The sequence below is a fragment of the Candidatus Cardinium hertigii genome, from assembly GCF_003176915.1.
GTDB lineage: Bacteria > Bacteroidota > Bacteroidia > Cytophagales > Amoebophilaceae > Cardinium > Cardinium hertigii_A.
In genome coordinates, this window is record NZ_CP029619.1 from 461,374 (window position 1) to 692,059 (window position 230,686).

The 230,686-nt window shown below is 38.9% G+C and carries 196 protein-coding genes, 7 tRNA genes, 2 rRNA genes, 1 other RNA gene and 7 pseudogenes (2 of these 213 running past the window's edge); 83 read left to right on the forward strand and 130 right to left on the reverse strand.

Going from position 1 to position 230,686, the window contains the following annotated elements; all coding sequences use genetic code 11:
• On the reverse strand, positions 1–217 hold the 5' end (the start) of the coding sequence (gene lpxD / locus DK880_RS01740) for a UDP-3-O-(3-hydroxymyristoyl)glucosamine N-acyltransferase (RefSeq protein WP_239302535.1). Its footprint begins 785 nt before the window's first position; 217 of the gene's 1,002 nt are visible here — the first part of the coding sequence; it begins with the start codon at positions 215–217; its stop codon lies beyond the left edge, outside the window.
• Positions 218–514: 297 nt separating this feature from the next.
• Between lpxD and DK880_RS01745 the strand changes: the two genes are divergently transcribed.
• The 3 genes from DK880_RS01745 (at position 515) to DK880_RS05140 (ending at position 8,131) form a co-directional block, all read left to right on the forward strand.
• The gene (locus tag DK880_RS01745; RefSeq protein WP_109997116.1) at positions 515–4,009 is read left to right on the forward strand and encodes a sodium:solute symporter family protein; all 3,495 of its coding nucleotides are present in this window, start codon (positions 515–517) and stop codon (positions 4,007–4,009) included.
• A 213-nt stretch (positions 4,010–4,222) separates the two neighbouring features.
• The gene (locus DK880_RS01750; RefSeq protein WP_109997117.1) at positions 4,223–7,705 is read left to right on the forward strand and encodes a sodium:solute symporter family protein; all 3,483 of its coding nucleotides are present in this window, start codon (positions 4,223–4,225) and stop codon (positions 7,703–7,705) included.
• Positions 7,706–7,918: 213 nt separating this feature from the next.
• Positions 7,919–8,131 (forward strand): hypothetical protein, encoded by a 213-nt coding sequence (locus DK880_RS05140; protein ID WP_162534105.1) that lies wholly within the window; start codon positions 7,919–7,921, stop codon positions 8,129–8,131.
• Here the strand turns inward: DK880_RS05140 and DK880_RS01755 are convergent.
• On the reverse strand, positions 8,090–8,482 hold the full coding sequence (locus DK880_RS01755) for a hypothetical protein (protein ID WP_109997118.1): 393 nt from the start codon (positions 8,480–8,482) through the stop codon (positions 8,090–8,092). The two genes, DK880_RS05140 and DK880_RS01755, sit on opposite strands and share 42 nt — an antisense overlap.
• A 146-nt stretch (positions 8,483–8,628) precedes the next feature.
• Here DK880_RS01755 and DK880_RS01760 point away from each other — a divergent pair, with 146 nt between their 5' ends.
• The 3 genes from DK880_RS01760 to DK880_RS01770 all read left to right on the forward strand — a co-directional run bounded on the left by DK880_RS01760 (position 8,629) and on the right by DK880_RS01770 (position 11,445).
• Positions 8,629–10,395, forward strand: coding sequence for an ABC transporter ATP-binding protein (locus tag DK880_RS01760; RefSeq protein WP_109997119.1), 1,767 nt, complete (start codon positions 8,629–8,631; stop codon positions 10,393–10,395).
• Between the two features lie 34 nt (positions 10,396–10,429).
• Positions 10,430–11,065, forward strand: a complete 636-nt coding sequence (locus DK880_RS01765) for a CPBP family intramembrane glutamic endopeptidase (protein ID WP_109997120.1) — start codon at positions 10,430–10,432, stop codon at positions 11,063–11,065.
• Between the two features lie 182 nt (positions 11,066–11,247).
• Positions 11,248–11,445, forward strand: a complete 198-nt coding sequence (locus DK880_RS01770; RefSeq protein WP_109997121.1) for a hypothetical protein — start codon at positions 11,248–11,250, stop codon at positions 11,443–11,445.
• 126 nt (positions 11,446–11,571) lie between these two features.
• Here DK880_RS01770 and DK880_RS01775 read toward each other — a convergent pair whose 3' ends face one another.
• The 3 genes and pseudogenes from DK880_RS01775 to DK880_RS05680 form a co-directional block, all read right to left on the reverse strand.
• Positions 11,572–11,898 (reverse strand): transposase, encoded by a 327-nt coding sequence (locus DK880_RS01775; RefSeq protein ID WP_204082285.1) that lies wholly within the window; start codon positions 11,896–11,898, stop codon positions 11,572–11,574.
• Between the two features lie 226 nt (positions 11,899–12,124).
• A pseudogene (locus DK880_RS01780) lies at positions 12,125–12,782 on the reverse strand (IS5 family transposase); the annotation flags it as partial.
• Between the two features lie 409 nt (positions 12,783–13,191).
• Positions 13,192–13,830, reverse strand: coding sequence for a CPBP family intramembrane glutamic endopeptidase (locus DK880_RS05680; RefSeq protein ID WP_109997122.1), 639 nt, complete (start codon positions 13,828–13,830; stop codon positions 13,192–13,194).
• A gap of 395 nt (positions 13,831–14,225) precedes the next feature.
• Between DK880_RS05680 and DK880_RS05530 the strand changes: the two genes are divergently transcribed.
• Both DK880_RS05530 and DK880_RS05535 read left to right on the forward strand, forming a co-directional pair.
• Complete coding sequence (locus DK880_RS05530; RefSeq protein ID WP_239302536.1) at positions 14,226–14,543, forward strand: IS110 family transposase; 318 nt, start codon at positions 14,226–14,228, stop codon at positions 14,541–14,543.
• A 14-nt stretch (positions 14,544–14,557) separates the two neighbouring features.
• Positions 14,558–15,139, forward strand: a complete 582-nt coding sequence (locus DK880_RS05535; protein ID WP_239302537.1) for a transposase — start codon at positions 14,558–14,560, stop codon at positions 15,137–15,139.
• Between the two features lie 55 nt (positions 15,140–15,194).
• On the opposite strand, the pseudogene DK880_RS05540 reads toward DK880_RS05535, so the two are convergent.
• From DK880_RS05540 to DK880_RS05145, 3 genes and pseudogenes are all read right to left on the reverse strand, one after another.
• Positions 15,195–16,327 (reverse strand): annotated as a pseudogene (locus DK880_RS05540) (IS256 family transposase).
• Between the two features lie 107 nt (positions 16,328–16,434).
• Positions 16,435–17,325 (reverse strand): Rpn family recombination-promoting nuclease/putative transposase, encoded by an 891-nt coding sequence (locus DK880_RS01800; RefSeq protein WP_109997123.1) that lies wholly within the window; start codon positions 17,323–17,325, stop codon positions 16,435–16,437.
• A gap of 643 nt (positions 17,326–17,968) precedes the next feature.
• Positions 17,969–18,118, reverse strand: a complete 150-nt coding sequence (locus DK880_RS05145; RefSeq protein WP_162534107.1) for a hypothetical protein — start codon at positions 18,116–18,118, stop codon at positions 17,969–17,971.
• Between the two features lie 366 nt (positions 18,119–18,484).
• On the opposite strand from DK880_RS05145, the gene DK880_RS01805 reads away from it, so the two are divergent.
• From DK880_RS01805 to DK880_RS01815, 3 genes are all read left to right on the forward strand, one after another.
• Positions 18,485–18,730, forward strand: a complete 246-nt coding sequence (locus DK880_RS01805; protein ID WP_109997124.1) for a hypothetical protein — start codon at positions 18,485–18,487, stop codon at positions 18,728–18,730.
• A 129-nt stretch (positions 18,731–18,859) separates the two neighbouring features.
• Complete coding sequence (locus DK880_RS01810; RefSeq protein WP_109997125.1) at positions 18,860–19,201, forward strand: hypothetical protein; 342 nt, start codon at positions 18,860–18,862, stop codon at positions 19,199–19,201.
• Positions 19,202–19,402: 201 nt separating this feature from the next.
• Positions 19,403–19,888: a hypothetical protein gene (locus DK880_RS01815; RefSeq protein ID WP_109997126.1), complete on the forward strand. Its 486-nt coding sequence runs from the start codon at positions 19,403–19,405 to the stop codon at positions 19,886–19,888.
• A gap of 196 nt (positions 19,889–20,084) precedes the next feature.
• Here the strand turns inward: DK880_RS01815 and DK880_RS01820 are convergent, their stop codons facing one another.
• The 8 genes from DK880_RS01820 to DK880_RS01855 form a co-directional block, all read right to left on the reverse strand.
• Complete coding sequence (locus tag DK880_RS01820; RefSeq protein ID WP_109997127.1) at positions 20,085–20,951, reverse strand: DMT family transporter; 867 nt, start codon at positions 20,949–20,951, stop codon at positions 20,085–20,087.
• Positions 20,952–20,966: 15 nt separating this feature from the next.
• Entirely contained in the window at positions 20,967–21,902 is a 936-nt protein-coding gene (gene trxB / locus DK880_RS01825; RefSeq protein WP_109997128.1) for a thioredoxin-disulfide reductase, read from the reverse strand.
• A 15-nt stretch (positions 21,903–21,917) separates the two neighbouring features.
• A complete protein-coding gene (locus tag DK880_RS01830) occupies positions 21,918–22,781 on the reverse strand; it encodes a sigma-70 family RNA polymerase sigma factor (protein WP_109997129.1) in 864 nt (287 codons plus the stop codon).
• Positions 22,782–22,817: 36 nt separating this feature from the next.
• Positions 22,818–24,986: a polyribonucleotide nucleotidyltransferase gene (gene pnp, locus DK880_RS01835; RefSeq protein WP_109997130.1), complete on the reverse strand. Its 2,169-nt coding sequence runs from the start codon at positions 24,984–24,986 to the stop codon at positions 22,818–22,820.
• Between the two features lie 186 nt (positions 24,987–25,172).
• Complete coding sequence (rpsO, locus tag DK880_RS01840) at positions 25,173–25,457, reverse strand: 30S ribosomal protein S15 (protein WP_109997131.1); 285 nt, start codon at positions 25,455–25,457, stop codon at positions 25,173–25,175.
• 258 nt (positions 25,458–25,715) lie between these two features.
• Positions 25,716–27,038: a signal recognition particle protein gene (gene ffh, locus DK880_RS01845; protein ID WP_109997132.1), complete on the reverse strand. Its 1,323-nt coding sequence runs from the start codon at positions 27,036–27,038 to the stop codon at positions 25,716–25,718.
• A 207-nt stretch (positions 27,039–27,245) separates the two neighbouring features.
• The gene (locus DK880_RS01850) at positions 27,246–28,484 is read right to left on the reverse strand and encodes a M16 family metallopeptidase (RefSeq protein ID WP_109997133.1); all 1,239 of its coding nucleotides are present in this window, start codon (positions 28,482–28,484) and stop codon (positions 27,246–27,248) included.
• Positions 28,485–28,729: 245 nt separating this feature from the next.
• Positions 28,730–29,722 carry a hypothetical protein gene (locus tag DK880_RS01855; RefSeq protein ID WP_109997134.1) on the reverse strand — a complete coding sequence of 331 codons (993 nt, stop codon included), beginning with the start codon at positions 29,720–29,722 and terminating at the stop codon, positions 28,730–28,732.
• A 332-nt stretch (positions 29,723–30,054) separates the two neighbouring features.
• Here DK880_RS01855 and DK880_RS01860 point away from each other — a divergent pair, with 332 nt between their 5' ends.
• Both DK880_RS01860 and glyA read left to right on the forward strand, forming a co-directional pair.
• Positions 30,055–31,224 (forward strand): ankyrin repeat domain-containing protein, encoded by a 1,170-nt coding sequence (locus tag DK880_RS01860; RefSeq protein ID WP_109997135.1) that lies wholly within the window; start codon positions 30,055–30,057, stop codon positions 31,222–31,224.
• Positions 31,225–31,258: 34 nt separating this feature from the next.
• Positions 31,259–32,551, forward strand: a complete 1,293-nt coding sequence (gene glyA / locus DK880_RS01865) for a serine hydroxymethyltransferase (RefSeq protein WP_420886315.1) — start codon at positions 31,259–31,261, stop codon at positions 32,549–32,551.
• 44 nt (positions 32,552–32,595) lie between these two features.
• Here the strand turns inward: glyA and DK880_RS01870 are convergent, their stop codons facing one another.
• Positions 32,596–32,913, reverse strand: coding sequence for a leucine-rich repeat domain-containing protein (locus DK880_RS01870; RefSeq protein ID WP_109997137.1), 318 nt, complete (start codon positions 32,911–32,913; stop codon positions 32,596–32,598).
• An 871-nt stretch (positions 32,914–33,784) separates the two neighbouring features.
• On the opposite strand from DK880_RS01870, the gene DK880_RS01875 reads away from it, so the two are divergent.
• The 3 genes from DK880_RS01875 (at position 33,785) to DK880_RS01885 (ending at position 37,102) form a co-directional block, all read left to right on the forward strand.
• The gene (locus DK880_RS01875; RefSeq protein WP_109997138.1) at positions 33,785–34,669 is read left to right on the forward strand and encodes an Rpn family recombination-promoting nuclease/putative transposase; all 885 of its coding nucleotides are present in this window, start codon (positions 33,785–33,787) and stop codon (positions 34,667–34,669) included.
• Between the two features lie 253 nt (positions 34,670–34,922).
• Positions 34,923–35,903, forward strand: a complete 981-nt coding sequence (locus tag DK880_RS01880; RefSeq protein ID WP_109997139.1) for an Rpn family recombination-promoting nuclease/putative transposase — start codon at positions 34,923–34,925, stop codon at positions 35,901–35,903.
• A 254-nt stretch (positions 35,904–36,157) separates the two neighbouring features.
• A complete protein-coding gene (locus DK880_RS01885) occupies positions 36,158–37,102 on the forward strand; it encodes an Rpn family recombination-promoting nuclease/putative transposase (protein WP_109997140.1) in 945 nt (314 codons plus the stop codon).
• 120 nt (positions 37,103–37,222) lie between these two features.
• On the opposite strand, the gene DK880_RS01890 is transcribed toward DK880_RS01885, so the two are convergent.
• Positions 37,223–37,588: a sodium:solute symporter family transporter gene (locus tag DK880_RS01890; protein WP_109997141.1), complete on the reverse strand. Its 366-nt coding sequence runs from the start codon at positions 37,586–37,588 to the stop codon at positions 37,223–37,225.
• 129 nt (positions 37,589–37,717) lie between these two features.
• Between DK880_RS01890 and DK880_RS01895 the strand changes: the two genes are divergently transcribed.
• From DK880_RS01895 to DK880_RS01905, 3 genes are all read left to right on the forward strand, one after another.
• Positions 37,718–38,662, forward strand: a complete 945-nt coding sequence (locus DK880_RS01895) for an Rpn family recombination-promoting nuclease/putative transposase (protein ID WP_109997698.1) — start codon at positions 37,718–37,720, stop codon at positions 38,660–38,662.
• A 253-nt stretch (positions 38,663–38,915) separates the two neighbouring features.
• Positions 38,916–39,920 (forward strand): Rpn family recombination-promoting nuclease/putative transposase, encoded by a 1,005-nt coding sequence (locus DK880_RS01900; RefSeq protein ID WP_109997142.1) that lies wholly within the window; start codon positions 38,916–38,918, stop codon positions 39,918–39,920.
• A gap of 253 nt (positions 39,921–40,173) precedes the next feature.
• A complete protein-coding gene (locus DK880_RS01905; protein ID WP_109997143.1) occupies positions 40,174–41,142 on the forward strand; it encodes an Rpn family recombination-promoting nuclease/putative transposase in 969 nt (322 codons plus the stop codon).
• Positions 41,143–41,252: 110 nt separating this feature from the next.
• Here the strand turns inward: DK880_RS01905 and DK880_RS01910 are convergent, their stop codons facing one another.
• On the reverse strand, positions 41,253–42,770 hold the full coding sequence (locus tag DK880_RS01910) for a sodium:solute symporter family protein (RefSeq protein WP_204082289.1): 1,518 nt from the start codon (positions 42,768–42,770) through the stop codon (positions 41,253–41,255).
• A gap of 477 nt (positions 42,771–43,247) precedes the next feature.
• On the opposite strand from DK880_RS01910, the gene DK880_RS01915 reads away from it, so the two are divergent.
• From DK880_RS01915 to DK880_RS01930, 4 genes are all read left to right on the forward strand, one after another.
• Complete coding sequence (locus tag DK880_RS01915) at positions 43,248–44,030, forward strand: diaminopimelate epimerase (RefSeq protein ID WP_109997145.1); 783 nt, start codon at positions 43,248–43,250, stop codon at positions 44,028–44,030.
• A gap of 8 nt (positions 44,031–44,038) precedes the next feature.
• Complete coding sequence (locus DK880_RS01920) at positions 44,039–44,347, forward strand: DUF167 domain-containing protein (protein WP_109997146.1); 309 nt, start codon at positions 44,039–44,041, stop codon at positions 44,345–44,347.
• A 286-nt stretch (positions 44,348–44,633) separates the two neighbouring features.
• Positions 44,634–45,770: an alpha/beta hydrolase gene (locus tag DK880_RS01925; protein WP_162534110.1), complete on the forward strand. Its 1,137-nt coding sequence runs from the start codon at positions 44,634–44,636 to the stop codon at positions 45,768–45,770.
• 54 nt (positions 45,771–45,824) lie between these two features.
• Positions 45,825–48,626, forward strand: a complete 2,802-nt coding sequence (locus DK880_RS01930) for a PD-(D/E)XK nuclease family protein (protein ID WP_162534111.1) — start codon at positions 45,825–45,827, stop codon at positions 48,624–48,626.
• A gap of 107 nt (positions 48,627–48,733) precedes the next feature.
• On the opposite strand, the gene DK880_RS05155 is transcribed toward DK880_RS01930, so the two are convergent.
• Positions 48,734–48,979, reverse strand: a complete 246-nt coding sequence (locus tag DK880_RS05155) for a hypothetical protein (RefSeq protein ID WP_162534112.1) — start codon at positions 48,977–48,979, stop codon at positions 48,734–48,736.
• 24 nt (positions 48,980–49,003) lie between these two features.
• Here DK880_RS05155 and hslU point away from each other — a divergent pair, with 24 nt between their 5' ends.
• The gene (hslU, locus tag DK880_RS01935; protein WP_109997149.1) at positions 49,004–50,383 is read left to right on the forward strand and encodes an ATP-dependent protease ATPase subunit HslU; all 1,380 of its coding nucleotides are present in this window, start codon (positions 49,004–49,006) and stop codon (positions 50,381–50,383) included.
• Between the two features lie 12 nt (positions 50,384–50,395).
• Here the strand turns inward: hslU and DK880_RS01940 are convergent, their stop codons facing one another.
• The 7 genes from DK880_RS01940 to DK880_RS05160 all read right to left on the reverse strand — a co-directional run bounded on the left by DK880_RS01940 (position 50,396) and on the right by DK880_RS05160 (position 62,870).
• Positions 50,396–52,162, reverse strand: a complete 1,767-nt coding sequence (locus tag DK880_RS01940; RefSeq protein WP_109997150.1) for an ABC transporter ATP-binding protein — start codon at positions 52,160–52,162, stop codon at positions 50,396–50,398.
• Positions 52,163–52,344: 182 nt separating this feature from the next.
• Positions 52,345–52,695 (reverse strand): thioredoxin family protein, encoded by a 351-nt coding sequence (locus DK880_RS01945; protein WP_109997151.1) that lies wholly within the window; start codon positions 52,693–52,695, stop codon positions 52,345–52,347.
• 358 nt (positions 52,696–53,053) lie between these two features.
• Positions 53,054–55,672 (reverse strand): alanine--tRNA ligase, encoded by a 2,619-nt coding sequence (alaS, locus tag DK880_RS01950; protein WP_109997152.1) that lies wholly within the window; start codon positions 55,670–55,672, stop codon positions 53,054–53,056.
• Between the two features lie 148 nt (positions 55,673–55,820).
• The gene (locus DK880_RS01955; protein WP_162534113.1) at positions 55,821–57,836 is read right to left on the reverse strand and encodes a hypothetical protein; all 2,016 of its coding nucleotides are present in this window, start codon (positions 57,834–57,836) and stop codon (positions 55,821–55,823) included.
• A gap of 487 nt (positions 57,837–58,323) precedes the next feature.
• Positions 58,324–61,128, reverse strand: coding sequence for an excinuclease ABC subunit UvrA (uvrA, locus tag DK880_RS01960; protein WP_239302538.1), 2,805 nt, complete (start codon positions 61,126–61,128; stop codon positions 58,324–58,326).
• Positions 61,129–61,474: 346 nt separating this feature from the next.
• Positions 61,475–61,927, reverse strand: coding sequence for a Holliday junction resolvase RuvX (gene ruvX, locus DK880_RS01965; protein WP_109997155.1), 453 nt, complete (start codon positions 61,925–61,927; stop codon positions 61,475–61,477).
• 67 nt (positions 61,928–61,994) lie between these two features.
• On the reverse strand, positions 61,995–62,870 hold the full coding sequence (locus tag DK880_RS05160; protein WP_162534114.1) for a hypothetical protein: 876 nt from the start codon (positions 62,868–62,870) through the stop codon (positions 61,995–61,997).
• 260 nt (positions 62,871–63,130) lie between these two features.
• Between DK880_RS05160 and polA the strand changes: the two genes are divergently transcribed.
• From polA to DK880_RS01995, 3 genes are all read left to right on the forward strand, one after another.
• Positions 63,131–65,815, forward strand: a complete 2,685-nt coding sequence (gene polA / locus DK880_RS01985) for a DNA polymerase I (RefSeq protein WP_109997159.1) — start codon at positions 63,131–63,133, stop codon at positions 65,813–65,815.
• 214 nt (positions 65,816–66,029) lie between these two features.
• The gene (locus tag DK880_RS01990; protein WP_109997160.1) at positions 66,030–66,872 is read left to right on the forward strand and encodes a phosphatidate cytidylyltransferase; all 843 of its coding nucleotides are present in this window, start codon (positions 66,030–66,032) and stop codon (positions 66,870–66,872) included.
• A 33-nt stretch (positions 66,873–66,905) separates the two neighbouring features.
• Entirely contained in the window at positions 66,906–67,562 is a 657-nt protein-coding gene (locus DK880_RS01995; protein WP_109997161.1) for a phosphatidylserine decarboxylase family protein, read from the forward strand.
• A gap of 372 nt (positions 67,563–67,934) precedes the next feature.
• Here the strand turns inward: DK880_RS01995 and DK880_RS02000 are convergent, their stop codons facing one another.
• The 9 genes from DK880_RS02000 to infA all read right to left on the reverse strand — a co-directional run bounded on the left by DK880_RS02000 (position 67,935) and on the right by infA (position 74,565).
• On the reverse strand, positions 67,935–70,103 hold the full coding sequence (locus DK880_RS02000; protein ID WP_162534115.1) for an ABC transporter substrate-binding protein: 2,169 nt from the start codon (positions 70,101–70,103) through the stop codon (positions 67,935–67,937).
• Between the two features lie 231 nt (positions 70,104–70,334).
• Positions 70,335–70,652 (reverse strand): FtsB family cell division protein, encoded by a 318-nt coding sequence (locus DK880_RS02005; RefSeq protein ID WP_109997163.1) that lies wholly within the window; start codon positions 70,650–70,652, stop codon positions 70,335–70,337.
• Positions 70,653–71,149: 497 nt separating this feature from the next.
• On the reverse strand, positions 71,150–71,644 hold the full coding sequence (gene rplQ / locus DK880_RS02010) for a 50S ribosomal protein L17 (protein WP_109997164.1): 495 nt from the start codon (positions 71,642–71,644) through the stop codon (positions 71,150–71,152).
• 41 nt (positions 71,645–71,685) lie between these two features.
• Positions 71,686–72,669 carry a DNA-directed RNA polymerase subunit alpha gene (locus DK880_RS02015; protein ID WP_109997165.1) on the reverse strand — a complete coding sequence of 328 codons (984 nt, stop codon included), beginning with the start codon at positions 72,667–72,669 and terminating at the stop codon, positions 71,686–71,688.
• A 56-nt stretch (positions 72,670–72,725) separates the two neighbouring features.
• Positions 72,726–73,334, reverse strand: coding sequence for a 30S ribosomal protein S4 (rpsD, locus tag DK880_RS02020; RefSeq protein WP_109997166.1), 609 nt, complete (start codon positions 73,332–73,334; stop codon positions 72,726–72,728).
• Between the two features lie 58 nt (positions 73,335–73,392).
• Positions 73,393–73,785, reverse strand: a complete 393-nt coding sequence (gene rpsK, locus DK880_RS02025; protein ID WP_109997167.1) for a 30S ribosomal protein S11 — start codon at positions 73,783–73,785, stop codon at positions 73,393–73,395.
• Between the two features lie 36 nt (positions 73,786–73,821).
• On the reverse strand, positions 73,822–74,199 hold the full coding sequence (gene rpsM, locus DK880_RS02030; RefSeq protein WP_109997168.1) for a 30S ribosomal protein S13: 378 nt from the start codon (positions 74,197–74,199) through the stop codon (positions 73,822–73,824).
• A 3-nt stretch (positions 74,200–74,202) separates the two neighbouring features.
• Positions 74,203–74,319: a 50S ribosomal protein L36 gene (gene rpmJ / locus DK880_RS02035; protein WP_109997169.1), complete on the reverse strand. Its 117-nt coding sequence runs from the start codon at positions 74,317–74,319 to the stop codon at positions 74,203–74,205.
• Positions 74,320–74,337: 18 nt separating this feature from the next.
• Positions 74,338–74,565 (reverse strand): translation initiation factor IF-1, encoded by a 228-nt coding sequence (gene infA, locus DK880_RS02040; protein ID WP_109997170.1) that lies wholly within the window; start codon positions 74,563–74,565, stop codon positions 74,338–74,340.
• 110 nt (positions 74,566–74,675) lie between these two features.
• Between infA and DK880_RS05165 the strand changes: the two genes are divergently transcribed.
• Positions 74,676–75,065 carry a hypothetical protein gene (locus tag DK880_RS05165; RefSeq protein ID WP_162534116.1) on the forward strand — a complete coding sequence of 130 codons (390 nt, stop codon included), beginning with the start codon at positions 74,676–74,678 and terminating at the stop codon, positions 75,063–75,065.
• 27 nt (positions 75,066–75,092) lie between these two features.
• Here DK880_RS05165 and secY read toward each other — a convergent pair whose 3' ends face one another.
• The 26 genes from secY to DK880_RS05170 all read right to left on the reverse strand — a co-directional run bounded on the left by secY (position 75,093) and on the right by DK880_RS05170 (position 90,607).
• Positions 75,093–76,391 (reverse strand): preprotein translocase subunit SecY, encoded by a 1,299-nt coding sequence (gene secY / locus DK880_RS02050; protein ID WP_109997171.1) that lies wholly within the window; start codon positions 76,389–76,391, stop codon positions 75,093–75,095.
• Positions 76,384–76,842: a 50S ribosomal protein L15 gene (gene rplO, locus DK880_RS02055; protein WP_109997172.1), complete on the reverse strand. Its 459-nt coding sequence runs from the start codon at positions 76,840–76,842 to the stop codon at positions 76,384–76,386. The genes secY and rplO overlap by 8 nt, the downstream gene beginning before the upstream one ends.
• Positions 76,843–76,853: 11 nt before the next feature.
• Positions 76,854–77,036 (reverse strand): 50S ribosomal protein L30, encoded by a 183-nt coding sequence (rpmD, locus tag DK880_RS02060; protein ID WP_109997173.1) that lies wholly within the window; start codon positions 77,034–77,036, stop codon positions 76,854–76,856.
• 11 nt (positions 77,037–77,047) lie between these two features.
• The gene (gene rpsE, locus DK880_RS02065; RefSeq protein WP_109997174.1) at positions 77,048–77,563 is read right to left on the reverse strand and encodes a 30S ribosomal protein S5; all 516 of its coding nucleotides are present in this window, start codon (positions 77,561–77,563) and stop codon (positions 77,048–77,050) included.
• Positions 77,564–77,568: 5 nt separating this feature from the next.
• The gene (rplR, locus tag DK880_RS02070; RefSeq protein WP_109997700.1) at positions 77,569–77,916 is read right to left on the reverse strand and encodes a 50S ribosomal protein L18; all 348 of its coding nucleotides are present in this window, start codon (positions 77,914–77,916) and stop codon (positions 77,569–77,571) included.
• A gap of 160 nt (positions 77,917–78,076) precedes the next feature.
• Entirely contained in the window at positions 78,077–78,637 is a 561-nt protein-coding gene (gene rplF, locus DK880_RS02075; RefSeq protein ID WP_109997175.1) for a 50S ribosomal protein L6, read from the reverse strand.
• Positions 78,638–78,649: 12 nt separating this feature from the next.
• Positions 78,650–79,054 (reverse strand): 30S ribosomal protein S8, encoded by a 405-nt coding sequence (rpsH, locus tag DK880_RS02080; protein ID WP_109997176.1) that lies wholly within the window; start codon positions 79,052–79,054, stop codon positions 78,650–78,652.
• A gap of 71 nt (positions 79,055–79,125) precedes the next feature.
• Positions 79,126–79,395 carry a 30S ribosomal protein S14 gene (rpsN, locus tag DK880_RS02085; protein ID WP_109997177.1) on the reverse strand — a complete coding sequence of 90 codons (270 nt, stop codon included), beginning with the start codon at positions 79,393–79,395 and terminating at the stop codon, positions 79,126–79,128.
• Positions 79,396–79,406: 11 nt separating this feature from the next.
• A complete protein-coding gene (gene rplE, locus DK880_RS02090) occupies positions 79,407–79,961 on the reverse strand; it encodes a 50S ribosomal protein L5 (protein ID WP_109997178.1) in 555 nt (184 codons plus the stop codon).
• Positions 79,948–80,301, reverse strand: a complete 354-nt coding sequence (gene rplX, locus DK880_RS02095) for a 50S ribosomal protein L24 (RefSeq protein WP_109997179.1) — start codon at positions 80,299–80,301, stop codon at positions 79,948–79,950. Before rplX ends, rplE begins: the two co-directional genes overlap by 14 nt.
• 5 nt (positions 80,302–80,306) lie before the next feature.
• Positions 80,307–80,675, reverse strand: a complete 369-nt coding sequence (gene rplN / locus DK880_RS02100) for a 50S ribosomal protein L14 (RefSeq protein ID WP_109997180.1) — start codon at positions 80,673–80,675, stop codon at positions 80,307–80,309.
• A gap of 5 nt (positions 80,676–80,680) precedes the next feature.
• On the reverse strand, positions 80,681–80,935 hold the full coding sequence (rpsQ, locus tag DK880_RS02105) for a 30S ribosomal protein S17 (RefSeq protein ID WP_109997181.1): 255 nt from the start codon (positions 80,933–80,935) through the stop codon (positions 80,681–80,683).
• Complete coding sequence (rpmC, locus tag DK880_RS02110; RefSeq protein WP_109997701.1) at positions 80,922–81,155, reverse strand: 50S ribosomal protein L29; 234 nt, start codon at positions 81,153–81,155, stop codon at positions 80,922–80,924. The genes rpsQ and rpmC overlap by 14 nt, the downstream gene beginning before the upstream one ends.
• 89 nt (positions 81,156–81,244) lie before the next feature.
• Complete coding sequence (rplP, locus tag DK880_RS02115) at positions 81,245–81,673, reverse strand: 50S ribosomal protein L16 (RefSeq protein ID WP_109997182.1); 429 nt, start codon at positions 81,671–81,673, stop codon at positions 81,245–81,247.
• A 129-nt stretch (positions 81,674–81,802) separates the two neighbouring features.
• Positions 81,803–82,501: a 30S ribosomal protein S3 gene (gene rpsC / locus DK880_RS02120; RefSeq protein ID WP_109997183.1), complete on the reverse strand. Its 699-nt coding sequence runs from the start codon at positions 82,499–82,501 to the stop codon at positions 81,803–81,805.
• Between the two features lie 72 nt (positions 82,502–82,573).
• Positions 82,574–82,936, reverse strand: a complete 363-nt coding sequence (gene rplV / locus DK880_RS02125) for a 50S ribosomal protein L22 (RefSeq protein ID WP_109997184.1) — start codon at positions 82,934–82,936, stop codon at positions 82,574–82,576.
• Between the two features lie 8 nt (positions 82,937–82,944).
• Positions 82,945–83,211 (reverse strand): 30S ribosomal protein S19, encoded by a 267-nt coding sequence (gene rpsS / locus DK880_RS02130; RefSeq protein WP_109997185.1) that lies wholly within the window; start codon positions 83,209–83,211, stop codon positions 82,945–82,947.
• Positions 83,211–84,041 carry a 50S ribosomal protein L2 gene (gene rplB / locus DK880_RS02135; protein WP_109997186.1) on the reverse strand — a complete coding sequence of 277 codons (831 nt, stop codon included), beginning with the start codon at positions 84,039–84,041 and terminating at the stop codon, positions 83,211–83,213. The genes rpsS and rplB overlap by 1 nt, the downstream gene beginning before the upstream one ends.
• 158 nt (positions 84,042–84,199) lie before the next feature.
• Positions 84,200–84,490: a 50S ribosomal protein L23 gene (gene rplW / locus DK880_RS02140; RefSeq protein ID WP_109997187.1), complete on the reverse strand. Its 291-nt coding sequence runs from the start codon at positions 84,488–84,490 to the stop codon at positions 84,200–84,202.
• A 5-nt stretch (positions 84,491–84,495) separates the two neighbouring features.
• Positions 84,496–85,122 (reverse strand): 50S ribosomal protein L4, encoded by a 627-nt coding sequence (gene rplD, locus DK880_RS02145; RefSeq protein WP_109997188.1) that lies wholly within the window; start codon positions 85,120–85,122, stop codon positions 84,496–84,498.
• Position 85,123: 1 nt separating this feature from the next.
• Positions 85,124–85,756, reverse strand: a complete 633-nt coding sequence (gene rplC, locus DK880_RS02150) for a 50S ribosomal protein L3 (RefSeq protein ID WP_109997189.1) — start codon at positions 85,754–85,756, stop codon at positions 85,124–85,126.
• Between the two features lie 218 nt (positions 85,757–85,974).
• Positions 85,975–86,541 (reverse strand): ribosome maturation factor RimM, encoded by a 567-nt coding sequence (locus DK880_RS02155; protein ID WP_109997190.1) that lies wholly within the window; start codon positions 86,539–86,541, stop codon positions 85,975–85,977.
• 134 nt (positions 86,542–86,675) lie between these two features.
• Positions 86,676–87,102, reverse strand: a transfer-messenger RNA (tmRNA) gene (ssrA, locus tag DK880_RS02160).
• Positions 87,103–87,184: 82 nt separating this feature from the next.
• Positions 87,185–88,633 carry a Fe-S cluster assembly protein SufB gene (sufB, locus tag DK880_RS02165; RefSeq protein ID WP_109997191.1) on the reverse strand — a complete coding sequence of 483 codons (1,449 nt, stop codon included), beginning with the start codon at positions 88,631–88,633 and terminating at the stop codon, positions 87,185–87,187.
• Positions 88,634–89,527: 894 nt separating this feature from the next.
• A complete protein-coding gene (locus tag DK880_RS02175) occupies positions 89,528–90,136 on the reverse strand; it encodes a hypothetical protein (RefSeq protein WP_109997193.1) in 609 nt (202 codons plus the stop codon).
• 90 nt (positions 90,137–90,226) lie between these two features.
• Positions 90,227–90,607, reverse strand: coding sequence for a hypothetical protein (locus DK880_RS05170; protein ID WP_162534117.1), 381 nt, complete (start codon positions 90,605–90,607; stop codon positions 90,227–90,229).
• 169 nt (positions 90,608–90,776) lie between these two features.
• On the opposite strand from DK880_RS05170, the gene DK880_RS05175 reads away from it, so the two are divergent.
• From DK880_RS05175 to DK880_RS02195, 4 genes are all read left to right on the forward strand, one after another.
• Positions 90,777–91,094, forward strand: a complete 318-nt coding sequence (locus DK880_RS05175) for a hypothetical protein (protein ID WP_162534118.1) — start codon at positions 90,777–90,779, stop codon at positions 91,092–91,094.
• A complete protein-coding gene (locus DK880_RS02185; protein WP_109997195.1) occupies positions 91,091–92,434 on the forward strand; it encodes an MFS transporter in 1,344 nt (447 codons plus the stop codon). The genes DK880_RS05175 and DK880_RS02185 overlap by 4 nt, the downstream gene beginning before the upstream one ends.
• An 11-nt stretch (positions 92,435–92,445) precedes the next feature.
• Positions 92,446–93,570: a radical SAM/SPASM domain-containing protein gene (locus DK880_RS02190; protein ID WP_109997196.1), complete on the forward strand. Its 1,125-nt coding sequence runs from the start codon at positions 92,446–92,448 to the stop codon at positions 93,568–93,570.
• A gap of 102 nt (positions 93,571–93,672) precedes the next feature.
• Positions 93,673–94,509 (forward strand): SPL family radical SAM protein, encoded by an 837-nt coding sequence (locus DK880_RS02195; RefSeq protein ID WP_109997197.1) that lies wholly within the window; start codon positions 93,673–93,675, stop codon positions 94,507–94,509.
• A 474-nt stretch (positions 94,510–94,983) separates the two neighbouring features.
• On the opposite strand, the gene DK880_RS02205 is transcribed toward DK880_RS02195, so the two are convergent.
• Positions 94,984–95,271, reverse strand: a complete 288-nt coding sequence (locus tag DK880_RS02205) for a hypothetical protein (protein ID WP_109997198.1) — start codon at positions 95,269–95,271, stop codon at positions 94,984–94,986.
• 19 nt (positions 95,272–95,290) lie between these two features.
• On the opposite strand from DK880_RS02205, the gene DK880_RS05180 reads away from it, so the two are divergent.
• Positions 95,291–95,446 (forward strand): hypothetical protein, encoded by a 156-nt coding sequence (locus tag DK880_RS05180; RefSeq protein WP_162534120.1) that lies wholly within the window; start codon positions 95,291–95,293, stop codon positions 95,444–95,446.
• A 248-nt stretch (positions 95,447–95,694) separates the two neighbouring features.
• On the opposite strand, the gene DK880_RS02210 is transcribed toward DK880_RS05180, so the two are convergent.
• From DK880_RS02210 to smpB, 8 genes and pseudogenes are all read right to left on the reverse strand, one after another.
• Entirely contained in the window at positions 95,695–99,213 is a 3,519-nt protein-coding gene (locus DK880_RS02210; protein ID WP_162534121.1) for a sodium:solute symporter family transporter, read from the reverse strand.
• A 78-nt stretch (positions 99,214–99,291) separates the two neighbouring features.
• Positions 99,292–99,492, reverse strand: a pseudogene (locus tag DK880_RS05685) (GNAT family N-acetyltransferase); the annotation flags it as partial.
• Positions 99,493–100,084: 592 nt separating this feature from the next.
• Positions 100,085–103,618: a sodium:solute symporter family transporter gene (locus DK880_RS02220; protein WP_109997200.1), complete on the reverse strand. Its 3,534-nt coding sequence runs from the start codon at positions 103,616–103,618 to the stop codon at positions 100,085–100,087.
• Between the two features lie 444 nt (positions 103,619–104,062).
• Positions 104,063–105,151: a sodium:solute symporter family protein gene (locus tag DK880_RS02225; RefSeq protein ID WP_109997201.1), complete on the reverse strand. Its 1,089-nt coding sequence runs from the start codon at positions 105,149–105,151 to the stop codon at positions 104,063–104,065.
• Positions 105,152–105,226: 75 nt separating this feature from the next.
• A complete protein-coding gene (locus DK880_RS02230; RefSeq protein ID WP_109997202.1) occupies positions 105,227–105,565 on the reverse strand; it encodes a MerR family transcriptional regulator in 339 nt (112 codons plus the stop codon).
• Positions 105,556–106,518, reverse strand: coding sequence for a M23 family metallopeptidase (locus DK880_RS02235; protein ID WP_109997203.1), 963 nt, complete (start codon positions 106,516–106,518; stop codon positions 105,556–105,558). The genes DK880_RS02230 and DK880_RS02235 overlap by 10 nt, the downstream gene beginning before the upstream one ends.
• Positions 106,519–107,107: 589 nt before the next feature.
• Entirely contained in the window at positions 107,108–109,021 is a 1,914-nt protein-coding gene (gene dnaK / locus DK880_RS02240) for a molecular chaperone DnaK (RefSeq protein WP_109997204.1), read from the reverse strand.
• Positions 109,022–109,297: 276 nt separating this feature from the next.
• Entirely contained in the window at positions 109,298–109,762 is a 465-nt protein-coding gene (smpB, locus tag DK880_RS02245; protein ID WP_109997205.1) for an SsrA-binding protein SmpB, read from the reverse strand.
• Positions 109,763–109,919: 157 nt separating this feature from the next.
• Here smpB and DK880_RS02250 point away from each other — a divergent pair, with 157 nt between their 5' ends.
• From DK880_RS02250 to DK880_RS02260, 3 genes are all read left to right on the forward strand, one after another.
• Entirely contained in the window at positions 109,920–111,575 is a 1,656-nt protein-coding gene (locus tag DK880_RS02250; protein WP_109997206.1) for an AMP-binding protein, read from the forward strand.
• A 59-nt stretch (positions 111,576–111,634) separates the two neighbouring features.
• Positions 111,635–112,852, forward strand: a complete 1,218-nt coding sequence (gene mraY, locus DK880_RS02255) for a phospho-N-acetylmuramoyl-pentapeptide-transferase (RefSeq protein ID WP_109997207.1) — start codon at positions 111,635–111,637, stop codon at positions 112,850–112,852.
• 404 nt (positions 112,853–113,256) lie between these two features.
• A complete protein-coding gene (locus tag DK880_RS02260; RefSeq protein ID WP_162534122.1) occupies positions 113,257–113,481 on the forward strand; it encodes a hypothetical protein in 225 nt (74 codons plus the stop codon).
• A gap of 75 nt (positions 113,482–113,556) precedes the next feature.
• Here the strand turns inward: DK880_RS02260 and DK880_RS02265 are convergent.
• The 3 genes and pseudogenes from DK880_RS02265 to DK880_RS02275 form a co-directional block, all read right to left on the reverse strand.
• Positions 113,557–114,031: pseudogene (locus DK880_RS02265) on the reverse strand (integrase core domain-containing protein); the annotation flags it as partial.
• Positions 114,032–114,174: 143 nt separating this feature from the next.
• A complete protein-coding gene (locus tag DK880_RS02270) occupies positions 114,175–116,085 on the reverse strand; it encodes an HD domain-containing protein (protein WP_162534123.1) in 1,911 nt (636 codons plus the stop codon).
• 92 nt (positions 116,086–116,177) lie between these two features.
• Positions 116,178–116,249 (reverse strand) — tRNA-Arg (locus tag DK880_RS02275).
• 307 nt (positions 116,250–116,556) lie between these two features.
• On the opposite strand from DK880_RS02275, the gene ruvC reads away from it, so the two are divergent.
• The 4 genes from ruvC (at position 116,557) to DK880_RS02295 (ending at position 120,656) form a co-directional block, all read left to right on the forward strand.
• Positions 116,557–117,111, forward strand: a complete 555-nt coding sequence (gene ruvC / locus DK880_RS02280) for a crossover junction endodeoxyribonuclease RuvC (RefSeq protein WP_109997210.1) — start codon at positions 116,557–116,559, stop codon at positions 117,109–117,111.
• A 191-nt stretch (positions 117,112–117,302) separates the two neighbouring features.
• Entirely contained in the window at positions 117,303–118,607 is a 1,305-nt protein-coding gene (ftsA, locus tag DK880_RS02285; protein ID WP_109997211.1) for a cell division protein FtsA, read from the forward strand.
• A gap of 69 nt (positions 118,608–118,676) precedes the next feature.
• On the forward strand, positions 118,677–120,122 hold the full coding sequence (gene ftsZ / locus DK880_RS02290) for a cell division protein FtsZ (RefSeq protein ID WP_109997212.1): 1,446 nt from the start codon (positions 118,677–118,679) through the stop codon (positions 120,120–120,122).
• Positions 120,123–120,179: 57 nt separating this feature from the next.
• Positions 120,180–120,656 carry an HIT family protein gene (locus DK880_RS02295; protein WP_109997213.1) on the forward strand — a complete coding sequence of 159 codons (477 nt, stop codon included), beginning with the start codon at positions 120,180–120,182 and terminating at the stop codon, positions 120,654–120,656.
• Between the two features lie 62 nt (positions 120,657–120,718).
• Here the strand turns inward: DK880_RS02295 and DK880_RS02300 are convergent, their stop codons facing one another.
• Positions 120,719–122,128: a UDP-N-acetylmuramate--L-alanine ligase gene (locus DK880_RS02300; protein WP_109997214.1), complete on the reverse strand. Its 1,410-nt coding sequence runs from the start codon at positions 122,126–122,128 to the stop codon at positions 120,719–120,721.
• A 515-nt stretch (positions 122,129–122,643) separates the two neighbouring features.
• On the opposite strand from DK880_RS02300, the gene rnhB reads away from it, so the two are divergent.
• The gene (gene rnhB, locus DK880_RS02310) at positions 122,644–123,267 is read left to right on the forward strand and encodes a ribonuclease HII (RefSeq protein ID WP_109997216.1); all 624 of its coding nucleotides are present in this window, start codon (positions 122,644–122,646) and stop codon (positions 123,265–123,267) included.
• Between the two features lie 27 nt (positions 123,268–123,294).
• Here the strand turns inward: rnhB and DK880_RS02315 are convergent, their stop codons facing one another.
• The gene (locus DK880_RS02315) at positions 123,295–124,845 is read right to left on the reverse strand and encodes an LptF/LptG family permease (protein ID WP_109997217.1); all 1,551 of its coding nucleotides are present in this window, start codon (positions 124,843–124,845) and stop codon (positions 123,295–123,297) included.
• A 104-nt stretch (positions 124,846–124,949) separates the two neighbouring features.
• Between DK880_RS02315 and DK880_RS02320 the strand changes: the two genes are divergently transcribed.
• The 3 genes from DK880_RS02320 to DK880_RS02335 all read left to right on the forward strand — a co-directional run bounded on the left by DK880_RS02320 (position 124,950) and on the right by DK880_RS02335 (position 126,516).
• Positions 124,950–125,024 (forward strand) — tRNA-Met (locus DK880_RS02320).
• A gap of 61 nt (positions 125,025–125,085) precedes the next feature.
• The gene (trmD, locus tag DK880_RS02325; RefSeq protein WP_109997218.1) at positions 125,086–125,778 is read left to right on the forward strand and encodes a tRNA (guanosine(37)-N1)-methyltransferase TrmD; all 693 of its coding nucleotides are present in this window, start codon (positions 125,086–125,088) and stop codon (positions 125,776–125,778) included.
• A gap of 288 nt (positions 125,779–126,066) precedes the next feature.
• Complete coding sequence (locus DK880_RS02335) at positions 126,067–126,516, forward strand: helix-turn-helix domain-containing protein (protein WP_109997220.1); 450 nt, start codon at positions 126,067–126,069, stop codon at positions 126,514–126,516.
• A gap of 26 nt (positions 126,517–126,542) precedes the next feature.
• On the opposite strand, the gene murB is transcribed toward DK880_RS02335, so the two are convergent.
• Positions 126,543–127,580 (reverse strand): UDP-N-acetylmuramate dehydrogenase, encoded by a 1,038-nt coding sequence (gene murB / locus DK880_RS02340; RefSeq protein ID WP_162534124.1) that lies wholly within the window; start codon positions 127,578–127,580, stop codon positions 126,543–126,545.
• Positions 127,581–127,727: 147 nt separating this feature from the next.
• Between murB and rpmB the strand changes: the two genes are divergently transcribed.
• The 4 genes from rpmB (at position 127,728) to ftsY (ending at position 129,490) form a co-directional block, all read left to right on the forward strand.
• Positions 127,728–127,985: a 50S ribosomal protein L28 gene (rpmB, locus tag DK880_RS02345; protein ID WP_109997222.1), complete on the forward strand. Its 258-nt coding sequence runs from the start codon at positions 127,728–127,730 to the stop codon at positions 127,983–127,985.
• 26 nt (positions 127,986–128,011) lie between these two features.
• Complete coding sequence (gene rpmG / locus DK880_RS02350; protein ID WP_109997223.1) at positions 128,012–128,197, forward strand: 50S ribosomal protein L33; 186 nt, start codon at positions 128,012–128,014, stop codon at positions 128,195–128,197.
• 12 nt (positions 128,198–128,209) lie between these two features.
• Positions 128,210–128,371, forward strand: coding sequence for a DUF4295 family protein (locus DK880_RS02355; RefSeq protein ID WP_109997224.1), 162 nt, complete (start codon positions 128,210–128,212; stop codon positions 128,369–128,371).
• Positions 128,372–128,515: 144 nt separating this feature from the next.
• Positions 128,516–129,490, forward strand: coding sequence for a signal recognition particle-docking protein FtsY (gene ftsY / locus DK880_RS02360; protein ID WP_109997225.1), 975 nt, complete (start codon positions 128,516–128,518; stop codon positions 129,488–129,490).
• A gap of 476 nt (positions 129,491–129,966) precedes the next feature.
• On the opposite strand, the gene nth is transcribed toward ftsY, so the two are convergent.
• The gene (nth, locus tag DK880_RS02365; RefSeq protein WP_109997226.1) at positions 129,967–130,602 is read right to left on the reverse strand and encodes an endonuclease III; all 636 of its coding nucleotides are present in this window, start codon (positions 130,600–130,602) and stop codon (positions 129,967–129,969) included.
• Positions 130,603–130,743: 141 nt separating this feature from the next.
• Between nth and DK880_RS02370 the strand changes: the two genes are divergently transcribed.
• A complete protein-coding gene (locus DK880_RS02370) occupies positions 130,744–131,403 on the forward strand; it encodes an alpha/beta hydrolase (protein ID WP_109997227.1) in 660 nt (219 codons plus the stop codon).
• Positions 131,404–131,469: 66 nt separating this feature from the next.
• Here the strand turns inward: DK880_RS02370 and DK880_RS02375 are convergent, their stop codons facing one another.
• From DK880_RS02375 to DK880_RS05590, 4 genes are all read right to left on the reverse strand, one after another.
• Positions 131,470–134,082 carry a BamA/OMP85 family outer membrane protein gene (locus DK880_RS02375; RefSeq protein ID WP_162534125.1) on the reverse strand — a complete coding sequence of 871 codons (2,613 nt, stop codon included), beginning with the start codon at positions 134,080–134,082 and terminating at the stop codon, positions 131,470–131,472.
• Between the two features lie 322 nt (positions 134,083–134,404).
• A complete protein-coding gene (gene queA / locus DK880_RS02380) occupies positions 134,405–135,451 on the reverse strand; it encodes a tRNA preQ1(34) S-adenosylmethionine ribosyltransferase-isomerase QueA (protein ID WP_109997229.1) in 1,047 nt (348 codons plus the stop codon).
• Positions 135,452–135,498: 47 nt separating this feature from the next.
• Positions 135,499–136,143 carry an outer membrane beta-barrel protein gene (locus tag DK880_RS02385; protein WP_109997230.1) on the reverse strand — a complete coding sequence of 215 codons (645 nt, stop codon included), beginning with the start codon at positions 136,141–136,143 and terminating at the stop codon, positions 135,499–135,501.
• On the reverse strand, positions 136,140–136,265 hold the full coding sequence (locus DK880_RS05590; RefSeq protein ID WP_262494588.1) for a hypothetical protein: 126 nt from the start codon (positions 136,263–136,265) through the stop codon (positions 136,140–136,142). Before DK880_RS05590 ends, DK880_RS02385 begins: the two co-directional genes overlap by 4 nt.
• A gap of 237 nt (positions 136,266–136,502) precedes the next feature.
• Here DK880_RS05590 and DK880_RS02390 point away from each other — a divergent pair, with 237 nt between their 5' ends.
• On the forward strand, positions 136,503–136,871 hold the full coding sequence (locus DK880_RS02390; RefSeq protein WP_162534126.1) for a YraN family protein: 369 nt from the start codon (positions 136,503–136,505) through the stop codon (positions 136,869–136,871).
• 221 nt (positions 136,872–137,092) lie between these two features.
• Here DK880_RS02390 and DK880_RS02395 read toward each other — a convergent pair whose 3' ends face one another.
• From DK880_RS02395 to lepA, 4 genes are all read right to left on the reverse strand, one after another.
• Complete coding sequence (locus DK880_RS02395; RefSeq protein ID WP_109997232.1) at positions 137,093–137,656, reverse strand: lipase family protein; 564 nt, start codon at positions 137,654–137,656, stop codon at positions 137,093–137,095.
• A 218-nt stretch (positions 137,657–137,874) separates the two neighbouring features.
• The gene (locus DK880_RS02400; RefSeq protein ID WP_109997233.1) at positions 137,875–138,540 is read right to left on the reverse strand and encodes an F-box protein; all 666 of its coding nucleotides are present in this window, start codon (positions 138,538–138,540) and stop codon (positions 137,875–137,877) included.
• Positions 138,541–139,261: 721 nt separating this feature from the next.
• On the reverse strand, positions 139,262–139,834 hold the full coding sequence (locus tag DK880_RS02405) for a biotin transporter BioY (RefSeq protein WP_109997234.1): 573 nt from the start codon (positions 139,832–139,834) through the stop codon (positions 139,262–139,264).
• Between the two features lie 297 nt (positions 139,835–140,131).
• Positions 140,132–141,928: a translation elongation factor 4 gene (gene lepA / locus DK880_RS02410; RefSeq protein WP_109997235.1), complete on the reverse strand. Its 1,797-nt coding sequence runs from the start codon at positions 141,926–141,928 to the stop codon at positions 140,132–140,134.
• A gap of 163 nt (positions 141,929–142,091) precedes the next feature.
• On the opposite strand from lepA, the gene rplS reads away from it, so the two are divergent.
• Positions 142,092–142,448, forward strand: a complete 357-nt coding sequence (rplS, locus tag DK880_RS02415; RefSeq protein ID WP_109997236.1) for a 50S ribosomal protein L19 — start codon at positions 142,092–142,094, stop codon at positions 142,446–142,448.
• Between the two features lie 121 nt (positions 142,449–142,569).
• Positions 142,570–142,642 (forward strand) — tRNA-Thr (locus DK880_RS02420).
• On the opposite strand, the gene DK880_RS02425 is transcribed toward DK880_RS02420, so the two are convergent.
• Positions 142,608–143,501: a zinc dependent phospholipase C family protein gene (locus DK880_RS02425; protein ID WP_204082238.1), complete on the reverse strand. Its 894-nt coding sequence runs from the start codon at positions 143,499–143,501 to the stop codon at positions 142,608–142,610. The genes DK880_RS02420 and DK880_RS02425 overlap by 35 nt on opposite strands.
• A 405-nt stretch (positions 143,502–143,906) precedes the next feature.
• On the opposite strand from DK880_RS02425, the gene rpsT reads away from it, so the two are divergent.
• Together rpsT and radC are read left to right on the forward strand one after the other, a co-directional pair.
• Complete coding sequence (gene rpsT, locus DK880_RS02435) at positions 143,907–144,173, forward strand: 30S ribosomal protein S20 (protein ID WP_109997239.1); 267 nt, start codon at positions 143,907–143,909, stop codon at positions 144,171–144,173.
• A 46-nt stretch (positions 144,174–144,219) separates the two neighbouring features.
• Positions 144,220–144,975: a RadC family protein gene (gene radC, locus DK880_RS02440; protein ID WP_109997703.1), complete on the forward strand. Its 756-nt coding sequence runs from the start codon at positions 144,220–144,222 to the stop codon at positions 144,973–144,975.
• Positions 144,976–145,094: 119 nt separating this feature from the next.
• Here radC and rnhA read toward each other — a convergent pair whose 3' ends face one another.
• From rnhA to DK880_RS02460, 4 genes are all read right to left on the reverse strand, one after another.
• Positions 145,095–145,544, reverse strand: coding sequence for a ribonuclease HI (gene rnhA, locus DK880_RS02445; RefSeq protein WP_109997240.1), 450 nt, complete (start codon positions 145,542–145,544; stop codon positions 145,095–145,097).
• Between the two features lie 34 nt (positions 145,545–145,578).
• A complete protein-coding gene (locus DK880_RS02450; RefSeq protein WP_109997241.1) occupies positions 145,579–147,324 on the reverse strand; it encodes an Ig-like domain-containing domain in 1,746 nt (581 codons plus the stop codon).
• Positions 147,325–147,400: 76 nt separating this feature from the next.
• Positions 147,401–147,474 (reverse strand) — tRNA-Ala (locus DK880_RS02455).
• A gap of 56 nt (positions 147,475–147,530) precedes the next feature.
• Positions 147,531–149,015 (reverse strand): glycine--tRNA ligase, encoded by a 1,485-nt coding sequence (locus DK880_RS02460; protein ID WP_109997242.1) that lies wholly within the window; start codon positions 149,013–149,015, stop codon positions 147,531–147,533.
• Positions 149,016–149,635: 620 nt separating this feature from the next.
• On the opposite strand from DK880_RS02460, the gene DK880_RS02465 reads away from it, so the two are divergent.
• Positions 149,636–149,947 carry an ankyrin repeat domain-containing protein gene (locus DK880_RS02465; RefSeq protein ID WP_109997243.1) on the forward strand — a complete coding sequence of 104 codons (312 nt, stop codon included), beginning with the start codon at positions 149,636–149,638 and terminating at the stop codon, positions 149,945–149,947.
• On the opposite strand, the gene DK880_RS02470 is transcribed toward DK880_RS02465, so the two are convergent.
• Entirely contained in the window at positions 149,931–151,487 is a 1,557-nt protein-coding gene (locus DK880_RS02470) for a phosphoenolpyruvate carboxykinase (ATP) (RefSeq protein WP_109997244.1), read from the reverse strand. The genes DK880_RS02465 and DK880_RS02470 overlap by 17 nt on opposite strands.
• 321 nt (positions 151,488–151,808) lie before the next feature.
• Between DK880_RS02470 and lnt the strand changes: the two genes are divergently transcribed.
• On the forward strand, positions 151,809–153,494 hold the full coding sequence (lnt, locus tag DK880_RS02475) for an apolipoprotein N-acyltransferase (RefSeq protein WP_109997245.1): 1,686 nt from the start codon (positions 151,809–151,811) through the stop codon (positions 153,492–153,494).
• Positions 153,495–153,807: 313 nt separating this feature from the next.
• Here lnt and DK880_RS02480 read toward each other — a convergent pair whose 3' ends face one another.
• Positions 153,808–154,827 (reverse strand): N-acetylmuramoyl-L-alanine amidase, encoded by a 1,020-nt coding sequence (locus DK880_RS02480; RefSeq protein WP_162534129.1) that lies wholly within the window; start codon positions 154,825–154,827, stop codon positions 153,808–153,810.
• A gap of 596 nt (positions 154,828–155,423) precedes the next feature.
• On the opposite strand from DK880_RS02480, the gene gatC reads away from it, so the two are divergent.
• The 4 genes from gatC (at position 155,424) to DK880_RS02500 (ending at position 160,431) form a co-directional block, all read left to right on the forward strand.
• The gene (gene gatC, locus DK880_RS02485; protein WP_109997247.1) at positions 155,424–155,816 is read left to right on the forward strand and encodes an Asp-tRNA(Asn)/Glu-tRNA(Gln) amidotransferase subunit GatC; all 393 of its coding nucleotides are present in this window, start codon (positions 155,424–155,426) and stop codon (positions 155,814–155,816) included.
• A gap of 38 nt (positions 155,817–155,854) precedes the next feature.
• Positions 155,855–156,904 carry a lysylphosphatidylglycerol synthase transmembrane domain-containing protein gene (locus DK880_RS02490; protein ID WP_204082239.1) on the forward strand — a complete coding sequence of 350 codons (1,050 nt, stop codon included), beginning with the start codon at positions 155,855–155,857 and terminating at the stop codon, positions 156,902–156,904.
• Positions 156,905–156,931: 27 nt separating this feature from the next.
• Positions 156,932–159,415: a bifunctional UDP-N-acetylmuramoyl-tripeptide:D-alanyl-D-alanine ligase/alanine racemase gene (locus tag DK880_RS02495; RefSeq protein WP_162534130.1), complete on the forward strand. Its 2,484-nt coding sequence runs from the start codon at positions 156,932–156,934 to the stop codon at positions 159,413–159,415.
• 389 nt (positions 159,416–159,804) lie between these two features.
• The gene (locus tag DK880_RS02500; RefSeq protein WP_204082240.1) at positions 159,805–160,431 is read left to right on the forward strand and encodes a hypothetical protein; all 627 of its coding nucleotides are present in this window, start codon (positions 159,805–159,807) and stop codon (positions 160,429–160,431) included.
• A gap of 565 nt (positions 160,432–160,996) precedes the next feature.
• Here DK880_RS02500 and DK880_RS02505 read toward each other — a convergent pair.
• From DK880_RS02505 to DK880_RS02515, 4 genes and pseudogenes are all read right to left on the reverse strand, one after another.
• Positions 160,997–163,990: a tetratricopeptide repeat protein gene (locus DK880_RS02505; protein ID WP_109997251.1), complete on the reverse strand. Its 2,994-nt coding sequence runs from the start codon at positions 163,988–163,990 to the stop codon at positions 160,997–160,999.
• Positions 163,991–164,091: 101 nt separating this feature from the next.
• Positions 164,092–165,120 (reverse strand): DNA polymerase III subunit delta, encoded by a 1,029-nt coding sequence (gene holA / locus DK880_RS02510; protein ID WP_109997252.1) that lies wholly within the window; start codon positions 165,118–165,120, stop codon positions 164,092–164,094.
• Between the two features lie 436 nt (positions 165,121–165,556).
• A pseudogene (locus tag DK880_RS05545) lies at positions 165,557–165,818 on the reverse strand (transposase); the annotation flags it as partial.
• Between the two features lie 60 nt (positions 165,819–165,878).
• Positions 165,879–166,241, reverse strand: coding sequence for a hypothetical protein (locus DK880_RS02515; RefSeq protein WP_109997253.1), 363 nt, complete (start codon positions 166,239–166,241; stop codon positions 165,879–165,881).
• Between the two features lie 134 nt (positions 166,242–166,375).
• Here DK880_RS02515 and DK880_RS05190 point away from each other — a divergent pair, with 134 nt between their 5' ends.
• Positions 166,376–166,561 carry a hypothetical protein gene (locus tag DK880_RS05190; protein ID WP_162534132.1) on the forward strand — a complete coding sequence of 62 codons (186 nt, stop codon included), beginning with the start codon at positions 166,376–166,378 and terminating at the stop codon, positions 166,559–166,561.
• A 618-nt stretch (positions 166,562–167,179) separates the two neighbouring features.
• Here DK880_RS05190 and DK880_RS05550 read toward each other — a convergent pair.
• The 13 genes and pseudogenes from DK880_RS05550 to rseP all read right to left on the reverse strand — a co-directional run bounded on the left by DK880_RS05550 (position 167,180) and on the right by rseP (position 185,073).
• Positions 167,180–167,893, reverse strand: a pseudogene (locus DK880_RS05550) (Rpn family recombination-promoting nuclease/putative transposase).
• Between the two features lie 150 nt (positions 167,894–168,043).
• A complete protein-coding gene (locus DK880_RS02530) occupies positions 168,044–171,607 on the reverse strand; it encodes a sodium:solute symporter family transporter (protein WP_109997255.1) in 3,564 nt (1,187 codons plus the stop codon).
• A 548-nt stretch (positions 171,608–172,155) separates the two neighbouring features.
• Positions 172,156–172,228 (reverse strand) — tRNA-Lys (locus DK880_RS02535).
• Between the two features lie 187 nt (positions 172,229–172,415).
• Positions 172,416–173,489, reverse strand: coding sequence for a peptide chain release factor 1 (gene prfA / locus DK880_RS02540; RefSeq protein ID WP_109997256.1), 1,074 nt, complete (start codon positions 173,487–173,489; stop codon positions 172,416–172,418).
• A gap of 335 nt (positions 173,490–173,824) precedes the next feature.
• On the reverse strand, positions 173,825–174,169 hold the full coding sequence (gene rplT, locus DK880_RS02545; protein ID WP_109997257.1) for a 50S ribosomal protein L20: 345 nt from the start codon (positions 174,167–174,169) through the stop codon (positions 173,825–173,827).
• Between the two features lie 123 nt (positions 174,170–174,292).
• On the reverse strand, positions 174,293–174,493 hold the full coding sequence (rpmI, locus tag DK880_RS02550; protein WP_109997258.1) for a 50S ribosomal protein L35: 201 nt from the start codon (positions 174,491–174,493) through the stop codon (positions 174,293–174,295).
• Positions 174,494–174,712: 219 nt separating this feature from the next.
• Positions 174,713–175,222, reverse strand: a complete 510-nt coding sequence (gene infC / locus DK880_RS02555; protein ID WP_109997259.1) for a translation initiation factor IF-3 — start codon at positions 175,220–175,222, stop codon at positions 174,713–174,715.
• A gap of 52 nt (positions 175,223–175,274) precedes the next feature.
• On the reverse strand, positions 175,275–176,462 hold the full coding sequence (locus tag DK880_RS02560; RefSeq protein ID WP_162534133.1) for a prolipoprotein diacylglyceryl transferase: 1,188 nt from the start codon (positions 176,460–176,462) through the stop codon (positions 175,275–175,277).
• An 18-nt stretch (positions 176,463–176,480) separates the two neighbouring features.
• On the reverse strand, positions 176,481–177,992 hold the full coding sequence (locus tag DK880_RS02565) for a leucyl aminopeptidase (RefSeq protein ID WP_109997261.1): 1,512 nt from the start codon (positions 177,990–177,992) through the stop codon (positions 176,481–176,483).
• 184 nt (positions 177,993–178,176) lie between these two features.
• Positions 178,177–179,556, reverse strand: a complete 1,380-nt coding sequence (gene aspS / locus DK880_RS02570) for an aspartate--tRNA(Asn) ligase (RefSeq protein ID WP_109997262.1) — start codon at positions 179,554–179,556, stop codon at positions 178,177–178,179.
• A gap of 251 nt (positions 179,557–179,807) precedes the next feature.
• Positions 179,808–181,118, reverse strand: coding sequence for a tRNA (N(6)-L-threonylcarbamoyladenosine(37)-C(2))-methylthiotransferase MtaB (gene mtaB / locus DK880_RS02575; protein ID WP_109997263.1), 1,311 nt, complete (start codon positions 181,116–181,118; stop codon positions 179,808–179,810).
• A 24-nt stretch (positions 181,119–181,142) separates the two neighbouring features.
• Positions 181,143–183,635: an endopeptidase La gene (gene lon, locus DK880_RS02580; protein WP_109997264.1), complete on the reverse strand. Its 2,493-nt coding sequence runs from the start codon at positions 183,633–183,635 to the stop codon at positions 181,143–181,145.
• A 115-nt stretch (positions 183,636–183,750) separates the two neighbouring features.
• A complete protein-coding gene (rseP, locus tag DK880_RS02585) occupies positions 183,751–185,073 on the reverse strand; it encodes an RIP metalloprotease RseP (RefSeq protein WP_109997265.1) in 1,323 nt (440 codons plus the stop codon).
• A 260-nt stretch (positions 185,074–185,333) separates the two neighbouring features.
• Between rseP and DK880_RS02590 the strand changes: the two genes are divergently transcribed.
• From DK880_RS02590 to DK880_RS02610, 5 genes are all read left to right on the forward strand, one after another.
• On the forward strand, positions 185,334–185,783 hold the full coding sequence (locus DK880_RS02590) for a YcxB family protein (RefSeq protein ID WP_239302499.1): 450 nt from the start codon (positions 185,334–185,336) through the stop codon (positions 185,781–185,783).
• 127 nt (positions 185,784–185,910) lie between these two features.
• On the forward strand, positions 185,911–187,779 hold the full coding sequence (locus tag DK880_RS02595) for a SurA N-terminal domain-containing protein (RefSeq protein WP_109997266.1): 1,869 nt from the start codon (positions 185,911–185,913) through the stop codon (positions 187,777–187,779).
• Positions 187,780–187,850: 71 nt separating this feature from the next.
• Positions 187,851–188,843, forward strand: coding sequence for a DHH family phosphoesterase (locus DK880_RS02600; protein WP_239302500.1), 993 nt, complete (start codon positions 187,851–187,853; stop codon positions 188,841–188,843).
• A gap of 18 nt (positions 188,844–188,861) precedes the next feature.
• Complete coding sequence (locus DK880_RS02605; protein ID WP_109997268.1) at positions 188,862–189,839, forward strand: FKBP-type peptidyl-prolyl cis-trans isomerase; 978 nt, start codon at positions 188,862–188,864, stop codon at positions 189,837–189,839.
• A gap of 12 nt (positions 189,840–189,851) precedes the next feature.
• Positions 189,852–190,436 carry an ankyrin repeat domain-containing protein gene (locus tag DK880_RS02610; protein WP_109997269.1) on the forward strand — a complete coding sequence of 195 codons (585 nt, stop codon included), beginning with the start codon at positions 189,852–189,854 and terminating at the stop codon, positions 190,434–190,436.
• On the opposite strand, the gene pheS is transcribed toward DK880_RS02610, so the two are convergent.
• Positions 190,431–191,465, reverse strand: coding sequence for a phenylalanine--tRNA ligase subunit alpha (pheS, locus tag DK880_RS02615; protein WP_109997705.1), 1,035 nt, complete (start codon positions 191,463–191,465; stop codon positions 190,431–190,433). The two genes, DK880_RS02610 and pheS, sit on opposite strands and share 6 nt — an antisense overlap.
• A gap of 10 nt (positions 191,466–191,475) precedes the next feature.
• Positions 191,476–193,134, reverse strand: coding sequence for a hypothetical protein (locus DK880_RS02620; protein ID WP_109997270.1), 1,659 nt, complete (start codon positions 193,132–193,134; stop codon positions 191,476–191,478).
• Positions 193,135–193,506: 372 nt separating this feature from the next.
• Between DK880_RS02620 and lepB the strand changes: the two genes are divergently transcribed.
• From lepB to DK880_RS02655, 8 genes are all read left to right on the forward strand, one after another.
• The gene (lepB, locus tag DK880_RS02625; protein WP_109997271.1) at positions 193,507–194,700 is read left to right on the forward strand and encodes a signal peptidase I; all 1,194 of its coding nucleotides are present in this window, start codon (positions 193,507–193,509) and stop codon (positions 194,698–194,700) included.
• 11 nt (positions 194,701–194,711) lie between these two features.
• The gene (proS, locus tag DK880_RS02630; protein ID WP_109997272.1) at positions 194,712–196,184 is read left to right on the forward strand and encodes a proline--tRNA ligase; all 1,473 of its coding nucleotides are present in this window, start codon (positions 194,712–194,714) and stop codon (positions 196,182–196,184) included.
• A 279-nt stretch (positions 196,185–196,463) separates the two neighbouring features.
• Entirely contained in the window at positions 196,464–196,679 is a 216-nt protein-coding gene (locus tag DK880_RS05195; protein ID WP_162534134.1) for a hypothetical protein, read from the forward strand.
• A gap of 51 nt (positions 196,680–196,730) precedes the next feature.
• Positions 196,731–196,916 (forward strand): hypothetical protein, encoded by a 186-nt coding sequence (locus DK880_RS02635; RefSeq protein ID WP_109997273.1) that lies wholly within the window; start codon positions 196,731–196,733, stop codon positions 196,914–196,916.
• Between the two features lie 610 nt (positions 196,917–197,526).
• Entirely contained in the window at positions 197,527–198,342 is an 816-nt protein-coding gene (locus DK880_RS02640; RefSeq protein ID WP_204082242.1) for a hypothetical protein, read from the forward strand.
• Between the two features lie 94 nt (positions 198,343–198,436).
• The gene (locus tag DK880_RS02645) at positions 198,437–199,387 is read left to right on the forward strand and encodes a hypothetical protein (RefSeq protein ID WP_204082243.1); all 951 of its coding nucleotides are present in this window, start codon (positions 198,437–198,439) and stop codon (positions 199,385–199,387) included.
• A gap of 159 nt (positions 199,388–199,546) precedes the next feature.
• Entirely contained in the window at positions 199,547–200,311 is a 765-nt protein-coding gene (locus DK880_RS02650; RefSeq protein ID WP_109997276.1) for a hypothetical protein, read from the forward strand.
• A gap of 40 nt (positions 200,312–200,351) precedes the next feature.
• Positions 200,352–200,972 (forward strand): peroxiredoxin-like family protein, encoded by a 621-nt coding sequence (locus tag DK880_RS02655; RefSeq protein ID WP_162534135.1) that lies wholly within the window; start codon positions 200,352–200,354, stop codon positions 200,970–200,972.
• Positions 200,973–201,201: 229 nt separating this feature from the next.
• On the opposite strand, the gene DK880_RS02660 is transcribed toward DK880_RS02655, so the two are convergent.
• Positions 201,202–202,485, reverse strand: coding sequence for an MFS transporter (locus DK880_RS02660; protein ID WP_109997278.1), 1,284 nt, complete (start codon positions 202,483–202,485; stop codon positions 201,202–201,204).
• A 36-nt stretch (positions 202,486–202,521) separates the two neighbouring features.
• Positions 202,522–202,594: transfer RNA gene (locus DK880_RS02665), tRNA-Met, on the reverse strand.
• Positions 202,595–203,017: 423 nt separating this feature from the next.
• On the opposite strand from DK880_RS02665, the gene era reads away from it, so the two are divergent.
• Positions 203,018–203,923, forward strand: coding sequence for a GTPase Era (gene era / locus DK880_RS02670; protein WP_109997279.1), 906 nt, complete (start codon positions 203,018–203,020; stop codon positions 203,921–203,923).
• A 19-nt stretch (positions 203,924–203,942) separates the two neighbouring features.
• On the opposite strand, the gene DK880_RS02675 is transcribed toward era, so the two are convergent.
• Both DK880_RS02675 and DK880_RS02680 read right to left on the reverse strand, forming a co-directional pair.
• The gene (locus DK880_RS02675; protein ID WP_109997280.1) at positions 203,943–204,215 is read right to left on the reverse strand and encodes a SemiSWEET family transporter; all 273 of its coding nucleotides are present in this window, start codon (positions 204,213–204,215) and stop codon (positions 203,943–203,945) included.
• 73 nt (positions 204,216–204,288) lie between these two features.
• On the reverse strand, positions 204,289–205,011 hold the full coding sequence (locus tag DK880_RS02680) for a hypothetical protein (protein ID WP_109997281.1): 723 nt from the start codon (positions 205,009–205,011) through the stop codon (positions 204,289–204,291).
• Between the two features lie 263 nt (positions 205,012–205,274).
• Here DK880_RS02680 and DK880_RS02685 point away from each other — a divergent pair.
• From DK880_RS02685 to typA, 3 genes are all read left to right on the forward strand, one after another.
• Positions 205,275–205,348 (forward strand) — tRNA-Ile (locus tag DK880_RS02685).
• A 32-nt stretch (positions 205,349–205,380) separates the two neighbouring features.
• Positions 205,381–206,256, forward strand: coding sequence for a glutamate racemase (gene murI / locus DK880_RS02690; RefSeq protein ID WP_162534136.1), 876 nt, complete (start codon positions 205,381–205,383; stop codon positions 206,254–206,256).
• Between the two features lie 270 nt (positions 206,257–206,526).
• The gene (gene typA / locus DK880_RS02695) at positions 206,527–208,344 is read left to right on the forward strand and encodes a translational GTPase TypA (protein WP_109997283.1); all 1,818 of its coding nucleotides are present in this window, start codon (positions 206,527–206,529) and stop codon (positions 208,342–208,344) included.
• Positions 208,345–208,621: 277 nt separating this feature from the next.
• Here the strand turns inward: typA and DK880_RS05200 are convergent, their stop codons facing one another.
• The 5 genes from DK880_RS05200 to DK880_RS02720 form a co-directional block, all read right to left on the reverse strand.
• Entirely contained in the window at positions 208,622–208,846 is a 225-nt protein-coding gene (locus DK880_RS05200) for a hypothetical protein (protein WP_162534137.1), read from the reverse strand.
• A gap of 222 nt (positions 208,847–209,068) precedes the next feature.
• A complete protein-coding gene (locus DK880_RS02705; protein ID WP_109997285.1) occupies positions 209,069–211,264 on the reverse strand; it encodes a MutS-related protein in 2,196 nt (731 codons plus the stop codon).
• 304 nt (positions 211,265–211,568) lie between these two features.
• Entirely contained in the window at positions 211,569–213,371 is a 1,803-nt protein-coding gene (locus DK880_RS02710) for an ABC transporter ATP-binding protein (RefSeq protein WP_204082244.1), read from the reverse strand.
• Between the two features lie 70 nt (positions 213,372–213,441).
• The gene (gene hemW, locus DK880_RS02715) at positions 213,442–214,641 is read right to left on the reverse strand and encodes a radical SAM family heme chaperone HemW (protein ID WP_320409222.1); all 1,200 of its coding nucleotides are present in this window, start codon (positions 214,639–214,641) and stop codon (positions 213,442–213,444) included.
• A gap of 189 nt (positions 214,642–214,830) precedes the next feature.
• A complete protein-coding gene (locus tag DK880_RS02720) occupies positions 214,831–215,886 on the reverse strand; it encodes an Mrp/NBP35 family ATP-binding protein (RefSeq protein ID WP_109997287.1) in 1,056 nt (351 codons plus the stop codon).
• 324 nt (positions 215,887–216,210) lie between these two features.
• Here DK880_RS02720 and DK880_RS02725 point away from each other — a divergent pair, with 324 nt between their 5' ends.
• Genes DK880_RS02725 through DK880_RS02735 form a run of 3 tightly spaced genes read left to right on the forward strand, consistent with a single transcriptional unit; the run spans position 216,211 to position 218,785 of the window.
• Positions 216,211–217,410, forward strand: coding sequence for an anaerobic C4-dicarboxylate transporter family protein (locus DK880_RS02725; protein WP_109997288.1), 1,200 nt, complete (start codon positions 216,211–216,213; stop codon positions 217,408–217,410).
• Between the two features lie 60 nt (positions 217,411–217,470).
• Positions 217,471–217,761 carry a YbaB/EbfC family nucleoid-associated protein gene (locus DK880_RS02730; protein ID WP_109997289.1) on the forward strand — a complete coding sequence of 97 codons (291 nt, stop codon included), beginning with the start codon at positions 217,471–217,473 and terminating at the stop codon, positions 217,759–217,761.
• A 4-nt stretch (positions 217,762–217,765) separates the two neighbouring features.
• Positions 217,766–218,785 (forward strand): glycosyltransferase family 2 protein, encoded by a 1,020-nt coding sequence (locus DK880_RS02735; RefSeq protein ID WP_109997290.1) that lies wholly within the window; start codon positions 217,766–217,768, stop codon positions 218,783–218,785.
• Between the two features lie 189 nt (positions 218,786–218,974).
• Here the strand turns inward: DK880_RS02735 and DK880_RS02740 are convergent, their stop codons facing one another.
• From DK880_RS02740 to DK880_RS05595, 6 genes and pseudogenes are all read right to left on the reverse strand, one after another.
• The gene (locus DK880_RS02740; RefSeq protein ID WP_109997291.1) at positions 218,975–219,751 is read right to left on the reverse strand and encodes a porin family protein; all 777 of its coding nucleotides are present in this window, start codon (positions 219,749–219,751) and stop codon (positions 218,975–218,977) included.
• 292 nt (positions 219,752–220,043) lie between these two features.
• Positions 220,044–220,607: pseudogene (locus DK880_RS02745) on the reverse strand (transposase); the annotation flags it as partial.
• 334 nt (positions 220,608–220,941) lie between these two features.
• On the reverse strand, positions 220,942–222,348 hold the full coding sequence (locus DK880_RS02750; RefSeq protein ID WP_109997292.1) for an SH3 domain-containing protein: 1,407 nt from the start codon (positions 222,346–222,348) through the stop codon (positions 220,942–220,944).
• Positions 222,349–222,644: 296 nt separating this feature from the next.
• Positions 222,645–222,756, reverse strand: a 5S ribosomal RNA gene (rrf, locus tag DK880_RS02755).
• A 59-nt stretch (positions 222,757–222,815) separates the two neighbouring features.
• Positions 222,816–225,719, reverse strand: a 23S ribosomal RNA gene (locus tag DK880_RS02760).
• A 309-nt stretch (positions 225,720–226,028) separates the two neighbouring features.
• A complete protein-coding gene (locus DK880_RS05595; protein ID WP_262494589.1) occupies positions 226,029–226,151 on the reverse strand; it encodes a hypothetical protein in 123 nt (40 codons plus the stop codon).
• 62 nt (positions 226,152–226,213) lie between these two features.
• Between DK880_RS05595 and dnaG the strand changes: the two genes are divergently transcribed.
• Positions 226,214–228,154, forward strand: a complete 1,941-nt coding sequence (gene dnaG, locus DK880_RS02765; protein ID WP_109997293.1) for a DNA primase — start codon at positions 226,214–226,216, stop codon at positions 228,152–228,154.
• A gap of 104 nt (positions 228,155–228,258) precedes the next feature.
• On the opposite strand, the gene DK880_RS02770 is transcribed toward dnaG, so the two are convergent.
• On the reverse strand, positions 228,259–228,480 hold the full coding sequence (locus DK880_RS02770) for a hypothetical protein (RefSeq protein ID WP_109997294.1): 222 nt from the start codon (positions 228,478–228,480) through the stop codon (positions 228,259–228,261).
• Between the two features lie 336 nt (positions 228,481–228,816).
• On the opposite strand from DK880_RS02770, the gene DK880_RS02775 reads away from it, so the two are divergent.
• A complete protein-coding gene (locus tag DK880_RS02775) occupies positions 228,817–229,620 on the forward strand; it encodes a hypothetical protein (protein ID WP_109997295.1) in 804 nt (267 codons plus the stop codon).
• On the opposite strand, the gene DK880_RS02780 is transcribed toward DK880_RS02775, so the two are convergent.
• Together DK880_RS02780 and rnc are read right to left on the reverse strand one after the other, a co-directional pair.
• Positions 229,615–230,241, reverse strand: a complete 627-nt coding sequence (locus DK880_RS02780) for a ComEA family DNA-binding protein (protein ID WP_109997296.1) — start codon at positions 230,239–230,241, stop codon at positions 229,615–229,617. The two genes, DK880_RS02775 and DK880_RS02780, sit on opposite strands and share 6 nt — an antisense overlap.
• Before the next feature lie 351 nt (positions 230,242–230,592).
• Positions 230,593–230,686: the final stretch of a ribonuclease III gene (gene rnc / locus DK880_RS02785; protein ID WP_239302502.1), read on the reverse strand. It continues 608 nt past the right edge of the window; 94 of the gene's 702 nt are visible here — the last part of the coding sequence; its start codon lies beyond the right edge, outside the window; its stop codon occupies positions 230,593–230,595.

Below are 230,686 nucleotides of genomic sequence, written 5' to 3' on the forward strand. Positions count from 1 at the left end.
GGGTAATAGGCAAGCTGCATTGCCACTCCTTGGGAACCAAAACAGCAGAAGCTTTGGTTTGGTAGAGGGCAGCTGCATAGCTAGGTGTAGAAAAAAAACTCAGTCCCCCTTTGCTTCCCTCCTCTAGGGTACAAAGATGGGTTACGATCGTACGATCATCGCCAGATAAACTAGCATGAAAGCGCGCTGCCAATTCAGCTATTGTCCATTGCATCATACGTATAATGCTCCCTTTACTACAACAATGAATGTGGTATTACCAAATGACAATATAATGAATAATAACGTTAAAGTGGGCGTGACTAACCGCCCTCTGCCCTCCGCTAGCTTACATGAAATGCCCTATACAAGACCAATTAATGTAATGCGTTTGAATCTATTATGCAAATAGAATGGGAAGAGCATCGCAAGTGACTTTCCCTGTTTTCTTGCCTAAATTACTGTTTTATTGTAAGTTTAAATGAGAAGAAAATTTACTGTACAAAACTATACCGTCATACAACCATTGTGACAGATGATTCAACCAGACCTTGTAATTATAGGAATGTTTTTGCTCTTAACGCTTGCCATTGGGTTCTATTATGGCAGGGGAATACTGACTTTCCAAGACTATGCCGTAGGGAATAGAAAAATAACTAGTACGGCTATTACCCTTTCGCTATTAGCTACTATTTATGGAGGGAGAGCCATATATGATACATTAAACTTCTACTACGACATAGGCGTATCCGCTTATATAAGAGATCTATTCCTCCCTGTTATTTATTTTATTTTCTCCCGGTTTGTAATAGTAAGAATGCATGAATTTATAGGTCATCTCTCCATAGCTGAGTCCATGGGTAGCCTCTACGGTTCAGCCGTACGCGTGATTACAGGTATACTGGGTATTATGGTGGCTATTGTTGCTCTAATTGTCCAAATACGGATAAGCTTAGAAATTACCTCTTTACTATTTCCTGAAATAAAAGAAATTTCAACTTATGTAATTATACTATCAACCTTGTTATGGATAGGTTATACTACGGTTGGGGGCGCTAGAAGTGTAGCCATCACAGATGTTTACCAGTTTTTACTCTTTGGCTTATGTTTTCCGCTTCTAATCTTTGTATTTCTCTACTATGCCAAGGGTCCTTTGATAAAAGGACAAAAAATTATAAGTATAATACACTTTCAAATAAGCAAAACGCATGCACAAGAAATGGCAAAAGTACTATGGTATAGTTGTATTATATCTACTGGACTCTTTTTTAACCCTGCCTGTTTCCACCGCTTCTATATGAGCGCTTCTTTAACACAAGCACGCAAGGTGCTTAACAGAAGTGCAATCATTCGTATTTTCATTCCCATCCTATTCCTAATGGTCCTAATAGCTTTAGCAGCAGCTGGCCATACGATACAACACAATCAAAATATAATAAAATATATTATTGATTGTAAGTATTTTCCTGGTTTACGTGCTGTATTAGTAACAGCTATTTATGCTTTAATTATGTCTACTGCTGATTCTTATTTACATATTGCTTCTGTTTTATCTGCTAATGATATATGGCCTGTAATAGCTGGCTTGCGTAAGGGCTCTATGCAACCTTCTCTTAAGATTGCACGTATGGCTTCTGTGTTGATAGGGATCGTTAGTCTTTGGGCTGCATTATATACAGCTACTAGTAATCTTACTACATTAATAAATAAAGTACACAACCTATATGGCCCCATAGTTGGTATTCCGTTCTTCATGACTTGTCTTGGCTTTAGGCCTCGTACAGCCGCAGTATTATGTAGTATGGGCATACTAACTATGGTTATAACAATAGTACACCATATCTACTATAAAGGTCAAGATATACCGGCACACCATATGTGTATTGCCATGATCACCAGCTTCCTTATTTTATTATCTATCCACTATATACTTCCTAAGTTACCTCACACCGGTTGGGTAGGTATGCAAGACCGTAGCGCCTGGGATTTACAGAACCAAATCACCAAACGTTGGTGGTTGGCTCGCGTGCAACAGTTTAAAATGCTTTTTACAAGGTCTTATCGCGCAACTATCTTTCCTATCCAAGAACGTACCTTTGTAGCGGTAGGCAGCTATACCATTCTTCATGCCATTATCGCATTGTGCTTTATTCAAAGGCAGTATTTTCTTCCCTATGTATACCTCTATATGGCTGTGATGGCCTTGGGAACGATCCTAGCGCTCTACCCAGCCCTGCATGCCTATCAAAAAGGCGGAACACCGTTTCTGCATGCTCTATGGCCTATGGTATTGTTCGTACTGCTTTTTATAGCGCCCCTTCAATTTGCCAAATTAGGACACTATAGCCCGATGGTTTGTGCGCTTCTTATAGCTAGCATAAGCCTATCTATTGTATTAGTATCCGTGGAAGGAAGTAGCATACTATTACTTTGTGCTTTGCTAATCCATAGATTATTGCCTCCTTATGTAAATTTTGTTGATTTATTTTGGGGAAGTCTTAAGCATGCTTCTGTAATAGAACTTATGTTAACAACAGCTCTTGTATCAATCACACTAGTAGGATTTCTCCTGTATAAATACCTACGAGAGAAAGCAACCGCTAAACTTAACATTATCGAACTTACTAGAACCTATGAACAAAGGATTTCCTTAGAAGCCATCTATAGCCAAGCGCATTGGGCTAGATTGGATGCTACTGCTGGGGGTAACCTCTTACGAGAAATGGGCGATAATCTGCAAAAAACTTTGTCTCCTATTGCTAGAAATGATCCGCATAAAATAGAAAGTGAAGTAGCGCTTTTTAACAAGAAACTACAAAAATTCAGCGATTGTCTACTATGGAGAGCCCAAGAAGAACGTAGCCTAAAACTTAATAAAAAAGCTATTCAACCCATCCCGCTTGAATTAACTATTTTAAAAGTAAATCAGCAAATATTGGATTTAGGGGAACCGTTAGCGCTCTTATTGCGGAAACAAACAGACGTAGCTGAAATAGCAGTAGATCCCGCCTTATTGGAATGTTTGCTGCTGCTCAACTTATGGGCAATCAGCAAGAGCCAACATGCTACCGATCATATCGTAACCTTAACCCTTGCCGCTACTACCTTACAATACGGCCTAGCAACAGAAACTGCGGCTGATCTCCCTTCCTTAACCTTACCTGCACTGGCTTTCTATTTTAGTACGGATACAAGTCTACCAAATCTGAAACCTAGCTATAGTATCGTAGGAATGAACGCAAATACTACCCTACCTGCTAGTGAAGTGCAATTTTATCAGCTAGAAAGCAAACAAATTGTAGAAGCCCATGGAGGATACGTAGAAATAATAGAAATCCCAACAAAGGTAAGCTGCCTTTACGTATTCCCGCTGGATGGCCGTAAGGTTATGCGCTTTAAAACGTATGATCCTGCTGATCTGGTAGCTAATACCCTAGCTGAAACAGCAGAAGGCTTGGCGCAAGAGCAGGAATTGATAGGGTTACTCACTGCACAGACTACGCTTAGCGCAGAACGTATACAGCAAACCATTGCCTTTATTAAAAAGGCCCATGGTTTAGTACAACGTAAATCAGGGTCCCCCTACTATACCCATCCTATGGCAGTGGCTAAACTGCTGCTAGAGGCTACCCAGGATCCCGACACCATCCTAGCGGGTTTGTTGCATGATATCGTAGAGGATACGCCTGTTACGCTATCTCAGCTGGAGCTGATGTATGGCAGTGAAGTAGCTGCTGTGGTCGATCAGGTTACCCACTACAATACCAATGGGTATCCTTGGAAATTAGATAAAGTAGCAAATAAAAATATACTTCATCAATGTAGGGATATACGTGTGGTACAAGTAAAGCTAGCAGATCGATTGCATAACATGCGTACGTTATCTGTCCGTAAGCCAGCCGACCAACAACGTATAGCTAAAGAATCCGTAGCTTTCTATATACCATGGGGGAAAAGCCATAAGGCTCCTCAGCAATGGTTAGCAGAAATGCAGCAAATATGTGAAGGGATTATTGCTAAGCAGCTTTAAAATAAATACAGCGCTTCTTTATACAAGGTTCTTTTCCCGCACCAAAATCTACCTGTAAAGGCTAATAGCTACTACGCATTACTCTAGGCATAGGTTTTTACACAATAATAATAGTTGCTATTAGGTATAGTAATTATTTTTCTGTAAATAAAAGCAAGTAATCATTATAAACTTAGTAAGATAAATTTATTACAACGCAATAATAAAAGAGAGATGGTAAGGCATATTGATTTTATAATTATAGGGTTATCCTTAATAGGGACACTGGTTATTGGGATTTACTACGGGAGAGGTATCAAGACTTTCCAGGATTATGCCGTAGGAAAAAGAAAAATGGCTACCAGTGTAATTGCTATTTCCCTTATAGCTACTATGTATGGTGCTAGAATCCTGCATGCCGGCCTAGATGTTTGCTATCGACAAGGGTTTGAAGCACTTATGAGAATATCCGTTATAATAGCCGTTAAACTCTATTTTTTTTCCAGGTTTATCACGCCAAGAATGAAGGAATTCATGGGGCATCTTTCTATAGCAGAATCTATGGGAAGCTTGTATGGGTCAGCCGCTCGCATTATTACCGCCCTACTTGGTATCGTCTTATCTATCGCTCTTTTAACAGTTCAGATCAAAGTTGTCCTTGAAATTATAACTGTTCTATTCCCTGAAGTAGTACCCTTTCAAACCCATTCAACCATACTTTTAACCCTATTGGTTATGGCGTATGCTACATTTGGAGGGGCGAGAGCGGTAGCCATAACCGATGTCTACCAATTTCTTCTTTTTGGGCTTTGCTTCCCTCTGCTCATTTTCGTGCTGCTATTTTCTACTGAAGATTTAGCAACGGGCTGGCAAAAACTTACCGCTCTACCGCAATTTAACCCAAATAAAATGTACGCAGCACATACCCTAACAACTTTATTATCTGATTTTATATTTAGGCATTTACTTATGCTTATACCTGCCTACATACAACGGTTTTATATGGCTTCTTCTGTAGGGCAAGTCGCAAAAGTGCTTAACAAAATGGCCATAGCGCCCTGTGTGATAGCTTCACTTATTTTTAGTGTTGCAGTAGCTTTGCATATACGTGGAGATAGTATTCCATCCAATCAGAATGTCTTTCATTATATACTTTCCCTTACCTATTTCCCTGGTATGAAAGGCCTATTGATAACGGCTATGCTGGCATTGTTGATGTCTACCGCTGACTCCGTTTTGCATGTTGCCTCCGTTTTATTTACAAATGATCTATGGCCTTTTGTAACCGGTTTTTCCAAGTCTCACAATGGCTCGCTCCGTATGGTACGCATAGCTTCTATAGGTATAGGAGTCATTAGCCTTTTGATGGTATTCTATACAACCAGTATTCTACAATTAATGTACAAAATGTTCTACCTTTATGATCCAGCTGTTGCGGTTCCTTTTATGTTAGCTTGTTGGGGATTTAGGCCTAGATCCCTTGCTGTGCTCCTAGTCATGGGTTTGAACATAATCGTAGCAACGTATTTTATTTTTTATCAAAAGCAAGCTGTATCCGCTAACCACGTTATCCTTTCAATGATTGTAAGCGCAGGTAGCTTGTTTGCCTTACATTATCTGCTTCCTAAACGCCCTCATACGGGTTGGGTAGGTATCCCAGATAGCAGTGCCTGGGATTTACAAAATCAAATCACCAAACGCTGGTGGCTGGCACGGATGCAACGGCTTAAAATGCTTTTTACAAGGTCCTATCGTGTAAATATTTTCCCTACCCAAGAACGTACCTTCGTAGCGGTAGGCTGCTATACCATCATTCATGCCATTATCGCATTGTGCTTTATCCAAAGGCAGTATTTCCTTCCCTATGTATACCTCTATATGGCTGTGATGGCCTTGGGAACGATCCTAGCGCTCTACCCAGCCCTGCATGCTTATCGAAAGGGAGGAACACCGCTGCTGCATAATCTATGGCCTATGCTATTGTTTCTTCTGCTTTTTATTGCGCCCCTTCAATTTGCTAAACTAGGACACTATAGCCCTATGGTTTGTGCGCTTCTTATAGCTAGCATAAGCCTATCTATTGTATTACTATCCGTGGAATGCAGTAGTATACTATTACTTTGTGCTTTACTAATCCATAGATTCTTGCTTCCTATACGTTTTATGGACTTATTTTGGGAAAGCTTTAGGCATGCTTCTGTCATAGAACTTGTATTAGCGACAGCAGTTGTAGCAAGCACGCTAGTAGGATTTGTCTTGTATAAATACCTACGAGACAAAGCAACCGCTAAACTTAACATTATCGAACTTACTAGAACCTATGAACAAAGGATTTCCTTAGAAGCCATCTATAGCCAAGCGCATTGGGCTAGATTGGATGCCACTGCTGGGGGTACCCTTTTACGAGAAATGGGCCATACCCTACAAGAAACTTTGTTTCCTATTGCAAGGAATGATCCGCATAAAGTAGAAAATGAAATAACGCGCTTTAACAAGAAACTACAAAAATTCAGCGATTGTCTGGCATGGAGAGCCCAAGAAGAACGGAGCCTAAAACTTAATAAAAAAGCTATTCAACCCATCCCGCTTGAATTAACTATTTTAAAAGTAAATCAGCAAATATTGGATTTAGGGGAACCGTTAGCGCTCTTATTGCGGAAACAAACAGACGTAGCTGAAATAGCAGTAGATCCCGCCTTATTGGAGTGCTTGTTCCTCCTCAACCTATGGGCAATCAGCAAGAGCCAACATGCTACCGATCATATCGTAACCTTAACCCTTGCCGCTACTACCTTACAATACGGTTTGGCAACAGAAACTGCGGCTGATCTCCCTTCCTTAACTTTACCTGCACTGGCTTTCTGTTTTAGTACGGATACAAGTCTACCAAATCTGAAACCTAGCTATAGTATCGTAGGAATGAACGCAAATACTACCCTACCTGCTAGTGAAGTGCAATTTTATCAGCTAGAAAGCAAACAAATTGTAGAAGCCCATGGAGGATACGTAGAAATAATAGAAATCCCAACAAAGGTAAGCTGCCTTTACGTATTCCCGCTGGATGGCCGTAAGGTTATGCGCTTTAAAACGTATGATCCTGCTGATCTGGTAGCTAATACCCTAGCTGAAACAGCAGAAAGCTTGGCGCAAGAGCAGGAATTGATAGGGTTACTCACGGAACAGACTACGCTTAGCGCAGAACGTATACAGCAAACCATTGCCTTTATTAAAAAGGCCCATGGTTTAGTACAACGTAAATCAGGGTCCCCCTACTATACCCATCCTATGGCAGTGGCTAAACTGCTGTTGGAGGCTACCCGGGATCCCGACACCATCCTAGCGGGTTTGTTGCATGATATCGTAGAGGATACGCCTGTTACGCTATCTCAGCTGGAGCTGATGTATGGCAGTGAAGTAGCTGCTGTGGTCGATCAGGTTACCCACTACAATACCAATGGGTATCCTTGGAAATTAGATAAAGTAGCAAATAAAAATATACTTCATCAATGTAGGGATATACGTGTGGTACAAGTAAAGCTGGCAGATCGATTGCATAATATGCGTACGTTATCTGCTAGAAAACCAATAGACCAGCAACGTATAGCTAAAGAAACCTTAGCTTTCTATATACCATGGGGGAAAAGCCATAAGGCTCCTCAGCAATGGTTAGCAGAAATGCAGCAAATATGTGAAGGGATTATTGCTAAGCAGCTTTAAAATAAATACAGCGCTTCTTTATACAAGGTTCTTTTCCCGCACCAAAATCTACCTGTAAAGGCTAATAGCTACTACGCATTACTCTAGGCATAGGTTTTTACACAATAATAATAGTTGCTATTAGGTATAGTAATTATTTTTCTGTAAATAAAAGCAAGTAATCATTATAAACTTAGTAAGATAAATTTATTACAACGCAATAATAAAAGAGAGATGGTAAGGCATATTGATTTTATAATTATAGGGTTATCCTTAATAGGCACGCTGGTTATTGGAATTTACTACGGTAGGGGTATCAAGACTTTCCAGGAGTATGCCGTAGGGAATAGAAAAATGGCTACCAGTGTAATTGCTATTTCATTGGTAGCTACCATATATGGCGGTTCACATCTGGGGGTTGGCCTCTGGAAGCGCTGCTTTATCTAATTGATTAGTAGCCAAAATAAACCGTCCTTTACTTAACTTAGCTTGATCAATGGTAGCTATATCTTCTACCAAGGTTACATCTATTAGTTGGTATGCTATTTTTAATGGTTGAGCTCCTTTTGTAGGGCGACCTTTTTGATCATAGACAGGAACTGATGTATAAGCATAGTGTACCTTATGATATTTCAGCTTTTTACTGATTTGTGCTAGCTGTTTATCTATATCTTGGGGACAACCAAATAGATGGTTACCTAGATGCCATAACAGCTTACCAGTAGCTGTAGCTTCTTCTGCTATGTTTTTTGCTAAAGTCGCTATTTCTTTATCATAGGCTTGTTGGGAGTAAATCAATATAACCCAACGCTGGGAAACGCCTTTTACTCATCTTGATAAACATGATAATAGTTCAAAAAACTTATTAGCTTTTGAGTAATCTGATATAGAATAGCAATTTATACCAAATATTATTACGTTGTGCACGCTTATTATCTTTGATCATGTCTATGAAACATCTATCGATCATTTCTTTTTTTTGGCCACATATTCGACCCTATAAATGGTACTATTTTGTAATGTTAATAGCTCCTTTTACAGCTAGTTTTTACCCTTTTGCTTATACATATGCACTAAAACTTTTTATAGATACGATGACCATACCTCCTACGTTGACCTATCAAAGTATGATGTTTCCAATAGGTATTTTCTTAACTGCTCAATTAACGTTAGAATTGGTTTGGCGTATCAATAACTTTTGTGAATATAAAGCAGCGCCTTATGTAAGAAAATCTATTCTAATTTATGCTTATGACTATATACAATATCATGCTTACAGCTTTTTTCAGGATAATCTTACGGGAACGATCCATAGTAAAATTCAAGGTATTGTAGACGGTTATGATAGATTGTGGGATCAGCTACATCGTGGGCTAGGTTTACGTATACTCAAAAGTACCATTAACGTAGGTACACTTATACTCATTAATTATGAGATTGGTTTGTTTTTTTTGATATGGAGTATACTCTTTATCTATAGCATTTATACATGCTCTTTAACATTAAAGCGACTTTCTTGTGAATCCACAGAAAGTAGACATACCGTTATGGGCATAATAGCTGATAATATTAGTAATATTATGAACATTCTATCTTTTGTTACCAAAGCTAAAGAAGTTCAAGCTTTAGATCAGAACATTGTTAATGATTTTATTCCGAAAGAGATGCGGGTCTATCAATATAGTTTTAAAATTAAGATTATAGCCGGTTGTTTACACCTATTTTTATTTACAGCCATATTATGGTACATGATTTACTTAAAAATTATAAATACCATTACAGTAGGAGATTTTGCTCAGTTGTTTGGCATTCTTTTGATTACTTCTGAGGAAATATGGCATATTACCGTTTCGCTACAAGACTTTTCACATGTTATAGGAAATTTAAAAAGTGGATTATCTATACTTTGGCCATGTGAAAAAAGAGTCGATGTAATCAATCCAAAAACGTTGAAAATCAAGCATCCTAGTCTTGAATTTAAAAACGTATATTTTAATTATAAAGATCAAAAATCTGTTTTTAAAAACCTTAGCCTCCGCATTAAACCTGGTGAAAAAATAGGCTTAGTAGGGCATTCAGGAGCTGGGAAGTCCTCTTTAGTCAATCTAATTTTACGTTATTTTGACTATGAACGTGGTATCATACTGATTGATAGTCAAAATATTCAGCACGTTACAGAAGATTCATTGAGAAGTCAGATCGCTGTTATTCCGCAGGATATATCACTATTTCATCGTACCCTTATGGAAAATATTCGTTATGGTAATCTAGATGCTACAGATGAAGAAGTAGTAGAAGCTAGTAAGAAAGCACATATGCACAATTTCATCAGTGCGTTACCGGAACAGTATAATACCTATGTCGGAGAAAGAGGCGTTAAACTTTCTGGTGGACAACGTCAAAGAGTGGCTATTGCACGTGCCATCTTAAAGGATGCACCTATACTGATATTAGATGAAGCGACCTCTGCGCTGGACAGTCAAACTGAGAATTTAATTCAAGATAGCTTACATTGGTTGTTAGACCAGCAAAAAAAAACTGTTATTGCTATTGCGCACCGTTTATCAACACTTAAGCATATGGATCGAATTATTGTACTAGATCATGGGAAAATTGTCGAACAAGGCACACACGAGCAATTAATGGAGAAACCAGATAATTTGTATCGAGAACTATGGGAACTTCAGGAAAATAAGCATCGTCTACGGTAATTATGTAAGCATCCTATTTATACAGTTTAAATTCGTGGAAAGAATAAAAAAAGAAAGATACACCCTATTAGCCTTCGCATTATTCCCTTGTATGGTATGGGGAGTGATGACACTGGGATGTATCATGATTTATGACCTTAACTATCCTGAATTTGTAAGTAATCACATTTATCACATCACCTACTTATTACGTGCACTAGTATATCTATCTCTATGCAGCAATTTATATAAAAGATGGTCCCCTGGTTTCTATGATGCACATAAAAAAATTTATCTTAGATACAGTCTATTAGCTATTATTGCTATTGTATGTGGTTTTTTTGTGAAGACTAGATTCTGGAATTATATACTAGATGGCTGTTTTGTAAGCCCATTTATCGAAGAAGTTATAGCTCGGTTTATATTATATAAAGCAAGAAAGCATAATTGGAAACTATATGCTGTAGTAACGGTTATTTCTTCTTTAGCTTTTAGCCTTATGCATATTGCCTATAATGCTTCTTTACATTTTAATGCAAACATACGAACCGAATTAGGTGCACATTTTGTATTTGGGTGCATACTTTGTAGTATATTTTGGTTTTTTCCTAGATTGAGCTTGCTTATCAGCATACATTCTATTTCGAATTTATGGGGCATACTGGCTACTAAATTAGGATATCCATGGTAATACTTTAAAAATAGTATACGCACTGAATTAAAAAATAGTAGCACATTAAAATAAAACTTCGAAAGCCGTAGAAATAAGCTAAAAAGTTGGACATTTTTGGAAAAAGAGTAAAAATTTATTATTATATTACCTATACTAAGTATACTTGACAAGTATAGAATAATTAACATAGCACGATCAATATGGAAAACCAAATTAAAAATAAACGGAAAAAGTTGGTGATTAGCTTTGCTGGATGTACGAAAAGAGATAAAGTAGACAAAAATAATTCTGAAAAAAGCGACAGTAACAACAGAAGCTTTAATCCAAGACAGATAAATAATTGTGGTGTTTATCAAGCTGAGCATATTTCATCACAACTTTTTTATAAATTTGAATAAATGATAGGCATGTTGAGACCGTTGCAATCAAGCTAAAACTTTATATTTAATTATTAATTATATGACTAGAAAATGGGCCAGCCCTAGGCTCTGTCCACTAAAGTGTGTAAATTACTTTTAAGTTTGTTAAATTCTATCTTCAAATTTAATTAAAAAATGAGCCATAGCCTCACTCCAATTTTTAATAGGCATAGTCCACTTCTTGGTGATATAATTAATGGTTAAATATAACGTTTTAAAAACAGCTATATCATTAGGAAAGACTCTTTTATTTTTGGTAACTCTACGAAATTGACTGTTTACAGATTCAATAGCATTCGTTGTGTAAATAACGCTACGTATTACGTTAGGGTATTGTAAAAATACTATCAGATTATTCCAATTAGCATACCAAGACTTGGCTATTTGTGGGTATTGTTTATTCCATTTGCTAGTAAAAGATTCTAATGCCATCAATGCTTCTTCTTAAGTAACTGAGGTATAAATTGGCTTTAAATCAGTAGATAATTCCTTTTTATCTTTATAAAGCACATACTGAGACCGTGGTGATAAAACGATAGAATAATTTTTTCTATGTTTCTATGATTATCTTGGTTTCATTTTTGATGTTATAGGGCTAAATATTTTATTATCTATTGATTTTTTGAAGTTTTTAATTCATTTTGGATAGACCATTCCCCTAAGTAGCTCTTAAAATAATGTTAGGAGACCTATATAAGTTGTAGGCTATGGCTTCCATAAGCAGTTGCGTATGGGTTTTAGCAAGCCCTATATAACGGGTTCCTAAACTACGGAACCAACTGCTCATATTTCCAAATACACGTTCTACTTTATAACGGGTCTTTGCTACCAATTTATTAAACCGTTTAGCGGTAGGGGATAAGGGATTATTTCTAGTAGCTTTTTTCTGAGTAGCTGATTTTAAGTTTTTTTTTCTTTAATAAAGTTTCATTAGCTAACCCACTATAGGCCTTATCTGCATATACCCTACTACCTGATTGAAGGGATACTTTATCTAACAAAACCTGTAAATGATTGCTATCATGACTAGATGCTTTTGTGGTACTGACCGCTAGAACTAACCCTTCTTTACTTTCTACAAGGAGATGGTGCTTATAGCCATAATAAAGCGTATGACCTTTTTTTGTCCAACTTGCTTCTAGATCTACTCCTTTTTGATAACTTTCGGATATGGTCATAGTGTTATTTTCATGCAGGTCATAGCTTTTTTTACCTTTCGGTCGTCTAGAGGTAGAGGTAATAGGAGCACCTATAGCCGCTGAGCCGTGTTGCACTAATACCCCATGATGAGATAGCTGATCATTAATGAGTTTTAGCTTGATTGCAACGTTCTCAACATGCCTATCACTTATTTAAATTTATAAAAAAGTTGTGATGAAATATGCTCAGCTTGATAAACACCACAATTATTTATCTGTCTTGGATTAAAGCTTCTGTTGTTACTGTCGCTTTTTTTCAGAATTATTTTTGTCTATTTTATCTCTTTTCGTACATCCAGCAAAGCTAATCACCAACTTTTTCCGTTTATTTTTAATTTGGTTTTCCATATTGATCGTGCTATGTTAATTATTCTATATTTGTCAAGTATACTTAGTATAAGTAATATAATAATAAATTTTCTTACTTTTTTACCAAAAATGTCCAACTTTTTAGCTTGTTTCTACGGCTTTCGAAGTTTTATTTTGATGTGCTATTATTTTTTAATTCAGTGCGTATAATATTTTATTACCATGGATATCCTAATTCATTAGCCAGTATACCCCATAAATTCGAAATAGCATGTATGCTGATAAGCAAGCTCAATCTAGGAAAAAACCAAAATATACTACAAAGTACGCATCCAAATAAAAAATGCTCACTTAATTTTGGTAGTAAGATTGGTTTTATAAGTACAAAAGGATCGTAGCCAATATGCATAAGACTAAAGGCTAAAGAAGAAAGAAGCGCTACTAAAACATATAGTTTGCAACTATACTTTTTTGCTTCATATAACATAAATCGGGAGATAATTTCTTCTATAAATGGACTTATAAAGCACCCATCTAGTATATAATTGCAAAATTTAGTTTTAAAAAAAAAGCCGAACAAAATAAAAATAATGGCTAATATGGTATACCTAAGATAAATTTTTTCATAGGCACGATACAAACTAGGTAACCACTTTTTGTATATATATCTGAGTAATGGTAAGTACACAAGAGTAGATAACAAATATAAAGTTCGATATGCAGTGTAACATAGTAACTTTGGGTAATGAATATGATGCCTAAAAATTAGGGAACCTAGGTGGAGTAATCCCCATCCTATACAAGGAAATAGTGCAAGGGCAAAGAGCATGTATTGTTCTTTCCTGTCTTTTTGCATGAAAATAAGATAAAGTTTACAATAATTAACACTAGAATCTAGTACTAGATTGGGGTCTGTCCACTAAAGTGTGTAAATTATTTTTAAGTTTGTTAAATTCTATTTTCAAATTTAATTAAAAAATGAGCCATAGCCTCACTCCAATTTTGGATAGGGCTGGTCCATTTTCTAGTCATATAATTAATAGTTAAATATAAGGTCGTATGTTTATAGAAAAAAAAGACCTGGAAAAAGGCCGCTATAAAGTTGGTATTGGATACCGTTTAAAACGTTCAGCCCCCAGGTCTTTCATCTTAAAAACTGAATAGTTCGATAGGTTTTAAAGCCTGTATATGCGACGCTAGTTTAAAAGATGAATGTAATATAATAGATATATTTATTATACACTATAATCTATGCAATATATAGGAATCGACATAGGAAAAAGAAACTTTATAGCAGCTTTTCCACAAGACCAAGGTTACCGTACCATCACCTATAAGAATGAACCCAAAGGCATTGAAACCTTTTTAGCTCAACTTGATAAATCAGCGGATCACTGTGTGTTAGAAGCCACTGGAAACTATGGTGCCTTATTACTGCAGATGCTTACAGGACATGGAATAGTTGTGTCGATGGTCAACCCCAAGCAAACTAAACAGTTTGCTCGCATGATGCTAGTGGTAAACAAAACCGATAAGGTAGATGCTCAACTTATTGCCCTAATCAGTTAAAAAAACAACTTACTATGTCCTATAATCTATTAGAGTCTTTTAGTGTATTACCTCAAGTAAATAATTTAGCAGTAGAAACGCTCAAGAAAACTATAGCCTGTCTGGAAGAACAGATAAGGTTTCTGGAGCAACACATGCTTTCTATTACGAAAGAAACCTATAATGCGCTCTATAAACGCATTAGTTCTATTAAAGGCATTGGAGATAGCATCGCTCTGGAACTTATCGTTGCGACTGGAGGGGGCCAACATTTTCAAAGCGCCAAACAATTCTCTAAGTTCATTGGCTTAGCTCCCACTTATGCACACTCTGGTTCTTCTATAAGGAAGAAGGGGCCTATCAATCGGCATGGGAACGCCAGGTTGCGTTCTTTATTCTATATGGCTTCTTGGTCGGCTATACGCTTTAATAAAGCGTGTAAATCATTTTATCAAAACTTAAAAGCCAGAGGGAAACCTGGAAAGGTAGCGCTTATTGCTGTGGCTAATAAACTGATTAGACAACTCTTTGCTATTCTTAGGGACGATACTTACTATATTGATGGCTATCTTTCTAAGCCGAATGTAACTGTTTATCAGTTGGAAAGATACTTTTAGGAGCATCTTATAGCGCTCTTGTTTGTGTTTAATAAAACAGATAAGTATAAAATTTTTACGATTGGATTTGTTTTTTAACATAGTTCGTTTTAAACACAGCTAGATCGTTAGGAAAGACCCTTTTATTTTTGGTAACTCTACGAAATTGGCTATTTACAGATTCCACAGCATTGGTTGTGTAAATGACCCTACGTATGGCGTTAGGGTAGTGTAAAAATAGCATCAGATTATTTCAATTAGCATACCAAGATTTGGCTATTTGTGGATAGTGTTGATTCCACTTAGTAGCAAAAGTTTCTAAGGCCATTAGTGCTTCTTCTTCAGTAACTGCAGTATAAATTGGCTTTAAATCAGCAGCTAATAACTTCTTATGTTTATAAGAAACATATTGCAAGCTGTTTCTAATTTGGTGCACAATACAGAGCTGGTGGTCTGTTTTAGGATATACAGCAGCGATTGCCTCAGACATACCTGATAAATTAGCTGTACAGGCAATTAGCATAGCGTGCATCCCTCGATTCTTGAGTTCTGTCAAGTTCCCTAGCCAAAATTTAGCTCCTTCATTTTCACTCATCCAAAGTCCTAAAACATCTTTCATGCCCAATTTATCTATACCTAACGCAACATAGACTGCCTTATGGATGATGCGCTTATCTTGTCTAACTTTAACTACAAAACAATAGCATAAACTGATTCTAAGGGACGATTTTGCCATATTTTAACATCTTCAATAACAGAATCTGTGCTATTACTTATCAAATTTTCACTAATCTCTGCAACATATAACGCTTGTATTTGGATCTGAATAGCTGATAGACTCATGCCTTTAGCGTATAAAGATAAGATCTTATCATCTAAACCTGCTATTCTTGTTTGACGTTTGGGTAATAAAACAGGTTCAAAAGCGGACGCTCTATCTCTGGGAACCTCAACTGATATAACCCCATTATCAGTAATAACTTCCTTGCTAGATAGGCCATTACGGGTATTTTCTGAATCACTACGTGCATACTTATTATAACCCAAATGCGTATCCATTTCTGATTGTAAGGCTTTTTCTATAAGAAGCTTGCTTAATTGTTTAAGTAAACCGCCTTGATCAAAAAGGGTGGATAGGTCTACGCCTGAGTCTATCAGTATATCTATTGCCTTGCTTATGCAATCCTTTGGTTGGTCTTTTTTTTTCATCTTTTTAAGTTTAATGGGTAAGCTATACAAAAATACATAGACAGACAACCTAAAATATATTTACACACTTAAAAAGACAGACCCGAAACAATGCTAGCCATTCCTAATTAGAAACTTTTTTCCTTTATAAGATCCTGGATATGAGAAGAAGGCAAGCCAGTAAGTAGAACGATATCTTCCATAGGGTAACCTTTGAGAAGCATAGCCTTAGCTATTGCTACCTTACCTATGCGCATGCCTTTCTCTTCTCCTATTTGCATGCCTTCCCTTCTAGCTTTTTCTAGCGTATTAGCCTCTATTCTGAGCCATTTTAAGTGGTCTTCATAGGCCATTCTTTCCTCATCCGTAAAGTTCATCGTATCTAAAACATGTAATGCCTTTTTTAGGCTGTTGTTCGCTAACGGTTGAGGTAAATTGTCTTTATTAAGTAATTCATGGCGGGTCAAAAAAGCTGTCCAAATGTCTAAAGAATTTTTTACCTTTTTTAATAAGCTATCTAAATCTTCCTTGGGACCTTTACTAAACTTAATCAGCTCTATAGTATGCAATTCTAAATCGGTAAAGCAGGGTAGACCACGCTCTTTTTCTGTGATATGGAATACATTATGATACTTATTACTGTCTGTTATAGAAATAAAATTTAGAATATGAATCCCTATGGCTTTGTTTAAAGTCGAATAATCCTCTGAGACTTTTAATTGATCTGTATACAACTTGGCCCAATAGTATAAGGCTCGCTTATCATAATCTGCTTCATCTGTGATTTGAATCTCTATATTAAACCGTTTCCCTGTTTCTCCTACTGCTTTTATATCTAGTATGGATAGCTTAGCACTTCTAAAATCTTTTGGATTATAAGGGTTTAATAGCGTAACATCTACCACTTGATCTTCTGGAGAAACAGTAGCATTTATTAAGGAAATCAGTAAATCCTTATTTTCTTCTACGCCAAATATTTTTTTGAAGGCCAAGTCAACCTTTGGGGTAATTTTTTCCATACCTTATCCTATTTTTTTAGTCCCAATACAAGCGCAATGCACACTGCAAGATACATAGTTTTTGAAAAACTGAGCCAGAAACACTTCGTTATGATACATCCTTGTCAGATAAAACCTCACTTGATTCTATAATAACCTAAAAATTAGCTTTATAAAGCGAGGCCGTTGCAATAGACTTTAAAAAATTTTCCTACAAAAGCCCTTTAATTTTTAGGAAAACGTTTAGGAAGCCTAATGGTAACGGTGATTGGGGGAGCTGTGATCGGAGCTTTGACTGTGAAGGAAATATCAAATGCAAGAAAAGCAAAAAAGATAAAAGCAGTAGGAGATTTAAACCATGACATAGTATGTGTATAAACCGATCAAGGAGCATACTCTAAGACTTATTCCCCTGTTATATTATCTGTAAACAGATAATATAACAGGGAAGCTTCCTGCATTCTTATCCCTACGGGAGCTTCTGCTCTGCTTTAATACGTTAAATTAGGGGAAGACTTAATACCTTGCCTGCCTTCTAAAATTCATCTTAGCATTCATTTTTACCTATTTATCGAATTTTACATTTGTCGATAAAATAGTAAAGCAGTATGCGTTCTATGTATTCGAGTATTTGGTATATCAAGATATCTCCTTTTTACCTTGTTTAAAAAGTACTAGGAAGCCAAGGGTCTTTGTAAAAAAAACCTAAAAATTCCTTACTATAATAGGCTTGATGTAAATTCCATGGTGTTTTTCTTGTTTTTCCATGTAAAATAACGGAAACTTGATAAGCAGGATCAGAATCATAATACATAACATAATGATTATGATTTGATTTACGGATTATCGAGCATCGGAAAATGAATCAATATAAATAGTGCAGTTATGTTTGGTATATATACTTCTTATAGGTTCGTAATCATTTTTTTATATGGTATGGTAGGATGTATGTTCAGTAGTTGTAACCAGCTGCATAGCAATATGTATCGATCTCAATCTACAAACATGCCTATAGGCCCTAATACGCAACTAGGAAAATTTATGAATCCTGGAGCTAAGGAAATACCATGCCTTACTATATTATTCTTTACATAATTACCTACTTCCCAATACAATACTCAAAAATATAGATATACCTGAAGAATATCAAGAAGAAGTAAAAGATTATCTTGTTAAGAAAATGTTATCCCTGTTAAACCGTTTCATTGAAGCCATGAGTGATGCGTTTAACATGCGTATACAAAATACGGCCCGTCAGACGAAGACAAGCCTTTCTGAATTGAAAGAAGACCAGATTAAAGACATTGCCTTACTCAAAGAGATTTGCTCATTCAAGGGACTTCCGGAAAAGTTTGAAACTGATTTGGAAAGAAAACTATCCCAAGAGCAATCCAATCCTATCACTGTGAGCGAATTATGGCAGTAGACTTTTACAAAGATACTAACGTATATAAAAAATCACCTTCGGAATCAAATTGATCAATTTGATCCTGAAAAATATGGGTATGAAAAGAATAAAGATTAAGATACTGAAAAGGAAATAATAAAAAAGCTAATGGATACATTTTTGAAAGACATATGGGAGAAAACTAAGCCTTTAGAGTTCCATACCATTGCATCTGATTCTGAGATAGTATCAGAGATATTTCAAAATGAAGCAATCATTAGAAATCTATTCATTAATTCATTTACAGGATCTGTAGACAAAGATAAACAATTGCATTTTACTAGAGAGCTAACGTTACATATCTCTATGGAAGAATTTCAATTTTTAGTTGACAAAGTTCGTACTAATAATCAAAATAAATCATCCTATGTAGCAGAAATCTATGTAGCTTTAAAAGACAAGGTAGTAAAGGTAATCTTAAAGATTTTTTTCATAAGATGGATAAAATAAATCAAGAAAATAAATCTATACGTGATAATATACGTAATCAAAAAGGTGGGGGTGAAGCAAATCGGTTGTATCAAGCTTATGTAGAAAGTAAAAAAAATAAACCACAATCTTTCAAAGAATATCCCCTGAGAGAGCAGAACCTATAGAGGATATCCTAAAAGGATTAGGAATAAATCAGACTGAAAAAAAACAAAAACAAACTTGCCTAAGGCGAAGAAAGCTAAGCGGCACAGACTAAGGAATAAAAAACCAATAGCAAAACTCGGCTATAATACAAATAATACGGAAAGTGAGATAATAGCAGAAAAAAGAACAGATCGTTTTCAACATGAAGCATCTAATAGTACACTTGTTCCAGATTCATTCGAATATCATTTTAGAGTAAAAAAATGGGAGGAAGAGCCAAATTGGCTATTAACCTATTTTCAGAATGCAAAAGGGGCAGATGGTCGCTATAGGAAAGCCAATAATACAATTGAAAACGTAACAAGAGAAAAGTTTCGGCATGACGCACGTCCTGTTGGACAGATTATACAACAACCGGATAGAGCGAAGTACTTTTTTACCCTTGGGAACCCTAACACACGCTCAGCTTTAGCTGTTTTATCTGATAATAATGGTAATATAAAGAAGCAAGTTTTACTCAGAGCATATGCAACGTACAATGGTATGCAATGGAGGATGTAGACGAGGTACTCAGAATTAAATGGGCATTCTATCAGCTGAAACTACTCAAATCAACTACTGACTGTAGTGGAATGGCTCATAACTGGTGGAGATAAAATGGATCTTACCCGTTCACTAACGAAACTTAATGCAAAAGATATATCAAACAGCTGCTATAGAAACTATAGCACATTAAAAAAAGCGCAAGCGCACGCTACTATAAACGATTTTGGTAATAAGCCACAAACGAAGTAGCCGCAATAATACAGGCAGCACCTATATAAGTAGTCCCCAACGGCCATTCGTTAAAAAACAGTATACCAAATAAAACAGAATATAATAACTCTGTATACTTAATAGGCGCTAAAGCAGTTACAGCTGCCAAAGCAAAGGCCCTTAGTAGAAAATAAAGAATCAAATTACTACCAATACCTAATAGGCCTAAACTAAGCAGTTGAACAAGGGTAGGCTTTTGCCAACTCAGATAGGCGAATGGAAAAATACAAAAAGCAGCAACCGCATTAGAAAAAAAAAGTAAGGCAAGCATAGGCTCCCGAGAAATATATCTTTTATTGATAACATCCAATAAAGCAAATACTACCGTTGCAGCTATACAGGCTAAAGCAGCCATATAGTGGTTAACCATAGTTGGCTGAAATACAATTACAATGGCTACAAAAGATAGTAAAGTAGCAAGCCATATAGGCCAAGAGATGTTTTCTCTTAAAAAAATATTAGCCAATATCAGTACAAAAACAGGATTTGTAAATCCTATTACGATAGCTGTACTCATTGGCACATAGGCTAGACCATAGCAATACAAGCCCATCGCAACGGCTAAAAAAAATCCGCGCACCAAATGCAGCGTAAATCGTGTTGTTGTCAACGCATACTTATAGCAGCCAATAGGTAACAAAACCAAACTACCAAAGCAAAAACGAAAGAAGCAAATCTGACAAGCGGGTAATCTTGTAGCTAAATATTTGGTAATTACATCGTTTAGGCAACTTGTAAGAATACTGAGTTGCATCCATAGCACCGCTCTTACATAGCTATTTCTAAATAAATGGCTGTTTTTACACATAAAGAAAGATAAAAGCTACCATTCATTTGCTTGCAGGAAGCGCTCCGCATCTAATGCAGCCATACAGCCTGTCCCAGCAGCCGTCACAGCTTGTCGATAGTAGCGATCTTGTACATCACCCGCAGCAAATACACCGGCTACATTGGTATGGGTTGTCCCTAATTGCACCTGAATATAGCCTTCACTATCTACCGATAAATAGGGCAAAAAAAGCTTAGAATTAGGCACATGCCCTATGGCAATAAAACAACCTGTGGCGGCTAGGATAGAAACTGTTTGAGAAAGAGTGTGGATTACCTGTACTGCTTCTACGGTTTCTTCCCCGATTATTTCTTGTACTTCTGTATGGAAGCAGAGCTGGATATTGCTTTTTTGCAAAAGACGCTCCTGCATAATGCGCGAGGCACGCATTGTATCCTTACGTACCAAAAGGTAAACTTTCTTACAAAGCTTAGATAAATAGAGCGCCTCTTCTGCAGCTGAATCCCCCCCTCCTACTACTACAACTGTTTCATTTTTAAAGAAAAATCCATCACAAACGGCACAAGCCGAAACCCCTTTTCCATATAACTTTTTTTCAGAAGGCAGCCCCAACCATTTGGCAGAAGCACCCGTAGCAATAACCACAGATCGCGCACGCAACGTTTCCCCTCTATCAGTGGTTAACAACCGGGGATAAATAGAAAAATCTACTGTCGCAATACTCCCTTCCTGAATGATCGTACCAAACCGCTCTGCTTGTGCTTGCAAATCTTCCATCATATTAGGACCTTGCACACCTGCCCTATAACCAGGATAGTTTTCTACCTCTCCTGTAAGGGTTAGTTGTCCACCTGGCTGTGGTCCTTGGTATAAAACAGGACATAAACCTGCACGTGCCGCATAAATAGCTGCTGTATACCCAGCTGGCCCCGACCCGATAACAACCAGCTGTACAGATTGCTTATCCATAAAGTAAAGTAATGCTTACCCTAAATAACATTTTAATGCTTCACTGCCTATAGATGCTTTGAGCTTTTTAACGGCCTTTTCCTTTACTTGCCGTACACGTTCGCGCGTTAAACCAAAACGAGCCCCTATCTCTTCTAATGTCAATATTTCTGTACTATTTAAACCAAAATAGTAACTAAGTACATCCCGCTCCCTAGCACTCAGCACAACCAATGCACGCTGGATTTCTTTACATAAAGAATCATTCATTAGCTCACTATCTGGCTTTTTCTCTACATCACTTTCTAAAACATCTAGTAAGCTGTTTTCCTCACCTTGCACAAAGGGAGCATCTACCGAAATAGGACGCCCCGCCATCTTTAAAGCATCCCTTACCTCTTCCGCATCAATTTCTAAAAACTCAGCTAGCTCCTCTACCGTTGGCTCTCGCTCATACTTTTGCTCTAGATGGGCAAAAGTTCTAGATATTTTGCTGAGGGAACCAATTCTATTTAACGGCAACCGTACAATCCTAGCCTGCTCCGCTAAGGCTTGTAATATGGACTGCCTAATCCACCATACCGCATAAGAAATAAACTTAAAGCCTCTTTTCTCATCAAACCGTTGCGCAGATTTAATTAAACCTAAATTTCCTTCGTTAATTAAATCACTCAGGGAAAGCCCTTGGTTTTGATATTGCTTCGCTACAGAAACTACGAAACGAAGGTTAGCATTCGTTAAGCGCTCAAAAGCAGCTCTATCGCCCATTTTAATTCTTTTAGAAAGTGCTACCTCTTCATCTGCACTTAGCAACGGAACCTTTCCAATTTCTTGAAGATATTTATCCAAAGACTGGTTTTCACGATTCGTAATTTGCTTACTTATTTTCAGTTGTCTCATAATGATTAATGCTTTAGAGGGTTTGGTTACTGTAGTCTAATCAATCAGAGGATCCTGATCTATCCCTCCCTGCCCTTCTGGTACCAACAATACCTTACGTGATAATCTATATTTACCTGATTTAGAATCTATACCAACTAACTTTACTTGTAAGGTTTCGCCCACTTCTAATACCTTCTCTAAATCTTCGATGCGTTCCCAACGCACTTCTGAAACATGTAACAAACCATCCTTACCAGGCATAAATTCCACAAATGCACCATAGTTTAATACAGCCTTCACCTTCCCTGTATAAACTTCCCCAACAACTGGTTTGGCTACAATAGTTTGTATTCTGCTCATTGCTTTTTCTAATAATACCTGGTTAGATGCAAATATAGTAACAATACCTTTTTTATCTTTCTCTACAATGGTAATACTGGTATCACTCTCTTTTTGAATTTCTTGAATTACTTTTCCTCCAGGCCCAATAATTATTCCAATCAGTTCTCTGTCTACCTCTATAGTAGTAACACTAGGGGCATGTGGCTTACGTGCTGACCGGGCAACCGCTATCGTTTCAGTCATTTTCTGAAAAATATGGAGCCTACCTGCCTTAGCCTGTAACAAAGCTTGCTCCAGCATTTGATAGGATATCCCAGCTAGCTTCATATCCATTTGACAGGCTGTAATACCTTCTTGCGTACCTGTCACCTTAAAATCCATATCTCCTACATAATCCTCATCCCCCAAGATATCAGATAGTATAGCGAACTGATTGGTCATAGGATCTGTAATAAGTCCCATAGCAATACCTGCTACATGTGACTTAATAGGAATCCCCGCATCCATCAAAGCCAAAGAACCTGCACAAACCGTTGCCATAGAAGAAGAGCCATTGGACTCTAATATATCAGACACTATACGTATAGTATACAAATTTTCTGTATCAGGTGGTAGTACCGCCTTCAATGCCCGCATAGCTAAATTACCATGCCCTATCTCCCGACGAGAAGGACCTCTATTGGGCCTAATTTCTTTAGTAGAAAAAGCAGGAAAATTATAATGCAATAGAAAACGACTGTATCCATCCTCCATGGCTCTATCAATAATCTGCTCATCAAGCTTACTGCCCAAGGTAACCGTAGTCAAGGATTGCGTTTCTCCTCTTGTAAAAAGAGCAGAACCATGTGCAGCAGGTAGATAATCTACTTCTGATTCAATCGACCGAATTTGATCATGCCGACGGCCATCTACACGAAGCCCTTCCTCTAATACAAGCGCCCGAATAACTTGTTTTTCTATTTCAAAGGCCCATGCTTGCTGCTGAGCAGCTGCTATGTCTTCACCTTGTTGGTCCTTAGCCAACTGTTCCTTATATGCTTCCAGCACAGCTGTAAAAGCTTCCCTACGCAAAATCTTAGAGGGTATGCCTTTCCGTGCAACGGCATACATGGCATGGTAAACCGCCTCTCGTAAAGTAGCCGGATAATCTATAGCGGCAAGCCAATCAATAGGTGTAAAGGGCTGCTTGGTCACACCAACTGCTTCCATAAGCTCCCTTTGTACTTGACACTGCCATTTAATAGCTGTGTGGGCATAACGTATGGCTTCCACTACTTCTGCTTCTGCTACCTCTAACATTTCCCCTTCTACCATAAGGATGCTATCATCCGTAGCCGCTACGATAAGGTTGATATCCGCTTGCTCTACTAAACTAGCCACTGGATTAATGACAAACTTACCTTTTACGCGCACGACCCGTACTTCAGAAATAGGTCCGTTAAATGGAATAGGTGAAACCGCTAACGCAGCAGAGGCAGCTAATGCAGCAAATGCATCTGGTAACACAGCATCATCAGCAGATATCAATGCTATATTAACCTGAACAGCATGCGCAAATCCCTTAGGGAAAAGCGGACGTAAAGCACGGTCTACTAGCCTTGCAATAATAATTTCATGATCCCCTAATCTACCCTCTCGCTTAAAAAAACCACCGGGTATCTTACCAGAAGCAGCAAATTTCTCCTGATAATCAATAGAAAGAGGAAATCCTCCTTGTTCCGAATTCGGGTGCTCCTTAGCTACTACTGTTGCTAAAAGCATGGTATCGGCTACACGTACGACTACAGCACCATCTGCTTGCGTAGCAAGCTTACCAGTCTCTATGGTAATCAGAGGGTGGTCTGGTAGGGTTATGGTCTTTGAAATAACTTTTCTAAACATAGGATAGATGTATGTATTAGTTCATAGCCGACAATACATTCAATGTGACTATGAAACGATTGGTATAAAACTTTATGCAAAGGTATTAAAATATTCTAACACCTCTTGCACAAGTCTATACAGAAAGCATGCAAATAACGCAGGGAAACCTTATTGCGTTTAAGCATGCACAACACATGGTGTGGCTTATTTCCTTAAGCCAAGACTGGTAATAACATTTCTATAACGCTGCAAATCTTCTTTTTTAAGATAAGCCAGTAACCGTCTACGCTTACCTACTAACTTTAAAAGGCCTAATTTTGCAGCATAATCTTTCCCCTTAAGGCGCAAATGCTCTGTTAAATGCTTAATTCTATAAGTAAATAGGGCAATTTGTGATTCAGGGGAACCACTATCTTTCTCACAATGGGCATGCCCAAAAGTCTTAAAAAGCGCTTGTTTTTGTTGACGTGGTTGATTTGTTAACTTCATAAATGTGCCTATAAGTATAAGGAGTTAATGCACAAATCTAATCATAAAATAACTTATACGCAAATAGACGCAGCAACGAGCCTGCTCACTATTGCTTATAGTTCCATAGGTTTTATGCATGAATAGGATATCTTTTGTGCAAGGAACAGACAGACATTATACGCTCTGTTACCTAAACAATGGGTATGCAAATTACACAGCAAGCAGCTCCAGTAGCCAGGCAAAACAGCTTGCAAGAGGTAACGCTTAAAAATATTTTTACTTTTTAGAAGCGCCAAATAAAGTAAATTTGGGGCCTTCTTTACCTATTTTTTTCATTGTCTTACAGAGCATATTAAAATTTTTAAGCAATTGGTTAACTGCTTGTATAGAAGTTCCACTTCCTCGTGCAATACGTTCCTTACGCTGTTGATCTATACTATCTGGTTGCTGTCTTTCTTTAGGGGTCATGGATTGAATAATGACCTCTACATTTCCAAATAGACCCTCATCCAATGGAAAGTCCTGAAGCGTTTTACCCATAACAGGTAACATAGCAAGCATTTCTTTTATATTACCCATTTTTTTTATCTGTTGCACTTGATGCACTAAGTCCTCTAAATTAAATTGATTGCTCCTTATTTTTTGACTTAACTTACGCTGCTGCTCCTCGGTATATATCTGTTCTGCACGTTCCACCAGAGAAATTACATCTCCCATGCCTAAAATTCGACTGGCCATACGATCTGGATGGAACAGATCTAAATCTTGCATCTTCTCCCCTGTACTAATGAATTTAATCGGCTTCTGTACAACATTGCGAATCGAAAGTGCTGCACCACCACGGCTATCTCCATCTAATTTTGTGAGTACCACGCCATCAAAATGAAGTCTTTCATGAAAAGTTTGCGCAGTGGCAACTGCATCTTGACCTGTCATGGCATCTACTACGAAAAGGGTTTCGGAAGGGTTCAACGTTTTTTTTAATAGTTGCAACTCCTGCATCATTTTCTCATCTATAGCCAAACGCCCAGCTGTATCTATAATGACAAGCTCTACTGCTTGCTGCTTGGCCTCCTTCAGCGCATTCTGTGCAATAATTACCGGATCCTTAGCCATTGGATCACTGTATACGCTAATGGACAACTGCTCCCCTAGCTGCTTTAATTGCTCAGCCGCTGCAGGTCTATACACATCACAGGCTACCAAACAACAGGTTTTGTTTTTCTTTTTGTAATAGTAAGCTAACTTACCGGCTAAAGTGGTTTTACCAGCACCTTGTAAACCTGCTACCAATATAATAGCGGGATTCCCCGTAAGATTTACCTCGGCATGCTTACCTCCCATTAAATCGGTTAAAGCATCTTGTACCAACTTGGTAAAGAGCTGTCCTGGTGATACAGCAGTAAGAATATCAGTACCAATGGCCTTTTGCTTGATCGCATCTGTTACCTGCTTGGCTACTTTATAATGCACATCTGCCTGTACAAGACTCCTCCTAATCTCTTTGACGGTAGCAGCAATATTGATGTCCGTAATACGGTTCTGCCCCTTTAAAGATTTAATAGCTTTTTCTAAATTTTTACTAAGATGCTCAAACATAGTGAAGTATAAATATAATCTGATGAATTTGTATTATATGCTGATGACCTGAACTAAACCATTTGATACTGTATGGTATAGCTGCTATAAATGGCATCCCCTCTTTCCTTGTATCCTAGGAGAAAGACCACATAAGCCAGCCTTTCTTGCTTGCATACCTTATGAAATTTGTTACAAAGTATGTAAGGTATTGCTCCTGCCCCTTACTTATGTAGTGGAAATCGTTTGGTAATAAAGCGTAGAGCAATTACACTCCTGTAATACCTCTTGCCCTACCGCTTGCACTTCTTCTAATGTAACGGCTCTAACGTAATCAATACTTCTGTTTACCAAATGGGTGTCGCCTAATAGCGTAGCCATGGCTAAATCTTGCGCACGATTGACTATACTTACTTGCGCATAAACCATCTGTGCTTGTATCTGGTTCTTAGCCTTTTCCAATTCAGTAGCAGTAATCGCTTCTAGCTTTTGCAACGTAGCTATTAAAGCGCTTTCAGCCGTCTCCAATGAAACAGAAGGAGCTGGGCTACCACTGATAACCAACAAACCAGGATCCAGGGTATCCGTAATATAGCACTCTATCCTAGTATAAAGCGCCTGATCGTCTACCAAGTCAACCTGTAATAGAGCAGCCTTTCCTTCACTCAATAGGGTCCTTACTATTTCTGCTGCATAATAGCCTTTTTTCCCCTTACCTGACATATGGTAAGCTTTATAAAGCATGGGAAAGGGAACGGCCCCTTCTATTACTTTGCGTCTAGCTTCCCACTGCCTTGGTTCTTGCGGCAAAACCCTATGGTAAGCATGGCGTGCTGGAATAGGTTCAAACCATTTTTTACATAACTGTGCTATCTCCTGCTGCTTCACTTTTCCTGCTATAACTAGCACCGCATTGCTAGGACAGTAAAATTTATAAAAAAAATCTTTAACCGCCTCTATGGTAACCCGCTCTATATGGCTTACGGTTTTACCAATAACAGGCCATTGATAGGGATGAACCTTATAAGCCATACCCATTAAATGATGCCATGCATCTCCATAGGGCTGATTAAGATAGTGCTCCTTGAATTCCTCCACCACCACTTTTTTTTGAATTTCGAGCGACTTTTCATCAAATGCTAAACCAAGCATGCGATCAGACTCAAGCCAACAAGCAGTCTCTACATTAACAGCTGGTAACAAAGAATAATAATTGGTTATATCTGTAGTGGTATAGGCATTGCTCTCTCCCCCTACTTGTTGCAGCGGCTTATCATAAGAGGGAATGTTATAAGAACCACTAAACATAAAATGTTCAAACAAATGGGCAAACCCTGTTTGCGTGGCAGACTCATCCCTCGCACCTACCTGATACAGCACATTCACCACAGCAATATGGCTGTTTGGCTCTTCATGTACTACCACTTGCAAACCATTGGCTAATGTAAATTTCTCAAAGGAAATCATTGGGATTATTAAAATAATTCAGAAAATTATAGAAGCATGTGAAAAACCATCAGCCTTCCTTTTTTAAACTTTTTCCAATTCTGGATATATTTTTTAAAGTAACTGAACTTTTACCTGTGTAAATATAAAAATTTTAAATGGATGGCACAGAAATAAAACAAAAGCGAACCTTACAAAATCAGGAGCAAAAAAGAAACTTACCATCTAATAGAACATCTATTGCTATTACTAGCATTAATACGCAATCAAGATAAAGCATCCCGTAGTTTAGTGAGTAAATGCAAATTTGGACAGATACGATAAATGGTAAACTGATCTAATGTGGTTAATGATCCAGGATCGTTACACATTTTTACACAGAGTTTTGTATCACATTTGTAAAGATAGCTTAACGTACCTAATAGGTCTATACGCTCACTCAAGTTAAATACGCCGTCATTATTAAATGCATAAAGGAAATTCTCAATACTTTCAGCTTCCGCTCGATAAAAAAGGGCCTTTAGCTGCTTTTGATCTGCGTTACAAAATTGCATAATCAATCTCATAAATTCTTCCCGCTCTACACCTTTAAGGGGGAGCTTCTCACCCCAATCATCTTTCTTGGTGGACTCTGTTGGTATAGTTGCTTCCTTTTTCTCTGACTCCTGGTCAATAATTTGCTTAAGATTACCTTCAGTTACAGTTAACTTTTTCTGTCTAACTGCAGAGAGCATCTTCTTTAGTTCCCCTATGTCAAGAATTTTTAACCTTGATCGCACTCGCGCATCTTTTATCTGATCTTGTAGTACATTTGGTAAACTTGCTTTAATTTGCTCATCTATTTTTTCCTGGTCAGAACAACTTTCCACTTTATTTTTTAATTCAGCTGCCTCTGATGGGGACAATACTTTTCGCCATGCTTCATAAAGTTTTTGATAAACAAGATGGATTTCTATAAATGCAATGCCTTCCTCTACTTTTTCAATTTTATTTATGCTTTTTTCTAACTTCTCTTTTCTACTATCGTCTAACAAAACAGATAAGGCCATGTAATCATCCATAGCCGCTTCGGCTGAAGCACCTTTATTTTCTTTGCTTGCAGCAAGTAACCTTCCCATCATATCATTGCGCTTAGCTAAAAACGCACTCTTTACACCACAACTTGTACAAAAAATAACAACTACAATGGAAACAGCAACTAACAAAACGCAATAATTCCCTTTAGATTGGTTACTCCGTCTAACCTCTTTGTTTTTCATTTAACGAACTCTATTTATTTTATTTTATTTTATTGCGCTGCGCTATCTCTAAACTGATTCAGTATACGTAAATAGCTACCTATCTTGCGCTAATGGCTTCACTTGATAAAAATGATTATAGACTGATAATCATTATTTTTATTTTAAATACATTGAAAAACTTACGCTTAGCTGCTGTTACTACCTGTTGAATAGTACAAAAAAAATTGCAGCTCAACAAGCATTATATAAACGCTTCCCTATGCCACCTCTGTACAGCTATGTTTAGGTTATTAAAACTTTTATTTATAAATTAATGGGTATAATACGTTATTCTATTCTTTTTATACTTGATGTATCCAGTAACTATTTATCGATTGGTTGGTATTGCATTCAAATGGCTATTTTGTATAGGGATCCTATTAAGCCAAACGTTTCATTACAGTCAGGCAGCCTTAGAAAAGATGCACGCTCCCCCTACTTCTCCTCCGCCTCAACAGCTTATATTGGCTATTGAATCAAACGATGTACAAAAGGCAGCTGCCTTGATAGGTGACCGTCAAAATATTAATGACACAGATTTTTTTGGGTATAGTCCTTTGCATTACGCTGTTAAACGCGGTAAGGTTCCCATTGTTTCTCTACTCATTAAAGCAAAAGCGCTATTAAACCAAGTGAGTATACAGCATGGCAATACACCGCTGCTATTAGCTATTGAAACAGGGCATAAAAAAATTACTTCCCTTTTGCTAACTGCTGGTGCAGATACAACAATAAAGAATCATTTGGGATATAACGCCTTACATCTGGCTATTCAACACAAAAGAGAAGACCTTGTACAGCTCCTGCTAGAAGCAGCTGCTCCCTATAATAGCTGTACCCCAGAAGGCTATACTCCTTTGCTCTTGGCCATCCAAGCGGGCAGTATCCCTATGATACAGCAATTAGTAAAACGCAATAATATTACTGATTTTCAAGATAAAAATGGATATAATGCTTTGCATTGGGCTATCAAAAAGCAGGCCAAAGCTATTTTTACCATACTGGTGCAATCGGGCAAATTCAATGTGCAGGCAGTAAGTCAAAAGGGGGAAACCCCTCTGCATCTTATAGCAGCCAACCGGAATATACATCCATCGTTTTTAAAGCAGCTGTTATCTGTTTCCGTCTTACAAGTAAATGCAACGGATGCAGCAGGGAGTACGCCTTTGCATTATGCAGCAGCTGCCAATCATTTTAAAGCTGTGCAAGGTTTAGTAAAACATGCCAACATACAGGTAAACCAGCAGAACCATGCAGGCCAAACAGCATTACATTATGCCGTAGCCAACAACCATGTAGCTATGGTTAAGCAGCTATTAACGCGTGTTGGTAGTGCGGTTTCATTAGCGAATAAAAAAGGGATAACACCCATAGAATGGGCTATGCGTCATAAGTATACTAAAATTTACAGGCTATTATTGGCACATATCAGTTTTATAGAAAGCGAAGAAATGGTAGATACAGACAGTTACGCGCAGTAACACAGCTGTTAAGGTTCCCTCAATAAATGATATGATGCAACCAGATCCCACTGTTCCTTTATTGATAGAGAAAGAAAAAAAACGTCAAGAATCGACGTTAACGCTGATTGCGTCTGAAAATTTTGTTTCTGCACAGGTAGCTGCTGCTACGGGTAGCCTACTGACCAACAAATATGCAGAAGGGCTACCGGGGAAACGTTACTATGGCGGATGCCACATCATAGATGAGATAGAATCATTGGCTATTGAACGTGCTAAAAGCTTATTTAAAGTGGCATGGGCAAATGTGCAGCCGCATTCTGGTTCTCAAGCTAATGCTGCATTAATGATGGCTGTTTTAAAACCTGGCGATAAGATTTTAGGCTTTAATTTGGCACATGGAGGCCATTTAACCCATGGCTCCCCTGTGAATTTTTCCGGTAGATTATACCAGGCTTCTTTCTATGGTGTAAATCCAGATACAGGTTATATTGATTGGGAATCAGTAGCTAAAAAAGCAAAAAAAGAAAGACCTGCTATTATTATTTGTGGTGCGTCTGCCTATAGTCGCGATTGGGATTATATACAATTGCGTGCTATTGCAGATGAAGTAGCTGCTTTCTTATGGGCAGATATTTCCCATCCTGCGGGACTTATCAGTCAAGGATTGTTAAATGATCCTTTTCCTTATTGCCATTTTGTAACTACTACGACCCATAAAACCCTTCGGGGACCTAGGGGGGGACTGCTATTAATGGGACAAGATTTCGATAATCCCTTCGGTAAAACCAATAGAAATGGACTATTACATAAGATGTCTGCCTTACTGGATGCTGCTGTTTTTCCTGGTACACAGGGTGGACCATTAGAGCATAGTATAGCAGCTAAAGCCGTTGCCTTTTATGAGGCCATGACGCATAGCTTTAAGTGTTATGCTAGGCAGGTACAAAAAAATGCCCACGTTATGGCACAAGCCTTCCTAGATGAAGGGTATAGTATTCTATCAGGTGGAACGGATAACCATTTGTTGTTGCTCGATCTCTACAAACAAAATATTACAGGTAAACAAGCTGAAACGGTTTTAGAACAAGCGGATATTATTACCAATAGAAATTTGGTTCCCTTTGATAAAAATACCCCTCAAGTTACATCCGGTATTCGCTTGGGAACAGCTGCTGTTACTACCAGAGGCTTGAAAGAAAAAGATATGCTGTTGATAGTGGAATGGATAGACTATCTGCTTAAAAATAAAGACAAAGATTCCCAGATTAAGAAAGTAAAGCAAATGGTTAATGCCTATATGTGCCGCTTCCCGTTGACTACTGTGGATGGCTCCGTTACTGAGTAAGGGGAGCCTAGCTACCTTGATGCTTTTCTTATGTCTTATGCTATTTAAAATTTAATTGTTGCGGCTAATGTTTTTGCCCCCTCAGATCCAATTGCATTGTATGCTAGGTCAATAGTTGTAATAGAAAAGTTCCTTTCTGCTGGATGAGTGAGAAAACCTGCATGCTTACTTTTAAGTAACTGGGGTTTCTTAAAGCACTTTTTATAATAACGAATCAACTTTTCTTCTGTATATTCTTCCGTGGATTTAGCAGTAATCCGTAACTTCTTACTTATAGTTTTAGTTCTATTTGTATACTTTGTATACTGAATTACTTCACAAAGTAATTCAGGCCATATTCTGCCTATCCATTTGACAAGCAACCACTCTACCGGTTAATAGCAATAACCTTACTACTATTGTATTAACATTGCTTTGCATAACGGTAGATTTACATCTGAACAATTTATTTTGACTACGTCAGATCCTCTACTGCTTGTATGGCATAATCTCGTTACCTTTCTTTCAAATCGTCATTATCTTAAGTAAAATTGCTAGTCTTTCAGGTTTAACTGTAATTAATTAAATATTTTTAATTATCCAACAAAAAATATAGGAATCAGTTGTATAACCTATCCTTTTCTGTCACAAGATTTTATATCCATTTGTAGCAAATAGATTGTTCATAGCAGCACGACTGCTTTCCTAATACAAATGAACAAAATGATGGCGAACAAGTTGCTTCTCTAAATCTGGTATACCTTAAAAAATAAATCAAATCATTGATTTAATTATTCAGGGAAAGACTGATGTGAACCAGTAAAATAAACGTGACGAACCTCCATAGCATTATCAACGATGCATCTTTTGGAACATTATTTTGAATACGTTCTAGGCAAACGTATTCTTCTTTCATTAACTTTTCTAAAAGATTTACAAAAGGATGTAATAAATTAATAGCAAGCAGTAACTCTAAAAGAGAAGTGCAAAACTCCCTTTATATCTGGCGGAAAAAAAGGGCCATAAAGGCTGTATTACCACTTTAATTGAGAGGAACACCAATGTAAACTTAAGATATATAGATAAAAAGACTGCTATAATAAAAAAATAAACATAAAAGTGCTGCTACGATTCTAAAAAACAAGCGGAGCAGCTAAGACACTCCCCCTTACATTCTATAGAAAACTATTATCTTACAACATGTATTACGCTTATACAAGCTGTTGCTTTACGACTAAAGATATAGAATAAAGTATGGAAAAAATTACGCCAAAAATAGATTTGGCCTTTAAAAAAATATTTGGGGTAGAAGAAAATAAGGATCTATTGATTGCATTAATAAATGCTACTGTTTCTCCGGAGGATCAAGTGGTAGATCTTACCCTATTAAATCCCTATAACCCAAAAAATTTTAGAAGTGATAAACTATCCATACTAGATGTGAAAGCCATAGGAGAAACAGGGAAAAGGTTTAATATAGAAATTCAAATTACAGATGAAGCAGATTATGATAAACGCGCTTTATATTATTGGGCTAAGCTGTATACTGATCAATTAAAATCTTCTGAGACTTACTCCTCTTTAAACAAAGCAATAGGAATTCATATTCTTAATTTTATTTCTATAACAGATAGCAATAAGTATCATAATGTATTCCATATCAGAGAACAAGAGAGTGGACTGCCCTACTTTACTGACCTGGAATTGCATACCATAGAGCTGATTAAGTTCAGTAACGATCCAAAGGAAGACCTAGAAACATTATTAAAAAAAATAAAGAATTCGTTAGACATTTGGATAGCTTTTCTTACCCGACATGACTTACTCAACAAAGATAATTTGCCCCAACCGTTAAATAGCAACAGCTTAAAAAAGGCGTTGCATGTTTTAGATACGATAAACTTCACTGCTGAGGAAAGAATGGCTTACGAAGATCGCTTGAAATGGTTAAGGATAGAAGCGAATACGCTAGAGAAAGCTAGAAACGAAGGTAAAGCAGAAGGTAAAGCAGAGGGAGAAATGGCAAAAGCCCTTTCTATAGCTAAGGCTATGCTTCAGCATGGTTACCCTATAGAAGCTATTACCTCACTAACTGGATTATCTACAGAACAGATTAAGCAGATTACGCAATATTCCTAATGAAATACCAGCAATACTATAGACAGCATTGATGCATTGTAGCAAGCAGTCAGTAAGTATTGTAAATATCCTCTTCCCTATCAAGCGAATCTTGCCAACCCAATAGAACGCATATTGTCCATTAAACGTACTAGCCATTGTAATGGCTAAACCATTTAGACACTCCCCTTACATTCTATAGAAAACTATTATCTTACAACATGTATTACGCTTATACAAGCTGTCGCTTTACAACTAAAAAATAGAATAAAGTATGGAAAAAATTACGCCAAAAATAGATTTGGCCTTTAAAAAAATCTTTGGGGTAGAAGAAAATAAGGATCTATTGATTGCATTAATAAATGCTACTGTTTCTCCGGAGGATCAAGTGGTAGATCTTACCCTATTAAATCCCTATAACCCAAAAAATTTTAGAAGTGATAAACTATCCATACTAGATGTGAAAGCCATAGGAGAAACAGGGAAAAGGTTTAATATAGAAATTCAAATTACAGATGAAGCAGATTATGATAAACGCGCTTTATATTATTGGGCTAAGCTGTATACTGATCAATTAAAATCTTCTGAGACTTACTCCTCTTTAAACAAAGCAATAGGAATTCATATTCTTAATTTTATTTCTATAACAGATAGCAATAAGTATCATAATGTATTCCATATCAGAGAACAAGAGAGTGGACTGCCCTACTTTACCGATCTGGAATTGCATACCATAGAGCTGATTAAGTTCAGTAACGATCCAAAGGAAAACCTAGAAACATTATTAAAAAAAATAAAGAATTCGTTAGACATTTGGATAGCTTTTCTTACCCGACATGACTTACTCAACAAAGATAATTTGCCCCAACCGTTAAATAGCAACAGCTTAAAAAAGGCGTTGCATGTTTTAGATACGATAAACTTCACTGCTGAGGAAAGAATGGCTTATGAAGATCGCTTGAAATGGTTAAGGATAGAAGCGAATACGCTAGAGAAAGCTAGAAACGAAGGTAAAGCAGAGGGTAAAGCAGAAGGTAAAGCAGAGGGTAAAGCAGAAGGTAAAGCAGAAGGCATACAAGAGGGTATACAAGAAGGCATACAAATAGGTCAAAAGAAAGGCAAGCTAGAGGGAGAAAGGGAAAAAGCCTTTTCTATAGCTAAGGCTATGCTTCAGCATGGTTACCCTATAGAAGCTATTACCTCACTAACTGGATTATCTACAGAACAGATTAAGCAGATTACGCAATATTCCTAATGAAATACCAGCAATACTATAGACAGCATTGATGCATTGTAGCAAGCAGTCAGTAAGTATTGTAAATATCCTCTTCCCTATCAAGCGAATCTTGCCAACCCAATAGAACGCATATCGTCCATCAAACGTGCCAGCTATTGTAATGGCTGTACCATTTAGACACTCCGCTTACATTCTATAGAAAACTATTATCTTGCAGTGTGTATTACGCTTATACAAGCTGTCGCTTTACGACTAAAAAAATAGAACAAAGCATGGAAAAAATTACGCCAAAAATAGATTTGGCCTTTAAAAAAATCTTTGGGGTAGAAGAAAATAAGGATCTATTGATTGCGTTAATAAATGCTACTGTTTCTCCGGAGGACCAAGTGGTAGATCTTACCCTATTAAATCCCTATAACCCAAAAAATTTTAGAAGTGATAAACTATCTATACTAGATGTGAAAGCCATAGGAGAAACAGGGAAAAGGTTTAATATAGAAATTCAAATTACAGATGAAGCAGATTATGATAAACGCGCTTTATATTATTGGGCTAAGCTGTATACTGATCAATTAAAATCTTCTGAGACTTACTCCTCTTTAAACAAAGCAATAGGAATTCATATTCTTAATTTTATTTCTATAACAGATAGCAATAAGTATCATAATGTATTCCATATCAGAGAACAAGAGAGTGGACTGCCCTACTTTACCGATCTGGAATTGCATACCATAGAGCTGATTAAGTTCAGTAACGATCCAAAGGAAGACCTAGAAACATTATTAAAAAAAATAAAGAATTCGTTAGACATTTGGATAGCTTTTCTTACCCGACATGACTTGCTCAACAAAGATAACTTACCCCAACCGTTAAATAGCAACAGCTTAAAAAAGGCGTTGCATGTTTTAGATACGATAAACTTCACTGCTGAGGAAAGAATGGCTTATGAAGATCGCTTGAAATGGTTGAGGATAGAAGCGAATACGCTAGAGAAAGCTAGAAACGAAGGTAAAGCAGAGGGTAAAGCAGAAGGTATACAAGAGGGTATACAAGAAGGCATACAAATAGGTCAGAAGAAAGGCAAGCTAGAGGGAGAAAGGGAAAAAGCCTTTTCTATAGCTAAGGGCATGCTTCAGCATGGTTACCCTATAGAAGCTATTAGCTCACTCACTGGATTATCTGCAGAACAGATTAAACAGATTACGCAATATTCCTAATGAAATACCAGCAATAATACAGACAGCATTGATACATTATAGCAAGCAGTCAGTAAGTATTTTGAATGTACTCTTCCCCACCAAAGACAAATTTTGAAATTTGAGGAGCGTTACGTTTTATCAGGAGATACCCACCGCTGTTCCTGCTGGTTGCGGCAATAAGTAGTGGGTCACTAGCATGACTAAATCACTGGCTAACATGCAAAAAAAGGAACCATCCATACCAGTTATTGGTTTACTCCATCGGTTCCAAGCTAAAATAGCTAATATGCCAGTAATCACACCTATTAATGCTGTACAAGAGTTGCAGCGAAATCCAAAAAGCGCTAAGACGAAAGGTGCCGTTACAATAGGAACATATAAAGCTATAGCTAGCATTAATAATGCTAACAAATCCTTGCAACAAAAAGCCAATAACATAGCGCATAAGCCTACCACTATAGAAGTGAGCCTTGCTAACCAAATAGGACTTGTATTTTCAATCAAACGTGCCAGCCATTGTAATGGCTAAACCATTTAGACACTCCGCTTACATTCTATAGAAAACTATTATCTTACAACATGTATTACGCTTATACAAGCTGTTGCTTTACGACTAAAAAAATAGAACAAAGCATGGAAAAAATTACGCCAAAAATAGATTTGGCCTTTAAAAAAATCTTTGGGGTAGAAGAAAATAAGGATTTATTGATTGCATTAATAAATGCTACTGTTTCTCCGGAGGACCAAGTGGTAGATCTTATCCTATTAAATCCCTATAACCCAAAAAATTTTAGAAGTGATAAACTATCTATACTAGATGTGAAAGCCATAGGAGAAACAGGGAAAAGGTTTAATATAGAAATTCAAATTACAGATGAGGCAGATTATGATAAACGCGCTTTATATTATTGGGCTAAGCTGTATACTGATCAATTAAAATCTTCTGAGACTTACTCCTCTTTAAACAAAGCAATAGGAATTCATATTCTTAATTTTATTTCTATAACAGATAGCAATAAGTATCATAATGTATTCCATATCAGAGAACAAGAGAGTGGACTGCCCTATTTTACCGATCTGGAATTGCATACCATAGAGCTGATTAAGTTCAGTAACGATCCAAAGGAAAACCTAGAAACATTATTAAAAAAAATAAAGAATTCGTTAGACATTTGGATAGCTTTTCTTACCCGACATGACTTGCTCAACAAAGATAACTTACCCCAACCGTTAAATAGCAACAGCTTAAAAAAGGCGTTGTATGTTTTAGATACGATAAACTTCACTGCTGAGGAAAGAATGGCTTATGAAGATCGCTTGAAATGGTTGAGGATAGAAGCGAATACGCTAGAGAAAGCTAGAAACGAAGGTAAAGCAGAGGGTAAAGCAGAAGGTAAAGCAGAAGGTAAAGCAGAGGGTAAAGCAGAGGGTAAAGCAGAAGGTAAAGCAGAGGGAGAAATGGCAAAAGCCTTTTCTATAGCTAAGGCTATGCTTCAGCATGGTTACCCTATAGAAGCTATTAGCTCACTAACTGGATTATCTACAGAACAAATTAAGCAGATTACGCAATATTCCTAATGAAATACCAGCAATACTATAGACAGCATTGATGCATTGTAGCAAGCAGTCAGTAAGTATTGTAAATATCCTCTTCCCTATCAAGCGAATCTTGCCAACCCAATAGAACGCATATCGTCCATCAAACGTGCCAGCCATTGCAATGGCTAAACCATTTAGACACTCCCCTTACATTCTATAGAAAACTATTATCTTACAACATGTATTACGCTTATACAAGCTGTCGCTTTACAACTAAAAAATAGAATATAATATGGAAAAAATTACGCCAAAAATAGATTTGGCCTTTAAAAAAATCTTTGGGGTAGAAGAAAATAAGGATCTATTGATTGCGTTAATAAATGCTACTGTTTCTCCGGAGGATCAAGTGGTAGATCTTACCCTATTAAATCCCTATAACCCAAAAAATTTTAGAAGTGATAAACTATCCATACTAGATGTGAAAGCCATAGGAGAAACAGGGAAAAGGTTTAATATAGAAATTCAAATTACAGATGAAGCAGATTATGATAAACGCGCCTTATATTATTGGGCTAAGCTGTATACTGATCAATTAAAATCTTCTGAGACTTACTCCTCTTTAAACAAAGCAATAGGAATTCATATTCTTAATTTTATTTCTATAACAGATAGCAATAAGTATCATAATGTATTCCATATCAGAGAACAAGAGAGTGGACTGCCCTATTTTACCGATCTGGAATTGCATACCATAGAGCTGATTAAGTTCAGTAACGATCCAAAGGAAGACCTGGAAACATTATTAAAAAAAATAAAGAATTCGTTAGACATTTGGATAGCTTTTCTTACCCGACATGACTTACTCAACAAAGATAATTTGCCCCAACCGTTAAATAGCAACAGCTTAAAAAAGGCGTTGCATGTTTTAGATACGATAAACTTCACTGCTGAGGAAAGAATGGCTTATGAAGATCGCTTGAAATGGTTAAGGATAGAAGCGAATACGCTAGAGAAAGCTAGAAACGAAGGTAAAGCAGAGGGTAAAGCAGAGGGTAAAGCAGAAGGTAAAGCAGAAGGTAAAGCAGAAGGTAAAGCAGAAGGTAAAGCAGAAGGCATACAAGAGGGTATACAAGAAGGCATACAAATAGGTCAAAAGAAAGGCAAGCTAGAGGGAGAAATGGCAAAAGCCTTTTCTATAGCTAAGGCTATGCTTCAGCATGGTTACCCTATAGAAGCTATTAGCTCACTAACTGGATTATCTACAGAACAAATTAAGCAGATTACGCAATATTCCTAATGAAATACCAGCAATACTATAGACAGCATTGATGCATTGTAGCAAGCAGTCAGTAAGTATTGTAAATATCCTCTTCCCTATCAAGCGAATCTTGCCAACCCAATAGAACGCATATCGTCCATCAAACGTGCCAGCCATTGTAATGGCTAAACCATTTAGACACTCCCCTTACATTCTATAGAAAACTATTATCTTACAACATGTATTACGCTTATACAAGCTGTCGCTTTACAACTAAAAAATAGAATATAATATGGAAAAAATTACGCCAAAAATAGATTTGGCCTTTAAAAAAATCTTTGGGGTAGAAGAAAATAAGGATCTATTGATTGCGTTAATAAATGCTACTGTTTCTCCGGAGGATCAAGTGGTAGATCTTACCCTATTAAATCCCTATAACCCAAAAAATTTTAGAAGTGATAAACTATCCATACTAGATGTGAAAGCCATAGGAGAAACAGGGAAAAGGTTTAATATAGAAATTCAAATTACAGATGAAGCAGATTATGATAAACGCGCTTTATATTATTGGGCTAAGCTGTATACTGATCAATTAAAATCTTCTGAGACTTACTCCTCTTTAAACAAAGCAATAGGAATTCATATTCTTAATTTTATTTCTATAACAGATAGCAATAAGTATCATAATGTATTCCATATCAGAGAACAAGAGAGTGGACTGCCCTACTTTACCGATCTGGAATTGCATACCATAGAGCTGATTAAGTTCAGTAACGATCCAAAGGAAGACCTAGAAACATTATTAAAAAAAATAAAGAATTCGTTAGACATTTGGATAGCTTTTCTTACCCGACATGACTTGCTCAACAAAGATAACTTACCCCAACCGTTAAATAGCAACAGCTTAAAAAAGGCGTTGCATGTTTTAGATACGATAAACTTCACTGCTGAGGAAAGAATGGCTTATGAAGATCGCTTGAAATGGTTGAGGATAGAAGCGAATACGCTAGAGAAAGCTAGAAACGAAGGTAAAGCAGAGGGTAAAGCAGAGGGTAAAGCAGAAGGTAAAGCAGAAGGCATACAAGAGGGTATACAAGAAGGCATACAAATAGGTCAAAAGAAAGGCAAGCTAGAGGGAGAAAGGGAAAAAGCCTTTTCTATAGCTAAGGCTATGCTTCAGCATGGTTACCCTATAGAAGTTATTAGCTCACTAACTGGATTATCTACAGAACAGATTAAGCAGATTACGCAATATTCCTAATGAAATACCAGCAATAATACAGACAGCATTGATGCATTATAGCAAGCAGTCAGTAAGTATTTTGCATGTACTCTTCCCCACCAAAGACAAATTTTGAAATTTGAGGAGCGTTACGTTTGATCAGGAGATACCCACCCTGTTCCTGCTGGTTGCGGCAATAAGTAGTGGGCCGCTAGCATGGCTAAACCATTGGCTAACATGCAAAAAAAGGAACCATCCATACCAGTTATTGGTTTAATCCATCGGTTCCAAGCTAAAATAGCTACTATACCAGTAATCATACCTATTAATGCTGTTTGGGAACTTCCACGAAAACCAAAAAGCGCTAAGACGAAAGGTGCCGTTACAATAGGAACATATAAGGCTATAGCTAACATTAATAATGCTAACAAATCCTTGCAACAAAAAGCCAATAACATAGCGCATAAGCCTACCACTATAGAAGTGAGCCTTGCTAACCAAATAGGACTTGTATTTTCAATCAAACGTGCCAGCCATTGTAATGGCTGTACCATAAACCGTAAAGAAGAAGACTGAAACAGAGGGATATTGCATTGCTTTATACTTTCTACTATATCATGGCTAACCATTACAGAACAGGTATTTAACTTGGAATCAGCAGTCGACATGGTCATGGCTAGTAAACTGATACAAATACACCCTTTGAAAACAGAGGGGATATGGTTCATGATGTAAGGCCATACCTCTGCTGTAGATAATGTCGGCATGCTTACAAAAACAAATAAACTGGCTACAATAATACAACCGATCATTAGAAAACTAAAAAGACCGGAATAAAGAAAAACTTTATTAGCCTGCCTCGGACTAGAAGCCATATATATCCGTTGCATCGTAGTAGGATCTATAGCAGCCATAATACCTAAAACCATCGATAGCATAATGAAAAGATTACGATCAAAATGAAATACATAGCTAAATTGAAATTTAGGCTGATTATGAATAAAAATGGCAATATCATTAATGGATTTTCCTGTTTGCCTAAACATAAACCAGGTAAATAGAGGAATAACAGCAGAAAAAGTTACAAATTGCAATACGTCTGTAAAAGTAACCGCACGAATACCACCGAAAGTAGAATAAAAAATAAGAATTAGCGCAGCAGCTACTGTAGTACAGCCAATATATATTGGCTGCTCTGTTTCTATGCACTTACTGATAGCCAATGACATTACATTAATCTGACTAGCAATAATCGCTATAGAAGAAGCAATACCAGCTAAAGCAGTAATAAACCGTGGGTATTTTCCATATACGCTACCCATGCTTTCTGGCATAGAAAAGTGCTGTATAAAGCCCCCCATGCGTAAAGACAAAGGAATAAGTATCCATACATCCGCAAAGCTTAAACAGGAAAAAATCATCCAGTAAAGGCCACGGTCATAAACCTGCTCAACATCCCGTACTAACTGCCCCCCTCCCCAGCTAGTAGCTAATGTAGTAGCCACTAAAGTTAAAGTAGAAAATTGCTTGTCCCCTACTGCATATGCTCGTAGCGTGGTTGTTTTATCGCTGTAGTAAAGGCCTACCAGTAGGGTTACAATTAAAAAAATCATAACCATACAAAGTGGTAGCTGATCAAATAATAGCATTAAAAACAGATTATTCACATTGAACCACTGTTACCGTAACTAACGGTAGCTCAACCACAACTAAACCTATACGCATAGGCTTTCCATGCCCGCCGGGGTAGTGGCTAAGTTATATATATATAACCGGTTATACAACAGTTGAACCGCTATGGCAATAGGGCTTCCCATACACAACCTATACAAGCAACTGTTTCCCATTTATTGCATTAAGCAATGTAAGGAATAGATAAGTGTAAGAGGGAAAGAGGGAAAGGGGGAAGAGGGAAGCGAGATAGAAAATGGGGTTTACAACCTATAAATTTATGTTGATCAACATAAATTTAGTAACTTGTGAACGTTATACCTGTATGCCTTTAGCCACTGCAATGTATCTACATACATGTAGCAAGCAGTACTACAGCTGCTTTCTCTAGTTCAGGATAAACAGATGCAGCATTCTGCAATGTAACATACAAAGAAAAAAATTATTTACTCAAAAATATAGCGTATTAATCCATGCAGCTTCCTTTTGCTAAATACCAAGCTATCGGTAATGACTTTATTCTAATTAATAATTTTGATAATCTCTTTAGGTATACGCCTACCCTGGTTCAGCAGCTGTGCCACCGGCAATTTGGTATTGGTGCAGATGGTATTGTTACCATTGAAAAAAAGGAAGGGTACGATTTTTCTATACTGCATTACAATGCAGATGGCAGTCGGGGCGGAGGGTTCTGCGGCAATGGGACCAGATGTGCCTTGCATTATGCCATACATTTGGGGCTCGTGCAGCAAGAAGCTTTTTTTGTAGCTTTTGATGGAATCCATACCGGGTATTTACGTAATGACCTGATCCATTTAAAGTTAAAAGATATCGATCATGCTATTCAACCATTGTATACAGGTTATTTCATTAATAATGGTACCAATCACTATGTAGAGATCGTAAGCAATGTAGCGCAAGTAAATATGATGACAATGGGTTTGGCTAAACGTAAAATGGTACCCTTTGAAAAGGAAGGCGTGAATCTTAGTTTCGTCCAATTAATGCATGATAGTATCTTCGTGCGTACTTGCGAATGTGGTCTAGAATATGAACCTTTATCTTGTGGTACCGGTGCAGTGGCTAGCGCATTGATAGCAAGCAGTTACTATGGCCTGAAAAGCCCTGTGAAAGTGGTAACAAAGGGAGGTGATTGCTCGGTAACTTTTACATCACTGCCAGACGGAAAATTTAAGGATATTTATCTTAATGGACCTGTTTATCAGGTATTTCAGGGAATAATTCGATTAGATTAACTCGTTTTATGAATAAAGCGCATCATTTGTCTGTTTATGCGAAACCGAATAGCCGCTATAATAAAATAGAACAGTGGATATCAGTAAAAAATAAATATTGGTTACAAGTTCGCGTTACAGCTAAGGCCCAATCAGGAGCGGCTAACCATGCCATTATATGCTTATTGGCTCAGACATTGGGCATTGCTAAAAGTCATATTTGCCTTCTACACGGCGCTACAGCACGGTACAAAATTTTTAAAATAACAGGATGGTCTGATTCCGTAGCAGAGAAACTACCCCCACCCGCTCCCCAACTTATCCTTACCCTGTCTTAAATATAGGCAACAGCTCTGCTGTATGCTTTATGTATAAGGATAACCCACTATTGATCTATACCTATAAATGTTTTATACTATATGTTGTGGGCTATGGTAGTATTCGACTAAAAGGACTCTTTTTATATTATATCTAAGAGCCAATTTTATACTAGGGGATACTGCTTTCTTACTGTACATTAACTATATGCGCACCATGATACCTAACGTAAGTATAAGAAAATCATTTGGGATAAGCTTTATTTTCTTTCAGACAATCTTTGCTTGTAGCCCTCTCAATTATTCTATGGATCCATCCCAAGCACAACCTATTGGAGAGAGAACCATAGCTGCTACCCTAGCCAATCCTACACTCCTACGCAAAAGCACACAAGCAACTTTTGGCATGGTACTGCTCCATGGCTTAAGCATGGATAGAAAAGAGATGCAAATGCTAGCCAATGAACTCTCAGAAAAGTATAAAGATAACCTATTGATCATAAACTCATCCGTTAGAGAGCAGGGTATATCTGAAGACTATAGCATAGATCAACAAGTAGAAATGGTCTACCAAGAAATACAAACTACCCTAAGGACATACCATAAAGACAGCCAATCCTTTCCTTTATTTATTTTAGGACAGAGCCAAGGTGGTATAATCGCTACGCTTATAGCAAAACGGTATAAGCATACTTTACATCTACTTGGATTTATTACCCATAACGCACCATTACAAGGTGCCGCTATACTGACACGTGGGCCGCTTGCCATACAGCACTTCAAAAACAAGGCAAAGAATGGTTTAAATATTATTGGAACTAAAGTAAATTGGAGTCTTTTTGCCCTAGCAGCACTAGCGAAAACAGCCGATTGCATCTATCCGCTGCTCCAGGGTATGGGTTATAAGAAATTCGCTGGTATAAAGGATACATTGCCTAACAGACCTTGTACATCAGCCGTATACCACTATCTGCGCAATAGCCAGCCCTCAGATAGAGTCCCTGGTTTATTGATTGCAGGTTACCAAAATGATTATGGGAGGCTTTTTCGCCACACCATAACAGCTTACAAAGAAGCGCATCAAGCCCTGAACATAAATGAAAAAGTGGACCAAGCTATACAAGCATTGAACGAGGCTACTGCTCTCCTAGTAACGGGAGAAACAGATGGACTACATGATCACTTAATTCCACTCCAATCACAACTTTGCAGAGGGGATAGCCTAGAGGATCTTACCCACATTGGCAATACCCCTTATGCCATAGGGATGCCTGGTAACCCAGCTATTCAATGTTTTGTTATAAGGGATATAACCCATTGTAACGATATATTCCCTATCTCTAGAAGAGAAATAGAAGCCGAAGAATATATGATGCATCCCCACCGCATGCTCCCACTCCTATTCCAATTCATAGAAGAAAAATTAGCCGCATGCCAACCATAGTTCATTCATAGACGAATTTTCTTACCTTAGCTTGATTGTCTAAACTTGGTAGTTGTGCAGACCATTACCTATACTCCTTTCCTAAGGCAAGTAGTAGCCTATTTAAATAGCCAAACAGCTGTTATGGTAGAACAATGTTTCATTGTTTTTCCTACAGCATTGTCTATTGATTATTTTCAATCTTTATGGTATGATAGGAATCCCTCCTCCCTGCCTACCTGCCTAACCCTGGATCAGCTAATCCAAAATCATAGTGGCCTGTCAGAAGCGCCTACCATAACTTTATTGCATGAATTGTATTTATCAGCCAGCCAATTATTTCCTAAACCATGCTCTTTTGAACAATTCTATCCCTTTGGAAAAATCCTCTTGCAAGATTTTAATGATTTGGATCAGTACCGCATCCCTGCTACGGATTGCTTGTTACAATTAAACCAACAAAAACAATCTGCCTTGCTTTTAAACCTTGGAGCGCCACAACATGCCTTCGAATCTAAATCAAAATGGGAAACCTTGTTTCAACAGCAAGAACCGCTTCTCCCCTGGGAACAATTACCGCTGCTTTATCAAATCTTTACAGAAAAACTGTTTCAAAAGGGAAAGGGATATAAGGGACTGTGCTACAAAATAGCATCCGATAAACCTGTAAGGGAGCCTTTTGCAAGCGAACTAATTTTTGCTGGATTTAATCTCTTAACGCCAGCTGAGGAAGCTTTTATTGCACAAATACAGGCTAAAATACCTTTGCGTTTTTATTGGGATAGCGATCCTCATTATATGGATAACCCGCTTAATGTAGCAGGAAACTACTTGCGTCAACACCAACAGAAGCCTTACTTTCAAAATCATTTTCCTAAGGTGTCTTCTAGCTATTTCCATGATAAAAATAAAGCAATCCTGGTTACAGAAGTGGATGCTACCCTAATACAGATTCAATCCATTGTAGAGCGTTTACAAGCGGTGACTGCTGAGGGAAAAGCGGTATTTCCCCTACCTCAAACAGCTATCGTGCTCAGTGGAAATCAATTACTGGTTCCTTTATTGGACAGACTAGCTGCATTAGCTATACCGCTGCATGGTAGGTTAGCCTATCCGCTTAATGCCACGCTAATCTATACCGCAGTGGTAAGCTTAACGGAATATTGGATGGAAAGTAGCAATACAGCTGCTCCGATCAGCCATAACCTAAAAAGGGGTTTGCGCTTACTACAGCCTTTTGTGGAAGATCATATGCAAACGAAAATGAAAAGCCTGGTAAAAGCATTACCCGAATATATTACCCACGCTGCCTTGTGTAGGGAATATGTAGGGCCACTCAAACAATGGTTGTCTGCAGCTAATAAGGGACTGCTGGATTTCCTGAAAACCATACTAAGGCTTATAGCAACTCATTTTGTTCCCAAACAGGATTTATTCCTGGATATAAATAAAACTGCTTTACAGCATATATTGGATGAAATAGCTGCTTTTTATAGCTTAGCTGAGGCAAATAACTTGGCCGCTGTTTTTCTAAATTTCTTAAAAGAAAGTAGCCTATCTTTCCATCAATACAATCCTTTAACAGGTCTCTATATTATAGAGGTTACGGAATCCCACAATTTGGATTTTGAGCAGCTCTTTTTTATAGATATGGCAGAAGGATCTTTCCCTACCGCAAGCCAGAGCCATTCTTTGCTCCCTTATAACCTACGTCAGCATGTTGGGCTACCTTTAAGAGAGCGGGTCATGGAAAGTATAACGGCTTATGGTTTTTACAGGTTACTACAACGTTCCCAACATAATTATTGTAGCTATACGAAACAAGACCATGGCAAGCAGCCAGCTGAAATAAGTCGCTTGCTGCTGCAATTATCTTTTGACAGTAAATTAAACATTACACAACGATTACGTTCCAGTTGCTATGCGCCGCTACCCATTGCGCCCATCTCTATGGAAAAAGATGCTGCTATAATGCAACTGCTTGCTCAATTTGTGGTAAAAGGCCATACAAGTAGCGCCAGCCTAACAGCTTCCGCTTTAATAGCTTACCTGAGCTGTCCGCTGCAATTTTACTTTAGGTACTTACTCCAAATAAAACCAATGCCTCAAGAAAAAGAAGCTGCCGTAACAGTAGGGCAGCTTCTACATAAGGTGATGGCACAGCTGTATCGACCTTTTGTAGATAAGCAGCTAACTAAAGAAACACTACATCATATAGCATCAAAAATAAAACAAGAAACAGCGCTGGCTTGCTCCTCCTTAACTGGACAAACAGCTGCTGAATTAACGGTATATACTGCCTTGCTAGAAAAGATGCTGGAACGTCTCTTGACACTGGATGAAACAATGACGCCTTTTACACTGCTTGGTGTGGAAATAAAGAAAAAGCAAAACATCTTTTTACATAAGGAACAGAAGATAGCCTTAAGTGGTGTGGTAGACCGAATAGATCATACAACTCATGGCATACGTATTGTAGACTATAAAACTGGTATAGCTAACGATAGGATTCCTTCTATAGCTGCACTGTTTAATCGTGCAACAGTTAAAAATAACTCTGCTATTTTTCAGTTATTCCTATATGCTTGGCTTGTGCTAACTGAAGGAAGTGAAACGGAACAACAGATTGTTATACCTTATTTGATTTCTATTCGGTCGCTGTTTTTAGATGGCTATGTGCCAGCTGTTTCTATACAATCGAATGAGACGAAAGCTTACGAACGGATCGAGGATGTGCGCCCTTTTATACAGGTATTTGAAAAAGACCTAAGGTCATTACTTGTGGAGCTATTCAATCCAACTGTTCCTTTTACGCAAACAGAAGATAGGGAACTATGCTCCTATTGCTCCTACGCGGCTATCTGTAGGCGAAATTAAAATTTATATTGGTTAAAGAAAAGATAGTTTTCTATAGGTATGCATTATATCCACTTGAAATAGAATTTTAAATTACTTATTTTAGTAAATAAAACCAATAAATGCAACTATGTTATGTTTACGCTCTGCCCAGGGGGACAATAAAGGGGGAACAAAGGGGGGACAATAAAGGGGGGGCGATAAAGGGGGGGCGATAAAGGAGGGGCGATAAAGGGGGGGCGATAAAGGGGGGACGATAAAGGGGGGGCGATAAAGGAGGGGCGATAAAGGAGGGGCGATAAAGAGGGGGCGATAAAGGGGGGAGAGAAGCAAGGAGAGGGAGGTAAGGGGATAAAAGGAGGAAGTTTTTTCATGCGTAGGATAAAAATAAAACAGTTATGGTTATACCAACGGGCAAGCAAACGCTTACACCCAAAGAAATTGTACAAGAACTGGATAAATACATTATAGGGCAATCGGAAGCAAAATGCAACGTTGCTGTTGCCTTACGCAACAGATGGCGCAGAATGCAAGTCACGCAACAGTTAAAGGAAGACATTATGCCCCATAACATTTTAATGATTGGGCCAACTGGGGTAGGAAAAACTGAAATAGCCAGGCGTTTAGCTAAAATTGCGCATGTTCCTTTTATAAAAGTAGAGGCTTCAAAATTTACAGAGGTAGGCTATGTGGGCCGTGACGTAGAAAGCATGGTAAGGGATTTAGTAGAGCGTGCCATAGCTATGGTAAAAGCAGAAAAAACGGAAGCACTACAAGTTACCATTCAACAGCAAATAGAAGAGCTTCTTTTAGATATCGTTTGTCCTTCTACCAAAGCAAAGGAAGGGACAGATACCAAATCAGATCGCCCGCAAAATATAGATGTTGTCCGGGCACATTTCCGTGAGCAATTAAGCAGTGGGTTACTGGAGCAGCAGCAAATAGAAATTCAAGTCAGCAACAATCCTACCTACCAGGGCAACCTAACGGGTATAGGGATGGGGCCTTCGACAGATGAAGGCATAATCATGAACTTTCAAGATATGCTCAGTAGCTTTTTATCTAAACAAACCAAAAAAAGAAAAGTTACCATTGCAGAGGCAAGAAACCTATTGCTAGCGGAAGAGCTTGCTAAGCAGATTGATATGCATATAGTTAAAGAGGAGGCAATAGAAAGAGCCAGCAATACGGGTATTATTTTTATAGATGAAATAGACAAAATTGCCCATACTACCCAAACGCATGGATCAGGTGTAAGCAGAGAAGGTGTACAACGTGATTTGCTTCCTATTGTAGAGGGGAGTGCCATACACACCAAATATGGGATTGTCCATACGGATCATATTCTTTTTATTGGTGCAGGTGCTTTTCATATGGCTAAGCCATCTGATCTTATTCCAGAATTACAAGGAAGATTCCCTATTCGTGTGACATTGGAGAATCTTTCTCAAACGCATTTTTATCAAATTCTAGATGAACCTAAGAGTGCTTTACCCATGCAATACCAAGCATTATTAGCGGTGGAAGGTATAACGCTACATTTTGATTTAGAAGCAAAAAAAGAAATTGCAGCTATGGCTTACCGCTTAAATGAAGCAATAGAAAACATCGGTGCAAGACGTTTGCAAACCGTTATGAGTCACCTATTGAATCCCATACTTTTTGATGTTCCAGATTGTATTGTACCTCCTATGGAACTCACCATTACGAAAGAAATGGTCCAAAAATCCTTGGCTAGTTTACTACAACACAAAGATCTCAATCAATACATTTTATAGCGGCCTATTTTCTCAGATAATGGTCGGTTGGAGCTGGCACATAGCGGCATAGTAGGCATTTGTCCTAAGTAATAAATCATGCGATCCTTCAGCTATGATTTTACCATGCTCTAGCACTACAATGCGATCCATAGCGGACAGGGCAGATATCCTATGGGCAATTACAAGGGTAGTCCTTCCAGTCATAGCAATACGTAAGCTTTCTTGAATAGCATTTTCAGTAAGGGCATCCAAAGCTGATGTCGATTCATCTAGTATAAGAATGGGGGCATTTTTTAAAACGGCCCGCACAATGGCTATGCGCTGCCGTTGGCCACCGGATAGCTTCGCACCCCGCTCCCCTACTAATGTCTGATAGTTGGCGGGCAGCTGCATAATAAAATCATGACATCCTACGCTTTGGGCCGCTGCTATAACTTCTGCCTCGGTTGCCCCTTGATGCCCATAACGGATATTCTCTAGCACAGTGGTATGAAATAAAATGGTATCCTGCGGCACAAGCGAAATAGCAGCACGCAATGACGATTGGGTAACCGTAGCAATATCCTGACCATTAATGGTAATGTTCCCTCCCTGTAAATCATAAAACCTAAGTAATAAATAGGCAAAGGTAGATTTACCACTCCCAGATAAACCTACTAAGCCTACTTTTTCCCCAGCTGCTATGTAAAGATCTTGTTGCTCAAATAAAGGAGCAGTACTCGAATAGGAAAAGGAAATCTGATTAAATGCAATCGCAGGAGCAGAAGGGCATTGCAACGTAGTAGCAGCAGGAAGATCTACAATAGCATGCTTCTGCTGTAGTAATTGCAACGCCTGACTGCAATAGCCTATCTCTTCAAAAAAAGCTGGAAAATCCGCTAATAAATCCCAAACTAAATTACAAAGATTGGTTCCTGTGGTAGCAATATAAACAATAGTAGGGATGTCTAATTTACCCAACTGCCAATAGTAAACCATCTGTCCTATAAGCCCTATGCCCATAAAGGCAATGGATAGTACCCCAATAATACAATGTAAATACATAATCATCCGTAAAACATGCTCATGTGCTTTTTGTTCGGCTTCTTGTGGTACGCTTAAATGGGCTGCATCTTTCTGATTAAATGCAAATAACTTCATGCTAAGTACATTGGTAAACCCATCCATTATGCTACCAGAAAGAAGGCTTACTTTTTCCGCATGTACCATGGCGTAACGTGTAAATTTTTTAGCAAACAAATAGTAGATAAGGGTATAGAGTAGCAACCAAACCATTAGCATGATACCGAAAACAGGCTGTACAAGGGTAAACGAAAGGACGCCTAGTAGCATGGTACAGAAAGTAGGTAAAAAGGAATCAATAATTCGCATCACTAGTTGGCTAACACCATCTGTGAGATTATCTATCCGTCTTACTAAATCACCAGAAAAATTCTCTGTAAACAACTGATAGGAATGGTTTTGTACATAGCTTACTATCCACATACGTACGCGAGCCTCGAATGTAGGAATGGTTCTGACCTTTAAATAATCAGAAAAGCGGGATAAAATATCTATGAAAAAAATTACAGCTAATAGCACGAACAGTGGCCAACCCAACTGTAGCCAGGCAGCTGTACGGTTATTGTCTAGGGTGTAGAGGCGATCAATGAATAGCTTATTAAAAGCAAAAGGCAACATTAAGTTGTCCAAAACATAATAAGCAGTATAGGAAACAGCCATGGCAGTAAAACGCCATCTATATTGCCCAACAAAATATAAGAGGAATTTTTGTAAATTTTTAGTAATGGGCTGCATAGATAAAAAAACGCCCTAATGTAACGTTGATTTTATTCCTTGTTGATCCAGTAAAAAGTATTCAAAAATGGCAAAGAATGGTTAAAAATACATACATACTTTTCTTTTCTCATCCTATTACTTAAGGAAGCCAAACGCATAAAACAGGTAGCGTTTTAGAAGTAGCATTTTATTTTACCAAGCTACCCTTCAATAATATCTACTTGCTTAATCAAATAGTTATTCAGGATTTTTTGGATGGTTTCGAGGGGTAAACTACCCACCATCCGCTCAACCTCAATTCCTTTACGGATAATCAACATAGTAGGAATGGTCCTAATAGCATATTTCGTTACCATTTCAGCGTCATCCTCTATATTAAGCTTCCCTATAAGGATCCTGCCTGCATAAAAAAAAGCCAACTCCTCTATAATAGGGCCTAATCTTAGACATGGACCACACCAAGGAGCCCAAAAATCAACAAAAACCAGCTCATGCTGGTTGATAGCCTCCCTCAACTTATAACCTGAAAATTCTACAACGGCATTTTCCATACAATAATTATCTTCTTTCGTTTATTCTAGCCTTAATAAGCGCTGGAGATACCTCTTTTTCTTCTCCTCCCCCTCCTCCTTCTCCTCCCCTCCTCCTTCTCCTCTCCTCCTCCTTCTCCTCCCCTCTCCCTTCTCCTCCCCTCTCCCTTCTCCTCCCCTCTCCTTTCTACCCCTCCTTATCTTCCCTCTCTTTTTTCTTTCTACCCCTCTATGGTTTTTGCTCCTTTGTCTTCGTTGGTTTTATTTGCTTCCCTCCCTCCTTGGTAAAAATAAAGAATCCTAACACCAGATACAACTTCTAGGAGGAGTTTATGTTGTATATCCTTCAGGAGGAAGAAAAATCACTTTTATTATTTACTTAGGTGGCCAAGGAAGCGTCCAGGAACAGCTGTCTTGCCATTTGCAAAGCTACGGGTATAGCAGCAGGATTGCTACCTCCAGCCGTTGCGACAAAAGGCTGTCCTCCTCCCTTCCCCTCTATAAGCGGAGCTATCGACTGCATAAGCAAATGCGCATTACAGGTAGCAGCCAATGCCTCTGAACGCAAGATAAGCAACTGAGCCTTATGGGACAGCTCAGTAGCTAATACAATAAAAATTTTCTTATACCGCGCCTTAAATTGAAAAGCAACTTGCCGCAATGCATCCAAATGAGGCAGTATTACTGTTTGAATGAGGAGGTAAGCATCGCCTACCTGCTCTACCTCTACAGAGAGCTGCTGCGTTACCTGTTGAATGATATGGGTTTCGTAAGCCTGGCACTGTTTTTCCAGCTGTTTTTTTTCATGCAGTAAGCGCTCTACTACCTTGACTATATCTTTAGGTTGCCTCAGTAAGGTAGATAAAGTTACTAGCTTAGTCAGCTCTTGGTTTACAAATTCCGCTGCGTTACGTGCTGTAAGCGCTTCTATTCTACGTATACCACTTCCTATAGCGGTTTCACGTATAATTTTAAAGAAACCAATTTCCCCTGTAGTTTTGACATGCGTACCCCCACAAAGCTCCATAGAAAACTTTTCATCAAAGGTAATAACCCTTACTTCAGCCGCATATTTTTCCCCAAATAATGCCTGTGCGCCCCTAGCCTTAGCCGTTTCCAAAGGCAGGTCCCGCTGCTCCAGACAAGGGATATTGGCTCTAATTTTAGCATTTACCATTGCTTCAATCGCTTCTATTTGTGCAGCGGTTAATTTAGCCACATGGGTAAAATCAAAACGCAAAGCGGAAGCAGTTACCAAAGAACCTTTTTGGGATAGCTGTTTCCCCAGTAGGGCCCTAAGGGCAGCCTGTAAAAGATGGGTAGCTGTATGGTTTGCAGCGGTTTCCTTACGTGACGGCTCATCCACACAAGCCGCTAGGGTTCCCTCTATTGGATCTGGTAAGCGATCAACTGTATGGATCAGTAAGCCATGTTCTTTCTGTACATCTAGCACTGCAATCGATTCCGTCCCACAGTGTATAGAGCCCTTATCTGCTACTTGTCCCCCTCCTGCTGGATAAAAAGGCGTAACTGCCAATACCAATTGATAGCGTTTCCCTCTTTTATCGGTAAGGCTACGCCACTGCACAATAGAAGTAGTAGCTGTTAATTGATCATACCCTACAAAACGCGTAGTTACCCCTGGTTGCAGCTGATGCCAATCCCCATAGGTCACAGCCGCATCTTGCTGAGAACGGGCCTGTTGTGCTTGCAGAGCCACTTCAAAACCGGCCTCATCTAGGATGAGGTTTTTTTCTTTGGCAATTAATTTTGTAAGATCTAAGGGAAAGCCATAGCTATCATAGAGCTCAAAGGCTACTTTTCCCGCTAGCGTACCTTGCGGATTTAGGTAATGCAGCCGCTGAAGCCCAGCTGCTAAGGTCTTTAGGAAAGCTTTTTCTTCGGTCTGTATGATTTCTTCGATAGTTGTTTGCTGTACCCTAAGGTTAGGGTAAGCGTCCCCCATCTGGGCTACCAAAGGCGCTACCAATTGATAAATAAAAGGTTCTTCTATAGCCAAGTAGCTATAACCATAACGGATAGCCCTACGTAAGATACGGCGCACTACATATCCTACTTTGGTAGCGGCAGGCAGCGCGCCATCGGCTATAGCAAAAGCTACCGCACGCAGATGGTCTGCAATCACCCGCATAGCCGCAGCAGTAGCGGTACTATCCGCATAGGCTTTCCCTGAAATCTTTTCTATTGCTTGTATAAGCGGTGTAAAAATATCCGTATCATAGGTAGCCATTTTTCCTTGTAGCACCATAGCCAATCGTTCCAATCCCATTCCTGTATCGATATGTTTATGGGGAAGCTCGACCAGCTTACCACTGTTTTTTCTGTTGTACTGCATAAAGACCAAATTCCACACTTCCAATACCTGGGGATTTTCTTGGTTTACCAGCTGGGCAGCTGCTATGGATTGGCGTGTTGCCTCTGGGCGTATATCTATATGGATCTCTGAGCAAGGACCACAAGGACCTTGGGTTCCCATTTCCCAGAAGTTATCTTTTTTAGCAAAGGGTAAAATATGTGTTGGGGGCAAATAGTTGCGCCAAATAGCCGCTGTTTCCTTATCTTCTGGTAGGTTATCTTCTGGATCCCCTGCAAATGTAGTTACGTAGAGCCGTTCTTTAGGGAGTTGGTATACTTCTGTGAGCAATTCCCAGGCCCACTGGATAGCTGCTTCTTTAAAGTAATCCCCAAAGGACCAATTACCCAGCATTTCAAACAACGTATGGTGGTAGCCATCCACGCCTACTACTTCCAAGTCATTATGTTTTCCAGATACCCGCAAGCAGGGCTGTGCGCTTACTACCCGTGCTGTTTGTATAGGCTGGTATCCTAAGATAATATCTTTAAAGGGGTTCATCCCTGCATTGACAAAAAGCAAAGAAGGATCCTCCTTATTTACAATAGGAGCTGCTATTTGGTGCTGGTGTCCCTTTTGTTGAAAAAACTGTATAAACTGGGCACGTATAGCGGAGGATTGCATGCGGTGTAATTTTATTTTTTAGGATTAAGGCAAGGACCAGCATACCGATCAACCCAAAGGTAGATACAAAAAAAGTGGAACCCAGCAAAACTGGGATCCACTTTTATACAAAGTACAAAAGAAAGTACTATACGAAACCTACCTAAAATTAAGCAGCTGGAGTTGCTGGAGTTTCTGGTTGCTCGGTTTTTTTCTTAGCCTTTAAGTATTCGTGCCTAAAGCTGTCCAACTTGTCAATTACCGGATTCTGATCCAAACCTAAATCCGCATTTTGAATTCCGATCTCTGTTGCATAGTCTACAGTCTGGTTATCGTCTTGATATTTATAAAAAACGTTCGCCAATTTGTCTGGCAAAACCAGGAAAGCTTTCAGTAAATGATAAGTTTCTTCAACCCACTTATTAATAGGTTCAATGTCAAAACCTGTTGATTTTTTTATCTCTTCATAAGTACAACTACGCTCCGTCCCTTTGTTTTCTTTTAGAATCTTATCGAATCTACATACCATCCCCTGAAACTTAACACCTAAAGATGTAAGCTTTGGTTTACCACCAACAGTTATGCAAAGCAGATTCTCTTGCATTTTCTTACTTTCCAACATCTGCAAGAGTTCGTCTTTAAGTGTACCCACTGTAAAGCCTCCTTGTTGCTTTAATTGACCCAATAAGATTGTATCACTCACAATCTGATTAGCAAGCCTACAGCTAATCAACTGTAAGGAATTACCGGAAGTTTGAGCATCAGATGTTTTGGTTATTATTTCATCTAGCACTGTATCCACTCCATCCGCATCCACTCTATCTGGTATAGTTATACCTGTTGCACCTGTTGCACCAGCCCATTCTACCATCTTCTTTAACAGTTCAGTAGTAAAATTGGTGGCATTGCATAATGGAGCCTGAGAGGCATATTTACTGATCAGTTCTTCTAGTTGGGAACTTGCTTCACTTATATCAACAGACCACCATCCCTTAAGCGAATTGTTTCTTATTAAATCCGTTATATGAGTAACAAATAGATCAGGATTTTGTGCGTCACTAGCAAACTTTTTATAAGCATCAGGATTTGATTTTAACTTACCATCTTTTTTTCCGGAGGTGTCGCTTATCACACCAAAGATACCATTTTCAACCTTGGCATCTTTTTTAGACTCAAGGGTCCCCTTACAAAGCAAAAACAAAAGCTCTTTAAAAGTCAGCACTCGTGATCCTGATCGAAGGTCTACGCCTCCTGTAATTTTAGGTATATGAAAATGATACGGCTTTTTTGTCTTATCGTTCCCCGCCTTAATGTCTCTTTGTACGTTTATCTCATCCAGGAGGGTATCTCCATTATTAGCATGGATCATTACATTACCTACCTGCTCTTCCATTAGTTCGCTAGCACCACCTTCACCTTCACTAGACGAAGAGATGAGGAATGGAAGCAACTGTTCTGTATGTTCATCCAGTAATATATCTTTTTTTTCTCCATTTTTAGCAACTGCTATTCTACTTGCAAGACCAAATTTATCTTTTATATAATTATTATAAAAGGTATCTAAATCTTCTTCTTTTGTTTTCCATTTAAAATTGATATCGTACTGACCTTTATGTATACTATCTTGCGTACTACGTAACTCTTGTATAAGAGAATAAAACGTATTATAAATGCACACAATTTGTTCTATAGCCTTCCCATAGTGTGGGAAGTATTTTTTTTGTTGAGTATGTGCTGAAACATTAGTTTTATTTTTAACATCAAGCCAACCTATTAGACTTGCTAAAGCAGTTTCCACGTTTTGTGTAATACCGCCATTAAGAGAGAAACGCTCTTTCAAGGATCGAACTCGTTCCTCTAAAAGTTTCGTCATCGTTTCCAGTGTTGTGCTTCTACTTATTGTATAAGTCTCAGGCAACATAGGATCAAGTTGTTTTTCCTTATTAAGAAAACAGGCATAACTCAGCTGCTTGCTACCAAAAATAAAAGCCCACGCATCCCACCTAGCCTTGCTTAGCTCCGGAGAAAATTTCTTATCACTAACCTCATTTCCAACCTCAGCATCTCCCCCTGTCCCTGAAACAGCACCATTTTTCTTACCATTACAAGACCCCCCCAATACCATCCCAGCTAATAGCAAACTGGATAAAGAAGGGATATTATTTACAATCTTTTTATAAACCATAATGCACACCTAAATTTTTAAAATTCTTATTAATCGCTTAACTAAACTTATAAGTTTTATAAGTTACTTGACTCAATCTCGTATTATATTGCTCTAGGTTATAGTTCAACCTAGACTCATAATTTAATAAATAATTTATTTAATTACAAAAGCTAGAAAGCGCTATAGATAGGTATACGCTCTCAACGCCTACCCCTCTCCCAATAGCTGCCCTTTCCTCATTACCGCTGCTTCCTATTTATTCTAAATACCAACAATCATACCTTTACTAACGATCATTGCCTTTCTATCCAACAAATACACTCCTTCGCTTACTCAGCGGAAGCCATACCCCACCTTCTATCCACCCCACCAAATACTACATACCCTTAACTAAGGCTTACAACCTATGCAATAACCTTTTCCCCTTATCAGAAAAATTTTTATATCTCATCCACTCCTTTTAGCAATTACGGAAATAATTTGCTAACATCAAAAATTCCTTGATTTAATCTACGCAATGGATACGCCCATGTCTTGCATGGTAGGCCGTAACATTATCGGCTTCTTGTAGCAACGCCTCCGGCCTACCGGTAAATACAACCTGACCGCCTTCTGCTCCTCCACCAGGCCCTAAGTCAATAACCCAATCGGCATTGCTAATAATATCTAGATGATGCTCCATTACAATTACAGTATGACCCCGCTGTACCAATGCATGTAAGGCCATAACCAATAGATGGACATCCCGTAAATGAAGCCCCGTAGTAGGTTCATCTAATATAAATAAGATGGATTGATCCTTTGTTTCCTTGGCTAAGTAATAGGCTAACTTAAGCCGCTGCCGCTCGCCTGCACTTAAGGAACGAAAGGATTGCCCTAAGGCAATATACGCTAACCCTATGGCCTGTAGGGCTTTGAATGACTGCATAAGACATGCATGATCCGCAAAAAAAACCAATGCTTCCGCTACGGTCATGTGCAATAGCTGGGTAATATTCTTACCACAATAGGTTACATCTAGTATCTCAGGCTTAAAACGATTGCCCTGACAGACCTCACAGGGCAATTCAATGGCTGCCATAAATTGCATTTCTATTTTTTGTATACCTTCCCCGCGGCAACTGCTGCATTGACCCTTGGCTGAATAAAAGGAAAAATGCCCGCGCTGGTAGTTGCGCTTGCGGGCTAAGGCGGTCTGCGCAAAACAGGTGCGTATATAATCATATAATCCTAAATAGGTAAGTGGATTGGAACGTGCCCACTTCCCTAACGCATGATGCTGCATATGCTCTACTGCCTGAATACAATGAAAATCACCTACTAATGTATCTTTTGACCCAGCGGACCTGCTTGCGCCTGCTAAATGCGCTACCAATGCGGGATACAATACGCCTGAAACTAAGGAGGATTTGCCTGATCCACTTACACCTGTAACTACCGTTAACAGCTGTAAGGGAAAGGCTACGGTAACGTCCTTTAAATTATGTAGGCGGGCTTGCTTGATCCATAGACTATGGCACCAATCCCGCCGCTGCTTGGGTAGCGGAATTTGCTCGCTTCCCTTTAAATAACGGGCTGTATGGGTTGCTTCGGATTGTAATAGCTCTGATAAATTGCCTTCAAAAACAAGATTCCCCCCGCCTATGCCTGCTTCAGGTCCTATCTCTATAATCCTATCGGCTACCTGCATCACCTGCGCTTCATGCTCTATGACGATGACTGTATTGCCTTGCTCCTTTAAATGTACCAACTGCTGTGTCAACCGATGGATATCGCGTGGATGTAACCCAGCAGTGGGCTCATCCAAAATATAGAGTACCCCGCAAAGGGGACTCCCTAATGCAGTAGCCAATCTAACCCGCTGATACTCGCCATTCGATAGCGTATCGATGGGCCTGTTTAACGTTACATACCCTAACCCTACGCTTACTAGGTAATGGAGCCTATTCTTAATTTCTGTTACAATTCTTTGGGCAACGCTGGCTTGCCATACGGTAAGAGGTAGCGCAGTGCAAAAAGCCAATACTTGTTGCAGGGGCAAGGTCAGAAGTTCCCCTAGGGCATACGGACCTATGCGTACATACTTAGTATCTACACGCATGCAGCTGCCCTGACAGAGCGGACACACTTTCTTAGAGCGGTAACGGGATAAAAGTACGCGATAGTGTATTTTATCAGTTTGCTTGGCACAAAACTCAAAAAAAGGCTCTATACCGATGAAATCTCCTTTCCCCTTCCAGATGATTTCTTTTTGATCGGCTGTTAAAGCGCTATAAGGCGTATGCAGGAGGAGGTCAAAGGTCTTCTGCTGCACCGAAAGGGGGGCTAACCATTTGCGCATGATGGGTCCTTGCCAAGGTGCTACCGCGCCTTCTGCTAGGGAAAGCGCCGAATTGGGAATAACTTTTTCTTCTGCTAGGTCTATTACATACCCCAACCCTGCACACTGCTTGCAAGCACCATAAGGGGTATTGCTATTAAAAAAAGGAACACTAGGGAGCTCAAATAGCATACCATCCCGCTCAAAGCGATCTGAAAAGAGGCGCTGCCCTCCCCCGATAACGCTTACTGCTATCCGACCATCCCCTTCTGTAAAAGCTACTTGAACGGAATCTGCTGCCCTACGCTGGCTATGGGGATCTTGTTTGCGCACTACTAGGCGATCTACTAGGCCATAAAGCGGCTGGTCAAGCCGTAAGGAAATCGTACCTAAAAGAATTTCTTCTATAAAAAATAATTGATCGGCTTGCATAACCCGCGTAAATCCCTTCCCCTGCGCTGCGCTTAATTGCGCTAATAAAGCTTCCTGATTGCTGCATGCTATAGGATACAGTAGCAATAGCTTGGTTCCCTCCTCCTGTTGATAGAGGTAATCTACCACATCTGTGACGCTGTCTTTTTGCACTACTTGACCGCTAAGGGGAGAATAGGTAATCCCTATACGGGCATAGAGCAAATAGAAATAATCCGCTAGCTCCGTAACGGTAGCTACCGTAGAACGTGGGTTTTTGTGTACGACACCTTGCTGAATGGCAATAGCAGGGCGTACGCCTTCTATGGAATCAACCGCAGGTTTTGCCATTTTCCCTAAAAATTGGCGCGCATGGGTGCTTAAACTCTCTATATACCTGCGCTGCGCTTCTACAAATAACGTATCTACTATTAAGGAAGATTTCCCAGAGCCTGATAACCCTGCTACCACTACTAGCTGGTTGTGTGGTATGGCTACGCTTATGTTTTTTAAATTGTGCGTGCGCGCACCACGAATAATAAGATATTCTCTAGGATTTAAATGGTCCAATGCAACCAATCTATTAGCTATTTTGCTTTATATTTATGATAATCAGCTTTTCTTGTTTTATACGCAATAGATCCTAATATGCGCTAAGCAAAAGGGTACGCCCATACCTTGCCTACAACCTATACGCAAACAAGAGCTGCCTTTTTTATTTGCCGGTATACCTATTAAGTTAGTAAAATATACGTATAAGCTACCAAAAGCAATGGGATGCCTTGTAAGCAAAGCTTATTCCATAAAGTGACGCTCTGTACTTATGGGAAACGGCACAGCGGTAAGCTACTATTTATTTATTAGAACAATGGATTTATCTTTAGATGGGAAATCCGCTGATACCTATTGGTAGGGGAACATTACGCTATGCTTTAACAAACGTATCCAGCTGTTGCTGCCCGATACCATACAAGAAAGACTGCAATATGATGGCTGCACTCATGGTATCTATATTGCCTTTATTTTGTCTATCTTTCTTACGGTAGCCGGCTTGATAAAGTGCTTTTGCAGCTAACTTAGAAGTAAAACGCTCCTCTTGGTAATAATACTGTTGCTGGGGAAAGCGCTGCTGCAATTGGACAGCCACACCTGCTACTGCGCTACCCATGACAGAAGGTTTGCCATCTGATCTCCTGGGCATGCCTATAACAAAGGTAGCAACTGCTTCTTTTTGTAAATAGTCTTCTAGAAAGGGAATCAAAGCAGCAGCGGGCAATGCTAACAAGGGAGCCGCAATAAGCTGCAGCGGATCTGTTGCGGCAAGACCTACCCGCTTAAGCCCATAATCTATGGCTATAATCCTACCTTCCGCTGCCATACTACTGTTTTAGCTACCGCTCTTCCTACCTTTATACCCAGCTACCTTTGCGCTATTAACGTTTCCTCTATAGCGTTCCCCTCTTGCTATCGAGCCAGCTATCTATATCCTTCCATACGCCTTCCGCTGCTGCTGCACTCCTTGCTTTTACAGGTACTGGATTGCCCATGGCTGCTTCTACTATTGCGTCTGCTGCCATTTTTTGACCATCTACGTCCGTTTCTAATTCTTTCACTACTTCCCTTAGCACTTTTTCCTTTATTCCTCCTCCTGCTGCTTCTACTATTTTTCTTAATGCTGCTCCTACCATTTCTTCTTTTATTACTTTACGTACGCTCTTTTCTGCGTCTTCTGCTTTTTCTTTTACTTCCTTTGCTATTGCTTCTTTCCTTTTTGCTATTTTTGGATCGGCTTCTATTATTGCTTTTATTGTTTGCTCAAATGCTTCGAATACGATACCTCCTGACCATGTGCCACATATTACAGAAGCTTGTTCACATACATGATTCCCTTCTATGTTTCTTTTAGCAGCTGCTTCTATTTTCGTTACTACTTTACTTGTTACTTCGTTTGGGTTTGCTTTTCTTATTCTTTTTACCACTGCTATTGTTGCTCTTATTACACTTTGCCTTGTTATTACCATTGCTATTTTTTCTGCCTCCCTTGCGGTTACTTCCGCTGCTCTTTTTGCTAGTTCCGCTTTTATTTTTGCTGTTGCTGGATCTGCTTCTACCGCTGCTGTCTTACTTGCTGCTACTTCCGCTGCTCTCTTTGCTAACGCCGCTTTTATTTTTACTATTAATGGATCTGCTTCTACCGCTGCTGCTACGCGTTTCGCTATGTCACTCTTTACTGCTATTGCTCTGCTTTCTTCGGCTTTCCCAAATTCCTCCCCACAACCACCTGCAAACACTACTGTAAAAAGAAACCATACATATACCATACCTTTTTTTAAATTTACCTGTTGCCTATTTTGATACATTTTAGTTAATTATTATAGTGTTATGGTTTATGCCTTATTTAAAAGTCTTGTAAGCTTCTCATAGAAGAAAAATCCCTTTTCTCTACATGCGCTTCCCACTTAGCGCCTTTACGTAAGGGTTTTGCCCTTTTTAACAAAAAAAACGCATACATTTAAAATATACCGCAAGGTTCCGCTATTGGGTTAGCTTTAATGCCAATTTATATATTTATTTGCAAATAATGAATCTATTTTCCACACCAAAACTTTTTTTACTAGATGGGTTATCGCTTATTTATAGGGCCTATTTTGCCCTTGCTAAGGCTGCTATGGTAACAGCAGCAGGCATCCCAACAGGCGCCATAGTTGGTTTTGTTAATACATTGCTAGAGATGATTCAAAAGGAAAAACCAACCCATATAATAGTAACTTTTGATTCCAAAGAAAAAACTTTTCGACACCGCTGGTTTCCTGCTTACAAAGCCCATCGCCAGGCTCAACCAGAAGCTATATCCATAGCCATTCCTTACATTCAACAGCTCTTAACTGCATGGGGTATCCTATGGATGGAATACAATGGTTATGAGGCGGATGATCTAATGGGTAGCCTAGCGAAACAAGCAGCTGCCTTGGATTGTTCTACCTATTTGATGTCTATGGATAAAGACCTAGCCCAGCTCGTAGGGAAAAATGTCTCCCTGTACAAACCTACACAACATGGTCAAAAAGCGGTAATATTAGGGGAGAAAGAAGTTTTAGCCCAATGGGGTATCAGCAAGCCTACCCAAGTATGTGACATCTTAGCACTGGAAGGGGATCCTACAGATGCTATCCCGGGAATCCCTTCTATTGGAAGAATAACGGCTCAAAAACTCATAGCAAGATTCGAAACGTTAGAAAATTTATTAGAAAATACAAACCAACTCACAGATAAATTAAAAACCACCCTGGAACAATATGCCGATCAAGGTAAACTATCCAAGCAATTGGCTACCATTTGTACAGATATACCAGTTACTTTAGATCTCAACAGCTGTACGTACCAACTACCCAGCCAAACTGCATTAGAGCCACTTTTAACGCAACTGGAATTGAAACAATTCAGCAAAAGGTTATTGGGGACTGCTTGGCAAGCGGGAGGCAATGCTTCTTTAGAAGCGGGAAATAATGCGCCTCCTCACCACTACCAAACGATCGAAACCCTATCCGACTGTCAAACCCTAGTACAAACGCTGCAGCAAGCCAACGTATGGGCATTTGACATAGCTACCCACGCATCCTCAGATCCCTATACAGCTCCCCTATTAGGCATTGCCTTTTCCTATAAACCGGGTGAAGCTTACTATGTGCCGCTCCCTACGGATGCAAACGATCGAAAACCTTTTATACAACTGCTTCAACCACTACTAGGCCAAACGCAACTGCTTAAAATAAGCCATGACATTAAATATAAACTGATCGTTTTGCATCAGCATGGGCTTGCTTTGGCAACTCCTTTCTTTGATACTCTTATTGCCCATGCTTTGCTGGCAGCAGATGGGAAAAAGCAGCTAGCTGACCTACTAACAAGATATTTACATTATACGCCTAATCAGCCTTCCAAAGCATCTTCTCCTGCGGTGTCTGCTGCTACTAGTGGCACAAACGCCGCCTACCTCTTACAGCTGCATGAAAAGCTTGCCCTTGCCCTAGCAGCAGAAGCTGACCTATTCTATCAGGTGGAAATGCCGTTGATACCCATATTGGCAGCTATGGAGCTAGCAGGCGTTGCCATTGATGTCCCCTTCTTACATAGCTTAAGCACACAATTGCAAGATAAGTTGAAAAAGTTACAAGCAGAGATCTATGCCTTAGCAGGCTGCTCTTTTAATATTGATTCTCCTAAGCAGCTGGGTAACGTATTATTTGAGCAATTAGCCCTTCCTACCAATCCACTTAAAACCAAGAAAGGCCACTACGCCACAGGAGAAAAAATATTAGAAAAACTTACCGCACCCATTGCATCAGCTATTCGGTCCTACCGCTCCCTACAAAAACTCCGCTCTACCTACGTAGAAGTATTGCCTACTCTCTTGCATCCCCTAGATCAACGGCTGCATACCTCCTACCAACAAGCTACTGTTGTTACAGGGAGACTAAGCGCTACTAACCCTAACCTGCAAAATATACCTATTAAAACTAAACAGGGAAGGGAATTAAGGAGGGCTTTTATACCTCATAATAAAGGAGATTTATTATTTTCTGCTGACTACTCCCAAATAGAATTGCGCATTATGGCTGCTTGTTCCCAAGATGCAACGATGCTACAAGCTTTTCAACAGGATCAAGACATCCATCAAATTACAGCTAGTAAGCTCTTTAAAGTAGCTACCACAGCAGTGGATAACAGCATGCGCAGAAAAGCTAAAACGGCTAACTTTGGCATCCTCTATGGTATTTCTGCTTTTGGTCTGGCCCAACGCATGGATGCTATATCCCCTAAAGAAGCTGCCCAATGGATGGAAACTTACTTTGCTGAGTTTCCAGGTATTAAATCCTATATAGACCAAACGATTGCCTCCGCAGAAGAAAAAGGCTACGTAACTACCTTATTGGGAAGGAAACGTTTTTTTCCGGATATTCACTCCCGCAATGCTATTTTGCGCAACACTGCCAAGCGCAGTGTCATCAATACAGTGATTCAGGGTAGTGCTGCAGAAATGATTAAATTGGCTATGATTAACATCTACCATTGGCTACAAAGCCATGCTCTCCGCACACAAATGATTATGCAGGTACATGATGAGTTGGTTTTTAATGTGCCCCTAGAGGAAGTGCCTTCCTTACAGCAGCAGATACCTTCCCTTATGGCGGAGGCATTGCCATTGGCCCATGTGCCTATTAAGGTAAATTGCCACCTGGGTCCTAATTGGTTGGAGACAAGCTAGCCTGCCCTCATGCACTAAACACCCTCCTCCCTTCTCGCTATGGCTCCTACACCTAATAAAGCCACAACGCTTGAAAAAGGAAAAAGCATATTTTTTCTTTCCTATAGTTTTTTATATCATTGCAAGAGAGGGGGGGGAATGGGGCCACTATGCCTAGGCTAGGCTCGCCTACACTCCAAAGACATATTTATTGAATAACTATCCTATATATTATATGTTAAGCACGCACAGCAATTTCATCCAACGCTTTATTTCTGCTATCTTCCTCACCCCATTGATTCTTTTTGCGCTTGTATGGTCTCCTTGGAGCTATTTTTTTCTTTTCTTTTATGTAGTGCTGCTGACTATGCTAGAATTTTATAAATTAATTAAACAGGCATATGTTACACCTATGCGTTTATACGGTATTTTATTTGGCTTGCTATGCTATACGGCAACTTTTGCTTACTATGTGCAGGACCATTTATCTCCATTGTTGGGTTATGCAGCGCTACTGCTGCTGGTATGTCTGCCTATTATTGCCCTCTATAGGCGCAGGTTTTCTAATCCTTTTTTAGATATGGCTGTGACACTTCTGGCTGTTTTATACATAGCGTTTCCCTGTAGTATGTTGCATCAGCTGGCTTTTTTCAAGGGAACTTATTCCTATGAGCTTATAGTAGGCCTACTGCTTATTGTCTGGAGCCAGGATATAGGAGCCTATTTTGTGGGATCTACTATAGGCAAAAGAAAACTTTTTGAGCGTATCTCTCCCAATAAAACTTGGGAGGGTAGCATAGGAGGGGGAATATGCGCACTTATCGCAGGTTATAGCATCCCATACGTGTTGCATTTGTCTATTATAGCGCCCTGGCAATGGATGGCTATTGCCGTTCTGACTATCTTCACAGGAACCTACGGTGATTTGGTAGCTTCCCTGCTAAAAAGAAGCGTGGCCGTTAAGCATAGTGGTAGTACTATCCCAGGCCATGGCGGATTCCTAGATCGCATAGATAGCTTATTGCTAACAGTACCTACTGTGGTCGCGTTTTTACACATCAGTGCCCTGTGGGCTTAATAGAGTTCTGAATTGAACCATTGTTTTTAACATATGAAAATTCATAAAGAAGGAAAAAGTATCTTACTATGGACACCTGTTGTATTATGCCTCATTTACTATATTATTCACAAAAAAGTAGCGCTTAGCTACTACCAATCCATCGGCTGTGCTATGCTAAGCGCTACCCTATACCTTTGGTTGATCTATTTTTTTAGGGATCCTTACCGTATTATTCATCAACAGGATCAATATATATTAGGTCCTGCTGATGGTAAGGTCCTGCGTATTGAACGGGTATATGAGGGGGAATACTTAAAGGAAGAACGCATTAGGATAAGCATTTTTATGTCTCCCTTTAATGTGCATGTCAATCGATTTCCAATGTCCGGCAAAATTGTATACTTCAAATACCATCCGGGTAAATATTTAGTGGCCTTCCACCCTAAGGCAAGTACCCATAACGAAAGAACAACTATTGTAGTGGAAAATGAAAATGGACAGCAAATCCTCTTTAAACAAATCGCTGGCTTTATAGCCCGCCGCATTAAATTTTATTTTAAAGAGGGAGAAATGGTACAACAAGGCGAAAAATGTGGCTTTATTAAATTCGGATCTAGAGCAGAGGTTTACTTGCCTATAGATGCTACGATTCAAGTAAACACCGGCGATAAAATAAAGGGGGGTATTACCGTACTGGCTAAAATATAAAAGAACCGAACCCAATGCCTCTATAACAGCACTGCTGCCAAACACTGCTGTTGCATGAAGCTACTAGATTTGCAATCCCCTTTATTTAACAGACACAAATAATCTTCCAATTGGTTTTTTTTAAATAGGTCCCCTCCTCTAAAGTTTAATAAATCGGTCTTCCTATTTTAAGTGCATTGCTTCTCCTTAGAAGTGAAGCTTCTTTTTTATTTATTTATAATACTATAATAATTATAATGCATCAACAGCTCTAGCAAGCAATAGCTTATTTTTTCTTGTTACTTTATGGAATTACTAGAGAATCCTATGTAATTAATGAGGCAATAAAGGGAAGTGTATTGGCCAATTACTCATCTAATTGGCCAATTGGAGTCAATTATCCATTTCTTTTTCTACTTGCTGAGCTGCTTTTTCTATTTCATCAAGGCGAATCAATTCGCTATACCCATTGACATGTGTTTTGCTTCCATCTTCATATAAGATGAAAATTTGTGGTACTGTTTTAACATTATATGTGGATTTTAGTGTATCAAATAGCGCTGGATTTTCGGTTACGTTCACTTCTTCATATTGTATACCTTTGTAGTTTAATACATTTTGATCTAAGAACTTTTTTGCATTTATACAATAGGGGCATGAAGGCATAGTGTACATTATTACTTTTACTACAACTTTCTTTACTGCTTGCTTGGTTGTTTGTTTGGCTGATTCTTTCATAGATTTCATATGTTTTTTTAATTTTTCCTTCGTCTGATCCATCCCCGACCTTGCTGTTTTCCCTGCTGATTTTAGCTTATGAACAGCTTTTTTCATTAACGCATTCTCCTCTGTTGGAATGGGTTCTTTCTTTTTTTTAGCTGCTAACTTTTCTACCCTATCAACAGATATATATTGCGCTTCCCCCCAATTAAAATGGGGTATAACGCCTTTTACCCAATTGTGATACAATACCAAATGATGTGGTCGTGGCAACCATATAGCTGGTGCCAACTCTGCTACCATTTCATTTAATCGCCTACATAAGGCCACGCGCTCTGCTGTATTTTCCATACGTACTACATGGGCATATAGTATGGGATAAATAGGATCTGAAAATAAAAAGGTAGCGGACGCTGGATCCCCTAACAAAGACAAAAAGGCAATGGGATCTGAATAAGCCACAGGCACTTTTATAGCATGTACCATCGTTGCCTTTGCGTTAATTTTACGCTTTAATACAGAATCGGATTGTTCGATTATCTGCACACGAATCCCTAAATCTTTCATACAATGGGCAAAAAATTCTGCCTGCCCTCTTATGACTCGACTATCCTCAAGCGGTATATCTAGTGAAATAGTAGGCAGCCCCACTCCATTAGGATAACCGGACTCCTCTAAATAGACTTTCGCCTTTTTTAGATTATAGCTACCATAGGGATTGGTATAAGCAGAGGTATGGGAATCTTTATCATCCTTTCCATGCTCATCCAAACCAACTGGAATAATCGATTCTGGTAGATCCGCTAAGCCGTGGTAAAACGCTTTACGAAACTCCTCTCTATTAAAAGCCATAGCAATAGCTTGCCTTAACTTTGGGTTACCCTTAAATGGAAAAGCCTCACAGTTAAAAACATAATAATTACCCATTACGCTTGGCAGCTTACACAAATGTACCCCTGCACCTTCTACCACAGGCTTTAATTGACCTGCCTCTGTTACTTGCTTACATACATGGGGGAGATCTGTAATGGGCAATAGATCAACGGCTCTTTTTTTAAAGCTATCCCACGCCAATGCCTTTGGTAGGATGTGTATGACTACCCTATCTACCAAGGGAAGCTTCCGGGAAGTGCTTGACAAATACCTTAACCGAAAATTAGGATTCTTCTCAAGAATTAACTTTTTCCCACTAAACCAACTCTTTAATATAAAAGGACCTGTTCCCACTGGATGCTGACTAATGTTACGACCATAATGGTTCACAGCTTCCTTAGCTACTATATAAAAAGAAGGCATCGCCCAATAACTTAAAAATAAAGGAGAGGGCTCCCTTAATTTAATTTGAATCGTATACCTATCTATTAGCTTTAACCCTTCTATATCCTGCTCATAATCCGATGCTACCCCTCGCTGATAGGTTTCGCGCCATTGATCCAATCCTTTGATTTTACCTTTAATATAGGAAAACCCACTTGCATTCGTCTGAACATGCGCTATACGCTTTAAGGTATAAGCGATATCCTCTGCCGTCAACTCTCTTCCTTTTTTATTAAGAAAACAAGGATCATCCTGAAACCGTATACCGGGCTGAATCCTAAAAGTATACTCCAACTTATCACTAGAAATAAGCGGCATCTCAGCTGCTATATTAGCTACCAATTTGCTATAGGGATGCTCGGCATCATAGGCTAACAGCCCTTCATATATCTGTGCCAAAGCCTGAGAGGCCTCTCTTTGCACTGCTGTAGCTGGATCTAAACTTCGAATATCACTCACTAAAGCAATATCCAGCACTTTAATGGGCGCTTTTGCCGCATGGCCTACTGCAACCTTATGTGCCATGGCTATTACAATGATCCATTGCAATCCCACCCTGAATAATTGTTTCCTATTGCTCATAAATAAAAATGTTATATAACAAACCCAAAATAGTATCTTAACACTTATCTCTTACTAAAGAGCCAAATTTTTTAGCTATGTAACCTATAAACTCTTCCTTCCCCTATTTTAGGGGGTATCCAGCTAATATGCAACAACTAACTAGGAAATATTCCTATTTTATATAAAAAATCTTTAATCCCGAATAATAACATACAGATCTTCTTGCTTTTTCTTCATATAATATTTTTCACGTGCTAGTTGCTCTAAGCGTTCCTCCTCTTGAAGCAAGGCTTTGGTTTCTTCTTTTATTTTTTGAATATGCGTAGTATAATAGATGTGCTCTCTCTCTAACTTTTTACATTGCTTGTATACGTTATATTGTGCACAAATATTTTGATCATCCAGAAAATACATCCATATAATAAAAAAAAAGGTTACTACACAATAGAAATCTACCAATACTTTTCTTATTTTCCCTATAATGCGTAGGATATGATCTCTGCCTTGCATAAATAAACGCTCAACCTATAACTTTCTTATGGTTCTTTTCCCCGCCTCTTTTTCTTTTATATATTATACAATATAGCCTTAAAAACTATAACAGTTAACTGAAGGAGAAAGCATAGGTGCAAAATTTTGTGGGAAGCGCCTTACAACTTCCGTACAGGGGTAGTCGACTCTGATTTTTCCGCGGATACTAACTAGCTGTAGTCTTGTAGCACAAGTTGGGAGCGCTCTTTCTTACGTAAGGGAATCCCAATTGGCTCATTTTGGATTGAAGGAATAAAATGATGAAATGGGAAGCCGGTTTTTGTAGGACAAAGGATAACTTCAAAGAAATGAATTATACGCAACACTGCTTAAGTATAGGCTACCTGGAACCCACTTCCTTAGAGCATTGCTCATGTTATCAGAGTTTTTTCGTTTGAGGTTTTAATGGCTTTTTGTATGCTCTTGCCTAAACTGGCAGCTTACTGTCCTTTACAAACAGCAAGCTGCTTACAGAGCTATACCCCCTCCTCTACTTTCTCGGTATTTATTTCCTGTGTATCCGTATCTACAGCAACAGGAAGGTTGCTTTTCTTTTTGCTTCGCCTGGTAGTTTTCGTACGTTTTTCTTCTTTTTTAGCTTTAACATACAGCGTATTATAATCAACCAATTCTACCATAGCCATAGCAGCACAATCTCCTGCACGAGGTCCTAACTTAATAATACGCGTATAGCCACCCGGCCGCTGCGCAATCTTTTCAACAATATGATTGAACAATTCCTTTACGGGTTCCTTATCCTGAAAACTAGAAAAAACCATCCTCCTACTATGGGTGGTATCCTGCTTAGCCCTAGATAGAATAGGCTCAATAAACTGACGCAATACCTTTGCTTTTGCTACAGTTGTTACCATACGCTTATGCATAATAAGCGACTTAGCTAAATTTCTAAGCAAAGCCTTTCTATGACCTACCGGCCGACCCAACTGATTTAGTTTATTTCTATGCCTCATGATTGATAATACATAAGCTAATTATATACGCAAAATTACTATTACTTTTCTAACTGATACTTAGAAATATCCATACCAATTTTTAAATTTCTTTCCGCTAAAAGCGCATCGATTTCATCCCGTGATTTACGACCAAAATTTCTAAACTTCATGGCATCAAAATCTTTTACTGTTACTAAATCGGATAAGGTCTCTATGCCTGCTGATTTAAGGCAATTTAACACACGAGAGGAACAATCTAATTCGTTAATATGCGTTTGGAGGGTTTTTTTTATCGCTATCTCTTCTGGGTTTAACAAGGAGGCTTCTGCATGATCTACCAGCTGTACAGCCATCTTCTCTCCAGATAGCAGCTGAAGATGCTGGATCATAAGTTGAGCAGCCTGCCGAATGCTTTCCTCCGGAGTAATAGAGCCATCTGTCTCTACTTCCATAGTTAACTGCTCATAATCTGTCCGCTGCCCAACCCGTACATTCTCTACCTGATAGGCAACCTTCACAATAGGAGAAAAAATAGCATCAATGGGGATCCTATCTATAACGTCTCCCTCTGGTTTATTCTCTTCTGCTGAAAGATACCCTCTGTTTCTAGCAATATGTAACTCTATATCAAAACTTTCAGATTCATCCAGGGTACAAATCAATAGCTCTTTATTGAGGACATCAAAAAAAGGCGTTGCTTTGGCAATATCACCCGCCCGAAACTCCGTTTTATGTACCCTTACTAAAATGACATCCTCTCCTTCTTCGGCAATTTTCTTTAATCGGACCTGCTTCAGGTTTAAAATAATCTCCACTAAGTCCTCTCGCACCCCATCCAGTGTAGAAAATTCATGGCGTACCCCTGGAATCTTAATCGCAACAATAGCATATCCTTTTAAGGAAGATAGCAGTATACGTCTAAGGGCATTACCAATAGTGGTGCCATACCCTTTCTCGAGGGGAAGAAAGCGAAACACACCCTGAAAAGGCGTTACTTTGTCTACAAAAACCTTTTCGGGCATTTGCAATGCTAATGATGACATATGGTACTTTATATTTGTACAATTGAATGAATAGAAATCAAATACGCAACCTATCGCTATTTGGAATAAAGTTCTACAATACTTCGCTCATTAATTTTTTCTGGAATATCAGAACGCTGTGGGAATGTAACAAATTTTCCTACCATTGACGGGGCATCCCACTCCAACCAATTGTATTTAGTAGAGGGATGATTCGTTACATTGGTAGTGATCACTTCCATTTCCTTCGACTTCTGTGCTACCCCTACCAAATCTCCCGGCTTTAAGGTATAAGAAGGAATGTTAACTACCTTGCCATTCACTGTAATATGGCGATGGGTTGTCAGCTGTCTTGCTTCTCTACGTGTGGAAGCAATCCCTAACCTATAAACCGTATTATCCAAGCGTGCCTCTAAACGCTGTAGCATTACTTCACCTGTAATACCTTTACTTTTAGCCGCTTTTACAAATAAATTGTAAAATGGGCGCTCCAACAAACCATACGTATATTTGGCCTTCTGCTTCTCAATTAACTGAAGCGCAAAGGGAGAACGCCTCTTACGCCCCTTCCCATGCTGCCCAGGTGCATAATTCTTCTTTTGTAATACCTTATTAATAGACAGGCCAAAGATAGGATCATTATATCTTCTTGCGATCCTAGCTCTTGGACCATGATACCTCGCCATATGCTAATTCCCTCTATTATATTGCTATCATTATATTCATAACACTACGCGCTTCCCACTAAGGCCGCCTGCGCTTAGGAGGCCTACAGCCATTGTGCGGCAAAGGCGTAACATCTTTAATAGAAATAACTTCTAAGCTATTATCTTGCAATGCACGAATAGCTGATTCTCGTCCAATGCCTGGCCCCTTAACAAAAACATCCACACGCCGCAACCCACACGCATATGCTTCCTTCGCGCAGCTGGCAGATGCTATTTGCGCAGCATAAGGCGTATTTTTTTTAGATCCCTTAAAACCCATCTTACCAGAAGAAGACCAAGCAATTACTTGACCCAATTCATTCGTAATCGAAATGATGAGATTGTTAAAGGTCGCTTGAATGTGTGCTTGCCCCTCCCTGCTAACCTTTACTACTCGTTTCTTAATCTTATTTTTCGCCGTATGCTTCATATGTAACTTGCCGTAGAATTGCTCTATGCCTTAAACTTACTTAGTGGCTTTCTTTTTGTTTGCAATAGTCTTTGGTTTCCCTTTACGTGTCCGCGCATTGGTTCTCGTGCGTTGACCCCGAACAGGTAACCCCAACCGATGCCTAATGCCTCTATAACAATTAATTTCTATTAGACGCTTAATATTTAAACGAATTTCAGATTTTAAATCACCCTCTATTTTATATATACCACGAATGGCCTCTCGGATAGCTTTTAAGTCATCATCTGTCCAAGTAGAAGCACACCGGTTCTTATCAATTTGAACAGCCGCAAGAATCTTATCTGCCCTGCTCCTGCCAATGCCATATATATAGGTGAGTGCAATCGCACCTCTTTTGTTACCTGGAATATCTACACTTAATACCCTAACCATACGCTACCCTTGCCTTTGTTTAAACTTAGGGTTCTTTTTATTGATGATAAACAATACCCCCCTTCTGCGTACCACCTTGCAATCTGAACTTCTTTTTCTAACAGATGCTTTCACCTTCATAATTCTTATATAGTTTCCTTACTGTGTTGCCTTATACCTGTGTACGATCCTAGCCTGAGTTAAATCATAGGGTGTTAACTCCATCCTAACAGAATCACCAGGCAATATCCTGATGTAATTCTTCCGCATTTTTCCGGAAATATGCGCTCGGACAACATGGCCATTCTTTAACACAACCCTGAATACCGCATTCGGCAAAGCTTCCTGTACTATTCCATCTTGCTCAATCGGAGGTATCTTGGCCATATTATCTTTTACCTTACCTAATCGTATCTTACCAAAACCACTCAACTGGCTTTGGGCTCCACTTACCTGCTTCCCCTAGCCTTAACAATAAACCCACAAACACACCCCTTTTGCCTTCTTCTTTAACCCCTAATCCTCCTTATCTCCCCCTTTTTGCTTGTTTCTCCTTATCTCCCTCTCTTGCTTATCTCCCTCTCTTGCTTGCTCCCTCTCTTGCTTGCTCCCTCTCTTGCTTATCTCCCTCTCTTGCTTGCTCCCTCTCTTGCTTGCTCCCTCTCTTGCTTGCTCCCTCTCTTGCTTGCTCCCTCTCTTGCTTGCTCCCTCTCTTGCTTGCTCCCTCTCTTGCTTGCTCCCTCTCTTGCTTGCTCCCTCTCTTGCTTGCTCCCTCTCTTGCTTGCTCCCTCTCTTGCTTATCTCCCTCTCTTGCTTGCTCCCTCTTGTTTGCTTTTAGGTTTATCCGGCAGCTACTAAATATACTAAAAATATATTTAAATGCATAAAACTAAAAATCCATTTACGCTTAGGAATCATCTAATCCTAGCTCCTTTATTGATGATCAACTCATATCGACGCATCAACAAATAGCTTTCCATTTGTTGGATAATCTCTAACATGGAACCAACCATGATTAGTAGGGCAGATCCTCCATAAAATTGCGAAAAATTCGGACTTAAGCCAGCCATACGGGCAAAAAGCGGAAGCACCGCAATCACAGCTAAAAAGATAGCACTATAAAAAGTTATGCGCTCCAGCACATTATCCAAAAAACAAGCCGTAGCATTCCCAGAGGCAATACCTGGAATAAAACTACCATTCCGCTTCATATCCTCTGCTATCTGCACAGGATTAACTGTAAAAGCCGTATAAAAGAAAGTAAAAAGAATAATCAACAAGCCAAATAAAACATTATACAGCCAGCTTGTAGCATCCTGTAGCTTATTGCTTATATCCATAAGCCATGCAAATTTACCCCCTAGCCATTTGATGCGCAACAAAAGCGTAACAAGGAAAACCAACATATTGGCAAATATAATAGGCATCACGCCTACGCTATTTAATTTAAAGGGCAAATATTGACGCTGCCCGCCATATACGGTACTACTGCTTAGTTGTTTAGCATACTGAATGGGAACCTTACGCGTAGCCTGCGTAAAAGCAACTACTACAACCAGTATAAAAAACAACAGCAACAGCTCTAACATAAATACAAACATGCCTTTGCTACCTCGAAACCGCGCTTCTTCATACAAAGCAGCCGGGAAAGAAGATACAATACCTACCATAATGAGCATGGTAACACCATTTCCAATCCCTCTATCTGTAAGCTGCTCTCCTATCCACATACAAAACAGCGTTCCCGCCGTTAAAATAATGATAGCCATAACCATAAAAAGTGTCTGATTAATGGCTACAACCCCCTCCCTAGAAGTAAACAGTATGTATTGGAAAGACTGAAAAATAGCAATAAAAATAGTAAGCTTCCGGGTAATCTGTGCGATTCTACGCCGTCCTACCTCCCCTTCTCGTTGTATTTTTTGAACCTTAGGCCAAGCAATAGCCAACAGATGCATTACAATAGAAGCAGAAATATAGGGGGCCACACCAAGCGCAAATACAGAGGCTTTACTAAAGGAAGAACCTAAGAAACTATCTAACAATCCTAGCATACCTTTGACATTGCTAGAAAGGCGTTCCATATTTATCCCAGGTAACACAACAACTGTGCCTGCACGAAAAAATAACAAAAAGAAAAACGTATTCCTTACTCGGACCCTTAGCTCCTTTATCTGGTATATGTCCTTAATGGTTTGAAACAACTTATTCATATATAGGTAATATAACAACTTCTCCACCAATATGACGAATGGCTTGCAAAGCAGAAACGGAACAACGGTGCGCTGTAACTGAAAGCTTAACCGTTAAGGAACCATCTCCCAAAATCTTATATTTCTCCTGCCTACCGATTATCCTATGCTTACGTAAAAAGATAGAATCTATGCAAGAAACGTTATACTTTTCGACTAATGCCTGCAACGTAGAAAGATTTAAAGGTGTAAATAGCTTTCTGTTAGGGCATTGAAACCCATACTTGGGCAAACGTCTTTGTAAGGGCTGCTGCCCTCCCTCAAAACCGAATTTTCTTTTATAACCAGTTCTCGACTGAGCTCCCTTACAACCACGCGTAGCCGTTCCCCCTTTGCCCGAACCTTGCCCTCTGCCTATCCGTTTCTTGCACTTGAAGGACCCTAATGCAGGCTGTAGCGTATGTAATTCCATAAACAAGTAATTTAATTTATAAACTCTACCACAACCAAATGGTTAATTTTTTTTACCATACCTAATAGCTGAGGCGTGGCATTGTGCTCTACACACCTAGCCATTCGACCTAATCCAAGCGCTTTCATTGTATCCTTTTGGGATTTAGGACGCTTGATGAGGCTACGCACCTGCGTAATTTTAATTTTCTGCATAACATCCAGCTTTACCCATTAAATAATTGCTCTAACGTGATACCCCGCTGCTTTGCTATGGTTAAAGGATCCCGCAATTGTACTAAAGCATCAAAAGTTGCCTTAACTACGTTATGTGCATTAGAAGAACCTTGCGACTTGGATAGCACATTTTTAATGCCTACACTCTCCAGCACAATGCGCACACCACCCCCTGCAATAACACCTGTACCGGAAGCAGCCGGTTTAATCAAAACCCTTCCCCCACCATACTTCCCTATTGCATCATGTGGAATTGTTCCACGTAAAATAGGAATCTTAATCAGATTGCGCTTGGCTTCTTCCACTCCTTTGGCAATGGCATCCGTTAATTCCTTTGCTTTGCCCAGCCCATACCCCACTACCCCATTGCCGTTACCTACTACTACCACCGCAGAAGAGCTGAAACGACGCCCCCCCTCTACTACTTTGGTAACACGATGGGTGGCTACCACACGCTCCTCAAGGTTATAGTCACTAGCCTTGAGCTTGTTCCCACTTACTATCATTATGACTAAAATTTAAGACCTTTCTCCCGAGCACCTTCCGCAATTGCTCGTACCTTCCCATGGTAAATATAACCAGAACGATCCAATACAACCGTTGCAATACCTTTGGCTATGGCCTGCTCTGCAATAAACCGCCCTAATGCCAACGCAGCAGCAACATTATTCTGCTTCAGCTTTAATTGCTGAAGAGAGGAAGCCAACAACGTATGTCCTTGCACATCATCAATAAGCTGTACATATATATTTGTATTGCTCTTAAATATCGAGAGCCGAGGTCGTTCCAACGTACCAGCTAAATGCTTCCTAATGCGCTGCCGTACGCGCCACCTTCGTGCTACCTTACTATTTACTATTTTCTTCATATACAGATAAACTAAAATAACTTCTGCGCAACACCATGGCTACATTATATAAGCTGTAAAGCGCTACCTGACAAGCTCCCTTACCCTCTACTGAATAACCTAAAACAGAGCTAACAGCTATACCAACCTAAAACCGTACAAGGCATCCCTATTATTTTTTAGTAGACTTACCAGCTTTGCGCCGCACGCGCTCCCCTAAAAATCGAATACCTTTCCCTTTATAAGGCTCTACTTTACGTAGGGAACGAATTTTAGCAGAAACTTGACCAAGTAACTGCTTATCAATAGATTCTAAATGAATCAAAGGATTCTTTCCTTTAGCTACTTCCGTAGTAGCTGCTATTTCTTCTGGCAATTCAAAAACAATATCATGGGAATACCCCAAACTTAATTCTAATAAATTACCCTGTAAATTAGCCCTATATCCAACCCCAACCAATTCTAAGGTATGCTTAAATCCCATACTTACCCCTATAACCATATTGTGGAGCAACGCCCTATATAGGCCATGTAAAGCATTACAATGTTTCGTTCCACCTTCTCCTACAGGGAATACCCGAACCATGCCCGCTTCTACTTGCACACCAATAGTAGGATCTATCCACTGCTGCAATACGCCCTTTTTACCGCTAACCTGCACCATCCCTCCCTCCTTGGGTACTACCTCAACGTCCTGAGGTAAAGGAATGGGTTTTTTACCTATCCTCGCCATTTTTACTCAAGTTTAGTACACATAACAAAGCACTTCCCCCCCTACATGCATCTTACGCGCTTCTTTATCCGATAGGATGCCTTTGGAAGTAGACAATATGGCAATTCCTAATCCATTGATTACACTAGGCATAGTAGCTATGGTAGCATATTTACGCAACCCAGGCTTGCTAATGCGCTTTAATTTTACAATGGCAGCTGCCTTTGTTTGCCTATCGTATTTTAATAGCACTTTTATAACGGAAGAAACCTTGCCCGGATTCGTATAAACTTTATGCTTGTATATATAACCTTTTTCTTGCAATATCTCCGTTAACCGAACTTTTATTTTAGAAGCCGGGATCTCCACTACCTTATGCCCAGCAGCAATTGCATTCCTGATCCTCGTAAGATAATCAGCTATTGGATCTGTAGTCATTATAAATATATGAAATGCATTAACAAATAGAAATGAACCAACAATACGTATGAACCAAAGATTCCGCGCTATTACCAGCTAACTTTTTGTACCCCTGGCAGCTTTCCCTCTAGGGCCCACTGCCTAAATACCAATCGAGAAATGCCAAACCTTCTTATATAGCCACGGGCCCTCCCGGTTACACGACACCTATTCCGTAACCTAACAGGAGAAGCATTTTTAGGTAATTTATCCAGTGCAAGGTAATCTCCTTGTTCCCTGAATAGGATTCTCTTTACAGCATATTTATCCACTAATTTCCTTCTTTTCCTATCTCTTGCCTTAACTGATTCCTTTGCCATAACCTACTTACTTAACCTTTTTCCATATTAAAGGGCATCCCTAAAGCTTTCAAAAGCTGTAAGGCGATTGCCTTATCTTGAGCAGTCGTAACGAAAGTTACATTCATACCGACCACTTTGGCAACCTTATCAATACTAACTTCCGGGAATATAATTTGCTCTTGAATGCCTATGGTATAATTACCATTGCTATCAAACCCAGCAGTAGGTAACCCCCAAAAGTTCCTAATACGTGGTAATGCAATGGCGATCAAGCGATCAAGAAATTCATACATTAACTGACTGCGTAGGGTAACTTTTACGCCAATAGGCATCCCTATCCGCAACTTAAAATTAGATACCGCTCTTTTAGCATACGTAGCAACCGCACGCTGACCAGTAATAGCAGTTAGCTCTTCTATTCCTAACTGAATTAACTTCTTATTGGCTACACCCTCCCCCAATCCCTGATTGATGCATATTTTTTGCAACCTGGGCACTTGCATAACAGAGGTATAACCAAGCTCCGCCTTAAGCTGAGGAACTACTTCCTTAAAATATTTTTCTTGTAACCTAGGCTTGCCCATTTTCTATAAAATTTCCCGTTTTTTTAGCATACCGCTGCAACTTCCCTGCTCCATTGTACTTCCTCCCTATACGGGTAGGTAACCCACTTCCTGGATCCACTAGCATCAAATTACTAATGTGTAATGAAGCCTCTTTTCGTACAATGGAACCTTTAGGGTTCTTAGCAGATGGCTTAAGATGTCGCGCTACTAGGTTTATACCCTCCACAAAAGCACGCTGTACGCTAGGTAATACGCGTAAGATAATACCTTGTTCGTTTCTATGCTTTCCCGCTATAATCTTTACCCGATCGCCTGTACGAATGGGGAGTTTTTTTCTTTTTTGTATTGTTTTACGCATGATATTTATAGCACCTCATCAGCCAAAGAGGCTATCTTCATAAATTTTCTATCCCGCACTTCACGTGCAACAGGCCCAAAAACACCAGTCCCTTTTGGCTCATTGTTATTGTCAATCAAAACAATCGCATTATCTTCAAAGCGAATATAAGATCCATCCTTACGCCTCTTTTCTTTTCGCGCGCGAACTACCACCGCCTTAGAAAGCGTTCCCTTTTTAAGGGTACTAGAGGGATTGGCTGATTTTACCGTTACCACAATCTTATCTCCTACACGGGCATAACGCTTACGCGTACCCCCTAAAACACGAATACAAAGCGCCGTCTTGGCACCACTATTGTCCGCTACTTTTACTATTGATTCCTGCTGTATCATCTTCCTTACTTAGCTCTCTCCATGATTTCAACCAATCTCCAACGCTTGCGCTTGCTTACAGGACGCGTTTCCATAATTTTTACTAAATCGCCCACATGGCATGCATTAGCTGCATCATGCGCCATAAACTTAGTGGTAGTTTTAACAAACTTACCATAAACGGGATGAATCATCCTAGCATTCATAACAACTGTTATCGTCTTATCAGACTTATTACTTGTTACCCTTCCTATTTTTTCTTTTCTTTTATTTCTTAACATGACATTGCTTTTCTACCGCTTCATAGGAATCCCTAAGGGCAATAGCCCGCTGCGCCGTCTTTAACCGCGCAATAAGCTTCCTAGCCTGCCTAATTTTCATAGGTTGCTCAATAGGTGAAACGGCATGCGCAAACTTTAACTTTAGAAAATAATCTACCGTTTCCTGCAACTTAGCCTTGCCTGCTTCATAAGAAAGCGCTTGAATATCTTTATATTGCATTACAATAAAAACAAAAATAAACCACTCAACTTTATACATTCCATAGCCAACTGCTGCCTATGCGATCTTCCTTAACTTACCACCGTTAGCTATACAAGCGCAGAATCATAATCCTTACGCTTAATGAAATAAACCTTAATCGGTAGCTTATGCATCGCTAAACGCATGGCGTGCGCTGCTACTTCGTCCGAAACTCCATCTAATTCAAAAAGAATCTTACCAGGCTTCACAACCGCAACAAAACTATCTGGTGCTCCCTTTCCTTTACCCATCCGAACCTCAGCTGGCTTCTTGGTTAAGGGCTTATCTGGGAAAATACGTGTCCAAACCTGCCCTTGACGTTTCATTGTTCTGGTCATAACCACACGCACTGCCTCAATTTGCCGAGCAGTAATGTAGGAAGGTTCCAATGCTTTTATCCCAAAGGTACCAAATTCTAAGGTATTACCCCGCATGGATAATCCTTTTATTTTCCCCTTCTGTGTTTTTCTATAGCGTACCCGCTTTGGCTGTAACATGTCAATTATTATCTATACAAAAGTTAACATCGCTTCTACTTAGGCTTACCTCTTTGAAAAATCCGCCAAGACACTACCTATATTGCGCTTAGCCTCCTGTTAAAATTTACTATGCCTAACCGCCTAAAATCAGGCCTTAGCAGGCAACACTTTCCCTGGCTTAATGCGATCCACGCTACTTATGAGCGGTCCCGCGACGGGTAGCGTAACTTCTCCCCGCGCAATCCATACCTTAATGCCTATTCTACCATAAATAGTATGCGCTTCTACTATAGCATAATCTATATCATTGCGCAAGGTATGCAGCGGTACGGCTCCCTCCCTAAACTGCTCTGACCTAGCCATCTCAGCACCATCTAACCTACCAGCTATTTTAATCTTTACGCCTTCTGCACCAGAACGCATAACAGCTGCAATGGTTTGCTTAACCACACGCTTAAAGGGCAAACGCCCCCTCACTTGCTGCGCAATCTGAGTGGCTACTAACTTTGCCTCTAGATCTAGCCGCTTTATCTCTACTATATTGACTTCGACTTCCTTGTTGGTCAACTGCTTAAGCGCCTCTTTTAGCTTATCTACTTCTGTACCTGACTTCCCAATAACTGAACCAGGTCGCGCCGTATGAATCGTAATGGTAATTTTTTTTCCCGCACGCTCTATCAATACCTTTGCAACACTGGCCCTGGCAAGCCGAACATCCAAATACATACGAATCTTATGGTCTTCCATTAAATTATCCGCATAATCCTTTTTCGACGAAAACCAACTGGCATCTGGTTTCCGAATAAACCCAAGCCTAAACCCAATAGGATGAACTTTTTGACCCATAATTATCTATTTGTATGTATGATGCTATGCAACATTATCGTTTACCTTTCGGATTGTTTATAAATGGCCAGCCTATCCAATGGCAAACTGCTCTACCTGACTGCCTACAACCACAACAACATGACTGGAACGCCTTCTAATTCTATGCGCAACACCCCTTGGAGCGGGCATGATTCTTTTAAGCATACCTGCCCTATCTACTGTTATTTTCTTTACAACCATAGGAGCCTCTTCTACAGCAGTATGGCTATGCTTCGCATACCAGTTGGCCATAGCAGAAAGCAACAGTTTTCTCAACTGTACGGCAGCCTGCTGGGGAGAGTTTTGCAAAGCAGCTAAAGCAATCGATACGCGCTTACCCCTAACAAGATCAGCCAATAGAGCTACCTTACGCGCAGATATAGGAAGATACTTTAACTTTGCTACTGCCTCCATAATTCAATTTATCTTTTTTTAAATGTATGTCCTTTAAACATTCTAGTTAAAGCAAATTCGCCTAACTTATGCCCTACCATTGCCTCTGTAACGAAAACAGGAATAAATTTACGGCCATTATGCACGGCAAAAGTATGCCCCACAAAATCAGGTGTAATAGTAGAACGCCTAGACCAGGTTTTTACTACTGTTTTCTTATTGGATTCATTCAGCCTATCTATCTTATGCTGTAAATGATGGGCAACATAAGCGCCCTTTTTTATAGATCTGCCCATTACCGTTTCTTTTTACCAACGATCAGTTTAGTAGAATATTTATGCCGGTCTCTCGTTTTTTTACCCTTTGCATAGAGCCCCTTAGAAGATCTAGGATGACCACCAGAAGCTTTTCCTTCTCCTCCGCCCATCGGATGATCCACAGGATTCATAGCTACTGCCCTAACACGAGGTCTTCTACCAAGCCAACGGCTGCGACCTGCCTTTGCCATCGTAACATGCACATGCGCACTGTTGGAAACAGACCCAATGGTAGCCATACAGCGATCTAATACCAAACGCCGCTCCCCAGAAGGCAGTTTAATGGTAACATACTTTCCACTCTTAGAAAGCAATTGCGCACTGGCACCAGCACTTCTAACCAGCGCAGCACCACGCCCTGGACTTAATTCAATGTTGTGAATCATGGTACCTAAAGGCATATCTTTCATCGCCATGGCATTCCCAACCTGTATGGGAACTCCTGAACCAGCCATCACCCGGGCACCTACCTGTAACCCCTCTGGAGCCAATATGTAAGCCTTTGCCCCATCTACATAATGCAGCAATGCAATATAAGCCGTACGCATGGGATCGTACTCAATAGAGTGCACTACGGCAGGTATTTCAAACTTTTGACGTTTGAAATCAATTAAACGGGCACGCCGCTTATGTCCCCCTCCTCTATGGGGAACTGTTATCCGACCCCGGTTATTACGGCCACCACTGCGCTTAGCCTTCCCTAAAAGAGACTTCTCAGGCTTATTAGTCGTAATAACTGTAGCAAAACTAGGGGCTACCCTAAATCGCTGACCTGGCGTAGTCGGATTTAATTTTTTTAACAATGGCATAACAAATGCTCAATCCATTAAACAGTTGCACTATATAACACTTAACACATGAAAGGGCGTTTTTCCCTCCTGAAAAATTAGCAACTTTTCTTTCCTATAGCTGCTATCGAGTAGCCCGAACAGCCCTCGACGCAACACACGCAGTTGACCTGCTAAAGTTATACAATATTACTATAAAAATCTATACTTCCACCTTCTTTTAACGTTACAAACGCCTTTTTATAGGCAGGGCGCTTCCCCTTTGCAACAAAAGCAGCTGTACGTTTTATTCTTTTTTTACCTGCATAACGCATGGTATGTATACTATCCACTTTAACGCTATAAAAACGTTCAATTTCCTTCCGTATTTGCTCTTTATTGGAGCGGCTATCTACTATCAAACCATATACGCCCCGCTTATTCAGTAAAGATGCTTTTTCTGTTACCAATGGCCTTTTTAAAATGCTCATTTCTATTAGGTTAATTTCCTTACCATAGGCTCAATAGCACTCTCAACAATTAACAACTTGGCTGCCTGTAATAAATCATATGTATTTACATGATCTACGCAGCATACTTTTGCCTTTTTAATATTCCTACTGGATAGTACAATATTTTTATCCACACTAGGCAGCAATAGCAGTGTCCGTTCATCCAAACAGGAGAGATTCTGTAGGAAATCTAGGTAGGCTTTTGTTTTAGCCTGCTCAAAAGAAAAAGATTCCAATACAGCAATCGTACGAGCTCTTGCTTTATAGGTAAGGGCGGATTTCCTAGCCAGCTTCTTCACTTTAGCATTTAATTTAAATCCATAATTCCTTGGCTTAGGACCAAAAATACGCCCCCCTCCTCTGAATAAAGGGGATTTGATATCACCAGCCCTAGCGGTACCGCTTCCTTTTTGGCGTTTGATCTTTCTTCTGGAACCACTAACCGCACCGCGTTCCTTGGATTGATGCGTCCCTTGACGCTTACCAGCTAGGATAGACTTAACATCTAAATGAACCACATGTTCATTAGGCTCAATGTCAAAAATCTCCGGGGGCAATACAGCCATACGACCCGTCTCTTCTCCTGTATATTTTAATACCGATAGCTCCATGTTATTTTTCCAAGATTACATAGCTATTGTGCGCACCAGGCACTGCCCCACAAAGCACAATTAAATCTTTTTCTGGTAATATTTTCATAACCTTGAGGTTTTTTACTTTTACTCTATTACCCCCTGTTCTTCCTCCCATACGCATACCCTTAAATACACGAGAGGGATCAGAATTGGCACCAATAGAACCAGGCGCCCTCTCTCGATTGTGCTGACCATGCGAACGACCACCCACTCCACTAAATCCATGCCGCTTCACAACGCCTTGAAAACCCTTTCCTTTGGACCTTCCCACCACATCAACAAACTCACCTTCTTCAAAAATATCCGCTAGACGAACCAGCTGACCCAATGCCAGCTGCTGTGGCCATGCCTCATCAGCATAGCTGAATTCAACCTGCTTTCGCTTCGGTGTAGTAGAAGCTTTGGAAAAATGACCTAAAAGAGGCTTCGTCGTATTCTTTTCCTTCTTATCGTCATACGCTAGTTGAACAGCCTGGTAGCCATCTACAGAAAGCGTTTTAAGCTGTGTAACTACGCAAGGCCCCCCTTGGATGACGGTACAGGCCTGCTTATGCCCTTTTCCATCATACAGACTGGTCATCCCAATCTTTTTCCCTATAATTCCAATCATGGTTCAATAAAGAAAAAAAATTAATGCTATCAATACCACTAACCCCAAAGCTCCCGCTTCTAAACTAAAAAGAAAATTTGAGGTAGTGTGCCTATTCAACCTTCTTTAAGAAGAACAATGCATTCACAATATAGGGAATTTATTTATCATAGAAAAACACCTAGCCAATAGTTACTGTCCCGCTGTAGCCAATATTGCCTACAACATCTACCCGCTCCCTATAGCATAACTGTTAGATAATCTTCTGGCAAAGCTACTGTAATGGTTTGCTGTTTATCGTTCACATCCACTAAAAAAGGTGCCTCATAAGGGATCAACAGCTCTTTACCTTTATAGGTTAGGGAAACAACATATTTATTCCGCATACAATGTATGCTCTCTACCTTACCAAGTTGACCCAATAGCTGATCCTCTACTACATAACCTACTATAGCTGCCAGCTCAGCGGACGACTCCTCTGTAGGCTGCAGAGGAAGGGGAAGGAAAAGAGGGAGATTGCGCAGCCAATAGGCTTCTGTTTTAGAGGAAATTCCTTTGAGCGTTAATACGCTTTGCTTTTCCGTAAGGGGTATGCTGCGCTGAATAACATAAGGTACTTTTACATGATTCCTTTCTACAAAGAGCGCAGGTAATTGCAACAACACTTTATCTGCTAACGGGTATAACCAAGTCGCTAGGATCTCTCCATTTATACCAGTTGGCTTTCTTAAAAAACCTGTATGAAAATATTTTTCCTCCTGAATAGCAGTATAAAATAGTTCAATAGCAATAGAACGACGTGCCACTTTGTTGTTTTTTTCTTCTAAGAAACGGCCAAACTTAACAAGCGAACCTCTTATTTTTCAGCCGTAGTAGCGGGATTTCTTTTCAATTGTAATTTTTTATACTACGCGTTTTACGCCCACCATTGGGCAATAGTAAGTGGAGTTGGAGGGAATCGAACCCTCGTCCGAATAAGCAAACCTCAACGCTTTCTACATGCTTAGTTGCTGTTTATTTTCGACGCAACCAAGGTCAGCAACGTACCTCATGTTACGCTTATGCGTTAGTATACTTAAACAGCTATCACGCCACTAGCTGCCGCAGTCCTATGTACCGATGCCCTGATGCTAACTCCATAGTACGAAAGCCAGCAGGACAAACACCCCTTAATCTATCGATTAAGCAGCCATACGCAATCCTTCCTCCTCTTCTTCATCTAGAAGGGCGAAGCTCTTGCGACGGCGAGCGTTGAGAACAGCTAAGTTGCCGTTTATTTGTTGCGTAAGTTTTTTTGTGCGGTAATTCTTACAACACCGCGCATGCTTACATTGGATTTTAACCTCTCGTCAATACCAAACAACCCCAATCTCATCTACTCTCTAAGTAATATATAGCACCACTTAAAACTATACTCGAAGGTAATACTTCTTACTGGATTAACCAAACCTAGCCCACGCTCCCCTCCAACGTTAAGGCAAGTAATTTTTGTGCTTCTACTGCAAATTCCATGGGCAATTGCTTCAAAACTTCTCGGCAGTAACCATTCACAATAAGCGCAATAGCCTGCTCCTGCTCAATACCACGCTGGTTGCAATAAAAAAGCTGATCCGCACTAATTTTAGAAGTAGTAGCTTCATGCGCAACCTGCCCCGTTGGGTTTTTTACTTCTATATAAGGGAAAGTATGGGCCCCGCAGTGGTTTCCTATTAATAGTGAATCACATTGAGAAAAATTAGTACTATGGGCCGCTGCAACTGTAAGCTTAACAAGACCCCTATAGCTATTGCTAGAGCACCCCGCCGCAATGCCCTTGGATACAATACGACTTTTTGTATGTTTCCCAATATGAATCATTTTTGTTCCGGTATCCGCTTGCTGTTTATTTTTGGTAACGGCAACGGAATAAAACTCTCCTATTGAATGATCCCCCATTAAAATACAGCTGGGATATTTCCAGGTAATGGCTGAGCCGGTTTCCACTTGGGTCCAAGAAATTTTAGCATGTGCCCCGGCACAAAGTCCTCGCTTCGTAACAAAATTATACACGCCTCCTACACCTTCTTTATTGCCAGGATACCAATTTTGAACGGTAGCGTACCTTACATGGGCACCTTTCGCTGCATAAATTTCTACTACAGCAGCATGTAATTGGTTTTCATCTCGCATAGGGGCCGTACACCCCTCTAAATAGCTAACATAACTGTCCTCTTCTGCGATAATGAGCGTACGTTCAAATTGCCCTGTATTAACTGCATTGATACGGAAATAGGTGGAAAGCTCCATGGGACAATGCACTCCCTTGGGAATGAAACAAAAAGAACCATCACTAAACACAGCGGTATTAAGCGCAGCAAAATAATTGTCCGTCATAGGCACTACCTTACCCAAATAACGCTGTACCAATTCAGGATGCTCTTGCACTGCTTCACTAAAGGAACAAAAAATAATACCTAACCTGTTTAACGTCTCCTTAAAAGTAGTCGCAACGGAAACGCTATCTAATACAATATCCATCGCTACGCCTGCCAGCCTTCTCTGCTCCTCTAGGGAGATGCCCAATCGCTGAAAGGTAGCTAAAAGTAGAGGATCTGCTTCCTCTAAACTGTTTAATTTTACTTTCTGTTTGGGTTCCGCATAATAAATAATAGCCTGATAATCTATTGGGGGATAGTTAACTTTTGCCCAAGTAGGTGCTTTTAATTGCATAAAGTAATGAAAAGCCTGTAACCGCCGATCCAACAACCAAGCTGGCTCCTGCTTCCGCTCAGCAATCAACCGAATGGTATCCGCTGTTAAGCCTCTCGGGATCGTATCTACAGGGATATTACTCTCAAAACCGTACTGATACTCTGACGAACTGATGCTTTCTAATATATCTTTCGTTTGCTGTACCATACTCTACTTAACAAAATCACGCATAAAAAAGGAACCCAACAGCAAAAGTTACAATAAATATATTATAAAAAGTTATGAGGGAAATACCCAACAACGAAAAGGAACCCAAACTGCCAATAATTCCTACCCCATTGTTGGTCCTGTTTTAAAATAAATTGGACTTATAGACATGCTTAAACTGTATTATATCTATAGCTTAAATAATTTTTTAGCTCAGCTTTTAGGGCTCACTCTACTATATTTTGGTTAAAATCTTTAATGGACTACCTTGAGCAAACAAATATAATCGATAAACCTGCTCTGTATCCTAACTATACATCCATCGCTGCTTACAGTTTAGGTTTTATCTTTCTTGTTTGATTGCATAAGTGTAATATGTTTTTGGGAATATATATAACAACAAAAAAATTTTTACACAATCTTTTCAAGTGACCCAAAGTAGCATCTACTCTATTAGTCATGATAGGTTCCCTAAGGTTTTCACTAGCTCCAACAACCCTAGTTTCGTTTGATGATTTTTAATGTAAGTTCATAACAATTGTTATTTATATTCTTATAATTTAAAACAATTGTCTGATTAAATTTCAACTTCTATATTCTACATTTGAAGTCTGAGGAAGGAGCTGATGAAGTGGGAGACTGATAGCGTTTATTGAACACTTCCTATGGAAAATAATAACTATTTGTACCATAGTATTTCTATTTATTTTACTATAGTTAGATACATAAAGTATATAAAAATTTTAGCTACTACTTCTGATGATTTTAATACTAATTCATTCATAAGCAGTGATAAAATTTAGTGCTTTACGGTGTTCTCCTCTTATGAATAACTTACAGTTATTCACTTTTAGTATAATTATAATTCATAACGTACCCTATTAGGGTTTCTAGCTACAAAATAGGTTCTATTTCTTCTTGAAATACTTTCCATGGATCTCTACTTTTTATTTCCACATTCACTAACTGGATTCCTATCTCTTGCATAATAGGATGTTCTTTAATACGCAAGAAACGATTCGAATCGCTTAAATATTTTTCTTGCGCATCCTTATATTCAAATTTTTTGCCAGCACGTTTTTCCGCTGCTATGTAATCCTCCGTAAGTATAATAGAAAGCAAGGGATAGGTATGATTTATATGTTTAGAAAATAGAAAAAAGAACTTCCTAGCCTCTTCCAGCTCCCAATCAGCTAGCTGATTGGGATAGCCAAAGGTTTCTAAAAAGGAACCTTTAGAGACTACTATATCGTGGTTATGCCAATCAATCTGATCAAATATTTCTTTACTACAAGTAAGGTAAAGCAAAGCTTCTGTAAAAGCAGATAGCGTGATAGCATGATTCACAACTATGTTATTAGCTAGCTTTCCATAGTTAGATCCTTTCGGATCCGCTATGCGAGTTACTTTTTTTTCTTTTTTTTTAAAATATTCTGCTATAAAATCTGTTATTTTTTGTCTGGGGGTACCCGAAATCCCATTAATAGCATATAAAAAAGCCATGCCGATTATATTGTATTTTATTTGAACTAAACTAGCTTATTAAAATATGTAATTTATTATTATAAGCATAACTAGCTTAGGGCTCCTCTATCAAATAGGAAGCCTCGTGCCAAATCCTTTTAACCTAAACAAATTATCTATTTGCTCTATTGGTATAGCCTCCATATCTTTCTGTATATTAAATATAGGGTTGTCTGCTAAAGAAGGGTTATTTTGGTTCATATGCTTAAGCAATGCTACAATGACCATGTGTTTACAAGCATTGCGTTCCCAATATAGGCTACAAACTACAGATTTTAAAAAAAGAATATTTAGAATTACAGGGTTTGTATGTGCTCCGTTCTTAAGTTTACCTAGCACGATTTGCGCAGCTATTGCTTTGTATGCATTAGCAGTTATTACACCATGGAATGGTAAAGAAAACATAGTAGAACGATATAAGTGGAATGCGGCTTGTACCATTATATTCATTCATCATCTTCATTACTTTTGTTACGTTTATTTTCTCGTATATAGGATAGTATATTGCTTAGCAAATAAGGAGCTATTCTTATATGGGGGGTACCTTTTTGCAGCGGGATGGATTTTTTACGTATTGATACCCAAGGTAAATATTGCTTCATCACCGTATCATAATTTTATGGTAGGCCATTTCATACTATCCTTCATTTTATTTCTTTGCGGATTGTATAGTGATAGAGCTGAAATAATTATTTTTTGCTGGGTTTTAGCTAGTCCTTTTGCCGGAACGATATTTGATATTGATACGATGTTTGGTAAAAAATATGGTAGAAAAACGGTCAGATATGCGGAAGCTATGGGACATGTATGGGGTAGCATAGTGGGAATGGTTCTATTTTCTTTGCTAAAAGATATAAAATATATTATGTACGCTTCTGCATTAATCGCACATGCACTGCAAATCAAAAAATATATAATAAAAAAACGGAATATATGATTTCCTTTGTTCATGCACATGGCAATTTTATAATTGCCAATCTTATATTTTTACTACTGTCCCTATCCCAGAATAGTATATCCTTATTGTTGCCTTCCATTCAAGAAGAAATGCTTCTTAGTGCAAATGATCAACAATGGATTATTAATATCCCATTCGTTATAACTACAATTTTTATGACCCTATTGGGTAAAATAACAGACATTTGTAATAGAATGCCTATTGTTAGGTTATCTTTACTATCCTTCTTATTAGGTAATAGCATAGCTGCGCTATCGACAACATTCTTCCCATTTTTTATAGGAAGAATGTTACAAGGTTTTGGTGCAGCTGTTCTGTTGCCCCAATCTTATGTACTTATCAAACAAGGAAAAAGAAAGGCTAATGATATATTATTTAGCTATTTTATGGGTATTACTACCCTATTCTTAATAGTTGGACCAGGCGTGGCTGGAACAATATGTGCGCTATTAGGGTGGCGATGGGTGTTTTGGATAGGCGGAATATTTAGCCTTTTTATTTTACTGATTGCTATTTATACGCCTGACTGTAAAACTTCTGAAAAAAAAATAGCTGAAAAAATAGATTACCTAGGAGCCCTATTAATGGCTGTATTATCTTTAAGCAGCATTTTTTGTATTAGCACCCTATCGCATTCCATCTTTTTGTTATGGGGATTGGTTGCTGTTATTTCGTTGCTTTTTTTAAAAAAGCATTTGGGTACCTGCTCATGGCCTATTATGGATGTTACGTTGTTTAAACGGGCGTCACTCTTTGTATATACAATGGTGCTCTGTTCTATGCAGATTACAATGGCTTCCACCTATATCGTATCTTTTGCCTTACAACATATTTTTAACCTTAATCCAGCAGCAAGTGGCATCTTACTTACCATAACCATTGCGCCTAGCATACTTGTTTCGTTTTTAAGTAGCTATATTCAAAAGCGATTTAGAACAACCCAGATAATAAGAACTTCCTTAGTTATGCTTATCCTAGGGAATTTACTAATAGGTTGTGCTGGTTATTATCATACGATCCATTTGTTAACCGTAAGCAGATTTATAATTAGTTTTTTTATTTCTATCCTTCTTTCAGTGGGAATGACAGTCATTCTAAATAAAGTTCCCATTGCACAACAAGGAACCGTTTCTTCTTTAGTTTATCAATTCAGAGAGTTTAGTAATATGTTTTGCGTAGCTGTTATGCATGCGATTGCTTTTTGTTCTCAGCAAAGCATACAAATAATGACAGGCACAAGATTTGCACTTTCTATGCTTATTCCTACCTTAGCTGCTTTTGTTGCCTTGCTATTTTTTCATAAAAATAAAGGCCATTAAACCAAACCATAATGAAACAGAAAATAGATATCATTTGGAATACTACCTTATTATGTATGTGGGATTGTCCAATATGTTGCGTGGATGCCGTACATGTTAGGAGCAAGGGAGATAACATCTATATTGCTTCTAAGGGACTTACTAAAATAGATGTTATTCCTAAAAGAAAAGAGCTATCGATATTTGATCAAGCACTTACGTTTAGACAAACACAAGGATTAGAACTAAATCTGAAAGAAAAGCTTACCATTTTAGCGCATCTTTCTGCGTTCGATAGCAAGATTGATTTTTCTGGTGGTGATCCAATGGCTCTATCCGAAAATCTTGAAGTAATAAAGGAGGCGAGTAAAATGTTTGGACGTAATAATATAACTATGACCGCTACAGGTGCAGGCCTAGCACGTGTTGATCCCTCTAAAATAATAGATTTCATAGGAGAATTAAATATTACTTATGACCGAGCATCCTCTATTATAAATCAGGAGCGGCCCAAACAATATGCTACTAGTAACCTAGTGTGGGGTAGAAAATATAAAGAACTTGGTATGAAAATTAGGGCTGAGATCCCATTAACCAGTGATAACCTTAACGATGAAGCAGCACTTAAAAAATTATATGTGCATTTACATGAAGCTAACATAGATACGCTTTTAGTTATGCGTTTTTTTTCAGTTGGTAGAGGGCACAATTTAACTGAAACAACGCCTACACCGAAACAATATAGGCAAGCCATTAACATCTTTAAATTACTAGAGAAAGAATATGGCTATCCAAAAATAAAGCTACAATGCGCATTAAAGTTTTTTGACGATGACTATAAAGATACATTAAAGATAAATCCATGTGATGCAGTACGAACATCTTTTGGCTTAATGCCAGACGAAACGCTTTTGGCATCTCCTTGGGCAATAAATAATAGGGGGAAACCATTGGATGATGTTTGGATTCTTGGAAATCTTTTAAAAGAACCGCTAGAAAGTATTTTAGCGCAAGAAAAGGCTAAAGTTTTTTTACGCCGTCAAAATGAAAACTTTGGACAGTGTAAGATACATGCCTTCTTAGCTTCCAGAAAAGAAAAGAAAATAGATAGAATATTTGATACACAGGATCCATTATATGTGCATGCAGGAGGCTAACGCTAGATTGCTTCGCTATACAAAATTTCACCCAATAGGTAATAGTTGGAGCAAAATAAAAACACTTCCTATGATTGTATCCTGTTTTTCTCCATATGACATATGCACAAACAAGAAATAGAAGTAAGAAATATGCTCATTGCTTCTAAGCTTCCAGATACGGACTACGTTATTAATCCATATATAGGATGCACCTATGGATGTAGCTATTGTTATGCTAGTTTTATGGGAAGATTTGTTAAGCAGCCTATAGCAAACTGGGGGAAATATATTTATGTTAAAAAAAATGCAGTTGCATTACTAAAGGATACTATTGTAAAACTAGATAATACTAAAAAGCAACGATCCATATTATTATCCTCTGTAACAGATCCTTATCAACCTATAGAGCAGCGTTATCAATTGACTAGAGGATTGTTAGAAGTATTGGCTAAAGCCAAATACCCTGGAAGGATAAGTGTGCTTACAAAGTCTCCATTGGTATTACGCGATACGGATCTGCTTGCTCAACTTGATAATAAAGAAATAGGCCTAACGATTACATCAAGCGATGATACGCTAACGGATCAATTAGAATTGAATGCACCAAAGGTATCCATAAGGCTACAAACACTAGCACAATTAAAAAAAGAAGGATTTATAACCTATGCATTTATAGGACCTATTTTGCCACATTTCTATTTATACCCTAAGAAAATAGAAAATATTTTTTCAAAACTAGCTGATACAGGTATAAACAGCCTTTTTGTTGAACATATGAATATAAGCCCCTACATATACAAAAAAATTATTCAAAATCATAAGTTAAGTGAAGAAGAAAAACAGGCTTATAAAAATAATAAAACAAAAATATTTCATACTGAAATACAAAGAATAATAGATACTCTTATGATAAAGTATAATTTCCGTTTAAGGACCTCCCAAATTATACAACATTAACGCTAGTCGTACGTTTGTAGATAGGGTATTGCAATAGACTTTTAAGTTTTTGCCTAAAAGTGAGCACATTCCCTTTAAGTCTTTATACAAAAAGCCCAATCGCGTATTATTTCTGAGGGAGCATAGCTCTTTTTTATTTGCAGTTGTAACAAGCAACTACAACAAGTTTATCCGGATCAAAACAGAAATAAACTAAATAACATAATAAATCCAATAAACCAACGGCTGGGTCTTTTGAAAAAATTGAGTAAAAAGTTTTTTGTTGTTATCTATATTAGCAAAAACCCATTACACTTATGCAACCAAAAAAGAAAGATCCAACTATCTTAAAATAGCCAGAGGATTATTTATACCATCAATAGCATTGAATCTGCTAATAGTCCGTTCCGAAAGGCTACAAAAAATAAAAGGGTCTTTCCTAATGATAAGCTGTTTTAAAATCTTATATTTAACCATGCCCATTCCCGCACAGAACTAGTCCATTGTTTCTTCTTTTGCTATCGCCGCTCTTTCCCTCCTATATTCTTCCCAAAACGCTGCCTTCCTTCTTTCTTCTTCTGCTGTTCTTCTTGCTGCTTCTTCTTTTGCTTTTTTGGGGAAAATAAAATTTATACAAGAATCTATCTCATTTTTAATCCATTTTTTCATTCTTTGAGCTCCTTCTTTCAATTCTTCAGCTTCTTTTGGAGTCATACCTAATAAAGCAGCTATCCTTTTTATGTGTCCTTCTAAATATTTTTCTCCTTCTTTTTTAGTAGGCATTTGAATTGCTGGAAACGATATGGTTCCTTCTGAGGGAGGAAGAGTTATAAAAATGATTGGGATTGGTGGTTCAGGAGGAATATATACTCTTGGTTCTGTGCTTTCTTCTGGTCCTGGTATCAGCGTAAGGTCAGTAACAGAAAGCCCATTACCATTACAAATGGTAAACTATTGAATAGTTTCATTATGAATAATAAAAAAGTAAATTAGCTTTTTTACAACTATCGCTACTAAATATACACTATTACTGTTATAAAAACAAATATTTATGTATCAACATTGTTGCAGGAAGGACCTTGATACAGTAGCTGTTGCATGAGGTAGTGCATAGCTGCTATTATGCAATAGGGTAAGAGGGGTATGATCAAAGTTATATTACACGCAATATATAAATACCCTTAAAGAGCCATTAAGGCTAATTCATCAAATCGGTTTTGTAGGTTTATCCCCAGCCAATGCTTCCTCCGCTGCGTGCTTCAACAGGATAGCCATACCGGGTTCTCCATAGCGCTGGGCCAGCTCCACGTCAATGGTTAAGCTTTCTTTGGCCATGGCTTGTACAATGGAAGGATCTTTGTAGCCGGAAGCATGCTTTAAGTCATATAACCGCTCTGCCAGCTTCACATAGAGTACAGAAATATGTTCTTTTTGCAAGGATTCCTTAAAGCGGTTGGCAATAGCCAGCAGCGATTCCTCTAAACGCTTCCGGCTATCGATAGCGATTGTATTTTCTACAAAGCAGTAAACGATTAGGTGATAATTGGCTTTGATATAGGAAAGCGGCAGGCGGGTATAGCGGACCAAGTCATACAGCAGCGTCGCATAAACCAGTTTAGCATGGCCATCTGTCCAGGCGGCTACCCACTCGGCAATCCCTACGGCCCGTACATAAAAAAGCTGCCCCGATGCATGCCGTTTAAATCCATAGCAACGCCGCAGTAAGAGCAGTATCTCTGCAATAAGGAAAGGATCTATACTTTCAAAGGAAGGAATCCAATCATGAAAAGCGGACAATGTTGCTAACGATGCGGTCTTTTCATGGGGCGTAATAGAGGCTTCCTCCTGCGTACCCGCTTCCCTTGGCAAGGAAAGCGCTAGCATTTCCTCTCTTACTTGGGACACATCCAGCGGGAGTAGGCAGACCAGCTGTTCTGCATGCGGCAACAACAGAAACCCATAGTGCGCATACACAATCGATGCTAAATTTTCTTTGTGTAGGTTTACCTTTTGCGGAGATACAAAAGGATCCACTGGTTGGGTAGTGGAAGCGTCTTCTACGTCATATACTGCTTGTAGGGTAGGCATGCTTTTTTCTCCAACAAATATTAGCGCCAACGCAGGAAAAGAGATACAAGCAGGGGATCCATCCGCTTCAAGCGGTTCTCTCTTTTTGTAGCGCAATTGGGTAAGTTGCAGCTGTAGCGTAATAGGGGAACGAAAGGAAGCGCTGGATTGCCTTACATGGTTAAGAGCCAGGAAGAGAAGCCGTACCAACTGCTCCCTATCGCCTAGCATGGTATCGGGTATATGTACGACTTCCTCTACCCATAAACCAGGTAAGTAGCCTTTTTCTTTTTGGTAGGCCACCTCTCCTGCATCGATAAGCGCTTCTAACAGGATAATGCTTGGTTGTAAAAGGAGCTGGTCTTGGCGTTTAGCTCGCTGCTTTAAATAGTAGGCCCATTCTGCAAATTTATCTAGGATGCTTTGAAAGTCTTCTTTGAGAAAGGGGGTAGTACTGTCTACAAAGGCAATAGATTGCGTAACATTTTGGATGGCTTTTTCTAAAATAGTTCCCTCCTGGGCTAAGGTATTTTGGGGAGAAGCAGTAGGGAGTTCTTCACTATAGGCTAATTTTTTTAGTTCATAGGCTTCTTGTGTAGCTTGTTTCTGCAGGAAATAGGCTACCCGTTCCTGCTGAATTCTATTTTGTTTTTTAAAATACACAACTGACATTACTAGAAATGAGCCCACTCCTACCAAAGGCAATACTATCATAGGATCAGGCCATACTACCGTTGCTTTACAACAGCAAATAGCTATTAGCATACCCCCTGTCGTAATAGCTAGCGCTCTTAGGCTCCAATAGAACGGAAGTGTCCACAATAGAACCGTTCCATGGGTAAAAAATAAAATAAAGGGAACTAAAAGTGTTTCGCAAAGACAACAGCTAAGGAGGAGATGGAAAGGGAATCCAACTAATACACTTATAAACCAATATTTGCCTATTGCTTCATCTGGGATTTTGTTAGCAAAGAAGGCTACATAGCCTATATGAGCAACCCCTAACATAAAAAAGGGAATACATGCCCATACTGTCTTTTGCGCGTTGTAATAACAGCTGCTAACTAAGCTAGATACAATTAAGTAAATCCCTACTAATACCAATGTAATTGCATTGGGTTTCAGCTTGGCTAAATTTTCTTTTGTGAAAAAAATAGTTCGTTCTTTTTTATTACGTCTTGCGATTCTTTTCTTTTCCTGTTGCCTCTGTAGGTAAATTTTATCAGGAGGTAGCCAACCGGTTCCTGCTGGCTGTGGCAGTAGGTAGTGGGCAACTAGCATGGCTAAGCCGTTGGCTAGCATGCAAAAAAAAGAGCCATCGATATCCGTTGTGGATTCAATCCACTGTTTCCAAGCTAGAATAGCACCTATACCAGTAGCCATTCCGATTAACGCTGTACGGGAACTGCCGCGAAACCCATACACCGCCAAGAGAAAAGGAGCGGTTACAACCGGCACAAAGAAATTAATCAGTAAACGCAATAATTCCAATAAATTATTATACTTAAAGGCCAAGAACATAGCGGATAGACCTACTACAATAGTGGCGCATCTAGCCAAGAGTAGGGGAGATAGAACAGCTATCCTTTTTACATGCTGTAAACTTCCGTATACATCGTGACTGACTATAACGGAACAAGCATTCAAATCAGAATCTGCCGTAGACATAGCCATAGCCAATAAGCTAATGGCAAGGAATCCTTTAAAGAAGGGTGGAATATGTTGCATGATATAGGTCCAGATTTCCGTACTGGGCAAAGTAGGGGCAGCTATAAAAGCAGCTATGCCAATTAAAATAATACAAACTGTTATAATTAAACTAAAAATGCTGACATAACGACAAACCCGTTGTGCCTGCAGCACATCTGAAGCCATGTAAATACGTTGTATATTAGAATGTTCCATATATACTACTGAAAGCGATAGAGCCATGGAAAGGGTAGAAATTGATCTGGTATTACAATGGAATAAACTACTTAGTTGAAATTGCGGTTGACTCTGTAAAAAAGGAATGATATCGGAAAAAGGTTTGTTTATTTTTTGGATCATAAAGATCGCTAAAAAAGGAATGACAAGTGTAAAAGTTATAAATTGTAGTACATCCGTAAAGGTAACAGAACGAATCCCTCCAAAACAAGAATAGAAGATTAAAACAGCGGTAGCGAGTAGTGTCATATATTGTATAGTTTGCGGAGCACATGATGGTATGCACATTGCAATTGCTCTAGAGATTACGGTAATTTCAAGGGCTATCCCAGCAATAGAATTACAAATACAAGATAAAACCGTAACTATTCTAGGATAGGTACCATACACACTGCCTATAGTTTCAGGCATGGAGAGATGCTGCATAAAGGGTCCCATGCGCAATACCAAACGGCTAAGCAATAAGAAGGGTACGCTGGTGGATAGAGCTATAAATATCCAGTTAATACCCCGATTGTGAATTTCTACTACATCTAGTGGCATATTATCCCCTCCAAATTTAGTAGCCAGCATGGTAGCTACTAAAGTAGCTGTGGCAAATTTTTTATTACCTACTGCGTATTCCCGTAGCGTAGTTGTTTTTTTATGAAAGTAAATTCCTACTGTTAGCGTCAATAGCAAGAAGGCTATTACTATGAGGATAGGGGCATTATGGTATAATGAGGCCATCATAATTTTTTCATTAAATAGATACAACTGGATTGGTTGGTATAGCCATGCCTTTCAAAATCGACCATATAGCCAAGTTTTTCATAAAATTTTTGTGCGCCTAACAAGCGCATGGGTAGCAACCGTTAGCATACTACATTGTTCTTTACGCCCCAGTAGTTCTACTTGTTCCATTAATTGTCGACCTAACCCTTGACCCCGATAGACAGGGTCGACCCATAGTTGGTCAATGTACAGCAAGCCAAATATCCGAAGCCCATTTAACCCAGCTATAATTGACTCATGTTTAGCCTTCTTTACAAAAAAGCAAAAGGAGTAATGGCTTGAAACGGATGGGCCTCCTGATTAAGCCGATCGGTTAAAAAGTCAACATCTGCATGGCTTGGACAAGAGGTGTAGGTTATTTCCATATTTTGTTCTCCTTGTTTTATATTTAAGAAGTCAACGGGATTGTAATAAACAGCTTACTTCCTAGCGCATATGTCCATAAGATAATCACTTCCCTACTGAAATACAATCCTACTATTAGGGTCAGTAGCAAAAAAACCATTACCATTTATAAATGGCAGATTATTAAACCGTAGTTATAAGTATACATAATTTATTGGCATAAAACCAATAAATTTACATTTATGTATAAAAAATGTTATAAAAACTGAATGAAGATAAAAAGTTTTATATAGAAATGTTAGACAGCTTATGTTTTGGTTAGGAAGGAAAAAGCCAATATTTAATATGTTTTAATTTAAATAATAAGTGGTTTATTTTGTTTATGTGTCTTTTTATATAATTTCTTTACAGTACATTCTTTTTATGCTAGGTATTCCATTTTTCTATGAACAAGTAGCAATTCCTGAAGTATATCAATAATCCCTCAAATCGGTTCTGTAGGCTTAGCACCAGCCAATGCTTCCTCCGCTGCTTGTTTCAAGAGGATAGCCATACCTGGTTCTCCATAGCGCTGGGCCAGCTCCACATCGATGGTTAAACTTTCTTTGGCCATGGCTTGTACAATGGTAGGATCTTTGTAACCGGAAGCATGTTTTAAATCGTATAGCCGCTCTGCCAGCTTCACATAGAGTACAGAAAAATACTCTTTTTGCAAGGATTCCTTCAAGCGGTTGGTAATAGCCAGCAGCGATTCCTCTAAACGCTTCCGGCTATCGATAGCAATTGTATTTTCTACAAAACAGTAAACGATTAGATGATAATTGGCTTTGATATAGGAAAGCGGCAGGCGGGTATAGCGGACCAAATCATACAGCAGCGTCGCATAAACCAGTTTAGCATGGCCATCTGTCCAAGCAGCTACCCACTCGGCAATCCCTACGGCCCGTACATAAAAAAGCTGCCCCGATGCATGCCGTTTAAATCCATAGCAGCGCCTTAATAAGAGCAGTATCTCTGCAATAAGGAAAGGATCTATACTTTCAAAGGAAGGAATCCAATCATGAAACGACGACAATCTTGCTAACGATGCGGTCTTTTCATGGGGCGTAATAGAGGCTTCCTCCTGCGTACCCGCTTCCCTCGGTAAGGAAAGTGCTAGCATCTCCTCTCTTACTTGGGACACATCCAGCGGGAGTAGGCAGATCAGCTGTTCTGCATGCGGCAACAACAGAAGCCCATAGTGCGCATGCACAATCGATGCTAAATTTTCTTTATGTAAGTTTACCTTTTGCGGAGATACAAAAGGATCCACTGGTTGGGTAGTGGCAGGGCTTTCCACGTCATATACTGCTTGTAGGGTAGGCAGGGGGATCTGTTTATTTTCTGTATGCAATACCAACGCCAACGCAGGAAAAGTGATACAAGCAGGATCTCCATCCGCTTCAAGCGGTTCTCTTTTTTTGTAGCGCAGCTGGGTAAGCTGCAGCTGTAGCGTAATAGGGAAACGAAAGGAAACGCTGGATTGCCTTACATAACTAAAAGCCAGGAACAGGAGTTGTACCAACTGCTCCCTATCGCCTAGCATGGTAGTAGGTATATTTACGGATTCCTCTATCCATAAACCAGGTAAGTAGCCTTTTTCTTTTTGGTAGGCTACCTCTCCTGCATCGATAAGCGCTTCTAACAGGATAATGCTTGGTTGTAAAAGGAGCTGGTCTTGGCGTTTGGCCCGCTGCTTTAAATAGTAAGCCCATTCTGCAAATTTATCGATGATGCTTTGGAAGTCTTCCTTGAGGAAGGGGATAGTACTGTTTACAAAGGCAATAGATTGCGTAACATTTTGGATGGCTTTTTCTAAAATAGTTCCCTCCTGGGCTAAGGTATTTTGGGGAGAAGCAGTAGGGAGTTCTTCACTATAGGCTAATTTTTTTAGTTCATAGGCTTCTTGTGTAGCTTGTTTTTGCAGGAAATAGGCTACCCGTTCTTGTTGAATCCTATTTTGCTGTTTAACATACACAATCCATATTAAGAGACATAAACCCGCTACCAGCAAGGAAAATAGTATAATAGGAGAAGGCCATAGTATGGTTGATTTGCAGAAACAAATAACCATCATGGTACCCATCGTAACAAGTACGCCTCTTAGGCTCCAGTAGAGTGGTAATGCCCATAGTAAAACCGTTCCATGGGTAAAAAATAAAACTAAAGGGACTAAAAGTTCGTCCGTTAAACAACAATTCAGCAAAAGGTGCATGGGAAGGGAAGTTAACAAACTAAAAAACCAATATTTGCCTATTGCCCCATCTGGAATAGTCTGGTAGCCATAGACGGAACATCCCATGTAGAGCAAACCCATACAAGGCAATAGCAATAAGCTATAGCTGTATAGACTTTGGCTATAATCATAGCAATAGCCAAAGGTAGCAACTCCTATAACAAGTAAATAAATACCTGATAACAACAACCCTGTTCTAGACGGTTTAAATTTTGCTAGCTGCGCTTTTAAAAAGAAGTTTTGCCTTTCTTGCTTATTGCGCCTTTTTATTCTTGCCCTTTCTTGCTGTCTTTGTTGGTAGATCTTATCAGGAGGCACCCAGCCGGTTCCTGCTGGTTGCGGTAGTAGGTAGTGGGCAGCTAGCATCGCTAAGCCGTTGGCCAGCATAGAAGGAAAGGCACCATCTATATTTATTCTGGGCTCAACCCACTGTTTCCAGACTAAGATAGCTAATACCCCAGTCAACATGCCTATTAAAGCCGTACGGGAACTTCCACGAAAGCCATAGATAGCCAAAAAAAAAGGGGCAGTTACAATAGGAACAGAAAAATCAAAAATAAACTTTAATAATTCCAATAAATCTCTTTCCCGAAAGACCAATAACATAGCACAGATACCCACTATTAAAACAGTTAATCTAGCTAATACAAGTTTATGCTTATCTGTTATTACCCTCTTAACTTGTACACCACCTACTATATCATGACTTATCATCACGGCACATGCATTTAAGCTAGAATCAGCCGTAGACATGGCCATAGCCAGTAAACTAATGGCAATAAACCCTTTTAAAATAACAGGAGTGTTTTCAAATACATAGGGCCAAATTTGATCCTTGGCTAACGTGGGTGCCTTGACAAAAAGGAAAAGTGCTATTAAAGTCATGAATCCATCTATTACCATAGAAAAAATACCAGAATATAGAAACAATTTCCTAGCCTGTATAGGGCTAGAAGCCATATAGATCCGTTGTACCGTAGTGGGCTGAATAAAAGAAGCTAAATTGGTTAAAAACAAGGCAACTATCCCCAATAGTTTATCCATATGCAAACAGTTACCCAACTGAAATTTGGGTTCCTTGTGCAAAATGGAGGTTACTTCCACCATTGATTGGTTGGTTGCCCTAAATATAAACCAGGCTACCAAGGGAATGACAGCAGTAAAAGTTATAAACTGTAATACATCCGTAAAAGTAACCGAGCGGATGCCCCCAAACATGGAATAGAGGATAAGTATAAGCGTAGCTATTACCGTTATGCTAGTTTGTATCATCATGTTATTGCTACTACTTAAATTCATACATATTTCAATAGCCATGGAAATAGCAATAATTTGTATAGCCACTATGATAGTTTCTTGAATGATAGAAACCAAAGCAGTAACGAATCTAGGCAGTCTACCATAGATACTACCTATACTCTCTGCTAAAGAGAAATGCTGCATAAAAGGCCCCATGCGGAGCATCAAAGGAGTTAATATCCAAAAACCGACAGAAGCAGAGAAACCCCATAGTATCCAGAAAAGCCCTTGTGCATAGGTTTGTTCCACGCTACGCAATAACCCTCCTCCACCAAAGGAAGTGGCCAACATAGTTGCCACCAGTGTCGCCGTAGCAAAGTCTTTATTGCCTATGGCATATTCCCGAAAAGCAGTTACTTTTCTACTGTAATACAATCCTACTACTAGGGTCAATAGCAAAAAAGCCATTACCATTACAAGGGGTAAATTATTGAATAATGTCATTGGTGAATAACAAAAAATTAGCTTTGTATAACTATAGCCTATGATACAACAACTATAGCTTAATCACAATTAAGTATACGATATATAATGCTATAAAACCAAATAATTTACATTTATGTATCAACATTGTTGTAAAAAGAACCTTCTACAATAGCCGTTGCATCAGGTAACGCAGATTATATTTATACTATATAGTATTATACAATGATAATGTAAAAAAGCATGACCGAAATTATAATATAAGGTATATGCAACAAATAACCATTATGATGCCCATCGTAACAAGTACGCCTCTTAGGCTCCAGTAGAGTGGTAATGCCCATAGTAAAACCGTTCCATGGGTAAAAAATAAAACTAAAGGGACTAAAAGTGCTTTGCAGAGGCAGCAGCTAAGGAGGCGATGGAGCGGGAGAGCAATTAACAAACTAAAAAACCAACAGCTGCCTATACCCAATCTGGAATAGTCTGGTAGCCATAGACGGAACATCCCATGTAGAGCAAACCCATACAAGGCAATAGCAATAAGCTATAGCTGTATAGACTTTGGCTATAATCATAGCAATAGCCAAAGGTAGCAACTCCTATAACAAGTAAATAAATACCTGATAACAACAACCCTGTTCTAGACGGCTTAAATTTTGCTAGCTGCGCTTTTAAAAAGAAGTTTTGCCTTTCTTGTTTACTACGCCTTTTTATTCTTGCCTTTTCCTGCTGTCTTTGCTGGTAAATCTTATCAGGAGGTATCCATCCTGTTCCTGCTGGTTGCGGCAATAGATAATGGGCGGCTAACATAGCTAAACCATTGGCCAGCATAGAAGGAAAGGCACCATCTATATTTATTCTGGGCTCAACCCACTGTTTCCAGACTAAGATAGCTAATACCCCAGTCAACATGCCTATTAAAGCCGTACGGGAACTTCCACGAAAGCCATAGATAGCCAAAAAAAAAGGGGCAGTTACAATAGGAACAGAAAAATCAAAAATAAACTTTAATAATTCCAATAAATCTCTTTCCCGAAAGACCAATAACATAGCACAGATACCTACTACTAAAACAGTTACTCTAGCTAATACAAGTTTATGCTTATCTGTTATTACCCTCTTAACTTGTACACCACCTACTATATCATGACTTACCATGACGGCGCATACATTTAATAAAGAATCAGCCGTAGACATGGCCATAGCCAGTAAACTAATGGCAATAAACCCTTTTAAAATAACAGGAGTGTTTTCAAATACATAGGGCCAAATTTGATCCTTGGCTAACGTGGGTGCCTTGACAAAAAGGAAGAGTCCTATTAAAACTATAAATCCCTCTATTACCAGAGAAAAAATACCAGAATACAAAAACAATTTCCTGGCCTGTATAGGCGAAGAAGCCATATAGATCCATTGTACAATAGTAGGTTGTATACGAAAAGCTACAGTGGCTAAAAATAATGCAATTATTGACAATAGTTTATTTATACCCAAACAATTACCCAACTGAAATTTGGGTTCCTTGTGCAAAATGGAGGTTACTTCCACCATTGATTGGTTGGTTGCCCTAAATATAAACCAGGCTACCGAGGGAAATCCCACATCGTGTGAGAGGAAGCAGCTGGGTTATCTTTTCCCTATTTGCTCCTTTAGCTTAAGCAAAAAAGCACGTAGCTTATGCAAACGTTGCACCACTTCTGCCGGTGGAATAGAAGCAAGGGTATGCCGTTTCTGCATAACTTTACGGGCACCTGCTAAACTATACCCTTTTTCTTTCACTAAATGATAAATATAGCTAAACTGGGTAAGGTCTTCTGCTGTATACCTTCTAGCACCTTTACTGTTTTTATTTGGTTGAAATATAGGCTTGAATTCCTTTTCCCAATAGCGTATCAAAGAAGGCGCTACTGCAAAATGTTGGGAAACCTCCCGTATGGTAAAATATTTTTTTTCACTTAGTAGCAAAGTGTTTGGGTTTGTTGCGCAGCTTTTCTGCGAATTTCCTCATATTCAACATCTGTTAATCCCTCTACAAGATAGAGTAAGGGATCTACCCGATTCCCATTATGGTAAACCTCATAATGCAAATGCGGAGCGGTCGAATGACCTGAATTACCTACTAGACCAATTTGTTGCCCCCTTACCACACGTTGTTTTCCCTCTACATCTATGGTATGCATATGCGCATAGAGCGTCTGAAATCCATTATCATGCTCAATTAAGAGATGATTACCGAATCCTTTTTTTTCACTCTTAATCCACTTTACTCGCCCATCAGCAGCTGCATAGATGGGTGCACGGATGGGTGCCGCAAAATCAACGCCCTCATGCATCTTAGGTATCTTAAATATAGGATGAAAACGCATCCCAAAAGTACCTGAAATTCTTTTTAAATGTTTTTTAGATACAGGCGGAAAAGTAGGCATAGATTTAAACTTACGCTCCGATTGTTGGGCAAACTTTAATAGAGAATCACAAGATTTCTTTTGAATGGTCAATTTACTGGTTAGCTGATCTAGCTTAGATAGTGTCTGGCTAATTAAAGCATTATTGCACAAATGGGCATACTTGTTAACACCCCCTATACCAGCATTGCGTTCCACAACAGAAAGCGGCTCCTTCCCTAAAAGCAGCCTGAACGTATCATCCCGCTCCTGTAACGCAACCAAAAGCGTATTACACTTTTCTATATGCTGCTGTACCGTATTATAGTAAGCTTGGAGCTGTTTATTATCCTCTAAAAGCTCTATTTCCTTCGGAGAGCTAAAACAACTCCTATAGTAACGTACCATGAAGCAAGCCAATACAAACGCACAAGAAAAAAGCAAACCAGTACGTACTACAAATAGCCACGGAGATGCTTTAACGCGTTCGTAACTGCAAGTAACAGGGCTATAATAGTACCTGGCTTTACGCATAGGAGTAGTGTAAGCTAGAAATAAAAAGACAAAGTATTATATATAGCAATTTAATCATTCTAACTCAATTAAACAATCCCCTATTGGGGTCTTTAACCTGTAGAGAAAGCGATCCTATAAGGTAGAATTATTTCCCCTACCCTTCTGTTTGTTATACTGCTTGCCTCTTCATTGTATTGCTTTACAGCGCCTAATGAAGAATTTCATGCGCTTTTAATTGCTATATACTTACAAGGGTACAACCCTGCTTTTTTATAGATTAACGAGCTAAATTTTTTCTGCTCCATTGCACTAAACCATTAGCGTAACAACAAGCTGCGCAAGAAAATGGATCTTATCCTTCTACGCATGCTTTAAAAGTACCTTTACTGGATTAAAAACAAACATTATACTGCATAGACCTACAAAACTACTAAAAAGGCCAGCCTGTAAGCTAACCATCCAAACCGCTTAGCTTACAGCCTTCCTTCTCTTTTTATTACAACTAAAAGGCATTTCATTAAAAATAAAGAGCACCTACAGTAGTATACATTATTTTCAATACCAACCGCTACTGTATACTGCCTTTAACCCTACCGTTTCAGTAGCCTTATTTTATTTCTTCAAATTCAGCCTCAGTTGCTTCTTTCTCTTCTTTACCAGCTGCATCAGGTTTTTGCGAACCAGCTGCTTCCTGTGCAGCATGCACTTTTTGATAGGATCTGGTCATCACATCAACCCAAATCTTGTTTAAAGCTTCTAAAGCCTTATCAAGTGCTGGAAGATCCTTGGCTTCCTTGGCTGTTTGTAAGGCGGCTATCCCTGCCGTTACATTTTGTTTATCTGTCTCTTCTACCTTATCATCTAATTCTTTAAGCTGTTTTTCAACATCAAAGATTAAAGAATCTGCTTGATTTATTTTATCCACGGTTTCTCTTTCTGTCTTATCTGTCGCAGCATTGAGCTCCGCTTCCGACTTCATGCGTTTAATTTCTGCTTCTGTTAAACCAGAGGAGGCTTCAATACGAATTTTTTGTTCCCTACCCGTACCTCTATCTTTGGCAGAAACATGCAAAATACCATTGGCATCTACATCAAAGGTAACTTCTATTTGCGGAACACCTTTTGGCGCAGGGGGTATCTCAGATAAATGAAATTGACCTATCGTACGGTTATGCTTGGCCATAGATCTATTGCCCTGAAGTACATGCACCATAACAGAAGATTGATTGTCTGTAGCGGTAGAGAAAACTTCCGATCGCTTAATCGGAATAGTGGTATTGGCCTCAATTAATTTGGTAAATACACCTCCCAACGTTTCAATACCTAATGAAAGCGGAATAACATCCAATAATAAAATATCTTTGACCTCTCCCGTTAACACGCCACCCTGAATAGCTGCTCCTATCGCAACCACTTCATCGGGGTTAACGCCTTTTGATGGTTTCTTCCCAAAGAAACGCTCCACCTCTTCTTGAATCTTAGGAATACGGGTGGAACCACCTACTAGGATAACCTCGTGAATCTTCTGTTGTGGATTGGCGATGTCTCCAAAAGCATCTCTTAATGCTTGCTTACAAGGATCCAACGTACGTTGAACCAAGTCATCCACTAACTGCTCGAATTGCGCCCTGGAAAGCCGCTGTACCAAATGCTTAGGCACACCATCAATGGCTGTAATGTAAGGCAGATTAATTTCTGTAGTGGTAGCACTCGAAAGCTCTATTTTAGCTTTTTCTGCTGCTTCCCTTAGCCGCTGTAAAGCAGTTGGGTCCTTCCGTAAATTAACCCCTTCTTCTTTTTGAAAATTGTCCGCTAACCAATTTGTTATTTTCTGATCGAAATCATCCCCTCCTAAATGAATATCTCCATTGGTTGATTTAACTTCAAAAACACCTTCCCCTAATTCCAAAATAGAAACATCAAAGGTACCTCCTCCTAAGTCAAATACTGCAATGGTCATATCTTTATTTTGCCTATCTAACCCATAGGCCAAAGCAGCTGCAGTAGGCTCGTTAATAATACGCTTAACTGTCAACCCCGCTATTTCACCTGCTTCCTTAGTAGCTTGCCGCTCCGCATCGTTAAAATAGGCTGGTACGGTAATAACTGCTTCGGTAACCGTTGTGCCTAAATAATCCTCTGCAGAGCTTTTCATTTTTTGTAAAATGACAGCTGAAATTTCTTGAGGCGTATACAATTTATCCCCTATGCGTACCCGAACCGTATGATTGCTTCCCTCTTCTACCTTATAGGCTACTTCTTTGATTTCATTCTGTACACTTCCATAATCCTTACCCATAAAGCGCTTAATGGAGGCAATGGTATTGTTGGGGTTGATAATGGCTTGACGCTTAGCAGGATCTCCTGTTTTACGTTCCCCCTTTCCCTCATTTAGAAAAGCTACTATAGAAGGGGTTGTTCTCTTTCCTTCATTGTTGGCAATAACTACCGGTTCATTTCCTTCCATAACGGCCACACAAGAATTAGTGGTGCCTAAATCTATTCCAATTATTTTTCCCATTGCTCATTCCGTTTTGTATTATAAATATCTAGCATTTCCTGATCCTTGAAGGAGGATCCTCCTTCTTTTATATTTTTTTTGCAAAATATCAGCTCTACTTTCAAGCTAATACAAAGTCCATGCCAACATAAACATGGGCTGTAAAATTATGTCATATTGACATAACCGCCAACGCTCCTTTATCCACAACAGACTGCTGCTTTAAATTCCATGGGGACAGTAGCATGCAGAGCATCCCTTAAAGAAAGGTTGGGGGAAGGGACACCTCTCTACTTCTTAACCATTGCTATGCATTCCTGCTCGCTCTAAATCCCGTTCCTTAATGGTTTGACGCTTATCATATATCTTTTTACCACGTGCCAAAGCAATTTCTAGCTTAGCAAAACCACGCGCATTGATAAACAATTGCAGTGGAATAATGGTTACCCCCTTTACCTGACTTTTTAATAGCTTTTCTATTTCCTTTTTTTGTAGCAATAATGTACGGTCCCGTGCCTCTTCATGATTGTATATATTGCCCTGTCTATAGGGCGCAATATACATCCCTTTAACCCGAAAGGCACCTTGGTGAAAATAACAATAGGACTCCTGCAAAGATACTTTTCCCATTCGAATGGATTTTATTTCCGTACCCTGTAAAATAAGACCTGCCGTATAGCGATCTAAAAAAGTATACTCAAAAGCAGCCCGTCTATTCTTAATACAGACCCGTGCAGAAAATAGTATTTTCTTACCTGACATAGGGAAAAATATTAGGACCTATCCATGCCTCATAGAATCCGAAGCAAAAAATTACACCATTACAACCCAACAACTTAACGACTTTTAGCATCCTATTCTTTAAATATTATTATATTAGGGGGGTGCTTACTCATTAATCTTTATGGCCTAACCTATTATGATCAATACACCAGGGATAAAACAGAATCCTTTTTCTGTTCCATGCAACATTGATGTAACTAAGTACCGTTCCTTTATCCATCTTATGGAAGATATGGTTGCTCGGTACGGTAATTTACCCATGTGTGAAAATATGGGCAAGATACTGACTTTTCGCACAGTAGACAAATTGTCTAAGATCTTTGCAGCCTACCTTCAGCAGTATACCTCGTTAAAAGTAGGATCAACGGTCGCCATTCAGCTACCTAATTTATTGCAATATCCTATCGTACTGTTGGGTATGCTACGGGCAGGGTTGGTTGTAGTAAACATAAATCCGCAGTATACATCCCATGAAATGCTTCATCAGCTTAAAGATGCAAAGGCACAAGCCATTATTGTACTAGAAAATTTTGCCCATAAGCTCGCGGAAATCTTACCAGATACCGCTATTCAAACCGTAATTATTACCACGGTAGGCGATATGCTCGGCGCTTTTAAAGGGAAAATACTTAATTTCATTATCAAATACATTAAGAAACTAGTACCTGCTTACCATCTACCAGGTGCTGTTTCTTTTAAGCAGGCATTGGCAAAAGGGGAAAAGGTTGTTTTTCTTCCAGTTGATTTACAAGCTTCCGACACGGCACTTTTGCAATATACAGGTGGTACAACAGGGGTAGCAAAAGGTGCTGTTTTATCCCATGGGAATCTTACAACCAATATTCAACAAGTAGCGGCTACGCTAGGCTTTGTATTAAAAGAAAAAAAAGAACGGGTTATCATTCCCTTACCGCTTTACCATATTTTTGGGTTAAGCAGCCTATTTACTATGGCGCAACTAGGTGCAAGATGCTTGCTTATAACCAATCCCAGAGACATCCACAGGCTCATAAAGGAATGGTTGGCATACCAACCTACCTGCCTAATAGGTGTTAATACGCTGTTTACTAAATTACTAGCAGATAAAAAATTCGGTGCACTTTGTTTTCATACCTTTAAATATACCTTCTCAGGCGGCATGCAAACCTATGAGACAGTAAAAAAGCAATGGGAAGACTTAACAACCAGCAAACTTATAGAGGGTTATGGGCTAACGGAATGTGCACCAGGTGTAGCCAGTAACATACACAATAGTACCCACTATATTCCTCTTCCGAATACCCATGTCCGGATAGCAACTGCAAAGGGAGAAGCTGTTCCCTACGGAACAGCAGGGGAACTATTGGTTAAAGGACCGCAGGTTACCCGTTCTTATTGGCATAAACCATCAGAAACAGAAGAAACCTTTGTGGATGGTTGGCTGAGAACAGGCGATATCGCCATCATGGATGAAAAAGGATTTATTCTGGTAGATCGAAAAAAAGACATGGTTAACATTTCTGGTTTCAATGTATACCCAAATGAAATAGAACAAGTTCTAATGGGACACCCCAAAGTACTTGAAGTGGGTGCCATTGGCGTAGCAGATATTAGCCTAAAGGAGGCTATTAAGGTGTTTATTGTAAAAAAAGATGCTACCCTTACAGCTGAAGAAATCATAGCTTACTGCAAGGAAAGGATGACACGCTATAAAATACCTAAATACATAGAATTCTGTAAGACTTTGCCTAAATCCAACATAGGCAAGGTCTTAAGGAAATTATTGAAACAGTATCAAGAGGAGAAAGTATAAACGCTTATTGCTAGGAAATTTGCACCATTACACCCAGGTTGCATAACTAGGCCCATCCTATGTTATATTATCTATTTGATTATCTACACGACGCATTCCATTGGCCAGGAACAGGCCTCTTTAAATATATTTCCTTTCGTGCTGCCATGGCTTTATTGGGCTCTTTCACTACCACTTTTTTACTAGGACAACGGTTTATAGATTACTTACGCAAAAAACAAATCATCGAAAACAATCGAGCGCTGGGCTTCTCCACAACAGCTAAAGCCAATACGCCTACCATGGGTGGCTTTTTGATTATACTGGCTACTGTATTGCCCACCTTACTTTTTTCAAAATGGCATAACGTTTATATTATCTTATTGTTAACCACTACTATATGTATGGGACTCGTTGGCTACCTAGATGACTATATAAAGGTAATCCAACAAAAAAAAAAAGGACTTAATGGCTGGATAAAAATAGCAGGCCAAATAGTATTGGGTTGTATAGTAGGTAGTACACTCTACTTTCATAAAGATGTAGTCATACGTGAAACAGTTGAGATAGTAGCTAGTGTAGCTGCTGATCAAACCATACCCTCTCCCTATAGAGATAAGAAATCTACCCAAACAACCATCCCATTTTTTAAAGAGCGCACACTGGATTATGCCCAACTCAGTCACTACTTATTGGGGAAAGAAGGATATACCTGGATTGTGTATGTTCTTATCGTTATTTTTATTATAGCTGCCGTTTCCAATGGTGCTAATTTAACAGATGGCTTGGATGGATTAGCTACTACTACTGCTATCGTCATCAGTACCACATTGGCCATTATGGCTTATTTATCCGGACACATCATATTTGCTAAATATTTGTGTATAATGTATATTCCCCATTTAGGGGAACTAACTATATTTTGTTCTGCATTTGTGGGTGCCTGCATGGGCTTCCTTTGGTACAATAGTTACCCCGCTCAAATTTTTATGGGAGATACAGGTAGCCTAACCATTGGTGCGGTCATCGCTGTAGTAGCTATTTGTATCCGAAAGGAATTACTACTCCCCCTACTATGTGGCCTATTTGTAATAGAAAACTTATCCGTTATATTACAAACAGGCTACTTCAAATATACAAGAAAGCGCTATGGATATGGCAAAAGAATTTTTAAAATGGCGCCGATTCACCATCACTACCAAAAACTAGGCTGGCATGAAGCTAAAATTGTAACCCGCTTTTTGATCATTAACCTTTTACTAGCAATCGTTACATTAGTAACACTAAAAATTAGGTAAATATACTTTCATTCTACAGCAGGAGATCGTTGCAATAAACTTATTCATTTAGGTCATTATTTTAGTATCTTTTATGATACTTCTTATTATGTAAAATACAAAACCAACTGAAGGGGAAATTTCTTTCCCCTTGATTGCTTATTTCCCTTTCAAGCAAGAGAGGTACGCTCATTTAATAAATAGAAATGTTTACAACGGGCATCGGTATAGGATACCATGCACTATAAAGCACTGTAACTATTTAATGTAGTAAGGGTATGCTCTTAGCTTCAAATTAAAGATAAAATATGTAGCGTACAAAAGTAAATGACAATAGGAAGGAGGATTTTTATTCCGATAGTTTTTCATTTGATAATAAATAGATTTCGATATCAATTACTATCACCATTCAATGAATGAAGCATATGCAAAACTTAAGTTTAAAAAGCATCTTGTCTTTATTGTTTCTTTCTACAGCAATGCTGGCATGTAATTCTAGTAAAGCATCATGTAATCATAGTAAAACATTCAGTATCGTCGGAGCAGCAGAATTAACAGGAGCAACAAGAACAGCAGAAGGAGCAGAATTAGAAATATTATATAACTCGAGGCCGTTACAAAATACACTTTTATTTTTAATTAAACGTTAACTTAAATTAATCATTTATCTTGATTCATTTATATAAATCAAGATTTAATCATACGGGCGCTAGAAATTTAGCCTTCTAACTGTCAGTTAAGTTTAGCCTGCCAGGTGTCTTTTTAAGGTACAAGATTTGATTATTTTTCAAAGACCAATGCTTTTTACTATCCTCCCAAGTTTGGATAGCTGTTTTACCCTAACCCTATTTCCCAGAATGGGGTTGTTCATGGGTATAGTAATGCAGCCAACTATCTAAGTCTTGTTGTAAGTCATCTAGATTTGTATAGCTCTTCTTACGCATAGCTGTAGCAAAGCATTCCTGTTTCATAGTTTCATTAAAGCAGCTCACAAAGTCCATTGATTTGCGGTGAATAGGCCTTAGTTATAGTATGTTCTATACTTTCTATGCTTAAAAATAATTCAAAAGCATGGTATTCTATTTTACCTTTATATTCAGTACCTCGATCTGTTAAAATACGTAAGATAGGTATACTTTGATCTTGATACCAAGGTAATACGCTATTGTTTAGCCTACCGGAAGCTGTTCTTGCTTTTTTTCCTTAGACCATAAAAACCATACCATGTCTTTCCTATTCGTCTCCGTTCAGCAACATCAATAGGACACATCCCGTGAGCAGAATAATGCCTTAGGCTACACCAAAGCACCACACACCCTGTCGATTATGAAATGGTAGCATTGCTATTTTTTACGCCCATTTTCCAACGCTTTTTTCGCTACATATGTTAATAAATTCTTAATTTCAGGGCTCTGTAATCTTTCCGCTAGTTCCACATAGGTAGACAAAGTTTCTTGAACCATATGTTTAACTGTTTCTAGACTGGTATAACCTATAGCGTGATTTAAATCATAAACCCGTTCAGCTAGTTTAATATAAATTATAGAAAGTATTAATTCTCTTAATCCGAAACTGCGGCAATCATTTATAACTGACGGAAGGTCTCTTAGTTGTATCTGTTTGTCTATACGCAATAACATTTCTATCAAATAAAAAACAGATGGATCATAATTTGCCTTAAGGTAAGAAAGCGGTAAACTACTGTAGCGTGCCAAATCATAAAGCAGCGCAGCATAAACAGGTGCATAAGAATAGAACACCCAACTAGCTACCGTTTCAGCAATACCTACCGCCCTAACATACAATAATTTCCCAGATGCATGCCGTTGAAACCCATAGCAACGTCTTAACAAAAGTAATATTCCTCCCACCTCAGCTGCGTTTAAACGGATTATTCGAGAAGCGTACCAATAAAAGGATTCTAAGATCCGCACAGAGGCCTTTTCTTCCTTTACCGTAACGCTCTCCTTAAATTTTAAAGGTAACTGGGCAATCATCTTATCCTCAATACTATTTGCAGAATTACAAGGCAACACCACTAACAGGGTACAGCAATTGGGTACTTCTACATACCCATAATGCGTATAGGCAGCGTCTCTTATGATCTCCATACTCCGATTCCAATACATTGGTACAATGCCATTGTCACTGTAAAAATAATCCCCTAAGCCATCCTGGTAGCACGTCTGCAGCTCAGGAAGTGCTGCAGGATGTACCGTAATATTATTAATGGCTATTGCTACAGCAGGAAAACGTATGTTTGATAAGGAACCATCCTCCATAAAGTTATTGAAATTGTATTGTAACTGTGTGCTACTTAGTTTTATATGTACACATTGTCTCTTACAGAAGTCCAAGTCTATCATACGCAAAACAGCCGTAACCAATAGACGTACTATTGTTTTAACCTTACAGAAGATTTTATCCGGGACATGCGCATCCTGCTTTATTACCAATAACCTAGGCACGCGCCTTAATTTTTCTTTCTTTAAAGCAGTTTCTACGCTAACCATCAGTTCATCTATCGTTATTTCAGCGGGCTCCTCAAACGTATAAACATCAGATTGAGCTATTCTTTTTAAAAATTCTTCCTCAAATTCAAGATATTCTCTATCATAATCGCTTAATCCACCTTTATGCGCTATAAGCGTAGCCTTGTTTGACTGCTCAGCGTCAACTAAATGGTCACAAGGGTCCTTCCTATCTTTAACCTTGCATTGTTTTTTTAAATGAAAATTTTTCCTGGCAGATACGGCTGATTCACATTGCAGAATAACTATAAAAGCAAATATTCCAAGCCCAAGCTGGGCATATAATACGCCTTGACACAATGGCCATAGCTGTACGAGTTTACTTGTAGTGGTGATATAACAAACGAACATGAGAAATACATAGCCCCTACGTAGGGCAAGAGGCAATAACAATAAAATGATAAGAGAAGGTATCAACAATAAAAAAAGAACATGCTTAGCATCAACTGTATTACTCCAATACCAAAAGGTACCCATGAAACTAAATAGTACACTTAGACAGTAGAATGAGACCATTAGCCTATTTGGAATTTTATCTTCCGAAAGAAAAACATAGCATAGTAATAGGAAGGAAGCCCCTGCCAGTTGCAACACAGCTAAATAGATCAAATAGCCCTGTACACCAATTATACTAAAAACCAACAATGTGGAAAGAAGGGTATACAGTGCCATCCAAGCTACCTTGGATTCATTTCCAATACGTACAATTAATTTTTTTATCATATCTGCAAAGGGTTTATCCTTTAGGAAAAAGGTATACCATAGTACCAACTTCCAGTGGTCTCCAGCAGGAATACCACTGTACTAACTTCCAGTGGTCTCGGCAGGAATCGAACCTGCATCAAAAGTTTAGGAAACTTCTATTCTATCCGTTGAACTACGAAACCATTTAATAATTGCTCATTATAAGCAATTTTTAATATAAACCCTCCCTTATTTCGTGGAAAACCCCGCTCAAAGTTTGTGTTTTTGTAAATTACCTCATTCTGCTCTGTTGCTTTTTCATGCTTTGGTATTAATAACTAGCTATAAATTAACCAAATGTAAAAATATAATATATTAGATTAATTCTGGATAAGTTAACAAATAATAATACTTTATACTAACTTCGCAACAAATACCTTATCTATTGTTCACAAATCTGTTATGTTCTTCATCCATGTTTTCACCAATTTTAAAATAAATTAGTTATTTATGCAAACCAGAATAATCCTAGGCGTAGATCCTGGAAGCGTAAGAACGGGCTTTGGACTTATCCAAGTATTACCAACTGTTCCCCCTAAGCTTATAACATATGGTGCTTGGCAACTCAAGCAATATGCTACCTTTACCCTACGGATGCAGCATATTTATAGGCATATGGTAGCATTATTGCAGGAATATACGCCAGATGAAATGGCTATTGAATCCGTCTTTCAAGGCAAGAATGTGCAATCTATGCTTAAATTAGGCCGGGCACAAGGTGTAGCTATTGCAGCAGCCATTGCCTATACCATTCCCCTTATAGAATACGCACCCTGTAAAGTTAAACAAGCCATTACAGGACAGGGCAATGCTTCTAAAGCACAAGTAGCAGCTATGGTAGGCCGGCTGCTGGAGGTATCGTTGCAGCCTATTTTTTTGGATGCCTCAGATGCTTTAGCAATAGCATTGTGCCATGGTCAGCAGCGTCCTACCCCCACTGCTCCTCCTAAGCAATGGGCACAATTTGTCGCCAAACACCCCCATCGTGTGGTATCCAGACTATAAAGGTTTTGCTTATACCCCAAAAACAGTATAGCTGTCAGATTTTGCCTTTGTTCTTTTAAAGTTTGCGTAACTTTATTTTAACTTATAGGTATCTAGGCGGTTGTTTCTTTCTTGTTTTTCTTAACAGGTGACTCAATACAAATAAAAAGAAAATCGCTTAGGGAAAAAGGGAAAAACTAGTACTAAAGGGGATGTCAAAGATTATAGCTAGTTTAGACATAGGTAGCAGTAAAATTTGTGTGGTTATCGGTAGGCAAAGCCAATACGATGGTAACAAATTAGAAGTATTGGGTAAGGGAGAAGCCACCTCAGATGGTGTTTCCCGTGGTGTGATTGTCAATATAGATAAAACAGCCCTATCTATCAAACAAGCGTTACAAGCTGCAGAGGAAGATTCTGGTATCAATGTCAATGTAGTGCACGTAAATATTTCAGGAAGACATGTCACGAGTACAGCGCACTATGGAAGCATCACCAGGGATTCTATAGAGCAAGAAATTACTGTAACAGATATCCATACACTTACCCATGACATACATCGTATGGTCATGCCTTTGGGAATGGAAATCATCCATACCATCCCACAAGAGTATACCATAGATTATGAAATAGCAACCCAAGACCCCGTAGGGATGACTGGTGTAAAACTAGAAGCTAACTTTCATGTCATAACGGCTAAAACGCACGTTATTCAAAGCATTCATAAATGCATTAAAAAAGCAGGTATAGCGGCGGAGTTTACCATGGCGTCTGCTTTGGCCACTAGCCTAGCCGTATTGAGCGATGAAGAAAAGGAAGCTGGTGTTTGTCTGATAGACATCGGCGCAAGCATCATAAATATAGTGCTATTTTTTGACTCTATTGTTCGATATACCGCTACCATTCCATTAGGGGGTAATCATATTACGGCAGACGTGCAGCAAAGCTTTATGATTTTAGAGCGGCAAGCAGAATTATTAAAAACAAAATTTGGTAATATTACAGCGGAAGCTTTCGATACACAAGCTATTGTTACTATTCCAGGGTTGCGTAATCGATCCCCTAAGGAGGTCCTCACAACTAACCTGGCTAAAGTTATACAGGCCCGTATGGAAGAAATAGCAACATTCATCCAGGAAGAAATTTTGCGTTCTGGATTTTATGAAAAACTTATCGCTGGTATGGTTATAACAGGGGGTGGTTCTAATTTAAAGGGAGCGCAGGGTTTATTTAAAGCAATAACAGGCTTGGATGTCCGCCTTGGCGTAGCGGATGAATATTTAGAGGAAGGCAGTGGAAAAAAATTAAAAGATCCGATGTATGCAACAGCCATTGGGTTGGCTTTGGCTGGGTTTAAAACTTTGGATTATAGAGAAGCCTACTATAAAACCAAGGAATCTACCTATTGGGATCATTCTAGACAAAATAAAAAGCAAACCAAAAAAGGAAGCTTTTCTTTTAAACAGATAATTAACAAAACCAAAGCATTTCTAGCAGATGATTATGAAGAGACATAAGGAATGAGGAGGATCCTTTGGGTTATCTATCATTCGTAATGATACGAGAGACAAGCTACTATAAAAATTATGAAGGATCTTAGCTACACATTTGATTTACCTTTTCACCATAAGTCTATTATTCGGGTAATAGGGGTAGGAGGTGGTGGCAGCAACGCTGTGAATAATATGTACAAACGAGGCATTAAGGATGTTTCCTTTATAGTTTGCAATACGGATGTACAGGCTTTACGCAACAGCCCTATACAGCATAAACTTCAAATTGGTGCTGCGCTTACAAGTGGATTAGGCGCTGGCGCTAATCCAGAAGTAGGCCGCAACGCTGCTTTAGAAAGCAAAGAAAATATTCGAGAATTGTTAAGTGAAGATACCAAAATGCTGTTTATTACAGCTGGCATGGGAGGGGGAACGGGTACAGGTGCTGCACCTGTTATTGCTGGTATTGCACAAAAACAAGGTATTCTTACCGTAGGCATTGTGACGCTTCCTTTTTCCTTTGAAGGGAAAAAAAAATATTTACAAGCACAGGAGGGGATCAGTGAAATGCGGAAATATTGTGACACGGTACTGATTATTTTAAATGATAAGATCCAAACTACGCTGGGTGGACTCTCTATCACACAAGCTTTTTTAGAAGCAGATAAAGTATTAACAACAGCTGCTAAAAGTATTGCAGAAATTATTACTGTGCCAGGTTATGTAAATGTAGATTTTGAAGATGTTAAAACAGTCATGAAAAATGCAGGAGCAGCTGTTATGGGTTCCGGAGAGGCAGAAGGAGAAGATAGGGCATTACAAGCTGCTGAAGCAGCCCTTGCATCTCCTTTATTAGATTATACGGATATTCGTGGAGCAAAGAAAATACTTTTGTCCATTGTGTCTGGCCAAGCAGCAGAGCTACAAATGGATGAATTAACTGTTATTACCAATTATATACAGGCACAGACGGGTGATGATGCAGAAGTAATTTTTGGCCATGGTGCTGATCCGGAAATGGCAGAAAAACTCAAAGTTACCGTTATTGCCACTGGCTTCAAGCGGTCTCAAACTACAGCGCCTGCTGTGGGTGCTACAGGAACGCAACAGACCCTTCCCCCTGATCCTATCCTACAGGAGACGCTGACACAACCAGAAGGGATATACTCCTCTCCTACGCAAACAATAGGGATACAAGAAGAAGCAACACCAAGGGCACCTAAAAAAAAAGAGAAAGAAGGTAGAATAACGGAAGAGAGTGCCGTACAATTGCCCCTGCCCTTTACTTATCCCCCAGCAAACGCTTACCCACCAAACTGGAACCATGCACTTACAAGGAAACCGCTTAACAAACAACGTACTACCGCACAAAATTGGGAGGATCATTATGTTAAGGAACAATTAGAGATACCTGCCTACCTGAGAAAGCATATAAAACTTGACCTGCTAAATCTCGATAGTAGCGTTGCAAAGGAAGAGATGCGTTATTGGTTAAATGATCCCTTGGATAAACCTGTAGCGAAGGAGGAAGAGGAATAGGATAAATTATTGCTAACATTGGTATAATAGATCTAGAGGCTAAAAATTAAAAATAAAATGAAACAAGTAACGCATGCATCCACAACAGATTGTATTTTTTGTAAGATGGTAGCAGGCTTAGCAACCTGCCACACTGTATGGGAATCTTACCAGCATTTAGCATTTCTTTCTATTTTCCCTAATACAGAGGGGTTCACAGTAGTAATCCCAAAGCACCACCTGAGCAGCTATATTTTCGATCACACGTCAGACGAAATCAATGGATTGATGGAGGCAGCTAGAAAGGTATCTCAACTACTGATCCATAAGTTTCCAACTGTTGCCAGAACAGCAGTTGTTTTTGAAGGCTACGGTGTAAACCATTTGCACGCTAAGCTCATCCCATTACATGGAACAAAAAGAGAGCATTGGGTTAAAACTTCAGCCTCTATCCAAACTAAATTTGATCAATATCCTGGTTACATTTCTTCACATGATGCAGAACGAGAGTCAGATGAAAAATTAGCAGCACTAGCTTCTCTTTTGAGAAGCTAGTGCTGCTTTACCACTATGCCTCTTAGCGGCCAACCCTTACCAAGGCAAAATAGCTGCCCGGCCTACTGCAGCAACTGTTGCGCTAGTACCGCTGCAATAGCTGGTACCATTGTGCCTATATCACCGGCACCAATGGTTACTACTACATGGTAAGCGTGTTGGCGCATATAGCTGGGCAAAATAGTTAACAACTTGCCATCTTCCACCAATATTTTTGTTTTACAACTTAAACAATCATAAATCAATTGCGATGAAATAGCTGGTACGGCTACTTCTCTTGCAGGATAAATGGGCAATAACAGCACTTGGTCCGCTATACTTAACGTAGTACCAAAAGCTTCATAAAAATCTGCTGTACGTGAAAAAAGATGGGGCTGAAAAATAGCCGTGATACACCCATTCGGGTAAATATGCCTAACTGTGCTAAGTAAGGCAGCTATCTCTGCTGGATGATGGGCATAATCGTCAATTAATACAAATTTTTCATTCCTAGCAATGTAGTCAAATCTTCTTTGCATACCAGGAAAAGAGGCTATGGAAGCACGTACATGCGCTTCTGTAAGACCTAAGGTTAAACCCATAGTAATAGCGGCTAAAGCATTTTCAATATTGTATGAACCTGGCAAGGGCAAAATAATTTCCTTGATGGTTACACCATCCCCTATGTAATCAAAAACACTTTGACGTGCTGCTATACGTATGTTATCTGCTTGAATTACTGCATTATTCAATCCATAGGTCAGGAGTGGACTATACCCATGGGTAGTTAATTGTAACTGATTAGCAGCCTTAGCATGGACCAATACCGTTTGTTTGCTTTGTTTGATAAATTGTTTAAAGTTCTCTTGCAGAGTAGCTACTGTCGCATAGGTGTCTAAATGATCTGGATCTATTGACGTAACAATACTATGGCTAGGCGTAAGTTGAAGAAAAGACTTATTAAACTCATCTGCTTCTGTTATTACTACTTGAACCTGATTCAAGGTATGATTATAAATTATATTACTGTTGTAACGATGCATAATGCCACCCACAAAAGCCAACATAGCTAGCGTACTTTCATAAAGCATATGGGCAAGTATAGCTGAAGCAGTTGTTTTACCATGGGTACCAGCTATGGCTACAGTAGGCAAATGGTTCACAATGCTTCCCAATGCTTCCGCTCTAGATAGCATTGTATAGCCGCTTCCGCGCAAATAATTTAGTATAGGACTATCTGACGGAATAGCAGGCGTATAAATAATAAGTGTTTTAGTAGGATGCTGGCGAATAACAGAAGGAATAGCCGTTACACTATCTGTAAAATGAATAAACATTCCTGCATTTTGTAGCTGGGTAACAAGAGGGGAAGCCGCTTTATCATATCCTACAATGGTATATCCTTGAGCAGCTAACAATCTTGCTAAAGCACTCATGCCAATGCCGCCAATACCTAGGAAATAAATAAAACAATAAGCTGGAAAGGATAACATAAACAAATAAATAAAACTATATATCAATAAAAAACAACGTACTATTAATTATAATGGAACCTACCCAAATATAGCTATTTTATTAGCTATACCTATAGCCCGTTGGCAGGTTATTGCGCTATGATTGTAAGCATACTTCATCCGTAAACGTGTACGTCCTACGGAAAAGAATAAGCCCTTACCCCTCTTTTTATGCATCTCTTTATATCTTTTATATATCTTTCAAGCGTAAGCACTGCTGACCCTACCCGGCACACAGGAAAGCGCATACCCCATAGGGTATCCATTTTTTTGTGCACCACAATAAGAAAGCGAGCGCTTGATAAAGTTAGATAGGTTATATACATGAATTAACTGCATAATAAGAACTTGATAGGATGGATATATTAATGTTAACCTATACCTTATCCACATTAGGGATATTTAAAACTAAGCCTTACCGGGGTAAGGAGGCTAAAGCCATTTTCTGCCTATAAGTATAGGCTATACCACCCTAAAAACGTTAATTTTGCCCGATGCATAGACCGCTTATCCTAGCAGGCATTGATGAAGCAGGCCGCGGTCCGCTAGCAGGACCGGTTATAGCAGCTGTGGTTATCTTAAATCCCCAAAAGCCAATTGAAAATTTGGCTGATTCTAAGCAACTTAATGCCAAGCAAAGAGCATTCCTAGCTTGTCAAATTAAGGAGCAGGCAATGGATTGGGCCATAGGAAGGGCAACGGTCTCTGAAATTGATCAGTGTAATATTCTACAAGCTACCCTACTGGCCATGCAGCGGGCTTTAAGTGACCTATGTATTGCACCAGATAGCGTACTGGTTGATGGGCTACATTGTCCAGCATCCCCCTATCCTATACAAGCCATTGTACGGGGCGATCAGCATGTCGCTGCCATTAGCGCCGCTTCTATTTTAGCTAAGACGCATCGTGATACAGAAATGCTAACATGGGATAGCTGTTATCCTGGTTATGGATTTGCCCAGCACAAGGGTTATGGCACCGCTAAGCATCTGCAAGCCATTCGGGAGCTGGGCATAACGCCTATTCACCGTCGGTCCTTTTCATTTCAAGGCAACCCTTTTCTACCTGGTCAACGGAAAATTTCCCCAAACACTGAACCTACGCTCAAAACCAAGTAACCTCGGAAAAACGCAATCCTATACGTTTTAGCTATTTTTTTTCTTGTTACAGCAATAGCCCAATCTGATATACCTCCTAATGCTTTGTATAGAAGCAACAAATTTATCAACGGATAGCAAACCCATACCGTGTTGGGCTTGCAATAAGAAAAATAGACAGAAAGGAGCCAATATAAAATTGGCCAACCACGCCCCCACAAAAGGAATACATTTACCGTCCATAACCAGATCTCTCCCACATATGGTAAAAATATATTGTACCAACATAAAGAAACAACTAATTAATACAGATATGCCAAATCCTCCCCGTCTAATAATACAGCCCAAAGGGGCCGCCAACAAAAACATAATAATACAACGTATAACCATAGCCAGCCGGTGATTCTTTTCATATAAACACTCCCTCCAGCCTTTTCTCAAGTCATCCAGCAGCTGCTTTTCATGCTCCAGTTTAGTTTTAATTCGCTCTACAGCATATAAAGCATTTTCTATTACTCCTCTTGCAATAGGGTCATCCGCTTGCGCAGCTTCTGCCTTATCAAGGGCATCTTTACGCTCTATAAGTTGATTCCTAAATACCATAAACGCATCCCTGGCAGTCTTAATTTCTTCGGAATGAGAAGGAAATGTTAACGGATCCGGTTGAGTAGTAAACTGATAATGCGTACATTGTTCCTGTATTAGCAGACGCGCTTTCTGCTCCATTTTTTCTATCTGCTGACTCCATTCCTGCGTCAATTGTTTCAGCTGCGCATGCATCCTTGTCCTTGGGTCCCATTCATACTTTTCTTTAGTATTACCCATTTTCAATGCTTCTAAACTGATCCTTATTTTTTGATACGCAAAATTATTGGTATAAAACGGATGGAGTGGCTTATTGTTCAAGGTAGGCTCTTTTCTAGATGGCAACGGTTCCACATAATTATGCCCATTCGTTAATTCCATCACCAAATAGCCCTCATCTGATGTAGTATATAGCCTTCCTGCTTCTGCAGTAGTTAAGACAACCCTCCCCTGCTTCTTGCTATAATCATACATTACAATACCTTGCATTTGTTCTTTACCTTTTTCTTTTTTATCTACGTAAATACTGTACCCTGGGATATCGTTACATATAACACCTGGTTGGATCAATAAGGCAGTTTTTTTGTTAATAATGTCTTCAACTAATGCAAAAATTTTAGGTTTGATAGTAGGGTGAATATAATCTTGAAAATAAAAAAGTACGCCACTTACCATAAGAATAAAAATAAAAGGTAAACGCAACGTACGCTGCAGGGAAAGCCCTGCTGCACGCATGGCAGTTAACTCATAACTTTCAGCAAAATGACCAAAAACAATAAGCGAACTTACCAACACCGCAACCGGAAATGCATCGGGCATAACATTTAAACCTATATACCATAACAACTTTGCATATATGGAAACCCCTAGCCCCTTACCGGCAATATCTTGGAATAGTAGGAAAAAAGTATGTATGATCAATATAAAAAATACCAGCTTAAGCAATAAGATAAACGTAATAACAAAATTACGTAACAGTAGCTTATCTATTTTTTTTATAGAAAAAAAGCGCATTTTTAGTAAATTTGTAATTAACTTAACTATTGATAAATATAAGGACAATTTCACTACTACCTACAACAGCTGATTAAGTTGTATATATGTACATACCTTTACAAGGCGAGGTAGCTCAGATGGTTTAGAGCGTCGGATTCATAACCCGAAGGTCGGGGGTTCAATTCCCCCTCTCGCTACAAAAAAGCAATAACCCAATGGGTTGTTCGTATACAGCGTGTATAATGTATGGTATATGGCATGAGAATTGACATTATAACTTGTTCGCCAGAACTATTGGAAAGCCCACTGCGCCATTTTACCTTTCAACGTGCCCTTACACAAAAACTACTTACACTTCACATACATAATCTACGTGATTATACAGCTTATAAGCATGGTAAAATTGATGATAAGCCATATGGAGGAGCCGCTGGCATGGTATTAATGATAGAGCCTATTGCACATTGCATGCGCAGCCTGCAAAAGGAACGTACCTATGATGAAATCATCTATATGGCTCCAGATGGAGAACTGCTTACTCAGGAAACCATCCATAGCTATTCTCTCAAACAAAATATTATCCTACTTTGTGGCCATTATAAGGGTATAGATGAGCGGGTTCGAACACATTTTATTACACGGGAAATCAGCGTAGGAGATTATGTACTTTCTGGAGGCGAGTTACCTGCACTTCTATTAGTAGATGCCATAGTCCGCGTCATACCAGCTGTACTATCCGATGCCTCTTCTGCCCTAACCGACTCCTTCCAAAATGGTCTCATCGCCCCCCCTGTCTATACACGGCCCTATAATTACGAAGGGATCAAGGTTCCAGAAGTTTTACTTTCTGGGAACCATCAAGCTATTCAAAAATGGTCGCAACAAGAGGCAATAAATAGAACGCAACAGCGCAGACCTGCCCTAATAGACCCTATAATGCAACAAGATTAATCACCCATAAACCCAACCTCCCCCGCTTTTCCTCCCTATTTGGGGCACAACTTCTATAAATTGTACAGAATTGTTTCTTGTTTTTTTGCAAAAAGCAATTTTTTTGCATAAAATTGTGCCTCTAATCCAGTCTAAAAGGATTAGTTTGCCATTAAATAATGGATAATTATCAAAAGTACACATTCATACATAATACAACATATATGAACTACAATTGATTCTTATACAAACAAATTTGATGTAAAACGGAACTTCTTTGTATGATGTTCAGTATGTTATATTGTATTTATGAAGCAGCACAAAGGAAAAATAGTAGAAAAAGCCATTAAGAAAAGTGGTTACCAGATGAAGGCATTAGCTGAAAAGTTAAAAATTGCCCGTAATACATTGTATGGCAAACTCAAAGAAATAGAATTAGAGGATGCTTTGATTATGCGGATTGGTGGGATTATTCATTATGATTTTACAATAGATTTTCCCCATTTATGCGATAACCGGGATACCCGTGTAGAGGAGGAAGCTCCATCCTATACAAGCATGGATTATAAGCATCCCAGTTTTATACAATTACAGGAATTAAATAGAAAATACTTACAATTACTGGAGGGCTATAACAAGCTTTTAAAGATTCTCATTATGCTGGCGAATAACAATGAACTAACAGGCATTAAGAAAGAAATTGAAGCATTTTTAACAAAAGAGGAAAAAGAGGATCCACTCAAGGAAGATCTACTATAAGCGGTTGTAAGCGCAAGTTTCTTCTCTTAGAGCATTGTTTTTTCGCCTACTATTTGTACTTCTGGTAAAAGCCTAACGTGGAATAATTTTTCTACTTTCTGTTTAATCTGAGTAGCTAATTTTACTATTTCTTTACCCGTAGCTCCTCCATAGTTGACCAAGATAAGCGCATGTAAAGGATAAACACCTACTTGTCTCTTACGGATACCTTTAAAACCTGCTAACGTTATCAGGGAAGCAGCGGAAATTTTTATACATCCCTCTTGCTGTGTATCATAAGCCACCAGTTCAGGATATTTTCTTTTCAATGATTGATAATGCGCTATGGGAAGCACAGGATTTTTGAAAAAGCTGCCTGCATTGCCTAAGACAGCAGGATCTGGTAGTTTTTGCTTACGAATAGCGATTATGGTATCACTAATAGCTTGAAAGGATAGCTGCTGTATACCTCTTTGCGCTAAGCTATCCTGGATAGCCCCATAAGTTATCCGGAATTTCGCCTCTTTATGCAAAGCTAATACAGCAGCTGTAATGACATATGCATGGCGTGCTATTGTATTAAAAATACTTGTTCTGTAGCCAAACGCACACGCTGATGATTGAAAAATTCTCTTTTTACCAGTTGCTAATTCAATTGCTTCAACCCTATCTATGACCTCTTTAAGCTCTACGCCATAGGCACCTATATTTTGTACTATCGCCCCTCCCACTGTTCCTGGAATGAAAGATAAGTTTTCTATTCCTCCATAATTCCTTGTAACACAGTATAGAACTAATTCATGCCAGGACACACCTGCAGCCGCCTTTACTAGTATGGTATGGGAGGTCTCTTTGATTACTTCAATGCCTGTTAACCGAACGTGTAATACATAACCTGGATAATCCCCAACAAATAAAGTATTGCTTCCTCCTCCTAAGATATGTAAGCCTGTTTTAGCTATCTTTATGGTAGTGCAAAAAGTTTCTATCTCTTGCACCGTATAGCATGGCACATAATGCATGGCAACAGAAGGAATCTGAAAAGTATTGAGCAATTTTAAAGAATAATGGTTAAATAACTGCATAGGCATCTATTAAAAAGTTTTTTTTCTTTTTGAAGAAAGATAATGCAGTAAATGGTCTATACCATCAAAAATAGTTTTATTATATTTTGAATATCGTTATACAGCTATTATATTTGTTGGGTGTATTTTATAAAAATATAATTAAAAATGGCAAGGATTTGTGATATAACGGGTAAAAGGGCTATTATAGGTAATAATGTGTCTCATGCAAATAACAAAACAAAACGCTGGTTTTATCCAAATTTACAGAAAAAAAATTTCTATCTCCCGGAAGAAAAAGTTTGGATCCCCATGAAGGTATGCACTTCTGTTTTACGTACCATAAACAAAAAGGGGATTTGTGCTGTACTTAAGGAAGCCAAACAAAAAGGAACCTTATCCAAGAAGTTCTGCCGATTGGTTTAAGGGAGTAAAGCAAAAAAGTAACAAAAATGGCAAAGAAAAAAGGGAGTAGGGTGCAAGTAATCCTGGAATGTACGGAACAACGCAAGAGTGGTGTGGCAGGTATGTCCCGTTATTGTACCGAAAAAAACAGAACCAAAACGATTGCACGATTGGAATTAAGGAAATACAATCCTATCCTTAAGCGATATACACTTCATAAAGAAATTAAGTAAGCTAGTTAACCTATGGCAAAAAAAGTAATGGCAACGCTTTCTAAGGGAAATCAAGGGAGATTAACAAAGCTAATCCAAGTAAAAAGATCCTCTAAAACAGGGGCTTATGGTTTTCGAAGCAGAATGGTATCTCCTGAGATGGTCAAAGAAGTCTTAGCTAGAAAAACGGAATAGAAAGCAGAACATTACCATCCTCTTTTGAGCATTCATACGCTCTGGCATTTTATGGTAATACAAACAATGGGATGCTTTGTATGTAAAGAGTGGATGGTTTCTATAGATTATTAGTAGGGATGATAAAGTAGTTTGTAAGGTAGCATGGGGATTCTGAATTTTTTCTCTTCTAAAGTAGCCAAGTCTAAGGAGTCTTTAACAAAAGCGCTCTCTAAAACGCGTCATACATTATGGGATCAATTTACCAAAGTAATTGCAGGAAAGTCTACTATTGATGGGGACATATTAGACAAGCTAGAAGAACTATTGATTGGAGCAGATGTAGGGGTTCCTACAACGCTTAAAATAATAACTGCTATTGAGCAGCGTATAGCAAGAGACAAATACCTTACCACAGCTGAACTATTTCAGATTTTAAAATCTGAAATAGAGAAACTTTTATTACCTAGTAACCCTAACCCAGCTGAACGAACTGCAGCTGATGCGGTAATCCCCACTCCATTCGTATTATTAGTGGTAGGGGTCAATGGAGTAGGGAAAACGACTACTATTGGTAAACTTGCTGCACAATTTGCAAAGGAAGGAAAAAAAGTTATCCTAGGAGCAGCAGATACCTTCCGTGCAGCGGCCATCGAACAGCTGACGATCTGGGGCAATCGGACAGGGGCAACAGTAGTAGCAAAGGGCATGCAGGTGGATCCTTCCTCTGTAGCATATGAAGCAGTACAGCAAGGAATACAAAGTAACACCGATTTGGTTATCATAGATACAGCTGGCCGATTGCATACTAAGAAGCATCTTGTCAATGAATTAGCCAAAATCAAACGTACCATCCATAAGTGTCTGCCTGGTGCACCTCATGAGGTACTATTGGTATTGGATGGTACTACAGGCCAAAATGCCTTTCATCAAGCAGAAATTTTTACAGCTGCCGTGCAAGTAACAGGACTTGTAATCACTAAATTAGATGGAACCGCTAAGGGTGGTATGCTATTGGGCATAGCCAATCAGTTTACGCTTCCTATTCAATATATTGGCGTGGGAGAACAGGTAGAGGACCTTAAGCCATTTGATCCCCATGCTTTTGTGGAGGCCTTATTTGAACAATGGAATGCCTAGCCTAATGGTGGCTATCTTCCTCTTGCTTTATTAAAAGCAAACAGATTGTCTTACGGATAGTTTTTTAGCCTTTCCTTGCTGCTTCAAAGTTTTTATAAGCGCATTTTTTGAAATCTTTAACTGGTTTATCCCTGTAACTTAGCAGAGCCTATGCCACTATTGTATTAAATGGGGTTTTTACGTATTAATTAAATTAAGGACATTGCCGTCCTGCAGAAACTATAGCTTATCCGCAGTAGTTACGTATATGGCTATAAGCCCTACCTTGCTATACAGCTATCTATATCTATGATTCACTTGTTATCAGTTATAAAATACAAAATATAAACTTTAAATAAAAATGCGCCTTTTCTAGTTCTAGAGAAGTAAAAGAAGAAAAGGGAACGATAGAAATAGCATCGGCGCTACTGGACTTAACTGCTCTGTTCGGAATGGGAAAAGGGTGGAGATGGCTCTTCCATACGGAAGCATGGGCTTCATCCGGAGGCTGACTTTATATAAGCACAATACGCTTTTATAGGGCAGATGTTACAGTTAGGGTTTCGGGCTTTGCAAATATATCTTCCATGTAGTATAAGCCAATGATGGGCATGCATTAGCCATGGTGGTGTTATAATTTGTTCTAGTTCCTTTTCTACTTTAGCAACACTGTTGCCTTGGGCTAGCCCAATCCGTTTAGCTACCCTAAATACATGTGTATCAACAGCAATAACGGGTTTTTGAAACAAAACGTTTAATAGTACATTAGCTGTTTTTCTTCCTATACCTGGTAAGCGTATAAGCATCTCAAAAGTGTTGGGTATATGGCCATGGTGCCGTTCGATTAATTCCTTACAAAGCGCTATGATATGCCTAGCTTTGCTATTATATAGACCAATCGTTTTGATACATTTCTTTAAATTTTCTTCTCCTAATGCTAAAATTTTAGAAGGGGTATTATATTGAACAAACAGTTCTTGCGTTGCTTTGTTCACGGATACATCAGTAGCTTGCGCAGACAATATAACGGCTACCAATAAGGTAAAATCCGTTGTATAAACCAATTCTGTGGTTGGGTTCGGGTTGGCCTTACTTAAAATTTGAAAAATTTGATTGACTACTGCTTTTGTCATATTTTTATGCTAAGAAGTATCAGGCTAAAATGGCTATATCCAAGCTTATCTCTTCAACTTTTGTTATTAAATTACAGCTATTACCATTTATGCAAATAAAATAGTAACTTCCCTGTAATATAAGACAGAACCAATTATAGGATGCATGCATTAACTTATCCTGAAGTATATAGTAAAACACTACCAGCAAAAAAACTGGTAGTGCTGCTACATGGTATAGGGGCCGATGGAAACGATTGGATCCCTTTAGCACACTACATGCAAAATAACTTAACGGATTGCCATTTTATAGCACCACATGGGATAGAGCCCTATGAAAGTGCTCCTTATGGACGCCAATGGTTTAGTTTGCTCAATCGGGATCCAGCCGTTATGCAACCATTACTTGCACGAAATGCACCACGCCTTATGGATAGCATCCAGCAAAAACAGCTAACATTACAGCTTACCAATCAGGATACCGTTATAATGGGATTTTCTCAAGGGGCCATGATGGGAATTTATTTAACCTTGATTCAGAAAACACCTTTCTTAGCTACCATAGCTTTCTCTGGATTATTGATAGCCCCTCCTGCTTGCCTTAACACTACTACACCCATCTGCCTCATTCATGGTGTATTGGATAGTATAATCACAGTGGATGCTGTGGATCAAGCCATACAGTACTTGAAAAAATGGCATATCCCACATAATGACTATAAGCTACCCCATCTTGCTCATTCCATAGACCATAGAGGGTTACAGCAGGCTATTGATTGTATCCATAAGGCTTCCCTTGGCTTTACCATAGCGCCTAAGTAGTTGCCCCAGTAATTGCCCCTTGCCCCCTCCCTCTTTTTTCTCCCTCTTTTTTTATTTTCTTTTATTCTAACGGCTCAATGGGTTAATGTGAAAGTGCCACTCCCATGCACGCGCAGGTTTCTTCTTGGTAGCATCTAGTCTATAACCGATGTCTATACCTATCATTGGTATTATTGGTATAGGTGGAAAAACACGTAACCCAAGCCCTATAGATTTTTTCATCGCTTGATAGTTATACTTTTCATACTTTTCATACGTTAACCAGCTGTCGCCCACATCCATAAATCCTAATAGATAAACACAGGCAAGATTTAACGCAAGAGGATAGCGCAATTCTACAGAAACCTTTTGAAATAAAACACCTCCACTCAACTGTTTGTGACAATGCTCAGGTGTAAGGCTATCATTTGGATAACCCCGTAATGAAACAAAATCATGATTCAATAAGCCACCACCTTCATCAGGTGATATTCCCCCCATGCGGAAGCGATGAAAAGGCCCTATTGCACCTTTAGAAAGAGAAAACAAAAAACCCATATGGCCAGAGGTATGGAAAACGAAACTTTTTGGTAACTTCTTAAAATAGGAAAGATCCATCATATATTTCCCAAATTCCTGGAAACGTGGCATAGCTGATGGATCAAATGCTTTACCAGACAATAAAGTATAAGGTGGTGTAATAGTCAGCTTATTATCCCAAGATAAACCCCTGGTTGGGTAGTAACGATTGTCCGTACTATCATAGGATAATGAAGTATTCAACTGTATATCATGTGAAATACCAGATTTTCTTTTGCCGTCTTTCAGCCATACGCAATGCTGGTAAGCATAGCGTACGTAATGCACCCCTAGTTCCCAAGACCAATCCTTAGCCAATTGCCTACCTAATGAGGTCCAACAACTAAACGTATGCATTTCCCCGTTTTTATGCTGTTTCCCTATTGGAAATAAAGCGAAATCTATATACCTATCTAATGGCGTTTTTTTATAAGGGAAATATTGATACCTATTGCTTATACCGAAAGAAAATGAATATCTACGCTTCCCCCACCAAAGCCAAGGATCCTCAAAGGTTAAGCTTAACCCTTTCTGTTTGTGTTTCCCAAATTCTCCCTTAAAGGAAAGCTTCTGAGCAGCACCTAACGGAATCTTACCGCTGAATAGATTTCTTATAGAAACATTATTTGAACCAAGCTCAACATGACCAATCAGACCATCCGCAGAGCTTAGACCCCCACTAAGATTTAAGTTAAGCTTTTCCTTTACAACATAGGTAATATCTACCGTATCTCCTGTTTCACTTGGATTAACAAGTGGAGTGGACAGAGGATAAAAAAACTGTAACATGTTCAATCTTCGCATGGATTCTCCTACATGTTGTCTATTGAATTTCTCTCCTGGTATCGTATACAATGAACGTCGGATTACTTCATCATGCGTTATGGTATTGCCTACAATATGCAGTTGATTAATAGTAGCTTGCTTCCCTTCCCATATTCTGATCTCTAAGTCTACCTGCTGGTCCTCTATACCTGTTTCTATAACTTCTGAACGAAAACAAAGATAACCATTGTTAAAATAGAGATCATCAACATTTTGGCCTAGCTGCTCTTTGATACGCACTGGATCATATGGGCTTCCTTGTGCTAAGTTTAATAGCTTAGCCAAGTCCTGTTCACTATAGCGGCAATTACCAACCCATTTGATATGACGAATCTTATATGGATTGCCTTCCTCTATTTTGAAATAAATGGCTACCCTCCCAGTAGGACTTTGCTTACAATGCGCTGCTGTAATGCAAGCATCCTGAAATCCATTTGATTTATAAAAAAGAATAATATCTTTTTTGGCTTTTAAATATTTCTCTTCCGTAAAAACAGAGGGAAAAAAAGAGACATGCTCAAAAAAATAAGATTTTAATTTCTCATATATGTTCGCATTTTGTAGTACAGAGGTCCCTTTTCGGAAAAGATCCCCTGAAAACGCCCTTTTAACGATATCTTTTAAAAGTGTAAAACGAGGAGACTCGTTTAGTTCTGTTATATGATAACGTAAAAGATTGCTGTCTATATGTTTGTTTCCTTCAAAAATAATTTTATCTACTATACTTTTTTTACCCTTGACAATCTTGATTTTTAAGTGTACTCTATTTTTTGTTTTTTTATCTGGTACTAATTCTGTAGCAACCGCTACCCCTCCAAATCCTTTGTCTAAAAAATATTTTTTAATAGCAGTAGTCGTATTACGAAGAAAAACAGGCGCAAGCGATGCATGCGGAGGGATTTTTACTTGCTCACATAGAGATCCCTTTTCTTTTTTAGAAATCCCCTCTATAACATAACTTGCCAGCTTAGGATGCTCTTCAACTCGAATAACACAAGTAGCTACCTTATTTACCTCATCTACAGCAGTCAAATAGAGGGAAACCGTTTTAATACCTTCATACTTAGCTATCTTCCGAATGGATATGCCTATTTCCTCAGAAGAAGGATTCAGAAGGACACCGGGTTCTAACCCAGAAAGGCCAATCAATAGCTCCTCTTCTATCGTAACATTACCCTCCACTTGAATATGGGTTATCGTATAACCCGTTGTAGCTAAAGCAGGTAGCCCCCTCCCGCCAGCTAAATAAAACAGAAATAAAATATACGGAATGTATTTCCTATAAATACGGATCATACGGATCATTAGTAGGTAAGTAATTTAAAAGTAATGGTATTGTATCTCCATTTAAACGCAAATAAAATACAACTAAAAAGCTTTTTGGTAAGATTTGCCCGTTACCCTCTGTTTGATGCTACTTACACAGCAGCCTCTGATAGCTAACTCCACACATTAAAAACCACTAAACTTAAGCAAGCATTATTATTTTAAAAGCAAACTAATATAAAGATAATAACTTAATAATCCCTCAGCATGCGCCTTCCAATAGCTAATAGGTTACGTAACGTCAGCTAGTTATGAACAGCCTGTATTACCTTGTACAATCCATATGGTTCTACTATATAATTAACATCGCATCTCCATACAAGAAGAAGCGATACTTTTCTTTAATGGCTTCCGCATACGCAGCTAATACCAACTCATCTCCTCCAAAAGCAGCTATATTGACTAAGGAGCTAGAAAAAGGTAAATGAAAGGTCGTTAACAAAGCATTGCAAATCTTAAAAGGATAGGAAGGTAAAATAAACTTATTCGTCCATCCATTGTTCGCCTTTAAATGGCAAGATACAGAAACAGAAGATTCTATAGCCTTTAAAACAGAAGTACCTACCGCACAAACTTTTTTTTGCTTAGCCAAACTCTGATTTACTACATGGGCTGCTTCTTCCGTAATTATAAATCTTTCAGAAGCAGCTTTAACCTTGGTTAAGTCTTCCATATCAATAGTCTTCAGCTCCCCTAAACCAATATGAAGGGTAACACACGTAACAGAAATATTGCACAATTCCAAATATTTTAACAAATAAGGGGTAAAATGCAACCCCGCAGCAGGTAATACAATGCTCCCTATATTTTTAGCAAACAAGGTTTTATAATAAAGGCTATCTTCCGGAGTGGAGGAACGTCCTATTTGAGGAGGCAAGGGCACATGACCTATTTGCTCTATGAGGGCATAGAAGTCACTTTCCCCTCCCTCAAATAGTAATTTGAGCGTTCGACCTCTTGAAGTAGTGTTATCAATAATCTCAGCTACCAGTTCACCATTCCCAAAATAAATTTTATTGCCTATGCGAATCTTACGCGCTGGTTCTACAATAGTATCCCATAAGGCATGCTCGTGACTTAATTTACGTAACAAAATTACTTCTACTTCTGCATTGGTTTTCTCCTTATAACCATAAAGTTTACAGGGTAATACTTTGGAATCATTGGCAACTAACGTATCGCCTTTCTCAAAATAACTAGCAAGCTCCTTGATGGTTTTATGCTCTATTTGACCACTGTTCTTATGTACGACCATTAAGCGAGCTGCTTCTTTGGATTCTATAGGATATTGTGCAATGAGATCCTTAGGTAATTCGAATTTAAAATTGGATAATTTCATGATTCATGTATTAGATACATTTAACAAATAATTAAATGGCTTTCTTTCTAAAATAGCAAACAGATATCCAGACAAAAAAAATGATTATGGCCATATGCCTCTTCTGTATGCATGATTCCAGATACATCTCCATAGTAGCTTATCCCTACCATTAGACTATTGGTTAAGCTAAAGTCATACTTTACACCGCCCCCTAGATGCATCCAACCATTGAATTGTCGGGTGCTTACCAACTTGGTTCCCTTTACCTTTGAGCTAATAGGCCTGCTGGGTAAACCGATAGAGGGAATAAAACCCAGCTTAAAATACATACTGGTATCAAGCTTTATTTCACTGGTATATAATCTACATAAAATAGGTAGCCAAATAGACTGTAATAAATAGGTTTCATATGCTTCAGAAGCTGAACGAAGTGTTATGACACCCATATGGCCTAAGGCATAGGAAACACCTGCGCTTACACTACAATGTGCCCGTAAAGGAAAATGATAAGCCAAACCAGAAATCAATCCTGGTGCAATGCCCCTATCTTTTAGTGCTATTTTATTTGAATTAAAATTATAAATTTTATTTATGGATAAAGCAGGACTCAGTTCGATGCTAAAACGACCCGCTAATGCATGCGCTGTTTCTGGGCCATTTAAACCGTGTAATACGAGCACAGCAATAACATATTTTTTAATGGAAATCATAAAAATGTATGAAGAAAAAGCTGCTTCAAGCAAGCATTGTAACCCATTAATTTTTCTTTGCGTATGACCACTTCAACCGCTCGAACATCCCCACCGCTCACTAGCTTCTTTCTTCCAATCACAATTTTACACAAGACTTTCTGCTTCAAACGTAACAAATAGGTTATATCTACAGAAGGATAATAACAAAAATATGCCTCTATGCTACCTCCCTACCTACTGCTTTACAATTAACCTAAAATAGCAGCAACCAGCTAAGACAAGTTTAATAAATTTAATAAATTTTTTACAAGTTACATTTGTACGCTGTTAAGCTGTTGCATACATACAGCGTAATGTATTTTTTACGGTTGCTACTTATGTCTATAAAAGATTCAACAGCTGACTTTGGGCAATATGCAGAGTACATTGCAGCAAACTACTTGAAGCAGAAAGGATTTTCAATTTTAGCTAAAAATTTTCGTTACAAACGTTATGAAATTGATTTAATCGCTCAGAAGGGGGAATTACTTGTTTTTGTCGAGGTAAAAGCACGTAAAAACAATTTATTTGGCTATCCAGAAAATTTTATTAAGCGCAAGCAAATAAGCGGCATTCGTCTAGCTGCAGCGCATTATTTACGTAAGCAACCTTATCAAGTGCAAATGATACGTTTTGATATTATCGCTATACTAGGTAATTTCAACCAAATTACTGAGATAATGCACTTAGAAGATGGATTCTACTAAATAAGTCGTTCCCTCCTTAAGCTATTATGCCGCTTAAGACGCCCCTCTTGAATAGGGTTATAATAAGCCCCTCTTAAAATCTTAAAAAACCACCTATTTCAATCATACACAAAGAAACCACTACTACGCATATAAAACATATGCATTTTCCGTTTAATAGCATCTTATTATCCATTATATGATCGCTTTAAGCATTATGCTACTTTTTACAATATATTATACTAGGCATTTACCTTGTGCATAGGGGAAAATCCATTATTTATGTGTTGTAACGCACCTACATGTTTATAGAATAAGTCATAATCAGATATAACATAGGGGACAGGATCACTGCTTACAGCTCTGATAATATTATGCTTGTCTATAAGACGCTCACACATTGCACTACCCGTAGTATTTAAAATTTTAGGGCTTCCAAAATTTACAACAGCTACATCGCGAATACCGGCTTCTGTTTTTAGATATAAGACACTTATTACAGCAAACGCACCACCCATACTATGCCCTGTAACAGTAACACGTAAATCTTTCATGCTCACTCCGTAATGCTGCACATGCTGCCTTAAACAATTCATAAGGCTAGCACGAGAATCTTTAAATGCTTGATAATAACCCCAAGGTGCTTTTGTTCTTGCACCATCCTGTTCCGATAAAAAGTCTACATCAGCCTGCCATGCTGCTTGCAAATTAGTCCGCCAATCATAACGATCTTGTGTCCCTCGATAGGCTATAACGATTTCCTTCCCATTAGTGCCATCAAGTACAAAAATACGACCAGGTGACATGGTTGGCTTAAACTCCTCCGAATCAAATTCGTAAGAATGATAATTCCCAGGGAAACTCCTTCCTATATAACCTTTCTGCTGTAATTGCCTATTGTTATCTTGATTTTTAGCTTAATGATGGTACGTTCACCCTCTGCTGCTCGGATCAAATTAGATCAATATAGTTGTGGAGAATGCCCTAAATAATGCTAGCCTAAGCTGCAAAAAAGATGCATCAACTAAGGCCTAAGGCCTTGCTTACAGCATGCTATGCAGTTCGAACGACAAGAACGCTGTCTGATACTATACGAATTTTTAAACTTCGAAATCTCAGCAGGAGAATATTCAGATTCACGTACATATTTGAATATGTAGACCATCTTTTCTTCCTTATACTCTAGCTCAAGGGATGTAAGCGATTGTATAGGAAAAAACGTATCTGTAATGGTATCTTGCCTTTCAACGAAAGGAGATTTATCTGTGTTCATACTGTCCCTACTATCGTATGATAACTGAAGAGATTGTAACTTTAACCTCGCTAATGACGTTAAACAATCTTTATCTAAAGGACCACTATAACGTATATGCAAGATTTTATATCTTTCCGCAAAGCACAATTTTTCTTCTGTTAAATCAATAATATGCAAAGGATATTTAGAGGAAAAGGAGTTAGAAAATAACCTCTTTTCGATTAAATTTTTTTCATTCTTATATATTTGTCGAATACTTAATAAATCTTCTTTAGGTAAAAAAGCATAAATTTCTTCTCTAACTTCTGAAGGAAGTTGAAGAAACGCAACAGCCTGGCCGTTTACGCCCATATTTAAGTTACTACAGGCAGCAATCAGCATACTGACCATACATACCCTCCCTAAGGCATAAACAACATAAACAATATTTTGCATACACAACACTACCTGCTTTATATTTTAATTGTAAATAGGCTTACATACAAGCACAACAAAAAACCAGATCAAAACCAAAACAAAAAGCTTTCATGGCAAGATAGGGGGATTGTTCAGATAAGTAAAGTTTGCTATAAAATCACAATCCAATGCAAGGCCTCCTGTATCAGCTCCTATGATGCATCCAGATTTATGTCTACATTCAGATCCAAATCCAAAATCTCAACCCGATAATACTTTTGCTAATTGCTTAACATCTTGTCTAAAAGCATCAGACTTATCTTTTTGATACTTCTCCAGGGCATATTGGATCAGATAATGTAACAAGCCAATGCATTACGACATGTAATGCAAACAGACGACTTTTATCTAGATATTCGCGCAGTGATACGGGGGTATACAAAGCACGACAACCAGCCACGATCAAAGTCCTCTTCTGATGAACTATCCCTATTTAGATCAATAACCACAACCATATATACACAACTGCACACCAAACCAACTTGTACCCCTTTCTACGATTTAGTTTTTAGGGAAAAAGCTTGCCTATAAGCATACTTCAAAAGTTTTTTAATAAAAGTAATGTATTGTACATTTTTTGCTTAATCAACAAGCACTTAAAAGAAAGAACCACACATTCCCTTTACCTAAGTGCTTTTTAAACAGGACCTTTCAGCTAATAAGATCGCCTTATGTTCATAAGATTTCCTTATTTAAATAATTAAATACTGATTTTCTTTATTCTTGCTATGACCATTAAAAACACCCATTTGGCTATCTCGCCAACTATAAATGGCTTTATACCTAAGTGAAAGGCTTTATAAGCATTTATGTATTGTATAAGCCATAAATAGCCACAGCCAAAAATGGCCAAACTACCCAGCAAGCAAAGCAATAAGACCGAATGAACAGTAATAATATCGGATAGATACGTTTTATACCAAGACATAGGATAAAGTGCAACTAAAAAGCCTATAAGGAATCCACCCGTTGGGCCCATTATATACGATATACCAGAGCCAAAATTTGCAAATACAGGGATTCCCATCATCCCTATTAGAAGATAAACAATTACGGCACTGTATGCATGACATTTACTGTAAAAAATCCCTATAAATAACACGGCAAATGACTGCATGGTGACTGGGACTGGCTTTAATGGTACGGAAATCTGTGTGCATACAGCTAATAAAGCAATAGCAGAAAGTATAGCTGTTATTCGGTGAAAATTCGAAGCGCATCGTATATATTTTAACGAAGACCTAATAATTTTATTACAAGTTGCAATAGACATAACGCCATAAAAATTAAATGGAACAACAAATTTTTAACTAAAAGCTAAAAGCAAGGATACTAAATTCAGCTTTTAATAGCAAGCTCTATGCATTTAATAACCCAGCATATCACCATATAATAGTATGGAGCTTTATAAGGTGCTAAACAGTGTAACACGATTATTTATTCTTTATTATTGATTTCAAATGTAATAATTAGTCCTACAAAAAAGCAGCTTCCTTTCAGGTTACTGCATAGCTATCCTATTGGCTACTGTCTTTGGAGGGCAATTTTTAAAAAAGAATTGCGTTTTAAGCTAATCTAAGCTAAGTACAGCCATAAAGGCCTCTTGTGGAATCTCCACAGCGCCCACCTGGCGCATTCTTTTCTTTCCTTTTTTTTGTTTTTCTAAAAGCTTTCGCTTTCGTGAAATATCACCCCCATAACATTTAGCAATCACATTTTTACGCAATGCTTTTACCGTTTCCCTAGCCATTATTTTTGTACCAATAGCTGCTTGAATACTAACTTCAAACATATGCCTAGGGATAATATCTTTAAGTTTCCTGCATAAGGTTTTCCCACGCTCATAAGCATTCGACTTATGTACAATAGCCGACAAAGCATCTACTTTTTCATTGTGCAATAATATATCTAATTTCACAAGATCTGCAGCAGCAAATTTACATAACTCATAATCTAATGAGGCATATCCCCGTGAAATGGTTTTAAGCTTATCAAAAAAATCAAATACTATTTCCACTAAAGGCAGCTCAAAGGTAAGCTCCACTCGATCTGCTGTAAGGTAAACCTGATTATTAAACACACCCCTTCTATCCATACAAAGTTTTATAATACCTCCTACAAACGTGGATTTGGTAATAATTTGAGTCCGCATTACTGGCTCTTCAATATGCCCTATATCATTGGGATCTGGCATATCTGCAGGAGATTGCACAAGTAATAGTTGCCCTTTTTTATCTATAACATGAAATTGTACAGAAGGGACTGTGGTAATAATGGTAATATTAAACTCTTGCTCAAGCCTCTCTTGAATAATCTCCATATGAAGCATCCCCAAAAATCCGCACCTAAAACCAAACCCTAATGCAATAGAAGTTTCTGGTTCCCAAACCAATGCAGCATCATTGAGCTTCAGCTTTTCCATAGCATCTCGTAGTGCTTCATATTCGCTTGTATCTACAGGATAAATACCGGCAAATACCATAGGCTTTACCGCTACAAAGCCTTGTAGCATAGCAGCAAGTGGCTGCCCCGTTTTATCCATATGTGTAATGGTATCACCTACCTTTACCTCACTGGCATTTTTTATCCCAGCTATCATATAGCCTACATCGCCTGCCTGTAGCAACGGTCTGGGTAATTGCTGTAATTTTAAAATTCCTACTTCTTCTACCTTATAAGTATGGTCTGTGCTGATACATTTAACCAGATCTCCAGGCTTGATCATACCATTAAAAATGCGCAAATAAACCTCTACCCCACGAAAAGTATTATATACAGAATCAAAAATCATAGCCTGTAAGGGCGTTTGGTTGTTCCCTTGCGGAGAAGGTATACGGGTTACCACTGCTTGCAGTAAGGCATCAATCCCTATGCCCTGCTTAGCACTAACAGAAATAATACTATCATGTGCACATCCTATTAGTTCTACTATTTGATCCTTTACCTCTTCAGGCATAGCCCCAGGCAAATCAATCTTGTTTAACACAGGAATAATGGTAAGATCCTGGGCTAATGCTAAATAAAGATTCGAAATAGTTTGTGCCTCTATGCCTTGCGAAGCATCCACTACCAACAAAGCCCCTTCACAAGCTGCAATAGAACGTGAAACTTCGTAGGTAAAATCTACATGCCCAGGCGTATCAATTAGATTGAGTAGATAATTTTGTTCCTCATATAGATAAACCATCTGAATGGCATGGCTCTTAATGGTAATACCCCGTTCCCGCTCTAAATCCATATTATCCAATATTTGATCTTTTTGATCACGTGGATCAATGGTCCCAGTCCATTCTAATAGACGATCTGCTAAAGTACTCTTGCCATGATCAATATGGGCAATAATGCAAAAATTTCGAATGTTTTTCATTAAAAACGTAGGTATGATATAAAGAAAGCGTAAGTGAATGACGTGGTTTTTAGAACGTAAATGTTTACCTATACAAGATACAAGTTACGGAATTAAAAAAATAATATTATCTTTACAACAAGACATTAATGGTAAAAGCACTTAACGCAAACTAAAAGCAATTATGCATAACCTAATAAGATATGTTGAAAGCGTATGCTGTCCACAGCCTGCACAAAGCTTCCCTTCTTTTAAGGCAGGCGACACACTTAATGTGCATGTAAAAATACAGGAAGGCAACAAAGTTCGTATTCAACAATTTCAAGGGGTAGTTATCCAACGAAGGAACCCCAATACCAGTGGGGAAACTTTCACTTTACGAAAGGTCTCTAAAGAAATTGGTGTAGAACGTATTTTCCCATTGAACTCCCCTACTATTGAAAAAATAGAGTTAAAAAGAAGAGGCCGTGTACGCAGAGCAAGGATTTATTACCTTCGCAACAAGCAAGGCAAAGCAGCTCGTATTAAAGAACTAAGGTAATACGTATACCTTCAACGGGTACAAAGGGTAGGTGCAAAAGGTGGGTATAAAGGTTAACTTAACAAGGCAAAAAAATACCTATAGAACCTTAGGTTATTCACTTACAAGCAAAAACCGTATTGCCTCCTTAGCTCAACTGGTAGAGCAACTGATTTGTAATCAGTAGGTTGCTGGTTCGATTCCGGCAGGAGGCACTTCCAAAGTAGGCGCGCCTGCCTTAAGCCAAGCAGAAAACCAAAAGCTACCTACCGCTCTAACAGATTGACATAAGCGTGCCTCAACTTGTCCTTGCAGCGACTGATGATAAAGCGTAGCAAATTCAATCGAGTATTTCTTTTTTAGCACACTGCCTTCTTGTTGAAAACTATATTTCAGCCAAGCAGGATAGCGGGTAGCTAGCTGTCGCTCCACGGCCAATACCGTAGGAACCAAAGCATGGGATGCTCCTATAATGGTCCAAATATGTAACAAAGGATCCTGTATATCATGCGCTTGTCCTATCCAAAGGGTATAGGTATCAAAAAATAAAAGGGGAAGTTGTGTTTCCCATAAAGCATGAATCCCTTCCTGATGGGTCATCTGCCCATCATACTGTTCTGTCGTATGCAAAGGAACATGTGCATCTGCCACGTAATGACCTAAATCTGCTGAATATTTCAAAATGTTAGGCAAATCCTTGTCCTTAAAAGCCTTCACTAACTTTGTATAAGTCTTTACAATAGCCCAAGGGAGTTGACCATGCCGTATTAATGCTGCCATACCATATTGTGCAACAGCTTGCTTAAAGGTTATCTTTTGTTTGGCTGCCCAAACATAATATTCAAGATCTATAAAGTGATTGCTCGCCTCCTCTTGTATGGTATACCTACGCTTATCTGGGTTAACTGCCTTTTCCGTTAAATAAACTAAATGGGCTTTATAAAACGAAAACATAGCCGGTGGCAACGTAGTAATAGCATAACGATTAATCTGCTTATGCGCAAAAAATCCCCAAGCCCAAGTAGGTGAAACAGCTATAAGAAAAAGAATACCTAACCCACACAGCTTTTTCAAAAAAATTAATGCAACCATACTAATCAAACGTTAACTTGCCTCTGTCCTGCTTAGGCCGCCTCTTAATTTTCCCCAAAATAGGTATCTCAAAAGCGAAACTTCCCTACCTATAGCATACCCTATAGCGTCATAACCGGTAAAATAATAACTTTCTAGTACCCACATATGCGTTTGACTTACAGAATATATAGTATACTTGCTCCAAATTTATGCTAATAATATTACTGATTTATACAAAAAAAACACTAAATTTATAGGGTAAAAAACTCTTCTAAGAGGTAAGATATTGAATAAAGCTGTAAAAAATACTACCTTGCTATTGAGGGGCTTATTTAAGGGAAATTGACACAAAGGGGTATGTTTTTTTATAGGGCTAAATAAAATACATTTCAATTATTATACTATATGGCAAATCATCTATCAGCTAAAAAAAGAATTAGATCAAACCATGCAAAATACCTGCGCAACCGTTACCAGTTAAAAACATGTAGAACCTTTATGAAGAAGGTTAAGCATCTTACGGATAAGACAGCTGCGCTACAGTTATTGCCTAAGGTTTCTTCTATGTTGGATAAGCTTGCAGCAAGCAACATCATCCATAAAAACAAAAGTGCCCATAGTAAAGCTCAGCTTGCCAAACATATAAATAGCTTAATAGCAGCATCTTCATAAGGTAGGACTGCATCTTACTATAGCGTTAACAGCGTAAATGCTTTTAATGGAAACAGCATGGCATATGAACATCAGCACAACGGTTTCACTTAGAGTCCAAGATTGGGCCATGGCAGATCGACCAAGAGAAAAGCTACTGCAAAAGGGAATCGCCTCTTTAACCGATGCAGAGCTTCTAGCGGTGCTCATAGGGTCTGGTACACGCCATATGAATGTAATCTTATTGGCACAGCATATCCTTAAAGCCAATGGCAATAGTTTGCATGAGTTAGCCAAGCGTTCTGTACAGGAGCTTCAACGCTTTAAAGGCATCGGAGAAGCTAAAGCAATTACTATTGTTTGTGCCATGGAATTAACACGTAGACGTATTCCTACAACCAACCATAAAAAGAGCATTGTAAGCAATTCCCTACAAGCCTATACGCTGCTGCAACCAGATCTAACCGATAAACTTGCAGAAGAATGCTGGATTCTGCTGCTTAATAGAGCTAACTATCTGATCAAAAAAATCAAGATTAGCAGCGGTGGTATGAACGCAACAATAGTAGATCCTAAGCTTATCTTTAAGTTGGTATTGGAACATCAAGCGGCTTCCCTAATATTAGCACATAACCACCCCTCTGGGAATCCTATGCCCAGCATTACAGATATTCAATTAACCCAACGTCTTTTAGAAGCTGGTAAACTGCTAGATGTGGATATTATAGATCATATCATATTTACAGATAATACCTATTTTAGTCTTGCAGACCAGGGCATGCTAAAAAAATTTCCATTAGAAAAGAGCCCAAAAAGAAAATAAAACATGCTTTATAAGCCATACAAGCCTCTGCCTAATAGTAAAGGCTCTAAAAGCTTCCCTAGACTAACTGGTTTTACTGCTTTGATCGGGCTTTCCTCTGCAGTGGGAGGTGCGTATTTTCATTGCCTATTTTCATAATAGGCATCTATCAAGAGATTCTGGTAACTACTAGCCAAAGCTAACGTGTCACAGCGCTCATTTTCTTGATGGCCTGAATGCCCCTTTAACCAGCATAAACGCACACGATGTTTTTGATATACCAACCAAAAACGTTTCCATAAATCTGCGTTTTTTTTCCCTTTAAAGTCTTTTTTTAGCCAAACTTGAAGCCATCCTTTTTCAACTGGTTGCAACACATACTTAGAATCACAATAGATGGTCACCTCTTGTCCATCCGCTTTCAAAGCCTCTAATCCTATGATCACGCCCAATAATTCCATGCGGTTATTGGTTGTTCTTCTATATCCTTGCGATAATTCTTTTGTATAATGGCCATATTTCAGGATAACACCATACCCACCAGGCCCTGGATTGCCCCTAGAAGAACCATCCGTATAAATATGAATCATCTGTAACCAACTAAAGCAAAAATGACTGCTAATCCTAGCATTTTAAATCAATACCTTGTAAGTCCCATTTTTCTATAACGGTAATAGCTGAATCATAAAAAGTCACAGGATTAGGCTCAATATTTTTACGAATATCACCAGGGGACCATTCCGTTTCTCCTGCATTCAGTACCCGAACACGTACGTTATACACACCAGGCGGTACCAAGGTAAATTTATATTCTTTCTTATCCCGAATAGAATCTAAAACCTGACCACTCTCAGAATGGACCAATTCAATAATAAAATGAGGGAACGCAGTAGTTACACTACCTGCAATCGTACCTGTTTCTTCTGCTTGCCTAAATGGATATTCTAAACTTATTTTTTTATTTTTGGTATGATCAAATGCAATACAACTACCCGCTTCCAACTGAAGTGTAACGATCCTTGATGCAATTTTACTTTTATTGTCCGTTTCTTTAGTAGGAACGATACATTTTAACATTTCTTCTTCTGAGAAATTTTTCTTTATCGTAAGCTTGCTTTTATCTGTATTCCACACTAGCTCTTCCTCCTTAAGTGGAATTTTATACTGATCCTTACATTCAAAATAAACCAATGTTCGATCAAACGTTTGTATTGGCTTGTTGAAGGTAATCGACTCTGTAAACGCAGGCAATATAGAAGGCAGTAAGCGCGGCGCTACACTACAGAATAAATCTTTTTTATCCAAGGTACCTTCCTTAAAATAGAGGGATATTTCCTCCTCTAATAGCGTATGTAACGCATCTTCAACAACTATTTTAATAGGAAAAGGTTCGCCTGCTAAGCAATGCAACGTATTAAATACTATAATGGTTTCAGGTGATTTTTCTGAAATAAGGCTATACAATGGACGCTCCTTTTTAACTAGCATGGTTTGCAATGGTAGAAGCTGGTACTTTGTTATAGCTTTATTAAAAATTATTTCACAAAATCCCTTTTGTGGAACAACGCGTATATGCTTCAAATCACGCACATCTGATTCTATAAGCGGAACTACAATAGCTTCCTGTGAATTATTTAAATCAATTGGATCTTTCAAAAATCCATATTTTTCTTTTTCGCAATCTATTTGATAATTATTAACCGACCCTGTAACCGCACGTAAATAATAACGACCCAAACGTATATGGTTAAGGGTAAAGTAGCCATCTTTATCTGTTTCAGTATAATAATCTGGTATACACTTTTCTTTATCATAACCTGGATCTTTCTTTCCTTTTTGCCACTCCTTAGGATCTCGTTCTGCATTATAGAAATAGACATTTACATTTTCTACTGGTTTATTCGTTAATAATGCTTTAACCTGCCCTTTAGCAGTAATAGAATCTATAAAAGCACCCGTGCTAAAGGTTACGGATGCATGCAATGGTTTGGGTTTAGTCCCTTCATGCCTATCTTTCACTACATTATGCAAATGAAAAGCATACGTTGTATCTGCTTTTAAAGGTGCATGAAGCTTAAGTTCTAAGGTCTTCCCCTTGACAGCATAGCTATAAGGAGGCTTATTGTTAGGCTTATCCAATGTAGGCATCACAATCAAATTCTTATATACATGCTCTACTGCAATCTTTTTATCAAAAGTAAAGCGCAACTTAGGACCCTTAAAGTTTAAAGCACCTTCTCCTGGAAAAGACCGAATAAGCTTAGGGGGCGTTTGGTCAGGCGGCCCTCCTTCTGGTGTTTTAACCTCCACACAAGCTGTAAGCGGCATTAACCAAGCAATAATACACCAAAGTAACAAACGCCTAAACATAACATTCAAATGGAAACAATAGCTTCATGCAGATGGCATACCCATCCTGCCTTACTACGAGAACCTATATATATAGTGGAGAATGGGGGAGTCGAACCCCCGACCTTCTCGATGCCATCGAGACGCTCTAGCCAGCTGAGCTAATCCCCCTCTAAATGTTTACAATGATACTACTATATTAATAATAAATCAAACCAATGAAAAGCTTACAACTGCAATAATAATGATTTAATACTGGTTTTATTGTGCAAAAAATCAGCTACCGCAGCAGCATCCATACGATGCTGTTCCCTAGAATCCCTTGCCCGTATGGTAACGGTATCATCTTCTAACGTTTGATAATCAACTGTAATACAGTAAGGTGTTCCGATAAGATCTTGCCTCGTATACCGCCTACCAATGGATTGCGTAGCTTCATATCCAACTGCAAAGTCACATTTCAAGTGATTCCATAATTTTAAAGCTTTCGTTTCTAGGCCATCCTTCTTTACTAAGGGTAAGACAGCTGCTTTAATAGGAGCTAACGGAGGTGGGAATTTTAAATAAGTTCTTGCCTTACAGCCATCTGTTGTCTCTTTTTCCTGTGTGAAAGCATTACTTAACAGCATTAATATCAGTCGATCAAGACCTACTGATGTTTCTATAACATAAGGTATATAACTTTTATTTAGCTCAGGATCAAAATATTCTATCTTTTTTCTGGCATAATGGGCATGATTCCTTAGATCAAAATCTGTTCTAGAATGGATCCCTTCTACTTCCTTAGATCCAAATGGAAAGGCATATTCGATATCCACCGCAGCGGTTGCATAATGAGCTAGTTGCTGATGTGGGTGAAAGCGCAATTTATCGTCAGAGATACCTAAGACATTATACCAAACCTTCCGTCTTGCTTGCCAATAATCAAACCATGTTTGTTCTGTTCCAGGTGGAACAAAAAATTGCATTTCCATTTGCTCAAATTCACGCATGCGGAAAATAAACTGACGCGCTACAATTTCATTCCGGAAAGCTTTCCCTATTTGTGCAATGCCAAAAGGAATTTGCATACGGGCTGATTTTTGTACATTCAAAAAATTAACAAAGATTCCTTGTGCTGTTTCCGGCCGTAAATACAACGTTGTAGCATCTTCTTGCGCCCCAACCTGGGTGGCAAACATTAAATTAAATTGACGTACGGCTGTCCAATTGGCCGTTTTTGCAAGCGGACATACAATTGCAAATTCTTGCATCAATGCATCTATGCCAGCTAAATCACCTAATGCTAAGTAATTTCCCATTGCTTCTAGCAGCTTCTTTGCTTGCGTAGGTTGACCCTGACTAACCAGCTGAGCGGCATGCGCCTCTATCAACCAATCTACCCGGTAGCGTTTTTGGGAATCCTTGTTATCAACCATTGGGTCCGTGAATCCATCTAAATGACCAGAAGCTTTCCAAGTAGTAGGATGCATCATAATAGCAGCATCAATGCCAACTATATTTTCCTGCAACTGGGTCATACTTTTCCACCAGAATTCCTGAACATTCCGCTTCAAGGCTGTCCCATAGGGACCATAATCATAAGTAGCCTGTAATCCTTCATAAATAGCACTAGATGGATAGATAAAGCCGTAGGCATAAGCATGGGAAACAACGGCTTTAAACATATGATGGGATGCATTAGCTGAAAGGCTATCTTCTACAAAGGACATTTGAACAGATAAATTTATACATGACGAAAATTAGGTACATTGTATTTTGTACCAAATCCAACCGATACACTCAAAAATAGTTTCGCTCTAGTAGAAACTGGGTCAAACCCCACTTTTTTTGTACCCAATGATTTCCATTCTTCTTGTTTTTCTTCTGGTAACTTAGCATCGCTATACTATACCAAAGCTTTTATACAAATATAATCTTTTTCTTTATCTACTAAGAGAGCCAATAAGCCCAAAAATTGGTTTGTCCTACTTGCTTGCAGCTTCTTTTCCCTTGGAGCACATCCATAGACGCTATGTAAACTACGATCAAAACCAGATGCATTTATATAAGCAATATTTCCAATTGTATATAACGTATGATTTTGTATAAGTTTAAAATAATTATATAAAATAGTATTAGTAGAGAAATAAATATATAAAAAGCATTAAGCAACATAATACAAAGTATGAAATTATTAACATGTTTAGTGTTATCACTATTGTACTAGTAAATGAATAGGTTTATTTTATTTATTTTATCGTCCAAACAATTAAACAATCATCTCATGTTCCGTTCACGCACTGTTTTTATTTGAAAGGCCCATAGGATATTATTTTTGGGGTATATTTTTATGCTTATTTGTAGCTTTAATAAGCAAATAGAACAAACTCCTTCTTTACATGAGGCAGCATATGAAGGCAAGCTAGATTGTCTCACGGCTTTAATTAAAGGAGGGGCTGATGTAAACCTAAAAGATAAAGATGGAGCGGCTCCTTTACATCTGGCAGCACAAGAAGGCAAACTAGATTGTCTCACGGCTTTAATTAAAGGAGGGGCCAATGTAAACCAGAGAGATAAGGATGGACGAGCTCCTTTAGATCTGGCAATACAAATGAAACGTTTAGCGTGTATTGATAGACTACAGGCTAATGGAGGAGAGTAGGAGCTGCTGCTTGTACAGCAGCTTCAAGATGAAAGCGTGCTGCATTTTCCCAAAAGCGTGTAATGAGCGCTTTGGCTTTAGCTTGATAAAGCAGCTTATCTTGCCAATTCTTTCTAGGATCCAATATAGCTGAATCAATGGCTGGTAAAGCGGTAGGGATAGCCAAGTTAAAGCCTGGCAAGCAGTCATAAGTGACTTCTTTTAGTAGACCACTTACAATAGCCTGGATAAGGGTACGCGTAAGTTCAATAGGGAATCGATATCCCCCTGCACCATAGCTACCAGCTGTCCATCCTGTATTAACCAAATAAACCGTTGCACCACTTTCCTTTAGGCGTTCCCTAAATAAATGGAGGTATGTTTCTACAGGCCTAATCAAAAAAGGAGCGCCAAAACAGCTACTAAAAGTAGCTTGAATGCGCTGTTTTTGCCCTACTTCTGTACTACCTACCAAGGCTGTATAACCGCTTAAAAAATAATAAGCTGCTTGTTCTTCCGTTAAACGGGCTACAGGCGGTAATACCCCATAAAGATCACAAGTCAAAAATATAATAGATTCTGGGGAACGATTGATCCATTGTGCATGCAGCCGTTGCGTAACGAAATCAATTGGATAAGCTGCTCGGCTATTTTGGGTTAATGTAGCATCCCCATAATTAGGTTCTAAAGTATTGGGATCCAATTGTACATTTTCCATGATACTGCCATAACGAATGGCTTGCCCAATGACAGGCTCCTGATCTAAAGACAAATTAAAGCATTTAGCATAACAGCCCCCTTCGCAATTAAATACAGCTTGGTTACTCCATCCATGCTCATCATCTCCTATTAAATAACGCGTAGCATCCGAAGATAAAGCCGTTTTCCCTGTTCCAGATAACCCAAAAAACAAAGCTACATCTCCCCCTTCCCCTACATTAGCCGCACAATGCATAGGTAAAACAGCTTGCTCGGGTAATAGATAACTTAATACGGAAAACATGGCTTTTTTGATTTCACCAGCATAACGGTGCCCACATAGCAATACCTTACGCGCCGTCAAGTGAATAAGCAAAGCCGCATCACTGGCTACCCCATCGCGATCTGGATCTGTAAGTAGCCCAGGTAAACTTACAATAGTCCACATTGAATTACTATCCTGTAGCTGCTTATTTTGAGGTCGAACGAATAGTTGACAAGCAAATAAAGTATGCCACGCATACTCACTAATAATGGTAATAGGTAAACTATAGGGAAAGTATGTAACCAGCTGCAAATGTGCTGCAAAACGATCTATGGTAGCAAGGTAAGCCATTGCACGTTCCCACAAGTTTTGAAAAACACTTGCTTCTATAGCTTGATGGATAGGCCCCCATGCTATTTTATCCGCTACCTCAGCCGTCTTAACAATAAATTTATCTTTAGGAGAACGTCCACTACGCTTACCTGTTGTTACGCTTAATGCACCATTGGCAGCTAGTACGCCTTCTCCACGCTGCAAAGCATGGGCAATAAGTGCCGAAACGGAAAGATCCATATAATGAACGGGACGAGATGGCATAAAACTCCTTTAAAAGTAAAACGTAAAATAAACCAAATGCAATATTAAACAAATAAGACAAATAACGCGCGTAATAAATTGCCCCCCAACAAGATAACTGACACGTTTTATAACCTATACTAGCAAATAGGTTGAAACCCCCTATGTAACAAATGGAATAATAGTACAGCACCATTTTGAATTTTAACCCCATAATCAAAGTAAAATTTTTGCTATTTATCGTATAATTGTAGCATACTATGTTTTTTATGCTTCATAAGTTTTAGCTTTTTCGTTATAATATGTTATACTTGTAGTGGTCTATAATTTTACATAGCTCTTATGCCCAATTATTTAGATGCTACTTTATCCCCCTCAGGCATAGCTTTCCTAACTAGATTCCCTACTAAGCAAACCTCCAGGCGGTATACATGGTTTTGGGTTTGCTTAAGCAGTAGTTTCTTTGGGTTAGCTTGGTGCTCTGCTTATTTTGGCTGGTTACTAGGAATAGCTATCATTCCTATGCTACTTATTATGGAAACACGCATTGCACACAAGAAGTGTACGGGATTAGGCTATGTTTTCTTAACGTTATTGTTTTGGAATACGTTAACCCTGTGGTGGCTGTATCATGCGGCTCCTTTCGCTTTTCTTTTTACAGCTTTGTATAATGTCTTCTGCCTTTTTGTCCCTTGGCTGCTGTACTACTACTTGCGTAAATGGGGTGGGCTTTATATAGGTTATATGGGCTTACTAACTGCTTGGTTGACGCTAGAATATGCTCATCTTGGCTGGAAATATTGGGAGATTACTTTCCCCTGGTTAAATCTAGGAAATGGGTTAGCGGCCATGGCTCCATGGATTCAGTGGTATGCCTATACGGGCATATTAGGTGGCTCGCTCTGGATCTTAGGTATAAATATCTTACTTTACCATTTACTTTTTAAATCCGCTACAGCCCTTTGGCTAAAAATTACCGCCTGCTGGATACTTTTTCCCATAACAAGCAGCTTACTACTATACTATAGCTATAGCGATAGAGGTATAGCAGTGGAGGTAGTAACCGTGCAACCTAACTTTAATAGCTATACGGAAAAAGTTTGTACGTCTCCTTCCTTTGTACCCTACGCGAAACAAATAGATCGGCTGCTAACGCTTTCTAAAGGAGCCCTCTCACCCGCAACTAGCGTAATAGTTTGGCCTGAATCAGCTATTCATACTTGGCTGAACGAAGCAAGTATACCCTACTATCCTTACATGCAGCCCATATGGCAGTTGCTGCAACAACTACCTACCGTACATATTATAACAGGCGCCAGCTCTTTCTGTGAATATGGCCCAACGAAAACCACCCAAACAGCAAGAAAAATAGGGGAAACATATATTGATCTTTTCAATAGTATACTACATCTTAACAATAATAAAAAAATAGATATATACCATAAAGAAAAGAGATTACCAGGAGCAGAGTATATCCCTTATGCCCATCTTCTCCCAGAACCAGTATTAGTTTGGGTTAAACAAATGTTCGAAGATATTGGGGATATAGATCCTACGCTAGGGAAAGGAAATGGCACTAAGCTTTTTGATATAGCTCCACAAATTAAAGTTGCACCTGTAAATTGCTATGAATCTATTTATGGTGCTTTTGTAGGAGAAGCTACTAAAAAAGGAGCTACCTTACTGGCTATTTTAACGAATGATAATTGGTGGGGGGATACGCCTGTATACCATCAACATTTTCACTATAGCCGCTTATTGGCTATAGCGCACAGAAGAAGCATAGTACGTTCAGCTAATACAGGTGTTTCTGGATTTATCAATCAACGGGGTGATGTCCTAGCTGCAACCAATCGGTTGGAGGCGGCTGCTATGCAGCAACGGCTGTATGCGCATAATACGTTGACTTTTTACACCTTGCATGGCGACTATATTGGCCAAACAGCTGCATGGGCTTGCTTATGCTTGCTGATTACCACATGCATGGCCTGTTGGTATAAAAAGAAAAGCTTACTTAACTTAAGCTGATACAGATTAAATTATATGGCATAGGCCATGTAATCAATACATCAGCAAGGTATAGAAAACAATGCCTTGCATAAGACCAAAATGCCCGCATCAACAAAATACGCTTTCCACTCCTATACATTGCTTCATAAAAAGTTTGCTGCTTTTTGCAAGCTCCTTTAGGTTGTTGCTACAGTAATATAATTTACCTATTTCGAAAACATCCATTTACAGTAGATGCATTTTCTTTGGTTTCTATCCGCTCCACTTGTAGCATTCAGTTACTAGGCTGCATCGGACGCACGAACCATCGATACAAAACTATTTATACTTGCTATTGCTTATACTTAACATTTAACGCCCAAGCCCAATACATATCATTTTCCCTAATAACAGCATCGCATAAATCAGGACGCTGATTAGCAGAAAAATGACTCTTATAAGCAGCAATGATTTTCGCATCAAGATGCCCTTCCTTATCCTTTTTGTCCCGATAATATCCATAGGAATTTAACATACTCAGTAAGGCACCCCGATCAGACTTAGTAGGACAAGGGAACCCCCTGAGCCCATACTTCTTTTTAATCATATCCGGATTCCCTATCTCTTCTGTATCCAACCATGCACCAACCTGATGGTTATGGTATAAAGCACCCCAAGGGAATAAAGGGCCCGGATCAGATTTACGTCCCGGTGCAATATCCGAATGCCCCAATACATGTACAGGATCTATAGTGTATTGGTTCACAATATTATGACTTATTTTCCCAGAAGTATGTATTTGATCCTTATTAAAAGGATAAAAATGTTTGGAGTCTAGCTCTCCCCCCTGATTAACATGTTCAATGCCTAAGGAACATGGGTTTAGATTCACGTCATTTTTCCAATTACTTACTCCTGCATGCCAAGCTCTTTGCTCATCTGGCACAAGCTGAATCAACCTTCCAGCTGGCACCGCTTCCCTCCCGATAGCAACAGCTGCTGCCTCCTCCTGTGTAATAACAAAATGAGCACTTACGCGATTCGAATCTTTATCCTCCGTAAATAGGTGCATTGTATGCCAAAAATCACACACTGTGTAATGCATAATCAAATATTTCACTGCGCTACCCCCTCTACTATCATAATGATTGCGATTGGGTTTATCCACAAATGGTACTACCCTATATCCTTCCACGCCATGTAGCACACAAGGTGATACAACTGTATTGTGCAATTGCTTTAAAAAAGCATCTCCTGCTCTTAAAGCAGAAGCAGGGGATACAGCTTCCATTCCATACCTCCCATTCTCTAAATGACCGCAGTTCATCATAAAAAATAAGAGCCAATTTCTACTTAAAAACTTTAAATGCATGATTTTTATCAACTTATTTTCCAAATTTTAAAAGAAACATGGTACCAAGAAACATAGGCATTGAATTATAGCTATAGGCATACTTTTCCATGCGCCAACTACGTTGGTACATGGTATATATAAAGGACCTATGTTTTCTTATGCGTAATATTAATCCGCAGCTTACCTCTTTTTTGCATATTTTTCTAGTATTATCTTTTTATCATGAAACTGTATAGCCTATACTACAGGCTGTAAAAAGTGTAAAACTGCTATTATCTTATGTAATTTTGAACAAAATGTATAAATATACCCTCTTTTAAAAATGGGTAACGTTACAGCATTGACTACATTTAATTTAACATAGATAAAACTTTCTAAATCAAAGGTGGAAAAAATACAATATTACAAATTAGCTCAGAATATATACATAAAATGTATACATAGTAAATGGTTACGCCAATGTAAACGGCTCAAACACAAAACAGAAAACATGGGACCTGGGCAGCTTTCATTTTAAATTTTGCTTTTCTATTTACGCATACACAAGGTATCCTCAAGCTATTATCCTATTGCTATGGATAGACTGTTCGTAGTGGTGTCCACTTTGGCTCTTTATGGATTTAGAGCTATATTGCAATAAAATTAGAAATACCATACACAATATAGCGGCTCCTTTATCTTTCTTCAAATTTATAGATATAATGCTAATCGATCATACACTATTAGATAAGTTGGCGTATCTTGCTCGCCTTGAAATACGTCCCCATGAACGAGCGTCTATGTTACGTGATTTAAATGAAGTAGTAGCCTGGGTAGAACAATTAAATGAACTGGATGATCTATTATTACAGCAGGATTATAATGCGGAAGTAGGCCCCCCTGTCCTAGCACAAGCGAATGATTTACGTAGAGACGAAGCAGCGCAAGTGCTATCGCATGAAGCAGCGCTAGCACTTGCGCCTGATAAAGATGCAAATTATTTTCGTATCCCTGCTGTTCGGACTTAGTTCCGTACTATTTTTTTACAATGCACCTAGCTAATCGTATGGAAACACAGGAAAACAACAATCTGGAAGCACTGAAGGTATTAAATCTGAGAAGGATATGGTTCCCTACATTATGTGGGTTAGCTATACTAGGCTTTTGGTTTTATAGAGCGGGCAATAAACTAACGCTTGCAACCATTGCCCAGCTAGGACGACCCAATGGGTACTATTTAAGTATGGCATTTTCATCCATTCTATTACGAGAAATAGGCCATATTTGTAGATTACGCTTCCTAAGTAACGCTACTTTAAGCTGGACAAGTTGTTTTTATATTGCCATTCTATGGGAATTTTCCTCTGCTCTAACTCCCTCAGTAGTAGGGGGAGGTATCGTAGCTATCTTTCTTTTTTCTAAGGAAGGACTCCCGCTGGGTAGATCACTTGCCTATGTTATTGTAAATGGGATCATGGATAACTTCTTTTTCCTGCTAGCAGGGATGCCTGCTTTTGGGGGCATGTATAAACCATTGTTTGCTATGGCGGATGAGTTTGATACAGTTGTAAAATCCATTTTCTTTATCAATTACTTCATATTATGTATCTATACCCTGGTTATAACCATGGGCGTTTTCATTAATCCAACGTTGCTAAAATATATTTTACTACGCATAACCAGTATTGGGTTTTTAAAAAAATGGCGCCGGTCTGCTTACCATATTAGCAAAGATATTGTCATTACTTCCCATGAATTTAAGGGAAAAGGTTTCTTTTTTTGGTGTAAAATTCTGTCTTGCACTTTTTTTACCTGGATGGCACGCTACAGTTTCCTAAACTGCCTTATCGCAGCCTATACCAAGGTTTCCTTAAGCCAACATGTAGCTATGTTCGGGAAGCAAGTAATCATGTGGGCGCTCATGCTGATACCTTTTTTACCAGGTGGAAGTGGTATTGCAGAATATTCATTTATACAATTTTTTGAGCCTATCTTAGGTGATTATACCCCCCTAATAGCATTATTGTGGCGTGCTTGTACTTTTTTTCTATACTTACTGCTAGGTATTATTTTTCTACCTAGGTGGATTCATAGGGTACTTGAAAAAAATGCATAGTAAGTTAACGCTACGCAGCAGCTACTTTTGATTAAAAGTATGCCCATTGCCTACTTTAATGAATTAGTGTCTCTTACAAAGGGAGAGATCATTGCGCAAGTGGACAATTTCCCTATAACAGAACTAACCGTAGACAGTAGGTACAAGACCATTACTGATTTCCCGCTCTTTTTTGCTTTGGTAGGCATCAACCATGATGGCCACGCATATATGCCTGAGGCTTACCAAAAAGGGATACGGCAATTCGTAGTAAATCGGGATCATTCCTTCTCTCTACCTGCCAAAGATGTGAATATTCTTCAAGTCCCGCATACCCTTACAGCCTTACAGCAATTAGCTGCTTTCCATCGAACCAAGTTCCCAATAGCTGTATTGGCTATTACCGGTAGCAATGGAAAAACAATAGTAAAAGAATGGATGCATTTACTGCTATCCAGCCAATACAAAACCATTAGCAGCCCACATAGCTATAATTCCCAAGTAGGGGTACCGCTATCCGTAGCTTTACTAGAACCATACCATGCGTATGCTATCTTTGAAGCCGGCATCTCTACCAAAGGGGAAATGACAAAATTAGCCCAAATCATTCAACCTACCCATGGACTCTTTACCAATATGGGCACTGCCCACAGCCAAGGGTTCCAAGATGAACAAGAGAAATTAACAGAAAAAGCAAACTTATTTACCGCTTGCAATAAGGTTTACTATTGCAAGGAACATACCTCCATTCACACCCTCTTACAGCAACGCCATGCTAGTAATCAAACATTGGTTAATTGGTCATTAAAGCAAACAGAAGCTACCTATTCGGTAACCCTAAAACAAGCCTCACAACAGACAACCGTAACGATTCAAGCAGCCCATGGTGCATATGATTTTACGGTTTCATTCCAAGACTACGCCTCCCTAGAAAATCTGATACATTGCCTGGTATATGCATTAGACAATGGTTACAACCCCGCTCAGCTGCAAAGCTTACTCCCTCAATTGAAACCACTCCCTATGCGTCTCACGCTTAAATCAGCTATCCACCGTTGCAAGCTGATAGATGACAGCTATACCAACGATTTAACGAGTCTTAAGTTAGCTTTGGATTTTATGCAATCTTATCATAAAGAAGCCAAACAGACCATTATTCTATCTGATATGCTACAATCCGCCCTATCGGGTCATGCGCTCTATGCAAGCATAGCACATGTAATACAAAGCTATCCTATCTCCCGATTCATAGGTATTGGTACTGCTATAAGCGCGTATAGCACCCTCTTTACCCTACCGGAAAAGTGCTTTTTTAATACAGTAGAAGCTTTTATAGCCCATCAACCAAGCTTTACAGAGGAAGTAATTCTCATAAAAGGGGCACGTCCCTTTCAATTAGAACGCATTGTAAAACGCTTAGAAAACAACAACTATGGTAGTATTCTAGCGATAGATGTACAAGCTATTCGCCACAATATCTGTTACTTCAGAAGTAAATTAAATGCTTCTACTAAAGTTATGGCTATGGTAAAAGCAGCCAATTATGGCAGTAGTAGCAATCACGAGTTAACCTTACTGCTGCAACGTTATGGTTTAGATTATTTAGGCGTAGCCTATGTAGAGGAGGGTATTCGTGCACGTGAGCAGGGCATTACGCTACCCATTATAGTTATGGACCCAGCCAATGACCAATGGGAAAACATACTCCATTACCAATTGGAACCATCTATCTATAGTGTAGACCTTTTAGCTGAACTGATCTGTTTTGTAAAAACAAAAGTCGTTCAACCTACCCTTCCCATTCACCTTAAATTAGAAACAGGTCTGTATCGTTTAGGTATCTCAGCAACCGAACTTAACACCCTCTTAAAGCAATTAAAACAATGTCCTTCCTTACAAGTCGTAAGCCTTTTCAGCCATCTAGCTGCTTCTGGCACAGCAGAGCAGGATGCCTATACCTTACTACAAGCAGAAAGATTTAGACAAATGACACAGTATATAGAAGAAAAACTAGGCACACAACCTTTAAAACATCTTTTAAATAGCAACGGCGCTTTACGATTCCCACAGTTTCAATTTGATATGGTGCGATTGGGTATTGGCCTGCATGGCGTAGGGGTAGCTCCAAGCATACAACCGCATCTTATGCCCAGCAGCACACTGAAAACAACTGTTTCCCAAGTTAAAGAGGTTCCAAAAGGTGCAACTATTGGCTATAACCGCAAAGCGCTAGCCAAGCAAGCCATGACTATTGCTATCATACCCATCGGTTACGCAGATGGGTTAAATAAAATATTTGGAAATGGAAAAGGACACGTCATAATCCAAAACCATTATTGTCCGATTATAGGCGATATATGTATGGACAGATCCATGGTAGATGTAACCAACAAACCAGTAAAAAGAGGGGAAGAGGTAATTATATTTAATGCACAGCATTCTGTAGAGGCTGTAGCACAGCAAATTGGCAGTACTTCCTATGAAATACTTACACAAATAAGCCAAAGGGTGAAACGTATTTATTATATTTAATAGGGGAAATAGCATAATTCAAATATGCTTGTTTAAATTGCTCTTTCTTATTAAAAAAATAGATAGCCAAAAGGTATACTTAAAAAGGACTACAAATTACAAATACTAAACGCATTAAGGATTTAACGAATGCAATAACATTTTTGTATAAAAAAGAAAAATTATGTAATGCGTAACAGCTATTGAATACATGTAGTAAATTAGGTACTTCGTTACAAGTGTAATAAATATTGTATGCGTTTAATTTCCTATAAGGGGATTGAATAATTTACATTTTTATAAAACCACACACTGGGGACTCTTAACGAAGGGTAATTTTTTATTTCAGATAATTTACAAATTGAATGAATTAAAATAATAGGCAGCTACTTATGCATATAAAAAATTGTATGTTAAACTTTTGGTTAGTAGGGTTTAGCTATTTGAACATAGGGTGTAATAAAAATATTCCAACAACTATGTATCAACCAACCCATCCTGGGCCATCCACACACACTTCTGAAGTATGTAAAACCAAGGAAATTCATTCCCCTAATCAACAAGAATATGACTTTGCCGTAGTGTTACGTAGCAGCGATATTATAAATCTTGCTATTATTTTAAAAATAGGGAATGATTTTCAGCTATTCCCTGGTATAAGCGATTTAAAGCCAGATAGTAACCATATAAAGCAAGTAATTTCATTTTTACGTGAAGAGACACATGATATCCCTTGTAGGTTGGTAGGTAGTTATGTAAATAACTTTGGGGAAATGCGTAATAAAAACTTAATCGTCAGCATAGCCTCGAAACTATATCCCTTTCAGAGAGCATATGCCAAGATTATAACGAAAAAAGAACAAGGTAAACATGATGGATGGTTGCCTTTAAGCACACAGCTATGCAGGGGAGAAAGTTTTGAGGATCTCGCCATTATAGGAGATAGCATCCAAGAAAATAACGTATTTGGGAAACCCCATATAACAGCAGCTATTTATAAAGATATGCTGCATGGGCCTAATATAACGCTTATATAGAGAAGAGTTGATCCTAAAAGATCAGTTTTAAATTCTGATGTTATTGCAGATGATTTAAGAGACTTTATTGGAAAATGTTTAAAAACAAAATTAAATGCATATAAAAATGCAAATATGTACTTACAAAATTATTTAAAAAGAAACCATGATCCACAAAACGAAGTTTTTCACCTAGAGAAAAAGAAAAAATGCCCGTTCAGGTGATAGGTTATGTCCTACGCAACCTAAAAAAGATACAAACAGAGGCGGACAACCTGTTCATGCAAGTAGAGCGCATACTACAACGGAAGCAAATGAAGTTATTGATCTACCTATTTCAGACATATGTTTCTGTGGTGATCCTGTAGCGATAGCACCCCGAGCCTTAATCGATTATCATGTGCGCCATGGCCGTTGTAGATAATGTGGCAAACGTTGCACAGCTGCTCTTCCTAAAGGGATTACATCAAGTTACATCAGCTACTTTTGGCCCTAAGGTAAAATCAATGATTGGCGCATTAAAACACATAGGCTATTACTTAACGCAGCAAGCCCAGCAGCAGATTCTATACTATTCCTTATTATTTTATTTTGCTTTTAATGCAGCGGATACCTTGTTCCTTTTCTTTTTTGCGGTTGCAATGGTTTTTTTATTTTTTGATTTATTTATAATGGAATCTAAAGTTGCTTTGGCTTGCGTAAAATTATTTAAACGTATATAATTATCTGCCATTAACAAAAAGGCCTGATCTATATAATTTATATGATGAGGATATTTTTCTATAAGCGCAAATAAGCTATTTAAGGAATCTTGATAGGCTTTTAATGTAAAAGTTGTATGGGCTAATAAATATTGTGCTTCTGCAGCCGCAACAGTATGTAGCGGCATGTTGGCCTTCATAAAATGGCTTTTAGCACTTTTATATTCTGACTGTTGCATAAACACTTTCCCTAAATAAAGATGTGCTTGCTGTATTGTTTCAACAGAAGTTACGTTAGGATTATTGAGCAATTGCCAGCAAGCAGCTAGGGTAGCTTGCTGTTTTTTGAGTACAAAACTGCTTTTCACTATGCCCATTAAGGTCTGTTCATAAGCTTTGGCTGTTGGTTCCATTTTTTGCAGTTTTTGATAATAACCAAGTGCTTCTTGAAATTGCTTACGCTGATACATAATACTAGCTAGTCTCAATCCGGCTTTTATATGCAGCGCATGCTGATTGCTCTCGATTACTTTTTTATAGTAATGAAGCGCTTGACTGATTTTATGTAACCTATAATAGCTTTCAGCCATTAAAAAATAAGCTTCTGGTAGCAGCGTACTATTGGGATAAGATGTATAAAAAACAGTCAGCTGCTGTAAGACTTTATGATAGGCCTGGCCGTAAAATAACTTTTTAATAGCATCCAAAGCATGTGCATCAGAACGGCTGCTTAAGGCGTTGGGTAGCTGTTTATACTTTTGTAAATAATCTGCTTGCCGCGCTTTCCCTTCTGCAGCTGACAGCTGAGATAAAGCCATTAAAGCACTCTCTGTATGGGCATGCGTAGGAAACTTTTCTAAAATAGCGATATAATCAGCAACAGCTTCTTCTTTTTTTTGCAGATTTTCATAAGCCAAGGCACGCTTTATCAACAGGTCCGGTTGTAAGGCAAGCGTTGGCTCTTTTTGTAGGAGAGCACTAAATTTTTGAATAGCTATTTCGTAATGACCTGCATCAAATGCCATACAGGCTTCTTGATAGCAAGCTTTCTCATAATAGTTGGTTGGGGCATGTTGGGTAATGATCTCTTGTAAGCATTGTGTAGCAGCTGTTGTATTACCCATGATTTGATGAATCAATGCCTCTTGATAACGCACATGAGCAGGGTTGTAAGCATATACACGCTCATAGAGCGTTATAGCTTCTTTATAATTTTTATCTACATAATAACAATCCCCTAGCCGCAATAGGGCATCATAATGCATAGAAGCAGCGGGTTGTTCGGGAAGAAGGGCTGCATATTGCTTGAAGGTAGTCATTGCCGCCTTATAGTTACCCGTATTAAAATAGGCATAGGCTAACCCATATAATGTTCTCTCATGATACAATGCGTTCGCACTACCTTGCTGCATGAGCTGGGTGTAAAACTTTAAGGCTTTTGCATACGCTCCCAATCCGGCAAAAGCTTCTGCTATCCAGAAATGTGCTTGTGTAACTAAAGCAGCCTTAAAGGGAAAATGCAAGGATTGCTTTAAATAGGATAGTGCAACGTCCAGCGCTCCTTGGTTATATGCTTCTAGGCCTCGGTAAAAAAGCAGCTTTTGATACAACTTTAAAATCGTTTCATTTTTATAGGGTAGTGTTGCAATGTAATCTAGCGCTTCGGTATATGATTTTGTTTGATAGTAGCTCTTTATCAACATAATTTGAGCACTGATAAGATGCTTGCTGGTTTTATTTTCTTGCGTAAAAGTACCCATAGCTTGGATAACCGCTTGTAAGTCACCCTGCTGATAGTAGAGACCAGCACATTTGATACTAGCTAAATCAGCTAGTTCTATATTAAACTTTTGTTTAGCAGCTTTTTCAAATGCTTCTATAGCCGCTTGTGTGGCATGCGTAGTTTCGTAGATCAGTCCACTATAGTAAGCTGCTATTTGAGCATTATGGTCTGATTGATTTAGTAATGGTTTAAAGTAGGTAAGGGCTTGCGTATATTGTTGCATTGCATAAAACGCATAACCCAACTTAGCAGCAGTTGTTGGATCATAGACTCCATCACGTAAGTAAGCTTGGTAATGGCTAACAGCTGCCTGATATTGTTTGAGAAAGAAATAAGCATCGCCTATCAGCAGCTGCTCTTGCTTCGTAAAAGCTGTAGCTGGCAAATGAGGTATATAGGCCAATAACTTTTCAAAGTTACGTGATTTGTGGTAGATTTCTAATGTTAAGCTTATTGCTTCTGGCAAGTCATTGATATGCTTACTAATAGCTTCTAAAGTAGCAATGGCTTGGTCATACTTCTCTTGCTTAAGCGCTATATAGGCCATGCGTAATTGGGCAGGATAGTAGTACGGATGGGTTTTATTTTTAATCTCAGTAAATTTTTTTTTTGCTTTTGACCAATCTTTGGCTGTTAAGTAAACGTTTCCCAGCTCATAGGGATAGCTTTCTTGCTCAGCAGGAGATAATCTTTTTATATGGATGGTATGGTATAGTAGGAGACACTTTGACAAGGAACCCTGTTTGAAAAAAAACTTAGCCAAACGATAGCGTAAGCTGTCTACGTGTTGGCTATGGGGGTAATGTAGGATAAAGCGCTGGACAAGCAGTTCTGCATCAGGTTCTTGATTTTCTAAAGCGGATACAATCCTATAGTAAGCTGCTTCAGTCTTATTACACTGTTTTCCAGTATTATTTAAATAGGCTTCCCAATACTTTTGTGCGGTGCTATGCTTCTGTTGTTGAGATAATACCATGCCTTTATCAAAAAGCAGCTGTGGAGATGCTATGATGGGGGAAGCCACTGCTAAACTTGCCTGGGATAGGCTGTTTACACATAGCAACACAAGGACAAAACGCTGTAGGAATAGTAACATAACTGTTGTAATGAATGGATAGCTATTTTTTTTAAACGGTAAGCAATCTTATTAGCTTATTACCTTTTACAATTTTAAGCAATTATATGCTTCATTGCGCCCTAATGTATCTCATGCAATAATTTAAAAACTAACAGCTGTAAAATTTGCTGGGTGCTTGGCGCGGGTTCGATACCCTTCAACTGTAAATCAGCCTGATAGATATAGGTTATATTTTGTAGTGTTTGGGGTAGCGTATAGTTTTTTAGTGCATTAAGATAATCTGGCACGAAGTAAGGGGGCACTTCAATTTGCTGTGCTAACATCGTAAGTTCAGTGGCTTTGGTTTCATGCAATACGATTAGTTTGGAGAAGCAATTATACAGCAACGCTACTACTGGCAAGGCCGCATGAGCTTGTATATTTGCGGCACTTTGGCCAACGATTTGACAGCTTTTAGCGTAGTCTTTTTGCATAATAGCCTTTTGTAGGGCAAATATATTAAAAGGTTGGTATAAATCTATATAGGTTTCTACCATTCTATCTGTAATGCTACTGCCTTCGGTAAGGTTAATACCTAACTTATGGAGCTCGTTAGCAATTTTAGTCAAATCATTACCTAGGCAGGTTTGTAGCATCCCAATGGCCTTATCCGTTATCGTGCATCCCATTTTCTTTACGATAGATTGAATAAAAGCAGGAAGCTGTTGCGCATATAGCTTTTGAGCAGTGACTACTACTGTATGATTGGCCAACGCTTTATACAACAAGCTTCGGCCATCTATGGTTTTATATTTGTAAGCAAATAGCAATACAGTAGCAGCTGAAGGACATCGTAGATAATTTAACAGTAGCTTTTGACCATTTGCTTGCTTTAAATCTGACATTTCTTGTGCTTCTTTGACGATAACCACTTGCTTAGCCGTACCAATGGGGGGACGTCTAGCTTGCGTAAGCAGGGCAGCCATGCTACATTCTTTACCATAAAAAATGGTTAAATTAAAGCTTCTTTCAGCTGGTGTTAGTAAGGTATCCGCTACCTGCTTCGTAATGGCATCTATATGGTAGGATTCCTCTCCTTGTAAAAAATAAATAGGGGCATAGCTACCTTGTTGTAATTTCTGCAGAACTGTTTCAGCTGATTGTATCATACATATGTTTAAAACCTAGGTAAACGATGCTAGCTTGCCAGTGGCTTCTAATCGGATAACCTGTTTGTACGTGGATCGCTTCTTTATATACTTGTGCATCTAGATACGTAAATTATCCTTTGTTATACCTCATCTACCTTACAAAATACAAAAATATAATTTGTATACTGCCCCATCAATGTAGGTAAGGTAGCTAATTATTTTTTTTTTTGCATAGCTCCGTAGCAGCTTCACCGCCTCTCAACGTTTTTAAGTTAGCTAGGGTTCTAAGTAATCGTCCCTGAAATATTTATTACACAATAGGTTTATTTTTTGTCTATCTTTTTCTCGTATTCAAATGGAATGCTAGGTTCTATTTCAACTGACCATTATATAGATATAATCGTTCTGAGAGCAATGCTTAGTATATAAAATAATTACAACTGATTATATGTATATAAGGATTATCTACCCATATAAGCACTACTTGTTCATCAGAAACTTTATACATATGACTGATAACACGTATGCCTACAATTAAACGAATAAATAAAGGAGGCTGGCCAGAGCCATAGCTAAAATAGCGGTCTAAATCTGATTCCAAGCATTGCCAAGGAATCCAATCAGCTAACTGGAAAGCTGTGTTTAGGGTTCAAAAAACCAGATAAGCGTTGCTCAAACAACCTATCCCAATTAGGATATATCTTCTTTTCTTTCATCCCTATTTTGTAAGGTTTTTATATACAACAACTCAAAATAGGGTTATTACTTAATCCAAATTAAATCATTTTTATTCTGATAAACAAATAAATAAACAATGATTCAGAGACGACTAAGTAACCTTTTTCTTTTTGGTAAGCCACCTCTCCTGCATCGATAAGCGCTTCTAACAGAATAACGCTTGGTTGTACAAGGAGCTGGTCTTGGCGTTTGGCCCGTGACTTAAAATAGTAGGCCCATTCTGCAAATTTATCTAGGATGCTTTGAAAGTCTTCCTTAAGGAAGGGAGTGGTACCCTCTACAAAGGCAATAGATTGCGTAACATGTTGAATGGCTTTTTCTAAAATAGTTCCCTCCTGGGCTAAGGCGTTTTGAGGGGAAGCAGTAGGCGTTTTGAGGGGAAGCAGTAGGAAGCTCTTCACTGTAGGGCTAACTTTTTTAGTTCATAGGCTTCTTGAGTAGCTTATTTCTGCAAGAAATAAAGATTACGTCCTTTTGTACAATACTGTTTTTTGCCCAAACATTACCCACCAAAAGCAATACGCCAAATCCTATTATGGGCAATAATAGTGTAATAGGATGCCTACTTACCGTTGATTTACAACAGCAAATAGCTACTAGCATACCCCCTACCGTAATAGCTAGCCCTCTTAGGCTCCAATACAACAGAAGTGTCCACAATAGAACCGTTCCATGGGTAAAAAATAAAAAGAAGGGGACTAAAAGTGTTTTGCATAGGTAGCAGCTAAAGAGAAGATGGAACGGGAATCCAACTAATACACTTATAAACCCATATTTGCCTATTGCCCCATCTGGGATTTTGTTAGCAAAATCAGCTACAATCTGTTATAACATACAGAAGCCCTATACAACCATGGATAAGTATAGTATACAAAGCTATAAAACCAAGTACTTTGCATTTATATATTTAAATTGTTTGTAGAACTTTGATACATAATCATTGTTTAGATAGTACACAAATAATGCTATTATACAACATAATGGAACAGCTATAGGAAACATAAGAAACATATGTTAACCTTATGCCTTCAATAGGAAGGGTGTATCAAAATGGTATGACAGGTAGTGTAAGAGAAATGTTTTAATATATACCAACATGTATCTAATTACGAATGCGTGTTGTATTATTGAATGCAGGTTATTTGTTTACCTTGTTAATTTTATTTCCCCTCTACAATACAATAGGACAAGTTAATATAACCTCATTTATAATGCAATGTTAAGGGGAAGCCGCCTTGCATTATACCTTTCTCCATACCCTTTTCATCCCCTGTGTTCCATACCTTGCATTATTCCCTGCTGTCTGCCTTCTTCGATGTATTTTTGTGCAATGGTTATCCTAATCGTAGCTTGTTTCTTCTTTAGATAAATGACTCGAGATGACCCGTTCTAATGCCGCCTGTTTTTCTTCCGGTAACTTAGCATCGCTATACCATACCAAAGCCTTTATACAAATAGAACCTTTTTCTTTATCTACTAAGAGGGCGTGTTGGCAGTGTGTAAATACGTTTTCCCATAATTTGAGCATATCGCGTTTATGGATGTGTTTGAGCAGGTATTCAAACATAGCCAAATGTTTCTTTTGTAAAATGGCATCATCTGGCATACTCTGTAAATCAATGAGCTGATAATCTTCCCCCATTCATTTTGGGGCTTGTTCAGGGTTGCTAAACAATTGCCATATATTTCTGGGTGCATGGTATGGTTTAGAGCCATGGTAAATTACAATAGGACATATTAAAGGTAACCTGTTTTTATTTTTCCTATTGCGTTCGCATAACAAAAGCATGTATTTCCATAAGCGCAATGCCATCCAATGATCTGGTATAACTTGTGCTTCAATTAATACATAGACAAAAGCTTTTTCCCGATTTTTGGTTTTAACAGCATAGAGGAGATCGGTTAGTTTTCTTTTAAGATCATCTTCAACAAAAGACTCTTTTTCTATGGTGATTTGACTTAAATCTAAATCAACAAGCGCTTTGAAGTCAGCTGGTAAATAGTGTTCTAGGAATTCCTGTGCAGCTAGTTGATCCGTTAAGATCTTTTTGATTAAAGCATCCTATTTTAGATGGCTGGTCATACTGTCTTATGGTTGAAACGCAAACAGAGCATAAACTGTATCCTTGAAAAACTAGCTTGGTATGTAATTACTTGCAGCTAACTTAATCTTACATACAAAAGTATCATTACCAAATGAATGCTATTGTTTATTTATAAGCAATGCTTCCTCAGCTGCCTGCTTCAAAAGAATAGCCATACCTGGTTCTCCATAGCGCTGGGCCAGCTCCACATCGATGGTTAAGCTTTCTTTGGCCATGGCTTGTACAACGGCAGGATCTTTGTAACCGGAAGCATGTTTTAAATCGTATAGCCGCTCTGCCAGCTTCACATAGAGTACAGAAATATGCTCTTTTTGCAAGGATTCCTTCAAGCGGTTGGCAATAGCCAGCAGCGATTCCTCTAAACGCTCCCGGCTGTCTATAGCGATTACATTCTCTACAAAACAGTACACCCCCATATTATAATTACCTTTGATATAGGAAAGCGGCAGTCTGGTATAGCGGACCAAATCATACAGCAGCGTCGCATAAACCAGTTTAGCATGGCCATCTGTCCAGGCAGCTACCCACTCGGCAATCCCTACGGCACGTACATAAAAAAGCTGCCCCGATGCATGCCGTTTAAATCCATAGCAGCGCCGCAGTAAGAGCAGTATTTCTGCAATAAGGAAAGGATCTATACTTTCAAAGGAAGGAATCCAATCATGAAATGCTGATAATTTTGCTAACGATACGGTTTTTTCATGGGGCGTAATAGAGGCTTCCTCCTGCGTACCCGCTTCTCTTGGTAAGGAAAGCCCTAACATTTCCTCTCTTACTTGGGTCACATCCAGTGGGAGTAGGCAGACCAACTGTTCTGCATGGGGCAACAACAGAAGCCCATAGTGCGCATGCACAATCGATGCTAAATTTTTTTTGCGTAGGTTTACCTTGTGCTGGGATACAAAAGGATCCACTGGTTGGGTAGTCGCAGGGCTTTCCACGTCATATACTGCTTGTAGGGTAGGCAGGGGGATCTGTTTATTTTCTGTATGTACTACCAACGCCAATGCAGGGAAAGTAATACAATCAGGGGATTCTTTTTCTTCAAGCGGTTCTCTTTTTTTGTAGCGCAGTTGGGTAGACTGCAGCTGTAGCGTAATAGGGGCGCGCGGAGAAACGCTGGATTGCCTTACATAGCTAAAGGCCAGAAACAAAAGCCGTACCAACTGCTCCCTATCGCCTAGCATCGTAGCGGGCATATTTACGAATTCCTCTACCCATAAACCAGGTAAGTAGCCTTTTTCTTTTTGGTAGGCTACCTCACCTGCATCGATAAGCGCTTCTAACAGGATAATGCTTGGTTGTAAAAGAAGCTGGTCTTGGCGTTTGGCTCGTGATCTAAAATAGTAGGCCCATTCTGCAAATTTATCTAGGATGCTTTGGAAGTCTTCCTTGAGGAAGGGGGTAGTACTGTTTACAAAGGCAATAGATTGCGTAACATTTTGGATGGCTTTTTCTAAAATAGTTCCCTCCTGAGCTAAGGCGTTTTGGGGGGAAGAAGCAGTAGGGAGCTCTTCACTGTAGGCTAACTTTTTTAGTTCGTAGGATGCTTTGTATTCGTTCTGCTGCAGGAAATAAGTTACCCGCTCTTGCTGCATCCTATTTTGGTACTTGAAGTACACAATCCCTATTAAGAGACATAAGCCAGCTATTAACACGGGCAGTAACTCCGTAGAAGCAGGCCATAGTATGGTTGATTTGCAGCAACAAATAACCATTATGATGCCCATCGTAACAAGCACGCCCCGTAGACTCCAGTAGAGCGGTAATGCCCATAGTAGAACCGCCCCATGGATAAAAAATAAAAGGAAGGGGAATAAGAGTGCTTTGCAAAGACAGCAATTAAGAAGAAGGTGGAGGGGGAGCGCAATTAACAAACTAAAAAACCAACAGCTGCCTACTACCCAATCTGAGATTTTGTTAGTAAAGAAAGCTACATAGCCTATATACACAGCCCCTAGCATACAAAAAGGAAGACATTTCCAAAAATCTTTTGCTTGCCCATTATAGTAATAATTGCTAACTAAGCTAACTATAACCAGATAAATCCCTACTAATACAACTGTAATGGCATTGGGCTTGAGCTTTGTTAAATTTTCTTTTGTAAAAAAAGCAGCTCGTTCTCTTTTATTACGTCGCTTCATTCTTTCCTTCTCTTGCTGCACTTGTTGGTACGTCTTATCAGGAGGCACCCAGCCGGTTCCTGCGGGTTGCGGCAATAGGTAGTGGGCGGCTAGCATAGCTAAGCCGTTGGCTAGCATACAAAAGAATGAGCCATTGATAACCATTGGTTGTACCCATTTGTTCCATGTTAAAATGGAAAATGCACCTACAATCATCCCAATTAAAGCTGTATAAGAACTACTTCTAAAACCAAAAATAGCTAGAATGTAAGGAGCTGTTATAATTGGAACAGAAAAATCAAAAACTTTCAACAATAATTTTAATAAATCATTACAGTGCCATGCTACAACCATGGAAATTAATCCAACTATTAAGGCAATTAACCGGATAAATAGAAGTGGGTGAGCGATTTTTTTTTGTAAAAAAGTTTTTACAATAGGAGTAATAAATCTAGCTAATCTAAAACGATGCACATAAGGAAATCTGATATTTTCTAACGTCCCTATAATATCATGGCTAACCATAACAGAACAGGTATTCAAGTAAGAATCAGCTGTAGACATAGTCATAGCTAATAAACTAATAGAAATAAACCCCTTAAAAAACGAAGGAATTGTACCCATTATATAGTTCCATACTTTGTCTTGAGGGAGTTCCGGTGCTATTATAAAAACAAATAACCCAATAAGTATAATACATCCTACTATAAGGGTACCAAAAATACTAGCGTACAAAAATACTCTGTTTGCTTGGATAGGGTTAGTAGACATGTATACCCTTTGTATAGTTACAGCTTGTATATTAGCTACTAGGTTAGATAAAATTAGGCATAACATTCCTATGAGCTTCAAATCGTAATGGTATACGTTTTTAAATTGAAATTTTTGTTGAGCTTGTAAGAAAGAGATTATTTCTGTAGAGGTAATATCTATCTTTGCAAAGATAGATCCAGCAAGTAACGGAATAACAAGAGTAAAAGTTATAAGTTGTAATACGTCTGTAAAAGTAACCGCACGAATCCCTCCAAAAGTAGAGTATATAATAAGGATTACAGAAGAAAGAATAATAATAGACTGAGGATTAGCTACATTTATACACATACGAATAGCCATAGACATAGCAGTAATTTGCCCAGCGAGTGCAGCAATAGCACTACAAATACTAGCAAAAGCAGTAATAACCTTTGGATATTTGCCATAAACACTTCCTATAGACTCCGCTATAGAAAAATGATGCATAAACGGCCCCATACGCAACGTTAACTTACTGATAAGCCAAATATTCAAACAAGCAAGTAACCATATACCTATCCAGTATAAACCACCGCTATGGACCGATTCTACCGTACGTATCAATGTTCCTCCACCAAACCTGGTAGCCAAAACTGTTGCCACCAACGTAGCCGTAGCAAATTGCTTATTGCCTACTGCATATTCCCGAAAAGTCTTTACTTTCCTACTGTAATACAAACCTACTACTAAGGTCAATAGCAGAAACCCTATTACCATTACAAGGGGTAAATTATTGAATAGTGTCATTGTGAATAATAAAAAATTAGTTTCATACAGCTATAGCCTATGATACAACAACTATAGTTTAACCACAGCTAAGTATACAATATATAATGCTATAAAACCAAGGACTTTACATTTATGTATTAGAATTGTTTGTATAACTTAGCTACCTAATCATTATTTAGATAGCATACCGGTAATTCTATTATACAAAATGAAACAGCTATAGGAAACATAGGTTAACCTTATGCCTTAGTTAGGAAAGTAGCATCAAAATGGTATGATAGGTAGTGTAAGAAAAATGTCAATCAACCTTTATCTAATTTCGAATGCGTGTTGCATTATTAAATGATTCAATGCAGGTTATTTGTTTAGCTTATTAGTGTTTTCTTACTATAAAAGAGGTAAGTTAATATAACCTCATTACAATGCAGTGTTAAAGGGGATTCTCGTTCTTACTAGAATGAATTATTGTGAAGCATTGGTAATGTAGCCCAGCTAAAGAAAAGGTATAATGTATATATAAAAATTTCCTTACGGTATAGCTGATGCCATCAATACAATAGAAGGGGTGATCCCGCTGGGATTCGAACCCAGGACCCTCTCCTTAAAAGGGAGATGCTCTACCTGCTGAGCTACGAGATCAAAAATAAACAGATAGCTTAAGTTTATACAATTTATAAAATAAAAAAAAACCTTACAAGCTTTTTTCTGTTTTGAAATTTTCAATTTCGGGCGAAATTTAATTTCTTTTTTAGGGCATTCGTTTCTTTTTTATAGTGCTGCACCCATTGCGTAATGTTACAATGGGGAAGGTACATAAATGTACATTTTATATACTTTCTCCTGATTGCAGCTTTTGCGCATGATCTGCCACACGCAATGCTTCAATCATCTCTAATATGGAGCCATCTAACAAAGCAGCTAAATTGTGATCGGTATAGCCAATGCGGTGATCTGTTGCACGACCTTGGGGGAAATTATAGGTTCTAATTTTATCTCCTCGATCGCCACGTTTTACCATAGACTTTCGCTCCATACTGGTAGCAGCTTGTTGTTTTTCCACTTCCCTATCATACAGCCTTGAGCGCAGCACTTTCAAGGCTTTTTCATAATTTTTAATCTGTGATTTTCCATCCTGACAGGAGACCACCAATCCAGTAGGTATATGGGTCAACCGCACAGCTGAATAGGTTGTATTCACAGACTGACCACCAGGCCCAGAGGAACAAAAGGTATCTTTGCGTACATCATTTAAATCTAAATTGACCTCCACCTCACCCATTTCTGGCAATACTACTACACTAGCTGCTGAGGTATGTATACGTCCTTGTGCTTCTGTAGCAGGCACACGCTGCACACGATGCACACCAGATTCATATTTCATAAGTCCATATACGTCTTTACCACTAATGGTAGAGACAATTTCTTTCCATCCTCCAGCAGTACCTTCTAAGGTATAGATAAGCGAAAGTTCCCATTTCATCTTTTCCGCAAACCGCTTATACATCCGAAACAAATCTCCTGTAAAAATAGCTGCTTCATCTCCTCCAATACCTGCTCGAATCTCTAAAACAATATTATGGCTATCATTGGGATCACTCGGGATCAATGCATCACGTAACTGCTTCTCTAATACAATCTTTTTATCCAACGCAAGCGCAAGTTCCTGCTTAGCTATTTCACGAAAGGCTTCGTCTTTTTCAAGGTGTAGTATCTCCTTGGCTTCTTTTATATTGCTTAAAACAGATTCGTACCTACTGTATAAAGCAACAATTTTCGAGAGCTTACTATATTCCTTATTAAGGGCAGCATATGCCTTGATATCGTTGACACGATCTGGTTGATAAATAGCTGATTCTATCTCATGAAAACGTTCCTTTATGGCTTTTAACTTTTCTATCATATATGAACGGCCTCCTTATATTAGCTTACTAGTAGTTTGGGATTTTAGATACAATTATCCATTCATGTTTACAATGGTATAATGTCTTCCTATATCCTGCGTAAAGTTAAGATTTTAAAAAATGCATTTCGAGAGAATGGCATTAAAAAATAAGAAGTGTTTTGTAGGCTATTTCCATTCTGTGCAATCATAGGAAGTTGACATGCCTCTCTTAAGCATCAATCAATAGAGAAGTGATTACCCTATACACCATTATAGCAGTGGTTTATCTTAAGCGGAGCAGCAGCGTAAAGAGGCCGAGCAGCGTAGTACAGCCCACGCTACAAAACCTTACGTTACGCAACTTTTTGTACAACCGCCTCAAAAGCAGCGGGGTGATTCATAGCTAGATCTGCTAATACTTTCCTATTTAACTGTATATTTGCAAGCTTAAGTTTTCCCATAAATTGGGCATAAGAAATACCATGCAGGCGTGCAGCCGCATTAATTCGCTGTATCCATAGGGCACGTATGGTTCTCTTCTTTGTTTTACGATCTCTATAGGCATACAAAAGACCTTTCTCTACTGCATTTTTAGCAACCGTCCAGACATTTTTTCTTTTGCCCCAATAGCCTTTTGCTAAGCGTAAAATGCGTTTTTTTCTTGCTTTAGATGCTACCGCATTAACTGATCTTGGCATGACATGCTTCCTTTTATTATGTTTTAATACTGCTTGGATCTTTTGTTAATAACCCTGCTCTAAATAAACAGGCTATATACCCTTTCAGATCCATTTCCTATGATTACAATTACGGTAGCCCAGCTAGATAGCTAATAACTTTTGGATCATTGGCACATTGGTTGGGTGTACCAATGTCTTATGCGTAAGATGCCTTTTACGCTTGGTACTTTTAATTCCCTTAGCCAAACAATGGTTTTTAAAAGCATATTTGCGCTTTATTTTACCGCTACCCGTTATCTGGAATCTTTTCGTAGCACCGCTATGTGTTTTAACTTTTGGCATATCCGTTATTTGAGCAACTAAACCACTTTTCCTCCCCTCTTTTTCTTCCCTCTCCTCCTCTTTTTTCTACACTTCTTCTTTCATTGCTTTCCCCCTTTTTTATCCTTCCCCTTTTTTATCCTTCCCCTCTTTTATCCTTCCCCTCTTTAATCTTCCCCCCCTTTGTGGTAGCTTTTTTTTTTAAAGTTATAAAAAAGTTCTTATTTCTAATAGCTTTCCCTATGATTTTAAAGGAGCTATCATCATGCTCATCCTTTTCCCCTCCAATTTAGGAGATTGTTCCATTTTACCGTAATTTTCCAAGCCTTGAAAGAAACGCAATAAAATAGATTCTCCCCTTTCCTTAAAAATAATCTGTCTTCCTATAAATTTTACACAAACCTTAACTTTAGCACCCGTTCCCAAGAAGTTAATAGCATGTCTCAATTTAAAGTCAAAATCATGGTCACTGGTATTAGGACCAAAACGAATTTCTTTTACAATAACTTTATGTGTATTTCCCTTAATTTCTTTATGTTTCTTTTTTTGTAGGTATTTAAACTTAGCATAGTCCATCACCTTACAAACAGGGTAGCCATCTGATTTAGAAATCTCCACTAAGTCTAACGCTAAATCCTCCGCAATAGCCAAAGCCTCCCCAATAGAGTAAACACCTACTCTTACATTTTCTCCAACCAAACGTACCGTTGGTGCCATGATACGCTCGTTAACATTATGCATTTCTCTCATTAACTTCTCTAATGACCGATTAAAAGAAATTACTACCTTTGTCCTTCTACGTCTAAAGTCCTTCCCCTTTCTTCTGTATTACGCCAGTATGTCCCAACTTTACTGACCGCAATATTAAAAACAAACCTATCAACATCCAAGGTAAGCTAAGCAATTGCCCCATATTAAGCCACATGGTTTGCTCAAAAGCAACTTGGTACTCTTTATAAAACTCGTGAAAAAAACGGAATAAAGGAATAATTAACATAAAAGTTCCAAACATACAGCCTCGCGCAATCACTTGTCTTTTTGTATACCACCAAATAAATGATAGAATAAAAATACAGAAACAGGATAAAGCTTCATAAAGCTGCGTAGGATGCCTAAGAATCCCCGATGTATGGACAACCACTTGATAGTTTACATTAGGCTTCCGTTGTATTAGCTCATAGGAGAGCGCTGTTTCATACGGCTCATAAATCATAGGTTGATCCACATAGGATAACCGCACCAAATCTTTTTTTAGTTTTTGTAGCAATCTTGTAATAACTTCCTCATCTTGAACCTCTTCTTTAAAAGATAGCGTCAATCGTAAAGGCTGGTAATGTTTCTTTATAGGCAATGCACAAGTGGTTTCTTTCTGAAAATCCATAGTTTGAATAACAGCAGCATAACGGGCAGACAGTTCTTCACGTACTTCCCTAGCAAAGACTACCCCATAATTTTTCTGGGTAGGTTTTCCAATAATTTCAGAATTCATAAAATTCCCTATGCGAATACAAGCGCCACCCAAAGCAAATAAAATGACGAGGTGGTCTAAAATCCATAAAAACTCATGGGCAGGTCTTCGACTGATCAAGCGAATCCGAGGTGGTACAAGCGCAATAGATATCCGCTTTATATAGAAAAAAATAGCTACTACAATACCTATTGCCGCACCATGGCTGGCCAAACCAGAAAATCCAACAATCTGAAACTCAGGAGAAAAAACAATAGGAGAAAATATGGCTACTAAATTGTGCTTATACGTAGACCAATCATAAAAAATAACATGACCCAACCGTGCACCTGCCATAACCCCTATGGCAATGTATGTCGTTAACCGTTCGGCTTCTTCCCTTGCTTTACCTGCTTTAGCAAACATATAGTGCCAAAAAGGTAAAGCAATCATAAAAGCAGCCGTAAAACATATACCGTACCAGCGAAGCATAAAAAACCCCTTCTGGAAAAGAATAGGATTTACATCCCATACCATAGTCATAGCAGTTGGCATAAAAGATTACGCATGCAATATCCAGTCCACCAATAAACGAACACCAAACCCCGTAGCGCCTGCCCCATGGTAGGCGCATGCTTGTTCTCTCCATGCAGTACCGGCTATATCTAGGTGGGCCCAAGGGGTTTTTTGCACAAATTGCTTTAAAAAGAGCGCAGCTGTAATGGAGCCAGCATTGCGCTGCTTGCTACCTGTATTGCGTATATCTGCTACCATAGACTGCATATCCTCCCTATAGGCCTCCTCTAATGGCATTTCCCAAACCTTTTCATCTGTTCGTTTCGCAGCAAGTGTTAGGCTCTGTATCAATTCTGATTGATTAGCAAATAAACCAGCTATATGATCGCCTAATGCTACAACGATAGCACCCGTTAAAGTAGCTAGATCTACTATGACCTCTACCTCTAATCGCTCTGCATAAACCAAGGCATCCGCTAAGGTAAGCCTACCTTCTGCATCTGTGTTATCTATTTCAATGGTTGTACCATTAGAGGCAGTCACCACATCTCCAGGCTTGGTGGCACTGCCACTAATCATATTTTCGGTAGCAGCAATAATAAAATGAATTTCTTTATTGGGTTTTAACGCACCAATAGCCTCTGCTGCGCCTAGCAACGCCGCCGCACCAGCCATATCGCATTTCATTAATTCAATGTGCGCAGCGCCTATTTTTAAATTGAGTCCTCCTGAATCAAAAGTAACTCCTTTACCTATAAAAGCAATTTTTTTATAGGGGGCATGAGGATCTAAAGACTTTGGTTTATAGACTAAATGAATAAACTTAGGGGGTTGATCAGATCCTTGACTGACAGAGAGGTAAGCAGCCATCCCCAAACGAGCACAATCCTCCTTTTCAAGTATATTTATATCAAAATGATATTTTTCAGCTAGCTCAATAGCTGTTTTAGCCAACACAGTAGGGGTAACATGATTAGCCGGCGCATTGACCAATTCTTTTGCTAAGTAAACGCCTTTTGTAATCTTCTCAGCTAGCTGGATGGCTTCGTTATTTTCTGCATTGTCTAATACATCCAATAAAACTACCTTTCTAAGAGAAGGAATGGTAGTATCTTTTTTTTGAGATTTAAAGCGCTCATCATAATGCGCAGCCAATAGGACACCTTCTGCAAAGGCTTTGATATAGACCGGATTATCTGCTAAAAAAGCAAAATTTACTACCACAGATTTGCTGTGTAATAGCATACACTCCCTATAAACTTTACTAGCTGCTTTGCGTATAACTACTTCATCTATTGCTTCTTTTCTACCTAATCCAAAAAGGATTACCTTCTCTATGTGATGAAAACAATTAGCAGAAACTATCGTATTTTGTTTCCCTTTGAACAGCGTCTCTTTAACCAAAGGGGTAATAACTTGATGGTAAAAATGTTCACTAATTAATGGATCATTATGCAATTGCATAGGATCCTCAGGAACAGCTATAGCATAACAAGGTAGGGTTTCTTGTACTTCCTGATTGTCCAGGAACTGAAACTCAATAGCAACACGAGACATAAAAAATGAGGATTTAATCTGTTTATTACAATCATAGGCCCGCGCTATACAACGCTATTATAAAGAGCGCAAAGGCCCTCTAGCGATAAATATAAACAATTTATATCAATTGATAATGCTGCAGAGGGAGCAATGTGTAGCGTTACTGTAATGCATGGGTTGGGTTAAAACAAATACCTTCTAACTAAGGATACAATCGTTTAGGGTATCTTGGAAAAAGACTGCTATAGCGGACATCTGGCAGCCCCAGAAAAGCACGCAGCAGGCGTTCCAACCCCATACCCGCCCCTGCATGCGGGGGCGCACCATACTGAAAGGCTTCTAGATAATGAGACATCGTATGAGCTGCTATGCCCAATGCAGCTGCCCGCTCGCTTAATAATTTATAATCGTGTATGCGTTGTGCACCAGAAAGTATTTCCATTCCTCGTAACATAAAATCATAACCATAGGTATAGGTAGGATTTTCTGGATCAATAAAAGTATAAAAAGGGCGCACTGCAGCAGGATAACCGGTGACCACATACAAATCAGTTTGGTATTGCTCCCTGATGATTGCTCCTAATTGCTTCTCCTCTTCTGTGGAGAAATCCTCCTCTTCTCCCCTGGTACTGCCAGAGGCGCTTAATAGGGCAACCGCCTCTGGAAAAGTCAACGCTACCAGTTCCGGGGCAAACAACAGGGGGGTAGTATGAAAAAAAGCTTGTATAAATGCTATTTCAGAGCTATACTGCTCATTCAATTTAGTAAAAAGAGAGGTTAACAATCGATACAACAGTTGAATCACTTCTTGATAGGTTTCATCTAGGAGCATCTCAAGGTCTATCCCTACAAATTCCGTAAGATGCCGTGTGGTATGCGAATGCTCTGCACGAAAAACAGGGCCTATCTCAAATACGCGCTTAAAGCCACCCATGAGGACCATTTGTTTGTATAGCTGGGGGCTTTGTGCCAAACAAGCAGGTTCTCCAAAGTAATCCAATCTAAATGGTGCCGCACCACCTTCTGAGGAACCCCCAATCAGTTTCGGGGTTTTAATTTCCATAAATTCCTCTTCACGAAGGTATTTTTGTATGTACCCAAGCATACCATCATTGACACGAAAAATAGCTTGCGACAGACGGGTACGCAGATCTAAGACCCGATTATCCAACCGCTTCCCATAAGGTATAGCAGCGGCTACTTCTGCTCGTTCTGTTTCTTTAAGGGTAATTGGTAAAGTTAAAGTAGCCCTGCTCATCAATGTATAAGCAATCAGCCGCAATTCTATCTTTTGTTGAGAACAGGCCAATACAGGTTTTTCGGTTCGTTGAACGATACCGATTGCTTCTATAAAAGATTCATTTTCCACTTTACGTAGCTCATCATAGCAGCTATCTGAAAACGCATGTCCAGCGACAGCTTTTCCTTTTACGACAATGACCTGCAACGTATGTAACCCATCCCTCAAAATTAAGAACAATAGGGTTCCATGTACTTTTTTAGAAAATACCCTGCCCCTTACCCGGACGATTTCCTGCTCGCTTAGTGAAGAAAGATTTTTAATTTCTACAAGTGCATGCATAGCCTATGCTATTTATCCTAGTTTATTAAATAAAATAAGGTATCGATATCCTTCAATTTCAGTAGTAATACAACAACTGCTCGGGATGAACACCCTATGGGCTCCTACCCTATGCGCCCCTTTTTAACGTTTATTCCTAAAGGTAAGGAAAAATTAGCCATGGTTTTGGGGAAAGCTAGTTAGGATACGCCTATTGTGCTTTGGGTACTGCTTTAGAAAGGGTTCTTTAAAAAAACAAAGAAATGGCAGGATTAGGAGAGTAGTTTAGGGATTACTACCCCTTCTGTATGGATGGTTTGTAGGATTACTGGACAGACTTTGCCGGATAGCCCCTGCTGATAAGGGAGCTGCACCCGAATGTAATTTTCGGTAAATCCCTCTACGGGTTCCTCTGCTTCTGCCTGTTCAAATAGAACCCTTGCCTGCTGACCTAAATGTTGACTATAAAAATAGCGTAGTTTCTTTTCTGAAAGTGTCCGCAACATATGGGCACGGCGGGCACGCTCTGCAAATGGCACACTAGCTGCCATAGTGGCAGCTTTGGTTTGGGCTCTTTCTGAATAGGGGAAAACATGCAGATAGGCAATCGGTAAACTATTTAAAAAGTGATAGGTTGTTAGGAAATCTTCTTCCGTTTCACCTGGGAAACCAACAATTACATCCACACCTATACAGCAAGTGGGGATCTCTTTTGCAATCGTCTCTATACGGTCTTGATAAAGCTGGGTATTGTATCGACGGTGCATCAATTTTAAAATCTTATCACTACCCGATTGAAGCGGAATGTGAAAATGAGGCATAAAACACTTGGATTGCGCTACAAAGGTTATGATTGCTTTGTTTAATAAATTGGGCTCAATAGAAGAAATACGAAACCGTTCGATACCTTCCACAGCCTCTAATGCTTGTATAAGTTCCAGAAAATGGGCGGTTCGTTTGTTATCGATGAGCCCAAAATCTCCTAAATTAACACCCGTTAGCACAATTTCTTTTATACCTTTTACTGCAATGGCTCTAGCCTGCGCAACTACTTCTGCAATAGGCGCACTTCTACTGCTTCCTCTGGCCAATGGTATGGTACAAAAGGTACATTTATAATTACAGCCATCCTGTACCTTCAGAAAGGCTCTTGTGCGGTCACTTAGAGAATAAGCGGGCGAAAAGGTACGCGACTCCTGGATAGGAGCCACCTGAATGGTAGCCGTTTCATTTCCCTCTTTTTTATCAAAATCAGTAAGTAAATCTAATAGCTTAAATTTTTCATTACTCCCCAAAACAGCATCTACCCCTGGTATTTGTGCAATAGCTTCTGGCTGAAGCTGCGCGTAACAACCTATAACAATTACAAAAGCAGAGGGGGCCATTTTTAGGGCATGCTTAACAACTTTTGCACATTTCCGATCCGCATTTTCTGTTACGGAACAGCTATTTAGTACAAAAACATGCGGCCGCTGGTCCAATGATACCGTCACAAATCCCTTTTGTCCAAATAGACGACTAATAGTAGCCGTTTCAGCAAAATTAAGCTTGCAGCCCAATGTATGAAAGGAGACTTTTTTCATCTTATCTAGATGACTACCTAATTTTTATACGGTTGGCTCCTGCCTGCTATCTACTACAGGCGCATGCCAACGCTTTGCATCGGTTGCCTTATCTGGTTGTAGCGCCAAACGGTAGACTTCATCTACCCAATCTACATAATGGAAGATCAACTTTTCTCGGTAGGATGCTTTAATTTCCTGTACATCTTTTTTGTTCTTACTGCTCAGTATAATTTCTTTTATGCCTACGCGTTTAGCTGCTAAAATTTTCTCCTTAATACCTCCCACTGGAAGTACTTGCCCACGAAGCGTAATTTCTCCTGTCATGGCTAAACTATCTCTTACCTTCTTCTGCGTATAAAGGGATACCAATGAGGTAAAAAGTGTGATTCCCGCAGAAGGGCCATCTTTGGGAATGGCGCCAGCAGGCACATGGATATGCAAATCATAGTTCTCAAAGATATCGTGTGATACATCTAAATACTGCTCATTTGCCTTTAGGTAGGAAAGCGCCGTCATGGCAGATTCCTTCATTACTTCCCCTAACTGACCAGATAAATGAATCCTTCCTTTGCCTTTGCTTAATACAGCCTCTATAAAGAGAATCTCACCGCCTGAAGCCGTCCAAGCCAACCCAACCGATACTCCCGGAATCCTTGCATGCTGATAATCCGTATTGTCAAATATTACTGGACCAAGAAAAGTAGCTATATCACTTTTTTTTACCTTCTTAAGATAGGGTTCCTTGAGGGCAACTGATTTTGCTAATTTCCTACAAACACCAGCGATTTGCCGGGCTAATTCACGTATACCAGATTCCCTTGTATAGCCATCTATGATGGCGGCATAGGCATCATCCTGTATCGATAAATCAGTAGCTTTTAAACCATGCTCTTTTCTTTGTTTCGGCAGAAGATAACGTTTAGCAATCTCTACCTTTTCTTCGAGTGAATAGCCATTTACTTCGATAACTTCCATTCTATCTTGTAAAGCAGCTGGAATACGATCCATAGTATTAGCAGTTGCTACAAATAGCACATTAGAAAGATCATAAGGCACTTCCAGAAAATTATCCACAAAAGTATGGTTCTGTTCTGGATCTAGTACCTCCAACAAGGCAGCAGCTGGGTCCCCTCGCATGCGATCTATTTTATCTATTTCATCTAATACCACAACAGGATTAGAGGCACCAACCCGCTGTATATTATAAATAATTTTTCCAGGCATAGCGCCAATATAGGTCTTCCTATGGCCACGTATTTCTGCTTCATCATTGAGACCACCTAGCGCAATACGTGCATACTTTCTACCCATTGCCTTAGCAATGGATTTACCTAAAGAAGTTTTCCCTACACCAGGCGGACCGCATAAACATAAAATAGGACCTTTCATATTTTTTTTCAGCTTTAAAATAGCTAAAAATTCCAACAAACGCTCCTTTACTTTTTCTATATTATAATGCGCAGCATCAAAAAATTTTTTAGCTTTGTTGATGTCTAAATTATCTTTCGTATACACACCCCATGGCAGCTCCACCAATACTTCTGCGTGGTTGATACTGGTGACATACTCGGGACTCTGTTGACTCATCCGCTCAGCTTTATCTAATTCCTTCTTAAAGAAATCAGCTACTTCTTTAGGCCATTGCTTTTTATTACCTTTTGCACGCAGCACTTCTATTTCTTCTGAAAGATCATTCTCACCCAGCTCATCCTGTAGAATCTTAACCTGCTGCCTTAAATAGTAATCACGTTGTTGCTGACTAATATCGGAATGTACCTTATCTTGAATCTCCTTCTTAAGCTCTGAGATCTCTAATTCCTTCAAAAGATGTTTTAGAAGCAAATTAGCGCGCTTAACGCTGCTATTCAATTCTAGCAATTTCTGTTTATAATGTATATCTGAATTAAGGTTAGAAGCTAAAAAGTAGGTAAGAAAATCGAGATTCTTAATGTTCACTAGGATGGCCTGCGCTTCATTAAAAGCTTCAGATCGGAACTTCAAAATTTTAATGGCTACATCTTTCAAAGATTGCATCAGGGCAATAACCTTTTTATCTTCTTTATAAGGCTGATCTTTTAATAGCTGAATGGTAGCTTCTAATCCGGATGCCGTTGCAAAGGTCCTAAGAACCTGAAATTTTTGCTTGCCATGGACCAATACAATGGTCTTGCCATTGGGCAAGTTAATGATTTTAATAACCTTAGCTAGTGTACCTACCCCATACCTATGGGGTGTATTTTCGACAGTGGTTTCTGTATTTTGTTGCGCAACAATCCCCAAGAAACCATCTCGCTCCTGTACGGTTTCTAGTAGATGTATAGAATGCCTCTCTTTTAAAGTAATAGACATTACTACATTAGGGAAAAGCACTACATGACATGGCGTAAGCAGCGGAATTTTATCCAAGGTATCCTTGCCAGCTAGTTGCTCCGTATCATCAGATACAATAAGCTCTACCATGCCTCCTAGGCTATCCCCTCCCCACGCAGCAGATAAAGCCCCATCTATGATTAATGACGTATTATTAAAATACATTGTAAATAATTGATGCTTATACGGTTTATTATCCTAATCTTATTACATATACTATAGTTTCCAACAAATAACATGCCAAAGTCGGCACATCAACCCAAAGTAGGGCATGCTTTGATTAGGCAAATAACTTATAGGTATCATTCCCACATACATACAACATAATTAAAACCAAAAGTACCCAGCCAATTTGTTGGGTTAGCTGGATGACCCTATCAGGAACTTTTTTCCTAAATAGCATCTCATACAATATAAACAGGGCATGTCCTCCATCTAATACAGGGAGGGGAAAGGCATTGGTTAAGCCAATTACTATGGATAGCATAGCAACAAGTGTTAAAAACCTATGCCAAACAAATGTACGCTCAAACATGGTAGCCAGGCTAATGGGACCCCCTAATGATTTTTTAATAGATAATTTTCCTGTAACTATTTTCCACATTCCCCATAACTGCTGCTGCATTACGGTAGTAGCCTGCTGTAGCCCAACAGGAATGGCTTGGAGCAATGAATAGCTTTGCTTGATATAGGTTAAGGCAGGAGGGGCTATACCAATACCTAACCGTTTTGTTTTTGCATCTATGGTAAGTGAAGTAGCCATTGGATAGCCCTTTCGCATGTACAAGATGCTAACACTTTTTCCCAGAAAAGAAGGAAGGACTTCCATTAATTGTGCACAATCGAATATATCCTGATCCGCTAACTTAACAATCTGATCCCCTGCCATTAAACCTGAAAGCTCGGCACTGCTATGGGAATCAACAGAAGCAATGATACAAGGCTGCATAGGACGTATAAAGCCAACCGTTTCTTCCTTTGCTAAAGCCATGAAGCGCTCTGGTATAATGGGCAACTCTAAGGTTTGGCCTGCTCTACAGACCGTATAGTAACTTGAAGCATGCAATGAAATAGCTGCCGTATAAATGTCATGAAAGTTCTCAAAATCTTTTCCATTGATCTTTATAACCTTATCGCCTGGCTTGAATCCCATCTGTACGCCCACAGCATTAGGCATTATACCGTATTGATTGACACTGTCTTTAGAGAGGAAATGATAACCCATTGCATAGCATAAGCCTATATAAATCAGTAAGCTACTAAGCAGATTAAAAATAATACCCCCTAATATAACGATCAAGCGTTGCCAGGCTGGTTTGGACCGAAACTCCCACGGTTGGGGGAGGTCAGCTGCAGGAGTTGAAGGGCAAGATTCGTCTAGCATACCCGCAATATGCACCGCACCCCCCAATGGAATGGAGCCGATTGCATACTCTGTTTCACCATACCGTATTTTAAAAATTTTGGGAGGGAACCCAATTATATAGCTATTTACACGCATTTTAAATAGTTTAGCAAAAAATAAATGCCCTAGCTCATGGATCCCTACGATAAGTGATAAACCAGCTAAAAATTGAATAACTTGAATAAGTACAGACGCCATATATTTTATAGAATGAAAAATTCTCTCTACGTTTTAAATGTAAATAGCTAACAGTATGCCACATACTCTCGAAATTAAGAAAAAAAGAAGATATCCCCTAAAGGATATATCTAGCTTAAAATCATTATATTGACAAGATCTTTTAATAAAAAGAATAGGCTAAAGCAATGGCCTGCCATTGCTTTAGCAGGAAAGCTGCTTTTTAAATGTACATTATTGGGTTTTACTTACATATGATTATTAGAACAAAAAAATACAAAATGCCGAGCGGGCTATATATAAAACTAGGCATGCAAAATATATTGCGGTTACATTGGTGGATTTTCTTGCTGCTCCTATTGGGAATAAGTGCTACCTTTTTTATAAAAACCATTTGGTTTATAGTAGGTAGTATGCTATTTTTTATTGGGTATCTACTTTTTTGGTTGATTCAATTCTATGGGTTTACACAGTTGGAAGAAAACCGGCTTATATTTGAGCGCGTTATTTACGAAATCAATAACCAATATTTGATTATGCAAGTCAATTCCCGGCAGGCTATTCCTTTTCCCTGGATAAACATTACAAAAGCTTATAAAAAAAAAGCTTATTTTTTACTTATCCTATCTAAGGCACAGTTTTTTTGTCTCCCCTTTAAGATTTTTCGTGGAGACAATGAGGTTAAGCTTTTTACAACACTGTTACAGCGTAAAGGACTTTTAAAAGGATAGCCAGGCAAATTATTTTGATTCTATTCAATTAGGGACTATATTCGTACATATTCCACGTATGGTATGTTCCCCTTAACGAGGGGAGGGAAACAATAAAAATAATATGGTTTTCAATTCTCATTTTTAAATGACATTACTGGAAAACATTAGAAAAAAGGCAGGTAGTGCTTGTATTGTTATAGTGATCGGCTGTTGTATACCGTTATTATTGCAGGGGATAAGTGATATGGGGCAGTATTTTTCCTTCCCTTGCTTCCACAAGGACGTAGAAGCGGTTGGATATGTAGAGGGTATACCCATAAGCATAAAGGATTACCACAACGGGATTAAAAATAAACTTAAAGCGCAGCATACAAAACCAACCGAGAAAGCGCAAATGGATGCCAAGCAATCTGTTTGGGAAGAACTTATAAGGAAGGAGCTCTATGAAAAGGAGCTTAAGCGATTGAATCTCTCGATGGGTACAGATGCATTAAGTATGGATGAATGGATTGATTTGATAAAGGAAGAGATTAAAGAAAGTCCTTTTGACCAACAGCAATGGCTGACGTGGTTAAATGATATAGAACGCAGCAAGGATGGGGAAAAGATATTGCGTCAAATAGGCCATGGTTTTTCCTTCAAAAAAGCTGTCAACCAACTGAATAAGTTGATGGTACAAAGTAACTTTACTACTTCCCTAGAAAAGACACACAAAGCAAAATATAGGGAAATGCTGTGCGATGTAACATACCTTTATATTCCTTTTACTTCCATTAGCGATGATCTTGTTACGCTTACAACAGAATCATTACAGGAATATGTACTGCGGCATAAGGCACAGTATTCAAAAAATTCAGACAGCATCAACATACAATATATTGCTTTCCCCATCCAGCCAGATGAAAAAGATAACGTTCATTTTCAAAAGGCATTAGATAGACTTACCGCCCAATTTTCTTCTGCCAGCGACCCTTACTATTTTGCGCAAAAAAATACAGATGGGCATCCTACCCATACGCGTTTAGAATGCAGCAGAGATGCACTACCGGAGGCATTCGCTAGCATTAAACATACGCTGCAAAGGGGTATGGTGGTAGGACCTGTGGTACAAGAAGGCTTTCACAGATTATATAAAGTGGTAGCAGTAACTGCCAATCAAGGGGGGAACGCTACCTATCAAATAGCTGTCATCGAAAAAAAACAAGCTATCTCTAAGCGGGCACGTGCTAAGCAATATAAGCGCGTGGAAAATTTCGCTGCAAAAGTAAAAAGTATGAATGACTTTAAGGCAATAGCTGAACAACAAGGGATAGCCGTACAAGAGGCAACCAATCTTACACCGGCTGACAGCGCGATCGGTCCCTATGGAGCGGCTAAAGCAGTAATACATTGGCTATACACAGAATCAAAAACAGGAGCTATTTCCCCTATTTTTACGCTGGAGGACGTTTATTTATTGGTGATTATGACTGAGAAAACAAAAAAAGGGACGTTACCTTCTCTTGATTCAGACGCTATGTATTACAATGTACGCACTAAGGTACTCAATGAGGCAAAAGCTACTATAATCAAAACGAACCTTACGCAACAGCTTCAGCAGCTTTGCAATCAACCGCAAGCTGCTATCTTACCAGCTATTGCAGCACAGTATAAGGAGCAACCCATTGAATTAAAGTCTGTAAAAGGAGTGCGGTTTTCTAAAAATGAGGATAGGCTTCTCAATAAAGCGAACGTTTTGATAGGTAGTTGCTTTGGATTAACAGCGGGCACCCTCAGCGAACCTATTGTTGATGCGGCTGCTGAGGGTGTATTTATTGTGCATGTAGAAAATAAACAGCCTCAGACCATGGCGTCAACAGAGGAAGGGGATGAGCTGAATAAGCCAACAGAATCATTCATGCAAAGCTATTATGTAAGCATAGAAAGCTATTATGTAAGTGAAAGCATGAAAGAGTTAGCCCACATTGTAGATAAACGGTATAACTACAACGATGCAACAGGGGCAAGGTTGTAGGTTTAAAGAAAAGGGCAGAATATAAAAATATTTTTTAAATAAAATCACATTTTATGTATGATGTATCTAGTTTGAAAGCGCAACTTGTCAGTCCCAAACGGATTACAATTGTCATGCATACAGGACCTGATGCAGATGCATTGGGAACTTCATTGGCATTGGGTTTATTTTTAAGCGCAGAAGGACATAGTGTACAGGTTATTGCGCCAACCGCTTATCCTGATTTTCTATCTTGGCTGCCTGGTGCAGATAAGGTAGTAGTAGCAGAAACCTATACAGCAGAGGCTTTGGAAGCGCGCATAGGGGATATAGATTTGCTTTTTTGTATTGATTTTTCTACGGCCAGCCGATTGGGCCTATTAGAATTTATATTAAAAAAACCTGGTGTAATTAAGGTTGTTATTGATCATCATACTGAGCCAGAGGATTTTGCAGATATTTTTTTTTGGGACCCCAAAGCTGCTGCTAGTGGAGAGGTGCTGTTTCAACTGATAGAATCGTTAGGCCAGAAAAATAACCTTACCACTTCTATAGCTACTTGCCTGTATGCTGCCTTAATTACAGATACTAATTCTTTTAAAAATCCTAACACTACACCTAAAACGCATCGCATAGCAGCAGAGTTAATGGAGCATGGGGTAGACACTTTTGGTGTACAGCGATTGATATATGATAATAAATCACTCAACAGGTTGCATTTCTTTGGATTTGCAATCAACCAGCGTCTGATAGTATTACCAGACTTGCATACAGCCTATTTTGTTATCCAAAAGGAAGATTGTAAAAGATACCATCTCAAGCAGGGAGACACGGATGGGTTGATATTCCATGCCCTTAGCCTGCAAGGAATCGCACTAGCAGCGGTTTTACAAGAGAAGGAAGATATGGTTTCTATTTCTTTACGCTCCGTTGGGGAATTACCTGTTAATGCAATTGCTAAACAATACTTTAATGGAGGGGGGCATAGAAATGCAGCAGGAGGCATTTCTAACTTAAGTTTAACTGAAACAATAGATCAATTTGAGCAAGGGTTAAAACAATTCATGCTTAATCATACAGTATGAGTTATAAATTATTCTGTAATGAAAGGTAGAACTAGTATACTATTTTTATTTTTAGCAGCTAGCTTGGGGCTGGTTTGGTACAACCACCAACACCATCAGTATGGTTACCCTTTTATGCAGCTATCATCTGGTATTTCCTATAAACGAATGATGCCGGGTAATGGAAGAAAGATACAGCATGGAGAGTGGGTAATATTTTCTTTTGAAATAAAAAAAATAGCAGATAAAAAGAAACAGGCAGCACAAGCGCAACAAGCTAATGGGGCAACTACAATAGCCAATGAATCCAATATCTTATGGCAGTTTAATGATAACCTAGTTAAGCCGTATAAGCAATTGATTGAGGTGATTGGCATGGTTGAAGAAAAACAGCGCATGATTTTTAAATGCACGCCACAACATATGTTGGCGGATGTTGACCCACTATCGGTAGAAGCTTTGTTAAAGATTTTCCAGCTTAAAGCGGACGATAAGTTAATGGTAGATATTACAGTAAATAAGATTATGACAGACGCAGCGCGTATGGAAATGGTAAGAAAGAAAGCAGAAGATCGTGCTGCGCAATTGGAAAAAGATAAAAAGTTGATCATAGATTATTTAAAAGAACACAACATACCAGCTGAAACAACTGATGCTGGTCTTTTCTATACTATTGATCAACCTTCACAAGATGCACCAGTTGTACAAAATGAAACAGTAGCAGTACACTATATAGGTAAGTTCCTGGATGGTACTGTCTTTGATACCAGTATAGCGGAAGTTGCTAAAGCGCACAACTTGTATAATGCTACAAGAGACTATAAGCCTTTTAAGTTTCTAGTAGGAAATGGTGAAGTTATAGCAGGATGGGACAAAGGATTACCGTTACTAAAGAAAAATGAAAAGGCACGTTTTTTTATACCTTCTGCGCTTGCTTATGGGGAAAAAGGAAATAGCCATATTCCACCTAACACTGTTTTAATATTTGATATTCAAGTAATAAATATAGGAAGTTAACACTTATAGCAGATGATTGATATGCGTAGGCGTTTGTTATATACTATTTGTTTGCTTATTCAAATGGTCAAAAGGCCGCTGCTGCTGGTTATGGTATGCTGTTGGATGCAAGCTGGCAGCTGTCAACAAACCAATGCTACAGACTTCACACGACTAACATTAAAAGAAGCTGTAAAAGAAGGGAATATCAATAAGTTCAATACATGCTTAAAAGCAAAGCAAGATCTTACTGAACCAGATAAAGATGGCAATACGCTCTTGCATTGGGCATGTGGGGATACAAAATCCACTATGGGTAATGAAAAAGCTACGCAAGATCGTATAGCTATTATAGAAAAGCTACTCCGAGGTGGTATCGATATAAATGCAGCAGGATACAACGGATGGACCGCTTTACATTTTGCAGTAAACGAAGCGTGTAAAAAAACGTATAAAAAAGAAAAAGAAGCATATATAAAGGTCATTAACGTACTTTTAAAGGAGGGAGCAACCAAAAATTGCAAAGATATCCATGGCTACACCCCCCTTTATTATGCATATACAATGAATGATCAGGAAATTATTACATTCCTTAAAAACAAAAAAGCCACCTTATAGATCTGCACAAGCTGTAAATTGACGCAAAAACATAAGATCATGCTCCGAAAAAAGCCGTACATCCTCAATTTTATAAAGCAACATAGCAATCCGTTCCATACCCATGCCGAATGCAAATCCACTTTGCTTGGCGGTATCAATACGGCAATTCATCAATACAGTAGGATCTATCATACCTGCCCCTAATATTTCTACCCAGCCGCTCTGCTTGCAGACTGTACATCCTTTTCCTTGGCACAATATACAGCCTATATCTACCTCTATACTTGGCTTTGTAAAGGGAAAATAGGAAGCCCTGAAACGAACAGGGGTAGCAGTGCCAAATAACGCGCTTACCAAGTGGCGAATGGTTGCCTGTAAATCACTAAAGGTAACATGGGTATCTATAAACATGCCATCTACCTGATGAAAAAAGCAATGCGATCGTGCCGATATGGCTTCATTCCTAAAAACACGTCCTGCTGTAATGGATCGGATGGGGGGGGATTGTGCCGTACAAGCAGCGATCTGTACAGAAGTAGTATGGGTACGTAACAAACGGTCTGGATGCCGTTGTAGAAAGAAGGTATCTTGCATGGCTCTAGCGGGATGATTTTCAGGAAAGTTTAGAGCAGCAAAATTATGCCAGTCATCTACAATCTCTAGTCCTTCTGTAAGGTTAAAACCCATCTGTTCAAATAGGGCAATAATTTTATTTTGTACAATGCGCACAGGATGCAAGCTACCTAAAGGAGGACCAATAGCTGGAAGCGTTACATCTACTGGTTGGCCACCAGCTGTTTGAGGAGTGCTTTGCTGCCATTGTTTGCTGGCTTCTTTAAATTTTTTTTCTGCTGCTTGCTTAAGCGCATTGAGTGCAGGCCCTATCTGCTTTTTCTCTAAAGTGGATAAGGTTTTAAATGCCTCAAATAAAGCAGCTAGCTTCCCCTTTTTACTGATGAAATCACGCCGGAAATCTTCTAGAGCAGCGGAACTATTTAATTCCGTCTTCTTTATTTTTTCTTGTAATTCTATAATTATATGAAGCATACTACAAAAATTACCACTCATATATAACACCAAGTGACATACTGAACGGGCTACCCTCATACCCCCTTCCCGTATAATGGGCGAACTTATAGGGGTATCTAGCATACTTTACCGTTAAGTATACGTAAGATCTAGCATCAAACGCATAGCTACCACTTAGTCCCCCCTCAAAACCCACCTTCGGCTCCCTACTCACTGCCCCACTATCTCCTTCCGCACGCAAAGGGGGCATGCCATATAGAGAGGCAACAGCTGTTAAAAGACATTTGGGAGCTACTTGATAAGCTGTAGTAAATTTTACCTTCCTATTGGGTTTATTGAGCAAGTAGCCTGTTGCTACCTCTTCCTTACCTAGCCAACCCTGTAGCTTTAAAGTCATATGTATGTTTAATCTAGGATCATTATAATATAGTATTGCGGTAGGATTCCATAGCTTCTGAAGCTCATCCTTATAATATAGTGCGTATAAGTGAGATTGATTGGCGCTTGCTTTTCTTTTTTCAGGTAAATTATTAAAGTGACTATAAGCCATATAAATATGATAGGACAACGTCCGCATAGCCAACAGCTCTCCTCTGCTACCTAGCTGGAAATGGAACCCTTTACTGTAATGCTTTAAAGTATACGCATCCGTTATAAAGGGATCTTTTATCACGATATCTCGTAGATGTAACGGCTGAACCGCATTCCCTATCCCTAGTCCTTGTATAGTGATATAAGGATTTAGCCAGGATATAGCGGCATGTTTCAGTAGAACCGTAGGGTACAGCTGCCAATGCACGTCCCCATTGGCAATGGGCGCATTGTGATAGGAACCCTTTATGCTAGTCTTTAATTGCACTGCTTGCGGAAAATCAACTGTAATACCTGGCTTAAGGGATAGGATTCCGCGTAGTGGCTGCGCAGTAGCAGCCGAATGGTGCCCTGCTAAATTGCCATACACTTTTACATGTAAGGCATAGCTCTCCAACCGTTTGATCCCTTTATATTGCGCTATCAAGCATTTTTCGCTGATTTTTTTATTTTTTTTATTTTGGCAAGCAAGCCAGTCATACGCTATTTGCACCGTATGGGCAGCTGATGCATGGGCATGCTGCAAGCGCAGGGTCCCTGCTATTTGCTGTATGCCGCGCTTCATACTAGGATAAGAGGAGTTTGTTTCCGGTAGGAATCGATAGGTCTCATACTGATACTGGAGCGCTGGATAAAATAGCCATGCTCCGATCGTAAACTTTCCTTGACCTTCCACAGCAACCATTGGGCTTTTCCAACTCCTGTGCCAATAAAAAGGAGCATAGGTTGCATGTAGATACCCCACCCCTTTCCCTTGCCTACGCAGGAAAGAAGGATAGTAGGTAAGCTCCATAAAAAGAAAAACCATGTTTAAAAGTCCTAAATTTAAATAGGAAGGGAAGGAAAGCGTAAGCGGCGCCTGCTTCAATGGGAAAGGAGAGAGGACCTCGGCTACGGGATCCAGCGGAAAAACGTAGGGAGCCAGCGCTTGCAGCATTGCCAACGACTGCTGTTCGCTTTTAACTGTCTGCGTAGGGGCCTTAAAAAATAATTTTGGTACTGACTCTATTTTGTTTTTTTTATGCTTCTCAATAACAAATTGAGCCTCCTTAAGCTCATTTTCTTCTTTTTGTGCATAGCATACCGCTGTTCCCATCCATAAAACCCAACTGTATAACCAGGTATATTGCACTGTATGGCTTTTGAATTTCATATAACTCGACTCCCAACCTTATAACTGTAAATTATGATATAGACAACCTACGGCAATGCTATACCTAAACCCTTGTTCCTTTTTGTTTTACGCACCCTACACGTAGACTCAATTTACAAATTATTTTTAGGCGTAGAAAATGCCATACAGCTTGCTACTTATTGCATTTCCCTATAAAATAGCATCATTTTTTAGTACTGTACTATAAATAGTTGCCATTTTTTATCTAAATTGAGGAGCTATAACTTTTATAGGCAAGCTTTCCCTTTGCATACAAAGCCATTTATCTGTTAGCTGTTTCAAAGGGAACAAGGGATGGTAGGGGCAGCTGGATTTATAGTACGCAACAGCAGTGTTTTATTTAGGACGAGGACAAAAGGAGAAAAAATGGGTAATGTTTTTTTAGGTAAAAAACAAAAAAAGAATAAAAAAGCAGTATTGCATACGCTTCGAGAGTGGGTTAGCTCCCTTTCTTTAGCCATTATAGCCGCCACACTGATCCGCTGGGTGCTCATGGGTTTATATGTAATACCTTCTGAATCTATGGAACCAACACTCCTAACAGGGGATTTTATTTTAGTCAGCAAATTGCATTATGGTGCACGTACGCCTACCACACCCCTACAGCTGCCGCTTACCCATCAAACATTGCCTTTTTTAAATGCAGCAGGCAAAAAAATAAAGGCTTATAGCGATTGGCTACAATTACCTTCCTATCGTTTACCTGGGATAAGTAAGGTACAACGCAATGATGTTATTGTTTTTAATCAACCTATAGGTCCAGAGCCACCTGATTTACGAGATTATTGGATTAAACGTTGTGTAGCCATTCCAGGAGATCTGCTACATATAGTCCATAAGAAACTCTACATCAATGGAACTTTACGTGTTACCTCTGGTGAGCAGTATCGTTATTTTGTACAAACCAAACGCCATTTAACGGATGTCTTTTTTGAGAAAAATGGCATTAAACGGTACAAAGCTGATACTATGTTTGGGCAAACAGGCTATGCCATACATACTACGCCAGAAAAGGTGAAACAGCTGATAGCCATACTGCCTGCTTATATACATGCTATTGATCCTGTAGAGGACATCAGAGGCATTTTTCAATCTGCTATTTACCCTTTTCATGCTGCTTTTAGTTGGAGTAAAGATAATTTTGGTCCGCTTACCATTCCTAAAAAAGGCATGACTGTTCCAATGAATGAGGAAAATAGTATATTATATGGTCAAACCATAGAAAGATTTGAAGGCAAAAAGTCCGTCCAGTTTACGGAAGGATCCTGTTGGATAGATGGGAAAGCTGTATCAGCATATACTTTTTGTAAGGATTATTATTTTGTTATGGGAGACAACCGGGATAATTCTTGTGATGGCCGTTTTATTGGATTTGTTCCAGAAGACTACATTGTAGGGAAGGCCATTATAGTGCTACTTTCTTCCAGTAGTTCTAAAGGGTTTTGGCATGGGATACGTTGGAATAGGTTTTTTAAGCAGATACATTAAAATATACCATTATGTCCGCCCCTGCCTTTCCGACTCGGTCGCATGATTTTTCTGCTTGGTATAATGCATTAATTGTACGTGCGGGGTTGGCAGAAAATGCGCCTGTCCGAGGCTGTATGATCATCAAACCCTATGGGTATGCCATTTGGGAGCGGTTACAAGCTATTTTTGATCATGCTTTTAAGGAAACAGGCCATATGAATGCTTATTTTCCTTTACTGATTCCCAAGTCTTATCTCCATAAAGAAGCGGCCCATGTAGAAGGGTTCGCTAAAGAATGTGCAATTGTAACACATTACCGTTTAAAAATGGATAATGGTGCTCTAGTAGTAGATCCTGCTGCTCAATTAGAGGAAGAGCTAATCGTACGGCCAACTTCAGAGACCATTATATGGCACACCTATAAACAGTGGATTCAATCCTATAGAGATCTTCCTATTTTACTAAATCAGTGGTGTAATGTAGTACGTTGGGAAATGCGCACGCGGCTTTTTTTACGTACTACTGAATTTTTATGGCAAGAAGGGCATACAGCACATGCTACGCAAGCAGAAGCAGAAGCAGAAACCTTACAGATGTTAACGCTTTATGAGCGCATTATAAGAGATTACATGGCTATGCCTGTCATAAAAGGACTCAAAACAGATCATGAACGCTTTGCCGGTGCGGAAAAAACGTATACCATTGAATTACTGCTACAAGACGGCAAAGCGCTTCAAGCAGCCACTGCTCATTACTTAGGGCAACGTTTCTCGCGTGCTTTTGGCGTAACCTTTACCAACCAGGCAGGGATACGGGAGTATGCATGGGGGAGCTCCTGGGGTACCACTACGCGTCTTATGGGTGCCTTGGTCATGATGCATGCCGATGACAACGGGTTGGTACTACCGCCTAAAATTGCACCCATACAAGTGGTGCTTATACCGGTTTATAGAACAGCTACCGAACGCATAGAAGTGGTTAACCAGTTGGTCCATTTGCAAGCAGTGTTGAAGGCAGAAGCTATCCGCGTAAAATTAGATGACAATGATCTTTACAAGCCTGGGTATAAATTCTTTGAATATGAACAGCAGGGCATTCCTATTCGTATTGTAATAGGTCCTAAAGATTTGCACCATAACCGTGCAGAGCTGGCACGAAGGGATAGCAAAGAGAAAGTTAGCGTTGCTATAGCAGATGTGGTTCCACAAGTTATGGATTGGCTGTCATCCATTCAAGAGCATATCTATCAACGTGCCCTTGCTTTTCAGCAGCAGCATATACATTTGGTAGATGATTACGCTACTTTCAAACAGCTTATCGCCAGCAAAGGCGGGTTGCTGCTCGCCCATTGGGATGGAACAAGCGAAACAGAAGCAACAATCAAAGCAGAAACAAAGGCTACGATTCGTTGCATACCGCTTGACAGGGCAGCAGAAGCAGGAAAGTGTATTTATACAGGAAGGCCTTCCCCAAAGCGTGTAATCTTTGCACAAGCCTATTAAGCTTTTCCTACTATTTTTTTTACTGAATCAAAAGTAGCAAGTATAGTGCTATACCAATAGCAATAGCCACATGCCTACCAAATAACCCTATTTTTTCTTTTGTAATACACAATAAAACAAAGCATAACTATATCTACTGATAGGCTATCCAATCATTCCTATCCTCACAGATAGTAGCGTTAAACGCCATTCAGGTCCCAGATAAAAAATAGGAAATAAAAAGGTTTGAGATTGCCTTATCCATTAAACAGAAGTGCAACATTTATAAAAATTTTAGAAATGATTCCTCTTAGTGCCCTATTCATCTGCTCTGTTATACTACCATATATGGATGCAACAGCGCAATTAGCTATGCGGATAATCCTAATAAGGGCCATAACCCATCCTAGTTTGAAGAAAAAAGCTATGGCTATAAATGGGAATGAAGCGCTTGAAAAGCATAAAGAGGAAACTAAAAAAGTGGCAGGGATAATGCGCATAGCAAAAGGTAATTAAGGCAATGGTCAAAAAAGCAAATCTTCCCCATTGATTCTATAACGTGTATAAATGCTTCAGGGCTATAGCAGCTATCCTTTACTGTTTGGGTTGCATCGTTCTGTAACAGGAGGGAATAGCCTTCTAATAAAACAACCGGCTCTTGAAACCAGCAGCCTAATTGTACTGCTTAAGGCGGTGGCTGTTCCCTATGGCTTATTATCCAACCTATTCCTGATACAAATAATAGAAAAATAGCTTCTGCAAGAAGGGGTATACCAAATGGCGTACGCTTTATTACAGAAAAAATCCAAGCTTCACTTTCTGTTTCTCAATAAGATTTAAAAAAAACCTTTTGATGCGTTGTATAGGCACATGCATGAAAGAGTTTATAGTCCCATAAAGCGCAACGGCCTACTGAAGTAAATTGAACTGTAAAAGAACTGCTAAAAAAAGCAAAAATTCTTTTTTTTTAACAAGCAGCATAAATTATTATTTACAACTGATTATGTTTAAATTAATTTATACATTTCTTATACAGTAGCTTACACGACCGCTTCGCACACTTGTTTTTATGCGAACAATTCTTTACAATAAAAGTTAGGTAGAGGGAAGAAAGTAGCAGCATATATTGTCCATTTTATTGTTTAGGTATGCTATTATCTTTTTATAAAGCTAACCATATATTAATTATTTTATATTGAATTTTATGTATTGTTACTGCAACAAGTATTACCAGATTTTTTGCAAGCAGTTTGCTAGGATATTAATGGTTATTATTGCTGCTATTTTTTTATGGGGTTGTAATCGGGTGGATACAGGTATGAAGGTCCTGTATAGTAGCAACAATACTACAATCACTATTGACATGTCAACTAACGCCGATAACATAGTAAAAATCGCTTCACGTCTTACGCATGATTCTCTAAAAAAAGCATTAGAATCCGTAAAAATATTAGGGGAAATCATAGATACACTCCTTCTCTTAAGACCTTTAATGCCTGCACAAGAAAACCGATTTTTACAAAAATGTAAAAGGATAATGCATATAGAGGGATCATCCAAATACGACTTACTTGGTGTAGCGCTATTGGGAGGGGGTGCAGCAAGTATAACCTTCCTTAGTAATGTAGCTAGTTCCTATTTAAGCCATAGCTTGGGAGTAGCTGAACCTTATATAGCGTATAGTATGTCAACTGCGTTGCCAGCTACCTTGCTTACAGGTAGCTTTTCACTTATAGCAGTGCTAGGCATGACGCAATGGAATAGAATGGGAAATACACAAAAACCACGTCTCTCTCGCAAAGCGTTAATGAAAGAAAAAGAAAAAGCAGAAGAAGCATTGAACCATGCTTACGAACTATCCAAAAAAAATAAAGAAAGTTATTCTTTCGATTTTGACTTCATAGAACGGCATGCCAAACCCGCAAGAGAACAAATGAAAAAATTGTTTTGCAATACGTATGATCTAGCTGCAGAGAGAGATGAATCCCTCCTCCTGTTTTTTCCTCATGCTCTAGCAGAGTTAGAGAACCTATTAGAGAAATTAAAAGAATCGCTGCAATCAATCTCTGAAATGTTACAGGAAGGGGAATTTAAACGTCAAGTAGAGAAGTGTGATGAGTACAGATGTTTTATAAAAACTATGTTTGGGCTAAAAGGAAAAGAACATTATGTAACCTAATTTATGATTTATGTACAGTAACAAATACAAAACTTGTATTATACAAATTATAGCGGTTTTATTTGCATGGGGTTGCCACAGAGCACCTATACAAATGCATAGCAACGAAAACTATGGACAGGAAACAGGGACCTCTACTATAAGCAGTGGAAACAATAAAGAAAATCAGCTAACTAATAGGGGTTCTTTGATGGGAGAATCTCTAACCCTAGAAAAGGAATTACTAGATGATATGGGGCGTATAACGGATTATTTTACTAATGTACAAAAAATCGTTTCTCAAAAAATAAAATGGAATACACTCCTAAAGATGGGCATGGTTGCCACTTTGTCCTACTTGCCGCCATTTTTACTATGGGGTTATAATTATTACTATAACTTCTCCACAGGGCCAACTATACCATCCAGTTATGATGACCCAATTCCTATGCTCTTTTTCCCAGAGGCAACAGCAACAAGCCTAATAAACGACAGGGTACCTACTATTTTTCAAGTAGAGCCATCCACATCAAGCTATCCTAACACGATGCCTTCTATTTCCCAAGTAGCACTAAACCCAACAGCAAGCTTTAACAACATAGCTATTTACAAAATAGCATGGATCGGATCGAGTGCTTGCCTCGGTGCAGGTATAACTGTTTACCAATATGGGGACCTATTAAGCGCAGCCTCTAAGGCAGCAGTAGGTTTACAAGAGATAATAGCCGAGGTACAAACCGCATTCGAACAGGCAGAAAAAAATCCATCAGATGCTAACCAAATACACTATGCAAAAATAGCATTAGTCAAATTATTTAAAGAAGTATCAACTGTAATACACAAGATGTCTACTAAACTATTCCATCATTGCTTTCCTAAAGAAGCAAAAGAAGACATAGGTAGATTACTAGGAGAAATAAAACAGAAAATAGAAGCTGCTACAGCGCGCGAATCAGATGATAAAAAGCACAAGCAGTACTTAATTCAACTGAAACCGTATATACATGAAATGCTATCGAAAATACAACCAAAATTGTGCAACCCAGGTTCAGTAAAAAATTTTTAAAGCTTTTATTCTGTTCTCTACAAAACCTATACCGTGATTATATTTCTTTATGCTAATTTAGTTAATCAATACTAAGGAGAGTAATATAAAAAGTTATAGGCCACTGGACTTTATTTATAAAAAACTCGATATACTTAACACAAATAAAAAAACAAAAAAATGATACGTAATATAGCAAACAATAGGATTGGTTTATTTTTATTGTATTTTTTTACATTGGTACCAGCGTGTAAGAAACATACCATAACCCTATCTGAAAATAGCCCCCCTCTTGTTCATAAGGTTCCTGCTCAAAAAGCTAAACAATCCCATGAGGATCGACTTGACAAGCATAAACTACCATTAGAAATAGCTCATCCAGATCAATCTGAAAAAGAAAATAATAACGAAAAGGATAATGAGAAAATAAATTGCGAGCAAAAAAAGCTACCTAGAGCAACACCTTCCATTGGTTCAGAAGAAGTTCCGCAAGATCCATCTAAAGAGAAAAGTAAAAGTGAAACAAAAGTAATACAAAAAAAAGCATCAAACGATTTGGAAGATAAACTTTCACAAGAACAAGTACACCGCTATAAAAAAAAAGTAGAAAAACTATATAACAAAAATTATAATACATATGCAAGTAAAATAACAAGATTAAAATTAAACGTTCTGGATATAACAGAAAAGCAATCGCCTAGAAAAGAAAAACACAATATAAAAACAGAGACAAAAGAAAAAGTTAAAATCTTACAAGATATTCAAGCACAAGCAACGTTAATCCAAAAGGATCTAAAAGCAGACTTAAAAGAAATAGAGCAAGAAAAAGAAGTAAAGGCCCAAACACAAGAGATACCAAAAGAAATAAATGAAATGGTAAAACAAATGCAGGAATTGAATCGCAATATCTTTAATTTGTTGCACGGAATAAATAATTTATTATAATTGTACAATGCAGGGATGCTTTATAAAAAAAACCTACTTCATGATCGGAAAAATTTTAACAATAGCTGCGCTAGCTACCATTACCTATGCCAATCTACCCACTACTTATACGCTTGGTCATCAGGAACCTACCCTACCTTACTTGCAACAAGGTAAACTGTACTATATTGATTCATCTGAAAATTCAGCTGCCTATACAGCTATAAAGGCTGCAGAGATTTTTAATGCTTCACCGGTAGTCGTGATGGCCATCCGGCGTGTAGGCTGCAAATTTTGCCGCCATGAAGCTAGTAGGCTTAGCAGTCTTGCTGACCAGCTCAACCAAAGGGGCATCCGCCTCATTGGTATAACCCATGAAATAATAGATATAGATGCCTTTCGACCCTATCTTAAAGGGGATATTTATTACGATCCAAATAAACATTTCTTTGGCCCTAAGCAACGATGGATGCCTTTGTGGATGGGATTCCTACGCTGGTCTACTTATGTAAACAAACACCAGGGAGCTAGCATAAAAGGGAATCTAAAAGGTGAAGCGAGGTTACTGGGAGCTATTTATTTAATTAATAAAGATAAAATAACCTTCATGCATTTGGAAAAACATTGGGGGGACCATGTGGATATACAGGCAGTGCAAAAGGCTATAGAACAGATTAACTAGCTTATCTTTTTACAAAGCCAGGGTATAAACATCCTAATCAAGCTTATTTTTTGTCTCTGTTCAGCACTATGGCATAAAACGCGTTTTGCAACAATTTTTATACATAAATATAGAATAGCTGGTGTCTAGTTTTTTAAGGAAATTCATTATAAAACTTGAACTTTTACGCTAGAAATCCGACCTAAAAGTATGCTGAAAAGCAGATTCCTGTCACAGTGCTGAACAGGTACTATTTTTTTCCTGTTTTTACAAGGGTTACTACAGTAATGCTAGCAAATAATGCAATATAGCAAGCAGGTGCAAAAGGACTACCATACGTACGGTATAAAACCCAGCAAATGGCAGCAGTAGGTTTCCCAAGCAGACCTGTACCTAATACGGTAGCAAAACCTACGACGCAATAGGGATTGGTGCTATGGGTTTGCTCTTTACACCAAACAGTTATAAAACAGCTAAAAATTACGCCCCAAGCAACTAACCAAAAACGAGCAAAAATAACAAATCCCATAGAGGCTTCCTGCAATCCCATAAAAATGGGAATAATGGACAACGCTACCATGCTACTTGCCCCTAGCATAAGCAAGCGGGGGGTAAACTTTGGACCTACCACTCCTACCCATCCCAATAACACAATATCCACCAACATAAACAGCGTAGTATGTTGCATCATATGTACATAGGGAATAGTAGCTATCATTGGAATAAATTTGGGCATAAAAAGAAAAGGAACAGCATACGTGAGGTAACCAAAGCCCATTACAACTGCAATAGGGATGATCGCATTGCGCCCTTGCCAGAGCTGCTCCCAGAGAGAAGCAAAACTGGGGCGAACCCCCATTCCCCTATCTAGTTGGAGAAAGGAAGAATGCCCCCATCTAAAAAAAATTAAGTTTAACAATGTGATTAACCCTGCTATAATAAAAGGCAAACGCCAATAAAACAGGATAGGGTTCCTCCCAATTAATACAGTTGCTACCAGGCTTGCAAAAGTAATACCTACCATTGTTGCCCTTTCATAACGTGCTGAAAATAACTTAGCCTGTCTACAATCTGTCTGTTGCATTAAATACAAACGTGCTATATGGTACTCCCCTGCTGCACAAATTTCCATACAAAATCTAGCAACCAATAACCCAAGACTTCCCCACCAAGGAAGGGCACTATAAATAGGCAAACAGCCCATAAACAGTTGACATATACTGGCCCCTAAAAGAATATAACAAAGTAAACGTTTTTCTGCTACGTATGCTGTAAATAGGCAAAAAAGGAACCCTCCCAAAGGCTTAGCTATACAAGCAGTTATAAGAATACTATAACCTAATATAAGTTGTAGGGTTGTTTCCTTTTCCGGAAAAAAAAGGGGAGCTAGCATAGGAACCATATAGCCATATAGCGCATTATCAAAATGTATAACGGCATTTGCTATAATAATGGACTGACGCTGCTTCGTTAAAGACATGGCAGATTTTTCTGCAGTAACCGATACCCACACTTTCTCCCTAGAAAAACGCACTAGGAGGAAAGCGTAGCGTTGTGGAAGAAAATAGCGTTGCGGGGATAGGACTCGAACCTATGACCTTCGGGTTATGAGCCCGACGAGCTACCAACTGCTCCACCCCGCGGTGTGATACTATTAAGAACTATTGTTTCGTAGTTCCCTACTGAGAACTACTGCCCTGTAATTTCCTATTAAGAACTATTGTTCCGTAGTTCCCTACTGAGAACTACTGCCCTGTAATTTCCTATTAAGAACTATTGTTCCGTAGTTCCCTACTGATCCTCCCTACTGATCCAATGCCCCTCTAACAAATATAAGCATATTATAAGAAACTTTGCAACTATTCCCCTATTCCCACAATACAAGATTCCCTTAAACGAAGGGTACTAAAATAAAAGGCTTACGTGGCGTTTATACCTATAACGCTCGAGATAAATTTTTTTTGTATACTTATCTATTTATTTCAACCTTTAAGGGGAAATTACATGGACAGGTACCACTTAATAGCCTCAATGGGAACACACAGGGTTCATTTAAATTATAATCCATGAACAACTATAAAGCTGGGTTTGTAGCTATTATTGGTAAGCCCAACGCAGGGAAATCTACTTTAATGAATCTATTGATCCGGGAGGAGCTGGCCATCACCCATGCAAAAGCACAAACTACCCGCCATACCCTATACGGTATGTCATCTGGAACACATTTCCAGATTATTTATATGGATACACCAGGCATTATTACACCCGCTTACCCCCTACAAACCGCTATGATGGAAGCCGTAAACACTGCATACGCAGGTGCGGATATCATGCTTTGGGTAGTGGATGCAAAGGAATTGGAAAGCAACCCGCTGCCCTATGAAAACAAAAGCAACAAACCAACCTTATTGGTATTGAATAAAATAGATTTACTGACACCTACTCAGTTGGATGAAGCAAAAGCCTATTGGATACGGCATCATCCAGCTGTAGAAATTATTTCTATATCTGCCAGCCAAAATAAAAACATCGATCAATTAACGCAAAAAATTGTGGAATGGTTACCCTACCACCCCCCTTATTACCAGGAAGATTTCCTAACAGATAGACCAGAGCGTTTTTTTGCACAAGAAATCATACGCAAAAAAATATTAGACTACTATCACCAAGAAATACCGTATAGTGTAGAGGTAAAGATCCATAGCTTTAAGGAGATGGAAGCGCTTATTAGCATAGAGGTAGTTATACATGTAGAACGACCCTCACAAAAGGGTATTCTAATAGGGCACCAAGGAACGGCATTGAAACAGCTAGGGATAGCAGCTAGAGAAGCATTGGAGAAATTTTTCCAGAAAAAAATCTTTTTAGGGCAACGCGTTAAAGTTACCCCTAACTGGCGTAAAAACATATTACTCTTGGCTCAGTTTGGCTATCCTGTTAAAAAATCAGAACTTATACGGAATCCAAAGTAAATCAGTGATTTAATTCTACTTATCCATATAATAAAATACCTACTAATACCAATAGCGTACCGATTACACCAGCTATATTAGACCAGATTAATACTTTGCTTTTTAATACGATGCCATATACAAGCCAGCTACTGAGTCCAATAAAACTCCAAACAAAAGCAAAAAAAGCTACACCAGTTGCTTGTTTGGTAGTAAAAATCTTATAAGCCTGCAAGTAAAACATTAAGTTTGCAAGCGGCCCCATCACCATCATATAGTTTTTATAAAAAAAATTAAACTTATTTTTTTCCATAATTGGACTAATTAAATAGAATATAGTCTATCAGGCTTATATATATATTACCCAGTTTTAAACAGACCGTTAGCTAAGGCCCAAGGTGAATAAATGTAAATACCTTTTTTCCAGCTTTCGTAGCTGTATTGTGTTCCTCTACTGCATAATAGGAAGAATGTATGAAGCAGGTAAGCTCACCCTTGCTTTCTTTTTCCTTAAGCTTCTTTTCTAATTCCTCACTAACCCCTAGCATCCTTTGAAATCCTGTACCAATAATAACAACGGCATCTTTGCAACCTTGTTTCTCTAAATCCTGTAAAAATACAGCCGGTAGTCCCAAGTTTTTTTCTTTTTTATTAAAATTATACGTTATGCCAGCACGCATCGTATTTGAGAAATCTTTTTCTGTAACATAGCCATAGGCATGAGGCATTATGATTAAGTTTTTCTCGTCATCTCTATTTTCTTGCGTTGTATCAGACAATTTTATTTCTACTATATTGTCGGTATTTACCTTATGGGTTAAAGCACTCCCTGGATTCAAATAAGACTGACCAGCCGTAATATGAAAACGGATGACCTTATCACCCAATTTTGTAATGAGACACTTATCCTTAGGGATGTTGTCTTCTGAATTGTTAAAGTAACACCATATGGGATGAGGAGCATGTTCACACGCCTCTTCTGGCTTACTACAAGAAGCAGACAGACCTAACAACCCGCCAAAGCATAGCGGAATCACCCTGCCTATCCACAACAAACGCTCCCCTACAAATCTACGCCCTATATAAAATACAAACAGCAAAATAGTCATAATGCAAAGCTAAAAAATAAGCAAAAACAAAGGTAAAAGTAAAACAAAATACATAAGATTCAAAACAGTGTAATGGTATACCTTTACCACTTAAAGGGTATACCTGCCCACTAAAAACATCCCTAAGCAAGAGAAAAATAGAAAAAAATAACTATTAACTCCCCATATCTCTAGTTTTTTTGAAAAAAAAATGTAAAATTGCTACATCCTATCTTAGGTTACTTACAACTGGTAGCGTTTACTGCTAGCAGCTGGTACATAGCGGGCCCATAGCTCAGTCGGTTAGAGCATCTGACTCATAATCAGCAGGTCCCAGGTTCAAGTCCTGGTGGGCCCACGTATCATTGGGCTTATTTTCTGTTTTTAACTGTGCTATTACTTAATTCTATTTGCAGGAAAGCAGCCCCCATTGCCATTTATGACAGCGGTGTAGGAGGGTTAGCCATAGCTAAAGCAGTTCAAAAAATATTACCACAGGAATCTTTGCATTATATTGCGGATACCCGGCATTTACCTTATGGTAATCAAACTACCACTTCCTTATGTAGTTATGTAGCGCAGATAGTAAATTTTTGTTTGGATAAACAGTATAAGCTATTGGTAATAGCTTGTAATACAGCCACAACTGCCGCTGGCTACCTTAACGCTACCTATTTTATAAATAAGGCAATTCCTATCATCAATGTAGTAGAACCTGTTATAGCTGCTTTATGTGCTACAACAGCTGATAACCCTATAGGTCTTATAGGTACCACCTATACCGTAACCCATGGCAACTATAGTAAACGTTTGCAAGAAATAGGGAAAAGCATTATCGCTTTGTCCACACCACTTTTAGCAACTATGGTGGAAGCCTCTTTTGTTCAGCAACCCATAGATGCCCGTTTGCTACAAAGCTACTTAGACCCATTGGCGCACGCAGCTATACATACACTTATCCCTGCTTGTACCCATTACTTGTTTTTAGAATCGGAAATTAAGCAAATTTTCAGAACACATTATCACATAGCATTAAATACTATAGATGTAGCAGGGCTTACGGCCTTAGCTGTTAAAGATTTTTTAACTTTACATAACCTTCTGCATAGCAGCATTCAACCGGTTTCGCATTGTTTTATGGCAACTGCCTTAACAGCGGCATTTACCAATGCCACGCAGCAGCTGTTTGGACAGAGTGCTATAACCATAGATTTACAGCCTTATAAAGAAAGTGTAGTTGCTATGACAGCTCCTTATATGCCCTAGTTCTTGAGTTAGAAAACGTATAGGCATATATACTTTCTATTGTTAATTAAATGGTATCTTCACAAAATTAAAAAAGAATCGTATCTTTATCTGTGCTAGGTATATGCGCAATGGACCTTAAAAGTTAACGAAGCGTAATATAATTTTATGGTATGGGGTTAACAAAGCGGAAGAGGCATAGCATTATCTCATACAAGCAATCCATACCCTACCTGGCATGCTATTTAGAAATAGATAAAGTAGGAATCATTTAAAATTAAGATACATTTCATGCAATCCTTACGCAACATTGCAATTATAGCCCACGTAGACCACGGTAAAACAACGTTATTAGATAATTTACTAAAGCAAAGTGGCACCTTTAAGGCACATCAAGAAATAGCTGAAAGGGTTATGGATTCCAATGATTTAGAAAGAGAGCGTGGTATTACCATTCTTGCCAAATGCACTTCCCTCGTTTGGAAGGATGTTCGTATTAATATAGTAGATACCCCTGGCCATGCTGATTTTGGTGGTGAGGTAGAGCGTACGTTAAGTATGGTGGATGGGGTAGTACTATTGGTCGATGCTGCAGAGGGTACCATGCCACAAACCAAATTTGTTCTAAGTAAAGCATTGCGGCTTGGATTACACCCCATTGTAGTCATCAATAAAGTAGATCGTTTGGATGCACGGATCAAAGAAGTAGAGGAAGAAATATTGGAACTCTTTATGGCATTGGAAGCTACAGAAGCGCAATGTAATTTCCCTGTTATGTATGCTTCTGGAAAATCTGGTTGGGCTAGTAGCACATTAGAGGGAGCTAGAACGGATCTTACCCCTTTGTTTGAGCTTATGCTGGCACAGGTACCTGTCCCCAAAATTACGCTAGAAGCTGATTTTTCTATGCTTATAACAGCTAGAGAATATGATCCTTACGTAGGTCGCATCCTCACAGGACGGATTTTTACAGGCGTACTTAAAACCCAACAAGCTGTAAAAGTACTTAATCAAAAAAATGAATGGGTAGAGAATGCCCGAATTACCAAAATCATGGCATTTCGTGGTATGGAGCGCTTGCCTATTGAAACGGCCTATGCAGGTGATATTGTGGTAATTGCAGGCCTACAACAGGCAAATGTAACAGATACGGTTTGTGCCCCTGCTGTTCAGCAAGCGCTCCCTGCTTCTCCCATAGATCCCCCTACGTTGTCTATTAATTTTTCTGTGAATGATTCTCCTTTAGCGGGATCGGAAGGTAGCAAAGTCACCTTTAGTTTGCTGCGTGATCGGCTCATGCGTGAATTGGAATCAAACGTATCTATTCAAGTGACAGAGAGCCCCACGAAGGATTCCTTTGAAGTAGCAGGAAGGGGTGAATTGCAATTGGGTATTTTAATAGAGACCATGCGCAGGGAGGGGTTTGAACTGTCCATTAGCAGACCACGCGTACTGATTAAAACAGAAACGGATGGAAGCAAACTAGAACCACTAGAAGAAATCCAAATTGAATTAGATGATGCTTTCTCCGGCGCTGTCATTGAATCTATGAGCTTGCGTAAAGCAGAAATGAGGGATTTACGACCTATGGGGGCTGGTAGAACACGTATTATTTTTATTGGCCCATCTAGGGGTTTAATTGGTTATTATGGTACCTTCCTAACAGAAACCAGGGGTACTGGTATTATGCATAGAATTTTTCATAGTTATGGATCCTATCGTGGTAGTATTGGTGGCCGACGCAATGGTGTATTGGTAGCCATGGGCAGTGGTGAGGCAGTGGCCTATGCACTTTTTAATTTAGCTGATAGAGGTAAGCTATTTATTGCAGCAGGTACAAAAGTATATGGAGGTATGATTGTAGGGGAACACAATAGAAATAATGACCTAGAAGTAAATGTATTGAAAGGAAAACAGCTTACTAATATGCGTGCGGCTACTGCAGATGCAGCTATTCGGCTCAGTCCACCTGTTGTGATGAAACTAGAAGAGGCAATTGCCTACATCCAGGATGATGAACGCGTGGAAGTAACGCCCCAATCCATTCGCTTACGCAAAGCTATATTAGATCCTAGCAAACGCAAAAGAATGGAGAAAACACGGCATTAAAAACTTGCCAAGAGCTGGCACTAACCAGGTTGTATCTTACCGCTATTTTAACGGTCTAATAGGGGCCTGTTTCCCCTCTAGGAACCCTTGCGCCCGCGCGTGGGTTCATAATACGTCCCTATGACTACATGACTACCCTTATCAACAAAAACAGCCACCGTATAAATACAGTGGCTGCTACTAGCTGATTCAGCTTATGATTATCTACCCTCTCCTTGAAAACCATCCGAGCATTGGCAATACCTTCCCCATCCGGCTTATTGTTGTTGCTGTTTTTTTAAGATAAATTTTTAAAATATGGTTGTAGTTGTTCGTTCAATTGTTTTATTTGTTCATCTGTCAGTTGTTCGTTCAATTGTTTTATTTGTTCATTTTTCATTCCACATTTACGCAGAAACTCTTCTTCTAGCTGATTAGTAGAAGGCGCAACCTTTTCTTTTCTACAGGAACCGCCTAACGCTAGAATGGAAAGACACCATAAAGTTGCTATGCTTTTTCTCATAGATTTTATATTTTTTATTTCCCTGTATACCTGTATATTATATATATATGTAAAACTAGAAGGACAATTTACAAGGAACAACCATCCAACAGCTTGGAGCTCTACAAAGCATACACACAAGTGCATAAAGGGGTATTAAGCTATCTTATCACCCTCTTGCGCGTTATCTTTTTTATAAAAACAACTCCCCTAGTTAACACAAATGCGTTACAAAACTTTAGATTATTTTTTTACAGGCTTACTATTCTGTCTCTTAGACGCTACCTTTTCAGCTGATTTTTTATTCTCTGTAAAGCTTTTCTTATACTTATCTGGATTATCTATAATATCTCTAGCCTGCTTTAACATGTCAGAGGAGTAACCCTCCTCCTCCAAAATATCTATGGCAATAGCTTGCGTAGACGCTCCTGGAATAACCTTATAGCTATAGTTAATACGCCCCCCTGCATCCTTCGTAATAAAGACCTTATAGTTCTTAAAACCTTTGGTTGGTTCATTTTTTTCTAAAAGCATCACTATAGGATAATGGGTAGCTACAATATTTAACGTATTTTGATAGCTGGCAATGGAATTTAATACGGAATACTCTGCCGCAGCACCCTCAGTTGGATTGGTACCACTAAAAGGCTCATCAAAAATGCTAAAGCTAAATGCATCCCGTTTCAATTGCCGCAATTTAGTTAAGTGATCCTGGAAACGGGCAACCTCCGCCATAAACAGCGACTTACCTGCAGCAATATCATCGGTAATGTCAATATAGGTATTGATGCTACTAAAGGGGGTCAAGGAACAGGATTGCGCCGCAGCAATACCAAAAGTTTGGCTTAACAAAACAGCATAGGTTACACCAGTTAAAAAGGTAGACTTTCCGCCTGCATTAGGACCTGTTAAAACAACCGTCTGTACACCGCCTACATCCAGGGTAATGTCATTCCCTACGGCTACAGTAGGCGCTAGCATAGGATTCCACATGGCGGCAAGCGCCAAATGTGGCTTGGTAGCCTCCGCAGGTGATACGAGTTTAGTAAAGGTATAGGCATTCGCGGCGCCCTTTGCACGCGTCTCTTCCATTAAGGTAGCGATAGATAAAAAGGCATCCAACTGACCCAATTCATACAAAGCATCATGGAAGGCAGCTTTATGTTCTACAAAAAGCTTATAGCTGGCTAAGAGCTTCCCCGCATTACTACCTAAATAAGACCACGAACGAAGTGGCATCTCTTCCAGATAGCGCAACAGATCACCTACTTCGGATTGCTCTTGCGTGCGTTCCAACAACTTTCTAGTGGCTGCCAATTGCTCCCCATACAAGGCCTTTAGCTGGGGATTCTCCTGGATAAGCGCAGTAACCTTTTTAGCAACAGTAAAAAAGGTTTGCACATCTGCCATACGAAGGGCTAGGTTCTTTAATACAGCTGCGTATTCCTTGTAGTTTCTATAACCCTTGTAGTATTGCCACAAGGAATGTAGGGTAAACCATGTAGAAAAAATATAACCGACTATCTTAAATTCGTTATTCCCCTTTAGGTTTGGGGCATATTTAGTGCCTGACTTATAAAGTTCATTACAATAAAAATAATTCCATATTGGAACATACCTAGGGAACATGTCTGTATAGGCATGCTTATGATTGATTTCACTGTTAAATACAACATTTGCTTCACAAATCGCAACACCTAGGAGAGGGTAAAAAACAAAATTACTGTAAATATTCCATACGTCCCTTAACCAGAATTTCCTCCCTTGCAAGGAACCTGCCTGCTTATTGACGGCTACTCGATCCTTGTAATAAAAAAGCCGGGTAAGGTATTCTGCATATTCCTTTGTATACAAAGGATCCGTTTCTGTCCAAAAAGACAACAAATGATTCTCAGATTTTTTATAGACCTGTAACTGATCTTTTAGAACGCTACCAATAGCTATTTCTTTTCCCAAGTAAGCAATCAATTGCTGGCGCTTGGAAAGTACAGATAAATCAGCAGTAGGGGCAGCTAACAAAGAAGCCAACGCACATTCCCCCAAAGCGGTAAGGGTCCTATTGATGCGCGATAAAAAATGGTAGCCAGGTGTACGAGTAGTACCACAAAAGAGATGCAAATCATTCCAGGCATATTGGTTCAACACTTTACGTGAAACGGGATAGCAGGCCTGATAGCGCTTACTGGTTTCAAAAATTTCATTAAAAATTAATAACCGTTCTTCCCTGGGAGCAAGAGCAACAGCGGTAACGTTGGTATCCAACTTGGCTGACTTTTGACCTACCAAACGCCCCTTTCCTTCTTTTGCTTTTTCCGTAAAAGATTTTAAATAATTATCTGCTAGTAAAACAGCCATAGAAGAGCTGTCAGCAGCTGCTACCGAAACTACTTGGGTGCAACACAGTAAAATAAAAAATGGTATAAAGCGTATAACCTGCATAAAAGTACCTAAATTAAGCTAACACGTATAATATAATACTAACCAATATATTGTCCCTCACTCCTTCCTAGCAAGTAAGCAACCTTATCCTCCCCTCAACCTAGCAAACTTGCTTTTTATTACATTAGTGCAAATGAGCATAACACAAATTTAAATGATAAAAAAAATAAAACCTAATATAGGGCATCTTTTTCCAAAAAAAACAGGCCAACCCATTACAGTAGGGGATGCTGCTTCCTAGAGCGGATGGCTCCTACAAAACATGCTTCAGAAATACTCTAAAAGTTTCAAGAAAATAGTGCATCTACGGTTGTTCCAAATGAAATAATCTTTTATAAATACCCTCTTGAGCCAAGAGCGTAGCATGTGTTCCTTCCTCTACTATTTTCCCTTGGTCTAAAACTATGATCCTATCCACATGGTAGATACTACTTAGCCGATGCGCTACAATAATGGCCGTCCTATGCTGCATAAACGATTGAAGACCTGATTGTACGGCTCTCTCAGAAACCCTATCCAAGGCAGAGGTTGCTTCATCTAAGACAAGAATGGGCGGATTCCCTAATACAGCCCTAGCAATGCAAATACATTGCTTTTGACCACCAGATAGCTTACCACCTTGCTCGCCAATTACTGTATCATAGCCTTGGGGCAACTCCATAATGAAAGGATGGGCACAAGCTATCTGAGCAGCCCCTATAACTGCTGATCGCGTAATCCCTGGCCTATTAAAAACAATATTGTTATAAATCGTATCATGAAACAAAATAGATTCCTGCGTTACAACCCCCATTAAACGGGGTAAGGTGTTATTGCTAAGCTGTGTAATAGAAAAATTGTCTATGGTAATGGTCCCATTACTGGGCTGATACAGGCCAGATAAAAGAGATAAAAGGGTAGATTTGCCTGAACCAGAAGCCCCTACTATGGCTACTGTTTCTCCTCTTTGAATGGTAAAATTGATATTGGCTAATACTGCTTTCTTGGTACTATAAGCAAAAGAAACGTTGTTAAAAGCTATGGCATGTTTAAAAGTGGTATAGGTTATGCCGCCCAGCAATGGCCTTGACCATTCTGTTTTTTCATCCAATAAATGCAAGGCACGCCTGCCAGCAGCTAACCCTCGCTGAATATGACCAATGGAACGTGCCATCATCTTGATCGGTATAAGGGTTTGCGTGCAAATGATAAAATAAGCAATAAAAGTACTGGGACTTAAGGCATGCTTATCTATAAAAATAAGGTATCCTCCATAAACAAGTATAATGGAAATGGCTGCTACGCTTAATGATTCTGATATGGGTGCTGTCATATACTCTTTGCATGCTATGGATCTATTGATGCGTGCATAAAGCCTGCTTTCTTTTTTAAATTGCTGAATCGCATAATTTTGTGCACCAAAAATCTTTATAATGCGGATACTACTTACCATCGCTTCAATCAAATGCATCAGATCTCCTAATGATTGCTGCGTTCTATCTGACCACTTGCGCAACTGTTTTATAATCTTAGCAATAATCCACCCCGCAACGGGCAACCACAATAAAGTAAAAAGACTTAATCGGAAAGACATGTAAAAGAGGAGCGCAATGTAACAAAAAAGCTGCGTGGGCTCTTTGCAGCACAAACGCAATGTATCGGCTACAGCATTATCTATTTCCTGGATATCCGCAGTAATACATGCCATTAAGTCTCCCTGCTTTTTATCTGTAAAGCGCTGTAAAGGAAAGGTTAACATTTTTCTAAAAAGGGCCAACCGTAAACGGTAAACTACCTTAATGCGCACCTTAGCCATAACAATATCTGCTATATACCTAAAGAAACCATTTAAAATGGTAGAAACCATGAATAAAAGGGATAATAAACCAAGGGCATATATTTTTCCATAACTTATAATTGTTTGTATAAAGAAATAATCAAACAAACACTTGAGGTAGTCTATGCTCATTTGCCATTTTGGGAATAATGGATTATCTACCAATAGGGTATTTAATTCTTCTTGATTAAAAAGTACTTTTAATAAAGGAATAACCAAACTATAGGTAATTAAGCCAAAGAAAATGGATAGAAAAGTGGCCATAAAATAACAGAAGGCTTGCCGTTTCAAGGATCCTGTATAACTTAAGATTCTGGCATACGTACGCATGGCGTTTTATATAATATGGGTAACTTATCTGCTATGCATTAGCTTCCGCTGTATCAAGGATAAAAAGGTCTCCAGCTATTTTAGTGGCAAACCGTTTTCCTCTATTGGTTAAATAGAGTTTATGATCCACATAATGGGCTAATCCTTCTTGTACTATACTGGTTATATAATCTTTACGAATGGCCAGAAGGGATACGCCATACTGTCTAGCTACCCAATCCAAATCACATCCCCAGCAGGTTCTTATGGTAGTCATAATATATTCATTCACCCGATTTGCTACGCTTAATCTTTCTTCTGTATAGGGTAAATGTCCCTGCTGAATAGCTTGCATATACTTTATATTTTGGGCAATATTTGCTTGTCTATACCAGCCCTTATAGCTGTGGGCAGCTGGCCCCACACCCAAATAAGGTCTTGAACACCAATAATTGATATTATGCCTGGAAAATTTACCTGGTCTACCAAAGTTAGCTATTTCATACTGAAAGTAACCTTCCTGCTGGCACGTTTCTATGGTCCACGCAAACTGCTCAGCGGCTATTGCTTCACTTATGGGTAGTAGTTTCCCTTTTTTTCGTTGATACTCCCAAACCGTTTTGGGTTCAATGGCTAAATAATAAGCCGAAATATGCTCCGGCGCTAGTAGGAAGGCTTGGGCTAAATCACGCTGCCAATCTTCTGTAGTGGTTCCTGGAATGGCATAAATGAGATCTATACTAAGGTTGCTAAATTGTGCGGAACGTGCCCACTCTATGCTCTTTTGAGCCATGACGCTGTTGTGTGCCCTATGCATATATTGAAGCACTTTATCATTAAACGACTGTACACCAATACTCAATCTATTGATGCCGAGTTGATGCAACCCTTTCAATTTTTCCAGCGTCAAATCATCGGGATTAGCTTCTAAAGTGATTTCTACGGCTGTAGCTACAGTACAGTAACGAAAAACCTGGGTTAATAAATGATCTATTTCTGTAAAAGCTAAGAGCGAGGGAGTCCCCCCTCCAAAATAAATACTGGAAATAGGAACCGCTTCCAAATAATGCCTTCGTAGGTAAATTTCTTGACCTATACAGGCAATCATCTCTGGCTGCAGCTGCCGCTTTGTGCTAAAATGAAAGTTACAATAATGGCAGGCCTGCTTACAGAAGGGAATATGTATGTATAGACCTGAACTGGTTTTAATTGGTCCTGGGAACAATTGCGTAAGGCTCAAGCGTTGTACCAACTAGGTTGCATCAAACAGCTGCAACTATATATGGAATGATTAAAATACAAATTTTAAATTCGTTTACCTAATAATAACCCATCCTACATGTATAGGTACACATTACAGCTATTGATTTACAATAGGTAAATCCTTTTGCTTACTACTTTTTGTTTACTTAAAAGTAGTCCAACGTACGCACAATTTTTTTTAAAACGTAGCCTTTGCATTCTGTATGGAGATTTGCTGTGCTACTTTTTGTGCTATTGTATCAAAGATAGGCAACGTATCAACAGCGGAAATACCGTCATCTCCCTGTTGACAAATTGCAGGAAGCAGCGGAATTTGACCTAAAAAGGGAATTGCTTTTTGTTGGGCAAGCTGTTTTCCTCCTTCTTTCCCAAAGATATAATGTATGGTATTTTGCGCGGTGGTGGGTAAAAAATAGGACATATTTTCTACCAGCCCTAAGATAGGTAACTTAATGTGTGCTTTGGTAAACATAGCTATTGCCTTAACGGCATCTATTAGGGCAACCTTCTGGGGAGTAGTAACCACTACAACACCTGTAACCGCTACGGTTTGTACCAATGTAAGCGGGATATCACCAGTACCAGGAGGTAGATCAATGAGTAAATAATCCAACGGACCCCATTTGGTTTCTTTTAACAATTGTTTTAAGGCAGCACTAGCCATAGGACCTCGCCATACAACGGCTTCCTCAGCTAAAAAACCAATAGACATTAGTTTTACATGATAGCGCTCTATAGGTTGTATGTATTTTTTTCCTTCCTGCTCTAGAATAGGAGGCCTGACTCCCCTACAACCCCACATGGTAGGAATAGAAGGGCCAAATATATCTGCATCTAAAATACCTACCTTTACCCCGTAATTTACCAACGCTAAGGCTAAATGAGTCGTTAGGGTAGACTTCCCTACTCCTCCCTTACCAGAAGCAATGGCAATAATATTTTTTACATGGGGTAGCAGAACGGAAGCAGTAGCATGACCTGTGGTAACTTTGGCAGTGGTCGTAATAGCAATGTTAAAATCAGTTGTTACCTGCGTTCGAATGGCTTGTATACATTCCTGCTTCAATATTTCTTGTAGAGGACAAGCTGGCGTAGTTAAAATAATAGTAAAAGAAATCGTATGATCCTTAATAAGCAATTGATCGATCATCCCTAAAGAAACTAAATCTCTTTTTAAATCAGGGTCTTGAACGCTACGTAATGCCTGAAGTATGGCTGCTTGTAAATTAGGCATGCATTAAAATTTAATGGGAATTGGATCAATCTACTATTCTACACAGGACATACCGTACAACCTATGGATGCCCTATCCGTTGCATGCCATCATGCTTAACAGCAAAGCCTAACAAAGGCCTTTTGTTCCTTTATTCCCTTACTATTATTGTACTAAGTAAACAAAATTTTGCGGTATTTACGGTATTTTTTATTCATTAAAAACAAGTTAATTCCTATATTTTACTATATTTAATGCCTGTGTACCTTAAATTTTAATAGATAATACCTAACTTACACCTGCTAGGGAAGGGTATTTACTTCTTAATATATTATATCATTACATATGGTTATTATTGGGTGGGGCATCTTACTGTGTATACTATTAGCAAGTTTATATCTAGAGGGAATAGCTGTTGGCTTACTAAGTGGTTTGAGCATAACCCTACTGTCTTTTTCTGGTTATCTTTCGCCTGCTCAACCTCCCTATACTTTTATATTCTTACAGGCCGCTTGGATAATCCTTACGGCTACCTTAGAGACAGCTGGCTTTTTTCATTTCCTAGAAACCAAATTCAAGCAAACATTATCTTTACCACAGCCTTTGCTATGGGTTGTATGCTTTTCCCTAATATTTATTACAGGGAATCTAAGGTTTATATATGCTATAATACATAACCAGCGTTATAATTTTTTTAAGCAGCTGTTGTTTACAGGGGGTAGAATAGCCTATATATTCAGCCCTTTATCTTTACCAGGGATGTTGCTTTATTTAGTCCTGCATACGCATGCCTTATCTCTCATAGACCTTCTATACATCCTAGGGGTCTTGTCTATATATTACCTACCGGCCATCCCTTACAGCTGGCCTATCAAGCGGTATAAAACATGCCCTAGCAACGCAGCAGCAACCGCACAAGCCCATGAGGTGCAGCGAGCGCCCTATATTTACCTACTTTTATTGCTCCTGCTATGCCTAATGGAGGGGCTGCTGCTGGGAACAAAACCTACTCCCAATGGATTTACAGCATGTAGCTTTATCGGTAAGGTTTTTAAACTTAAGATAGCATACTTCTACCCACTCATAATGCTTTCTACTGCTGCTATAGTAGCATTGTGTCTTACCATAAAACCTGCCCAGATCCTATTAACCGATCGCTTTAAAGGGGGAATAAAGCAATTTTTTATTTTCTTAGGCCTAATTTGGTTGTTAGATAGCTTGCTTTACCACGATAAAGAAATTTTACTACACATAGGGCAATCTTTTTTCCTTGGAATCAAAGAGGGTACACCCTACGTATACATAGGGTATCTTTTAAGTTTAGCGGTAGCATGGCTCTATCTACTCCTATTAGATATTGAGATCATCATATGGTTCTTTATCCCACTATGCATAGCCTCTTTAAAAGGGATTGCAATGCACAGGGTAGCTCCTTGGTCATGGATACTTCTTCTGCTATCGTTGGGTAGCATATGCCTTGTAAGGTATTGGATACATTGTTTTTCTAGAAGATACACAGTAAACTGCGCTCAAAAAAGCCATTAAAGCAGGATCCTTTACAAGGGAAATTAAAACAATTGCATTTACCATCTTAATTATTTCATCATGGACATCACAAAGCTATTCGGACAAATGGATCAATTCCGAAAAAAAATGGAAACACTCCAACAACAAATGGGGCAACTAGTCCTTACTAAGGAAGCAGGTGCTGGATTGGTAAAGGTAACGGTAAATGGAAACAAACAGCTAACAGCTGTTACCATTGATGAAAGCCTCTTCCAAACAAAGGACAAAAAAATAATAGAAGAACTGATCATAGGTGCTACCAATCTGGCTTTAACAGAAATCGAAGAGAAGATACAAACAGCTATACAAAACAGCACAATGGAGGCATAGCAGTATGCAGGGGACCGCTTCTATAGGCCATGACTTAGCTATTGTAGTACTCAACTACAATGGGATGGCTTTATTAAAGCAATATTTACCTCCTTTATTGCTTTATAGCAAAGGGCATGCCGTAATCGTAGTGGACAATGCTTCCACGGATGGATCGGTAGCTTACCTACGGCAATATTTTCCACAGGTAACCTGTATTGTACATGCAACAAATTATGGGGTAGCAGAAGGATATAATTTAGCACTTAAGCAAATCAAGGCTACCTATTACCTGCTATTGAACAACGATATATTGGTTACAGAAAACTGGTTGCAAGCTCCTTTGGCACTTATGCAATCGGATTCTTCTATTGCTTGCTGTCAGCCTAAGATTTTATCCCTTCTAGCACCTACACAATTTGACTATGCTGGAGCAGCTGGTGGCTACATAGATCGCCATGGCTATCCTTTTTGTAGGGGCAGGCTATTCCACAAGCTAGAGGAGGATCAGGGGCAATACAATGATACACGGCCTGTTTTTTGGGCAAGCGGCGCTTGTTTATGCATACGCGCGGAAGCTTTTCACGCATTAAACGGCTTTGATCCACTTTTCTTTGCTCACTTCGAAGAAATCGATCTGTGCTGGCGGCTACAGCTATCAGGTTGGAAAGTCTACTACTGTGGCAGCAGTAGCGTATACCACGTAGGGGGTGCAACCCTAGCCTACCATAATCCCCAAAAAACCTATTTCAACTTTAGAAATAGAGCACTTATGCTTTATAAAAACGAGCGTTCTACCCTCTGCTCTACCATAAAGCGAAGTGGCTTAGATTTACTGGCAGCCTGCTATTATCTTTTTCTTGGGAAGGGGAACCACAGCTGGGCAATCTGTAAAGCACAAATAGATTTCCTCAAATTAAGAAAAAAAGGTAACATCAACCGCTCTCTATTGCCTTTACGCCACAGATACAAAGGGAATAGTGTTCTTGATTACTTTATTAGAGGCAAAAAGCGGTTTTCGGATCTCCCTGATAACGCATGGTAAAGAGGCATGGAATCTCCCAAAAGGAGATCCTCCTTACTACTGCTTCTAGGGAGCAAGCTATAACCCAAAAGCTACCTACTTAGCATCTGCTCCGAGCGCAGTATGGCTTACAAGTCGCTTGGCCATAACTTGCGGAACCCTGTACAAAGTGAAGAATGTACTCCCTTGAAAGGTATAGCAATATAGCAATTAAGGCCGAATTATACTGTAATTCAATGTAATAATAGTATGATGATTTTTAATATTTTTTATACCAGTTATATCGCTACCCGTAAACAGCTCGTCTGCTAGGCCATCTTTCTTTAAGAAACCCAACAATCCTCTATGGTGTCTTATACCCAAACCCCATCCAGAACGCCATTCATAACCTATACCGATTACGAAAGCCACATCCCAATTGCGTAATTTATCTTTAAAGTTAGTAAAATCCACGTCCCTAGCTTTATCTTTTTCTATACCCATAGGAGCTTTCTTAAACTCTTTACGTAAAGTAAGAAAATCGAGCGCCATACCTGCAAGCAACTTCAAACCGTTCTGGCTACCAAATGGATGAAGACAACCCAGCAGTGGAAAAGATAAACCGCCACTAAACAACGCTATCATTGGTGTAGCCTCATCTCCTTCTAATGTCTTTACTTCTTTATCATGCAAAAATATGCCCCTTACTATGGGATTCACTTGAATTTCTCCACTGATATAATTTGAAAAAGCATAAGAAAAATAAGCACCAACCATCCCTGCAAAACCAAGATTACTTATTTTTCCACTGATAGGACCAGTATATGTATTTTTTATATTTTTTCTTACTTCATCAGGATCAAACTTAGGGTCTCCCTCCCCATGGATACCAGCCGCACCCAAACCAAGTGTTATACCAGCACGAAACGGACTTTCCTGAACGGGCTCTTCCTGCTGCGCATAGGCGTGCGTAACAAAAAATACACAAAGTAAAAATATTCTTTTCATATAAAACAATTGATTAAAAAGCAAAACAATCAACAAAAAAGTTATCCCCCCTAAGATCCAAACAATAGGACAACTAAAACAACCATAGTATAGTATAGCTTACTGCAACAGCAGTATAATATAAAAAATTTCTACTATTTTTTATACAATAGGAGTCTGTTGTGATAGATCAATAGAATAATTTTTTCTATGTTTCTACGCTTATTTGGTTTGATTTTTGATGCTATAGGGTTAGTATTTTTATTATTTATTGATTTTTAGAGTTTTAATCTATTTTGGATAGACCATCTTCCTAAGTACCACTTACTATACTATTTGGAAACCTGTATACGTTGTGGACTATTGCTTCCATAAGTTGTTGCGTATGGTTTTTTGCAAGGCCTATATAACGGGCTCCTGAACTACAGAAGCAACTTGTAATAGCACCAAATACGTGTTCTACCTTATAACGTGTCTTTGCTACCAATTTATTCAACCGTTTAGCTGTAGGAGATAAGGGGAGTTCCTCAAGGAGGTGTCGCTTATAACCATGAAAAGCGTATACCCTTTTTTATCCAACTTGCTTCTGGATCTACTCCTTTTTGATAACTTTCGGATACGGTTATAATGCCATCTTTATGTAAATCATTAATGATTTATAATAACTTTTCTAGCGCCTTCTGCTCTGTAAGGGTGGTCCTAAATCTGCTTACTACCCTATGATCTGGAACAGAACTATCCATAGCAATTTCACAAAATCTGCTAAAAGTGACGCGATCGTTTGCTTCTTCTTCCGCTGGATAGGCATTCACAGTCCATACCAAGTCTGCAGCAATAACATTTTAAACAAAAGAAGTGGACTTCTACTTGTGTATCCATATTTTTAATGTACAGGATTAGTATGTAAAATCTGCTCACATATATTTTCCATTTCTGATAACCAGGTTAAAATATTATTTTTTCTAGACCATGGAATGTAGAAATCCATAGTCTCTTTGGCTATTCTTTTTTGGTCTGCTAACTTTCGTACAGCTATAGTGCTTAAATAGAGCTAAAAAGGTGTTAAAAATATTCTTCTAATGAAGGAATCAAAATTAGTTGAAATATAATAAGAAGAGTGGATAGACCATAGTAACAAACAGCTATAAGTACATATAACTCATGCAATATTACGATCTGATCGGTATAAATCAATCAAAATATTACGTTCATTATACTACAACATAAGGTTTCTTTAGACGAGGATGTCCTTCTGAAAGGTGCTTAAGATGGGTTATTTGAAAGAATGGGCGTTGTAGGAGATTCTTAAGATTAGGATCTTCTGGGTAATTAAGCAATAGAGGGAGAAAAACAGATTTTCCAATAATAGAAACACTATCTCCTGATAGATCAGCCATCCCCCAAATATTTTGGTAAGTCATAGCTATAGCCATTTCTTGATATTGGAAATGGCCGATATACAAAAAGACATGTCCTCCAATATATACAATCGTTAAAAATGGATCTCCATAATCCTTTAGGTAAGTAAGCCGCTCTTCTGGGGTGGCACCATTCCTATCCATTTTCTCTGATATTTCTACCTGATCGCTGGAGTGTCTAGGTAACCAAATTCCAAATGGGAGAAACAGACTCTTAAGTTCTGCTGAACAATCATTATAAAAGGATGTACCGCACCAACCAAAATCCCTTTCTTTCAACGTATCCATTATTTTTGCAAAATTCTTTCGTGAAGTTTGTATGGGAATACAAGCAGCTTGGGTCGAAGAAACCGATACATCAACTGAACAGGCTTTTCCTTCTTCATTGGCAATGGGAACGTTTAGTATCAGTTTGTCTGCTTTTGCATGCTCACGTGTAGATACTGGAAAAACAGATCCTACATAAGCTTGTGCTATACATCTTCCCTTTGTATCTACTAAAGGTGTCTGCGTTTGTATAATTGCAGCAAGTTGATTTTGTGCAGCTTCTTTCCATCTTTGGATAAAAGCATCCTCTGCATAAGCGAATCCACTGCTTGGAATCCAGGCTATAAAATCTGGCATTATAACAAGTGACCATATTTTATCTTTTGTTTCTGCTATGCTGTAAAGAGGGGTGCCTATCCATACAGCTGATGCTTGTAACCGATCAAAGGGATAACCATGTCCTGGTATGGTACTACGAAAGCAAACATCTTGTGAAGGGAGTATTCTGACGGCAAGATTTTGTATGGTAATAGCTCTGTGCGCTGCCTGGAAGATTGGGTTTTTAAGTTCGTATAAGGGAATGTTTGCTCTTATATCTTTTATCCATTCGATGGAATAAGGTCTAAAATTCATTCCATACCACTTATCTTGCTCAGATTTATCATGGTTGCTGAATCTTACTAGCGCTTTTTCTTGGCATGATCCAATAGCTTCTTGTTGAAGGATTGCTTTAACGTACGCTTCATGCCAAGGAGACGCACTACCATAAAGCCGTTGCCACAATTGCTCCACGTAACGTTTCTGTACCTTTGCATCCATCATAGGCTGGTCATACCCCTCTTGATTAGGATCAATCCACTGACTTGTTACTTGACTATACCTTTCTATAGGAAAAAACCGAAATGGAGCGGAAAACAAGATTGGAGGTTTCATAAAATAGTTATGTTAGTAACTATTATGCACAATAATATAGAACCTTCACCAGTATAAGTATAAATTAGTACTTTATGCCCTAAAGAAGCTGGAAGATACATGGAGCAGACCCGTTCGGGAATGGACAATAACCCTATCTCAGCTGGACATCTTTTTTCCCCGTAGTATTAAGTTTGAGAAGGATATAAAGTGGGCAATATTTTTAGATAGGTATGTACTATTGAAGCATTAACTTAACAAGCTAGTACGTCCTCTTCAAATAGCCATCCCTCCATAGAATGGACGTTTAAAAATAAAAAAGGCAACCACCTACTCTCCCGCGTTTTACCGAAGTACCATCGGCGCTACTGGGCTTAACTGCTCTGTTCGGAATGGGAAGAGGTGTACACCAGCGCTTTCGTCACCTTTATTTATCTTTAATATTTTTAATATATTAATTGACTATTGTAAAAGCAAGTTAAGAAAAAAATAAGAAACATTCGGATAATTAGTATTACTCAGCTTTGCCATTTCTGACTTTACACTTGTAACCTATCAAGGTCATCATCTTTAACCATCCTTAAAGAAGTCTCATCTTGAGGAAAGTTTCGTGCTTAGATGCTTTCAGCGCTTATCTCTTATAAACATAGCTACTCAGCGGTGCAACTGACGTCACAACTGATACACCAGCGGTTTACCCAACCTGGTCCTCTCGTACTAAGGTTAGCTCCTCTCAAACTTCTAACGCCCGCAATAGATAGAAACCGAACTGTCTCACGACGTTCTGAACCCAGCTCGCGTGCCACTTTAATGGGCGAACAGCCCAACCCTTGGAACCAGCTTCGGCTCCAGGTTGTGACGAGCCGACATCGAGGTGCCAAACCTCCCCGTCGATATGAGCTCTTGGGGGAGATCAGCCTGTTATCCCCAGAGTACCTTTTATCCTTTGAGCGATGGCCCTTCCATGCGGAACCACCGGATCACTATATCCGTCTTTCGACCCTGCTCGACTTGTTTGTCTCACAGTCAAGCACCCTTATGCTATTGCACTCCACATACGATTACCATCCGTATTGAGGGTACCTTTGAAAGCCTCCGTTACTTTTTAGGAGGCGACCGTCCCAGTCAAACTACCCACCAAACACTGTCTCCTTGCTCCCAAAGATTAGATAACACATAGATAAAGGGTGGTATTTCACCGGCGGCTACTTGCGTAGCCTCCCACCTATCCTACACAATATCTACCTATTATCAATGTTAAGCTATAGTAAAGGTTCATGGGGTCTTTTCGTCCCATTGCGGGTAGACGGTATCTTCACCGCCACTCCAATTTCGCCGAGCTCGTGGCTGAGACAGCGCCCAGATCGTTACACCATTCGTGCAGGTCGGAATTTACCCGACAAGGAATTTCGCTACCTTAGGACCGTCAAGGTTACGGCCGCCGTTTACTGGGGCTTCTATTCAGAGCTTCAACCTTGCGGCTTAACCCCTCCTATTAACCTTCCAGCACCGGGCAGGTATCAGACCTTATACTTCATCTTTCGATTTTGCAAAGTCCTGTGTTTTTGGTAAACAGTCGCCTGGGCCTCTTCACTGCGGCCTACTCACCCTCCCTAAAGAAGATGAATGAGGCACCCTTTCTCCCGAAGTTACAGGGCTATTTTGCCGAGTTCCTTGGCCACGACTCACTCGAACACCTTAGGATATTCTCCTCAACTACCTGTGTTGGTTTGCGGTACGGATAGCTAGCACCTAACGATTAGAGGCTTTTCTTGGAAGTATGATTAGGACCATTATCTGCGCTCCCTAAGGATTGCAGTACTATCACCTTCGACAGGTGTAGTGGATTTGCCTGCTACACCTCTATCTACAGGCTTTAACCTCCTAATTCGTCAGAAGGCAAGTCTTTCACTCCTTCGTCCCCCCTTCTCTATTGCTAGCTAGTATCGGAATATTAACCGATTATCCATCGCCTACGCCGTTCGGCTTCAACTTAGGGCCCGACTAACCCACGGATGACAAACATCGCCGTGGAAACCTTAGTCTTTCGGTGTAATGGTTTCTCACCATTATTCTGGCTACTTATGCCTACATTTTCTTTTCTAATAAATCCACTAAGAATCACTTGCTTAGCTTCAGCTTCATTAGAATGCTCTCCTACCCCTTGCTACCTAATAGCAAGGCCATAGCTTCGGTAATATACTTTATGCCCGTTCATTATTGACGCCCTGTTGCTCGATCAGTGAGCTGTTACGCACTCTTCAAATGAATGGCTGCTTCCAAGCCAACATCCTGACTGTCTAAGCAACTGAACCATCTTAGTTCAACTTAGTATATATTTAGGGACCTTAGCTGATGGTCTGGGTTCTTTCCCTCTCGGATTAGGACCTTGACGCCCTAACCCTCACTCCTAAGCAAAACTGATAGTATTCGGAGTTCGTCTAGACACGGTAGGTTTCCCCCCTAGTCCCATCGGTAGCTCTACCCCTATCAGTATAAACTTAAGGCTGTTCCTAAAAACATTTCGGAGAGTACGAGCTATCTGCCGGTTTGATTAGCCTTTCACTCCTACCCACAACTCATCCAAGAACGTTACAACATTCACTGGTTCGGTCCTCCACGTTGTTTTACCAACGCTTCAACCTGGTCATGGGTAGATCACCGGCTTTCGCGTCTAACTCCTCTGACTCAATCGCCCTATTCAGACTCGCTTTCGCTTCGGCTTTTCCTTTCTAAAGGATTTACCTTGCCAGAAAAGATTAACTCATAGGCTCATTATGCAAAAGGCACGCCGTCATTTCTATAAAATAAAAACTCCGACTGCTTGTAAGCGTATGGTTTCAGGTACTATTTCACTCCCTTATTCAGGGTACTTTTCACCTTTCCCTCACGGTACTCGTCCACTATCGGTCTCTTAGGAGTATTTAGCCTTACCGGATGGTGCCGGCAAATTCAGTCAGCCTTTCACCAGGACTGACCTACTCAGGGTACTAGCTAAATCAAACATGGTTACCTTGACAGGGCTTTCACCTTCTATGGCTTACCTTTCCAGGTAATTTAAGTTCCCACGCTTAATTTGTTGCGCTAGCCCTACAACCCCATACCAGCCAAAACTGCTATGGTTTGGGCTTCTCCACTTTCGCTCACCACTACTCATGGAATCACTATTTGTTTTCTCTTCCTCTGGGTACTTAGATGTTTCAGTTCCCCAGGTTTGCTTCCCTTAAATATATTTTAAGGGATATGCTACATCGCTGTAACATGGGTTGCCCCATTCAGAAATTTGCGGATCACTTCGTACAAACCAATCCCCGCAACTTATCGCAGTTTATCACGCCTTTCATCGCCTCTAAGAGCCAAGGCATTCCCCATACGCCCTTATTTGTTTCTTACTACTCTTGAAATTGGCATGCGCTCTACCCTTTCTGCCTTCGGCTAACTTAAGCTTACAACTTAAAGAAGCTTACAACCTAAAGGAAATAACGCCTACCCTTCTTGCTTTTACAATAAGTCAAAGAACATCTTTACGAAGCCTTCTACCGCTTCGTACCTAATTCAAAGATATAACTTTTTATTAAAAATACAAAATACCTCTTAGGGTAATAAAAGAACCTTTCTCCCTTACACAGCCAAGAGGCTTTCCATACGTTACCCTTCCTGTATATTTTCATACCGCCATTTTGTAAATAATTCCTATCTTTTCATTGCTGATGCGTATGTAAATTAGGGGTAGTATATGCTTTATTGTGGCACCGTCCCATAATGCCTACGGCTACATCCGTACGAGCAGCTGCTGCTAGCAATGGGAATACTACTTTAACCATAATACAATCCCATTCTTTTAATTAGAGATAATATTATTCCCTGTTAAAATTTATTTTCTTCTATGCTGCTCAGTCAAGAAACCATCATTGCTGTACAAAACAGGGTATGTATTGAGGAAGTAATTGCTGATTTTATCCCACTTAAAAAGAAAGGGCAAAACTTATGGGCTTGCTGTCCTTTTCATCAGGAGCATACGCCTTCTTTTGCGGTCTCTCCTAGCAAAGGATTTTATAAATGTTTTGGCTGCGACGCAGCAGGGGATGCCATAACTTTTGTACAGCAGATAGAGCATTGCTCTTTTGTAGAGGCCATTACCTATTTGGCGCAAAAGTATGGGATAGCGCTTATCCCAGCAGATAATAATAAAGAAGAACGCCCAACAGCAGCTACAAACGAAAAGATTTATGCTGCCTTAAACCTAGCCAAGGCTTATTTTAGCGAGCTGCTCTGGAGCCACTCGGAAGCGGCACAAGTAGCCTTACCCTACCTAACACAACGGGACATCTCCATTACCCTGGCTAAAAAGTTTTCCTTAGGTTATAGCTTAAACAGTTGGGATGGCTTCTATTCCTTTGCGCTTGCACAAGGAAGTAATGTGGAAACGTTGCTTTCGGCAGGATTGATTAGCCAAAGCGATGGTAAAATATATGATCGCTTTCGGGGGAGATTGCTCTTTCCTATTGCTAATAGCAACGGACAAGTGGTAGCCTTTGGTGCCAGAGCGCTGCTGCCTACGCCTGCAACAGACAGCCCAAAATACCTCAATTCCCCAGAAACAGTTGTCTACCACAAGCGAACCATACTATATGGTCTGACATGGGCAAAACAACCGGTTAAGCAAGCCAATCATTGTTACTTGGTAGAAGGCTACACCGACGTACTGGCCTTTCATAAAATTGGTAAAGAAGCGGTCGTAGCGCTTTCTGGTACGGCCCTCTCGGAAGAACAGATCCATACGCTACGCCGTTTGACCAGTAAGCTTACGCTTGTTTTTGATGGGGATCAGGCTGGTAAACAAGCTGCTTTTCGGAATATAGATCCGCTATTAAGCAAGGGATTCGAGGTTAACATAGTGCCCTTGCCCGCAACAATGGATCCAGATAGTTACATCCGTACCATAGGGGCTGCTGCTTTTATCGATTACTTAGCTAATGCTGCGCAAGATTTTATTACTTTCAAGGCGGACATGCTGCATACTAGAGAGACTTCATTGACGCCAACAGAAGAAGCAAAAAATATACGTGCCATTATCCAAAGCATCCTAGCCATTCCAGATGCAATAGAACAAAGTATTTTTCTTAAAAAGTGCAGTAAGCTTTTTTCTATAGATCCATCCATCCTACAGGTTACCTATGATGCATTGCGGCATCTACCAGCTAAAACTACAGTTGGTATCACGCAAAGAAAAAAAATGGAACGCCCCTATTCGGTGCAAAAAACCTATTCGGACCGGAAGCATATCCCCTTTGTCCATAAGCTTACAGCAAGTATTGAGGCCTATGAACAAGAAATTATGCGGATGCTAATACTATATGGTTCTACAACAGTAATAGAAGGGAAAGCCTTATATGAATACATTTTTCTAGAGCTAGGGGATATTGTTTTCCGATCTGAAAAGTGTCAAACATTGCTAGCCTACTATAAAGAAAGGTTAGGAAAAGGGGAACCCATTGATAGGCAAGCTATCTTAGCGCAAGGGGACCCCGCTATGCAGAAGCGCGTGATTGATTTGATAGCGTGCCGGCATGAAATAAGCGAAGCATGGGCTACAAAGTATGGTATCTACACGGTAAAGGAAGTAGACTTCTTATATCAAGCAACCATAGAAGTAATCATACGTTTAAAGCTGCGCCTGGTGCAGGCGCTTATTGAAGAGAATAGGGTGACCTTAACCCAAGCATGTTCCGAAAGCCAAGAGGAAGAGCTTCTACAGATCCACCAAATGCTCAAAGCTACTGAATGCAATTTAGCTAAACGATTAGGAATAGTGGTAGCACAATAAAAATAGGATCTAAGCAAGTTATCAAACCTCTTTTAAAAATTAGATGCTAAGACCTGGGTGTTTTTTATAATTATAATACTTGAAATAGCACTCTGTAATTAGCCTTATAATGCCTTTCCAATTTCCTTTCCAATTCTACCATTACTAAACACCCGTAGCTGGGTCGTTTCCGCCAAAATTTTTGCAAATTCACACGGAATGTCATCAGAATATAAATGCAACTGCTGAAAATTTGGAAATCCCTCTGTTAAAGCTTTTATACCTTCATTCCCAATTTTATTAGACTTTAGATGTAACCGCTGAAGAGCTGGCAATTCGCTTGACAAAACTTTTGTCCCTTTATCTCAAACGTTATTAGACGCTAAATGCAGCTCCTGAAGATTCGGGAATCCGTTTACTAAAACTTCAATAGCCTCATTCCCTACGCATGGCCATTTGGTTTAATGCTAATACTTACATATAATGCGTATCAAACGTTATGCTGAAGAAAGTTTACAGCAAATATATTAGATGTATGAAGTAGCCCAAATAAATCAAATTAAAATAATTAAATTATGGTATTCGTATCAAAGCAATTAAAACTAGATCGCCCAATGGTTAGTGGGTTTATTAAAAATTTAGCTTGCTGTACAAGAAGGTTATTCCACCCATCTGTCCTAAGTATGGCACTATTCCCATTGCTATTTGCTGGTGAGTGTGAGGGAGGAAAATCCCCTAGGCAACCGTCATCTAAAGATGAATTAGCCCGAAACCTAAAAGACACAAACGGAAAACCAGCCAGCGCAAGTGAATCAAAAACAGAAGCATCCATAAAATCACTATCCCAAGTAAAAACCGGTACTGAGCCCATAGCAGAAAAAGACAAGGCTACTAAAAGTTTTATAGACAAATGGTATCAAGATACTATTGAGCCAGTAGTATCAGATTTTATATCTTTGCTTGAAAAGCATTCAGAGAAATGCAAAAAACTCATTGAAATTCAACTTCAATCAGAAACAATAAGCGAAGAGGAGCTATCCAATATGGAGTCGGAAGTGTGTGCATTTCTGCTAAAATTAGAACAGGCTCAAGAATTATTCGATAATGACATACCGGAGCTAGCGGGTGCACTAATAGATATAGATATAATAGATATAGATATACAAATAGATATAATTAAAAGCACATCAAAAGAATTTCAGCAGCGTCTAAACGATCTGAAAAGAGAAACCTCAAGAGATAATAATAAACGAACAAAATATATATCCTATTTATTATCCATTCAAAGTGAATTTTTACAATCTATGTTTAATAAATTATTAAAGCAGCAGCTACCTACTTTACTAACTACAAATCTATTAAAAGTAGAAAAAGAAAAAGGTTTGGAGGGGCTAAAAGCAGAAATGAAAAGTATTGAAAATGACCTAAAAGAAATGGGAAATAAAAAATTTCAATTGACTAATAATCTTATTAATTATCTATTATAATAAAGAAAGATAGGGCATTATCTTTGTAGCCCAATCCATATGATAGCCGGGAAGGGCTTGTAGCTCAGCAAGGGTGGTAAACTTCCCTTGCTGCTGCCTATAGCGTATCATAGCTTTTGCCTTAGCAAAAGAAATATAAGGGTGGGTAACTAGCTCCTGAAACGTAGCATGATTCAACGACAATTGCTTAGGTTTGTATGTTGCTGATACCATTGTGCACTCCCTTAATTTTACCCGTGCACGATCCGTTAGTCCATATATCTCTTTGTACTGATCAACAGATACAAAACCTCCTAGCTTATGCCTATAACGTATAAGAGTTACGGCAAATTTTTCGGCTATTCCCTCTATCGCCGACAGCTGCTGCACAGTGGCTGTATTAATGTCTATACGTACTTTTTTGCTTGCATTGTCGTGTAACAGGCAAAGATAGCTTTCTAATAAAGCAACATCTCTGCTATGCTCTGCTTGCTTAGCTGAAAATATAGTCACATATAGTTGCCACGCTTGCGGCGCAATTACTAAAAGAAAAATAAGCAGCAGAAGGCAAGATAAACCATTTGCTTCCCTAGTGGAAAAGTAAAAGAATCTTTTAATCTGCTCCCTAATTGCCTTGAACATAAACTACCTTATTGCGATTGTACAACCTATTACTGATACAAACCATACAAAATCTGTACAAAAAGGGATATCCTAACCTACCCCCTATGCGCTTCAAAAAAAGTCCTCCCTTTTCCTAATTAGGATTTATTTTTTCATTTTCCTAAACATAATGGATGACCTATGCGTAACCATGCAACTGCAATAGCATACAAAAGCATGCATCCATTTATTAAAAGTAGTTATAGACCAATATTATAAAGAGCAGCTAACCGACGAAAGCGTTGGTACGAAGAAAGTTGTCTGTAGGCGTATGGTATAGCATACGTGGTAGGGGCGGAAGGCTATTCCTTCCAGTCGTTTGCTTTTAAGCTACTGGGGCGCATTTTCTTCTGTAAAAGATTGGACTTGCTGTAGCGCTTGCTGCGCAGCGGATTGTTCTGCGCATTTTTTCGTCCTGCCTTTC

Excerpts from the sequence above, each read along its gene's own strand:
- DK880_RS01745 (WP_109997116.1), top strand. The coding sequence starts at position 515 with ATGATTCAACCAGACCTTGTAATTATAGGAATGTTTTTGCTCTTAACG.
- DK880_RS01750 (WP_109997117.1), top strand. The coding sequence starts at position 4,223 with ATGGTAAGGCATATTGATTTTATAATTATAGGGTTATCCTTAATAGGG.
- DK880_RS05140 (WP_162534105.1), top strand. The coding sequence starts at position 7,919 with ATGGTAAGGCATATTGATTTTATAATTATAGGGTTATCCTTAATAGGC.
- DK880_RS01760 (WP_109997119.1), top strand. The coding sequence starts at position 8,629 with ATGTCTATGAAACATCTATCGATCATTTCTTTTTTTTGGCCACATATT.
- DK880_RS01770 (WP_109997121.1), top strand. The coding sequence starts at position 11,248 with ATGGAAAACCAAATTAAAAATAAACGGAAAAAGTTGGTGATTAGCTTT.
- DK880_RS01775 (WP_204082285.1), bottom strand. The coding sequence starts at position 11,898 with ATGGCATTAGAATCTTTTACTAGCAAATGGAATAAACAATACCCACAA.
- DK880_RS05680 (WP_109997122.1), bottom strand. The coding sequence starts at position 13,830 with ATGCAAAAAGACAGGAAAGAACAATACATGCTCTTTGCCCTTGCACTA.
- DK880_RS05530 (WP_239302536.1), top strand. The coding sequence starts at position 14,226 with ATGCAATATATAGGAATCGACATAGGAAAAAGAAACTTTATAGCAGCT.
- DK880_RS05535 (WP_239302537.1), top strand. The coding sequence starts at position 14,558 with ATGTCCTATAATCTATTAGAGTCTTTTAGTGTATTACCTCAAGTAAAT.
- DK880_RS01800 (WP_109997123.1), bottom strand. The coding sequence starts at position 17,325 with ATGGAAAAAATTACCCCAAAGGTTGACTTGGCCTTCAAAAAAATATTT.
- DK880_RS05145 (WP_162534107.1), bottom strand. The coding sequence starts at position 18,118 with ATGTATTATGATTCTGATCCTGCTTATCAAGTTTCCGTTATTTTACAT.
- DK880_RS01805 (WP_109997124.1), top strand. The coding sequence starts at position 18,485 with ATGTTATCCCTGTTAAACCGTTTCATTGAAGCCATGAGTGATGCGTTT.
- DK880_RS01810 (WP_109997125.1), top strand. The coding sequence starts at position 18,860 with ATGGATACATTTTTGAAAGACATATGGGAGAAAACTAAGCCTTTAGAG.
- DK880_RS01820 (WP_109997127.1), bottom strand. The coding sequence starts at position 20,951 with ATGTGTAAAAACAGCCATTTATTTAGAAATAGCTATGTAAGAGCGGTG.
- trxB (WP_109997128.1), bottom strand. The coding sequence starts at position 21,902 with ATGGATAAGCAATCTGTACAGCTGGTTGTTATCGGGTCGGGGCCAGCT.
- DK880_RS01830 (WP_109997129.1), bottom strand. The coding sequence starts at position 22,781 with ATGAGACAACTGAAAATAAGTAAGCAAATTACGAATCGTGAAAACCAG.
- pnp (WP_109997130.1), bottom strand. The coding sequence starts at position 24,986 with ATGTTTAGAAAAGTTATTTCAAAGACCATAACCCTACCAGACCACCCT.
- rpsO (WP_109997131.1), bottom strand. The coding sequence starts at position 25,457 with ATGAAGTTAACAAATCAACCACGTCAACAAAAACAAGCGCTTTTTAAG.
- ffh (WP_109997132.1), bottom strand. The coding sequence starts at position 27,038 with ATGTTTGAGCATCTTAGTAAAAATTTAGAAAAAGCTATTAAATCTTTA.
- DK880_RS01850 (WP_109997133.1), bottom strand. The coding sequence starts at position 28,484 with ATGATTTCCTTTGAGAAATTTACATTAGCCAATGGTTTGCAAGTGGTA.
- DK880_RS01855 (WP_109997134.1), bottom strand. The coding sequence starts at position 29,722 with ATGAAAAACAAAGAGGTTAGACGGAGTAACCAATCTAAAGGGAATTAT.
- DK880_RS01860 (WP_109997135.1), top strand. The coding sequence starts at position 30,055 with ATGTATCCAGTAACTATTTATCGATTGGTTGGTATTGCATTCAAATGG.
- glyA (WP_420886315.1), top strand. The coding sequence starts at position 31,259 with ATGCAACCAGATCCCACTGTTCCTTTATTGATAGAGAAAGAAAAAAAA.
- DK880_RS01875 (WP_109997138.1), top strand. The coding sequence starts at position 33,785 with ATGGAAAAAATTACGCCAAAAATAGATTTGGCCTTTAAAAAAATATTT.
- DK880_RS01880 (WP_109997139.1), top strand. The coding sequence starts at position 34,923 with ATGGAAAAAATTACGCCAAAAATAGATTTGGCCTTTAAAAAAATCTTT.
- DK880_RS01885 (WP_109997140.1), top strand. The coding sequence starts at position 36,158 with ATGGAAAAAATTACGCCAAAAATAGATTTGGCCTTTAAAAAAATCTTT.
- DK880_RS01895 (WP_109997698.1), top strand. The coding sequence starts at position 37,718 with ATGGAAAAAATTACGCCAAAAATAGATTTGGCCTTTAAAAAAATCTTT.
- DK880_RS01900 (WP_109997142.1), top strand. The coding sequence starts at position 38,916 with ATGGAAAAAATTACGCCAAAAATAGATTTGGCCTTTAAAAAAATCTTT.
- DK880_RS01905 (WP_109997143.1), top strand. The coding sequence starts at position 40,174 with ATGGAAAAAATTACGCCAAAAATAGATTTGGCCTTTAAAAAAATCTTT.
- DK880_RS01915 (WP_109997145.1), top strand. The coding sequence starts at position 43,248 with ATGCAGCTTCCTTTTGCTAAATACCAAGCTATCGGTAATGACTTTATT.
- DK880_RS01920 (WP_109997146.1), top strand. The coding sequence starts at position 44,039 with ATGAATAAAGCGCATCATTTGTCTGTTTATGCGAAACCGAATAGCCGC.
- DK880_RS01925 (WP_162534110.1), top strand. The coding sequence starts at position 44,634 with ATGGATCCATCCCAAGCACAACCTATTGGAGAGAGAACCATAGCTGCT.
- DK880_RS05155 (WP_162534112.1), bottom strand. The coding sequence starts at position 48,979 with ATGAAAAAACTTCCTCCTTTTATCCCCTTACCTCCCTCTCCTTGCTTC.
- hslU (WP_109997149.1), top strand. The coding sequence starts at position 49,004 with ATGGTTATACCAACGGGCAAGCAAACGCTTACACCCAAAGAAATTGTA.
- DK880_RS01940 (WP_109997150.1), bottom strand. The coding sequence starts at position 52,162 with ATGCAGCCCATTACTAAAAATTTACAAAAATTCCTCTTATATTTTGTT.
- DK880_RS01945 (WP_109997151.1), bottom strand. The coding sequence starts at position 52,695 with ATGGAAAATGCCGTTGTAGAATTTTCAGGTTATAAGTTGAGGGAGGCT.
- alaS (WP_109997152.1), bottom strand. The coding sequence starts at position 55,672 with ATGCAATCCTCCGCTATACGTGCCCAGTTTATACAGTTTTTTCAACAA.
- DK880_RS01955 (WP_162534113.1), bottom strand. The coding sequence starts at position 57,836 with ATGGTTTATAAAAAGATTGTAAATAATATCCCTTCTTTATCCAGTTTG.
- ruvX (WP_109997155.1), bottom strand. The coding sequence starts at position 61,927 with ATGGCAGCGGAAGGTAGGATTATAGCCATAGATTATGGGCTTAAGCGG.
- DK880_RS05160 (WP_162534114.1), bottom strand. The coding sequence starts at position 62,870 with ATGGTATATGTATGGTTTCTTTTTACAGTAGTGTTTGCAGGTGGTTGT.
- polA (WP_109997159.1), top strand. The coding sequence starts at position 63,131 with ATGAATCTATTTTCCACACCAAAACTTTTTTTACTAGATGGGTTATCG.
- DK880_RS01990 (WP_109997160.1), top strand. The coding sequence starts at position 66,030 with ATGTTAAGCACGCACAGCAATTTCATCCAACGCTTTATTTCTGCTATC.
- DK880_RS01995 (WP_109997161.1), top strand. The coding sequence starts at position 66,906 with ATGAAAATTCATAAAGAAGGAAAAAGTATCTTACTATGGACACCTGTT.
- DK880_RS02000 (WP_162534115.1), bottom strand. The coding sequence starts at position 70,103 with ATGGCACATAAGGTTGCAGTAGGCCATGCGGCAAAAGCGCCCATTAAA.
- DK880_RS02005 (WP_109997163.1), bottom strand. The coding sequence starts at position 70,652 with ATGCAAGGCAGAGATCATATCCTACGCATTATAGGGAAAATAAGAAAA.
- rplQ (WP_109997164.1), bottom strand. The coding sequence starts at position 71,644 with ATGAGGCATAGAAATAAACTAAATCAGTTGGGTCGGCCGGTAGGTCAT.
- DK880_RS02015 (WP_109997165.1), bottom strand. The coding sequence starts at position 72,669 with ATGTCATCATTAGCATTGCAAATGCCCGAAAAGGTTTTTGTAGACAAA.
- rpsD (WP_109997166.1), bottom strand. The coding sequence starts at position 73,334 with ATGGCGAGGTATCATGGTCCAAGAGCTAGGATCGCAAGAAGATATAAT.
- rpsK (WP_109997167.1), bottom strand. The coding sequence starts at position 73,785 with ATGAAGCATACGGCGAAAAATAAGATTAAGAAACGAGTAGTAAAGGTT.
- rpsM (WP_109997168.1), bottom strand. The coding sequence starts at position 74,199 with ATGGTTAGGGTATTAAGTGTAGATATTCCAGGTAACAAAAGAGGTGCG.
- rpmJ (WP_109997169.1), bottom strand. The coding sequence starts at position 74,319 with ATGAAGGTGAAAGCATCTGTTAGAAAAAGAAGTTCAGATTGCAAGGTG.
- infA (WP_109997170.1), bottom strand. The coding sequence starts at position 74,565 with ATGGCCAAGATACCTCCGATTGAGCAAGATGGAATAGTACAGGAAGCT.
- secY (WP_109997171.1), bottom strand. The coding sequence starts at position 76,391 with ATGAATAAGTTGTTTCAAACCATTAAGGACATATACCAGATAAAGGAG.
- rplO (WP_109997172.1), bottom strand. The coding sequence starts at position 76,842 with ATGGAATTACATACGCTACAGCCTGCATTAGGGTCCTTCAAGTGCAAG.
- rpmD (WP_109997173.1), bottom strand. The coding sequence starts at position 77,036 with ATGCAGAAAATTAAAATTACGCAGGTGCGTAGCCTCATCAAGCGTCCT.
- rpsE (WP_109997174.1), bottom strand. The coding sequence starts at position 77,563 with ATGATAGTAAGTGGGAACAAGCTCAAGGCTAGTGACTATAACCTTGAG.
- rplF (WP_109997175.1), bottom strand. The coding sequence starts at position 78,637 with ATGGCGAGGATAGGTAAAAAACCCATTCCTTTACCTCAGGACGTTGAG.
- rpsH (WP_109997176.1), bottom strand. The coding sequence starts at position 79,054 with ATGACTACAGATCCAATAGCTGATTATCTTACGAGGATCAGGAATGCA.
- rpsN (WP_109997177.1), bottom strand. The coding sequence starts at position 79,395 with ATGGCAAAGGAATCAGTTAAGGCAAGAGATAGGAAAAGAAGGAAATTA.
- rplE (WP_109997178.1), bottom strand. The coding sequence starts at position 79,961 with ATGGGCAAGCCTAGGTTACAAGAAAAATATTTTAAGGAAGTAGTTCCT.
- rplX (WP_109997179.1), bottom strand. The coding sequence starts at position 80,301 with ATGCGTAAAACAATACAAAAAAGAAAAAAACTCCCCATTCGTACAGGC.
- rplN (WP_109997180.1), bottom strand. The coding sequence starts at position 80,675 with ATGATACAGCAGGAATCAATAGTAAAAGTAGCGGACAATAGTGGTGCC.
- rpsQ (WP_109997181.1), bottom strand. The coding sequence starts at position 80,935 with ATGTTAAGAAATAAAAGAAAAGAAAAAATAGGAAGGGTAACAAGTAAT.
- rpmC (WP_109997701.1), bottom strand. The coding sequence starts at position 81,155 with ATGCAATATAAAGATATTCAAGCGCTTTCTTATGAAGCAGGCAAGGCT.
- rplP (WP_109997182.1), bottom strand. The coding sequence starts at position 81,673 with ATGTTACAGCCAAAGCGGGTACGCTATAGAAAAACACAGAAGGGGAAA.
- rpsC (WP_109997183.1), bottom strand. The coding sequence starts at position 82,501 with ATGGGTCAAAAAGTTCATCCTATTGGGTTTAGGCTTGGGTTTATTCGG.
- rplV (WP_109997184.1), bottom strand. The coding sequence starts at position 82,936 with ATGGAGGCAGTAGCAAAGTTAAAGTATCTTCCTATATCTGCGCGTAAG.
- rpsS (WP_109997185.1), bottom strand. The coding sequence starts at position 83,211 with ATGGGCAGATCTATAAAAAAGGGCGCTTATGTTGCCCATCATTTACAG.
- rplB (WP_109997186.1), bottom strand. The coding sequence starts at position 84,041 with ATGCCATTGTTAAAAAAATTAAATCCGACTACGCCAGGTCAGCGATTT.
- rplW (WP_109997187.1), bottom strand. The coding sequence starts at position 84,490 with ATGAGCATTTTAAAAAGGCCATTGGTAACAGAAAAAGCATCTTTACTG.
- rplD (WP_109997188.1), bottom strand. The coding sequence starts at position 85,122 with ATGGAGCTATCGGTATTAAAATATACAGGAGAAGAGACGGGTCGTATG.
- rplC (WP_109997189.1), bottom strand. The coding sequence starts at position 85,756 with ATGATTGGAATTATAGGGAAAAAGATTGGGATGACCAGTCTGTATGAT.
- sufB (WP_109997191.1), bottom strand. The coding sequence starts at position 88,633 with ATGGTACAGCAAACGAAAGATATATTAGAAAGCATCAGTTCGTCAGAG.
- DK880_RS02175 (WP_109997193.1), bottom strand. The coding sequence starts at position 90,136 with ATGGCTTTTTTATATGCTATTAATGGGATTTCGGGTACCCCCAGACAA.
- DK880_RS05170 (WP_162534117.1), bottom strand. The coding sequence starts at position 90,607 with ATGAATATAATGGTACAAGCCGCATTCCACTTATATCGTTCTACTATG.
- DK880_RS05175 (WP_162534118.1), top strand. The coding sequence starts at position 90,777 with ATGGTAGGCCATTTCATACTATCCTTCATTTTATTTCTTTGCGGATTG.
- DK880_RS02185 (WP_109997195.1), top strand. The coding sequence starts at position 91,091 with ATGATTTCCTTTGTTCATGCACATGGCAATTTTATAATTGCCAATCTT.
- DK880_RS02190 (WP_109997196.1), top strand. The coding sequence starts at position 92,446 with ATGAAACAGAAAATAGATATCATTTGGAATACTACCTTATTATGTATG.
- DK880_RS02195 (WP_109997197.1), top strand. The coding sequence starts at position 93,673 with ATGCACAAACAAGAAATAGAAGTAAGAAATATGCTCATTGCTTCTAAG.
- DK880_RS02205 (WP_109997198.1), bottom strand. The coding sequence starts at position 95,271 with ATGCCTACTAAAAAAGAAGGAGAAAAATATTTAGAAGGACACATAAAA.
- DK880_RS05180 (WP_162534120.1), top strand. The coding sequence starts at position 95,291 with ATGGTTCCTTCTGAGGGAGGAAGAGTTATAAAAATGATTGGGATTGGT.
- DK880_RS02210 (WP_162534121.1), bottom strand. The coding sequence starts at position 99,213 with ATGATGGCCTCATTATACCATAATGCCCCTATCCTCATAGTAATAGCC.
- DK880_RS02220 (WP_109997200.1), bottom strand. The coding sequence starts at position 103,618 with ATGACATTATTCAATAATTTACCCCTTGTAATGGTAATGGCTTTTTTG.
- DK880_RS02225 (WP_109997201.1), bottom strand. The coding sequence starts at position 105,151 with ATGGTGGAAGTAACCTCCATTTTGCACAAGGAACCCAAATTTCAGTTG.
- DK880_RS02235 (WP_109997203.1), bottom strand. The coding sequence starts at position 106,518 with ATGCGTAAAGCCAGGTACTATTATAGCCCTGTTACTTGCAGTTACGAA.
- dnaK (WP_109997204.1), bottom strand. The coding sequence starts at position 109,021 with ATGGGAAAAATAATTGGAATAGATTTAGGCACCACTAATTCTTGTGTG.
- smpB (WP_109997205.1), bottom strand. The coding sequence starts at position 109,762 with ATGTCAGGTAAGAAAATACTATTTTCTGCACGGGTCTGTATTAAGAAT.
- DK880_RS02250 (WP_109997206.1), top strand. The coding sequence starts at position 109,920 with ATGATCAATACACCAGGGATAAAACAGAATCCTTTTTCTGTTCCATGC.
- mraY (WP_109997207.1), top strand. The coding sequence starts at position 111,635 with ATGTTATATTATCTATTTGATTATCTACACGACGCATTCCATTGGCCA.
- DK880_RS02260 (WP_162534122.1), top strand. The coding sequence starts at position 113,257 with ATGCAAAACTTAAGTTTAAAAAGCATCTTGTCTTTATTGTTTCTTTCT.
- DK880_RS02270 (WP_162534123.1), bottom strand. The coding sequence starts at position 116,085 with ATGATAAAAAAATTAATTGTACGTATTGGAAATGAATCCAAGGTAGCT.
- ruvC (WP_109997210.1), top strand. The coding sequence starts at position 116,557 with ATGCAAACCAGAATAATCCTAGGCGTAGATCCTGGAAGCGTAAGAACG.
- ftsA (WP_109997211.1), top strand. The coding sequence starts at position 117,303 with ATGTCAAAGATTATAGCTAGTTTAGACATAGGTAGCAGTAAAATTTGT.
- ftsZ (WP_109997212.1), top strand. The coding sequence starts at position 118,677 with ATGAAGGATCTTAGCTACACATTTGATTTACCTTTTCACCATAAGTCT.
- DK880_RS02295 (WP_109997213.1), top strand. The coding sequence starts at position 120,180 with ATGAAACAAGTAACGCATGCATCCACAACAGATTGTATTTTTTGTAAG.
- DK880_RS02300 (WP_109997214.1), bottom strand. The coding sequence starts at position 122,128 with ATGTTATCCTTTCCAGCTTATTGTTTTATTTATTTCCTAGGTATTGGC.
- rnhB (WP_109997216.1), top strand. The coding sequence starts at position 122,644 with ATGCATAGACCGCTTATCCTAGCAGGCATTGATGAAGCAGGCCGCGGT.
- DK880_RS02315 (WP_109997217.1), bottom strand. The coding sequence starts at position 124,845 with ATGCGCTTTTTTTCTATAAAAAAAATAGATAAGCTACTGTTACGTAAT.
- trmD (WP_109997218.1), top strand. The coding sequence starts at position 125,086 with ATGAGAATTGACATTATAACTTGTTCGCCAGAACTATTGGAAAGCCCA.
- DK880_RS02335 (WP_109997220.1), top strand. The coding sequence starts at position 126,067 with ATGAAGCAGCACAAAGGAAAAATAGTAGAAAAAGCCATTAAGAAAAGT.
- murB (WP_162534124.1), bottom strand. The coding sequence starts at position 127,580 with ATGCAGTTATTTAACCATTATTCTTTAAAATTGCTCAATACTTTTCAG.
- rpmB (WP_109997222.1), top strand. The coding sequence starts at position 127,728 with ATGGCAAGGATTTGTGATATAACGGGTAAAAGGGCTATTATAGGTAAT.
- rpmG (WP_109997223.1), top strand. The coding sequence starts at position 128,012 with ATGGCAAAGAAAAAAGGGAGTAGGGTGCAAGTAATCCTGGAATGTACG.
- DK880_RS02355 (WP_109997224.1), top strand. The coding sequence starts at position 128,210 with ATGGCAAAAAAAGTAATGGCAACGCTTTCTAAGGGAAATCAAGGGAGA.
- ftsY (WP_109997225.1), top strand. The coding sequence starts at position 128,516 with ATGGGGATTCTGAATTTTTTCTCTTCTAAAGTAGCCAAGTCTAAGGAG.
- nth (WP_109997226.1), bottom strand. The coding sequence starts at position 130,602 with ATGACAAAAGCAGTAGTCAATCAAATTTTTCAAATTTTAAGTAAGGCC.
- DK880_RS02370 (WP_109997227.1), top strand. The coding sequence starts at position 130,744 with ATGCATGCATTAACTTATCCTGAAGTATATAGTAAAACACTACCAGCA.
- DK880_RS02375 (WP_162534125.1), bottom strand. The coding sequence starts at position 134,082 with ATGATCCGTATTTATAGGAAATACATTCCGTATATTTTATTTCTGTTT.
- queA (WP_109997229.1), bottom strand. The coding sequence starts at position 135,451 with ATGAAATTATCCAATTTTAAATTCGAATTACCTAAGGATCTCATTGCA.
- DK880_RS02385 (WP_109997230.1), bottom strand. The coding sequence starts at position 136,143 with ATGATTTCCATTAAAAAATATGTTATTGCTGTGCTCGTATTACACGGT.
- DK880_RS02390 (WP_162534126.1), top strand. The coding sequence starts at position 136,503 with ATGTCTATAAAAGATTCAACAGCTGACTTTGGGCAATATGCAGAGTAC.
- DK880_RS02395 (WP_109997232.1), bottom strand. The coding sequence starts at position 137,656 with ATGTCACCTGGTCGTATTTTTGTACTTGATGGCACTAATGGGAAGGAA.
- DK880_RS02400 (WP_109997233.1), bottom strand. The coding sequence starts at position 138,540 with ATGCAAAATATTGTTTATGTTGTTTATGCCTTAGGGAGGGTATGTATG.
- DK880_RS02405 (WP_109997234.1), bottom strand. The coding sequence starts at position 139,834 with ATGTCTATTGCAACTTGTAATAAAATTATTAGGTCTTCGTTAAAATAT.
- lepA (WP_109997235.1), bottom strand. The coding sequence starts at position 141,928 with ATGAAAAACATTCGAAATTTTTGCATTATTGCCCATATTGATCATGGC.
- rplS (WP_109997236.1), top strand. The coding sequence starts at position 142,092 with ATGCATAACCTAATAAGATATGTTGAAAGCGTATGCTGTCCACAGCCT.
- rpsT (WP_109997239.1), top strand. The coding sequence starts at position 143,907 with ATGGCAAATCATCTATCAGCTAAAAAAAGAATTAGATCAAACCATGCA.
- radC (WP_109997703.1), top strand. The coding sequence starts at position 144,220 with ATGGAAACAGCATGGCATATGAACATCAGCACAACGGTTTCACTTAGA.
- rnhA (WP_109997240.1), bottom strand. The coding sequence starts at position 145,544 with ATGATTCATATTTATACGGATGGTTCTTCTAGGGGCAATCCAGGGCCT.
- DK880_RS02450 (WP_109997241.1), bottom strand. The coding sequence starts at position 147,324 with ATGTTTAGGCGTTTGTTACTTTGGTGTATTATTGCTTGGTTAATGCCG.
- DK880_RS02460 (WP_109997242.1), bottom strand. The coding sequence starts at position 149,015 with ATGTCCTTTGTAGAAGATAGCCTTTCAGCTAATGCATCCCATCATATG.
- DK880_RS02465 (WP_109997243.1), top strand. The coding sequence starts at position 149,636 with ATGCTTATTTGTAGCTTTAATAAGCAAATAGAACAAACTCCTTCTTTA.
- DK880_RS02470 (WP_109997244.1), bottom strand. The coding sequence starts at position 151,487 with ATGCCATCTCGTCCCGTTCATTATATGGATCTTTCCGTTTCGGCACTT.
- lnt (WP_109997245.1), top strand. The coding sequence starts at position 151,809 with ATGCCCAATTATTTAGATGCTACTTTATCCCCCTCAGGCATAGCTTTC.
- DK880_RS02480 (WP_162534129.1), bottom strand. The coding sequence starts at position 154,827 with ATGCATTTAAAGTTTTTAAGTAGAAATTGGCTCTTATTTTTTATGATG.
- gatC (WP_109997247.1), top strand. The coding sequence starts at position 155,424 with ATGGATTTAGAGCTATATTGCAATAAAATTAGAAATACCATACACAAT.
- DK880_RS02490 (WP_204082239.1), top strand. The coding sequence starts at position 155,855 with ATGGAAACACAGGAAAACAACAATCTGGAAGCACTGAAGGTATTAAAT.
- DK880_RS02500 (WP_204082240.1), top strand. The coding sequence starts at position 159,805 with ATGTTAAACTTTTGGTTAGTAGGGTTTAGCTATTTGAACATAGGGTGT.
- DK880_RS02505 (WP_109997251.1), bottom strand. The coding sequence starts at position 163,990 with ATGTTACTATTCCTACAGCGTTTTGTCCTTGTGTTGCTATGTGTAAAC.
- holA (WP_109997252.1), bottom strand. The coding sequence starts at position 165,120 with ATGATACAATCAGCTGAAACAGTTCTGCAGAAATTACAACAAGGTAGC.
- DK880_RS05190 (WP_162534132.1), top strand. The coding sequence starts at position 166,376 with ATGGGCAATAATAGTGTAATAGGATGCCTACTTACCGTTGATTTACAA.
- DK880_RS02530 (WP_109997255.1), bottom strand. The coding sequence starts at position 171,607 with ATGACACTATTCAATAATTTACCCCTTGTAATGGTAATAGGGTTTCTG.
- prfA (WP_109997256.1), bottom strand. The coding sequence starts at position 173,489 with ATGATAGAAAAGTTAAAAGCCATAAAGGAACGTTTTCATGAGATAGAA.
- rplT (WP_109997257.1), bottom strand. The coding sequence starts at position 174,169 with ATGCCAAGATCAGTTAATGCGGTAGCATCTAAAGCAAGAAAAAAACGC.
- rpmI (WP_109997258.1), bottom strand. The coding sequence starts at position 174,493 with ATGCCAAAAGTTAAAACACATAGCGGTGCTACGAAAAGATTCCAGATA.
- infC (WP_109997259.1), bottom strand. The coding sequence starts at position 175,222 with ATGAGAGAAATGCATAATGTTAACGAGCGTATCATGGCACCAACGGTA.
- DK880_RS02560 (WP_162534133.1), bottom strand. The coding sequence starts at position 176,462 with ATGACTATGGTATGGGATGTAAATCCTATTCTTTTCCAGAAGGGGTTT.
- DK880_RS02565 (WP_109997261.1), bottom strand. The coding sequence starts at position 177,992 with ATGTCTCGTGTTGCTATTGAGTTTCAGTTCCTGGACAATCAGGAAGTA.
- aspS (WP_109997262.1), bottom strand. The coding sequence starts at position 179,556 with ATGCATGCACTTGTAGAAATTAAAAATCTTTCTTCACTAAGCGAGCAG.
- mtaB (WP_109997263.1), bottom strand. The coding sequence starts at position 181,118 with ATGAAAAAAGTCTCCTTTCATACATTGGGCTGCAAGCTTAATTTTGCT.
- lon (WP_109997264.1), bottom strand. The coding sequence starts at position 183,635 with ATGTATTTTAATAATACGTCATTAATCATAGATGGGGCTTTATCTGCT.
- rseP (WP_109997265.1), bottom strand. The coding sequence starts at position 185,073 with ATGGCGTCTGTACTTATTCAAGTTATTCAATTTTTAGCTGGTTTATCA.
- DK880_RS02590 (WP_239302499.1), top strand. The coding sequence starts at position 185,334 with ATGCCGAGCGGGCTATATATAAAACTAGGCATGCAAAATATATTGCGG.
- DK880_RS02595 (WP_109997266.1), top strand. The coding sequence starts at position 185,911 with ATGACATTACTGGAAAACATTAGAAAAAAGGCAGGTAGTGCTTGTATT.
- DK880_RS02605 (WP_109997268.1), top strand. The coding sequence starts at position 188,862 with ATGAAAGGTAGAACTAGTATACTATTTTTATTTTTAGCAGCTAGCTTG.
- DK880_RS02610 (WP_109997269.1), top strand. The coding sequence starts at position 189,852 with ATGATTGATATGCGTAGGCGTTTGTTATATACTATTTGTTTGCTTATT.
- pheS (WP_109997705.1), bottom strand. The coding sequence starts at position 191,465 with ATGCTTCATATAATTATAGAATTACAAGAAAAAATAAAGAAGACGGAA.
- DK880_RS02620 (WP_109997270.1), bottom strand. The coding sequence starts at position 193,134 with ATGGGAACAGCGGTATGCTATGCACAAAAAGAAGAAAATGAGCTTAAG.
- lepB (WP_109997271.1), top strand. The coding sequence starts at position 193,507 with ATGGTAGGGGCAGCTGGATTTATAGTACGCAACAGCAGTGTTTTATTT.
- proS (WP_109997272.1), top strand. The coding sequence starts at position 194,712 with ATGTCCGCCCCTGCCTTTCCGACTCGGTCGCATGATTTTTCTGCTTGG.
- DK880_RS05195 (WP_162534134.1), top strand. The coding sequence starts at position 196,464 with ATGATTCCTCTTAGTGCCCTATTCATCTGCTCTGTTATACTACCATAT.
- DK880_RS02635 (WP_109997273.1), top strand. The coding sequence starts at position 196,731 with ATGCTTCAGGGCTATAGCAGCTATCCTTTACTGTTTGGGTTGCATCGT.
- DK880_RS02640 (WP_204082242.1), top strand. The coding sequence starts at position 197,527 with ATGTCAACTAACGCCGATAACATAGTAAAAATCGCTTCACGTCTTACG.
- DK880_RS02645 (WP_204082243.1), top strand. The coding sequence starts at position 198,437 with ATGCATAGCAACGAAAACTATGGACAGGAAACAGGGACCTCTACTATA.
- DK880_RS02650 (WP_109997276.1), top strand. The coding sequence starts at position 199,547 with ATGATACGTAATATAGCAAACAATAGGATTGGTTTATTTTTATTGTAT.
- DK880_RS02655 (WP_162534135.1), top strand. The coding sequence starts at position 200,352 with ATGATCGGAAAAATTTTAACAATAGCTGCGCTAGCTACCATTACCTAT.
- era (WP_109997279.1), top strand. The coding sequence starts at position 203,018 with ATGAACAACTATAAAGCTGGGTTTGTAGCTATTATTGGTAAGCCCAAC.
- DK880_RS02675 (WP_109997280.1), bottom strand. The coding sequence starts at position 204,215 with ATGGAAAAAAATAAGTTTAATTTTTTTTATAAAAACTATATGATGGTG.
- DK880_RS02680 (WP_109997281.1), bottom strand. The coding sequence starts at position 205,011 with ATGACTATTTTGCTGTTTGTATTTTATATAGGGCGTAGATTTGTAGGG.
- typA (WP_109997283.1), top strand. The coding sequence starts at position 206,527 with ATGCAATCCTTACGCAACATTGCAATTATAGCCCACGTAGACCACGGT.
- DK880_RS05200 (WP_162534137.1), bottom strand. The coding sequence starts at position 208,846 with ATGAGAAAAAGCATAGCAACTTTATGGTGTCTTTCCATTCTAGCGTTA.
- DK880_RS02705 (WP_109997285.1), bottom strand. The coding sequence starts at position 211,264 with ATGCAGGTTATACGCTTTATACCATTTTTTATTTTACTGTGTTGCACC.
- DK880_RS02720 (WP_109997287.1), bottom strand. The coding sequence starts at position 215,886 with ATGCCTAATTTACAAGCAGCCATACTTCAGGCATTACGTAGCGTTCAA.
- DK880_RS02725 (WP_109997288.1), top strand. The coding sequence starts at position 216,211 with ATGGTTATTATTGGGTGGGGCATCTTACTGTGTATACTATTAGCAAGT.
- DK880_RS02730 (WP_109997289.1), top strand. The coding sequence starts at position 217,471 with ATGGACATCACAAAGCTATTCGGACAAATGGATCAATTCCGAAAAAAA.
- DK880_RS02735 (WP_109997290.1), top strand. The coding sequence starts at position 217,766 with ATGCAGGGGACCGCTTCTATAGGCCATGACTTAGCTATTGTAGTACTC.
- DK880_RS02740 (WP_109997291.1), bottom strand. The coding sequence starts at position 219,751 with ATGAAAAGAATATTTTTACTTTGTGTATTTTTTGTTACGCACGCCTAT.
- DK880_RS02750 (WP_109997292.1), bottom strand. The coding sequence starts at position 222,348 with ATGAAACCTCCAATCTTGTTTTCCGCTCCATTTCGGTTTTTTCCTATA.
- DK880_RS05595 (WP_262494589.1), bottom strand. The coding sequence starts at position 226,151 with ATGGTTAAAGTAGTATTCCCATTGCTAGCAGCAGCTGCTCGTACGGAT.
- dnaG (WP_109997293.1), top strand. The coding sequence starts at position 226,214 with ATGCTGCTCAGTCAAGAAACCATCATTGCTGTACAAAACAGGGTATGT.
- DK880_RS02775 (WP_109997295.1), top strand. The coding sequence starts at position 228,817 with ATGGCACTATTCCCATTGCTATTTGCTGGTGAGTGTGAGGGAGGAAAA.
- DK880_RS02780 (WP_109997296.1), bottom strand. The coding sequence starts at position 230,241 with ATGTTCAAGGCAATTAGGGAGCAGATTAAAAGATTCTTTTACTTTTCC.